Source organism: Streptomyces sp. E-08 (assembly GCF_049913095.1).
Lineage (GTDB): Bacteria > Actinomycetota > Actinomycetes > Streptomycetales > Streptomycetaceae > Streptomyces.
In genome coordinates this window covers 4,768,652-4,993,836 of the sequence record NZ_CP183971.1, presented here as the reverse complement: position 1 = coordinate 4,993,836, position 225,185 = coordinate 4,768,652, and the positions used below count along the sequence as shown (strand labels likewise).

At 72.9% G+C, this 225,185-nt stretch carries 205 protein-coding genes and 2 pseudogenes (2 of these 207 running past the window's edge); 87 read left to right on the top strand and 120 right to left on the bottom strand.

The genetic code is table 11. From position 1 onward, the window contains the following. A protein-coding gene (locus ACN9MM_RS23060; RefSeq protein ID WP_426365457.1) for a polyprenyl synthetase family protein crosses the window boundary here: on the bottom strand, positions 1-433 show its beginning. It extends 578 nt beyond the left edge of the window; only the first 433 of its 1,011 coding nucleotides appear in the window; it begins with the start codon at positions 431-433; its stop codon lies off the left edge, out of view. A 198-nt stretch (positions 434-631) separates the two neighbouring features. On the opposite strand from ACN9MM_RS23060, the gene ACN9MM_RS23055 reads away from it, so the two are divergent. After that, a complete protein-coding gene (locus ACN9MM_RS23055; RefSeq protein ID WP_426365455.1) occupies positions 632-2,137 on the top strand; it encodes a peptide MFS transporter in 1,506 nt (501 codons plus the stop codon). A gap of 9 nt (positions 2,138-2,146) precedes the next feature. Continuing rightward, the gene (locus tag ACN9MM_RS23050; RefSeq protein WP_426365454.1) at positions 2,147-4,147 is read left to right on the top strand and encodes a CocE/NonD family hydrolase; all 2,001 of its coding nucleotides are present in this window, start codon (positions 2,147-2,149) and stop codon (positions 4,145-4,147) included. Between the two features lie 30 nt (positions 4,148-4,177). On the opposite strand, the gene ACN9MM_RS23045 is transcribed toward ACN9MM_RS23050, so the two are convergent. Next, entirely contained in the window at positions 4,178-5,515 is a 1,338-nt protein-coding gene (locus ACN9MM_RS23045; protein WP_426365452.1) for a peptidase, read from the bottom strand. Positions 5,516-5,806: 291 nt separating this feature from the next. Here ACN9MM_RS23045 and fahA point away from each other — a divergent pair, with 291 nt between their 5' ends. Then, complete coding sequence (fahA, locus tag ACN9MM_RS23040; protein WP_426365451.1) at positions 5,807-7,033, top strand: fumarylacetoacetase; 1,227 nt, start codon at positions 5,807-5,809, stop codon at positions 7,031-7,033. A 3-nt stretch (positions 7,034-7,036) separates the two neighbouring features. Here the strand turns inward: fahA and ACN9MM_RS23035 are convergent. The 16 genes and pseudogenes from ACN9MM_RS23035 to ACN9MM_RS22960 all read right to left on the bottom strand — a co-directional run. Beyond that, a pseudogene (locus ACN9MM_RS23035) lies at positions 7,037-7,303 on the bottom strand (carbohydrate-binding protein); the annotation flags it as partial. A gap of 66 nt (positions 7,304-7,369) precedes the next feature. After that, entirely contained in the window at positions 7,370-8,377 is a 1,008-nt protein-coding gene (locus ACN9MM_RS23030; RefSeq protein WP_426365449.1) for an RNA-guided endonuclease InsQ/TnpB family protein, read from the bottom strand. 163 nt (positions 8,378-8,540) lie between these two features. Then, positions 8,541-10,190, bottom strand: a complete 1,650-nt coding sequence (gene nuoN, locus ACN9MM_RS23025) for an NADH-quinone oxidoreductase subunit NuoN (protein WP_426365447.1) — start codon at positions 10,188-10,190, stop codon at positions 8,541-8,543. Continuing rightward, positions 10,187-11,785, bottom strand: a complete 1,599-nt coding sequence (locus ACN9MM_RS23020; protein WP_426365446.1) for an NADH-quinone oxidoreductase subunit M — start codon at positions 11,783-11,785, stop codon at positions 10,187-10,189. The genes nuoN and ACN9MM_RS23020 overlap by 4 nt, the downstream gene beginning before the upstream one ends. 5 nt (positions 11,786-11,790) lie before the next feature. Continuing rightward, positions 11,791-13,683, bottom strand: coding sequence for an NADH-quinone oxidoreductase subunit L (gene nuoL / locus ACN9MM_RS23015; protein WP_426365445.1), 1,893 nt, complete (start codon positions 13,681-13,683; stop codon positions 11,791-11,793). A 10-nt stretch (positions 13,684-13,693) separates the two neighbouring features. Then, positions 13,694-13,993 carry an NADH-quinone oxidoreductase subunit NuoK gene (gene nuoK / locus ACN9MM_RS23010; RefSeq protein WP_017239464.1) on the bottom strand — a complete coding sequence of 100 codons (300 nt, stop codon included), beginning with the start codon at positions 13,991-13,993 and terminating at the stop codon, positions 13,694-13,696. Beyond that, positions 13,990-14,817 carry an NADH-quinone oxidoreductase subunit J gene (locus ACN9MM_RS23005; protein ID WP_426365444.1) on the bottom strand — a complete coding sequence of 276 codons (828 nt, stop codon included), beginning with the start codon at positions 14,815-14,817 and terminating at the stop codon, positions 13,990-13,992. The genes nuoK and ACN9MM_RS23005 overlap by 4 nt, the downstream gene beginning before the upstream one ends. Then, positions 14,814-15,410: an NADH-quinone oxidoreductase subunit NuoI gene (gene nuoI, locus ACN9MM_RS23000; protein ID WP_426365443.1), complete on the bottom strand. Its 597-nt coding sequence runs from the start codon at positions 15,408-15,410 to the stop codon at positions 14,814-14,816. Before nuoI ends, ACN9MM_RS23005 begins: the two co-directional genes overlap by 4 nt. Next, on the bottom strand, positions 15,385-16,746 hold the full coding sequence (gene nuoH, locus ACN9MM_RS22995) for an NADH-quinone oxidoreductase subunit NuoH (RefSeq protein ID WP_426365442.1): 1,362 nt from the start codon (positions 16,744-16,746) through the stop codon (positions 15,385-15,387). Before nuoH ends, nuoI begins: the two co-directional genes overlap by 26 nt. After that, positions 16,743-19,226: an NADH-quinone oxidoreductase subunit G gene (locus ACN9MM_RS22990; RefSeq protein ID WP_426365441.1), complete on the bottom strand. Its 2,484-nt coding sequence runs from the start codon at positions 19,224-19,226 to the stop codon at positions 16,743-16,745. The genes nuoH and ACN9MM_RS22990 overlap by 4 nt, the downstream gene beginning before the upstream one ends. Then, positions 19,223-20,575 carry an NADH-quinone oxidoreductase subunit NuoF gene (gene nuoF / locus ACN9MM_RS22985; RefSeq protein ID WP_426365439.1) on the bottom strand — a complete coding sequence of 451 codons (1,353 nt, stop codon included), beginning with the start codon at positions 20,573-20,575 and terminating at the stop codon, positions 19,223-19,225. The genes ACN9MM_RS22990 and nuoF overlap by 4 nt, the downstream gene beginning before the upstream one ends. After that, the gene (nuoE, locus tag ACN9MM_RS22980; protein WP_426365438.1) at positions 20,572-21,312 is read right to left on the bottom strand and encodes an NADH-quinone oxidoreductase subunit NuoE; all 741 of its coding nucleotides are present in this window, start codon (positions 21,310-21,312) and stop codon (positions 20,572-20,574) included. The genes nuoF and nuoE overlap by 4 nt, the downstream gene beginning before the upstream one ends. Then, a complete protein-coding gene (locus ACN9MM_RS22975) occupies positions 21,309-22,631 on the bottom strand; it encodes an NADH-quinone oxidoreductase subunit D (RefSeq protein ID WP_426365437.1) in 1,323 nt (440 codons plus the stop codon). The genes nuoE and ACN9MM_RS22975 overlap by 4 nt, the downstream gene beginning before the upstream one ends. Further along, positions 22,628-23,359: an NADH-quinone oxidoreductase subunit C gene (locus tag ACN9MM_RS22970; RefSeq protein WP_426365436.1), complete on the bottom strand. Its 732-nt coding sequence runs from the start codon at positions 23,357-23,359 to the stop codon at positions 22,628-22,630. The genes ACN9MM_RS22975 and ACN9MM_RS22970 overlap by 4 nt, the downstream gene beginning before the upstream one ends. Beyond that, a complete protein-coding gene (locus ACN9MM_RS22965) occupies positions 23,356-23,910 on the bottom strand; it encodes a NuoB/complex I 20 kDa subunit family protein (RefSeq protein ID WP_030318842.1) in 555 nt (184 codons plus the stop codon). Before ACN9MM_RS22965 ends, ACN9MM_RS22970 begins: the two co-directional genes overlap by 4 nt. Before the next feature lie 17 nt (positions 23,911-23,927). Next, the gene (locus tag ACN9MM_RS22960; protein ID WP_019888619.1) at positions 23,928-24,287 is read right to left on the bottom strand and encodes an NADH-quinone oxidoreductase subunit A; all 360 of its coding nucleotides are present in this window, start codon (positions 24,285-24,287) and stop codon (positions 23,928-23,930) included. 670 nt (positions 24,288-24,957) lie between these two features. Here ACN9MM_RS22960 and ACN9MM_RS22955 point away from each other — a divergent pair. Beyond that, complete coding sequence (locus ACN9MM_RS22955) at positions 24,958-25,836, top strand: C40 family peptidase (protein WP_426365435.1); 879 nt, start codon at positions 24,958-24,960, stop codon at positions 25,834-25,836. An 87-nt stretch (positions 25,837-25,923) separates the two neighbouring features. Here the strand turns inward: ACN9MM_RS22955 and ACN9MM_RS22950 are convergent, their stop codons facing one another. Together ACN9MM_RS22950 and ACN9MM_RS22945 are read right to left on the bottom strand one after the other, a co-directional pair. Beyond that, on the bottom strand, positions 25,924-27,210 hold the full coding sequence (locus ACN9MM_RS22950; RefSeq protein ID WP_382863628.1) for a geranylgeranyl reductase family protein: 1,287 nt from the start codon (positions 27,208-27,210) through the stop codon (positions 25,924-25,926). A gap of 115 nt (positions 27,211-27,325) precedes the next feature. Further along, complete coding sequence (locus ACN9MM_RS22945) at positions 27,326-28,021, bottom strand: demethylmenaquinone methyltransferase (RefSeq protein WP_426365433.1); 696 nt, start codon at positions 28,019-28,021, stop codon at positions 27,326-27,328. A 208-nt stretch (positions 28,022-28,229) separates the two neighbouring features. On the opposite strand from ACN9MM_RS22945, the gene ACN9MM_RS22940 reads away from it, so the two are divergent. Both ACN9MM_RS22940 and ACN9MM_RS22935 read left to right on the top strand, forming a co-directional pair. Further along, complete coding sequence (locus tag ACN9MM_RS22940) at positions 28,230-28,844, top strand: SigE family RNA polymerase sigma factor (protein ID WP_426365431.1); 615 nt, start codon at positions 28,230-28,232, stop codon at positions 28,842-28,844. A gap of 7 nt (positions 28,845-28,851) precedes the next feature. Beyond that, positions 28,852-29,601: a hypothetical protein gene (locus tag ACN9MM_RS22935; RefSeq protein ID WP_426365430.1), complete on the top strand. Its 750-nt coding sequence runs from the start codon at positions 28,852-28,854 to the stop codon at positions 29,599-29,601. Here the strand turns inward: ACN9MM_RS22935 and ACN9MM_RS22930 are convergent. The 3 genes from ACN9MM_RS22930 to ACN9MM_RS22920 form a co-directional block, all read right to left on the bottom strand. Then, positions 29,586-30,185: an imidazolonepropionase-like domain-containing protein gene (locus ACN9MM_RS22930; protein ID WP_426365429.1), complete on the bottom strand. Its 600-nt coding sequence runs from the start codon at positions 30,183-30,185 to the stop codon at positions 29,586-29,588. The genes ACN9MM_RS22935 and ACN9MM_RS22930 overlap by 16 nt on opposite strands. Before the next feature lie 5 nt (positions 30,186-30,190). After that, positions 30,191-31,390 (bottom strand): cyclic dehypoxanthinyl futalosine synthase, encoded by a 1,200-nt coding sequence (mqnC, locus tag ACN9MM_RS22925; RefSeq protein WP_426365427.1) that lies wholly within the window; start codon positions 31,388-31,390, stop codon positions 30,191-30,193. Between the two features lie 314 nt (positions 31,391-31,704). After that, positions 31,705-32,577, bottom strand: coding sequence for a menaquinone biosynthetic enzyme MqnA/MqnD family protein (locus ACN9MM_RS22920; RefSeq protein ID WP_426365425.1), 873 nt, complete (start codon positions 32,575-32,577; stop codon positions 31,705-31,707). 261 nt (positions 32,578-32,838) lie between these two features. On the opposite strand from ACN9MM_RS22920, the gene ACN9MM_RS22915 reads away from it, so the two are divergent. The 7 genes from ACN9MM_RS22915 to ACN9MM_RS22885 all read left to right on the top strand — a co-directional run bounded on the left by ACN9MM_RS22915 (position 32,839) and on the right by ACN9MM_RS22885 (position 43,513). Continuing rightward, positions 32,839-33,042 carry a cold-shock protein gene (locus tag ACN9MM_RS22915; RefSeq protein ID WP_015035453.1) on the top strand — a complete coding sequence of 68 codons (204 nt, stop codon included), beginning with the start codon at positions 32,839-32,841 and terminating at the stop codon, positions 33,040-33,042. Between the two features lie 105 nt (positions 33,043-33,147). Beyond that, positions 33,148-33,564, top strand: coding sequence for a DUF1992 domain-containing protein (locus tag ACN9MM_RS22910; protein ID WP_426365423.1), 417 nt, complete (start codon positions 33,148-33,150; stop codon positions 33,562-33,564). Further along, positions 33,561-34,076 carry a mycothiol transferase gene (locus ACN9MM_RS22905; protein WP_426365421.1) on the top strand — a complete coding sequence of 172 codons (516 nt, stop codon included), beginning with the start codon at positions 33,561-33,563 and terminating at the stop codon, positions 34,074-34,076. Before ACN9MM_RS22910 ends, ACN9MM_RS22905 begins: the two co-directional genes overlap by 4 nt. Positions 34,077-34,227: 151 nt before the next feature. Continuing rightward, complete coding sequence (locus tag ACN9MM_RS22900; RefSeq protein ID WP_426365420.1) at positions 34,228-36,456, top strand: FG-GAP repeat domain-containing protein; 2,229 nt, start codon at positions 34,228-34,230, stop codon at positions 36,454-36,456. Between the two features lie 91 nt (positions 36,457-36,547). Continuing rightward, positions 36,548-38,767, top strand: coding sequence for an FG-GAP repeat domain-containing protein (locus tag ACN9MM_RS22895; protein ID WP_426365419.1), 2,220 nt, complete (start codon positions 36,548-36,550; stop codon positions 38,765-38,767). A 103-nt stretch (positions 38,768-38,870) separates the two neighbouring features. After that, positions 38,871-41,141 (top strand): FG-GAP repeat domain-containing protein, encoded by a 2,271-nt coding sequence (locus ACN9MM_RS22890; protein ID WP_426365418.1) that lies wholly within the window; start codon positions 38,871-38,873, stop codon positions 41,139-41,141. Between the two features lie 158 nt (positions 41,142-41,299). Further along, positions 41,300-43,513 carry an FG-GAP repeat domain-containing protein gene (locus tag ACN9MM_RS22885; protein ID WP_426365416.1) on the top strand — a complete coding sequence of 738 codons (2,214 nt, stop codon included), beginning with the start codon at positions 41,300-41,302 and terminating at the stop codon, positions 43,511-43,513. Positions 43,514-43,517: 4 nt separating this feature from the next. Here ACN9MM_RS22885 and ACN9MM_RS22880 read toward each other — a convergent pair whose 3' ends face one another. Then, positions 43,518-43,928, bottom strand: coding sequence for an ATP-binding protein (locus ACN9MM_RS22880; RefSeq protein WP_426365415.1), 411 nt, complete (start codon positions 43,926-43,928; stop codon positions 43,518-43,520). A gap of 91 nt (positions 43,929-44,019) precedes the next feature. On the opposite strand from ACN9MM_RS22880, the gene ACN9MM_RS22875 reads away from it, so the two are divergent. Together ACN9MM_RS22875 and ACN9MM_RS22870 are read left to right on the top strand one after the other, a co-directional pair. Further along, on the top strand, positions 44,020-44,883 hold the full coding sequence (locus ACN9MM_RS22875; protein ID WP_426365414.1) for a helix-turn-helix domain-containing protein: 864 nt from the start codon (positions 44,020-44,022) through the stop codon (positions 44,881-44,883). Next, on the top strand, positions 44,880-45,122 hold the full coding sequence (locus tag ACN9MM_RS22870; RefSeq protein WP_426365412.1) for a DUF397 domain-containing protein: 243 nt from the start codon (positions 44,880-44,882) through the stop codon (positions 45,120-45,122). The genes ACN9MM_RS22875 and ACN9MM_RS22870 overlap by 4 nt, the downstream gene beginning before the upstream one ends. On the opposite strand, the gene ACN9MM_RS22865 is transcribed toward ACN9MM_RS22870, so the two are convergent. After that, on the bottom strand, positions 45,119-46,210 hold the full coding sequence (locus ACN9MM_RS22865; protein WP_426365411.1) for a pentapeptide repeat-containing protein: 1,092 nt from the start codon (positions 46,208-46,210) through the stop codon (positions 45,119-45,121). The genes ACN9MM_RS22870 and ACN9MM_RS22865 overlap by 4 nt on opposite strands. 126 nt (positions 46,211-46,336) lie before the next feature. On the opposite strand from ACN9MM_RS22865, the gene ACN9MM_RS22860 reads away from it, so the two are divergent. Continuing rightward, entirely contained in the window at positions 46,337-46,966 is a 630-nt protein-coding gene (locus ACN9MM_RS22860) for an HAD family hydrolase (protein WP_426368805.1), read from the top strand. A gap of 10 nt (positions 46,967-46,976) precedes the next feature. Here ACN9MM_RS22860 and ACN9MM_RS22855 read toward each other — a convergent pair whose 3' ends face one another. Beyond that, entirely contained in the window at positions 46,977-48,251 is a 1,275-nt protein-coding gene (locus tag ACN9MM_RS22855; RefSeq protein WP_426365409.1) for an alpha/beta hydrolase, read from the bottom strand. Positions 48,252-48,412: 161 nt separating this feature from the next. Between ACN9MM_RS22855 and ACN9MM_RS22850 the strand changes: the two genes are divergently transcribed. Both ACN9MM_RS22850 and ACN9MM_RS22845 read left to right on the top strand, forming a co-directional pair. Continuing rightward, positions 48,413-48,967, top strand: a complete 555-nt coding sequence (locus ACN9MM_RS22850; RefSeq protein WP_426365407.1) for a nitroreductase family protein — start codon at positions 48,413-48,415, stop codon at positions 48,965-48,967. Between the two features lie 187 nt (positions 48,968-49,154). Further along, positions 49,155-51,113: a protein kinase domain-containing protein gene (locus ACN9MM_RS22845; RefSeq protein WP_426365406.1), complete on the top strand. Its 1,959-nt coding sequence runs from the start codon at positions 49,155-49,157 to the stop codon at positions 51,111-51,113. Here the strand turns inward: ACN9MM_RS22845 and ACN9MM_RS22840 are convergent. Both ACN9MM_RS22840 and ACN9MM_RS22835 read right to left on the bottom strand, forming a co-directional pair. Then, on the bottom strand, positions 51,083-51,511 hold the full coding sequence (locus ACN9MM_RS22840) for a Zn-ribbon domain-containing OB-fold protein (RefSeq protein ID WP_426365405.1): 429 nt from the start codon (positions 51,509-51,511) through the stop codon (positions 51,083-51,085). The two genes, ACN9MM_RS22845 and ACN9MM_RS22840, sit on opposite strands and share 31 nt — an antisense overlap. Further along, the gene (locus ACN9MM_RS22835) at positions 51,508-51,960 is read right to left on the bottom strand and encodes a DoxX family membrane protein (RefSeq protein WP_426365404.1); all 453 of its coding nucleotides are present in this window, start codon (positions 51,958-51,960) and stop codon (positions 51,508-51,510) included. Before ACN9MM_RS22835 ends, ACN9MM_RS22840 begins: the two co-directional genes overlap by 4 nt. A gap of 425 nt (positions 51,961-52,385) precedes the next feature. Between ACN9MM_RS22835 and ACN9MM_RS22830 the strand changes: the two genes are divergently transcribed. Next, the gene (locus ACN9MM_RS22830) at positions 52,386-53,411 is read left to right on the top strand and encodes a hypothetical protein (protein WP_426365403.1); all 1,026 of its coding nucleotides are present in this window, start codon (positions 52,386-52,388) and stop codon (positions 53,409-53,411) included. On the opposite strand, the gene ACN9MM_RS22825 is transcribed toward ACN9MM_RS22830, so the two are convergent. From ACN9MM_RS22825 to ACN9MM_RS22745, 17 genes are all read right to left on the bottom strand, one after another. Beyond that, complete coding sequence (locus tag ACN9MM_RS22825; protein WP_426365402.1) at positions 53,395-54,744, bottom strand: hypothetical protein; 1,350 nt, start codon at positions 54,742-54,744, stop codon at positions 53,395-53,397. The genes ACN9MM_RS22830 and ACN9MM_RS22825 overlap by 17 nt on opposite strands. Then, positions 54,741-55,511, bottom strand: a complete 771-nt coding sequence (locus ACN9MM_RS22820; RefSeq protein ID WP_426365401.1) for an SDR family NAD(P)-dependent oxidoreductase — start codon at positions 55,509-55,511, stop codon at positions 54,741-54,743. The genes ACN9MM_RS22825 and ACN9MM_RS22820 overlap by 4 nt, the downstream gene beginning before the upstream one ends. 4 nt (positions 55,512-55,515) lie before the next feature. Then, positions 55,516-56,790 (bottom strand): MFS transporter, encoded by a 1,275-nt coding sequence (locus ACN9MM_RS22815; RefSeq protein ID WP_426365400.1) that lies wholly within the window; start codon positions 56,788-56,790, stop codon positions 55,516-55,518. Between the two features lie 32 nt (positions 56,791-56,822). Next, complete coding sequence (locus ACN9MM_RS22810; RefSeq protein ID WP_426365399.1) at positions 56,823-58,070, bottom strand: ATP-grasp domain-containing protein; 1,248 nt, start codon at positions 58,068-58,070, stop codon at positions 56,823-56,825. Between the two features lie 144 nt (positions 58,071-58,214). Then, entirely contained in the window at positions 58,215-59,174 is a 960-nt protein-coding gene (locus ACN9MM_RS22805; RefSeq protein WP_426365398.1) for a TauD/TfdA family dioxygenase, read from the bottom strand. 33 nt (positions 59,175-59,207) lie between these two features. Continuing rightward, the gene (locus ACN9MM_RS22800) at positions 59,208-60,467 is read right to left on the bottom strand and encodes an ATP-grasp domain-containing protein (protein ID WP_426365396.1); all 1,260 of its coding nucleotides are present in this window, start codon (positions 60,465-60,467) and stop codon (positions 59,208-59,210) included. Then, positions 60,464-61,318: an aldo/keto reductase gene (locus tag ACN9MM_RS22795; RefSeq protein WP_426365394.1), complete on the bottom strand. Its 855-nt coding sequence runs from the start codon at positions 61,316-61,318 to the stop codon at positions 60,464-60,466. The genes ACN9MM_RS22800 and ACN9MM_RS22795 overlap by 4 nt, the downstream gene beginning before the upstream one ends. Positions 61,319-61,398: 80 nt before the next feature. Then, positions 61,399-62,361: a quinone oxidoreductase family protein gene (locus tag ACN9MM_RS22790; RefSeq protein WP_426365392.1), complete on the bottom strand. Its 963-nt coding sequence runs from the start codon at positions 62,359-62,361 to the stop codon at positions 61,399-61,401. Between the two features lie 51 nt (positions 62,362-62,412). After that, positions 62,413-63,405, bottom strand: coding sequence for a branched-chain amino acid transaminase (locus ACN9MM_RS22785; RefSeq protein WP_426365391.1), 993 nt, complete (start codon positions 63,403-63,405; stop codon positions 62,413-62,415). Then, a complete protein-coding gene (locus tag ACN9MM_RS22780; RefSeq protein WP_426365390.1) occupies positions 63,402-64,064 on the bottom strand; it encodes an HAD family hydrolase in 663 nt (220 codons plus the stop codon). Before ACN9MM_RS22780 ends, ACN9MM_RS22785 begins: the two co-directional genes overlap by 4 nt. Before the next feature lies 1 nt (position 64,065). Continuing rightward, on the bottom strand, positions 64,066-65,412 hold the full coding sequence (locus ACN9MM_RS22775; protein ID WP_426365389.1) for a D-arabinono-1,4-lactone oxidase: 1,347 nt from the start codon (positions 65,410-65,412) through the stop codon (positions 64,066-64,068). Further along, positions 65,409-66,311 carry a dTDP-4-dehydrorhamnose reductase gene (gene rfbD, locus ACN9MM_RS22770; RefSeq protein ID WP_426365388.1) on the bottom strand — a complete coding sequence of 301 codons (903 nt, stop codon included), beginning with the start codon at positions 66,309-66,311 and terminating at the stop codon, positions 65,409-65,411. Before rfbD ends, ACN9MM_RS22775 begins: the two co-directional genes overlap by 4 nt. Further along, on the bottom strand, positions 66,311-66,985 hold the full coding sequence (locus ACN9MM_RS22765) for an RraA family protein (RefSeq protein WP_382863544.1): 675 nt from the start codon (positions 66,983-66,985) through the stop codon (positions 66,311-66,313). Before ACN9MM_RS22765 ends, rfbD begins: the two co-directional genes overlap by 1 nt. A gap of 55 nt (positions 66,986-67,040) precedes the next feature. Then, complete coding sequence (locus ACN9MM_RS22760; protein WP_426365387.1) at positions 67,041-68,999, bottom strand: transketolase C-terminal domain-containing protein; 1,959 nt, start codon at positions 68,997-68,999, stop codon at positions 67,041-67,043. A gap of 46 nt (positions 69,000-69,045) precedes the next feature. Then, a complete protein-coding gene (locus tag ACN9MM_RS22755) occupies positions 69,046-69,849 on the bottom strand; it encodes an SDR family oxidoreductase (RefSeq protein ID WP_426365386.1) in 804 nt (267 codons plus the stop codon). Further along, positions 69,839-70,996 (bottom strand): N-acetylneuraminate synthase family protein, encoded by a 1,158-nt coding sequence (locus ACN9MM_RS22750; RefSeq protein WP_426365385.1) that lies wholly within the window; start codon positions 70,994-70,996, stop codon positions 69,839-69,841. Before ACN9MM_RS22750 ends, ACN9MM_RS22755 begins: the two co-directional genes overlap by 11 nt. A 137-nt stretch (positions 70,997-71,133) precedes the next feature. Then, a complete protein-coding gene (locus tag ACN9MM_RS22745; protein ID WP_426365384.1) occupies positions 71,134-71,331 on the bottom strand; it encodes a hypothetical protein in 198 nt (65 codons plus the stop codon). Between the two features lie 433 nt (positions 71,332-71,764). On the opposite strand from ACN9MM_RS22745, the gene ACN9MM_RS22740 reads away from it, so the two are divergent. The 5 genes from ACN9MM_RS22740 to ACN9MM_RS22720 all read left to right on the top strand — a co-directional run bounded on the left by ACN9MM_RS22740 (position 71,765) and on the right by ACN9MM_RS22720 (position 80,388). Continuing rightward, positions 71,765-72,928 carry a flavin-containing monooxygenase gene (locus ACN9MM_RS22740; RefSeq protein WP_426365383.1) on the top strand — a complete coding sequence of 388 codons (1,164 nt, stop codon included), beginning with the start codon at positions 71,765-71,767 and terminating at the stop codon, positions 72,926-72,928. A gap of 133 nt (positions 72,929-73,061) precedes the next feature. After that, a complete protein-coding gene (locus tag ACN9MM_RS22735) occupies positions 73,062-75,284 on the top strand; it encodes an acetate--CoA ligase family protein (RefSeq protein ID WP_426365382.1) in 2,223 nt (740 codons plus the stop codon). Positions 75,285-75,358: 74 nt separating this feature from the next. Then, the gene (locus ACN9MM_RS22730) at positions 75,359-76,078 is read left to right on the top strand and encodes an enoyl-CoA hydratase/isomerase family protein (RefSeq protein WP_426368804.1); all 720 of its coding nucleotides are present in this window, start codon (positions 75,359-75,361) and stop codon (positions 76,076-76,078) included. Positions 76,079-76,149: 71 nt separating this feature from the next. Then, complete coding sequence (locus tag ACN9MM_RS22725; protein WP_426365381.1) at positions 76,150-79,722, top strand: hypothetical protein; 3,573 nt, start codon at positions 76,150-76,152, stop codon at positions 79,720-79,722. Between the two features lie 57 nt (positions 79,723-79,779). Next, positions 79,780-80,388 carry a flavin reductase family protein gene (locus ACN9MM_RS22720; RefSeq protein ID WP_426365380.1) on the top strand — a complete coding sequence of 203 codons (609 nt, stop codon included), beginning with the start codon at positions 79,780-79,782 and terminating at the stop codon, positions 80,386-80,388. Here the strand turns inward: ACN9MM_RS22720 and ACN9MM_RS22715 are convergent. Both ACN9MM_RS22715 and ACN9MM_RS22710 read right to left on the bottom strand, forming a co-directional pair. Next, positions 80,378-81,691, bottom strand: coding sequence for an MFS transporter (locus ACN9MM_RS22715; protein WP_426365379.1), 1,314 nt, complete (start codon positions 81,689-81,691; stop codon positions 80,378-80,380). The genes ACN9MM_RS22720 and ACN9MM_RS22715 overlap by 11 nt on opposite strands. Before the next feature lie 143 nt (positions 81,692-81,834). Beyond that, entirely contained in the window at positions 81,835-83,088 is a 1,254-nt protein-coding gene (locus ACN9MM_RS22710; protein ID WP_426365378.1) for an MFS transporter, read from the bottom strand. 53 nt (positions 83,089-83,141) lie between these two features. Between ACN9MM_RS22710 and ACN9MM_RS22705 the strand changes: the two genes are divergently transcribed. Then, positions 83,142-84,128, top strand: coding sequence for a GlxA family transcriptional regulator (locus ACN9MM_RS22705; protein ID WP_383671194.1), 987 nt, complete (start codon positions 83,142-83,144; stop codon positions 84,126-84,128). Between the two features lie 67 nt (positions 84,129-84,195). Here the strand turns inward: ACN9MM_RS22705 and ACN9MM_RS22700 are convergent, their stop codons facing one another. Next, on the bottom strand, positions 84,196-85,245 hold the full coding sequence (locus ACN9MM_RS22700) for a Zn-dependent alcohol dehydrogenase (protein ID WP_426365377.1): 1,050 nt from the start codon (positions 85,243-85,245) through the stop codon (positions 84,196-84,198). Further along, entirely contained in the window at positions 85,242-86,174 is a 933-nt protein-coding gene (locus ACN9MM_RS22695) for an SDR family NAD(P)-dependent oxidoreductase (protein ID WP_382863508.1), read from the bottom strand. The genes ACN9MM_RS22700 and ACN9MM_RS22695 overlap by 4 nt, the downstream gene beginning before the upstream one ends. Positions 86,175-86,275: 101 nt before the next feature. Between ACN9MM_RS22695 and ACN9MM_RS22690 the strand changes: the two genes are divergently transcribed. Further along, on the top strand, positions 86,276-87,202 hold the full coding sequence (locus ACN9MM_RS22690) for a cyclase family protein (protein WP_426365376.1): 927 nt from the start codon (positions 86,276-86,278) through the stop codon (positions 87,200-87,202). 240 nt (positions 87,203-87,442) lie between these two features. Here the strand turns inward: ACN9MM_RS22690 and ACN9MM_RS22685 are convergent, their stop codons facing one another. From ACN9MM_RS22685 to ACN9MM_RS22670, 4 genes are all read right to left on the bottom strand, one after another. After that, positions 87,443-87,886: an ATP-binding protein gene (locus tag ACN9MM_RS22685; RefSeq protein WP_426365375.1), complete on the bottom strand. Its 444-nt coding sequence runs from the start codon at positions 87,884-87,886 to the stop codon at positions 87,443-87,445. Between the two features lie 352 nt (positions 87,887-88,238). Continuing rightward, positions 88,239-89,102: an acyl-CoA dehydrogenase family protein gene (locus tag ACN9MM_RS22680; RefSeq protein WP_426365374.1), complete on the bottom strand. Its 864-nt coding sequence runs from the start codon at positions 89,100-89,102 to the stop codon at positions 88,239-88,241. 7 nt (positions 89,103-89,109) lie between these two features. Further along, on the bottom strand, positions 89,110-90,246 hold the full coding sequence (locus ACN9MM_RS22675) for an acyl-CoA dehydrogenase (protein ID WP_426365373.1): 1,137 nt from the start codon (positions 90,244-90,246) through the stop codon (positions 89,110-89,112). Beyond that, on the bottom strand, positions 90,246-91,448 hold the full coding sequence (locus ACN9MM_RS22670) for an amidohydrolase family protein (RefSeq protein WP_426365372.1): 1,203 nt from the start codon (positions 91,446-91,448) through the stop codon (positions 90,246-90,248). Before ACN9MM_RS22670 ends, ACN9MM_RS22675 begins: the two co-directional genes overlap by 1 nt. Before the next feature lie 134 nt (positions 91,449-91,582). Here ACN9MM_RS22670 and ACN9MM_RS22665 point away from each other — a divergent pair, with 134 nt between their 5' ends. After that, positions 91,583-93,094: a class I adenylate-forming enzyme family protein gene (locus tag ACN9MM_RS22665; protein ID WP_426365370.1), complete on the top strand. Its 1,512-nt coding sequence runs from the start codon at positions 91,583-91,585 to the stop codon at positions 93,092-93,094. Here the strand turns inward: ACN9MM_RS22665 and ACN9MM_RS22660 are convergent. Continuing rightward, positions 93,063-93,449: an STAS domain-containing protein gene (locus ACN9MM_RS22660; protein ID WP_426365369.1), complete on the bottom strand. Its 387-nt coding sequence runs from the start codon at positions 93,447-93,449 to the stop codon at positions 93,063-93,065. The genes ACN9MM_RS22665 and ACN9MM_RS22660 overlap by 32 nt on opposite strands. Before the next feature lie 159 nt (positions 93,450-93,608). Between ACN9MM_RS22660 and ACN9MM_RS22655 the strand changes: the two genes are divergently transcribed. Together ACN9MM_RS22655 and ACN9MM_RS22650 are read left to right on the top strand one after the other, a co-directional pair. After that, positions 93,609-94,190, top strand: a complete 582-nt coding sequence (locus ACN9MM_RS22655) for a sigma-70 family RNA polymerase sigma factor (RefSeq protein ID WP_426365367.1) — start codon at positions 93,609-93,611, stop codon at positions 94,188-94,190. Then, entirely contained in the window at positions 94,187-95,434 is a 1,248-nt protein-coding gene (locus tag ACN9MM_RS22650; RefSeq protein WP_426365366.1) for a zf-HC2 domain-containing protein, read from the top strand. The genes ACN9MM_RS22655 and ACN9MM_RS22650 overlap by 4 nt, the downstream gene beginning before the upstream one ends. 563 nt (positions 95,435-95,997) lie before the next feature. Here the strand turns inward: ACN9MM_RS22650 and purU are convergent. Both purU and ACN9MM_RS22640 read right to left on the bottom strand, forming a co-directional pair. Beyond that, a complete protein-coding gene (gene purU, locus ACN9MM_RS22645) occupies positions 95,998-96,849 on the bottom strand; it encodes a formyltetrahydrofolate deformylase (protein ID WP_382863480.1) in 852 nt (283 codons plus the stop codon). A 59-nt stretch (positions 96,850-96,908) separates the two neighbouring features. After that, positions 96,909-97,352 carry an SCO4402 family protein gene (locus ACN9MM_RS22640; RefSeq protein ID WP_426368803.1) on the bottom strand — a complete coding sequence of 148 codons (444 nt, stop codon included), beginning with the start codon at positions 97,350-97,352 and terminating at the stop codon, positions 96,909-96,911. A gap of 215 nt (positions 97,353-97,567) precedes the next feature. Here ACN9MM_RS22640 and ACN9MM_RS22635 point away from each other — a divergent pair, with 215 nt between their 5' ends. Beyond that, complete coding sequence (locus ACN9MM_RS22635) at positions 97,568-98,827, top strand: ABC transporter substrate-binding protein (RefSeq protein WP_426365365.1); 1,260 nt, start codon at positions 97,568-97,570, stop codon at positions 98,825-98,827. A gap of 28 nt (positions 98,828-98,855) precedes the next feature. Here the strand turns inward: ACN9MM_RS22635 and ACN9MM_RS22630 are convergent, their stop codons facing one another. Continuing rightward, positions 98,856-100,316, bottom strand: a complete 1,461-nt coding sequence (locus tag ACN9MM_RS22630; protein WP_426365364.1) for a hypothetical protein — start codon at positions 100,314-100,316, stop codon at positions 98,856-98,858. A gap of 122 nt (positions 100,317-100,438) precedes the next feature. After that, a complete protein-coding gene (locus ACN9MM_RS22625) occupies positions 100,439-101,821 on the bottom strand; it encodes a transcriptional regulator (protein ID WP_426365363.1) in 1,383 nt (460 codons plus the stop codon). Between the two features lie 268 nt (positions 101,822-102,089). Between ACN9MM_RS22625 and ACN9MM_RS22620 the strand changes: the two genes are divergently transcribed. The 3 genes from ACN9MM_RS22620 to ACN9MM_RS22610 all read left to right on the top strand — a co-directional run bounded on the left by ACN9MM_RS22620 (position 102,090) and on the right by ACN9MM_RS22610 (position 105,418). After that, the gene (locus ACN9MM_RS22620) at positions 102,090-102,776 is read left to right on the top strand and encodes a bifunctional DNA primase/polymerase (protein ID WP_426365362.1); all 687 of its coding nucleotides are present in this window, start codon (positions 102,090-102,092) and stop codon (positions 102,774-102,776) included. A gap of 72 nt (positions 102,777-102,848) precedes the next feature. Next, positions 102,849-103,787: an ABC transporter ATP-binding protein gene (locus ACN9MM_RS22615; RefSeq protein ID WP_426365361.1), complete on the top strand. Its 939-nt coding sequence runs from the start codon at positions 102,849-102,851 to the stop codon at positions 103,785-103,787. Next, positions 103,784-105,418 carry a transporter gene (locus ACN9MM_RS22610; RefSeq protein WP_426365360.1) on the top strand — a complete coding sequence of 545 codons (1,635 nt, stop codon included), beginning with the start codon at positions 103,784-103,786 and terminating at the stop codon, positions 105,416-105,418. Before ACN9MM_RS22615 ends, ACN9MM_RS22610 begins: the two co-directional genes overlap by 4 nt. Here the strand turns inward: ACN9MM_RS22610 and ACN9MM_RS22605 are convergent. Beyond that, on the bottom strand, positions 105,405-106,307 hold the full coding sequence (locus tag ACN9MM_RS22605; protein WP_426365359.1) for an aminoglycoside phosphotransferase family protein: 903 nt from the start codon (positions 106,305-106,307) through the stop codon (positions 105,405-105,407). The two genes, ACN9MM_RS22610 and ACN9MM_RS22605, sit on opposite strands and share 14 nt — an antisense overlap. Before the next feature lie 202 nt (positions 106,308-106,509). Here ACN9MM_RS22605 and ACN9MM_RS22600 point away from each other — a divergent pair, with 202 nt between their 5' ends. From ACN9MM_RS22600 to ACN9MM_RS22590, 3 genes are all read left to right on the top strand, one after another. Then, positions 106,510-107,073: a GNAT family N-acetyltransferase gene (locus ACN9MM_RS22600; RefSeq protein ID WP_426365358.1), complete on the top strand. Its 564-nt coding sequence runs from the start codon at positions 106,510-106,512 to the stop codon at positions 107,071-107,073. Positions 107,074-107,132: 59 nt separating this feature from the next. After that, positions 107,133-107,678 (top strand): hypothetical protein, encoded by a 546-nt coding sequence (locus ACN9MM_RS22595; protein ID WP_426365357.1) that lies wholly within the window; start codon positions 107,133-107,135, stop codon positions 107,676-107,678. Positions 107,679-107,746: 68 nt separating this feature from the next. Next, positions 107,747-107,881, top strand: coding sequence for a hypothetical protein (locus tag ACN9MM_RS22590; protein ID WP_426365356.1), 135 nt, complete (start codon positions 107,747-107,749; stop codon positions 107,879-107,881). A 273-nt stretch (positions 107,882-108,154) separates the two neighbouring features. Here the strand turns inward: ACN9MM_RS22590 and ACN9MM_RS22585 are convergent, their stop codons facing one another. The 3 genes from ACN9MM_RS22585 to ACN9MM_RS22575 all read right to left on the bottom strand — a co-directional run bounded on the left by ACN9MM_RS22585 (position 108,155) and on the right by ACN9MM_RS22575 (position 111,788). Continuing rightward, positions 108,155-109,090, bottom strand: a complete 936-nt coding sequence (locus ACN9MM_RS22585; protein WP_426365355.1) for a hypothetical protein — start codon at positions 109,088-109,090, stop codon at positions 108,155-108,157. A 287-nt stretch (positions 109,091-109,377) separates the two neighbouring features. Then, on the bottom strand, positions 109,378-110,610 hold the full coding sequence (locus ACN9MM_RS22580) for an FG-GAP-like repeat-containing protein (RefSeq protein WP_426365354.1): 1,233 nt from the start codon (positions 110,608-110,610) through the stop codon (positions 109,378-109,380). Between the two features lie 83 nt (positions 110,611-110,693). Further along, positions 110,694-111,788, bottom strand: coding sequence for an alpha/beta fold hydrolase (locus ACN9MM_RS22575; protein ID WP_426365353.1), 1,095 nt, complete (start codon positions 111,786-111,788; stop codon positions 110,694-110,696). Positions 111,789-112,239: 451 nt separating this feature from the next. On the opposite strand from ACN9MM_RS22575, the gene ACN9MM_RS22570 reads away from it, so the two are divergent. Then, complete coding sequence (locus ACN9MM_RS22570) at positions 112,240-113,007, top strand: hypothetical protein (protein ID WP_426365352.1); 768 nt, start codon at positions 112,240-112,242, stop codon at positions 113,005-113,007. 103 nt (positions 113,008-113,110) lie between these two features. On the opposite strand, the gene ACN9MM_RS22565 is transcribed toward ACN9MM_RS22570, so the two are convergent. After that, on the bottom strand, positions 113,111-113,800 hold the full coding sequence (locus ACN9MM_RS22565; protein WP_382863428.1) for a metal-dependent transcriptional regulator: 690 nt from the start codon (positions 113,798-113,800) through the stop codon (positions 113,111-113,113). Positions 113,801-113,974: 174 nt separating this feature from the next. Between ACN9MM_RS22565 and ACN9MM_RS22560 the strand changes: the two genes are divergently transcribed. Then, positions 113,975-114,730: an SIS domain-containing protein gene (locus tag ACN9MM_RS22560; protein WP_426365351.1), complete on the top strand. Its 756-nt coding sequence runs from the start codon at positions 113,975-113,977 to the stop codon at positions 114,728-114,730. Positions 114,731-114,996: 266 nt separating this feature from the next. Here the strand turns inward: ACN9MM_RS22560 and ACN9MM_RS22555 are convergent, their stop codons facing one another. After that, entirely contained in the window at positions 114,997-115,320 is a 324-nt protein-coding gene (locus ACN9MM_RS22555) for a hypothetical protein (RefSeq protein ID WP_426365350.1), read from the bottom strand. 99 nt (positions 115,321-115,419) lie between these two features. Then, entirely contained in the window at positions 115,420-116,307 is an 888-nt protein-coding gene (locus ACN9MM_RS22550) for an NAD(P)-dependent oxidoreductase (protein WP_426365349.1), read from the bottom strand. Between the two features lie 67 nt (positions 116,308-116,374). Between ACN9MM_RS22550 and ACN9MM_RS22545 the strand changes: the two genes are divergently transcribed. Continuing rightward, positions 116,375-116,725 carry a winged helix-turn-helix transcriptional regulator gene (locus ACN9MM_RS22545; RefSeq protein ID WP_426365348.1) on the top strand — a complete coding sequence of 117 codons (351 nt, stop codon included), beginning with the start codon at positions 116,375-116,377 and terminating at the stop codon, positions 116,723-116,725. A 96-nt stretch (positions 116,726-116,821) separates the two neighbouring features. Here ACN9MM_RS22545 and ACN9MM_RS22540 read toward each other — a convergent pair whose 3' ends face one another. Further along, positions 116,822-118,156, bottom strand: a complete 1,335-nt coding sequence (locus tag ACN9MM_RS22540; RefSeq protein ID WP_426365347.1) for a PAS domain-containing protein — start codon at positions 118,154-118,156, stop codon at positions 116,822-116,824. A gap of 267 nt (positions 118,157-118,423) precedes the next feature. On the opposite strand from ACN9MM_RS22540, the gene iscB reads away from it, so the two are divergent. Together iscB and ACN9MM_RS22530 are read left to right on the top strand one after the other, a co-directional pair. Next, positions 118,424-119,557, top strand: coding sequence for an RNA-guided endonuclease IscB (gene iscB, locus ACN9MM_RS22535; protein ID WP_426365346.1), 1,134 nt, complete (start codon positions 118,424-118,426; stop codon positions 119,555-119,557). A gap of 20 nt (positions 119,558-119,577) precedes the next feature. Next, positions 119,578-119,985, top strand: a complete 408-nt coding sequence (locus tag ACN9MM_RS22530; RefSeq protein ID WP_426365345.1) for a hypothetical protein — start codon at positions 119,578-119,580, stop codon at positions 119,983-119,985. Positions 119,986-120,245: 260 nt separating this feature from the next. Here ACN9MM_RS22530 and pdxH read toward each other — a convergent pair whose 3' ends face one another. Then, a complete protein-coding gene (gene pdxH, locus ACN9MM_RS22525) occupies positions 120,246-120,875 on the bottom strand; it encodes a pyridoxamine 5'-phosphate oxidase (RefSeq protein ID WP_426368802.1) in 630 nt (209 codons plus the stop codon). A 222-nt stretch (positions 120,876-121,097) separates the two neighbouring features. Here pdxH and ACN9MM_RS22520 point away from each other — a divergent pair, with 222 nt between their 5' ends. Then, positions 121,098-122,198 (top strand): citrate synthase 2, encoded by a 1,101-nt coding sequence (locus tag ACN9MM_RS22520; RefSeq protein ID WP_426365344.1) that lies wholly within the window; start codon positions 121,098-121,100, stop codon positions 122,196-122,198. 102 nt (positions 122,199-122,300) lie between these two features. Here the strand turns inward: ACN9MM_RS22520 and ACN9MM_RS22515 are convergent, their stop codons facing one another. Beyond that, positions 122,301-123,341 (bottom strand): isopenicillin N synthase family dioxygenase, encoded by a 1,041-nt coding sequence (locus ACN9MM_RS22515; protein ID WP_426365343.1) that lies wholly within the window; start codon positions 123,339-123,341, stop codon positions 122,301-122,303. A 124-nt stretch (positions 123,342-123,465) separates the two neighbouring features. Further along, on the bottom strand, positions 123,466-123,588 hold the full coding sequence (locus ACN9MM_RS22510; protein WP_426365342.1) for a hypothetical protein: 123 nt from the start codon (positions 123,586-123,588) through the stop codon (positions 123,466-123,468). Between the two features lie 120 nt (positions 123,589-123,708). Here ACN9MM_RS22510 and ACN9MM_RS22505 point away from each other — a divergent pair, with 120 nt between their 5' ends. Next, a complete protein-coding gene (locus ACN9MM_RS22505) occupies positions 123,709-124,746 on the top strand; it encodes a M4 family metallopeptidase (protein WP_426365341.1) in 1,038 nt (345 codons plus the stop codon). Positions 124,747-124,833: 87 nt separating this feature from the next. Here the strand turns inward: ACN9MM_RS22505 and ACN9MM_RS22500 are convergent, their stop codons facing one another. Genes ACN9MM_RS22500 through ACN9MM_RS22490 form a run of 3 tightly spaced genes read right to left on the bottom strand, consistent with a single transcriptional unit; the run spans position 124,834 to position 127,723 of the window. Further along, positions 124,834-125,433: a TetR/AcrR family transcriptional regulator gene (locus tag ACN9MM_RS22500; RefSeq protein ID WP_426365340.1), complete on the bottom strand. Its 600-nt coding sequence runs from the start codon at positions 125,431-125,433 to the stop codon at positions 124,834-124,836. After that, positions 125,421-126,149 (bottom strand): enoyl-CoA hydratase family protein, encoded by a 729-nt coding sequence (locus tag ACN9MM_RS22495; RefSeq protein ID WP_426365339.1) that lies wholly within the window; start codon positions 126,147-126,149, stop codon positions 125,421-125,423. Before ACN9MM_RS22495 ends, ACN9MM_RS22500 begins: the two co-directional genes overlap by 13 nt. Continuing rightward, positions 126,146-127,723 (bottom strand): AMP-binding protein, encoded by a 1,578-nt coding sequence (locus ACN9MM_RS22490; protein ID WP_426365338.1) that lies wholly within the window; start codon positions 127,721-127,723, stop codon positions 126,146-126,148. Before ACN9MM_RS22490 ends, ACN9MM_RS22495 begins: the two co-directional genes overlap by 4 nt. A 157-nt stretch (positions 127,724-127,880) precedes the next feature. Between ACN9MM_RS22490 and ACN9MM_RS22485 the strand changes: the two genes are divergently transcribed. Further along, positions 127,881-128,750, top strand: a complete 870-nt coding sequence (locus tag ACN9MM_RS22485) for a sporulation protein (protein ID WP_426365337.1) — start codon at positions 127,881-127,883, stop codon at positions 128,748-128,750. Here the strand turns inward: ACN9MM_RS22485 and ACN9MM_RS22480 are convergent. The 5 genes from ACN9MM_RS22480 to ACN9MM_RS22460 are packed head-to-tail and all read right to left on the bottom strand — an operon-like array spanning position 128,708 to position 135,947. Then, a complete protein-coding gene (locus ACN9MM_RS22480) occupies positions 128,708-129,841 on the bottom strand; it encodes an acyl-CoA dehydrogenase family protein (protein WP_426365336.1) in 1,134 nt (377 codons plus the stop codon). The two genes, ACN9MM_RS22485 and ACN9MM_RS22480, sit on opposite strands and share 43 nt — an antisense overlap. After that, positions 129,838-131,715 carry an acetyl/propionyl/methylcrotonyl-CoA carboxylase subunit alpha gene (locus ACN9MM_RS22475; protein ID WP_426365335.1) on the bottom strand — a complete coding sequence of 626 codons (1,878 nt, stop codon included), beginning with the start codon at positions 131,713-131,715 and terminating at the stop codon, positions 129,838-129,840. The genes ACN9MM_RS22480 and ACN9MM_RS22475 overlap by 4 nt, the downstream gene beginning before the upstream one ends. A 7-nt stretch (positions 131,716-131,722) precedes the next feature. Beyond that, positions 131,723-133,321, bottom strand: coding sequence for an acyl-CoA carboxylase subunit beta (locus tag ACN9MM_RS22470; protein WP_426365334.1), 1,599 nt, complete (start codon positions 133,319-133,321; stop codon positions 131,723-131,725). Continuing rightward, positions 133,318-135,159 (bottom strand): acyclic terpene utilization AtuA family protein, encoded by a 1,842-nt coding sequence (locus ACN9MM_RS22465; RefSeq protein ID WP_426365333.1) that lies wholly within the window; start codon positions 135,157-135,159, stop codon positions 133,318-133,320. Before ACN9MM_RS22465 ends, ACN9MM_RS22470 begins: the two co-directional genes overlap by 4 nt. Beyond that, a complete protein-coding gene (locus ACN9MM_RS22460; protein WP_426365332.1) occupies positions 135,156-135,947 on the bottom strand; it encodes a TIGR03084 family metal-binding protein in 792 nt (263 codons plus the stop codon). Before ACN9MM_RS22460 ends, ACN9MM_RS22465 begins: the two co-directional genes overlap by 4 nt. Positions 135,948-136,878: 931 nt before the next feature. Here ACN9MM_RS22460 and ACN9MM_RS22455 point away from each other — a divergent pair. After that, positions 136,879-139,371, top strand: coding sequence for an FtsX-like permease family protein (locus ACN9MM_RS22455; protein WP_426365331.1), 2,493 nt, complete (start codon positions 136,879-136,881; stop codon positions 139,369-139,371). Here the strand turns inward: ACN9MM_RS22455 and ACN9MM_RS22450 are convergent. Together ACN9MM_RS22450 and ACN9MM_RS22445 are read right to left on the bottom strand one after the other, a co-directional pair. After that, positions 139,368-139,787: a hypothetical protein gene (locus tag ACN9MM_RS22450; RefSeq protein WP_426365330.1), complete on the bottom strand. Its 420-nt coding sequence runs from the start codon at positions 139,785-139,787 to the stop codon at positions 139,368-139,370. The genes ACN9MM_RS22455 and ACN9MM_RS22450 overlap by 4 nt on opposite strands. A gap of 80 nt (positions 139,788-139,867) precedes the next feature. Further along, positions 139,868-141,334 (bottom strand): hypothetical protein, encoded by a 1,467-nt coding sequence (locus ACN9MM_RS22445; RefSeq protein ID WP_426365329.1) that lies wholly within the window; start codon positions 141,332-141,334, stop codon positions 139,868-139,870. A gap of 57 nt (positions 141,335-141,391) precedes the next feature. Here ACN9MM_RS22445 and ACN9MM_RS22440 point away from each other — a divergent pair, with 57 nt between their 5' ends. Next, a complete protein-coding gene (locus tag ACN9MM_RS22440) occupies positions 141,392-141,646 on the top strand; it encodes a hypothetical protein (RefSeq protein WP_426365328.1) in 255 nt (84 codons plus the stop codon). Here ACN9MM_RS22440 and ACN9MM_RS22435 read toward each other — a convergent pair. After that, positions 141,613-142,941 carry an acyl-CoA dehydrogenase family protein gene (locus ACN9MM_RS22435; protein ID WP_426365327.1) on the bottom strand — a complete coding sequence of 443 codons (1,329 nt, stop codon included), beginning with the start codon at positions 142,939-142,941 and terminating at the stop codon, positions 141,613-141,615. The genes ACN9MM_RS22440 and ACN9MM_RS22435 overlap by 34 nt on opposite strands. A gap of 159 nt (positions 142,942-143,100) precedes the next feature. Between ACN9MM_RS22435 and ACN9MM_RS22430 the strand changes: the two genes are divergently transcribed. Then, entirely contained in the window at positions 143,101-143,679 is a 579-nt protein-coding gene (locus tag ACN9MM_RS22430) for a TetR family transcriptional regulator (protein ID WP_426365326.1), read from the top strand. Between the two features lie 353 nt (positions 143,680-144,032). Here ACN9MM_RS22430 and ACN9MM_RS22425 read toward each other — a convergent pair whose 3' ends face one another. The 3 genes from ACN9MM_RS22425 to ACN9MM_RS22415 are packed head-to-tail and all read right to left on the bottom strand — an operon-like array spanning position 144,033 to position 146,169. Continuing rightward, positions 144,033-144,806, bottom strand: coding sequence for an HAD family hydrolase (locus ACN9MM_RS22425; protein ID WP_426365325.1), 774 nt, complete (start codon positions 144,804-144,806; stop codon positions 144,033-144,035). Continuing rightward, complete coding sequence (locus tag ACN9MM_RS22420; protein WP_426365324.1) at positions 144,803-145,120, bottom strand: LysR family transcriptional regulator; 318 nt, start codon at positions 145,118-145,120, stop codon at positions 144,803-144,805. Before ACN9MM_RS22420 ends, ACN9MM_RS22425 begins: the two co-directional genes overlap by 4 nt. 53 nt (positions 145,121-145,173) lie before the next feature. After that, positions 145,174-146,169, bottom strand: coding sequence for a ScbA/BarX family gamma-butyrolactone biosynthesis protein (locus tag ACN9MM_RS22415; RefSeq protein ID WP_426365323.1), 996 nt, complete (start codon positions 146,167-146,169; stop codon positions 145,174-145,176). A 121-nt stretch (positions 146,170-146,290) separates the two neighbouring features. Between ACN9MM_RS22415 and ACN9MM_RS22410 the strand changes: the two genes are divergently transcribed. After that, positions 146,291-146,911 carry a ScbR family autoregulator-binding transcription factor gene (locus tag ACN9MM_RS22410; protein WP_426365322.1) on the top strand — a complete coding sequence of 207 codons (621 nt, stop codon included), beginning with the start codon at positions 146,291-146,293 and terminating at the stop codon, positions 146,909-146,911. A 94-nt stretch (positions 146,912-147,005) separates the two neighbouring features. On the opposite strand, the gene ACN9MM_RS22405 is transcribed toward ACN9MM_RS22410, so the two are convergent. From ACN9MM_RS22405 to ACN9MM_RS22380, 6 genes are all read right to left on the bottom strand, one after another. Beyond that, positions 147,006-148,058, bottom strand: coding sequence for a DMT family transporter (locus ACN9MM_RS22405; RefSeq protein WP_426365321.1), 1,053 nt, complete (start codon positions 148,056-148,058; stop codon positions 147,006-147,008). Positions 148,059-148,173: 115 nt separating this feature from the next. Continuing rightward, on the bottom strand, positions 148,174-149,772 hold the full coding sequence (locus ACN9MM_RS22400; RefSeq protein WP_382868016.1) for a class I adenylate-forming enzyme family protein: 1,599 nt from the start codon (positions 149,770-149,772) through the stop codon (positions 148,174-148,176). 29 nt (positions 149,773-149,801) lie between these two features. Beyond that, complete coding sequence (locus tag ACN9MM_RS22395; protein ID WP_426365320.1) at positions 149,802-151,499, bottom strand: arginine decarboxylase; 1,698 nt, start codon at positions 151,497-151,499, stop codon at positions 149,802-149,804. Between the two features lie 114 nt (positions 151,500-151,613). Beyond that, a complete protein-coding gene (locus ACN9MM_RS22390) occupies positions 151,614-151,790 on the bottom strand; it encodes a DUF1272 domain-containing protein (RefSeq protein WP_426365319.1) in 177 nt (58 codons plus the stop codon). Between the two features lie 100 nt (positions 151,791-151,890). Next, complete coding sequence (locus ACN9MM_RS22385) at positions 151,891-152,268, bottom strand: VOC family protein (protein ID WP_426365318.1); 378 nt, start codon at positions 152,266-152,268, stop codon at positions 151,891-151,893. 37 nt (positions 152,269-152,305) lie between these two features. Further along, a complete protein-coding gene (locus tag ACN9MM_RS22380) occupies positions 152,306-153,271 on the bottom strand; it encodes an EamA family transporter (protein ID WP_426368801.1) in 966 nt (321 codons plus the stop codon). 177 nt (positions 153,272-153,448) lie between these two features. Here ACN9MM_RS22380 and ACN9MM_RS22375 point away from each other — a divergent pair, with 177 nt between their 5' ends. Continuing rightward, a complete protein-coding gene (locus tag ACN9MM_RS22375; protein WP_426365316.1) occupies positions 153,449-154,309 on the top strand; it encodes a LysR family transcriptional regulator in 861 nt (286 codons plus the stop codon). Between the two features lie 42 nt (positions 154,310-154,351). Here the strand turns inward: ACN9MM_RS22375 and ACN9MM_RS22370 are convergent, their stop codons facing one another. Next, entirely contained in the window at positions 154,352-155,086 is a 735-nt protein-coding gene (locus tag ACN9MM_RS22370) for an SDR family oxidoreductase (RefSeq protein WP_426365315.1), read from the bottom strand. A gap of 71 nt (positions 155,087-155,157) precedes the next feature. On the opposite strand from ACN9MM_RS22370, the gene ACN9MM_RS22365 reads away from it, so the two are divergent. Then, entirely contained in the window at positions 155,158-156,102 is a 945-nt protein-coding gene (locus ACN9MM_RS22365; protein WP_426365314.1) for a LysR family transcriptional regulator, read from the top strand. A 17-nt stretch (positions 156,103-156,119) separates the two neighbouring features. Here the strand turns inward: ACN9MM_RS22365 and ACN9MM_RS22360 are convergent, their stop codons facing one another. After that, entirely contained in the window at positions 156,120-158,915 is a 2,796-nt protein-coding gene (locus ACN9MM_RS22360; RefSeq protein ID WP_426365313.1) for an FAD-binding and (Fe-S)-binding domain-containing protein, read from the bottom strand. Between the two features lie 51 nt (positions 158,916-158,966). Between ACN9MM_RS22360 and serC the strand changes: the two genes are divergently transcribed. Further along, positions 158,967-160,085 (top strand): phosphoserine transaminase, encoded by a 1,119-nt coding sequence (gene serC / locus ACN9MM_RS22355; protein ID WP_426365312.1) that lies wholly within the window; start codon positions 158,967-158,969, stop codon positions 160,083-160,085. Between the two features lie 126 nt (positions 160,086-160,211). Here serC and ACN9MM_RS22350 read toward each other — a convergent pair whose 3' ends face one another. Beyond that, the gene (locus ACN9MM_RS22350) at positions 160,212-161,174 is read right to left on the bottom strand and encodes a helix-turn-helix domain-containing protein (protein ID WP_426365311.1); all 963 of its coding nucleotides are present in this window, start codon (positions 161,172-161,174) and stop codon (positions 160,212-160,214) included. A 212-nt stretch (positions 161,175-161,386) separates the two neighbouring features. Between ACN9MM_RS22350 and ACN9MM_RS22345 the strand changes: the two genes are divergently transcribed. Next, a complete protein-coding gene (locus tag ACN9MM_RS22345) occupies positions 161,387-161,959 on the top strand; it encodes a peptidase inhibitor family I36 protein (RefSeq protein ID WP_426365310.1) in 573 nt (190 codons plus the stop codon). Positions 161,960-161,974: 15 nt separating this feature from the next. On the opposite strand, the gene ACN9MM_RS22340 is transcribed toward ACN9MM_RS22345, so the two are convergent. Beyond that, positions 161,975-162,961 (bottom strand): WD40 repeat domain-containing protein, encoded by a 987-nt coding sequence (locus tag ACN9MM_RS22340; protein ID WP_426365309.1) that lies wholly within the window; start codon positions 162,959-162,961, stop codon positions 161,975-161,977. Between the two features lie 71 nt (positions 162,962-163,032). On the opposite strand from ACN9MM_RS22340, the gene ACN9MM_RS22335 reads away from it, so the two are divergent. Then, complete coding sequence (locus ACN9MM_RS22335) at positions 163,033-163,875, top strand: alpha/beta fold hydrolase (RefSeq protein ID WP_426365308.1); 843 nt, start codon at positions 163,033-163,035, stop codon at positions 163,873-163,875. Between the two features lie 60 nt (positions 163,876-163,935). Continuing rightward, positions 163,936-164,616 (top strand): GDSL-type esterase/lipase family protein, encoded by a 681-nt coding sequence (locus tag ACN9MM_RS22330; RefSeq protein ID WP_426365307.1) that lies wholly within the window; start codon positions 163,936-163,938, stop codon positions 164,614-164,616. A gap of 33 nt (positions 164,617-164,649) precedes the next feature. Here ACN9MM_RS22330 and ACN9MM_RS22325 read toward each other — a convergent pair whose 3' ends face one another. After that, the gene (locus ACN9MM_RS22325; RefSeq protein ID WP_426368800.1) at positions 164,650-165,051 is read right to left on the bottom strand and encodes a carboxymuconolactone decarboxylase family protein; all 402 of its coding nucleotides are present in this window, start codon (positions 165,049-165,051) and stop codon (positions 164,650-164,652) included. Positions 165,052-165,103: 52 nt separating this feature from the next. Between ACN9MM_RS22325 and ACN9MM_RS22320 the strand changes: the two genes are divergently transcribed. Next, positions 165,104-165,658, top strand: coding sequence for a MarR family winged helix-turn-helix transcriptional regulator (locus ACN9MM_RS22320; protein WP_426365306.1), 555 nt, complete (start codon positions 165,104-165,106; stop codon positions 165,656-165,658). A 17-nt stretch (positions 165,659-165,675) separates the two neighbouring features. Here ACN9MM_RS22320 and ACN9MM_RS22315 read toward each other — a convergent pair whose 3' ends face one another. Continuing rightward, positions 165,676-166,665: an aldo/keto reductase gene (locus ACN9MM_RS22315; RefSeq protein WP_426365305.1), complete on the bottom strand. Its 990-nt coding sequence runs from the start codon at positions 166,663-166,665 to the stop codon at positions 165,676-165,678. A gap of 193 nt (positions 166,666-166,858) precedes the next feature. After that, positions 166,859-167,443 (bottom strand): RNA 2',3'-cyclic phosphodiesterase, encoded by a 585-nt coding sequence (gene thpR, locus ACN9MM_RS22310; protein WP_426365304.1) that lies wholly within the window; start codon positions 167,441-167,443, stop codon positions 166,859-166,861. 33 nt (positions 167,444-167,476) lie between these two features. Here thpR and ACN9MM_RS22305 point away from each other — a divergent pair, with 33 nt between their 5' ends. Beyond that, positions 167,477-167,977, top strand: coding sequence for a GNAT family N-acetyltransferase (locus tag ACN9MM_RS22305; protein ID WP_426365303.1), 501 nt, complete (start codon positions 167,477-167,479; stop codon positions 167,975-167,977). Positions 167,978-168,093: 116 nt separating this feature from the next. Here ACN9MM_RS22305 and ACN9MM_RS22300 read toward each other — a convergent pair whose 3' ends face one another. Both ACN9MM_RS22300 and ACN9MM_RS22295 read right to left on the bottom strand, forming a co-directional pair. Continuing rightward, positions 168,094-169,431, bottom strand: coding sequence for an MFS transporter (locus ACN9MM_RS22300; RefSeq protein ID WP_426365302.1), 1,338 nt, complete (start codon positions 169,429-169,431; stop codon positions 168,094-168,096). A 26-nt stretch (positions 169,432-169,457) separates the two neighbouring features. Further along, on the bottom strand, positions 169,458-169,901 hold the full coding sequence (locus ACN9MM_RS22295) for a MarR family winged helix-turn-helix transcriptional regulator (protein WP_030693586.1): 444 nt from the start codon (positions 169,899-169,901) through the stop codon (positions 169,458-169,460). 201 nt (positions 169,902-170,102) lie between these two features. Between ACN9MM_RS22295 and ACN9MM_RS22290 the strand changes: the two genes are divergently transcribed. Continuing rightward, complete coding sequence (locus tag ACN9MM_RS22290) at positions 170,103-170,342, top strand: hypothetical protein (protein ID WP_329851297.1); 240 nt, start codon at positions 170,103-170,105, stop codon at positions 170,340-170,342. Here the strand turns inward: ACN9MM_RS22290 and ACN9MM_RS22285 are convergent. After that, entirely contained in the window at positions 170,312-171,757 is a 1,446-nt protein-coding gene (locus ACN9MM_RS22285) for an NCS2 family permease (RefSeq protein ID WP_426365301.1), read from the bottom strand. The two genes, ACN9MM_RS22290 and ACN9MM_RS22285, sit on opposite strands and share 31 nt — an antisense overlap. A 153-nt stretch (positions 171,758-171,910) precedes the next feature. Between ACN9MM_RS22285 and ACN9MM_RS22280 the strand changes: the two genes are divergently transcribed. Together ACN9MM_RS22280 and ACN9MM_RS22275 are read left to right on the top strand one after the other, a co-directional pair. Continuing rightward, positions 171,911-172,213: a DUF2530 domain-containing protein gene (locus tag ACN9MM_RS22280; protein ID WP_426365300.1), complete on the top strand. Its 303-nt coding sequence runs from the start codon at positions 171,911-171,913 to the stop codon at positions 172,211-172,213. Between the two features lie 112 nt (positions 172,214-172,325). After that, a complete protein-coding gene (locus ACN9MM_RS22275; RefSeq protein ID WP_426368799.1) occupies positions 172,326-174,710 on the top strand; it encodes an HAD-IC family P-type ATPase in 2,385 nt (794 codons plus the stop codon). A 70-nt stretch (positions 174,711-174,780) separates the two neighbouring features. Here the strand turns inward: ACN9MM_RS22275 and ACN9MM_RS22270 are convergent, their stop codons facing one another. Together ACN9MM_RS22270 and ACN9MM_RS22265 are read right to left on the bottom strand one after the other, a co-directional pair. After that, positions 174,781-175,140 carry a hypothetical protein gene (locus ACN9MM_RS22270; protein WP_426365298.1) on the bottom strand — a complete coding sequence of 120 codons (360 nt, stop codon included), beginning with the start codon at positions 175,138-175,140 and terminating at the stop codon, positions 174,781-174,783. A gap of 65 nt (positions 175,141-175,205) precedes the next feature. Next, entirely contained in the window at positions 175,206-175,712 is a 507-nt protein-coding gene (locus ACN9MM_RS22265) for a hypothetical protein (RefSeq protein ID WP_426365297.1), read from the bottom strand. Positions 175,713-175,970: 258 nt separating this feature from the next. Between ACN9MM_RS22265 and ACN9MM_RS22260 the strand changes: the two genes are divergently transcribed. Continuing rightward, on the top strand, positions 175,971-177,554 hold the full coding sequence (locus ACN9MM_RS22260; protein WP_426365295.1) for a helix-turn-helix domain-containing protein: 1,584 nt from the start codon (positions 175,971-175,973) through the stop codon (positions 177,552-177,554). A gap of 3 nt (positions 177,555-177,557) precedes the next feature. Here the strand turns inward: ACN9MM_RS22260 and ACN9MM_RS22255 are convergent, their stop codons facing one another. Both ACN9MM_RS22255 and ACN9MM_RS22250 read right to left on the bottom strand, forming a co-directional pair. After that, positions 177,558-180,704, bottom strand: a complete 3,147-nt coding sequence (locus ACN9MM_RS22255; protein WP_426365294.1) for a sacsin N-terminal ATP-binding-like domain-containing protein — start codon at positions 180,702-180,704, stop codon at positions 177,558-177,560. A 117-nt stretch (positions 180,705-180,821) separates the two neighbouring features. After that, complete coding sequence (locus tag ACN9MM_RS22250; protein ID WP_426365293.1) at positions 180,822-181,649, bottom strand: DUF2182 domain-containing protein; 828 nt, start codon at positions 181,647-181,649, stop codon at positions 180,822-180,824. A 267-nt stretch (positions 181,650-181,916) separates the two neighbouring features. On the opposite strand from ACN9MM_RS22250, the gene ACN9MM_RS22245 reads away from it, so the two are divergent. Beyond that, positions 181,917-182,570 carry a DUF1326 domain-containing protein gene (locus ACN9MM_RS22245; protein WP_426365292.1) on the top strand — a complete coding sequence of 218 codons (654 nt, stop codon included), beginning with the start codon at positions 181,917-181,919 and terminating at the stop codon, positions 182,568-182,570. Positions 182,571-182,631: 61 nt separating this feature from the next. On the opposite strand, the gene ACN9MM_RS22240 is transcribed toward ACN9MM_RS22245, so the two are convergent. Continuing rightward, positions 182,632-183,561 carry a DUF3027 domain-containing protein gene (locus tag ACN9MM_RS22240; RefSeq protein WP_426365290.1) on the bottom strand — a complete coding sequence of 310 codons (930 nt, stop codon included), beginning with the start codon at positions 183,559-183,561 and terminating at the stop codon, positions 182,632-182,634. 482 nt (positions 183,562-184,043) lie between these two features. On the opposite strand from ACN9MM_RS22240, the gene ACN9MM_RS22235 reads away from it, so the two are divergent. The 4 genes from ACN9MM_RS22235 to ACN9MM_RS22220 all read left to right on the top strand — a co-directional run bounded on the left by ACN9MM_RS22235 (position 184,044) and on the right by ACN9MM_RS22220 (position 187,733). Beyond that, positions 184,044-185,426, top strand: a complete 1,383-nt coding sequence (locus tag ACN9MM_RS22235) for an MFS transporter (RefSeq protein ID WP_426365289.1) — start codon at positions 184,044-184,046, stop codon at positions 185,424-185,426. A 237-nt stretch (positions 185,427-185,663) separates the two neighbouring features. Next, the gene (locus tag ACN9MM_RS22230) at positions 185,664-186,143 is read left to right on the top strand and encodes a DUF2771 domain-containing protein (RefSeq protein ID WP_426365288.1); all 480 of its coding nucleotides are present in this window, start codon (positions 185,664-185,666) and stop codon (positions 186,141-186,143) included. A 7-nt stretch (positions 186,144-186,150) separates the two neighbouring features. After that, positions 186,151-186,885 carry a futalosine hydrolase gene (locus ACN9MM_RS22225; RefSeq protein WP_426365287.1) on the top strand — a complete coding sequence of 245 codons (735 nt, stop codon included), beginning with the start codon at positions 186,151-186,153 and terminating at the stop codon, positions 186,883-186,885. Further along, positions 186,882-187,733, top strand: a complete 852-nt coding sequence (locus ACN9MM_RS22220) for a 1,4-dihydroxy-6-naphthoate synthase (RefSeq protein ID WP_426365286.1) — start codon at positions 186,882-186,884, stop codon at positions 187,731-187,733. Before ACN9MM_RS22225 ends, ACN9MM_RS22220 begins: the two co-directional genes overlap by 4 nt. 67 nt (positions 187,734-187,800) lie before the next feature. Here ACN9MM_RS22220 and ACN9MM_RS22215 read toward each other — a convergent pair whose 3' ends face one another. Further along, positions 187,801-188,184: a cold-shock protein gene (locus tag ACN9MM_RS22215; RefSeq protein WP_030694234.1), complete on the bottom strand. Its 384-nt coding sequence runs from the start codon at positions 188,182-188,184 to the stop codon at positions 187,801-187,803. A 139-nt stretch (positions 188,185-188,323) separates the two neighbouring features. On the opposite strand from ACN9MM_RS22215, the gene ACN9MM_RS22210 reads away from it, so the two are divergent. Then, positions 188,324-188,587 (top strand): hypothetical protein, encoded by a 264-nt coding sequence (locus ACN9MM_RS22210; RefSeq protein ID WP_426365285.1) that lies wholly within the window; start codon positions 188,324-188,326, stop codon positions 188,585-188,587. Positions 188,588-188,590: 3 nt separating this feature from the next. Here the strand turns inward: ACN9MM_RS22210 and ACN9MM_RS22205 are convergent, their stop codons facing one another. Further along, complete coding sequence (locus ACN9MM_RS22205) at positions 188,591-189,223, bottom strand: HAD family hydrolase (RefSeq protein ID WP_426365284.1); 633 nt, start codon at positions 189,221-189,223, stop codon at positions 188,591-188,593. Positions 189,224-189,324: 101 nt separating this feature from the next. Between ACN9MM_RS22205 and ACN9MM_RS22200 the strand changes: the two genes are divergently transcribed. The 3 genes from ACN9MM_RS22200 to ACN9MM_RS22190 are packed head-to-tail and all read left to right on the top strand — an operon-like array spanning position 189,325 to position 192,184. Next, on the top strand, positions 189,325-190,329 hold the full coding sequence (locus ACN9MM_RS22200) for a FecCD family ABC transporter permease (protein ID WP_426365283.1): 1,005 nt from the start codon (positions 189,325-189,327) through the stop codon (positions 190,327-190,329). Next, a complete protein-coding gene (locus tag ACN9MM_RS22195) occupies positions 190,326-191,381 on the top strand; it encodes a FecCD family ABC transporter permease (RefSeq protein WP_426365281.1) in 1,056 nt (351 codons plus the stop codon). The genes ACN9MM_RS22200 and ACN9MM_RS22195 overlap by 4 nt, the downstream gene beginning before the upstream one ends. After that, a complete protein-coding gene (locus ACN9MM_RS22190; protein WP_426365280.1) occupies positions 191,378-192,184 on the top strand; it encodes an ABC transporter ATP-binding protein in 807 nt (268 codons plus the stop codon). Before ACN9MM_RS22195 ends, ACN9MM_RS22190 begins: the two co-directional genes overlap by 4 nt. 3 nt (positions 192,185-192,187) lie before the next feature. Here ACN9MM_RS22190 and ACN9MM_RS22185 read toward each other — a convergent pair whose 3' ends face one another. After that, positions 192,188-193,141, bottom strand: a complete 954-nt coding sequence (locus tag ACN9MM_RS22185; protein WP_426365279.1) for a hypothetical protein — start codon at positions 193,139-193,141, stop codon at positions 192,188-192,190. 72 nt (positions 193,142-193,213) lie between these two features. Between ACN9MM_RS22185 and ACN9MM_RS22180 the strand changes: the two genes are divergently transcribed. Together ACN9MM_RS22180 and ACN9MM_RS22175 are read left to right on the top strand one after the other, a co-directional pair. Beyond that, complete coding sequence (locus ACN9MM_RS22180; protein WP_426365278.1) at positions 193,214-195,880, top strand: helicase-associated domain-containing protein; 2,667 nt, start codon at positions 193,214-193,216, stop codon at positions 195,878-195,880. A gap of 110 nt (positions 195,881-195,990) precedes the next feature. Next, positions 195,991-197,631, top strand: coding sequence for a DNA repair helicase XPB (locus ACN9MM_RS22175; protein ID WP_426365277.1), 1,641 nt, complete (start codon positions 195,991-195,993; stop codon positions 197,629-197,631). Positions 197,632-197,634: 3 nt separating this feature from the next. On the opposite strand, the gene ACN9MM_RS22170 is transcribed toward ACN9MM_RS22175, so the two are convergent. Further along, entirely contained in the window at positions 197,635-197,820 is a 186-nt protein-coding gene (locus tag ACN9MM_RS22170; RefSeq protein ID WP_426365275.1) for a hypothetical protein, read from the bottom strand. Between the two features lie 230 nt (positions 197,821-198,050). Between ACN9MM_RS22170 and ACN9MM_RS22165 the strand changes: the two genes are divergently transcribed. The 3 genes from ACN9MM_RS22165 (at position 198,051) to ACN9MM_RS22155 (ending at position 201,287) form a co-directional block, all read left to right on the top strand. Further along, positions 198,051-200,072, top strand: a complete 2,022-nt coding sequence (locus tag ACN9MM_RS22165) for a HelD family protein (protein WP_426365274.1) — start codon at positions 198,051-198,053, stop codon at positions 200,070-200,072. Further along, positions 200,069-200,464, top strand: a complete 396-nt coding sequence (locus ACN9MM_RS22160; RefSeq protein WP_426365273.1) for a VOC family protein — start codon at positions 200,069-200,071, stop codon at positions 200,462-200,464. The genes ACN9MM_RS22165 and ACN9MM_RS22160 overlap by 4 nt, the downstream gene beginning before the upstream one ends. A gap of 250 nt (positions 200,465-200,714) precedes the next feature. Further along, a complete protein-coding gene (locus tag ACN9MM_RS22155; protein ID WP_426365272.1) occupies positions 200,715-201,287 on the top strand; it encodes a TetR/AcrR family transcriptional regulator in 573 nt (190 codons plus the stop codon). Between the two features lie 26 nt (positions 201,288-201,313). Here the strand turns inward: ACN9MM_RS22155 and ACN9MM_RS22150 are convergent, their stop codons facing one another. Further along, positions 201,314-202,201: an aminoglycoside phosphotransferase family protein gene (locus ACN9MM_RS22150; RefSeq protein WP_426365271.1), complete on the bottom strand. Its 888-nt coding sequence runs from the start codon at positions 202,199-202,201 to the stop codon at positions 201,314-201,316. A gap of 17 nt (positions 202,202-202,218) precedes the next feature. Next, positions 202,219-202,809: a TetR/AcrR family transcriptional regulator gene (locus ACN9MM_RS22145; RefSeq protein ID WP_426365270.1), complete on the bottom strand. Its 591-nt coding sequence runs from the start codon at positions 202,807-202,809 to the stop codon at positions 202,219-202,221. A 116-nt stretch (positions 202,810-202,925) separates the two neighbouring features. Between ACN9MM_RS22145 and ACN9MM_RS22140 the strand changes: the two genes are divergently transcribed. After that, on the top strand, positions 202,926-203,519 hold the full coding sequence (locus ACN9MM_RS22140) for a DUF2867 domain-containing protein (protein ID WP_426365269.1): 594 nt from the start codon (positions 202,926-202,928) through the stop codon (positions 203,517-203,519). Positions 203,520-203,672: 153 nt separating this feature from the next. On the opposite strand, the gene ACN9MM_RS22135 is transcribed toward ACN9MM_RS22140, so the two are convergent. Together ACN9MM_RS22135 and ACN9MM_RS22130 are read right to left on the bottom strand one after the other, a co-directional pair. Continuing rightward, positions 203,673-204,365 carry a copper homeostasis protein CutC gene (locus ACN9MM_RS22135; protein ID WP_426365268.1) on the bottom strand — a complete coding sequence of 231 codons (693 nt, stop codon included), beginning with the start codon at positions 204,363-204,365 and terminating at the stop codon, positions 203,673-203,675. Positions 204,366-204,416: 51 nt separating this feature from the next. Beyond that, positions 204,417-205,394: a hypothetical protein gene (locus ACN9MM_RS22130; protein WP_426365266.1), complete on the bottom strand. Its 978-nt coding sequence runs from the start codon at positions 205,392-205,394 to the stop codon at positions 204,417-204,419. Positions 205,395-205,578: 184 nt separating this feature from the next. Here ACN9MM_RS22130 and ACN9MM_RS22125 point away from each other — a divergent pair, with 184 nt between their 5' ends. From ACN9MM_RS22125 to ACN9MM_RS22115, 3 genes are all read left to right on the top strand, one after another. Continuing rightward, positions 205,579-205,863, top strand: coding sequence for a heavy-metal-associated domain-containing protein (locus ACN9MM_RS22125; RefSeq protein WP_426368798.1), 285 nt, complete (start codon positions 205,579-205,581; stop codon positions 205,861-205,863). Positions 205,864-206,054: 191 nt separating this feature from the next. After that, positions 206,055-208,316, top strand: coding sequence for a heavy metal translocating P-type ATPase (locus ACN9MM_RS22120; protein ID WP_426365265.1), 2,262 nt, complete (start codon positions 206,055-206,057; stop codon positions 208,314-208,316). Between the two features lie 37 nt (positions 208,317-208,353). Further along, positions 208,354-208,635: a metal-sensitive transcriptional regulator gene (locus tag ACN9MM_RS22115; protein ID WP_015035316.1), complete on the top strand. Its 282-nt coding sequence runs from the start codon at positions 208,354-208,356 to the stop codon at positions 208,633-208,635. Between the two features lie 36 nt (positions 208,636-208,671). Here the strand turns inward: ACN9MM_RS22115 and ACN9MM_RS22110 are convergent, their stop codons facing one another. After that, complete coding sequence (locus tag ACN9MM_RS22110) at positions 208,672-208,827, bottom strand: hypothetical protein (protein ID WP_382867967.1); 156 nt, start codon at positions 208,825-208,827, stop codon at positions 208,672-208,674. 85 nt (positions 208,828-208,912) lie between these two features. Between ACN9MM_RS22110 and ACN9MM_RS22105 the strand changes: the two are divergent. From ACN9MM_RS22105 to ACN9MM_RS22075, 7 genes and pseudogenes are all read left to right on the top strand, one after another. Further along, positions 208,913-209,260: pseudogene (locus tag ACN9MM_RS22105) on the top strand (BlaI/MecI/CopY family transcriptional regulator); the annotation flags it as partial. A gap of 131 nt (positions 209,261-209,391) precedes the next feature. Beyond that, positions 209,392-210,303: a M56 family metallopeptidase gene (locus ACN9MM_RS22100; RefSeq protein WP_426365264.1), complete on the top strand. Its 912-nt coding sequence runs from the start codon at positions 209,392-209,394 to the stop codon at positions 210,301-210,303. 233 nt (positions 210,304-210,536) lie between these two features. After that, positions 210,537-210,908, top strand: a complete 372-nt coding sequence (locus ACN9MM_RS22095; RefSeq protein ID WP_426365263.1) for a GNAT family N-acetyltransferase — start codon at positions 210,537-210,539, stop codon at positions 210,906-210,908. Between the two features lie 208 nt (positions 210,909-211,116). Beyond that, complete coding sequence (locus ACN9MM_RS22090) at positions 211,117-211,977, top strand: SAM-dependent methyltransferase (protein ID WP_426365261.1); 861 nt, start codon at positions 211,117-211,119, stop codon at positions 211,975-211,977. Positions 211,978-212,079: 102 nt separating this feature from the next. Then, positions 212,080-212,520, top strand: coding sequence for a Fur family transcriptional regulator (locus ACN9MM_RS22085; RefSeq protein ID WP_383693242.1), 441 nt, complete (start codon positions 212,080-212,082; stop codon positions 212,518-212,520). A 98-nt stretch (positions 212,521-212,618) separates the two neighbouring features. Further along, a complete protein-coding gene (locus ACN9MM_RS22080; protein ID WP_426365260.1) occupies positions 212,619-213,653 on the top strand; it encodes a LuxR C-terminal-related transcriptional regulator in 1,035 nt (344 codons plus the stop codon). Positions 213,654-213,793: 140 nt separating this feature from the next. Next, a complete protein-coding gene (locus ACN9MM_RS22075; protein WP_382867961.1) occupies positions 213,794-214,846 on the top strand; it encodes a helix-turn-helix transcriptional regulator in 1,053 nt (350 codons plus the stop codon). A gap of 108 nt (positions 214,847-214,954) precedes the next feature. Here the strand turns inward: ACN9MM_RS22075 and ACN9MM_RS22070 are convergent, their stop codons facing one another. The 6 genes from ACN9MM_RS22070 to asnB all read right to left on the bottom strand — a co-directional run bounded on the left by ACN9MM_RS22070 (position 214,955) and on the right by asnB (position 222,009). Continuing rightward, on the bottom strand, positions 214,955-215,098 hold the full coding sequence (locus ACN9MM_RS22070) for a hypothetical protein (protein ID WP_426365258.1): 144 nt from the start codon (positions 215,096-215,098) through the stop codon (positions 214,955-214,957). A 273-nt stretch (positions 215,099-215,371) separates the two neighbouring features. Further along, on the bottom strand, positions 215,372-216,652 hold the full coding sequence (gene mshA / locus ACN9MM_RS22065) for a D-inositol-3-phosphate glycosyltransferase (RefSeq protein WP_426368797.1): 1,281 nt from the start codon (positions 216,650-216,652) through the stop codon (positions 215,372-215,374). Positions 216,653-216,812: 160 nt separating this feature from the next. Next, a complete protein-coding gene (locus ACN9MM_RS22060) occupies positions 216,813-218,378 on the bottom strand; it encodes a class I tRNA ligase family protein (protein WP_426365257.1) in 1,566 nt (521 codons plus the stop codon). A 44-nt stretch (positions 218,379-218,422) separates the two neighbouring features. After that, complete coding sequence (locus ACN9MM_RS22055) at positions 218,423-219,169, bottom strand: SDR family oxidoreductase (protein WP_229314727.1); 747 nt, start codon at positions 219,167-219,169, stop codon at positions 218,423-218,425. Positions 219,170-219,260: 91 nt separating this feature from the next. Further along, positions 219,261-220,154, bottom strand: a complete 894-nt coding sequence (locus tag ACN9MM_RS22050) for a hypothetical protein (protein WP_426365255.1) — start codon at positions 220,152-220,154, stop codon at positions 219,261-219,263. Positions 220,155-220,209: 55 nt separating this feature from the next. Then, positions 220,210-222,009, bottom strand: coding sequence for an asparagine synthase (glutamine-hydrolyzing) (gene asnB / locus ACN9MM_RS22045; protein WP_426365254.1), 1,800 nt, complete (start codon positions 222,007-222,009; stop codon positions 220,210-220,212). Positions 222,010-222,155: 146 nt separating this feature from the next. Between asnB and ACN9MM_RS22040 the strand changes: the two genes are divergently transcribed. After that, complete coding sequence (locus tag ACN9MM_RS22040; RefSeq protein WP_382867955.1) at positions 222,156-222,881, top strand: PIG-L deacetylase family protein; 726 nt, start codon at positions 222,156-222,158, stop codon at positions 222,879-222,881. Between the two features lie 71 nt (positions 222,882-222,952). Beyond that, positions 222,953-223,897: a hypothetical protein gene (locus ACN9MM_RS22035; RefSeq protein WP_426365253.1), complete on the top strand. Its 945-nt coding sequence runs from the start codon at positions 222,953-222,955 to the stop codon at positions 223,895-223,897. A 39-nt stretch (positions 223,898-223,936) separates the two neighbouring features. On the opposite strand, the gene ACN9MM_RS22030 is transcribed toward ACN9MM_RS22035, so the two are convergent. Then, positions 223,937-225,185 carry the 3' portion of a glycosyl hydrolase family 18 protein gene (locus tag ACN9MM_RS22030; protein ID WP_426365252.1) on the bottom strand. It continues 275 nt past the right edge of the window, so 1,249 of the gene's 1,524 nt are visible here — the last part of the coding sequence; its start codon lies beyond the right edge, outside the window; it ends in the stop codon at positions 223,937-223,939.

Below are 225,185 nucleotides of genomic sequence, written 5' to 3'. Positions count from 1 at the left end.
ACTGGATGCGTACGGCCTCGGGACCGAGGTCCGCGAGCGTGTGCGAGGCGCGGGCGAAGAGGAAGTCACCCGTGAGGACGGCGATCGAGTTGCCCCAGCGGGTGTTGGCGCTGTCGACGCCGCGCCGGACGTCGGCCTCGTCCATGACGTCGTCGTGGTAGAGCGTGGCCAGGTGGGTGAGCTCGACGACCACGGCGGAGGGCACGACACCCGGCGCGTAGGGGTCGCCGAACTGGGCGGCGAGCATCACGAGCAGGGGGCGGAACCGCTTGCCCCCGGCGAGCACGAGGTGCTGCGCGGCCTCCGTGATGAAGGGGACATCGCTCTTGGTGGCGTCCAGGAGGCCCGCCTCCACAGCCGCCAAACCGGTCTGGACATCGGCCTCAAGAGCCTGGTCCCGCACGCTAAGACCGAACGGCCCGACGACGGTCACGAGGGGGTCTCCTGTCTGCTGACGCCTGCTGACGATCACACGGATTGTTCACATGGACTGTTGACGATCACATGGATTGTCGATGTGTCGCTCGATTCACTCAAGCCAGCGTATCCGGTCACCTTTCGATCACCGTGGGCGCCTTCCCGTCACCCCCGGTATGTTCGGGATCAGCTCATACGACCAGGAGTAGCCGTTTTGTCCCGAACAGCGATCGACACCGATACGAACGGCGAGCAGCCTCCCCCCGAGGACGACCACGCCTTCCTCGGGCATCCGCGGGGTCTGCTGACCCTCTCCGGCCTGGAGGTCTGGGAGCGGTTCTCGTTCCTGGGCATGCAGGCGATCCTCGTCCTGTACTTCGCCGCCACCGTCGCCGACGGCGGACTCGGCATGGACCCGGGCACCGCGGCCTCCGTCTCCGCCGCCTACGGCACCCTCGTCTACCTCGTCTCGGTGGCCGGCGGCTGGCTCGCCGACCGCATCCTCGGCTCGTACCGCGCGGTCCTCTGGGGCGGCATCCTGATCGCCTGCGGGCACTACGCCATGGCGGTGCCGACCGCCGCCATGACCTGGGTCGGACTCGGCCTGATCAGCGCCGGCACGGGACTGCTCAAGCCGAACGTGGCGACCATGGTCGGCAAGCTCTACCGCACGGACGACGACCGCCGCGACGCCGGTTTCGCGCTCTACTACATGGCGATCAACATCGGCGCCTTCGCGGGACCCCTGATCACCGGCTGGCTCGCCGACCACAAGGGCTACCACTGGGGCTTCTCCGCCGCCGCCCTCGGCATGACCCTCGGCCTGGTCCAGTACGTCGCAGGCCGCCGTCACCTGGCCGGGCGCAAGCACTCCGCCGAGTTCGCGCTGGCCCCCGACGCCATGCGGCGCGCGGTCCGGCTGATGATCTCCGGCGCGGTCGTCACGGCCGTCCTCGCCACGGGCCTGGCCCTCGCGGGCCGGCTCACCATGGACCGGTTCGTGGACGTGCTGACGGTGATCTCGGTGATCGCCCCGGTCGTCTACTTCTGGGTGATGTTCACCAGCCCCCGGGTCACGGCCGAGGAGCGCGGCCGCCTCAAGCCGTACGTCGTGCTGTTCCTGGCCTCGGTGGTGTTCAACTTCATCCTCTTCCAGGCGTACTCGACGATGATCCTGCTGGCCTCCACGAACGCCCGGACGACCATCCTGGGCTTCGACTTCCCGGCGAGCTGGTACGCCTCGGCCCTGGGCGCCTTCGAGGTCCTCCTCGCCCCCGTGGTGGCCGCCGTCTGGGCCCGCATGGGACACCGCCAGCCGCACGTCTCCAACAAGATCGCGTTCGGTGTGATCCTCGGCGGTCTGTCGTTCCTGCTGATGGTCCTGCCGACCTCGGGACACGCCGACGACACGTATCAGATGGCCGCCTGGTGGATCGTCGGCTCGTACCTGCTGCTCGGCCTCGGCGACGTGCTCCTGGAGACCTCCGGCATGTCCGCGACCAGCAAGCTCGCCCCCCAGGCCTTCTCCAGCCAGACGATGTCGCTCTGGTTCCTCTCCCTCGCCCTCGCCAACGGCATCCAGGCCCAGACCGTGAAGTTCTACGACGACGTCTCCAAGCCCGTCTACTTCGGCGTGAACGGTGCCGTGGCCGTCGCCGTCGGCCTCGCCGTGATCGCCCTGGCGCCCTGGCTGCGCCGCACCATGCACCCCGTCCACTGAGGTGACCTGATGACGAAGATCCGTACCGACCTCCCGTACGAGACCCGCCACGAGGACATCCGCATCCCGCTGCCCGACGGGACGAAGCTGTACGCGCGCGTGTGGCGCCCGCTCACCGACGAGCCGGTACCGGCCCTCCTGGAGTACCTGCCGTACCGCCTCACCGACTGGACCGCCCCCCGCGACTGGCAGCGCCACCCCTGGTACGCGGGCCACGGCTACGCGTCCGTACGGGTCGACGTCCGCGGCCACGGCAACAGCGAGGGCCTGCCCGGCGACGAGTACGACCCCGTCGAGCTCGCCGACGGCGTCGCCGTCGTGAACTGGCTCGCCGAGCAGGAGTGGTGCACCGGCAGGGTCGGCATGTTCGGGATCTCCTGGGGCGGCTTCAACTCGCTCCAGATCGCCGCCCTCGCCCCCGAACCGCTCAAGGCGATCGTCACCGTCTGCTCCACCGACGACCGCTACGACAACGACGTGCACTACATGGGCGGCTCGGTCCTCGGCGTCGACATGCACGCCTGGGCCGCCACCATGCTCGCCTTCGTCTCCCGGCCCCCGGACCCGCTGTACGCGGGCGAGGAGTGGCGCGAGCTGTGGCTGAGGCGCCTGGAGGCCGTCGAGCCGCTCATCCACACCTGGCTCGCCCACCAGACCCGGGACGCGTACTGGAGACACGGCAGCGTCTGCGAGGACTACGGGGCGATCCGGGCCGCCGTCCTCGCCGTCGGCGGCTGGCACGACCCGTACCGCGACACCGTCCTGCGGCTCGCCCGGCACCTCCCCCAGGACCGGGTGCGCGGCATCATCGGCCCCTGGTCCCACCAGTACCCCGACCGGGGCCTGCCGCCGGGACCGGCGATCGGCTTCCTCCAGGAGACCCTGCGCTGGTGGGACCACCACCTCAAGGACGCCGAGAACGACGTGATGGCCGAGCCGCTGCTGCGCTCCTGGATCAGCGCATCGCACCCGCCTGCCACCGTGTACGAGGAGCTGCCCGGCCGCTGGGTCGCCGACCCCGCCTGGCCCTCCCCGCACGTCACCCCCGTCACGTACCGCTTCCAGGGCGCCCCCGTCCTCGTCGACTCGCCCCAGCAGACCGGCCTCGACGCGGGCCGCTTCTTCCCCTTCGGCAACGACGCCGACCTGCCGCCCGACCAGCGCGACGAGGACGCCCACTCGGCCTGCTTCGACTTCCCCGTCCCCGAGGACGGCGACCCCATCGAGATCCTGGGGCGGCCCTCCGTGAGCCTCGCCCTGCGCGCGGCAGCCCCCACCGGCCAGGTGATCGCCCGGCTCTGCGACGTCGCCCCGGACGGCTCCTCCACCCTCGTCACGCGGGGCGCCCTGAACTTCTCCGCCCGCTACGGCCGCGACCGGGCCGTGGAGGCCCAGATCGGCGAGACGGAGAGCTTCGTCTTCGAGCTGAACGGCATCGGGCACACCTTCCCGCCCGGCCACCGGGTGCGCCTCGCCGTCTCCTCCACGTACTGGCCGTGGATCTGGCCCCAGCCCGACGCCGCCGGCTTCACCCTCGACCCGGCCGGCTCCTCCCTCACCCTCCCGGTCCGCGCGCCCACCGAGGACGCCGTCGAGTGGGAGGAGCCCGAGCAGTCCGAACCCCTCGGCGTCGTGTACCCGCGCACCCTGGAGGAGCCGCGCCCGGAGCGCGTGGTGGTCCGGGACGTGGCCAAGGGCGAGTGGACCCTGGAGGTCGACCCGAAGTACGGCGGCACGCGCGTGTACCCGGACGGCCTGGAGTTCACCGAGGACGCCGTGGAGACCTACACGATCGAGGAGAGCGGCCCGCTGTCCGCCCGGACCCGCTCGGAGTGGTCGGTCCGGCTGCACCGGCCCGAACTCGCCTGGGACGTCACCGTCGACACCCGCTCGGAGATCTCCTGCGACGCGGACGCCTTCTTCACCGAGAACGAGGTGGTGTGCAAGGAGGGCGGCGAGGTCGTCTTCCACCGGACCTGGGAAAAGAGGATCCCCCGTACGGCGGGCTGAACTCACGCCGTACGGGGGACCGGTCAGGGGTTACGCCTGCGCGCCGGCCTTGCGGCGGCGGGCGACGACCAGCGCACCGGCGCCCAGGGCGACGGCCCCGGCGGCGGCGTAGCCGAGCGGCAGGGTGTCGTTCGCTCCGGTGGCGGCGAGGGTGCCGTTCGTGGAGGTGTTCGACGAGCCGCCCTGCTGGGTGGTGTTGGTGTTGCCACCGGTGGTGGCGGTCGGCGCCGGGGTCGGCGTCGCGGTCGTCTCCGACGGCTTCGGCTCCGGCTTGTGGCCCTTGTCGGCGGCGAGGATGTCGAAGGTCAGGTTCGCGAAGTCGTCGCCGATGCCGCAGCTGCCGTCGTTGTTCTCGTACTCGCCGTACGCGAAGACCGTGCCCTTGCCGGCGGCGGCCTTGGCGTCGACCGTGAGGCGGAGCTTCACGTCGTAGCTGGCGCCCTTGGCGAGCTTGCCGACCTCGATGGAGTCGAACTTCTCGGTGAACGACGTCCACTCCAGGACGTCGGGGGAGGACCACTCGACGGGGATGACGAGCTTGGTGAAGTCCGTCTCCTCGTCGATCTCCTCGCCGGCCGCGGGCTGCCGCATGGCGTTCGCGAAGACGTTGACGACGTCCAGGGCATGGTCGGAGGCGTTGGTGACGCGCAGCGAGAAGACGGTGGGCTTTCCGGCGGTGAGCGTCTTCGGGCCGGTCAGCGCGACCTTGACCGCGGAGTCCTCCGTGCACTCCTCCCCGATCTCCTCGAAGAAGGCGAGCTCTTCCTTGGCCTCGTCGAGCTTCTCGGCGGCGGCCTTCTTCACCTTCTGGGCGAGGCCGACGACCTTGGAGGCGGCGACGCTCGCGTCGGAGAGCGCGGCGCTCGCCTTCTTCAGCTTCTCGTCGGCGGCGGTCTTGGCGGCGACGGCCTCGTCCGCGGTCTTCTTCGCGGCGGTGACGGCGTCGGCGGCGGCCTTCTTCTCCTCGTCCGTGGCGGTCTCGGGAAGGTCCGTCACGGCCTTCTCGGCCTTGGCGAGCGCCTCGTCGGCGGCGGTCTTCGCGGCGGCGGCCGCGTCGGCGGCCTTCTGCGCGTCGAGGACAGCGGCCTTCAGCGGATGGTCGTCCTTGTCGAGGGCCTTCAGGTCGGCCATGGCCTTGTCGAGGTCGACGACGGCCTCGTCGTACTCCTTCTGCGCCAGGGCGACGGCGGCCTTCAGCTCCTCCAGGGACGGCATGTCGTCCTCGGGGTCGTCCTCGTGGGACGCGGGCTTCTGCGACGGCGAGGACGTCGGCTTGGTGTCGGCGAACGCCGGGGCGGCCGAGAGGAACACGACCGGGGTGGTCACGGCTGCGGCCACTGCGGTCGCCAGGATGCGGCGGATCTTCACGTTGTGGACCTTTTCCTGGTCAGAGAAAGACTGCGAAGAAAGTGGTGGGCGCGCGCCCGCGGCTACTTCACGCGGCGCGACACCACGGTGATCGTATGGCCGGAAAGGCACCTGCGGCAGCCCTGTTTCCGCAGCTCGCAGGGGTGTTCTGGACGCTCCCGCGACATAAACCCCGCATACCCGGGCAGTTGCCCACGGAGGCCGCACTTTCTGTGTGATCCATGTCATCCGCGCCCGGCGGCCGGACCCGTAACGTGTCCCCCACACACGTGGAAAGCGAGGCACGCACCGATGTCCGAGCACAGCCCGCTCGACCTGGCCGAAGGCGATCCCTTCGGCCCGCACAACCTCCCGTACGGCGTCTTCTCCACCGCCGACGAGCCCGGGCGGCGCCGGCTCGGCGTCCGCATCGGCGGGCACGTCCTGGACGCGGGTGCCGCGGCGCACGCGCTCGGCTCCCCGTACGCGGCACTGCTCGCGCAGCCGAGCCTGAACCCGCTGCTCGCGGCCGGGCGGACCGCCTGGCGCGACGTCCGCCGGGCCCTGACGGCCTGGGTGACGGTGCCCGCGCACCGCGCGGACATCGAGCCGCTGCTGCACCCCCTGGACGCGGTGACGCTGCACCTGCCGTACGAGGTCGCGGACTACGTCGACTTCTACGCGAGCGAGCACCACGCGACGAACGTGGGGAAGATCTTCCGCCCCGACGGCGACGCGCTGACCCCCAACTGGAAGCACCTGCCGATCGGTTACCACGGTCGCGCGGGCACGGTCGTGGTCTCCGGCACCGATGTCGTGCGCCCCTCGGGGCAGCGCAAGGCCCCGTCGGACCCGGCCCCGGTCTTCGGCCCCTCGGTCAAGCTGGACATCGAGGCGGAGGTCGGCTTCCTGGTCGGCACGCCGTCGGAGCTCGGGAAGCCGGTCCCGCTGGCGGACTTCCGGGAGCACGTCTTCGGTCTGACTCTGCTCAACGACTGGTCGGCGCGGGACGTGCAGGCCTGGGAGTACGTGCCGCTGGGCCCGTTCCTCGGCAAGTCCTTCCAGACCTCGGTGTCGGCGTGGGTGACGCCCCTGGAGGCCCTGGACGCGGCCCGCACGGCCCCGCCCGCCCGGGACTTCCCCCTCCTGCCGTACCTGGACGACGCGGCGGAGGAGGAGCCGGGCGGCTTCGACCTGCGGATCTCGGTGGAGATCAACGGTGAGGTGGTGGCCGAGCCGCCGTTCTCCTCGATGTACTGGACGGCGGCCCAGCAGCTCGCCCACATGACGGTGAACGGCGCCTCGCTCCGCACGGGCGACCTGTACGGCTCCGGCACGGTCTCCGGCCCCGAGGTGAACCAGCGCGGCTCGCTCCTGGAGCTCACCTGGAACGGCCGCGACGCCCTCGACCTGCCGGGCGGCAAGCGGACGTTCCTGGAGGACGGCGACGAGGTCGTCCTCACGGCCTGGGCCCCGGGCCCGGACGGCACCCGCGTCACCCTCGGCGAGGTCCGCGGCCGGATCGTCCCCTCGGCCTGAGCCTCAGACGGCCCGCCAGAGGGCGGGGACGTTCGGCGGCTCCCAGCCGGCCTGGGCCGTGTGCGCCTGGAGGCACACATAGCCCCGGCCGCCGTAGGTGACGGCGTCCCCCGCCCCGTACGTCCGTCCGGCGGTCCAGGTGCCGCCGGGCGGGGCGGTCGTCGCCGTGGCCGTGGGTGTCGGCGTCGGGCCGGGGTCCTGCGGTACGTCGAGCACGAAGTCGAAGGCGGCCTCCCGCCCGCCGCCGCCGTCGCGGACGGTCATCAGCAGCGTGCACCGGGCGCGCCTGTGCATGACGTGGAACGACGTGCACGATCTCTTGACATCCGCGCCGAGCTAGCCGACGGCGCTTCCCGTCCGCAGTGCCGATGTCGGGCGCGGCTTCGGGCGGGTTCCTGCTTCTTCGCGCTGCGCCGGTACAAGTACCGGTCTTACCTGCGCTCCACAGGCTGACACCGCCAGTCCAGCGGCCCTGGCGATGTTGACCGCCGCATTGATGTCCCGGTCCACGAGCGCTCCGCAGCCCTGGCACTGCCAAACGCGAATGTGCAGCGGCTTGGGGCCGTCCTTGGCGCCGCACACGCAGCAGACCTGGCTGGTGGGCTCGAACCGGCCGATCCTGATGAAGGTCCGGCCGTACAGGGCGGCCTTGTACTCCAGCATCGCCACGAACGCGGCCCAGCCCGCGTCGTGCACGGACTTGGCCAGGCGCGTCCGCGCGAGCCCCCTCACCGCCAGATCCTCCACCGCCACCGCTTGGTTCTCGCGGATGACCTTCGTGGAGAGCTGATGGTGGAACTCACGCCGCGCGTCGGCCACCCGCGCGTGAGCGCGGGCGACCTTGATCCGAGCCTTGTCCCGGTTGTTCGACCCCTTCGCCTTGCGGCTCAGGTTCCTCTGGGCCTTCTTGAGCTTCTTCTCCGCCCGGCGCAGAAGTCGGGGAGCGTCGATCTTCGTACCGTCCGAGAGGACCGCGAAATGGCCCAGACCCAGGTCGATGCCGACCACGGACGCAGCCTCGGGCAGCGGGGCTGGATCGGTCTCGACGACGAACGAGGCGAAGAACCTTCCCGCCGCATCCTTGATCACCGTCACCGTGGACGGGACCGAGGGCAGGGTGCGGGACCACCGCACCGCTACATCGCCGATCTTGGGAAGGCGCAGCTTCCCGTTGGTCGTGACCCTCCATCCGGCGTTGGCGGTGAACCGCACAGCCTGCCGCCGGTCCTTCCGTGACTTGTACCGGGGCGGTCCCATCTTGGGACGTTTACCCTTGAGTCCATCGAAGAAGTTCCGGTACGCGGCGTCCAAGTCCCTGAGCGACTGCCCGTACCGAAGCTGCATATCGAGCACCGTACGACCTTCGACCCGCGACCCGATACCGAAACATTCTTGCGAGCTGTCACCGTACGTTCGGTCGTCCACATGTCAGGCGCCGCAGGCCCTGTCAGGATCGCGAAGGGGCCCGGCTCGCCCCCGAGCCGGGCCCCTTCGCGCGCGATGTCCGCTAGCGGACGAACACGCTCGCCTGGTTCGCCAGGTCCAGGAAGTACTGGGGGGCGAGGCCGAGGACCACGGTGACCGCGACGCCCGCCGCGATCGTGATGCCCGTCAGGGCCGAGGGCACGGCGACCGTGGGGCCGTCCGCCTTCGGCTCGCTGAAGAACATGAGCACGATGACCCGGATGTAGAAGAACGCGGCGATCGCCGAGGAGATCACACCGACCACGACGAGGGCGCCCGCGCCGCCGTCCGCCGCCGCCTTGAAGACCGCGAACTTCCCGGAGAATCCGGAGGTCAGCGGGATGCCGGCGAAGGCGAGCAGGAAGACCGCGAAGACCGCCGCCACGAGCGGCGAACGGCGCCCGAGACCGGCCCACTTGGACAGGTGGGTGGCCTCGCCGCCCGCGTCCCGGACCAGGGTGACGACGGCGAAGGCGCCGATCGTGACGAAGGAGTACGCCCCCAGGTAGAAGAGGACGGACGAGATGCCGCTCGGCGTCGCGGCGATGACGCCCGCGAGCAGGAAGCCCGCGTGCGCGATCGACGAGTACGCCAGGAGGCGCTTGATGTCGGTCTGGGTGATGGCGACGATCGCACCGCCGAGCATGGTGACGATGGCGACGCCCCACATGACCGGCCGCCAGTCCCAGGTGAGCCCGGGGAGCACCACGTACAGCAGGCGGAGCAGCGCGCCGAAGGCGGCGACCTTGGTGGCGGCGGCCATGAAGCCGGTGACCGGGGTGGGGGCGCCCTGGTAGACGTCCGGGGTCCACATGTGGAACGGCACGGCGCCGATCTTGAAGAGGAGCCCCATGAGGACCATCGCGAAGCCGATGAGCAGCAGTGCGTCGTTGCCCATGGTGTCGGCGAGCGCGGGGTCGACGGAGCCGATCGAGCCGTCGACGACGCGGGCGATGGTGGCGTACGAGACGGAGCCCGCGTAGCCGTAGAGCAGGGCGATCCCGAAGAGCAGGAAGGCCGAGGAGAAGGCGCCGAGCAGGAAGTACTTGACGGCCGCCTCCTGCGACATCAGCCGCTTGCGGCGGGCGACGGCGCAGAGCAGGTACAGCGGGAGGGAGAAGACCTCCAGGGCGACGAAGAGCGTCAGGAGGTCGTTGGCGGCCGGGAAGACCAGCATGCCGGCGATCGCGAAGAGCGCGAGCGGGAACACCTCGGTGGTGGTGAACCCGGCCTTGACGGCGGCCTTCTCCTGGTCGCTGCCGGGGACGGCGGCGGCCTCGGCGGCGAAGGAGTCGACCTTGTGGCCGTGGTCGGCCGGGTCGAGCCTGCGCTCGGCGAAGGTGAAGATCGCCACCAGGGAGGCGAGGAGAATGGTGCCCTGGAGGAAGAGGGCGGGCCCGTCGACGGCGATGGCGCCCATGGCCGCGATGTGGGCCTTGGTGGAGCCGTAGCCGCCCGCCGCCAGGCCCACGATGGCGGCGAAGGCGGCGGCGAGCGCCGCGACGGTGAGGAAGACCTGGCTGTAGTAGCGGCCCTTGCGGGGCACGAAGGCCTCGACGAGGACGCTGACGATCGCGGCGCCGAGCACGATGAGCACGGGCGAGAGCTGCGTGTACTCGATGTGGGGCGCCGGGATCTTGTCCAGCGGCTCGGCAGCTGTCGTCCACAAGCTGTGGACAGCCATGGAACTCACTTGGCCGCCTCCACGTTCTGAATCTGGGGCTGGGGGTCCTTCTGCTGGACGTCGGACATGGTGTGCTCCACGGCCGGGTTGACCACGTCCGTCAGCGGCTTCGGGAAGACCCCGAGGAAGATCAGGACGGCGATCAGCGGCACGACCACGGCCAGTTCGCGCGCCTTCAGGTCGGGCAGCGCCCGCACCTCCTCCTTCACCGGCCCGGTCATCGTCCGCTGGTACAGGACGAGGGTGTAGAGCGCGGCGAGGACGATGCCGGTGGTGGCGATGATCCCGGCCACCGGGTACCGGGCGTACGTGCCGACCAGGACCAGGAACTCGCTGACGAACGGGGCGAGTCCGGGCAGCGAAAGGGTCGCGAGACCGCCGATCAGGAAGGTGCCTGCGAGCACCGGGGCGACCTTCTGCACACCGCCGTAGTCGGCGATGAGCCGCGAGCCGCGCCGGGAGATCAGGAAACCGGCGACGAGCATCAGCGCGGCCGTCGAGATGCCGTGGTTGACCATGTAGAGCGTGGCACCGGACTGGCCCTGGGTGGTCATCGCGAAGATGCCCAGGATGATGAAGCCGAAGTGCGAGATCGACGCGTAGGCGACCAGGCGCTTGATGTCCCGCTGGCCGACCGCGAGCAGCGCCCCGTACACGATGCTGATGAGGGCGAGGACGACGATCGCGGGGGTGGCCCACTTGCTCGCCTCGGGGAAGAGGCCGAGGCAGAAGCGGAGCATCGCGAAGGTGCCGACCTTGTCGACGACGGCGGTGATGAGGACGGCGACCGGGGCGGTGGCCTCCCCCATCGCGTTCGGCAGCCAGGTGTGCAGCGGCCAGAGCGGGGCCTTCACCGCGAAGGCGAAGAAGAAGCCGAGGAACAGCCAGCGCTCGGTGCTGGTCGCCATCTCCAGGGAGCCGTTGGCGCGGGCCTCGGCGATCTCGGTGAGCGAGAAGTTCCCCGCGACCACGTAGAGCCCGATGACGGCGGCCAGCATGATCAGGCCGCCGACGAGGTTGTAGAGCAGGAACTTGACCGCCGCGTACGAGCGCTGGGCCGCCGCGTTCTCGTCGGAGCCGCTGTGGGCGCGGTCGCCGAAGCCGCCGATGAGGAAGTACATCGGGATGAGCATGGCTTCGAACAGGATGTAGAAGAGGAAGACGTCGGTGGCCTCGAAGGAGAGGATCACCATCGCCTCGACCATGAGGATCAGGGCGAAGAAGCCCTGCGTCGGCCGCCATCTCTTCGAGGAGGTCTCCAGCGGGTCGGCGTCGTGCCAGCCGGCCAGGACGACGAACGGGATCAGCAGCGCGGTGAGCGCGATGAGCGCCACCCCGATGCCGTCGACCCCGAGCTCGTACCGGACGCCGAAGTCCTTGATCCAGGAGTGGGATTCGACCAGCTGGTAGCGGTCGCCGCCGGGCTCGAACCGGGCCCAGACCACCCCGGCCAGGACGAGCGTGGCGAGCGAGACGAGCAGCGCCAGCCATTTGGCGGCGGTGCGGCGGGCGGCGGGGACGGCGGCGGTGAGGATCGCACCGACCGCCGGAACCGCTGCCGTCGCAGTGAGGAGCGGGAAGCCCGCGTTGACCACTTGGGACATGGGAGTCACACCGCCCTCATCAGCAGGGTCGCGGCGATCAGCACCGCCGTACCTCCGAACATGGAGACCGCGTACGAGCGGACGTAGCCGTTCTGGAGCTTGCGCAGCCGGCCGGAGAGTCCGCCGACCGCGGCCGCGGTGCCGTTGACGACGCCGTCGACCAGGCTGTGGTCGACGTAGACCAGCGAGCGCGTCAGGTGCGTGCCGCCGGTGACGAAGACGGCGTGGTTGAAGTCGTCCTGGAGCAGGTCGCGGCGGGCGGCCCGGGTGAGGAGCGAGCCGCGCGGGGCGACCACCGGGACGGGCTTGCGGCCGTACTGGACGTACGCGAGGGCGACGCCGATCACCATGACGACGACGGTGGCGGCGGTGACGGCGGCGGCGCTGATCGGCGAGTGGCCGTGCTCGAAGCCGGTGACCGGCTCCAGCCACTCGACGAACCCGGCGAACTCGAAGAGCGCGCCCGCGGCGACCGAGCCGACGGCCAGCAGCACCATCGGGATCACCATGGACCTGGGCGACTCGTGCGGGTGCGGCGGCTCGCCGTTCTCGTCGGGCTGCCAGCGCTTCTCGCCGAAGAAGGTCATCAGCATCACGCGGGTCATGTAGTACGCGGTGATGGCCGCGCCGAGCAGGGTGACCGCGCCGAGGATCCAGCCCTCGGTGCCGCCCTTGGCGAAGGCCGCCTCGATGATCTTGTCCTTGGAGAAGAAGCCGGACAGGCCCGGGAAGCCGATGATCGCGAGGTAGCCGAGGCCGAAGGTGACGAAGGTGACCGGCATGTACTTCCGCAGGCCGCCGTACTTCCGCATGTCGACCTCGTCGTTCATGCCGTGCATGACGGATCCGGCGCCGAGGAAGAGCCCGGCCTTGAAGAAGCCGTGCGTCACCAGGTGCATGATCGCGAAGACGTAGCCGATGGGGCCGAGGCCGGCCGCCAGGATCATGTAGCCGATCTGCGACATCGTCGAACCGGCGAGCGCCTTCTTGATGTCGTCCTTCGCGCAACCGACGATCGCACCGAAGAGGAGCGTGACCGCGCCGACGACGGTGACGACGAGCTGCGCGTCCGGCGCCGCGTTGAAGATGTCGGCGGAGCGGACGATCAGATAGACACCGGCGGTCACCATCGTGGCCGCGTGGATGAGGGCCGAGACCGGGGTCGGGCCCTCCATCGCGTCCCCGAGCCAGGACTGCAGCGGCACCTGGGCCGACTTGCCGCAGGCGGCGAGGAGCAGCATCAGGCCGATCGCGGTCAGCTTGCCCTCGGAGGCCTGGTCGGTCGCCGCGAGCACCGGCCCGAAGGTGAAGGTGCCGAAGGTGGTGAACATGATCATGATGGCGATCGAGAGGCCCATGTCGCCGACCCGGTTGACCAGGAAGGCCTTCTTCGCGGCGGTGGCCGCGGTGGGCTTGTGCTGCCAGAAGCCGATCAGGAGGTACGAGGCGAGGCCGACGCCCTCCCAGCCGAAGTACAGCAGCAGGTAGTTGTCGGCGAGGACGAGCAGGAGCATCGCCGCGACGAACAGGTTGAGATAGCCGAAGAACCGGCGGCGGCGCTCGTCGTGCTCCATGTAACCGATGGAGTAGACGTGGATGAGCGTGCCGACCCCGGTGATCAGCAGGACGAAGGTCATCGACAGCTGGTCGAGCTGGAAGGCCATGTCCGCCTGGAAGCCCTCGACGGGGATCCAGGTGTAGAGCGTCTGGTACAGGGCCCGGTCGTCCGCGCTCTTGCCGAGCATGCCGGCGAAGAGCGCCAGACCGATCGCGAACGACACGCCCGCGAGGAGCGTGCCGATCCAGTGGCCGTACCGGTCGAGCCGTCGCCCGCCGAGGAGCAGCACCGCCGCGCCGAGCAGGGGCGCCCCGATGAGCAGCGCAATGAGATTTTCCACGGTCAGCCCCTCACAGCTTCATCAGGCTGGCGTCGTCGACCGAGGCCGAGTGGCGGGCACGGAAGACGGACACGATGATCGCGAGCCCGACGACGACCTCCGCGGCGGCGACGACCATCGTGAAGAACGCGATGATCTGGCCGTCGAGGTTGCCGTGCATGCGGGAGAACGTGACGAACGCGAGGTTGCAGGCGTTGAGCATGAGCTCGACGCACATGAAGACGACGATCGCGTTGCGCCGGATCAGCACCCCGGCCGCACCGATGGTGAACAGCAGGGCGGCGAGGTACAGGTAGTTGACGGGATTCACCGGGTGGCCTCCTCTTCGTCCCGGTCCCGGCCGAGCCGCTCCTCGGAGCGCTGCTCCAGGGCCTTGAGGTCGGCCATCGCCTCGGTGGACACGTCCCGGATCTGGCCCCGCTTGCGCAGGGTCTGCATGACGGTGAGCTCCGCGGGGGTGCCGTCGGGCAGGAGACCGGCGATGTCCACGGCGTTGTGCCGGGCGTAGACGCCGGGCGCGGGCAGAGGCGGCACGTGCGTGCCCTCGCGCACGCGCTGCTCCGAGAGCTCGCGCTGGGTGCGGGCCCGCTCGGTGCGCTCGCGGTGCGTGAGCACCATCGCGCCGACGGCCGCCGTGATCAGCAGCGCGCCGGTGATCTCGAACGCGAAGACGTACTTGGTGAAGATGAGGGCGGCGAGCCCCTCGACGTTCCCGCCGTGCGCGCTGTTGGCCGCGCCGAGTCCGGCGAACTCCGTCAGCGAGGCGTTGCCGATGCCGGCGGCCAGCAGGATGCCGAAGCCGAGGCCGCAGGCGACGGCCCACCAGCGCTGTCCCTTGATGGTCTCCTTCAGCGAGTCCGCGGCGGTGACACCGACCAGCATGACGACGAAGAGGAACAGCATCATGATCGCGCCGGTGTAGACGACGATCTGGACGATGCCGAGGAAGTACGCGCCGTTGGCGAGGTAGAAGACCGCCAGGACGATCATGGTCCCGGCGAGGCTGAGCGCCGAGTGCACGGCCTTCCTCATGAGGATGGTCGACAGCGCGCCGACGACGGCGACGGTGCCGAGGACCCAGAACTGGAAGGCCTCGCCGGACGAGGTCGCGTACGCCGCGAGGTTCGCGCTCATGCGTCCGCCCCCTCCGGCTCGCCCTTCTCCCCCTTGGACGCGGCGACCTGACGGACCGTGCCGGGCGCGGCCTCGGTGACCAGGCCCCGGTAGTAGTCCTGCTCGGTCATGCCCGGGAAGATCGCGTGCGGCGAGTCGACCATGGTCTCCTCCAGGCCCGCGAGAAGCTGCTCCTTGGTGTAGATCAGGTTCTCGCGGGAGGAGTCGGCCAGTTCGAACTCGTTGGTCATCGTCAGCGCGCGCGTGGGGCACGCCTCGATGCACAGTCCGCAGAGGATGCAGCGGGCGTAGTTGATCTGGTAGACGCGGCCGTACCGCTCGCCCGGCGAGTAGCGCTCCTCGTCCGTGTTGTCCGCGCCCTCGACGTAGATGGCGTCGGCGGGACAGGCCCAGGCGCACAGCTCGCAGCCGACGCACTTCTCCAGACCGTCGGGGTGACGGTTGAGCTGGTGCCGGCCGTGGAAGCGGGGCGCCGTCGTCTTCTGCTGCTCCGGGTACTGCTCGGTCAGCCGCTTCTTGAACATGGCCTTGAAGGTCACGCCGAAGCCGGCCACCGGATTCTGGAAATCAGACACCGTCCGTCTCCTTTCCATCACTCGCAGTAGCAGTATCGGGGGCGCCACTGACAACGAGGTCCCGGTCGTGCCGGGGCCTGCGCCGGGGCACGGCCGGCAGGGACTGTCCGGGCTTGGGCGGTACGGGGAAGCCGCCGGCCATCGGGTCGAAGGAGGTCTCCTCCACGGCTGCCGCCCCGGCCGCCTTCGTCTTCCGGTCGCGGAACAGGTCGACCAGGAAGGACAGCAGCAGCAGCGCGAGGACGGCACCGGCCACGTACAGCACGATGTTGGAGAAGGCGATGTTCTCGTTCCGCAGCGCGCGGACGGTCGCGACCAGCATCAGCCAGACCACGGCGACCGGGATGAGGACCTTCCAGCCGAGCTTCATCAGCTGGTCGTAGCGGACGCGGGGCAGGGTGCCGCGGAGCCAGATGAAGAAGAACAGCAGCAGCTGCACCTTGATGACGAACCAGAGCATCGGCCACCAGCCGTGGTTCGCGCCCTCCCAGAAGGTGGAGACCGGGTACGGGGCCCGCCAGCCGCCCAGGAAGAGCGTCACCGACACGGCCGAGACCGTCACCATGTTCACGTACTCGGCGAGCATGAACATCGCGAACTTGATGGACGAGTACTCGGTGTTGAAGCCGCCGACGAGGTCGCCCTCGGACTCCGGCATGTCGAAGGGGGCGCGGTTGGTCTCGCCGACCATCGTGACGATGTAGATGATGAACGAGACCGGCAGCAGGATCACGAACCAGCGGTCGGCCTGCGCCTCGACGATCTTCGAGGTCGACATCGACCCGGAGTAGAGGAAGACCGAGGCGAAGGCCGCGCCCATCGCGATCTCGTACGAGATCATCTGCGCGCAGGACCGGAGGCCGCCGAGCAGCGGGTACGTCGAGCCCGAGGACCAGCCGGCGAGGACGATGCCGTAGATGCCGACGGAGGCGACCGCGAGGACGTACAGCATCGCGATCGGCAGGTCGGTGAGCTGCATCGCGGTCCGGTGACCGAAGATCGAGACCTCGTTGCCGGCCGGGCCGAAGGGGATCACGGCGATCGCCATGAACGCGGGGATCGCGGCGATGATCGGGGCGAGGACGTAGACGACCTTGTCGGCCTTCTTGACGATCACGTCCTCCTTGAGCATCAGCTTGATGCCGTCCGCGAGGGACTGGAGCATGCCCCAGGGGCCGTGCCGGTTGGGGCCGATGCGCAGCTGCATCCAGGCGACGACCTTGCGCTCCCACACGATGGAGAACAGCACGGTGACCATCAGGAAGGCGAAGCAGAAGACGGCCTTGATCAGCACGAGCCACCAGGGGTCCGTACCGAACATGGACAGGTCTTCGGCGGCGAGCGGCGTGGTCATGCCTGCACCTCCTGCGGGGTCGCCGGGCCGATGCGGACCAGGTCGCCGGGGTGGGCGCCGGTGTCGGAGAGGACGCCTCGGCCGGCCGAGTTCAGCGGGAGCCAGACGACGCGGTCGGGCATCTCGGTGACCTGGAGCGGGAAGGTGACGGAGCCCGCGGGGCCGGTAACCTCCAGGACGTCGCCGTCCTTGACTCCCGTGTCGGCGGCGGTGGCGGCGGAGAGCCGGGCGACCGCCGCGTGCCGGGTGCCGGCCAGCGCGGTGTCGCCCTCCTGGAGCCTGCCGAGGTCGAGGAGGAGACGGTGTCCGGCGAGGACGGCCTCGCCGTCGCCGGGCCGGGGCGCGGGCACGGCGTGCCCGGTGGGCTCGGAGGCCCGCTCCTCGGTCCAGCCGCCGAGCCGGTCCAGCTCCCGTCGCACGGACCGCAGGTCGGGCAGCGCGAGGTGGACGTCGAGGGCGTCGGCCAGCATGTGGAGCACGCGGGCGTCGCTCGGCGCGAGGGGCCGGGTCATCTGCTCGGGCTTGAGCGCTGCCTCGAACAGCCGGGCCCTGCCCTCCCAGTTGAGGAAGGTGCCGGGCTTCTCGGCGACCGCCGCGACGGGCAGGACCACGTCGGCGCGCTCGGTGACCTCGCCGGGCCGCAGCTCCAGGGAGACCACGAAGGCCGCGTCGAGGGCCTCACGCGCGCGTGCCGGGTCGGGCAGGTCCGCGACCTCGACGCCGGCGACGAGCAGCGCGCCGAGTTCGCCGCCGGCGGCGGCCTCGACGATCTGGCCGGTGTCGCGGCCGTAGCGGTGCGGGAGTTCACGGACGCCCCAGGCGGCCGCGACCTCCTCACGCGCGCGCGGGTCGGTCGCGGGCCGGCCGCCGGGCAGGAGCGCCGGGAGCGCGCCGGCCTCGACGGCGCCGCGCTCGCCGGAGCGGCGCGGGATCCACACGAGGCGGGCGCCGGTGGCGGCGGAGGCGCGCAGGGCGGCGGTGAGCGCGCCGGGCACGCCCGCGAGCCGCTCGCCGACGGCGAGGACGGCGCCCTCCTGGCGGAGGGCCTCGGCCGCGGCGGCGCCGTCCTCGGAGAGGCCGACCCGGGAGGTGAGGGCGTCGAGCCACTCGGTCTCGGTGCCGGGGGCGGCGGGCAGCAGGGTGCCGCCCGTCTTCTCCAGGCCGCGGGTCGCGAACGGGGCGACGGCGTACGTCTTCTGGCCGTGCTTGCGCCAGGCCTTGCGGAGCCGCAGGAAGACGCCGGGGGCCTCCTCCTCGGACTCCAGGCCGACGAGGAGGACCGCCGGGGCGGCCTCCAGGGAGGTGTACGTGACACCCGACCCGTCCAGGTCGCGTCCCCGGCCGGCGACGGCGGAGGCCAGGAAGTCGGCCTCCTCGCCGGAGTGGATCCGGGCCCGGAAGTCGATGTCGTTGGTGTCGAGGGCGATCCGGGCGAACTTGGCGTACGCGTAGGAGTCCTCGACGGTCAGCCTGCCGCCGGTCAGGACGCCGGTGCGGCCGCGGACGAGTCCGCGGGCGGCGGCCTCCAGCGCCTCGGGCCAGGAGGCGGGCTCCAGCTCACCGGTGTCCTGGTTCCGGACGAGCGGGGTGGTGAGCCGGTCGCGCTGCTGGGCGTACCGGAAGCCGAAGCGGCCCTTGTCGCAGATCCACTCCTCGTTGACCTCGGGGTCGTCGGCGGCGAGCCGCCGCATGACCTTGCCGCGCCGGTGGTCGGTGCGGGTGGCGCAGCCGCCGGCGCACTGTTCGCAGACGGACGGCGAGGACACCAGGTCGAAGGGGCGGGAGCGGAAGCGGTAGGCGGCCGAGGTGAGGGCGCCGACGGGGCAGATCTGGATGGTGTTGCCGGAGAAGTACGACTCGAAGGGGTCGCCCTCGCCGGTGCCGACCTGCTGGAGCGCGCCGCGCTCGATGAGCTCGATCATGGGGTCGCCCGCGACCTGGTTGGAGAAGCGGGTGCAGCGGGCGCACAGGACGCACCGCTCGCGGTCGAGCAGCACCTGGGTGGAGATCGGGACGGGCTTCTCGTACGTCCGCTTGACGCCCTCGAAGCGGGACTCGGCCTGTCCGTGGGACATCGCCTGGTTCTGCAGGGGGCACTCGCCGCCCTTGTCGCAGACGGGGCAGTCCAGCGGGTGGTTGACGAGCAGCAGCTCCATCACACCGTGCTGGGCCTTCTCGGCGACGGGGCTGGTCAGCTGCGACTTCACCACCATGCCGTCGGTGCAGGTGATGGTGCAGGAGGCCATGGGCTTGCGCTGGCCCTCGACCTCGACGATGCACTGGCGGCAGGCGCCGGCGGGGTCGAGGAGCGGGTGGTCGCAGAAGCGCGGGATCTCGATGCCGAGCTGTTCGGCGGCGCGGATGACCAGCGTCCCCTTGGGGACGGAGATCTCGGCGCCGTCGATGGTCAGCGTGACGAGATCCTCGGGCGGTACCGGCGCGCTGCCGCCGCCGCTGGGGGTGGACGCGATGACGGTCATGCGGTCACCTCCTTGTGGTTGTCCGCCCAGGCGGTCGACTTGGCCGGGTCGAAGGGGCAGCCCTTGCCCGTGATGTGCTGCTCGTACTCCGCGCGGAAGTACTTCAGCGAGGAGAAGATCGGCGAGGCGGCCCCGTCGCCGAGGGCGCAGAACGACTTGCCGTTGATGTTGTCGGCGATGTCGTTGAGCTTGTCGAGGTCGGACAGCTTGCCCTTGCCGGCCTCGATGTCACGGAGCAGCTGGACGAGCCAGTACGTGCCCTCGCGGCAGGGTGTGCACTTGCCGCAGGACTCGTGGGCGTAGAACTCGGTCCAGCGGGTGACGGCCCGGACGACGCAGGTGGTCTCGTCGAAGCACTGGAGCGCCTTGGTGCCGAGCATCGATCCGGCGGCGCCGACGCCCTCGTAGTCGAGGGGCACGTCGAGGTGCTCGTCGGTGAACATGGGGGTGGAGGACCCGCCGGGCGTCCAGAACTTGAGCCGGTGCCCGGGGCGCATGCCGCCGCTCATGTCGAGGAGCTGGCGCAGGGTGATGCCGAGGGGGGCCTCGTACTGGCCGGGCGAGGCGACGTGCCCGCTGAGCGAGTACAGCGTGAAGCCGGGGGACTTCTCGCTTCCCATCGACGTGAACCAGTCCTTGCCCTTGTTCAGGATCGCGGGAACCGAGGCGATGGACTCGACGTTGTTCACCACGGTGGGGCAGGCGTACAGACCGGCGACCGCGGGGAAGGGGGGGCGCAGCCGGGGCTGGCCGCGTCGCCCTTCGAGCGAGTCGAGCAGTGCGGTCTCCTCGCCGCAGATGTACGCGCCGGCGCCGGCGTGCACGGTGAGTTCGAGGTTCAGACCGCTGCCCAGGATGTTCCGGCCGAGGTAGCCGGCCGCGTAGGCCTCTCGGACGGCCTCGTGGAGGCGGCGCAGGACGGGGACGACCTCGCCGCGCAGGTAGATGAACGCGTGCTCGGAGCGGATCGCGTAGCAGGCGATGATCATTCCCTCGATGAGGGAGTGCGGGTTGGCGAAGAGGAGGGGGATGTCCTTGCAGGTGCCGGGCTCGGACTCGTCGGCGTTGACGACGAGGTAGTGCGGCTTGCCGTCGCCCTGCGGGATGAACTGCCACTTCATGCCGGTGGGGAAGCCGGCGCCGCCGCGTCCGCGGAGGCCGGATTCCTTGACGTACGCGATGAGGTCGTCGGGGCTCATCGCGAGGGCCCGCTTGAGGCCCTGGTAGCCCTCGTGCCGTTCGTAGGTCTCCAGGGTCCAGGAGTCGGGCTGGTCCCAGAAGGCGGAGAGGACGGGTGCGAGCAGCTTCTCGGGGCTGCTGTTGTTGATCTCGGCGGCCAAGGTCATCACTCCCCCTCCTGACTGGCTGCCTCACCGCGCGGGTGGACGATTCGGTGGTTCGGGGTCTCGCCCTTGGCCAGTCGCAGGCCGACGAGGGAGGCGGGGCCCGCGCCGCCGGTGGCCTCGACGGCGCCGGGGCGCTCGTCGGGGAAGCCGGCGAGGATGCGGGCGGTCTCCTTGAAGGTGCACAGCGGGGCGCCGCGGGTGGGTTCGACGGTGCGTCCGGCCCGCAGGTCGTCGACCATCTTCTTGGCGGACTCGGGCGTCTGGTTGTCGAAGAACTCCCAGTTGACCATCACGACGGGCGCGAAGTCGCAGGCCGCGTTGCACTCGATGTGCTCAAGGGTGATCTTGCCGTCGTCGGTCGTCTCGTCGTTGCCGACGCCCAGGTGCTGCTTGAGCTCCTCGAAGATGGCGTCGCCGCCCATGACCGCGCAGAGCGTGTTGGTGCAGACGCCGACCTGGTAGTCGCCGGAGGGCTTGCGGCGGTACATCGTGTAGAAGGTGGCGACGGCGGTGACCTCGGCGGTGGTCAGGCCGAGGAGTTCGGCGCAGAACCGCATGCCCGTACGGGTCACGTGGCCCTCCTCCGACTGCACGAGGTGCAGCATCGGCAGGAGCGCGGAGCGGGAGTCCGGGTAGCGGGCGATGATCTCCCTCGCGTCCTCCTCCAGGCGGGCGCGGACGTCCGCCGGGTACGCGGGGGCGGGGAGCTGGGGCATGCCCAGGCTGACCTGGTCGGTCATCGGTCGACGCCTCCCATCACGGGGTCGATGGAGGCGACGGCGACGATGACGTCGGCGACCTGGCCGCCCTCGCACATCGCGGCCATGGCCTGGAGGTTGGTGAAGGACGGGTCGCGGAAGTGGACCCGGTAGGGGCGGGTGCCGCCGTCGGAGACGACGTGGACGCCGAGCTCGCCCTTGGGCGACTCGACGGCCGCGTAGGCCTGCCCGGCGGGGACCCGGAAGCCCTCGGTGACCAGCTTGAAGTGGTGGATCAGGGCCTCCATGGAGGTGCCCATGATCTTCGCGATGTGGTCGGTGGAGTTGCCCAGGCCGTCGGTGCCGAGGGCGAGCTGCGCCGGCCAGGCGATCTTCTTGTCGCCGACCATGACGTCGCCGGGCTCCAGGCGGTCGAGGCACTGCTCGACGATCCGGAGGGACTGGCGCATCTCCTCCAGGCGGACGAGGAAGCGTCCGTAGGAGTCGCAGGAGTCGGCGGTCGGGACCTCGAAGTCGTAGTTCTCGTAGCCGCAGTACGGGTCGGTCTTCCGCAGGTCGTGCGGGAGGCCCGCCGACCGGAGGATCGGTCCGGTGGCGCCGAGGGCCATGCAGCCGGTGAGGTCGAGGTAGCCGACGTCCTGCATGCGGGCCTTGAAGATGGGGTTGCCGGTGGCGAGCTTGTCGTACTCCGGCAGGTTCTTCTTCATGGTCTTCACGAACTCGCGCACGGCGTCGACGGCGCCGGGCGGGAGGTCCTGGGCGAGGCCGCCGGGGCGGATGAACGCGTGGTTCATGCGCAGGCCGGTGATCAGCTCGTACAGGTCCAGGATCATCTCGCGGTCCCGGAAGCCGTAGATCATGATCGTGGTGGCGCCGAGCTCCATGCCTCCGGTGGCGATGCACACCAGGTGCGAGGAGAGCCGGTTGAGCTCCATGAGCAGGACGCGGATGACGCTGGCGCGGTCCGGGATCTGCTCGGTGATGCCGAGGAGCTTCTCCACGCCGAGGCAGTACGCCGTCTCGTTGTAGAACGAGGTGAGGTAGTCCATGCGCGTGACGAAGGTGGTGCCCTGCGTCCAGGTCCGGAACTCGAGGTTCTTCTCGATGCCGGTGTGGAGGTAGCCGATGCCGCAGCGGGCCTCGGTGACGGTCTCGCCGTCGATCTCCAGGATGAGGCGGAGCACGCCGTGGGTGGACGGGTGCTGGGGCCCCATGTTGACGATGATGCGCTCGTCGTCGGCCTTCGCGGCGGACTGGACGACCTCTTCCCAGTCGCCGCCGGTCACCGTGTAGACGGCGCCTTCTGTCGTCTCGCGCGGAGACGCGTGGGAATTGCTCACGAGTACGACCTCCGCTGGTCCGGAGCCGGGATCTGGGCGCCCTTGTACTCGACGGCGATGCCGCCGAGGGGGTAGTCCTTGCGCTGCGGGTGGCCCTGCCAGTCGTCCGGCATCATGATCCGGGTGAGGGCGGGGTGGCCGTCGAAGACGATGCCGAAGAAGTCGTACGTCTCGCGCTCGTGCCAGTCGTTCGTCGGGTAGACGGCGACGAGCGACGGGATGCGCGGCTCGCTGTCCGGGGCCGAGACCTCCAGGCGGATCAGCCGGCCGTGGGTCAGCGAGCGCAGGTGGTAGACGGCGTGCAGCTCGCGGCCCTTGTCGCCGGGGTAGTGGACGCCGGAGACGCCGGTACAGAGCTCGAAGCGGAGCGCCGGGTCGTCGCGCAGGGTGCGGGCCACGCGGACGAGGTGCTCGCGCTCGATGTGGAAGGTGAGCTCGCCGCGGTCGACGACCGTCTTCTCGATGGCGTTCTCGGGGAGGAGCCCCTGCTCCTCCAGCGCGCCCTCGAGCTCGTCGGCGACCTCGTCGAACCAGCCGCCGTACGGGCGGGCGGCCGGGCCGGGGAGCCGGATCGAGCGGACCAGGCCGCCGTAGCCGGAGGTGTCGCCGCCCTTGTCGGCGCCGAACATGCCGCGCTGGACGCGGACCTCCTCGCCGTGGTCCCCGCGCTGGCCGGGCAGGTTCTGCCCGCTCAGCTCCTTCTCGGGGTTGGGTGTCTCGTCACTCACCGGAGCAGACCCTTCAACTCGATGGTCGGCAGCGCCTTGAGTGCCGCCTCCTCCGCCTCACGGGCCGCCTCCTCGGCGTTCACGCCGAGCTTGGAGGACTGGATCTTCTGGTGGAGCTTGAGGATCGCGTCCAGGAGCATCTCCGGACGCGGCGGGCAACCGGGCAGGTAGATGTCGACCGGCACGATGTGGTCGACGCCCTGCACGATCGCGTAGTTGTTGAACATGCCGCCCGAGGAGGCGCAGACACCCATGGAGATGACCCACTTGGGGTTGGGCATCTGGTCGTAGACCTGCCTCAGGACGGGCGCCATCTTCTGGCTGACCCGGCCGGCCACGATCATCAGGTCGGCCTGGCGCGGCGAGCCGCGGAAGACCTCCATGCCGAAGCGGGCCAGGTCGTACCGGCCGGCTCCGGTGGTCATCATCTCGATGGCGCAGCAGGCGAGGCCGAAGGTCGCGGGGAACACGGACGCCTTGCGCACCCAGCCCGCGGCCTGTTCGACCGTCGTCAGCAGAAAGCCGCTCGGGAGTTTCTCTTCGAGTCCCATAGGTGCCCCTCAGCCCCTCAGTCCCATTCCAGGCCGCCGCGTCGCCACACGTACGCGTAGGCGACGAAGACGGTGAGCACGAAGAGCAGCATCTCCACGAGCCCGAAAAGCCCCAGGGCGTCGAAGGTGACGGCCCAGGGGTAGAGGAAGACGATCTCGATGTCGAAGACGATGAAGAGCATCGCCGTCAGGTAGTACTTGATCGGGAAGCGGCCGCCTCCGGCGGGAGTGGGCGTCGGTTCGATACCGCACTCGTACGCCTCAAGCTTTGCCCTGTTGTACCGCTTTGGCCCGATAAGCGTGGCCATGACCACGGAGAAGATCGCAAACCCCGCACCCAGGGCACCGAGCACGAGGACGGGCGCGTACGCATTCACGCTCCTCGCTCCTTCCAGTCGTCCTTGACCGTTGGACCGCACCGCCGGGCCGTGAAAGATCGCCCCCATGTGAGGCAGTTCACAAGCCCGGCTGCCCCGCATCCTATGCCCGCCCCTCTGTGATCTGCGACACGGGGTACACCAAGGACTTTGTGATCTCCACCACCTGACGAAGGATCATGAAGTCGGATGAGCGGTGATCTTGTTGCGCGAAGCGCCCAGGTGATCACCAGATGTGACATCCGGACCGGAAATCGCTGCTCGGAGGGGGTGTCGCACTATCAAGTGTTGGCCACTACAGGCAAATTGGTGATGGACGCGTCCGGGTGATAAAGGAACCGTCCGTCGCCCGGTCGGGGGGTCCCGCGTACGGGAGTGGACGCGTGCGCGCTTTCACGAGCTCTCGCGAGACGCCGATGTGACCTGCGTCACCTCACAGGAACCTCAAAAGAAGAGGGCTTGGCCATCGGCGTCAAGAGGTGGTAAGCGTCGGGCAATTCGGGCGTTTCAATGAAAACCCGTGATCAAGGGCCGGATGAGCCATGCCCGATTTGCCCGTTACGGCGTCAATAAGGGTGCCACGGAAGCGGATTCACAGGTTCCGAACGTAACTGTGGCGCAACCCACGTTTCTTGAAGGGAACCGTGAAGCCCTGATAGCGGTTGTACCCATGTCCCACACCGCTCACATACCCAGCCACCGGAAGCCCCGCCGCAGCGCCTCGAAGCTCGCGCTCCGTGCCGGAGTTGCCGGTGGCGTCCTCGGCACCATCGCGGTGGCCGGTGCTGCCGGGCCGGCGAATGCCGAGCCGGTGACCGAGACCATCGAAATGCCCACCCTGGGCTCCCTCGACGCCGGTACCGGCCTCGCCAGTGCCGTCGCCGCCTCCGCCGAGGCCTCCCAGCAGGAGGCCCTCGACCAGAGCCTCCAGTCCCGGGAGGACGCGGCGCTGCACACCGCCGCCAAGGAGGCCAAGAAGGCCAAGGCCGAGGCCGAGCGCAAGGCAGCGGCCGAGCGCGCCGAGAAGGCCCGCCTCAAGGCCGAGCAGGAGCGCAAGGAGGCCGCGGAGCGCGCCTCCCGCGACTCCGCCCGCACCCAGCTCTCCACCACGAGCACGTCGAACGACAGCGGCTCCTCGTCCTCCGACAGCGGCTCCACCGCCTCGCAGAACGACAGCCAGACGCAGGCCCCCTCCGGCTCCGCCGCCGCGATCGTGGCCTTCGCCAGGGCGCAGATCGGCGACGCGTACGTCTCCGGCGGCACCGGCCCCAACTCCTGGGACTGCTCGGGCCTCGTGCAGGCCGCCTACAAGGCCGCCGGCATCGACCTGCCCCGCATCTCGTACCAGCAGTCGAGCATGGGCACCTCCGTCTCGCTGAGCGACCTCCAGCCGGGCGACGTCCTGTACTGGGGCAGCCGCAGCGGCTCGTACCACGTCGCGATCTACGTCGGCGGCGGCAAGTACGTCGGCGCGCAGAACCCGTCCAGCGGTGTCGTCGAGCACACGATGGACTGGGACACGCCCTCCGGCGCGGTCCGCATCCTCTGATTCCGCCTTCACGGTGAAAAGCCGTCACTCCTCGGGGGAGTGACGGCTTTTGCCGTGTCCACCCCCATGCGGGGCGGACGGGGATGTTCAGGCCTTCGGGGCCACCTTCGAGAGGCCGTTGATGATGCGGTCCATCGCGTCGCCGCCCGTGGGGTCGGTGAGGTTGGCCAGCATCTTCAGGGTGAACTTCATCAGCAGCGGGTGGGTCAGACCGCGCTGGGCCGCGATCTTCATGATCTTCGGATTGCCGATGAGCTTCACGAACGCGCGGCCCAGCGTGTAGTAGCCGCCGTAGGTGTCCTTGAGGATCTGCGGGTAGTTCCGCAGGGCCAGTTCGCGCTGGGCCGGGGTCGCGCGCGCGTGCGCCTGGACGATGACGTCGGCCGCGATCTGGCCCGACTCCATCGCGTAGGCGATGCCCTCGCCGTTGAACGGGTTGACGAGACCGCCCGCGTCACCGACGAGCAGCAGGCCCCTGGTGTAGTGCGGCTGGCGGTTGAAGGCCATCGGCAGGGCGGCGCCGCGGATCGGCGTCGTCATGTTCTCCGGGGTGTAGCCCCAGTCCTCCGGCATGGAGGCGCACCAGGCCTTGAGGACCTCACGCCAGTCCAGCTCCTTGAAGGCGGACGAGGAGTCGAGGATGCCGAGGCCGACGTTGGACGTGCCGTCGCCCATCGGGAAGATCCAGCCGTAGCCGGGCAGCAGCCGGTCCTGCGGGCCGCGCCGGTCCCACAGCTCCAGCCAGGACTCCAGGTAGTCGTCGTCGTGGCGGGGGCTGGTGAAGTACGTCCGCACGGCGACGCCCATCGGGCGGTCCTCGCGCCGGTGCAGGCCCATGGCCACGGAGAGCCGGGTGGAGTTGCCGTCGGCGGCGACGACGAGCGGGGCGTGGAAGGTGACCTCGCGCTTCTCCTCGCCCAGCTTCGCGTGGACACCGGTGATCCGGCCCGTACGGTCGTCGATGATCGGCGCGCCGACGTTGCAGCGCTCGTACAGCCGGGCGCCGGCCTTCTGCGCCTGGCGGGCCAGCTGCTCGTCGAAGTCGTCGCGCTTGCGGACGAGTCCGTAGTCCGGGTACGAGGCGAGCTCCGGCCAGTCCAGTTCGAGCCGGACGCCACCGCCGATGATCCGCAGGCCCTTGTTGCGCAGCCAGCCGGCCTCTTCGGAGATGTCGATGCCCATGGAGACGAGCTGCTTGGTGGCGCGCGGGGTGAGGCCGTCGCCGCAGACCTTCTCGCGGGGGAACGCGGTCTTCTCCAGGAGCAGGACGTCGAGTCCGGCCTTGGCGAGGTAGTACGCGGTGGTGGAGCCGGCCGGGCCCGCCCCGACGACGATCACATCAGCGCTGTGCTCGGAGAGGGGCTTCTCGGTCACGGCGGATCTCCCGAAAGGTCGGCGAAGAGGACGTAGGGAAGTCTAGGGCGGGCGGTGCGGACCGGACCGGAGGGGCACCCTGGCCGCCCCTGCGCGGCTCGTGCCGCCGCGGCGGCTACTCCGCCTTGAAGCCGCGGTGCAGGGCGACGATGCCGCCGGTCAGGTTCCGCCAGGCCACCTTCGACCAGCCGGCCTTCTGCAGGAGGCCCGCGAGCGTGGGCTGGTCCGGCCAGGACTGGATGGACTCGGCGAGGTACACGTACGCGTCGGGGTTGGACGAGACCGCGCGGGCCACCGGGGGCAGCGCGCGCATCAGGTACTCCTCGTACACCGTCCGGAAGGGCGCCCAGGTGGCGTGCGAGAACTCGCAGATCACGACCCGGCCGCCGGGCTTCGTCACCCGGTACAGCTCGCGGAGCGCCTGCTCGGTGTCCTGGATGTTGCGCAGCCCGAAGGAGATGGTGACGGCGTCGAAGACGTCGTCCTTGAAGGGCAGCCGCATGCCGTCGCCCGCGGTGAACGGCATCCAGGGGTGCCGCTTCTTGCCGACCTTCAGCATGCCGAGGGAGAAGTCGCACGGGACGACGTACGCGCCCGCCCGCGCGAAGGGCTGCGAGGAGGTGGCCGTACCGGCCGCGAGGTCGAGGATCTTCTGCGCGGGGCGCGCGTCGACCGCCTTGGCGACCTCCTTGCGCCAGCGCCGGTCCTGGCCGAGCGAGATCACGTCGTTGGTCAGGTCGTAGTTGGCCGCCACGTCGTCGAACATGGAGGCGACTTCGTGCGGCTGCTTGTCCAGGGATGCTCGGGTCACTGGCGTTCGGCCTCGCAAGATCGGGTGCGGACGGATCCACCCATTCTGGCAGGCGGGCCCCGGCCGCCCGGAGCGGGCCCGCCCGGCGGCGCACCGGCCGCCACGATTTCCCGGAATCCCTTTCAACCTTTCGGGACCGGGGGTGCTCAAGGACGGTCGAGCACACGCCACGACGGCGGGGGCACGACGGCGAGGGGAGAAGGGTGCGATGGCAGTGCCGATGGAAGTGAGGACCGCGGAGCGGGACGTCGGGCCGGACACCGGGGCGGCGGACGCGGCCGGCGGCGGGCCGGACGACCGGTCCGCGGGCGGGGTCGACGTCGGCTCCGTCGCCGGGTTCGAGGAGTTCGCCCGGGCCTCCCAGACGCGCCTGTACCGCACGGCGTACCTGCTCTGCGGCGACGCCGAGACCGCCCGGGACCTGACCCAGACCACGCTGGCCAAGGTGTACCAGCACTGGCGCCGGGCGGGGGCCGCCGACCATCCGCACGCGTACGCCAAGACCGTGCTGACCCGCACGTTCCTGAGCGAACGGCGGCGCCGGCTGCGCGACCTCCTCGCGCTGACCCGGACCGGGGGCACGGACCCCGAACCGCCCGCCGACGACACCGACCTGCGGGTGACGCTCCTCGACGCCCTCGCCGAACTCCCGCCCCGGGCCCGGGCGATGGTCGTGCTGCGCTACTGGGAGGACCAGAGCGTGGCCTCCGTGGCCACCCTGCTGCGGTGCAGCGAGGCCACCGTCAAGAGCCAGTGCTCCCGTTCACTCGCCCGGCTCCGCGTCCGCCTGGCGGACGCCGGGCTCTCGATCAAGGAAAGCTGAGGTCCACGTGAAGAGCGACCACGACATCACCCTGTTGCGCGACGCCATGGAGCGGACCACGGACGGTCTGCCCCCGCTGCCCGACCTCGCCCCGATCGCCGTGCGCGAGGGCCGCAGGCGGCGGGCCCGGTCCCGGCTCGCGGCCGGTACGGCGGCGTTCGCCGTGGTCACGGCGGGGGCCCTCGGGCTCACGCTGCTGCCGCGTCCGGGGTCGGACGTCCCCGGGGTGTCGGCGAACGTCGGCGGTGAGGCCGGGCGCCGCGCGGACTACCAGCGGAGGATGGCGGCATTGCTGGACGAGCTGCTGCCCCCGAAGGTCACCGCCGTCAGGCCGGTGAAGGACGAGGTGGGGCTGTACCGGATCACGGTGGGCGGCGGGACGATCCGGATGGTCGCTTCGGTGCGGCCGCTGAAGGAGGGGTCCGCGCCCTGCGAGATGCGGCATCCGAAGGACTCCGCCTGCGCGGGGAAGGAACTGCGGCTCGGGCCGGTCGGATGGTTGTGCGGACCCGGCGTGGAGTACTGGATCGGTAGGAGCCTGGTCACGCTCTCCGTGAACTCCGGGACGCCGTCGGTGCCGTTGACCGTGGACGATCTGCTCGCCGTGGGTCAGGACCCGCGCTTCGTGAAGCTGGCCAAGGAGGCGGACGCCCGCCCGGTGGAGGCGCTGTCGGACCGCATCGTCGGCGCCCACCTGGTCACCCCGGAGGAAAGGAAGAACTGGAAGTTCTGCCGAGGGGATCAGCGCGCCCGGTAGACCAGCCGCCCGTCGATCACCGTCGCCACGCACGTCGACGCTCCCCGGCGCACCAGCGCCGCCGTGTCGGGGACGTCGAAGACGGCGAAGCGGGCCGGGCCGCCGGGGGCCAGGCGCGGGAGAAGGATCAGGGGTACGGGCGACAGCGCCGGGGGCCCCGGGAGGACCTCGGGGCGGCGGCCGACCGCGAGGCCCGCGCGGCGCACCGCGTCGACGGCGCCCCGGGCGCGCAGCTCCCCGGCGACCGCGACCGTGCCGTGCGCCAGCATCCGCTGGACCCCGCGCCGCGCGCTCGCGCCGAGCCGGGCGGGGTCGGCGCGGAGGATCTCCGCGGCCCGCTCACCGGTGACCGGCGCGGTGCCGTACGTGTCGGCCTCGCGCGGGTCCGGGTGGTAGGTCCGCTCCAGGAGCTCGGGGCCGTACGGGTTGAGCAGGCCGGGCGTGAGGATGCCCGGCCAGCGGCGCAGCCGGGCGTCCTGGTGCGCCTCGGCCAGTTCCTCGTACGGGCCGACGGCGGCGATCCGGGCGCCGTCGACGAGGACGGCGGTCTCCGGGGACGCCTCGGCGGCGTGGAGGGTGAGCACCGGTCTCAGCGGGCGTCGAGGAGCTTCAGCTCGGGGTGCGCCGTGCCGCCCTCGATCGCCGTGGAGGAGATGTGGGAGGCGACGCGCTCGTCGACCGGGTCGTTCGCCGGGTCGTCGTGGACCACGATGTGCTCGTAGGTCGTGGTGCGCTGCGCCGGGACGCGGTCCGCCGTGCGGATCATGTCGATCATCTCGCGCAGGTTGGAGCGGTGCCTGGCGCCCGCCGAGGAGACGACGTTCTCCTCCAGCATGATCGAGCCGAGGTCGTCCGCGCCGTAGTGCAGGGTCAGCTGGCCGATCTCCTTGCCCGTGGTGAGCCACGAGCCCTGGATGTGGGCGACGTTGTCGAGGAAGAGGCGGGCGATCGAGATCATCCGCAGGTACTCGAAGAGCGTGGCCTGCGTGCGGCCCTTGAGGTGGTTGTTCTCGGGCTGGTACGTGTAGGGGATGAAGGCCCGGAAGCCGCCCGTCCGGTCCTGCACGTCACGGATCATGCGCAGGTGCTCGATCCGCTCGGCGTTGGTCTCGCCGGTGCCCATCAGCATGGTGGAGGTGGACTCGACGCCCAGCTTGTGGGCGATCTCCATGATCTCCAGCCAGCGCTCGCCGCTCTCCTTGAGCGGGGCGATGGCCTTGCGCGGCCGCTCCGGCAGCAGCTCGGCGCCGGCGCCCGCGAAGGAGTCGAGACCGGCGGCGTGGATGCGGGTGATCGCCTCCTCGACGGAGACGCCGGAGATGCGGGCCATGTGCTCGACCTCGGAGGCGCCGAGGGAGTGGATGACCAGCTGCGGGAAGTCCTTCTTGATGGCGGCGAAGTGCTTCTCGTAGTACTCGACGCCGAAGTCCGGGTGGTGGCCGCCCTGGAACATGATCTGGGTGCCGCCGAGCTCCACGGTCTCCGCGCAGCGGCGCAGGATGTCGTCGAGGTCCCGGGTCCAGCCCTTCTTGGTGTCCTTCGGGGCGGCGTAGAACGCGCAGAACTTGCACGCCGTCACACAGACGTTCGTGTAGTTGATGTTCCGCTCGATGATGTACGTCGCGATGTGCTCGGTCCCCGCGTACCGGCGGCGGCGCACGGCGTCGGCGGCGGCGCCCAGCGCGTGCAGGGGCGCCGAGCGGTAGAGGTCGAGCGCCTCCTCGGGGGTGATCCGGCCACCCGCGGCGGCGCGGTCGAGAACAGACTGGAGTTCGGCCTTCTCGGTCACCGGGTGCGTCCCTTTCGGAGGGGTTCTGATCGACCGAACCAGCCTACGCCAGGGCTCCTCGCCGCTTCCGCAGGGTGCCGTTCGGCGGCCGCCGGAGTCCGGCAGGGGCGGGCCGCGGGTCGGGGAAGGCCGGGAGACGGGCGTGGGTCCGGCGATATCCGGTGAATTCCGGATGCGCCCCCGCGCCGGTCCGCGACTTCCGGGACCGCCCTATTGCGGGGGCACCATTACGGGGTCGCCCGGAAAGGCCCGCCCGGCGCGTGGGAGGGCCTACCGGTATTTCTTTCCCGCACCATTCCCCGCGGCTGCGCCGCTTATCGCGCCGGGGGCGGCAGGAGTTCCACCCGGACGTCCGCGGGGAAGCCGGTCGTGGGGCCGGTGCGGCGGGCGAACTCGCGTACGCCCGCGAGCTGCTCGGGGCCGAATCGGAAGTCGAGCGTGCGGAAGTACCGCTCCAGGAGTTCGGCGTCGAAGGTCTCCCAGCGGGCGGCCTGCTCGGCGACCTTGGCGACCTCTTCGAGGGAGAGGTCGCGGGAGGCGAGGAACGCCTGGTGGACCTCGTGGACGGTCTCCGGTTCGCGCGCCAGGTACTCCTTGCGGACCGCCCACACGGCGAAGACGAACGGCAGACCCGTCCACTCCTTCCACATCAGCCCCAGGTCGTGGACCTGGAGGCCGAGCCGGGGAGCGTCGTGCAGGGAGGCCCGGAGGGCGGCGTCGCCGATGAGGACGGCGGCGTCCGCCTCCTGCATCATCAGGCCGAGGTCCGGCGGGCAGGTGTAGTAGTCGGGCTCGACCCCGTACTGCTCGGCGAGCAGCAGCTGGGCGAGGCGGACCGAGGTGCGGGAGGTGGAACCGAGGGCCACGCGCGCGCGGTCGAGCTCCTCCAGGGGCCGCTGGGAGACGATCACGCAGGACATGACGGGGCCGTCGCAGCCGACGGCGATGTCGGGGAGCGCGACCAGGTCGTCCGCGTTGCGGAGGTACTCGACGAGGGTGATGGGCCCGATGTCGAGGTCGCCCCGGACGAGCCGCTCGCTGAGCTTCTCCGGGGTGTCCTTGGTGAGCTCGAGATCGAGGAGCGTCCCGGTCCTGGCGAGGCCCCAGTAGAGGGGGAGGCAGTTCAGGAACTGGATGTGCCCGACGCGGGGCCGGCTGCGCTGCTGGTCGTCGGTTGCTTTGTCCACATCGCGAGGCTAGACCCGTCTCGCAGTGTGGGCATCGGCGGGGCACACGTGTCAGCACACGGAACGGAATCAGACATGCGGGTGACGTGATCTTTCCCTCTACCGCCCCGAGCGTCCTGCGTGCTACGCTCAACGCAAGTTGCAGTTTGGTTTCCCTTGCAGTACAGAGCCTGCGGAGCATGTGACCCGCAGGCTTTTGTAGTTTTCAGACTTGTTTGCAGGTTCTGGAGCAGGGCGACCCTTTGGCCCATAGGAGGGCTCATGGCTACCGGAACCGTGAAGTGGTTCAACGCTGAAAAGGGCTTCGGCTTCATCGCCCAGGACGGCGGCGGCCCGGATGTCTTCGTCCACTACTCCGCGATCAACGCGAACGGCTTCCGCTCGCTCGAGGAGAACCAGCTCGTGACCTTCGACGTCACGCAGGGCCCGAAGGGCCCGCAGGCGGAGAACGTCTCCCCGGCCTAAGTTGCCCGGGTCGGCGAACGCGCACGACTAGAGCAGTACCCAAGGAGCCCCGCTCCGTGCCTCAGGGCACGAGCGGGGCTCCTGCCCTTTCCGTACGCTGGACACATGACCGAACGCAAGCCGCCCGGAGTCAGCTTCGAGTCGTTCGTCGACAAACAGATCCGCGAGGCCGCGGAGCGCGGCGATTTCCGCTCCCTGCCCGGCTTCGGGAAACCCCTCCCCGACGACTCGGCCCCGTACGACGAGCTGTGGTGGATCAAGGGGAAGATGCACCGCGAGGGCGCGTCCGTGCTGCCGCCCTCCCTCGCCCTGCGCAAGGCGGCCGAGGACGCGGAGGCGGCGGTCGCCGAGGCCGTCTCGGAGAGCCAGGTCCGCCGCATCCTCGGGGAGATCAACACCAGGATCGCCGAAGCCCTGCTGCGCCCGCCGGCCGGTCCCCCGCTGAACCTGAGGCCGTTCGACGTGGAGGCCGCGGTGGAGCGGTGGAAGGCGGGGGGACGAGCGGAGAGGAGCCGGCCGTGAACAGTGCCGGTCTGCTGGTCGACGCGTTCGGCCGGATCCGCGAGATCGTCCACGAGGCCGCGGAAGGGCTGTCGGACGAGGAGCTCGCCGTACGCGTCGACCCCGACGCCAATTCGGTCGCCTGGCTCGTCTGGCACCTCACCCGCGTCCAGGACGATCATGTCGCGGACGCCTTCGGTACGGACCAGGTGTGGACCTCGGACGGCTGGGTGGACCGCTTCGGGCTGCCCTTCCCGAAGCACGCCACCGGCTACGGGCAGACGAGGGCGCAGGTCGACGCGGTCCGCGCCCCGGCGGAGCTGCTGCTCGGCTACCACGACGCCGTGCACGCCCGCACCGAGGAGCTGGTCCGCACGGTCACCAACGCCGATCTGGACCGCGTCGTCGACACCCGCTGGGACCCGCCGGTCACCCTCGGTGTCCGCCTGGTGTCGGTGATCGCGGACGACCTCCAGCACGCGGGGCAGGCGGCCTTCGTACGGGGTGTGGCGGAGCGGCGGGGCAGCGCCTGACCCGCCCGTCCCCCTGAAGGGCTCACCTGTTCGACAGGTGCGTACAACCCCCGCGGACGATCATGAGTCCAACCGGGCGTGGCGACCGCCACGCCCGGTTGTCCTTGGGGGGAATCACACCGTGCAGCATCCTTCGTCAGCCCGTCGTCTCGTGACCGCCGTGGCCGCCGTCCTCGCGGTCACCGCGACCGCCGCCCTGGCCGCCACTCCGGCGACCGCCGCCGTCGCCGGGGCGCCCGCGCGGCCCGCCGGGGTCACCGCCGCGTTCACCGTCGACAACGACCTCCAGCTCGTCAGCGCCGGCACCACCGGCTTCCTGAGCCGCAAGCCCGGGGGAACCCTCTTCGACGGCTGGCAGTACTTCTGGACGACCTACGCGGACGGCACCACGAAGGGCCTCGACCCCGCCTACCAGTGGTTCGGCGGCGGCTCGGACGTGGTCTTCAGCCGCAAGCCGACCGAGACCGCCTACTTCGTGCACGACATGGCCCACCCGAGCAACTTCCTCGTCGGGCTCAGCGGCAACGGCGCCTTCGCCGGGGCCATCGGCCGGAACGCGGTCTTCACGTCCCAGAGCGGCGGCGCCCTCGATGTCACCCTGAAGCGGCTCGTGACGGGCACGAGCCAGGTGACCACCCTGAACGTGCCGCTGCCGGCCGACGCGCGGGTCCTGCGCGTCCAGGCCGGCACCGTCGACGCGGGCCTGATCCAGTACGCACGGGGCTTCGGGGACGAGACCACGTACTACCTCGCCGCCGTCGACCTCGGCAACGGCCAGATCATCCAGACCGTCCCGACCGGCGGCACCGCACCCCGGAGCGGCGTCTTCCTCACGGACACCCACTTCGGCTGGGTCGGCAACCCGACCGGCACCTCCGCGGCGCTCCTCACCGTCCCACGCGGAGGCGAGGGCATCCCGGCGTCCTTCGCACTGGGCGCGACGCCCGTGAACGCGCCCCTCGACGCCGCCGTCGTCGGCGGCTGGGCCGTCACCACGCAGAAGGGCGGCGGCCTCGCCGAGCAGCCCTCCGCGCAGTACCCGCTGGTCGCCCGCTCCCTGGCGAACCCCGGCAGCCCGATCCGGCTCCTGGACCACGCCGGCTCGGTGACCACGGCACCCGACGGCTCGGTCCTGGTGCGCGGCGGCTCGCTCTCCCAGGGCGGCGAGGGCGTCTACCGGATCACCGCCGACGCGTCCGGCACCCCGGTCGCCACCCTCGTCGCCGCCACCGGCCGGACGACGGAGCTCGGCCTCGCGGCCACGGCCGTCCCGTCCGTCGTCGACTTCGACCGGAACGGCGGCAGGGCCGCCCTCAGCTGGACCCTGTCCCGGCACAACGGCGAGGGAACGGTCACTCTGCGGCACGTCGCCTCCGGCAGGAAGGCACAGCGGTCCTTCAGCGGCAGGGACTACGCCTTCCGCGAGGGCGGCGGCAGGATCGACTTCGCCTGGGACGGCCTGCTCGCCCCGAACACCGGAGGCACGGTCGGCTTCGCGCCCAGCGGCGACTACGTCTGGGAGCTGAAGGCCAAGCCGCTCAACGGCATCGGCCCGGACCTCTCCAGGTCCGGCACCTTCAAGGTCGCCCGCAAGGCCGGCCCGCACGACTACACGAGCAACGGCAGCCCGGACGTGCTGGCGCGCGACGCCTCCGGCAGGCTGTTCCGCGACGACACCGTGCACACCCCGTCCTCGACGGAGGTCTACTCGTCCGGGCGCGCGCAGGTCGGCACCGGCTGGCAGGTCTACAACCAGCTGGAGGCCGTCGGAAACGTCGCCGGAGGTGCCGCACCCGACCTCCTCGCCCGTGACGCCTCGGGCGTCCTCTGGCTCTACCAGGGCAACGGCAACGGCGGCTTCGGCACCCGCGCGAAGGTGGGCCCGGGCTGGAACACGTACAAGCAGCTCACCGGCGGCTCCGACCTCGACGGCGACGGCCGCCCGGACCTCCTCGCCACCGACGGCACCGGCGCGCTCTGGTTCTACAAGGGCACCGGCTCCACCACCACCCCCTTCGCCACGCGCGTGAAGGTCGGCGGCGGCTGGGGCGCCTACAACCAGATCACCGCCGTCGGCGACATCGCGGGCACGTCCGCGGGCGACCTCGTCGCCCGCGACACCGCCGGCGTCCTCTGGTTCTACCAGGGCGACGGACGCGGGAAGTTCGGCACGCGCGTGAGGGTCGGCGGGGGCTGGGGCGGCTTCGCCCACCTCGTGGGCGTCGGCGACGCCGACGGCGACGGGCGGGCGGACCTCTACGCCGCCGGCCCCTCGGGCTCCCGCCTCTACCCGGGCAGCGGCATCGCGGCGAGCCCGCTCCAGCCGGGCGTCTTCACGTCCGTGCACTCCGACGCCGCCCGGTTCAACTCGATCTTCTGACAAGGGAGTACAACCGTTCGACACCCTGGCGAGTCCGTGCGGGTGTGGTTGATCGACATCCGCCGCACCCGCATCGCCAGGGGGAGAAACCTTGCTGTACGCACCCACGACCCGGCTCCGTCGTCTCGCGGCCGCCGTCCTCACCGTCTCCACGGTGACGGCGGTCGCCGGCACCCTCGTCACGGTCCCTGCCGTAGCCGCCCCGGCGGCCCTCGCACCCGCCGCCGTCACGGCCGCCGCCTCGATCGCGCTCCCGGCGGACGCCGAGATCGTCAGCGCCGGCGCCACCGGCTACATGACGGCCCGCCCCGACGGCGCCGGAGGCAAGACCCTGGCCTGGACGAACCTCGCCGACGGGACCACCACGCCGCTGCCCGGCTCGATCGGTTACGACAGCGGCACGGACACCGCCGTCACCGGCGACGGCCGCACGTTCGTGATCCGGGACATGGCGGCGGCAGGCGAGTTCTCCACCCGCATCGACATCAAGACGGCCCTCGGCGAGGACGCCGTCTTCGTCGGCGCCGCCGGCAGCATGCTGTTCGCGGCCAAGCCGGACGGCAACGGCAAGCTCCACCTGTACCGCGTCACCAAGCCGTACGACGCCGTCGTCAAGCAGGAGATCTCGTACGGCTACCAGAACACCGGCTACAAGATCGTCGGCTCCGGCGGCGGCGAGATCCTCATCCTCGGCTCCTCCCACGACGGGATGTCGACGAACTACTTCTCCACCACGTACAAGCTGTCCGGCGGCGGCCAGTTCGGGCTCTACGACTACACGAAGCCCGCGGGCCCCTGGACGGACAAGGCGACCGGCGCCGTCTCCGGCCCCTACCTCGCGCGGACCGAGCGCGTCGACGGCACGACCGAAGCCGTCGTCTACCACCGCACCGACTACACGACGAAGCGCTTCCCCCTGGGGACCGACGAGAACATCACCGTCGCGGGGATCCTCGGCGACTGGCTCCTCTACGGGCTGCCCGGCGGCATGACGTCGAACACGCCCAACCCGCTGCACGCCCTGACCGCCCGCTCCCTCACGGGCACCGCGAAGGTCAAGCTCCTCGACCACATCACCTCCTCCGCCGTCGCGCCCGACGGCAGCGTCCTCGTGCGCGGCGGCTCCGCCACCCAGGGCGAAGGCCTGTACCGGATCACCGAGTTCGGCGGAGAGCCGCAGGTCACCCAGGTCGCGTCGACCGGGCGGCCGACCTCCGTCCAGGTGACCGTCGACGACGTCCCGACGGTCGTCGACCTCGACAGGAACGGCACCACGGTCCCGCTGCAGTGGGTCCTGTCCCGGACCAACGTCGTCCTGGACCTCACCCTCACCCACCTGCGGACCGGCAAGACGTTCACGCAGCACCTGACCCAGCCCTCCTCCCCCGTCCGCATCACCTGGAACGGGCTCCTGGACGGCATCAGCGCCCCGAACGGCGACTACACGTGGACCGTCACCGCGAAGCCGCTCAACGGCATCGGCTCCGCGGGCTACTCCTCCGGGAACCTCAGGGTCGTCCGGAAGGCCAACGCGCACGACTTCAACGACAACGGCTCCACCGACGTCCTGGCCCGGGACGCCTCCGGCACCCTGTGGCGGGACGACCTCTTCGACTGGCCGACGGGCGGCCAGGTCGTCACCGCCCGCCGCACCAAGGTCGGCACCGGCTGGAACACGTACAAGCAGATCGAGGCCGTGGGCAACGTCGTGGGACGCTCGCCCGGCGACCTCGTCGCCCTCGACGGCAGCGGCGTCCTCTGGCTCTACAAGGGCAACGGCGACGGCACCCTGTCCACGCGCATCAGGGTCGGCGGCGGCTGGGGCGGCTACACCAAGCTGACCGGCGGCTCGGACCTGACCGGCGGCGGCAGGCCCGACCTCCTCGCCACCGACGGCTCCGGCGTTCTGTGGCACTACCCGAGCACCGGCGACGAGTTCCACCCGTTCGGCAACCGCGTCCGCGTCGGCGGCGGCTGGGGCGCCTACAACCAGATCACCGCCGTCGGCGACATCGCGGGCACGCCCGCGGGTGACCTCGTCGCGCGCGACACCGCCGGCGTCCTCTGGCTCTACCAGGGCAACGGCGCGGGCGGCTTCGGCACCCGCGTGCGGGTCGGCGGCGGCTGGGGCGGTTTCAGCCAGCTCGTCGGCGCCGGCGACCTCGACAACGACGGGCGCCCGGACCTGATCGCGTACGGGACGTCCGGGACGTGGGTCTACCGGTCGACGGGCTCGACGACCGCGCCCTTCGTCCGCCTGACCACGAACCTGTACGCGGGCGAGGGCACCACGTTCACCTCGGTCTCCTGACGTCATTCCTCCGACACCGGCGTACAACTTTTCGAACCCATCGTGAGTCGTGTGGGTGTGGCGGAAAAACGCCGCACCCACACCTCTGGGGGAGGACTCCGTTTTGTCCCGAGCACGCACGTCCCGGCACCGCCTCACCACGGCGGTCACCGTCGCCCTCGCCGTGACCGTGGGCACGCTCACGGCCGCACCGACGGCCCTGGCGGCGACGGGGGCCGTGACGGCCGGCGCCGAGGAGGCCCCGCAGGCCGCGTCGGAGCTGCCGCCCGGCTCGCTTCTCATCGGCAACGGCCCGTCCGGTTTCCTGACCCGCTCGACCGAGGGGACGAAGAGGGTCTACCGCTGGACGCGCTCCGAGGACGGCGTCACGACCGTCCTGCCCGAGGGGACCTACTACGGGGGCCTCCGGAGCGACCTGGTCGTCAAGATGGACGGGACCGTCCACACGCTGTACGACATGGCCACGGGCGCCGACCCCGTGGTGATCGACATCGCTCCCCTCGGACCGTCCGCCAGGCTCTCCTGGCTGGCCGGCTCCTCCCTCGTCGTGTACGTCACCAACGCCACGGGCGGCACCGACATCCACATCGTCGGCAAGCCCGGCGGCACCTTCCAGGACCGCAAGGTGACCGGGCTGCCCGCGAACACCACGATCCTCCGGAGCGTCCTGGGCTCGCCCGACACCCTGGCGCTCCTGTACACCGGCACGGTGGGCGGGGTGTCCGGCAAGCGCCTGGCCCTCGTGGACACCGTCACCGGCGCGGTCGTCGACGACCGCGCCACCCCCGCGGCGTACGAGGGGGACACCGTCGAGCAGGGCCGGCTCAGCCACGTGGTGTCGTCCGTCAGCGCCTCCGCCACCCACGTGGCCTGGACCGAGAAGTCCGCCGCCGGCACCGTGGACCTGGTGGTGGCCCGGCGGGGCGGGTCCGCAGTCCAGCGCATCCCCCTCACGACCCTGGACCCGGTTGTGGTCCACCTGCTGGGTGACTGGGTGACGTACGGCGTGACCGGGGCCGCCACGGCCTTCACGCCCAACCCGTTCTACTCGCTGACGGCCCGCTCCCTCACCTCGGAGCGGACCGTCGAGGTCCTCGACAGCGTGGACCGCGTCCGCGGCGAGTCCGACGACCAGGCGCTGTTCCAGGGCGGCACGATCGCCGGGGGCCAGGGCCTCTACCGGGTCGCCACCGACGAGACCGGCACGCCGGCCGCGAAGCTCGTGGCGAGCACCGGCGAGCCCACCACGCTGGGCGTCGAGGACTCCCCGAACTCCCCCGTCCCCAGCACCGCCGACCTTGCGCGCGGCGACGAGCCGGACATGGTGTGGCAGTTCGACAAGCCCGCGAAGTTCCGTGTCGTCCTCACCCACACCGCCTCCGGCAAGACCTGGACCTCCGAGGACAGCCTGTACCGCCCCTACGTCGGCGGAACCCAGTGGACCGGCATGCTCGACGACCACTCCTCCGCCTCCAACGGCGACTACACGTGGAAGATGACCGCGCGCTCCCTCAACGGCATCGGACCCGAGGTCGTCAGGACCGGCACGCTCAAGGTCAGCAGCAAGCCCGCCCCGCACGACTTCTCCGACAGCGGCATCGCGGACCTGCTCGTCCGGGACGGCTCCGGACGGCTGCTCAACTACGACGCCCGCCAGGCCCTGTACGAGACCCGCTGGGGCTACAAGCGGACGCCCACCGTCCTCGGCACCGGCTGGAACACCTACGACCGGCTCGCCGCCCCCGGCAACCTGGACGCCTCTCCGTACGCCGACGTGCTCGGCCGCGACCGGACCGGCGTCCTCTGGCTCCACTCCGGAACCGGCCGCGCCCTCGCCCCCCGTACGAAGATCGGCGGCGGCTGGCAGATCTACGACAAGCTGGTCGGCGGCAGCAGCGACCTGACCGGCGACCGCCGGGCCGACCTGCTCGCCGCCGACAAGGCCGGCGACCTGTGGCTGTACAAGGGCACGGGCAAGGCGGCCGCCCCCTTCGCGCCCCGCAAGAGGATCGGCGGGGGCTGGGGCGCGTACAACCAGATCTCCGCCGTCGGCAACCTCGCCGGAGGCCCCGCCGGCGACCTCGTCGCCCGCGACCGGGCCGGTGTCCTCTGGCTCCACCTCGGCAAGGGCGACGGCACCTTCGCGCCCCGCACGAAGATCGGCACGGGCTGGAACCGGTACACCGACCTCGTCGGCGTCGGCGACGTCAACAGGGACGGCCGCCCCGACCTCGTCGCCCAGGGCGTCATGGGCGGCTCGTTCGACACCCTCTCGTACTACGTGGGCACGGGCGACTGGCGCGCGCCCTTCAGCTCCCGGCGCGAGGCGTACAGCCCGGAGCTGCTCGGGACGTATCCCACGACGCTGTTCTGACCCCGGCCCGCGGTCGTGTACCGCCGGACGCGCTGCTCGGACGTCGTCACGACGGTCCTGCCCACGGGCAGGACAACGTCATGGCCACGTACAACGGCGACCACACCTGACGGATGGCCCACCGCTCCGACCGGAGCGGCCCCAGAGAAGGCAGAGTCTTGAAGCACACGAGAAACACCCGGCGCCGGCTCGCCACCGCCGTCGCCGTCGCCCTGGCCGTCACGACGGGCGCGACGGCTCTGGCCGCACCGGCGGCCCTGGCGGCGCCCGCCGCCGTGGGGCAGGAGGCGGAGCAGGACGTCGCGCCGTTCCCCGTCCGTGCCACGCTGCTGAGCTCCGGCCCGACCGGCTTCCTGAGCGCCCAGAGCATCACTAACCAGCCCCTCATCTGGCGGTGGACGCGCTACGCGGACGGCGCCGCGACCGTCCTCACGGGCGGTTCGTACGCACCGGCCCCGGGCACGGACGTCATCACCACCGGGTCGAAGGACGGCGTCTTCACCCTGTTCGACATGGGCAAGGGCGGCGAACCGCTGGAGATCGACACCCGCCCGCTCGGCGAGGGCTACGCCGTCGCCCGGTACGCGGGCACGCGCCTCGTCATGAAGAAGACCAACGCGACGGGCGGCACCGACGTCCACATCGTCGGCAAGCCGCAGGGCGTCCTCGTCGACGACATCGTGACCGGCCTGCCGGACGACGCGGTGATCACCGCCGTCGACGTGGAGGAGCCCGGCACCGCCGTGGTCCGGTACTCGGGCACCGTGGACGGCGTGAAGCGGAAGCGCGCGGCCGTCGTGGACGTCGCGACCCACGCGGTCGTCGAGGAGTACGAGCTGCCCGAGGGCGAGGTGGGGAGCCTCGCCCTGTCCGCCACCCACATCGCCTGGGTGGAGAAGCCCGCGGACTCCACCCCGGTCAAGGTGGCCGTGACCCGGCGGGGAACCGCCGGGACCGTGCGCCACGACCTTGGTGCCACGGCCTCCGTCGCCATCGAGCTGGTCGGCGACTGGGTGACGTACCGGCAGTTCGGGAACTACTCGTCGATCGAGCCGGCGAACTCGCTGTTCGCGCTGTACGCCCGCTCGCTGACGACCGGGGAGACGGTCAAGCTCCTGGAGCACACCAAGAGCTCCGCCAACGGCGCCGGCGGAACGCAGGTGGCGCGGGGCGGGACGCTCGAACACGGCGAGGGCCTCTACCGGATCGCCCCGGGCGCCGACGGCGCCCGGCCGGTGGTCACCCTCGTCGCGAGCACCGGCGAGCCCACGGCCCTGCAGCTGGTGAAGCAGGACGTCCCCGAGGCGATCGACTTCGACACCACGCCCACCCCGGTGCCCCTGTCCTGGACCCTGAGCCGGGTCGGGGTCACGGCGAAGGTCGAACTGGTGCACACCGCGACCGGAAAGCGGACCACGGTCCCGGCCTACCTCACCGACGGGGCGTACACCGCGCAGTGGAACGGCCTCCTCGGCGACACGCTGACCGCCTACAACGGCGGCTACACCTGGAAGATGACGGCGACCCCCCACGACGGGATCGGCCCCGCCCTCGTCACCTCCGGCACCTTCAAGGTCACCCGCAAGCCCACCCCGCACGACTTCGACGACAACGGCACCGCGGACCTGCTCATACGGAACGCCAACGGCGAGCTGTTCGTCCACGACGGGTACACCAACCGCTACGGCCCGACCTGGCAGGAGAAGGACCCGGTCCGCATCGGCACGGGCTGGAACACCTACGACCAGCTCGTCGCCCCCGGAAACGTCGCCGGCTCCTCGTACGCCGACATCGTCGCCCGCGACAAGACCGGCGTCCTCTGGCTCCACCAGGGCGCCGGCCGCACGCTCGCGCCCCGCGTGCGCGTCGGCGGTGGCTGGCAGATCTACGACCAGCTCACCGGCGGCAGCGACCTCAACGGCGACGGCCGCCCGGACCTCCTCGCCCGCGACAAGACCGGCGTCCTCTGGCTGTACAAGGGCACGGGCAGCACGACGACCCCGTTCTCGACGCGGGTGAAGGTCGGCGGCGGCTGGGGCGTCTACAACGCGATCACCGCCACCGGGAACATCGGCGGCGCCGCCGCCGGAGACCTCGTCGCCCGCGACAGGGCCGGAGCCCTCTGGCTCTACCTCGCCAAGGGCGACGGCACCTTCGCCGGCCGCACCCTCATCAACAGCAACTGGGGCCCCTTCACGCCCGTCGCCGTGGGTGACGTCGACCGCGACGGACGTCCGGACCTCGTGGGGCAGGGCTCCGGCGGAGGGGTGTACCTCGCCAAGGGGACGGGCGACTGGAAGAAGCCCTTCGGGGCCCTCGACGGGGTGGCCTTCCTGGGAGCGGACTCCACCTGGCCCAACATCCTGTTCTGACGGGTCAGGGACCTCCCAGCGGCACGGTCGCCCAGACCGTCTTGCCGACGGACCGGTCCCGCACGCCCCACGCCGTGGCGAGGGCGGCGACGAGCAGCAGCCCGTAGCCGCCCTCGTCCGGCTCCCGGGCCGGGACGGGCCGGGCCTCCCCGCGCGCGTCGGACAGCTCGACCCGTACGTGGTCGCCGCCCCGCCCCATCCGCACCTCGAAGTCCCGCCCCGGCACCCACCCGTGCTGGACCGCGTTGTTGGCGAGCTCGGCGACGACCAGCTCGACGGCGTCGGCGGCGGGGCCGCTCAGCCCCCACTGACGAAGCTCCTGCACAGCGAGTAACCGCGCCAGGCGTGCGCCCCGGCGCGTCGCCGAGAGCCGGAGCGTGAACTCACCGGTTGGAGTGGCGGTTTCTGATTTCATGCCCCCGAGCCTGGGCCCCCGGCCGTACGCTGACCAGCAGCGACGCCACGACGCTGGGTAACTGTACGGGTACGCCAAGAGGGCGGTACGGATGTCGGGGAACGAGGAGGAGCGGCCGGAACGGCCCTCCGAGGTGGACGGCACGGCGCACCTGTTCCGTGCGCTCGGGAAGATCATCAAGGTACTGCGGAGGAACGCGGGCCTGAGCCAGGCGGAGCTGGCGGCCCTCGCGCACTGCAGCGAGGACCTCGTCTCCTCCATCGAGCGGGGCGTACGGGTCCCCCAGCCGGACCTGCTGATCCAGCTGGACCCTCTGCTGGGGGCGGGCGGGGTACTGGTCGCGGCGACGGACGACGCGAGGGAGGCGTTGTCGCGGGCGCGGGTGCGGCATCCGGACTGGTTCCAGGACTTCGCGGACGCGGAGGCGAAGGCGGTGGCGCTGCACTATTACGAGGTGCAGGCGGTGCCGGGCATTCTGCAGACCGAGGCGTATGCGCGGTACCTCTTCGAGAACCGTCGGCCCATGCTGGACGAGGCGACGGTCGAGAAGCGCGTGGCCGACCGGATCTCCCGACAGGCGATCCTCGACAAGTGGCCGTCGCCGACGATCAGCTTCGTCCTGGAGGCCGCCGTCCTGCTGCGCCCGTTCGGCGGACCGCAAGTCCACCGGGAGCAGCTGTGTCGCGTGCTGGAGGTGGCCCGACGACGCACGGTCGAGCTGCAGATCATGCCGCAGGACCGCTCCGAACACCCTTACCTGGGCGGCGCTTTCACCCTGCTCACACCGCCGGGGCGACGAGAGGTCGCGTACACAGAGATCTACGGGCACGCCCGGCTGATCACCGCGCCGGAACAGGCCCGCACTTACGCCGAGCGCTATGGGATCATCCGGGCGCGGGCTCTCTCGCCTCAGGAGTCCCTGGACTGGATCGAAAAACTGCTGGGAGAACGATGAACACCACGGAACTCGCCTGGTTCAAGAGCACCTACAGCGACTCCGAAGGCGGCAACTGCATCGAAGTCGCCTACCACTGGCGCAAGTCCAGCTACAGCAGCGGTGAAGGCGGCGAGTGCGTCGAGGTCGCCGCCCACCCCACCACCATCCACATCCGCGACTCCAAGAACCCCCACGGCCCCCAGCTCGCCGTCGCCCCTGCGGCCTGGGCCGCGTTCGTGGACGGCGCGTCCCTCTAAGGGAGCCCCTTGGTTCCCGTGGTGACGGCCTTGTCGAGGCTCGCGCCCGTGAGGTTCACCCCGGTCAGGTCCGCGCCCGTGAGGTTCGCGCCGTCGAGGCTCGCGTCCGCGAGGTCGACACCGCGCAGGTCAACCCCGGCGAGGTCGGCCGACGTGAGGTCGGCCTCGCTCATGCGGGCGCAGCCGATCGGCTTGGCTTCCTCGTCTCCCCGTTGGATGTAGTGCTCGCGATCGCAGAACAGAGTCCTTCGCAGGTCGGCGTGGAAGAGAGACGCGCCGGTGAGGTCGGCGCCCGAGAAGTTCGTTCCGGCCATGCCGGCGCAGGGCCCGTCCGGCATGCACAGCATGGCGGCCGTCAGGTTGGCCATTCTGAAGTCCGTGTCCTTCAGGTGGGCGCGATACAGGTAGGCCGAGTCGAGGTTCGCGCGGAACATGACCGCGCCGTCCAGGTTCGCCGCCTCCAGGTCGGCTTCGCCGAGGTCGGCGTCCGAAAGGTCCGCGCCGCTGAGGTCGGCCCCGGCCAGTTCGACACCGTGCAGGTGGGGCTCGGTCGTGAGTCCGGCTCCCGTCCGCCAGCCCTGGAGGTCCGCTCCGGTCAGGTCCAGGACCAGGCCGCCGTCGCGCTCCGGCCGGCGCCGGGCCAGGACGTCCATGGCGACCCCCACGTCGGACGTCGGCGCCGTCTTCCGTGGCAGGGGCGCGTGCTGGCGTACGTACGCCGACAGCACGGACACGATGGTGGGCTGGTCGGCGGCCGAGTCCTTCATGATGCGCTCCAGCGCGTAGATCCCGCCCAGGCGGACGTCGAGGGAGCCGGAGGCCAGGTTACCGACGGCGGTGTTGAAGCGGGTGGTGATCTGCTGGTCCTCGGCGATCCGCAGCTCCTTGCCCGACTGGCTGACCTGCAGCCACGTGAAGAGCAGCGCGGCGACGGCGGCGAGGCCCGGCAGGCTGAGCATGAGCAGGGAGAGCCGCGAGGCGGGGACGCCGTTACCGGCCCTGGCCGCCTGGCGGCGGTGCGCCAGACGCCGGGCGGCCCACCGGCGCCGGATCCGCAGGGGCCTGCCGGGGGGCGTGGTCCGGTTCACCCGGCCATTCCCTCACGCCGGGGTGCGGAGGTTCGCCGTGCCACACCGCCTGTCCCTCTTTGGGGCCATGCCCCGGCCCCGGGCCGTGGCAGATGCCGACGGCATACGATCCCGGGCGTGACCTCCATGAAGTTCGTTCTCTTCGACGTCGACGGCACCCTCATGAACGCCGTCGAGAACCAGCGGCGCGTCTGGCACGCGTGGGCCGCGCACCACGGGCTCGACGGGGACGAGGTGTACGCCGTGGCGCTGCGGACGCGGCCCGTGGAGACCTTCGCGGCCGTCGTGCCCGGCGCCGACCCGGACGAGTGCCTCGCCCTCCTGCACGCGCTGGAGGACGAGGACGTCCGTACGGGCTCGTACGCGGCCTTCGACGGGGCCGCCGAGCTGCTCGCCGGTCTGCCGGCGGACCGGTGGGCGCTGGTGACGTCGAACTACGAGCACCGGGTGCGGGGGCGGTTCGACCGGACCGGGCTGACGTTCCCGGGGCTGATCGTCGACGCGGCCTCGGTCGCCGAGGGGAAGCCGTCGCCCGTCCCGTACCTGACCGCCGCCGGGAAGCTGGGCGCGGACCCGGCGGAGTGCCTGGTGATCGAGGACGCGCCGTCCGGGGTGCGGTCGGGGCTGGACGCCGGGATGACGGTCTGGACCGTGAACACCCCGGTGCCGCACCCGGACGCGCACCGGCACTTCGCTACGCTCGCGGAGGCGGCGCCGGAGATCCTGGCGGCCGTGGGGCTGGGGGTCGCGCTCTAGACGTCCGGGGTCAGCGGCGCGCCAGCGCGTCGAACCAGCGCACGATCTGGGGCCCGGCCTGCTTGAAGGAGCCGTTGTGGTCGGCCTTCCCGTGGTCGATCACCGGGGCCTTCACACCGTGGCGGGCCAGATCGGCCGCGCAGTCGACGGAGTTGGCGATCGCGACGTCCGTGTCGCCGGACGCGCTGTGCAGCCGGACCGGCACGGCCGGCTTCCAGTCGCAGGTCCCGTCCTGCGCCTCGATCGCGGCCAGCAGACCGCCGTCCGGGTGCCGCAGCCGCTCGTAGAAGCCGTCGGTCAGCAGCTCCTTCACCGAGCCGGGCAGCTGGGTGACGATGTCCTCCTCGGTGTGCCGGGTGTCGAAGAGTTCCTCCACGTACCCCGCGTAGGGCTGCCGGAACACCTCGGCCGGGTCGTCGTAGAAGGGGTGCAGGCGGTTCTGCGCGGTCAGGAAGTACGACATGTAGAAGACACCGCTGATGTCGTTGACCCGGCCGTCGAGAAGGGCGGGTATCTCGGCGCCCCGCAGGTCGTACGGTCCCGCGACCGGTGCGAGCGCCCGCAGCCGGAAGTGCCGGTCCGCGCCCCGTGCCAGTTCGCGGCCCAGCGCCATGGCGACCTGGCCGCCCTGCGAGAACCCGGTGCCGTACACGTCTCCGGTGAGCGGCCGGCCGAGCTCGCGCGCGGCGGTGCGGGACGCCCGCAGCATGTCGAGCGAGGCGGACACGGAGGAGGCGGTGTCCATGTACGGGTGGAGGCCGGGGCCCTTGCCGAGCCCGAGATAGTCCGGGGCGGCGACGGCGCGGCCCGCGGCGGCGTGCAGGTAGGGCGCGTACAGGCCGAAGTCCTCCGCGACGGAGGGCGCGTAGTCGCGGTGCACCATCGTCCCGTGCGTGTCGGCCACCAGGTCGAGCCGGCGCTCGCCGCCCTCGGGGAGCACCAGGAGGCCGGTGGCGGTGGTCGGTGCGCCCTGTGGGGTCACGGTCCGGTAGGTGATCCGGTAGCCGCGCACACCGTGCCGCACGGTCGCCGGGTCGATCCCGGCGCCCTTGAGGAACGCGGCGACCTCGGCCCTGCTCAGGTCGGCGACGGGGGTGACACCGAGAAGCTCCCCGCGCGCCGTGCCCTGCTGTGCGGGACGGACCGGACGGGACTCGGACGCCGCGACCGCCGGGGCGGCGGCGAGGGCCGTGAGGACGACTGCGGTCGCGGCGGCCAGGGAGCGGCGTACGCGCCGGCGCTGCGCCGCCTGCCGGAAGCGGGTGCGGGTCGTGGTGTGGGTCATGGCGACGACGCTACGGAGCGGTCGACCACCGGGACATCCGACGGCCCCCCGGCCGCCGGTGTGGCCAGCCCCACCCCGGAACCGCGGAATCCCCCCTGGGCCGGTGCGGGTCGGGCAGGACGCCCGGAATACGCCTGCGGAGTGGAGGGTTGGACCGGGACATGCAACGTGATCCGGAGCTGTCCGGCCCCCTCCATCCTCTGCTGGCCGGACGGTTCAGCCCCTACCAGTTCGACCCGTCGGCCGCCGTCGACGACCGGGCCCTGGGCCTGCTGCTCGAAGCGGCGCGGTGGGCGCCGTCGGCCGGGAACTCCCAGCCGTGGGGGTTCTTCGTGAGCCGGCCGGGCGAGGAGAGCCACGAGCGGGTGGTCCGCCACCTCGCGCCCAGCTCGGCGCGGTGGGCGACGAACGCGGGGCTGCTGGTCGTGACGCTGACGCGACGGCACGTGGGTGACTCGGAGCTGCTCTACTCCGAGTTCTCGGACTACGACCTGGGCCAGGCCATCGCCCACATGACCCTCCAGGCGGAGGCGCTGGGTCTCGCGTCGCACCAGTTCCGGGCCTTCGACATGGAGGGGCTGACCAAGGAGCTGGCACCGAACCCTGGCTGGGCGATCGTCTCCATGGTCGCGCTGGGAAAGGCGGCCGGAGGGCCTCGGGAAGGCCGCGACCGGCGCACCGTCGCCGATCTGCTGTCCGCGCCCTGGTCGCCGTAGGGGGGATCAGGGGCCGGAGCGGTACCGGAAACCCAGGACCCTCACCTTCCGGTCCTCCCCCAACAACAGCCTCGCAACGACCACTTGACCTCCATTCAGGTCGCAAACCCCCTCGGCTACTGTGTGGCCCATGCAGGGGGAACCGGAAGACCAATCGAGTTCGGACAGTTTGCGCGGCAGCGGGGCAATGCCGCTGGAGTCGGGCGACCCGCGTCAGATCGGGGCGTTCAGGCTGCTCGGTGTGCTGGGGTCCGGCGGGATGGGGCGGGTCTACCTCGGCGCCGTGCCCGGGAAGTTCGCGGCGGTGAAGCGGGTCCTTCCCGTGCTCGCCGAGGACCCCGACTTCCTCAGCCACTTCGGGCACGAGCTCGACAACCTGGCCCGGCTTCCCACCGGTGCCAACACCAGGCTCCTCGCGAGCGACCGCACGGCGAAGCCGCCGTGGTTCGCGACCGAGTTCATCCCCGGCATCACCCTCAACGAGGCCATCCGCCTCAACGCCGGTCCGCTCTCCGGTGGCGCCCTGTGGCGCCTCCTCCGGGAGGCCGCCGCCGGGCTGCGGGTGGTGCACGGCGCCGACATGGTGCACCGCGACCTCAAGCCCTCCAACGTGATGCTGACCGACGGCGGCCTCTCGCTCATCGACTTCGGGGTGGCCCGGGCCGCCGACCAGAGCCGGCTGACCAAGACCGGCATGGTCATCGGGACCCCCGCCTACATGGCGCCCGAGCAGGCCGTCGCCGACCGGCAGCTGACCGGTGCCGCCGATGTGTTCGCCCTGGGCAGCCTGCTGCTGTACGCGGCGAACGGGCGGCCTCCGTTCGGTGACGGTTCCGGGCCCGACCTCCTCTACCGGGTCGTCCACGGCGAGCCCGACTTCGGGCGCCTCACCGAGGGCGACCCCGAGCTCGCGGAGCTCGTACAGAAGTGTCTCGCCAAGGATCCGGCGGACCGGCCGACCGCCGACGAGCTCGTCGCGCTCACCGAGGAGGGGGCGGCGGGCGCCGTCTGGCCCGAGGCCGTCGCCGCGCGGATCGCGGCGCGGGCGGCCTTCGCCGCCGGGGCGCCGACCGCCGAGCAGCTCGAAGAGCTGGAGCGGGCCGACCCGGCCCGGGACGTCGCAACGGCCTCGCTGACCCCGCAGGCCCCGAGGGAGCCCGCGACCGCCTCCCCGGACCCGCTGGCGGTCACCGGTCAGGCGGCTCCGGACGCGCCCCGGTGGCGGCGGAACAAGCTGGTGATGTTCGCCGTGCCCGTCGTCGTGGCGACCGGCACCACCCTGACCGTCGCGCTCGGCCCGTACGAGATCGGCCGTCTGGGCGCGGCCCCGGAGGCGTCGCCGTCCTCGGTGGCCTCGCAGCCCGCTTCCGTGCCGCCGTCGACGGGGACGGGGACGCCGTCGGCCAAGCCTTCGGCCAAGCCGTCCGCGAAGCCGTCGACGAAACCGCCGGCCGGGTCGACGGCCCCGCCGCCGGACGCCTCCGGCGGCGGCGTCGCGGGTGGTGGCGGCACGCTGTCCGGCGGTTCCGACTCCGGCGGGGGCGCGGGCGGGTCCGTCACGGGTGACGGTTCGGGCTCGGCGTCCGGCGGCGGGACCACCACGTCCGGCGGTTCCAGCTCCTCCGGCGGCGGCTCGGGCTCCGGCTCCGGTTCCGGCTCCTCCGGCGGCACCACGACCCGTCCGGCCCCGAAGCCGACGACCCAGGCACCCGCTCCTCCGCCGCCCACCAGCTCGACGCCCTCGGGGACGTACTCCCTGAAGAACGCGTCGGACGGCACGTGTCTGGGCGAGTACAACGCGGGATACGGCGTCTTCGCCAACACCTATGAGTGCGGTTCGGCGCAGGGCACCAGGCCCATCTGGTACAGCTGGACGTACAAGGCCGGCGCGAACGGCACCTTCCGGCTGGTCAACCGGCAGAGCGGCCACTGCCTCGACCCGAACGGGACGGTCGGCGCCACCGCGGCCCCCTGCGACGGCTCCAGCGATCAGTCGTGGCGCATCCAGGCCACGACTGCCAACGGGCGGACGCTCATGAACGTGGGCAAGGGCCAGTGCATCCTGGCCGGGCCCCCGTTCACGATGATGGCCGCCTGCGACGCGGGCGACCTGCGTCAGCTCTGGCGGAACGTCTCACCCATCTGAGCGGCGCCGAAGACGGGGACGGTGACGTCCCCGTCCGGACCCTCCCGCCGGAAGGCGACCTCCAGCTCCATCCCGATCCTGAGGTCGCCGTCCGCCACCCCCACGACCTCCGTCATCATGCGCGGCCCCTCGGCGAGGTCGACCACGGCCGCGACGTACGGGACGCGGTCGCCGAAGGGCGGGAGGTCGTTCCGGTGGACGACGGACCAGGTGTAGAGGGTCGCGCGGCCGCTCGCCCGTTCCCAGCCGACGTCCTCGCTCCAGCAGTGCGGGCAGAACTCGCGCGGGTAGTGGTGGGCGCGGTCGCACGCGGCGCAGTGGCGCAGGAGCAGGTGTCCTTCTGCGGCGGCATCCCAGTAGGGGCGGGTGAAGGCATCGATGTCGGGCGTCGCGGTCACAAGAAGAGTCCGATCGCGGAGTCGAGGGACCACGTCTGCCAGGACAGGGTGACGAGGGCGACGAGGGAGATGAGCGCCATCATCGCGTTCTGCCCCTGCTCGGCCCAGTCGTGGATCATCAGGACGAGGTAGAGGAGGTTGAGCAGGAGGCCGCCGACGAGGGCGACGGGGGTGAGGAAGCCGCTGATCAGGCCGAGGCCGAGGGCGAGTTCGGCGTAGACGACGACGTACGCCATGAGCTGGGGCCGCGGGGCGACGACGGTGTCGAAGCCGTTCTTCACGGCCGGCCACCTGTGCTTGCCGGCGACGTCCGCCGCCCAGGCGATGCCGGTGCCGCGTTCGAACCAGCCCTTCTTGTCCTTGTGGCGCCAGCTCTCCAGCCACCACAGGCCGAGGCCTATGCGGAGGACGGCGAGCCATTCGGCGCCGGTGAGCCAGACGGTCTGCATGCGGACCCTCCCGGTGAAGCGAATCTGACGGTACGTCAGTTCAGCGCAGACCGGCCCGGGTCGCAAGGGGCGGGAACCCCGGACGAGCGGCGAAGGCGGCGGGCCGGCGGGGGCGGAGACGGCCGAGCCGTCCGCCTTCCCTCACGGCAAGATGGCCGGAATAGCCAGCCGCCGGCGCGCACGCAAGCCCCTCAGCGCCCTCTTCTTCCTCGGCGGCGTCGCGGGGCGCGGACCTCTCGGACCCTCGGGGGCATTCCGACCATCGTGCGAATGTGGTCATGCACCCCAGGTCAGGGGTGCTCGCCCATTTCAAGATCCCTTTACCGAGACCTCCATCACCCCTTACCCCACCCCCAAGGTCAAACCCCTAGCCTAGGCTCTCGACAAGTAAGCAATGAGCCAACATCAAGCACGGGGGAGCTTTGTTGACCACTCGCTCCGAAATCGCCGTCTTCTCACTGCGCGCGTACTCCGCCGCACTCAAACACGGGGAATTCCACACCACCGAGATAGCCCGGGACATCGGCTGCGACGAAGCCACGGCCGACCGGATAAGAGTTCACCTCAGCAAGCTTCGACTTCTCGCCGAAGGGCATCCCGGCGGGGGCTGGCGTCCGGTCGACCCGGAAGTCGCAGAAGTGGAACTACGACTACCGCTTGAGCAGCGAATTCACGTCGGCCAGCAGGAACTCGCCCGGCTCCACCACACCCTGGACCAGTTCACCGGCCTCTACCGCGAGCACACCCGGGCCTTGCGCACCCAGGAGACGATACGGGTACTGACCGACCCCGCCGACGTCCAGCAGGAGGTCGGGCTCATGATGCGCCGCTGCACCAAGGAGATGGTGACCATGCAGCCCGGCGGCGGCCGCAGCGCGGAGACCATCCGCGCGGTGCTGCCCCCCACGCTGGAACTGCTGAACCGCGGTGTGGAGATGCGCACCCTCTACCAGCACACCGCCCGCGCCAGCCTCACCACCCGCAACTACGTGCGCCAAGTCGCCGAGGAGGGCGCGCAGATCCGCACCACCGGCGAAGCCTTCGAGCGCCTGATCATCTTCGACGCCGAGACCGTGTTCGTGCCGGCGGCGCGGTGCGGCCGCCAGGTCCCCGGTGCGGCGGTCGTCACCGATCCGACGGTCGTGAACTTCATGTACCGCACCTTCGAGAGCATGTGGCAGTCGGCCCAGGAATTCGAGGCGCACCGCCACGACTACCAGCAGGCGGCGGCGGAGCTGCGCGGCCGGATCCTGCAGCTGATGGCCGCCGGCCTGAAGGACGACGTCATCGCCCGACGCCTCGGCATGGCCACCCGGACCTGCCGGCGGTACATCACCGGGATCACGGAGGAGATCGGCGCGGTCAGCCGGTTCCAGGCGGGCGTGAAGGCCGCCCGCCTGGGACTGCTGCCGGACGAGGAGGAGATGGGGGCCCTCACTCCGGGAAGCTGAACACCCCCGTCGTCCGGCAGGCCGGGTTCGCGCCCATGCCGACGACGCCGACCTGCTCGCGGGGCAGCGCCCTGATGTGCGAGCCGGCGTACCCGTGCGGAGTGATGAAGGCGTCCCAGGTCGCCGCCCAGTCCGTGCGGGCGCCGGTCGCCGGGTCGTACATCGGCTCCGCGCGCGGCAGGACGCGCCGCTGCACGACATAGCTCGCGTCCAGGCACTCGCCCAGCCGCTCCTTCCAGGCCTGCTCGGAGAGCTCCCAGCCCGGGACGATCCCCGCCCCGCCGAAGTCCCCGCGCGGCTTGAGGATCAGCTCGTCCTTGCGGGTGCGGCAGTAGTCGAGCAGGTCCACGCTCGCCCCCTCGGCCTCGACGAGGCCGGGGGTGAGCGTGCGGGTCCACGGCAGGACCCGGTCGATCAGCGCCGCCTCGTCCGCGGTGAACGCCTCGCGCCAGCGCGGGTCGGAGAGCATCGCCATCGTGCCCTTGTTGCCGTAGAGGAAGCTCTCCAGCGGCGTGTAGAGGATCGTGCCGCCCGCCTCGTGCGCCCGGAACACCGCCTCGGCGGCCTCCTCCCCTCCGCTGCCCTGGCAGAGCTGGTCGACGGAGAAGTAGCGCAGCACGACGTCGATCGGAGCGCCGTCCAGATACAGCTTCCCGCCGCGCTCACGGGTCTGGCCGACCTCACCGAGCCGAAGGTCGATGCCCAGGCCCCTCATCATCTCCGCGAAGGAGTCGACGAGATGGCGGTACGGGGCGAGCCCGCCGTCCGCCTCCAGGAAGGCGACGACCGGCTCCTCACCACGGGCGACCGGCTCCGCGACCTCGCGCAGCAGCCCCGCGAGCACCCGGCCGGTGTGCACGTAGTCCAGCCGGTGCTCCTCCGCGAAGGCCCGGAACGCGGGAACCTCCAGGAGCGCCCGGCTGATCTCGGCGCGGTCGGTGCCGCCGAGCTGGGTGCCCAGGTTGAACTCCAGGACCTTGAAGGACTCGCCGTCGTGATAGAGGTCGGCGCGCCCGTGCATCGGCGGGGTGTGGCCGCCCAGACGCGTCATCAGCGCGGTCTTGCGCTCGTCGATGCCCAGGGCCGCGCAGTACCGGCGCAGGTCGCCGTCGAAGAGCCTTCCGGGCAGGGAGACCAGCAGGTCGAAGAGACGGGCGAGCTCGTCGGCGAAGCCCCGTATCTCCCGGTCCGGGATGAAGCAGGGCCGCGGGAGCAGGCGGTGGGCGCAGGAGGCGGCGAACGCGGGCGGGAACGCCGTCTGCTCCATGGCGTGCGCCAGTTCCCCGGAGGAGGCGACTGCCGCCAGGTACGCCTCGGTGACGCGGTCGGTCACGGCTGCTTCTCCTCGGTGGTGGTGGCGAAGATCGGTCCCCGGTGCACCTTGTGCTGCGCCGCCTGGGCGAGCGGGCGTACGACGAGCCGGTCGATGTTGACGTGCGCGGGCAGCGTCACCGCCCACCGCACGCATTCGGCGACGTCCTCGGCACGCAGGGGGCCGTCGACGCCGGCGTAGACCGCGTCCGCCTTGGCGCGGTCACCGTGGAAGCGGTTGAGGGCGAACTCCGCCGTGTGCACCATGCCGGGTGCGATCTCGACGACGCGCACCGGCTGTCCCGCCAGCTCCAGCCGGAGGGTCTCGGACAGGGCGTGCGCGGCGTGCTTGGCGGCGCTGTAGCTGCCGCCGCTCTCGTAGTTGACGGACGCCGCCGTGGAGGTGAGGTTCACGATCGTGCCGCCCCCGCCGGCCCCCAGCAGGGGCAGCAGCGCCTGCGTCATGTGGAGCGTGCCCAGGACGTTGACCTCGAACGTCGAGAGCCAGGACGCCGGGTCTCCCGTCGCCACGGGAGACGCGTCGAAGGCGCCGCCGGCGATGTTCACCAGCACGTCGCAGCTGTCGAGGGTGGCGGCGAACCCGGCGACGGCCGAGGCGTCGGTGACGTCGAGCTGGTGGGCCCGGCCGCCCGTGCGGGCGGCGAGGTCCGTCAGCCGGTCGGCGCGGCGGGCGACGACGACCACGTCGTAGCCGGCCTTGACCAGCGACTCTGCGGTGGCGGCGCCGATGCCTCCGCTCGCTCCGGTGATGACCGCGGTAGGGGACATCGGTTCAGTTCTCCAGCTCGTCGGGCCAGGTGCGCAGGGTGCGCAACGGGGAAAGGAAGATCGGGATCCATACCAGGGCCATGCCGATGGCACCGGCCCACAGCGCGGCGCGCGGTCCCGCGGCGGCACCGAGGGCGCCGGCCAGCGCCGCTCCGACGGCCAGGGCACCGGTCAGCAGGAAGCGCATCGTGGCGTTCATCCGGCCGAGCAGCTCCCCCGGGGTGCAGCGCTGGCGGAAGCTGACCTGGATCACGTTGTTCACGCCGACCCGGAAGGTCGTCAGCAGCCAGGACAGGCCGGCCAGCCACAGCCCCGCACCGCGGTCGACCAGCGGCACCAGGAGGGCGAAGGGGGCCACCGCGAGCCCGAGGATCCACAGGGTGCGGCCTTGGCCGAGCCGCTCGCCGATCCGGCGGGAGGACCGCGCGCCCAGGAACACTCCGATGCCGCCGACGGCGAGGTAGAGGCCGACGACGCCCTCGGAGAGTCCGAGTTCGCTGACGAAGACCACCGGCAGCATGGTGACGCTGACCTGGATGGAGAGGTTGTTCATCGCGCCGGCCATCGCGACGGCGCGCAGCACCGGCTGCTTGAGGACGAACCGCAGCCCCTCGTTGACCTCCTTGACGAGGCTGCGCTGCGCGGCCCGCTCGGGGCGTACGTCAGGATGGCGGATCGTCGCGATCCACGCCGCCGACCACAGGTCGGTGAGCGCGTTCACCGCGATCGCGGCGGGCGCGGCCACCAGCTGTACGAGGAAGCCGCCGACGCTGCGCCCCGCCAGCTGGTTCAGGGCGTCCACGCTGACCAGGGCGGAGTTGGCGGCGGGCAGCTGGTCCCGGTCGACGAGCTGCGGCAGGTAGCTCTGCTGGCCGACCTCGGCGAAGACGGTCGCCACTCCGGAGAGCAGCACGACGGCGTACAGCTGGTTCATGGTGAGGGAGTCCATGAGCCAGGCCACCGGGATGGAGCCGAGCAGCAGGCCCCGTGACAGGTCGGCGGTGACCATGACGCGGCGGCGGCGCATCCGGTCCACCCAGGCCCCGGCGGGCAGGCCGATCAGCAGGAACGACAGGGTGCTGAGGGTGGCGAGCAGCCCGACCTGGCCGGCGCCGGCGTGCAGGGTCGTGACGGCCAGGAGCGGGATCGCCACGTAGCCGATCTGGGTACCGAGTTTCCCCGCGGCGGCGGCGGTGAACAACCGTCGGAAGCCGGGGTGGCGCATCACCGACGGTGGTGCGGGGGGCGCCGCCTGCGTGGCGGGCTGAAGGGTGGTCATTCCCTGGTTCTCCTCTGCTCGGGCCCGTCGGCCTATTCGACGTGGAAGCAGATCTGGCTGACGACGCGCTCGCAGATGGCGGTGGCCTCGTCGGCGTCCTTGCCGGTGGCGATCACGTAGCCGGAGCTGCAGTCCTTCACCGACCGCAGCTCGGGCAGGGTGTCGCCGGGGTGGCGGGTGATGACGACCACGACCTCGGCCTCCCGGGTCCGGGAGAGCAGCGGCACGATGTTGCCCTTGGCCTCGCCCGGGGGAACGGTGAGGACGAGGGCGTCGACGGTGTCGAGGCCGGTGATCTCCTTGAGGGTGCCGGGCTGCGGGGTGAAGAAGCGGATCGCGGCCCCGTGGTCGTTGACGGGCGAGGTCTGCGGCAGCTCCTCGAAGCCCAGCTGGACGGCGAGGAACATCCGGTACAGGTCGACGCCGCAGGCGCGGCGGACGAGCTCGGGGGCGCCGCTGCCGGCGAAGCGGTCGTGGGACTCCAGCACCTTCGGGCCGTCGGGGGTGAGGACGAACTCGCTGTGCGCGGGGCCGTCGGTGAGACCGACGACGTCCAGGAGCCGGCCGACGAGCTCGGTCAGCTCGGCACGGTGGGGGGCGGCGACCCGGCTGGGCGTGCTGACCTCCCATTCCACGAAGCGGTCGTTCATCTGGTACTCGGACATGCCGAAGACGACGTGCCGGCCCTGGTAGGAGAAGGTGTCGACGCTCACCACCGGCCCTTCGAGGTACTCCTCGGCGATGGCGCGCGTGTACCCGGCCTCCCGCAGGTGCTTGAAGGCGGTCGCCGCGTCCTCACGGGACTCCACGACGTGGACGTGCAGGCTGGCGACGCCGTCCGCGGGCTTGACGACGATCCGGCCGCCGACGGACTCGGCGAAGTCCGCCGTCTCCTCCTCGCTGGCGACCATGGCGTGGCGGATCGGGGACAGGTCGTGCTCGTCGAGCAGCCGCCGGGTCTCCGCCTTGTCCTTGAGGGCGCGCGCGGTACGGGCGGTGGTGCCGGGCACGCCGAGGGCGTCGGCGACCTCGCCGGCCGCGATGGCCGCGTACTCGGTGGCCGACAGGACGGCGTCGAAGGGCTCCTCGGCGTGCAGGGGCCGGAGCACCTTGAGGATGGCGGCGCTGTCGCCGATCGGGGCGTGGAGGATCCGCGAGCAGTAGTCGGCGAAGTCCGGCTCGTACCGTCCCTCCTCGTGCACGAGCACGACGTCCACCCCCAGCTCGTGGGCGGTGGTGATCGGCCGGGCGTTACCGCCTATCAGGGCGATTCTGGGCATGGCTGTGCTGCCTTTCGGGTTGGGGGTTCGGTGAGGTGGGGGGAGTCGCTGAAACGGTGGCATGCCGGGCGGGTCCGCGCCGCAGGCCGGGCGGTGACCGCTAGCGGACTGGCGACTTGCGGACACCGGGGTGTGGGGGGCCGCTCAGCTCGCGTAGCAGCGGCGGAGCCACCGCGCGTCGTCGCCGCTGCGGGCCGTGAACGCCTTGCGCCGGTGCAGGACCCGGTAGTTGTCGAAGGCCAGGAACTGTCCCGCCCGCAGCACCGGCTCCCAGGCGGGGCGCTCGGCGAGGGCGTCGGCCCAGGAGGCGAGGGCGGTCGTCGCCTCACGGCGGCGGGAGCTGGTGGTGCCGAGGTCGAAGCGCACGCGCAGGCCGGCCTCCGACTGGTCGAGGACGGGAGCGCCGCGCAGGGCGAGACGCTCGCCGCCGTCGGACACGTCGTTGGAGTCCGGGGCGCTGATCTCGTACGAGGCGGAGGCCAGCATCCGCCCGAGTTCCCGGTCCAGCGTGCGGGTCGCCGATTCGACGGACATCAGTTCGGTCGGGACCTCCTCCAGATTGCGCAGCGTGCAGAACGTCAGATAGCGCGGCACGTACGGCCTGGGGTCGAACCCCGCCTCCCCGAAGGGCAGATGGGGGTTGTCCGTGTGCCAGAAGAACTCGGCGTCGGAGCCCCAGGAACTGGTCTGCCCGGCGGCTGCGGGGTTGGGCACGACGTTGCGGATCAGCCGGCCCTCGTTCTCGTACGGGACGGCGAACGGGGTCAGGCCGAGCAGCTGGATCATGCCGAACTGGATGGCGTTCACCACCGCCAGCGGCGCCTCGTCGCAGAAGCCGCTCACCGGGGTCGGCGGGACCTTCGGCACCACGAGGTTGTCGATCAGCAGGGCGTGGCAGCCGGATCCGGTGAAGGAGGTGACGGCGTCCAGGACGTCCGCCGGCAGCCTGCCGCGCAGGGCGTGCGCGCCGACCCTGGCGAGGATCGCCGTCTCCCGGTCCGGGTCGAACGCGGCGTCCGCGAGGCGTTCGCCGATCTCCTTCGCCAGCACGTCCCGCGTGTGGTCGTCCACGGAGTGCTCGGACAGCTGCAGGGGTATGGTCACGTACTCCTCCATGATTGCGGGGACGGAGACACTTCAGGGACGCGTCCGCAGCCGCACGGTGCGGACCAGTTCCTCGAAGGTGCCGTCCAGGTCTTCGGCCTCGTCGACCTTGAAGATCAGGTGTCCGTGGCTCTGGAAGGTGCGCGGCGGGACGTCGAGGAACTCGCCGGGCTCGCGGTAGATCTGGATCTCGTCCACCCGGGGGTCCTCGACGGCCCGGTCCCGGCCCTCGACCTCGGTGAGGAAGCCGGGCTCGGCGGGGAAGATGTTCCAGAAGCCCACGTGTGTCGTGCGCTCGGCCGGCTCGATCCGCGGCGACCGGCCGCAGGCCAGGTCGAGGACCGCGCCGACCATGTCGACTCCCGTGCTGAGCTGCACGGAGCGGCAGATCGGGCCGCCGCCGAGCCGGGCCGCGGCCTCCAGGAGCACGGGCTCCTCGCCGCGCAGCCGGAACTCCACGTGGCTGCCACCGGTGTGGATGCCCAGCGCCTCGTGCACCCGGGCGGTGGCCTCCTCCAGCCGCTCCACCACGTGCGCGGGCAGGCGGGTGGGGGTGCAGGCGTAGACCTCCTCGAAGGTGGGGCCGGTGGGCAGCGGCTTGTCGTGGACCGCGATCACCCGGGTCGCACCGTCGACGATCAGCGACTCGACGCTGACCTCGGCGCCGGGCACGAACTCCTCCAGGAGCAGGGCTCCCTCGTAGAGCCGGACGGCCTCCTCGTACAGCGGGTCGTAGTCGAAGCCCTCCCATGCGCCGGTCCTGAGCGCCTCGAAGTGCTCCTCGAGGTCCCGCTCGTCGTCGATCCTGCGGACGTACATGCTTCCGTAGCCGATGAAGGGCTTGAGGATCAGCGGGTAGCCGATCCGGGCGGCCTTCTCCTTGGCCTCGTCCACGGTCCGCGCGAGGTCGAAGGCCGGCTGGGCGACGCCGCCCTCGGCGGCCGCCTGCCGCATGGCGAACTTGTCGCGGGCCAGATAGGCGGTGCGCTCGCTCACCGCGGGCAGGCCGAGCACGGCCGCCACCCGGGCCGCCATGGGCACCCCACTGTCGGTGAAGGTCACGACGGCGCGGATCGGCTCGTCCTCGTCGTGCACCAGCCGCTTGACGGCGGTCTCGGTCTCCGTCAGGTCGGAGGTGTCCGCGACGACCACCCGGTCGACGTATGCGGACTCCCAGGTGGGGTCCTTCATCATCAGCAGCAGCCGCTCGCCGTGCTGGGTGGCATAGCTCCTCGCCCGCTCCAGATGGCGGCGGCGGCTGAGGTTCTTCCTCTGCAGGATCAGGATGCTCACGCCGCCTCACTCCCCGTGCCCGCGAGGCGCGCGAACTGCTCGGCGGTGAGCTCCAGCCGGGCGGCGGCGGTGTTCTCCTCCAGGTGGACGGGGGAGGACGTGCCCGGGATCGGCAGGACGGCCGGCGAGCGGTGCAGCAGCCACGCCAGGGAGACCTGGGCGGGGGTGGCGCCGAGCTCGGCGGCGACCTCGGCCAGCGGGCCTTCGGCGGCGGCGTGCGCACCGCGGTCGATGGGCAGCCAGGGGATGAACGCCAGGCCCTCACGCTCGCAGTAGTCCAGCACGTCGTCGTCCTCGCGCCGGCTGAGGTTGTAGAGGTTCTGCACGCTGACGACCTCGACGTGGCGCCGGGCCTCCTCCAGCTGGGCGACCGAGACCTGGGACAGGCCGATGTGGCGGATCTTGCCCTCGTCCTGCAGCCGCTTGAGCGCGCCCAGCTGGTCGGCCAGGGGGACCAGCGGGTCGATGCGGTGCAGCTGGAACAGGTCGATGCGGTCGAGGCGCAGCCTGCGCAGGCTCAGCTCCGCCTGCTGACGCAGGTATTCGGGGCGGCCCAGGGGCTGCCACTCGGCCGCCGAGGGGCGGCTCTGGCCGGCCTTGGTCGCGATGACCACACCCTCGGGGTACGGGTGGATGGCCTCGGCCAGCAGTTCCTCGCTGACCCCGGGGCCGTAGGAGTCGGCGGTGTCGATGAAGGTGATGCCCAGCTCGACGGCCCGCCGGACCAGCTTGAGGGCGCCCGGCACGTCGGCGGGCGGGCCCCAGACCTGCGGGCCGGTGATCCGCATGGCGCCGAATCCGAGGCGGCCGACCGTGAGGTCGCCTCCGATGGTGAGGGTGGGGTGGGTCAACGTCTTCCCTTTCGTGTGCGCGCGCACGCCTGTGCCCGCGTTCGTCGACGCGTCCGTCGACACGTCCGTGTGGTCCGCGTTCACGTCGTGAGCAGGAGCTTGCCCGTGGAGCGACGGCTCTCCAGCCGGGCGTGCGCGTCCGCCGCCCGCTCCAGGGGGTGGACCGTGCCGCAGGAGACGGTCAGTTCTCCGGTGGCCACCCGGTCCAGTACTTCCGCGGCCCTGGTGCGCAGTTCGGCGGAGCCGACGATGAAGTGGTCGAGGTTGGGGCGGGTCACGCTCAGCGAGCCGCCCGCGTTGAGCCGCTCCAGGTCCAGCGGCGGCACCGCCCCGCCCGCCCTGCCGTGCATCACCAGCGTCCCCCGGGGCCGCAGTGCGCCCAGAGAGCCTTCGAAGGTGGGCCCGCCGACCCCGTCGTACACGGCCGCCACGCCCTCGCCGCCGGTCAGCCGGCGGACCTGGGCGGGCACGTCCTCGTAGCCGATGACCTCGTCCGCGCCCGCGTCCCGCGCCGCCCGCGCCTTCTCGACCGAGGAGGCGGTGCCGATCACGCGCCCGCCGAGCAGTTTCACCCACCGCACGAGCAGCTGCCCGAGTCCGCCGGCCGCCGCCTGCACCAGCACCGTCTCTCCGGGGCGTACCCGGTGGCTGTCGTGCACCAGGTAGTGCGCCGTCATGCCCTGCAGCAGCACCGTCGCCGCCGTCGTGGCGTCCACGTCGTCGGGCAGCGGTACCGCCCGCACGGCGGGGATCACGGCCAGTTCGGCGTACGCGCCGGGCAGGTTGACCCAGCCGACGCGGTCGCCGGGGCTCAGACCGTCCACGCCGGGCCCCGTCTCCACCACCCGGCCCGCGGCCTCCTGGCCGGGGATCAGCGGGTAGCGGGCCGGATAGCGGCCGGAGCGCAGCTGCACGTCGATGAAGTTGACGCCGGCCGCCTCCACCGCGACCAGTACCTCGCCCGGTCCTGGGCGGGGGTCGGCGACCGACACGTACCGCAGCACCTCCGGGCCTCCCGGCTCGGTCACCACGATGGCTCTCATCACACGTCCTTCCTGGAATCGCTCCTCGGCCCGGCACCGCGGGGCCGCGTCTCAGATGTGCAGTTCGGTGAACCAGTCGCGGTGCTCGCCGCTCTCCCCGCGCACCAGCCGGGTGTACGCGGCCTCGAGGCGTCCGGTGACCGGCCCCGGCGCGCCCGTACCGACCGGCAGGCCGTCGATCGAGGTGACCGGGAGGATCTCCCAGGCGGTGCCCATGAAGAACAGTTCGTCGGCCAGGTACAGCTCGCTGCGGTCCACCTCGCGCTCCTCGACGGGCACGCCCAGCTCACGCAGCAGGGTGAGGGCGGTGGAGCGGGTGATGCTGTCCAGTACGCCGCTGGTCAGCGAGGGGGTGATCACCACGCCGTCGCGGACCAGCGCGAGGCAGGCGGCCGCGCCTTCGGTGACCTTGTGGCGTTCGTTGAGCAGGATCGGCCAGTCGTGGCCGTTCTCCCGCGCCTCCATCAGCGCCAGCCGGCCGTTGTGGTAGTTGGAGAACGCCTTGACCCGGGGCGGGGTGGAGGCGTCGCTGATGCGCAGCCAGGAGCTGACCGCCGCGCGGCAGCCTTGGGTCCGCTTGAGTCCGCTGTCGAACGGCCAGGTGTCGACGACCAGTTCGCAGCGGGCACCGGCGGGCACCATCTGCTCCCGGATGATGCCTTCGGGGAAGGCCCAGGGGCGGATGTAGGCGTCGTCGCGGTAGCCGTTGGCCTGGATGGTGCGCACCACCGCGTCGACCATCTCGTCGGTGCTGTACGGGAGGTCGAGACGGCAGATGCGGGCGGAGGTCCTCAGTCGCTCCAGGTGCTCGCGCAGCCGGAAGAGCAGCAGGCGCTCGCCGTCCGCGGCCCGGTACGCCTTGATGCCTTCGAAGACGGCGGCGGCCGAGGCGTGGCCGACGGCGTTGACGTGGATCCGGGCCTCCTCCCAGGGCAGCAGTTCACCGCTGCGCCAGATCCATTCCGGGTGCCCGGCACCGGGGCTGGCGAGGGCGCCCGCCCCGCCGACGGGCGCCGCGGGGTGCTGGGCGAGGGTGTCGCTCATCGGGAGTGGCTTCCTTCCGTGTGCTGGTCGAAGTGGAACTCGTCGAGCGAGTCGAGTACGGCGGACGCCCCGTCCAGGGCGGCGCCTTCGGCGGCGGCCGACGGCACCACGACGCAGCGCAGACCGGCGGCGCGCGCGGCGCGCAGACCGACCGCGGAGTCCTCGAAGGCGTACGCCTCCCGTGGGGACAGGCCGGCCCGGCGCAGGGCGAGCAGGTACAGGTCCGGTGCGGGTTTGCGCCGCTCCACGAGGTCGCCGGTCACCAGCGAGGCGAAGCGCTCGCGGACGCCGAGCCTCAGCAGGTGCGGCTCCACCCAGTCGGCGGACGAGCTGGAGACGACGTGCGCGGCGACACCGCGCCGCTCGGCCTCGTCCAGCAGGGCCGTGACGCCCGGCCGCAGTCCCTTCGCCCGGCAGAGCTCGGCCTTCAGCCCGCGTCTGCGCTCCCGCTCCTCCGGGGGCACGGGGGTGCCCCGTTCGGCCGCCAGCCGGGCCAGCGCCAGCTCCTCCCCGTCGTGCCGGCCCGCCATCCGCCGCCACAGGCTGTCGGGGAAGTCGAGCCCGTGGGAGGTGAACAGCGCCGTCCAGGAGTCACGGGCGGCCTGTTCGGTGTCGCAGATCAGCCCGTCGAAGTCGAGGAGGATCGCTCGCAGGTCCATGTCACCGGGCCCTTTCCCCCGCGGCTGCCGGGGCGGCGGCCGGGGCCGGGTCCCGCACCGGACCCAGTACGCGTCGGATGTAGTCGCTGGTGAAGCGGCCCTTCGGGTCCAGCTGCGCCCGTACGCGCTGGAAGTCGTCCCAGCGCGGGTAGCGTCCGGCGAGGACCGCCGCGTCCGCGGTGTGCGCCTTGCCCCAGTGCGGCCGGCCGCCGTGCTCGCGCATGACGGCCTCGACCGTGCGCAGCAGCACCCGGTAGCGGGCGCTCCGGGGAACGGTGAGGTTCACATAGCCGGTGGGTCCGCCGTACGCGGGGCTGAGCGGGGCGTCGTCGCCGGCGCCGACGCGCACCAGCACCGAGTACGGGGAGTGGATGCCGCGGCCGCGCAGCGCGGGCCGCAGGGCGCGCAGGGCCTCGGGCACCCGTGCCAGCGGCAGCGCGTGCTCCAGGGCGTGGAACCGCACCGGCTGCGGGAAGGTGTGGACCCGGTGCCCGGTCCCGGTGTACGGACCAGTGTCGCCGCCCGGGAACCAGCCCGTCAGCCTCGGTACCGCCGCGGGAACGCCCGCTCCGGCGAGTCCCAGCGCCCCGGCCCACAGCTCGCCGGCCGTGGTCCGGTAGCGCCGCCGGTCCCCGCCGGAGGTGACGGGCTCGGTGGTGCGGTGGCAGGCCAGTGTGCCCGCCGTGTCGCCCCAGGGCTGCCAGGACAGGGTCACGTGGTCGGCGCTGCCGGCCCACTGCCCGAACCGCTCCAGGACGGCGTCCAGCGGTTCGCTCCCGGAGACCGCGCGCAGGTTGTACGCCGGGACGCAGCGCAGGGTGATCGTGGACAGCACGCCCAGGGCGCCGAGGGAGACGCGGGCGCAGTCCAGGAGCTCGGGATCCTCCCGGGTCAGCCGGCGCACCTCGCCCTCGGCGTCCACCAGGCGTACGGCCAGGACCTCGGCCGCCAGCGGCGGGTGGGCGAGCCCGGTGCCGTGGTTGCCGGTGGAGATCGCGCCGGCCACCGTCTGCTCGGCGAGGGTGCCGATGTTGGGCAGGGCCAGTCCCTCGCGGTGCAGGGCGGCGGCCAGCTCGCCGAGCCGGGTGCCGGCCCGGACGGTGACCGACGGGGTGTCGTGGTCGACGGCCACGACACCCCGGTAGCGGGTGAGGTCCACCAGCGCGTCGTCGGTGGTCACCAGTCCGTTGAAGGAGTGGCCGGTGCCGGCCGCCCGGAGGACCAGGTCCTCGCGGGCGGCCCGCGCCACGGCCTCGGCTATGCCGTCCTCCGTCTCCGGCCGGGTCAGCTGCAGCGGGCTGCACTCGGCCGCGTGGGACCAGGTGCGCCAGCGGTGTCGGGTGTTCATCTCACGGCGTCCTCGGGGGCGTCGGCGGGGAGGTCGGCAAGGAAGCGGTGCAGGGCGTCCCGCCAGTGCGGCAGGACCAGACCGAGCCCGGCCAGCCGCGCGGTGCTGAGGGTGGAGTCGACGGGCCGGCCGCCGATGAACCCGCACTCCGCCATGGGCAGCGGCAGCGGCTGCGGTCCGGTGCCGAGCACGGCGCGGATCTCCCTGCCCACCTCGTACCAGCTCGCGGTGCCGCTGTTGGCGATGTGCACGGTGCCGGTGACCGGCGTCTCGCGGGTCAGGAGGAAGACCAGCGCGTCGGCCAGGTCGGCGGTGTACGTCGGCAGGCTGAACTGGTCGTGGATCAGCCGGGGGGCCTCGCCACGGCGCAGCTGCCGCACCGCCGCGAGGACCACGTCCACCCCTTCGTCCGTACCTCCGAAGAGCCAGGAGGTCCGGATGCTGAGGTGTCCGGGGACGAGGGAGCAGATCCGCTCGCCCGCGACCTTGGTCAGTCCGTAGACGCTGAGCGGGTTGGGCAGATCCTCCTCCCGGTAGCCGCCTGCCGGGGCGCCGAGGCCGTCGAAGACGTAGTCGCTGGAGAGCGACAGCAGTCGGGCCCCGTGGCGCCGGCAGGCGGCGGCGATGTTCCGCAGGCCCTCGGTGTTGACCCGCATCGCCGTCTTCGGGGAGGTCTCGCAGGTGTCGACGACGGCCAGCGCGGCCGTGTGGATGACCACGTCCGGGCCGAACGCGTCGACGCAGGTGTCCAGCGCCTCCCGGTCCGCGATGTCGAAGTCGGCGAGGGACACACCGAGGAGCGGCCAGTCCCGGGTGGCCGGGCTCGCGGCGAGAGCTGCCGTCAGAGCCCGGCCGAGCATCCCGTCGGCACCGGTCAGGAGGATCCGCGTCGGCCGCATCACAGGTGTCCGAACTCGGCGAGCAGCTCCGCCAGCGTGGCACCCGAGTTGATCTTCTCGCGGATCGTCTTCTCCTTCCCGATCTGGAAGCGGGTGCCCTCCAGGACCTCTTCGGCGCTGTCCTTCGGCACGACGGCGATGCCGTTCTCGTCCGCGACGACGATGTCGCCCGGCTCGATCACCTGGCCGTCGATCACCACGGGGACGTTGAACTGCACGGGTTCGGTGCGGTCGTGCACCGCGCTGGGCGAGGGGCGCGGGACGGTGCTGCGGTACCAGACCGGGAAGTCCAGGTCGCGGATCTCGTCCACGTCCCGGATCGCGCCGTCGACGATGCCGCCGGCGATGCCCGCCTTCATCGACAGGGTCGACATCAGGCCGCCCCACATGGCGGTGCGCTTGGTCTCGTGGCAGGCGACGACGATGACGTCACCGGGCTTGGCGCGGCTGAGCAGCGGCATGCAGTCGACGAGGTCGTCGATGGACAGCGAGACGGTGAGCGCGGGGCCGGCGATCTTGTGGTGGGGCTTGACGGGCAGCAGGCCGCCGATGCCGCCCACCCGGGCGCGGGCGTCGGTGACGAGGCAGCTGGGGCTGTACTCCTCGGTCACCTCGCGGAAGGACTGGACGATGTCCTCCGCGGGGCGGGTGACGTCGTTGTAGACGGTCTTCACGGGATGTACTCCTCGGGATTCGGGTGTTCGGAGGGGTGTTGCCGGAGTGGGCCGCTCAGACGCGGCGGACGGTCCCACGGGAGGCGAGGTCCAGCGGGCCCGGGGTTCCGGTGCCCTCGGCCTCCGCGCGGATGGTCCGCGCGAGCTGCTCCGCGTGCAGGCCGTGGGCCTTGAGGGCCTCCTCGTCGGTGCCGCAGCGCGGAACCTCGGTGAGGCCGACGCCCCGGAAGGACGGCAGTGCGGCGGGCGCGATCTCCAGCAGGGTCCGGGCGATCCGGTCCGCCTGGCCGCCCTTGACGTAGTGGTCCTCCACCACGATCAGCTGGTCCGCGTCGGCCGCGAGGCCGGCCAGCCAGTCGGCGTCGACCCGGTTCAGCCACGGCAGTTCCACGACCGTGAGGTCGATGCCTTCGGTTTCGAGCAGCTGGGCGGCCCGCAGCAGCTGGCCCAGCACCACCGGCCCCGCGCCGACGGCGACCGTGCGTCCGCCGGCCCGGACGATCCGGCCGAAGCCGGTGCGCAGTTCCTCCGCACCGAGCGCGTCGACCTCCGCCGGTACGGCCACGCTGGCGATCCGCAGGTAGACGCTGTGCGGTGTGTCCAGGCAGTACCGCACGGCAGCCCGGGCGCCGGCGGCGTTCGCCGGCTGCAGCACGACCGTCCCCGGCATGGCGCCGATCGCGCTGACGTCGCGCACCGCCTGGTGCGAGTGGCCCGGCTGGGCCGGGAGCAGTCCGGCCAGCGCGCCGGCGTACACGACCTTCCGGCCCTCGGTCGCGTTGTTGTAGATCTGCTCGTTGGGCCGCGAGTGCAGGAAGCAGGAGAAGGAGTGCACGAACGGCAGCAGTCCGCCCGCGGCCATCCCGCCGGCCGCCGAGACCATGTCCTGCTCGGCGATCCCGAACTCGAAGAACCGGTCGGGGTGGCGCTCCGAGAACGGGATCAGGCCGGTGTCGAGCACCAGGTCCGCGTCCAGGGCCACGACGTCCGTCCGCTGCTCGGCCTGCGCCGCGAGCTCCTCGCCGTACGCCTGGAAGAGCCGCAGTGACGGCGGCGCCGGCGGGACGCGCGGCGCCTCACTCACGAGGCGCAGCGGGTCCAGGCCCGCGCGGCGCAGGATCTCGTCGGCGGCGGTGACCAGTTCGGCGTGGGCCGACCCGTGGTCCTCGTCGCTCGGGGCGCCGCTGTGGAACTGGTACATCCACTCGTCCGCCGGCATGGAGGTCGCGGCGAAGGTCTCGCAGCCGCCGCCCTTGACCGTGTCGGCGACGATCACGACCGGACGGTCCGGGAACGCCTCGGCCCGCTTGCGGAAGGCCGCCTCCAGGGCCTGCTGGTCGTGCCCGTCGACACGCAACGCGCCCCAGCCGAACGCCTCGAACTTCGCGATCAGGTCGCCCAGGTCGTTGACGTCGGAGACCCAGGTGTCCGACTGGATCTTGTTGTGGTCGACGATGACGGTCAGCTCGCCCATCGCGTGATGGGCGGTGCTGCCCAGGGCCTCCCAGTTCTGGCCCTCCTGCAGCTCCCCGTCGCCGGTCATGACGTACATCCGGCGCCGGCGGCCGAGCTGCCGGTCGGCCAGGATGAGGCCCTTGGCCTTGGAGATGCCCATCCCGAGCGAGCCGGTGTTGAACGGCATGAACGGGGTGTGCACGTCCGGGTGTCCGGGCAGTCCGTCCATCTTGCGCAGCCGGTGCACCAGGTCCTCGGGCAGCGCGCCGAAGCCGATCAGGGCCGAGTACAGGCCGGGGGCGTCGTGACCCTTGGAGGAGAAGTAGACGTCGCCGTCGTCCGTGCAGGGGTCGGTCATCTCGTTCAGCAGGAGGTGGCTGACCACGTCGGCGGCGCTGAAGCTCGAGCCGAGGTGGCCCGAGCCGGCGCGCATCACCATGTAGAGGGTGTTGATCCGGCACAGCGCGGAGAACGCGCGCGTGCGCTCGTAGGGGTCTTCGATGCCGGTGCGCACGCGGTCGAACTCCGCGAGCGGAACCCGGCTCAGGGGCAGGTTCATGTATGACTCCGTAGGAGGAGGGCCACCGGGACTTCGCGGCCGCGGATCACCAGCAGGTGTAGCCGCCGTCGACGAGCAGTTCCTGGCCAGTGACGTAGCTGCTCTGGGCCGAGACGAGGAAGAGCAGGGGACCGGAGAGGTCCTCGGGGTGCGCCATCCGGCCCATCGGTACGCGGTCGGTGAACTTCGCCCGGAACTGCGGGTCCTGGTCGCCCAGCACACCGCCGGGGGAAAGGGTGTTCACCCGTACCCCGCGCGGACCCCACAGGGCTGCGAGGTACCGGCTCAGCGCGCCGATTCCGGCCTTGGACATGCCGTACGCGGGCGGCTTGAGGAACGGCGGGTCGCCGGCCAGGTGGTCGTAGAGCGGCGGAAACGGTGCGACGTTTCCGTACAGCGAACCGATGTTGACGATGGCGCCGTGGCCCTGGGCCGCCATCACCGAGCCGAAGACCTGGCAGACGCGCAGCGCACCGAGGGCGTTGACGTCGAGGGTCATGGCCGACAGCTCTTCGGGGACGTCCTCGAAGAGGAAGTTGCCCACCCGGGAGGAGGGCGGCTGGTCGATGCCGGCGTTGTTGATCAGGATGGTGGGCGTGCCGAACCGCTCCTGGCACCACCGCAGGGACTGTTCCAGCGACGGCCGGTGGGTCACGTCCGCCCAGACGGCGGCGTAGTCCCCGCTGCCCTCCCGGTCCGCGACCTCCTGCACGTCCTTCGGCGGCGTCTCGTCGAGGTCCAGGCCGACCACGTGCGCCCCGGCGGCCAGCAGGGTCTGGCTCCACAGCCGGCCCAGCTTGCCCGCGGCGCCGGTGACGACGGCCACCTCACCGCGCAGGTCAGTGGACAACGACTCCCTCCGTCGCCATGGCCGGCGCCTCCTGTCCGGCCGTACCGGCCGCCGCGGGGACACCGGTGGGGATCTCGTCCAGCGGGCGGAAGTCGGCCGCGTCCGCCAGGTCCTGGATGCGGACGGTGTCGTCGGCGCGCAGCGGCATCAGCAGCGCGCGGCCCACGACGAGACCGGAGAGGTACGGCTTCATGCCGTCGCCCGGCGAGCGGTACGCGAGGTCGTCCTCCGTCAGCACGTGGCCGACGGGCAGGTCGCGGGCCGCGACGATCTTCTTGCCCATCTTGCGGACGGCCGGCGCCTCCGTGGAGCTGCACTGCTTGACCGGGGAGCCCAGCGCCTGACGCGTGCGCTCCAGGCCGGTGACGAGTTCGGCGAGCTGGACCGGGTCCAGGGAGAACTGGTGGTCGGTGCCGGGGAGGGTGCGGTCCATCGTGAAGTGCTTCTCGACGACCCGCGCGCCGACGGCGTGCGCCAGGTAGGCGGCCTCCGGGCCGAGGTCGTGGCCGGAGAAGCCGATCACGACGTCCGGGAACTCGCGGCGGAAGGTCTCGATGACGGCGAGGTTGAGGTCGCTCGGCGCGGCCGGGTAGACGGCCGTGCACTGCAGCAGGGCGAGCTGCGGGTTCAGCGGCAGGATGGTCTCCACCGCGCGGCGCACCTCGTCCATGGTGGCGCCGCCGGTGCTGACGATCAGCGGCTTGCCGGTCTTGGCGGCGTACTCGAGGAGCGGGGTGTTCGTCACGTCCGCGGACGCGATCTTGATGGCGGGGAGGTCCAGCTCGGCGACGAAGTCGACGCTCGGGCGGTCGAAGGCCGTGGAGAAGAAGTCGATGCCGACCTCGGCGGCCACCCCGGCGAGGTGGACGTACTCGGCGCGTCCGAACTCCAGGGCCTCGCGGTGCGTGCCGTAGGTGGGGCCGTAGCTGTTGCGGCCGGTGTACGGCTGGTCGTACATGGCCTTGGTGAACAGGGACTTGTTGTCCCGCTTCTGCAGCTTGGCCGCGTGGGCGCCGGCCGCGGCGGCCGCGCGGAACAGCTCTTCGGCCTTCTCCAGGCTGCCACCGTGGTTGTGGCCGATCTCGGCGATGACGTAGGAGCCGGTGTCGTCGGCGACACGGCGGCCGGCTATCTGGAATTCACGCATGGTTGAGCACCATCCCTTGACGGTCTACTGAGGGTGGATATTCCCTTACAAAAAGGGCACGGGTGAGTGACCCCGGCCCTCCGCCGCCGCAGGGCGTCGCGGAGGGCCGGGGCCGGGCGCGCGGGACGCCGAGGACGTCAGACCTTGCGGGCGCCGTCCCAGCCCGGATCGGTGGGCATGCTGTCCCAGCCCGGATCCCGGGGGATGACGGAGGCCTCCAGCGACACCGCCCCGGCGGGCGGGCCGCTCATGTCGACGACGAGCGCCGAACCGGCCGCCAGGATTGCACCGGCGAGCACGGAACCCGCCAGGGTGGTCATTGCTCTGGAACGCATTGCCTTCACGTCTCCCCCTTCGGCGACCCCGGGCTTTCGCCGGGGCGTTGACTCGACCTTGACAGCTGAGGCGGCGGCTGCGGGGCGCGCGGCGGTGTCCTCATTTGGCCTGGCAACAAGGAGATAGCCTCAAGGTGAGGCATAACGGGATCTTCCGACAGCCGACCGTGCCCCGCGCAGCGCGGACGCGGTCGCAACCGGCCTGGTGGGGGGCACCGTCGGCGGTGCGGACGGTGCTGCCGGGGCCGGCCGTCCGGCGGCGCACGAGCGTGAAGCCGACGGCCGCGAAGGGTGCTGCCGGGGCCGGCCGTCCGGCGGCGCACGAGCGTGAAGCCGACGGCCACGAACACCCCTACCCGCGTGACCGATTCGCAACCGAAATCCCCTCTCGGCCGAGACCCACTGCGTGTACACGTCATTACGCTCAGGATTCATGTCCCTCACACCCCCCGCACCTCCCGTCCACCCCGTGTACGTCATCGGCGGCGGACCCGGCGGGCTCGCCGTCGCCGCCGCCCTGCGCGCGCGGGGCGTCCGGGCCGTCGTCCTGGAGAAGTCCGACGCCGTCGGCGCCTCCTGGCGCGCGCACTACGACCGGCTGCGGCTGCACACCACCCGGCGCCTCTCCGCCCTCCCGGGCCTGAGGATGCCCCGCTCCTTCGGCCGCTGGGTCGCCCGCGCCGACGTCGTCCGGTACCTGGAGACGTACGCGGAGAAGCACGAGCTGGAGATCGTGACCGGCGTCGAGGTCCACCGCGTCGAGCGGGACGGCGCGGACTGGGTCCTGCACGCCACCGGCGGGCGCCGGCTCACCGGGCGCGCGGTGGTCGTGGCCACCGGCTACAACCACACCCCGCACCTGCCCGAGTGGCCGGGGCGGAGCGCGTACGAGGGTGCGTTCGTCCACGCGCGCGCGTACCGGAACCCCGGGCCGTACGAGGGCCAGGACGTGCTCGTCGTGGGCATCGGCAACACCGGCGCCGAGATAGCCGCCGACCTCGCCGGCGGCGGCGCGGCCCGGGTGCGGCTCGCGGTGCGGACCGTCCCGCACATCATGCGCCGCACGACCCTCGGCTGGCCCGCCCAGCGCTCCGGCATCCTGGTGCGGCGCCTGCCGGTGGCGCTCGTGGACCGGATGGGCGCGCTGCTCGCCCGGTTCGCCGCGCCGGACCTCGCCGCGCACGGGCTGCCCCGGCCGGACCAGGGCCTCGCCACCCGGCAGCGGGAGGGCGCGATCCCCGTGCAGGACGTCGGCCTCGTCGACGCGGTGCGCGCGGGGAGGGTCGAGATCGTCGCGGCCGTGGAGGGCTTCGAGGGCGGGGAGGTGATTCTCGCGGACGGCAGCCGGATCGCCCCGGACGCGGTGATCGCGGCGACCGGCTACCGGCGCGCCCTGGAGCCGCTGCTCGGGCACCTGGACGTGCTCGACGGGCGCGGACTGCCGGTGACGCACGGGGCGCGGAGCCCGCGCGAGGCGCCGGGGCTGTACTTCACGGGCTTCACGAACCCGATCAGCGGGATGTTCCGCGAGCTGGCGCTCGACGCGGAGCGGATCGCCCGCCGGATCGCGCGGAGCGCGCCGAAGCCCTCCCGTTGAAGCGGCCCGGGCCGACCGCCGGGGGGCCGTCGCACGACTCCTCGGCGCACACCCATTCCTGACTGAGCGTCAGTTCTGTAATCTGACTGATCGTCAGGTGTATACGGATGGGTGAAGGGCGGGCGACACACACATGCTTGGATCGACTCACGGCACCTTCACCACCGATCTCCGCGCCCGCGTGGTCGCCTGCGGGGAGACCCCGAGGGACGCCGTGCACGGCGTCACCGCCGTCGCCGGCGACCTGGACGTCAGCGGGCGGCCGCTGCACGCGCCCGTCCCCGACCTCGACCGGTTCTTCCGGCCCGAGTCCGTCGCGGTCGTCGGCGCCTCCGACACCGAGGGCCGGCCCAACACCGGCATCACCCGGCAGCTCCTCGCCTGGGCCGAGCGGGTCGGCGCCCGGCTCGTGCCCGTGCACCCGACCCGCACGAGCGTCTTCGGGATCGACTGCGTCCCGTCCGTCGGCGCACTCACCGAACCCGTCGACCTCGCCGTCCTCCTCGTCGCAGACCCGCTGCCCGTCATCGAGGAACTCGCCGAGACGAAGGTGAAGTTCGCCGTCGCCTTCGCCTCCGGCTTCGCCGAGACCGGAGAAGCCGGCGCCGCCGCACAGGAACGCCTCGCCGCCGCCGTCCGCCGCTCCGGGCTCCGCCTCCTCGGCCCCAACACCAACCTCAACGCCTTCGAGCGCTTCCGCGACGACCTCGAAGGCCCCGCCGTCGCCCTCATCACCCAGTCCGGCCACCAGGGACGGCCCGTCTTCACCCTCCAGGAGCTCGGCGTCCGCCTCTCCCACTGGGCGCCCACCGGCAACGAGGCCGACCTGGAGACCGCCGACTTCCTCTCGTACTTCGCCGGGCGGCCCGAGGTCGGGGCCATCGCCTGCTACGTCGAGGGGCTCAAGGACGGCCGGTCCTTCCTCCTCGCCGCCGACCGGGCCGCGCGCGAGGGCGTCCCGGTCGTGGCCGTGAAGGTCGGCCGCACCGAGACCGGCGCCCGGACCGCCGCCTCCCACACCGGCAAGCTCACCGGCGCCGACCGGGTCGTCGACGCGGCCATGCGGCAGTACGGGGTGATCCGGGTCGACGGCCTCGACCAGCTCCAGGACACCTCGGCCCTCCTCGCCCGCGCGCGCCGGCCGCAGGCCGACGGGGTCGTCGTCTACTCCATCTCGGGCGGTACGGGGGCCCACTTCGCCGACCTGGCCACGGCGGCGGGCCTCGAACTCCCCACGCTCCACCAGGCCAAACAGGACGAACTCCACCAGTGGATCCCGGAGTACCTGAACGTCGCCAACCCCGTCGACAACGGCGGACACCCGGTCGGCGACTGGCGCGGCCGGAAGATCATCGACGCGATCCTCGCCGACCCGTCGGTCGGGGTGCTGATCTGTCCCATCACCGGCCCCTTCCCGCCCATGAGCGACAAACTCGCCCAGGACCTGGTCGACGCGGCCGAGGCGACGGACAAGCTGGTGTGCGTCGTGTGGGGTTCACCGGTCGGAACGGAGGAGGCGTACCGCACGACCCTCCTCGGCTCCTCGCGCGTCGCCACCTTCCGTACCTTCGCCAACTGCATCGGGGCCGTGAAGGCCTACCTCGACCACCACCGCTTCACCGCCTCCTACCGCTCCCCCTTCGACGAGGCCCCCCGCACCCCCTCCCCGTCCCTCCGCAAGGCCCAGGCCCTCCTGCGGCCCGGCCGGCGGCTCAGCGAGCACGCGGCGAAGCAGCTGCTGCGGGCGTACGGGATACGGGTGCCGCGCGAGCAGCTCGTCACCAGCGCCGCGGCGGCCGTCCGGGCCGCCGGGCTCGTCGGCTACCCGGTCGTGATGAAGGCCTCGGGCGCCCAGCTCGCCCACAAGACGGAACTGGGCCTCGTGAAGGTCGGGCTGACCTCGGCCAGCCAGGTCCGCGACGCGTACCGCGAGCTCACCGACATCGCCCGCTTCGAGGAGATCGACCTCGACGGCATCCTCGTCTGCCAGATGGTCGGGCGCGGGGTCGAGATGGTGGTGGGCGTGACCCACGACGAACTCTTCGGGCCGACGGTCACGGTCGGCCTCGGCGGGGTCCTGGTGGAGGTCCTCGACGACACGGCCGTACGCGTCCCGCCCTTCGGGGAGCCCGAGGCCCGGTCGATGCTCGGCGAACTGCGCGGCCGGGCCCTGCTCGACGGCGTACGGGGCGCGCCGCCGGCCGACGTCGACGCGCTCGTCGAGGTCGTCCTCCGGGTCCAGCGGATGGCCCTCGAACTCGACGGCGACCTCGCCGAACTGGACATCAACCCGCTGATGGTGCTGCCGCGCGGGCAGGGGGCGGTGGCCCTGGACGCGCTGGCGGTCTGCCGATAGGAGAACCCGTGCCGGATGTGCTGCACACCGTCGAGAACGGTGTCTCGTGGATCACGCTCAACCGCCCCGAGGCGATGAACGCGGTCACCTGGGACCAGCGGGAGCGGATCATCGCGCTGCTCGCGGAGGCGACCGCCGACCCGGAGGTGCGCTGCGTGGTGGTGACGGCCACCGGGCGCGGCTTCTGCGCGGGCGCGGACCTGCGGGGCGCGCCGACGGCCGGTGAGCGGGTGGCGGGGGACGTGGCCCGGATGATCCGCGCGGGCGCGCAGCGCTTCATCTCCGCCGTACTGGACTGCGAGAAGCCGGTGATCGCGGCGGTGAACGGGACCGCGGCCGGGATCGGGGCGCACCTCGCGTTCGCCTGCGACCTGGTGCTCGCGGCGGACTCGGCGCGCTTCATCGAGGTGTTCGTACGGCGGGGCCTGGTCCCCGACGGCGGCGGCGCGTACCTGCTGCCCCGGCTGATCGGGCCGCGCCGGGCGAAGGAGCTGATGTTCTTCGGCGACGCGGTGGGGGCGGCGGAGGCGAGGGAGATGGGCCTGGTGAACCGGGTCGTGCCGGCGGACGAGCTGGCGAAGACGGCCCGCGACTGGGCCGAGCGCCTCGCGCAGGGCCCGACGCGGGCCCTGGCCCTCACGAAGCAGCTGGTGAACGCGTCGCTGGACGTGGACCGTTCGACCGCGTTCGCTGCGGAGGCGACGGCCCAGGAGATCAACATGACGACGAGGGACGCGCAGGAGGGGGTGGCGAGCTTCGTGGAGCGGCGGGAGGCGCGGTACGAGGGGCGGTAGCGGAGTGTGTCGTACCGGAGCCATAAGGTGTGTCGCGCATATGCCCGACACACCGCTCCGGGGGGAACGGAATGCCCAACTCCGCGCGCTCGCGCGTGAAATCCCGAAGATCCGGAAGATCCCTGCTTCTGGCTCTCACCCTGCTGACGGCCCTCCTGGGCCCCCTGCTCCCGACGGGCACGGCTCTCGCGGCATCGGCGGCGCCCCCGTCGAGGTCCTCCGCGGCTCCCCCGTCGGGGTCCGAGCCCGCGACGGCTCCGGCGCCGGAACGCACGGCGGACCCGACACCCCCACCGACCCCGACACCGGACCCGACCGGCGATCCCTGCCCCGCCCTGCCCCTCGCCCCGCTGAACGGCCCCGGCGACGCGGCCCGCCCGATCGTGGTGGACCAGAGCGGACACGCCTGCTTCACGGTCATCGTGGAGAAGCCGGGCCTGCACCAGGTGCTCGTGGAAGGCGGGATCTCGTCCCTCACGTTCCTCTCCGGCGGGACGCGGGTCGCCTGCCCCGAGCTGACCAGCAGCCCCTGTCAGCTGGCCGCCGGCACGTACACGCTCGACCTCACCCGCGGCGGCTCGACGAGCGCCCAGGTCGCGGTCGTCCCGCTGACGGCGGGCCCCGGCTGCTCCCACCCCGCCGACACCGCTTTCGGTACGGCCTCGGTGACCGGCACCTCCTCCGGTGACCTCGGCATGGTCTGCCACCCCTTCACCGCCGCTCAGGGCGAGCTGGTCCACGCGACCCTCGGGCCGCGCGCGTCGGCCAACGTCAAGGCGTGGATCACCGACGACACGGGCAAGCCGCTCTGCAGCGTCAACTACGACTGCGTCCTGCCCGCCGGGGTCGGCGGCTACCGCGTCCTCGCACACCTCGACCCCAACGCCGGCGCCTACCCCGTCCCGTACACCCTGACGGTCCGGCAGCTCTCCCACCCGACGGGATGCGCGGTCGTGGGCGTGACGGCCTACGGCTCCGCGCCGGCCGAGGTCTCACCTCCGGCCGAGTGCAAGACCTTCACGCCGGCCGTGACGGGCGCGTACGTCCTGGAGAGCCTCCCGGCGTCCGGCGGCATCGGCGAGATCGGCGTCTACGCGCCGACCGAACGGATCTGCCAGTACACGGTCTCCTGCGCGCTCACCGCGGGCGTCACGTACACCCTGGTCACCGGCGACACCGTGCGGATCCTCGACCGGACCTCCGCCGCGGAGGGCTGTGAGGACGTGTCGCCCGGCCAGGTCCATCGAGGCGCTTTCACCGCGCCCACGGAGATCGACTGCGTGACCCTGCCCGTGCCGCAGGGCGCCCACGTGGCGATCCTGGCGAGCACCTCCGCCGACGGCGTGAAGCCCGACTTCGAGGTCATCGACGCCACCGGCGCCCCCCTCTGCTGGGCCGAGCCGGTAGTGGCCTCGGGCACCTGCGCCCTCAGCGGCACGGCCCCCTACCGCGCCCTCGTGGACAGGGCGTACACGAGCGTGCGCACCGGTTCCTACGCACTCGTCGTCCGCCGCACGGACACGCCGAGCGACTGCCGGTCCTTCCCCGCGGGCGCCTTCGGCACGGACTCGCCCCGGGCGGCCTTGAGCACCGGCGCCGACGCCTTCGCCGACTGCCTGACGATCCCCGCGGACGACCACTCCGCGCACGAGTTGATGACCCTCGCCCGCGTGTCGGGCAGCGGGGCCCTCGACGTCAGCGTCCTCGACGAGCACGGCGAGCAGGCCTGCGCCCACCAGGCGTACGGGGACGACCAGCTCGACTGCGTCCTGGCTCCCGGCCTCTCGTACACGGTCCTCGTTCGGGGCGACGGCAGGCCCGCCGAGCACACCCTCACCCGCCGGGACGTCACCGGCACCGCGCGCGGCTGTGTCGAGACCCCCGCCACGGCGGTGGGCGCCCCCGCCGCGGCCGGTGTCCCCGCCGAGCCCGGAACGCTCCTGTGCCACCAGGTGACCACGGCCGACGCGCGGGACACCCTGCATCTGAACGCCCGGTACACGGCGGCGGGGCGCGCGACCGGATTCGGTGTGTACGACGCAGACGGCGACGTCGCGTGCGAGGACTTCGCCTCGGGCTGCTCCGTCACCGGGTCCACCGGCTACCAGGCGATCGTCGAGGTCGGCGCGGGCGACACCACCGCCCCCGCCTACAGCCTCGACGCGCTGCGCATCGGCACCGCCGCGGGGCCCGCGCCCGAGTGCGTCAGGGTTCTGGACGTCACCTACGGCTTCGGCCCGCTCGCCGGCACGCTGAGCGAGCAGAAGCCGGCGCTCTGCGCGGTGCTCCCGACGGCGTCGGACGACTGGCTCAAGCTGTCCTTCGCGCCCGCGCTCGACCTCTCGAAGTCGCCGACGCCGTGGCTGTACGACCGGACGGCCGGCCAGAGCGTCTGCGACCGGGCCACTAGCTACTACAGCTGCAGCGTGCCGTCCGAGGACGGCTACGGCGGCGCGGCCCGGCCGACCACGCTCGTGATCGGGCTGCCGTCGGTTCCCGCACAGGTCCCGGCCGACGTACGGGCGACGGCGTACTGCCCGTACGGCTGCGGCACCGTGACCCGCGCGGTCACCGCCGTCACCCCCGGCACCGTCGGCGCCGGGAAGATCACGATGCGGGTGACCGGGGCCGCGCTGCACGAGAAGGACGTGGTCGAGGTCTCCGGCGGCGGCTACCTCGCCCGGTCCACGACGGTCTCCGTCGCGCTCGACCGGCGGAGCATGGACGTCTCCCTGGACCTGACGAGCGCCCCGCGCACCGCGCTGAGCCTGAGCGTGCTCACGCACGACGGCGTGCGGTACTCCCGCGGCACCGTCACCGTCGTCGCGCCCCTCCGCGCCACCGCCGCCCCCGCCGTGAGCGGCACCGCCGTCATCGGCGGGAAGGTGACGGCGCAGGCCGGGACATGGTCGCCGGCGCCGGAGTCGTACGCGTACCAGTGGCGGGCCGACGGCGTCGCCATCGCTGGGGCCACCGCCTCCACGTACACGATCCCCTCCACGCTCCAGGGCAAGCAGCTGTCCGTGGCCGTGACCGCCCGTAAGGCCGGGCATCCCGTCGTCACAGCGGTGAGTCCCGCCGTGGTCGTGAAGGGCATCGCACCCAAGCCGACCAAGGTTCCGTACATCTCCGGGACCGCGCGCGTCGGGAGCAAGGTGACGGTGGTCGCCGGCACCTGGTCGCCGGCGCCGACGTCGTACACGTACCAGTGGCGGGCGAACGGCGTCGCGATCTCCGGCGCGACCTCCTCGTCGTACGTGCCCGCCGCCTCCGTCCTCGGCAAGAAGCTCACGGTGACCGTGACGGCGCTGCGGACCGGGCACCTCAGCGGGGCGTACACGACCGCGGCATACACCGTCGCGGCCGGGCTCGCCCCGAAGGCGACGGCCGCTCCGTACGTCACGGGCACGGTCCGCGTCGGGCGGACGCTCACCCTGAACCGGGGCACGTGGACGCCGGCGCCGACCTCGTACGCGTACCAGTGGTACGCGAACGGGCGGGCGATCGGCGGGGCCACCCGCGCCACGTTCACGCTCACCAAGGCCCAGCGCGGGACGAAGATCACCGTCCGGGTGACGGCGCTGCGGACCGGGCACCTGAACGGTGTGGCCTGGACCCGGGCGACGGGAGCCGTCGCCGGCTGACCGGAGGCCGTGGCCGTCGTCCCCGAGGGGTTCCCATCTGACGCACCGTCAGTTTCAATGGACGGTGTGATGGGACACGCGGGGATGGCGGCCACCGCCGTCCGACACCTGAGAGCGGCCGGAGCACCGACGGCCGTCGAACCACTGCCCCGGCCCGCCCTGCGCGCGGTCCGGGAGGACGAGCGGGCGCCCGTCGACCCCGGCGAGTTCCGCCGGGTCCTCGGGCACTTCGCCAGCGGCGTCACGATCGTGACGGCCCTCGACGCGGACGGACCGGCCGGCTTCGCCTGCCAGTCCTTCGCCTCCCTCTCCCTCGACCCGCCCCTGGTCGCCTTCATGGTCGCCCGGACGTCGACGACCTGGCCCCGGATCGCGGCGGCCGGGACCTTCTGCGTCAACGTCCTCGGAGCCGACCAGGGCCCGCTGTGCCGGTCGTTCGCGGTCAGCGGCGCCGACAAGTTCGCGGGCGTCGACTGGACCCCGGCGCCGGTCACCGGCTCCCCGCGCCTGGCGGGCGCGCCCGCCTGGATCGACTGCGCGATCACCGCGGTCCACACGGGCGGGGACCATCTGGTCGTGGTGGGGCGGGTGGAGAGCCTGGACGCGGAGGAGGAGAGCGCGCCGCTGCTCTTCCACCGGGGCCGTTTCGGAAGCTTCACCCCGTAGCCGTCGTCGGCAGGAGGCCCTGCGTCGGACGGGGCGCGCGGATCACCAGGGCCATCAGGGCCGCCGCCGCGCACAGCGCGCCGGAGGCGTACCAGACGACGTCGTACGTGCCGAAGACGTCCCGCGCCACCCCGCCGGCGAAGGCGACGGCCGCCGCGCCGACCTGGTGGGAGGCGAGGACCCAGCCGAAGACGATCGCCGAGTCCTCGCCGTAGTGCTCGCGGCACAGGGCGATCGTCGGCGGCACGGTGGCGACCCAGTCCAGCCCGTAGAAGACGATGAAGAACAGCATCGGGGGGTGGACCGAGGGGGCCAGGAGCACGGGGAGGAACAGCAGGGAGACGCCGCGCAGGGCGTAGTAGACGGCCAGCAGGCGGCGCGGCGAGAAGCGGTCGGTGAACCAGCCGGAGGCGATCGTGCCGACGACGTCGAAGACGCCGATCACCGCGAGGAGTCCGGCCGCCGCGGTGACCGGCATCCCGTGGTCGTGGGCGGCCGGCACGAAGTGCGTCTTCACCAGGCCGTTCGTCGACGCGCCGCAGATCGCGAAGGAGCCGGCGAGGAGCCAGAACGGGCCGGTGCGGGCCGCCTTGAGGAGGACCGTCAGGGCGCGGCGGGCGGCGCCCGTGACGGGGGCGGGCTTGTCGGCGTACTCCCCGCCGTACGGGGCGAGCCGGACGTCCGCCGGGTGGTCGCGGAGCAGCAGCCACACGAAGGGGACGACGGCGAGGGCCGCGAGGGACACCGTCACCGCCGCGGGGCGCCAGCCGTGGTGTTCCACCAGCCAGGACAGCAGCGGCAGGAAGATCAGCTGGCCGGAGGCGCCCGCGGCGGTCAGGATGCCCGTCACCAGGCCCCTGCGGGCGACGAACCAGCGGTTCGTGACCGTCGCGGCGAAGGCGAGGGCCATGGAGCCGCTGCCGAGGCCGACGAGGACGCCCCAGTAGAGGACGAGCTGCCAGGCCGCCGTCATCCACACCGTCAGGACCGACCCGGCGGAGATGATCGTGAGGGCGACGGCCACGACCTTCCGGATGCCGAAGCGGTCCATGAGGGCGGCGGCGAAGGGGGCGGTGAGGCCGTAGAGGGCGAGGTTCACCGAGACGGCGAAGCCGATGGTCCCCCGCGACCACGCGAACTCCTCGTGCAGCGGCTCGATCAGCAGGCCCGGGAGGGAGGCGAAGGCCGCGGCGCCGATGATCGTGACGAAGGTGACCGCCGCGACGAACCAGGCGCGGTGGACGCGGGGGGTGCGGGGCTGTCCTGCGGGTGTACGGGTAACCGTCTCGGTTGTCTGGGCCATGCCATCGAGCATCCCGGTCCGCCCCGCCCCCGGCCATTGGCCCGAATGACAGGTTTCCAAAGGATCGGGACACAAAGGATCGGGACACCGCCCCGCCGATGAACCGGCCCGCGCCACCGCCCCGCCGTTCGCCGCCCCGCCGTTCAGGCCCTCGGCAGCGTCCTGATCGGTCTCACCGCCAGCAGCGCCGCCACCACGAGCACCGCGATCCCCGCCCCCGCGAGCAGCACCTCCTCCGTGCCGACCGCCGCCGCGACCGGCCCCGACAGGGTGCGGCCGACGCCCATCATCAGGAGCGAGCCGGCCACGTCGTACGCGTGCATCCGGTTCAGGGCCTCCTGCGGCACGTGCGTCTGGACCGAGGTGGACCACATCACCAGCCAGAAGGCGAAGGCCGCCCCGCCGATGAACTGGCCCGCGCCGAGGACCGCGACCGGGGCGCCCAGGCCGAGCAGGAGCAGGTTCACGGGGAGGCCGGTGAGCGCCACCGCGCCCGCCGCGAGGGGCCGGCGCGGGCGCAGCCGTATCGCGAGGAGGCCGCCGACGGCGCTGCCGGCGCCGTTGACGGCCATGAGCACGCCGTATGCGGCCGAGCCGTGGTCCTCGGTGACCAGGCTCGCCGTGAGCGGCACCATGGGTCCGGCGACGGTCAGTCCGTACACCGTCCAGATGGAGATGACGCCCCAGAGCCAGCTCCGGGACCGGAACTCCCGCCATCCTCCGGCGAGTTCGGCGCCGAGGGAGTCGCGCGGGGCGGTGTCGGAGGGGATCGGGGCGAGGCGTATCAGCAGGAAGCAGACGGCGCTGACGGCGAAGGTGACCCCGTTGACGGCGAAGGCCGCGCCCGCGTTCCAGACGGCGACGAGCAGGCCGGCGGCGGCCGGTCCCGCCATGGTCATGAGGGCTTCGACGACCCGCAGGACGGCGTTGGCGCGCTGCACGTCGGGGGCGATGCGGGGGATGGTGGAGGCCACGCCCGGCTGGAAGAGGGCGGCGCCGACGCCGCTGAGCACGGAGAGGGCGTACACGGCCCAGAGCGGTGGGCCGCCGAGCGTGAAGGAGACGGCGAGGACCGCGGCTCCGGGCAGCCGCAGCAGGTCGGCGAGGATCATCATCCGGCGGGCGGTGAACCGGTCGGCGAGGACGCCGCCGAAGAGCACGAAGACCGCGAAGGCGGCCGTCCAGCCGCCGAGCGCGTAGCCGACGGTGGAGCCGGAGTGGCCGGCTCCGAGGAGTCCGGCGGCGAAGGCGACCGGGACCATGCCCTCGCCGAACACGGCGACCCCCCGGGCGACGAAGAAGAGCCGGAAGTTACGGTTCCACAGCGCGGGCGGCTCGACCGGGGCGGGAATCCGCCCGGTGGCCTCAGACTTGTAGGTGTTGTCCGTCACGGACAAGTAGAGCTACCAGCGTGTGGTCTGGACCACCACTGAATTTACGAAGGGGGCCGCTGCCCGTGCCGTCGCCGCACCGCGTCGCCGTTCTCGCCCTGCCCGGCATCCTCCCCTTCGAGCTGGGCATCCCGCACCGCATCTTCGGCCGCGCGAAGGACCCCGAGGGGCGCCCGCTGTACGAGATCGTGACCTGCGCCCCGGCGGCCGGTCCGGTGCGGACGGACGCCGACTTCTCGATCGTCGTCGAGCACGGCCCGGAGGCCCTCGCCGCCGCCGACACGGTCGTCGTGCCCGCCTCGTACGAGCTCGGGCCGGTCTACGACGAGGGCAGGCTCCCCGAGGACCTCGCCGCGGCGCTCGCGCGCATCCGGCCCGGCACGCGGCTGGTCTCCATCTGCACGGGCGGGTACGTCCTGGCCGCCGCGGGGTTCCTCGACGGGCGCCCGGCCACCACCCACTGGGCGTCCGCCGAGCACTTCCAGCGCCTCTTCCCGAGCGTGCGGGTGGACGCGGACGTCCTCTTCATCGACGACGGCGACGTCCTGACCTCGGCCGGGGTGGCCGCGGGGATCGACCTGTGCCTGCACATGGTGCGCCGTGACCACGGCACGGCCGTCGCCAACGACGTGGCCCGCAGGACGGTCGTGCCGCCCCACCGGGACGGCGGCCAGGCCCAGTACATCGAGCGGCCCCTGCCGGAGGCCGGGACCCACACCACGACGACCGCGCGGGCCTGGGCGCTGGCCCACCTCCACGAGCCGATCCAGCTGCGGGACCTGGCGGAGAAGGAGGCGATGAGCGTACGGACGTTCACGCGCCGCTTCCGCGACGAGGTCGGCATCAGCCCCGGCCAGTGGCTCACCCAGCAGCGCGTCGAACGGGCCCGGCACCTCCTGGAGTCCACGGACCTGCCCGTGGACCGGGTCGCCCAGGACGCCGGCTTCGGTACGGCCCAGTCGCTGCGGGTGCACCTGATGACCGCGATCGGGGTGACCCCGACGTCCTACCGCCGCACCTTCCGCACGGGGGCGGCCTCCGCCTGAGAAGCGGCCTCCGCCTGAGGAGCAGCCTCCGCCTGAGGAGCGGGCCCGCGCGGAACGCCCGTACCCCTCAGAAGGTCAGCACCCCCCGCGCCACCTTCCCCCGTTCCGCGTCCTCGGCCGCCCGGGCGAACTCCTCCACGGGGTACGTCCGGGTCACGAGTTCGTCGAGGAGCAGGGCCCCGGAGCGGTACAGCTCCGCGTACAGGGCGATGTCCTTCTGGGGGCGCGAGGAGCCGTACCGGCAGCCCAGGATCGACTTGTCCAGGAACATCGCGGCCGGCAGGAAGCTCGCCTCCGCCTTCGGCGCGGTCATCCCGAGCAGGACCGCCTGACCGTGCCGGTCGAGGAGGTCGATCGCGGTCCGGACGAGACCGGTGTGGCCGACGCACTCGAAGACGTGGTCGGCGCCGGTGGGCAGGATCTCCCGTACGCCGTCGGTGGAGGCGAGGAAGTGCGTCGCCCCGAACCGGCGGGCCACCTCCTCCTTGTCGGGGTTCGTGTCCACGGCGACGATCGTCAGCGCGCCCGCGATCCGGGCGCCCTGGAGCACGTTGAGGCCGATGCCGCCGGTCCCGATGACGACGACGGTGTCGCCGCGGCCGACCTTCGCCCGGTTCAGTACGGCTCCGACGCCGGTGAGGACGCCGCAGCCCATGAGGGCGGCGGAGGTCAGCGGGATGTCCCGGGGGATCTTCACGGCCTGCACGGCCTTGACGACGGTCCGCTCCGCGAACGACGAGTTCGACGCGAACTGGAACAGCGGCTGCCCGTCGCGCGAGAACGGCTGCCCCGGCATCCCGATGGCCTTCCGGCACATCGTCGGCCGGCCCCGGTCGCAGTCGGCGCAGGCGCCGCAGTTCGCGAGCGTGGACAGGGCGACGTGGTCACCGGGCACGACGTGGGTGACCCCCGGGCCCACGGCCTCGACGACCCCGGCGCCCTCGTGACCGAGGACGACGGGCGGGGGGAAGGGGATCGTCCCGTCGATGACGGACAGATCGCTGTGGCAGAGCCCGGCGGCGGCGATCGCCACGAGCACCTCACCCGGGCCGGGGTCCCGGACCTCCAGGTCGTCGACGACCTGGACCTGTTTCCCGTCGAAGACGACGCCCCTCATGAGCCGTTCTCCTTCCCGGCGTTGGGGCGCTCGCCCGCGGCGGCGGCCCGGGCCATCTCCTCGAGACGGGCCAGCATCGGCATCGGGTCCGTCCCCACCGTCCCCGGCAGGAAGTCCGCGATGCGCTCGGGGGTCCACGCGCCGCCCTCCGCGTACCCGGCGCGCAGCTCCCTCGGCTGGGCCCAGACCGCGATCTTGGGCCCGGCGATCGTGTACACCTGGCCGGTGATCCGCTCCTCGCGCGCCCGCTCGCTCAGCAGGTAGACGACGAGCGCCGCCACGTCCTCCGGCTCGCCGATCTCCTTGAGCTCCATGGGGACGTTCGCGGACATCCGGGTGCGCGCGACCGGTGCGACGGCGTTCGCGGTGACGCCGTACTTGTGGAGGCCGAGGGCCGCGCTCCGTACGAGCGAGATGATCCCGCCCTTCGCCGCGGAGTAGTTGGCCTGGGCCACGGACCCCTGGTGGTTGCCGCTGGTGAAGCCGATGAGCGTGCCGGTGCCCTGTCTGCGCATGACCGCGGACGCCGCCCGGAAGACGGTGAAGGTGCCCTTCAGGTGCGTGGCGACGACCGGGTCCCACTCCTCCTCGGACATGTTGAAGAGCATCCGCTCGCGCAGGATGCCGGCGACGCACACGACCCCGTCGATCCGCCCGTACTCGGCGAGGGCCACGTCGACGATCCGCTGTCCGCCCGCCATGGTGGAGATGTCGTCGGCGACGGCCACCGCCGATCCGCCCGCCGCCTCGATCTCCTTCACCACGGACGCGGCGACCTCCGAGGTCGGCTCGCCGCCCTCGATGGACACGCCGTAGTCGTTGACGACGACCTTCGCCCCCTCCGCCGCGCACGCGAGGGCGACGGCGCGGCCGATGCCGCGCCCCGCCCCCGTCACGGCGACGACCTTGCCAGCCAAGAAGTTCCCCATGCCCGGCCCCTTCCCGCAGTTTCTGACGGTCCGTTAGATTCGTTCGTCGTCAGGATTCTACGGTCCGTCAGATACCGGAAAACAAGACCCCGGAGGCCCCGATGTCTCTTCCCGCCGCCTTCCACGAGATCGCCAAGCGCGTCAACAACTGGGGCCGTTGGGGCCAGGACGACGAGAGGGGCACGCTCAACCTCGTCACCGACGAGGTCGTGCGGGAGGCCGCCGCCACCGTCCACTCCGGCCGCCGCATCCCGCTCGCCGTCGACCTCAAGCAGGACGGCGTGCAGACCGGCATGATCCCCGGCCGGGTCAACCCGCTCCACGTCATGGTCCAGGTCAACCAGGAGATCTTCGGCCCCGGCACGGTCGCCACCAGCGACGACGCCGTGACCCTGGGGCTCCAGGCCGGCACCCACTGGGACGCCCTGACGCACGTCTCCCACTCGGGCCGCATCTACAACGGCCGCCCCGCCGCCTCGATCACCCCGCACGGCCGCTCCGAGTTCAGCGGCATCCACACGGCCCGTCACATCGTCAGCCGGGGGGTCCTCCTGGACGTCGCCGCCGCGAAGGGCGTCAACCGGCTGCCGGGCGACCACGCCGTGACGCCCGAGGACCTCGACGAGGCGGCCGAGTTCGGCGGCGTGACGGTACGGGCCGGGGACATCGCGCTCGTACGGACCGGGCAGATCCAGCTGTACCTGGCCGGGGACCGGCACGGGTACGCCTTCCCGTCACCCGGCCTCTCGGTGCGCACGCCGGAGTGGTTCCACGCGCACGACGTCGCGGCCGTCGCCAACGACACGCTCACCTTCGAGATCTTCCCGCCCGAGATCGAGGACCTCTGGCTGCCCGTGCACGGCCTCCACCTGGTCGAGATGGGCATGCTCCAGGGGCAGAACTGGAATCTGGAGACTCTGTCCACAGCCTGTGCAGAAGAAGGGCGCTACACCTTCCTGCTCTCCGCGATGCCCGAGCCCTTCGTCGGCGGCACGGGCACGCCGGTGGCCCCGGTCGCGATCCTCTAGCCCCCTGGACACCGGGAACTCCGGGGACACCAGGGACTCCAGGGACTCCGGGCGCTCTCCCGATCCTCCAGGCCCCCTGAACTCCGGGGGCTCGCGCGGGCGGCGGCGCGCTCGCGCGCGCCCCGAGCACGGCACGGCCCGCCGCCACCCGGCCGCGACCCGCACACGCCGAGGGCCACGGCCCTCGGCTCCCCTCGCCACGAATCGCTCACCCCAGGGTGGGCAAAACGGAACGAATCGTCAACAGCGCACCCGTCCGGGCGACAGGGCCGCCGACACCGGCGACACCGGCGCGACCCGGTCCACCTCGCACCAGATGCTCTTGCCGACGCCCTCCGGCTGCCAGCCCCACCGGTCCGCGAGGCCGTCCACCAGCTCCAGACCGCGCCCGTTGGTGTCGTCGCCCTCCGCGTGCCGGGGCTTCGGCGGGCGGTCGCTCGCGTCGGCGACCTCGACCCGCACACCGCTGCCCTCCACGGGGAACAGCATCCGCAGCACGGCCGGGCATCCCGTGTGCACCACGGCGTTGGTCACGAGCTCGGAGATGAGCAGCACCAGCGTGTCGGCGAGCGGCTCGTCGTCCCCTATGCCCGAACCGGCGAGCCGTGACCGGGCCCACCTCCGGGCTCGTCCCACCTCTGCCGGGTCCGGCCCGACCTCCAACTGAACCTGAAGCACCTGCACCGCTCACACCATCCGAACCGGCGGACACACCTTTACGGAACGTGATTCCCTTGTGGGACAGCATGGTTGACGTACAGTCACCGCAACAAGCGCTTCGGGCATATTCCAGCGCGAAGGAGTACGCATGGTCCATACTGTGCGACGCACGCTGCGGGTAGTCGAACGCCGGGTGCGAGCGGCGGGCATTCCGGGCCGCGGGGCCGCCCCAGGGGCGACACCGGGACGATCCGGGCCGTCGAGCACTCGCATCCCACGGAGCGTACCGGAGGCGGAGGCCGACTCCGGGCCGTGACGGCCCCGCCGAAGGACACAACCCGATATCAACATTCCGTGACGCGCCGCGCGCTCAGCGCTACAGTCCGGCGGCCACCGTCTCCTCGGCCCGGGCGGCCGGCATCCGCAGCTCCGCCCGCACCCAGGCCCGCTTCAGATGCAGGTGCACGTCGGCCTCCCAGGTGAAGCCCATCCCGCCGTGCACCTGGAGACAGTCCCGCGCGTTGCCGACCGCCGCCTCGTCGGCGAGCAGTTTGGCCCCGGCGATCTCGACGGGATCGCCGGTGACGGCGGCGGCCCACACGGCGGCACGCGCGAGCTCGGTCCGCACGAGCATCCCGGCACAGAGGTGCTTCACGGCCTGGAACCCCCCGATGACCTGACCGAACTGCGACCGCGTCCGGGCGTGGGAGACGGCCGCGTCGGTGGTGGCGGCGGAACTGCCGACCTGCTCGGCGGCGGTGAGGAGCACCGCCTCCCCCGCCGGTTCCACGCGCCGCGGCACCCGGTGCAGCGGCGTCAGCGGATCGACCGACCGCACCGGCACCGCACCCGTGACGTCGCCCAGCACCACGTCGGCCTCGTCCAGCCACGGCACGAGCCCCTCCTCCACGGAGGTCACGACGACGGACCCGTCCGCCGCCCCCGGCACGGACCCGGCGGCCCCGTGCGTGGCGACCAGCGGCCCCGGCAGCAGCGCCCGCCCCGCCTCCTCGAAGACGAGGACGGCCTCGGGCAGCCCGAGCCCGACGCCCCCCTCCGTCTCCGGGAGCCGCAGCGCGAAGAACCCGGCCGCGCCCAGCTCCCGCCACAGGCCACGGTCCACGGAGGGGGACGACGCGGAGACGGCCGCCCGCAGCGCCTCCCGGTCGAAGCGGCGCGCGAGCAGCTCCCGCACGCCTCGCCGCAGCGCCCGCTGGTCCTCCGTGAGGCGAAAGTCCATGACGGGATCACCGGCCCTTCGGCAGGCCGAGGATGCGCTCGGCGACGATGTTGCGCTGGATCTGGGAGGTGCCGGCCGCGATGGTGTACGAGAGCGAGGACAGTCGGTCGAGGGTCCAGTCGCGGCCGAGGTCGAGCGCGTCGGGGCCCAGGACGGCGGCGGCCGCGTCGTACAGCTCCTGGCGGGCGTGCGAGTAGTGCAGCTTGAAGACGGAGCCGCCGGCGCCGGGGACGCCGCCGGTGGCCTGGGCCTCGCTGACGTTGGCCTGGGTGAGGCGCCACAGCGCCTGGAACTCGGCGGAGAGCCTGCCGAGCCGGCGCCGCAGGACGGGGTCGTCCCAGGCGCCGTTCTTCCGGGCCGTGCGGGCGAGTTCGCCGAGGAGCCGGCGGCAGGCGACGACCTCGCCGACGAAGGCGGTGCCGCGTTCGAAGGAGAGGGTGACCATGGTGACGCGCCAGCCGTCGTTCTCCTCGCCGACGCGGTTCTCGACGGGCACGCGCACCTCGTCGAGGAACACCTCGGCGAACTCGGTGGACCCGGCGAGGGTGCGCAGCGGACGTACGGTGACGCCGGGCGCGTCCATGGGCAGGGCGAGCCAGGTGATGCCCCTGTGCTTGGACGGCGCCTCGGGATCGGTCCGTACGAGCAGTTCGCACCAGTCGGCGACCTCGGCGTGCGAGGTCCAGATCTTCTGTCCGGTGACGACGTAGGCGTCCCCGTCCCGTACGGCCCGGGTGCGCAGGGAGGCGAGGTCCGAGCCGGCGTCGGGCTCGCTGAAGCCCTGGCACCAGACCTCGTCGCCGCGCAGGATCGGCGGGAGCCAGCGGGCGCGCTGGACTGCCGTGCCCTCGGCGGCGACGGTGGGTCCGGCGTGGAGGAGGCCGACGAAGTTGGCGCCGACGTAGGGCGCGCCGGCGCGTTCGGTCTCCTCCAGGAAGATGAGGCGCTGGGTCGGGGAGGCGTCCCAGTGGGTGTCGGCGTATCCGGCGTCGTGGAGGCGGCGCTGCCAGCCGCAGTCGTAGGCGCGGCGGGCGGGCCAGTCGAGCGGGTCGGGCCGCTCGGGGAGTCCTGGCAGGGTGGCGGCGAGCCATTCCCGCAGGCGGGCGCGGTAGGCCTCCTCCTCGTCGGTGCAGGAGAGGTCCATCAGGCGGTCCCGCGGTCGAGGTCGAGGTCGAGCATGCGGATGGCGTTGCCGCGCATGAGCTTGTAGACCGTCTCGTCGTCGAGCCCCTGGACGTGGTCGAGGGCGACCTCCTTGGTGTGCGGGAAGGTCGAGTCGACGTGCGGGTAGTCGGTCTCGAAGGTGGCGTTGTCGCGGCCGACGACGTCGAGCGAGGCGATGCCGTGCTTGTCGCGGAAGAAGCAGCAGAAGATCTGCCGGTAGTAGTACGTGGAGGGCGGCTCGGGGACGATGTCGCGGACGCCGCCCCAGGCGCGGTGCTCCTCCCAGACGTCGTCGGCGCGTTCGAGGGCGTACGGGATCCAGCCCATCTGGCCCTCGCTGTAGGCGAGCTTGAGCCGGGGGAACTTCACGAGGACGCCGCTGAAGAGGAAGTCCATCATCGAGGCCATGGCGTTGTTGAAGCTCAGGGAGGCCTGGACGGCGGGCGGGGCGTCGGGGGAGGCGGCGGGCATCTGGGAGCTGGACCCGATGTGCATGTTGACGACGGTGCCGGTCTCCTGGCAGACGGCGAAGAACGGGTCCCAGTAGCCGGAGTGGATGGACGGCAGGCCGAGGTGGGTGGGGATCTCGGAGAAGGTGACGGCCTTGACGCCGCGGGCGGCGTTGCGCCGGATCTCGGCGACGGCGAGGTCGATGTCCCAGAGCGGGATGATGCAGAGCGGGATGAGCCGGCCGCGGCTGTCGCCGCACCATTCCTCGACCATCCAGTCGTTGTAGGCGCGGACGCAGGCGAGGGCGACCTCCTTGTCGTGGGCCTCGGCGAAGGTCTGGCCGCAGAAGCGGGGGAAGGTGGGGAAGCAGAGGGAGGCCTCGACGTGGTTGAGGTCCATGTCGGCGAGCCGGGCCTTCGGGTCCCAGCAGCCGCGCCGCATCTCCTCGCGGGTGATGCCTTCCAGGGTCATGTCGTCGCGGTCGAAGCCGACGGCGGCGATGTTGCGCTTGTACGGGAACTTGAGGTCCTCGTAGATCCACCAGTCGGTGGGCGGGCCTTCGGGGTCCATCGTGATCTGGTACTTGCCGGCGACGTAGGCGAGCTCGCCGATGCCGGCGGTGAGGGGCCGGGGCCCGCGGTCGCGGTACTTCTTCGGGAGCCAGGTCTCGAAGAGGTGGGCGGGCTCGATCACGTGGTCGTCGACGCTGATGATGCGGGGCAGTTCCGTCATGGAGCCTTCTCCCGTTTCTGATGACCCGTCAGATCTGACGGGATCAGGCTAGCCCCCACCCCCTGGACCGACAAGCGCCGGACCTCTACGCTCACCGCACCATCTGACGGAACGTCAGCCATGAGGAGTACGGGATGAACGAGACCGCACACGCCCTGGGCGAGTCCCGCACGCTCTGGGAGCTCGTCGAACGCCGCGCCGCCCTCACCCCCGACCGGCCCGTCCTCCTCCAGGGCGACCGCGTCCTCACCTTCGAGGGCCTGCGCGAGCGCGCCGAGCGCTGCGCCGCCGGCCTGTACGGGAGGGGCGTGCGCCCCGGCACCGTCGTCGCCTGGCAGCTGCCCACCCGCATCGAGACCGCCGTGCTCTCCTTCGCGCTCGCCCGCATCGGCGCCGTGCAGACCCCGGTGATCCCCTTCTACCGGGACAAGGAGGTCGGATTCGCGCTCCGCGAGTCCCGGGCCGAGCACTTCGCGGTCCCCGGAATCTGGCGTGGATTCGACCATGCGGAGATGGCGCGGCGGCTCGGCGCGCGCGGCGTCTTCGAGGCCTACGGGGACCTTCCGGACGGCGACCCCGCCGTCCTCCCTCCCCCGCCCGCCTCGGGCACCGACGTCCGCTGGATCTACTGGACCTCGGGGACCACCTCCGACCCCAAGGGCGTCCTGCACACCGACCGCTCACTCCTCGCCGGCGGCTCCTGCCTCGCCCACGCCCTGCACCTGACGGACCGGGACGTCGGCTCGATGGCCTTCCCGTACGCGCACATCGCCGGGCCCGACTACACGGTGATGCTCCTGCTGTACGGGTTCCCGGCCGTGATGTTCGAGCAGTTCGCGCTGCCCGAGGCCCTCGACGAGTACAACCGGCACGGCGTCACCGTCGCCGGCGGCTCCACCGCCTTCTACTCGATGTTCCTCGCCGAGCAGCGGAAACAGCCCGGGAAGCCCGTCATCCCCACCCTCCGCCTGCTCGCGGGCGGAGGGGCGCCCAAACCGCCCGAGATCTACCACGCCGTACGCGAGGAGCTGGGCTGCCAGCTCACCCACGGGTACGGCATGACCGAGGTCCCCATGATCACCATGGGTGCCCCCGACGACACCGCCGACAACCTCGCCTCCACCGAGGGCCGGCCCCCCGCGGGCATGGAGATCCGGATCACCGGCGACGGCGAGGTCCGGCTGCGCGGCGAGGCCGTCTGCCGCGGCTACCTGGACCCGGCGCAGACCGCCGCCGCGTTCGACGAGGACGGCTTCCTCGTCACCGGCGACGTCGGGCACCTCACGCCGAGCGGCCACCTCGTCCTCACGGGCCGGATCAAGGACATCATCATCCGCAAGGGAGAGAACATCTCGGCCAAGGAGATCGAGGACCTCCTCCACCGGCATCCGGGCGTGGGCGACGCCGCCGTCATAGGCCTCCCCGACGCCGAGCGCGGCGAACGCGTCTGCGCCGTCGTCGAACAGCCCCCGGGCGCCGCCCCCCTCACCCTCGCGCAGGTCACGGCCTTCCTGCGGGAGGCCGGCCTCTCCGTCCACAAGCTGCCGGAACAGCTGGAGGTGGTCGACGCGCTCCCCCGCAACGAGACCCTGCGCAAGGTGCTGAAGTACCAGCTCAGGGAGCGCTTCGGCCCCGCGCCCCGGTGACCTCGGCGAGGGCCTCCGGCACGTCCTCGTACACGTCGAAGAGACGGCGCACACCGAGCGCGGAGAGCACCCGGCCGACGTGCCCGCCCCGGTCGTCCCGCTCCTCCGGAAGGATCAGACGCAGCCGCCCGCCGCAGGAGCGGAGCAGCCGGCGCGAGGCGATCAGCACACCGACGCCGCTGGAGTCGCAGAACCGCACGGCGGACAGGTCGATCACCAGCTCGTGGCGGCCGCCCGCCACGGCGTCGTGGACCCGGCGGCGTATCCGGGGCGAGGTGACCAGATCCAGCTCCCCCTGGACGCGGAGAACCGTCCAGGGGCCGTACTCGTCCTCGTCGACCTCGATCGTCGTCACGGTCGCCGCCTGCCCCACCGCGAGGCGCCGAAACCCCCGGCGCGAGGGATGACGCTTTCCTTACCATCCGTATCCGCGTCAAGGGCGCACTTGCCGCAAACAGGAGTGCGTTGTCGCAGCGGCGCATTACTTTGGAGGAGAACCGGGACGGAGGGCCTCATGGCGATGGACACACCACCGCGCTGGGACCGCAGGATGCAGCAGCGGCTGGCGCGCGGGGAGGCCGCTGCCCTCGGCGAGTTCTACGACCGGTTCGCCGCCCTCGTCCACAGCCTCGCCCACCGGGTCCTCGACGACGACGACGCGGCCGACCAGGTCACCCGCGAGGTCTTCGGCTACATCTGGGAGAACCCCGACTCCTACGACCCGAAGCAGGGCAGCATGCGCTCGTGGGTCGCCAAGCTGACCCAGCGGCAGGCCGTGCACCGGCTGCGGCAGGCCGAGGCCCTGGCGTACGCGGAGACGGGGCTCGGCTCCGCCGAGGAGCTGGAGCAGAAGGTGCACCGGGCCACGGTCGCCGCCCGCGCCGACTACATCGTCACCTCCATGCCCGCCCCGCTGCGGGAGGCGCTCGAACTGGCGTACTTCCAGCGGCGCGACTACCGCCAGACCGCCGCCGACCTCGGCGTCACCGAGGACGAGGCCCGCCGGCGCCTCCGGCTCGGACTCCAACTGCTCTCCTCCGCCCACACCCGGCCGCTCGAAGGGTCCTCGCCGCCGGGCTACGGACGGGCGCTGTGACCGGGGCGGACGGCGAGGCCGACGACGTCGCCCACGCCCGCCGGATACCGGGCCCGCGCCGGGCGGCCGACGACCACGCGGACCTGACGGCACGACCGCCGGAGGAGGCGGAGGAACCGGACGTGGCGGAGCCCGAGGTACCGGTCCTCACCCACAACGTGCTCAGGTCCCTGCTCGGGGCCTGGGCGCTTTCGGCGTGCTCGGCCGGCGAGACCAGGGCCGTCGAGAACCACCTCACCACCTGCGCGCCCTGCGCCGACGAGGCCCTCCGGCTCCGCGACGCCGTCGCGCTCCTCCACGAGGACCGCGACCTGGACCTCGACCCGCTGCTCCGCTCCCGGGTCCTGGAGAACTGCCTCGGCCGCCGCCCCGCCCGCATCCCCGTCCCCGACTGGGTCACGCCCTACGACGCGGAGACCGCCCGGCTCGACGCGCTCCTGAGGGACATCGGCGAGTCCGAGTGGCACGCCCCGGTGCGGCTCAAGTGGTACGAGGAGAACCGCGTACAGCGCCGCAAGGCCACCGTCGCCGCGGTCATCGGCCACCTCTTCGCGGTGGACGGCCTGGTGTCGGCCGCCCTCGGCCTGGACGACCCGCTGGGCGCCGGGGTCCCGGAGCTGTCCCCGACGGAGCGGACGGAAGCGTTCTGGTCGGCCCTGGACCGGCCGCCGAACCGCTCCCTCCGGGGACCGTGGCGGGACCAGTCGCACACGCTGATCCGGACGGTCGCGTTCGCGGGGCGCGGGGTGGCGGACCTGACGGTCCCGTACAAGGACTTCGCCCTCCCGCTTCAGGACTCCCTCCTGGAGCGGGCCTTCGAGTGCTGGCTGCACGCGGACGACATCGCGAACGCGGTGGCGTACCCGTACGCGCCGCCCAGCGGGGCGCACCTGCACGACATGATCGACCTCGCGGCCCGGCTGCTCCCCGCGGCCCTCGCCAACCGCCGCCGCACGGGCCTGGCCGGCCCCGCCAAGGAACTCGTCGCGGCGGGCGCGCCGGGCCGCTCGCTCCACCTGGAGGTGGAGGGCTCGGGCGGCGGCCACTGGTACATAGCCCTGGACTCCCCGGCGGCGGTGGGCTCACCGGACCGGGCGGTCGCGCAGGTGGCGATGGACGGGGTCGAGTTCTGCCAGCTGGTGGCGGGGCACATCACGCCGGAGGAAGCGGCGGCGGGCCAGGACGGGGACCGCGAGGCGATCCGCGACGTGCTGTCGGCAGCGGCGTCACTGAGCCGCCTGTAGCCCCGCCCACCACCGCCCGCGTGGGCCCGCGCCTGGGCGAGGCCTTCGCCCCCGCCCGCGTGGGCCCGCGCCCGGGCGAGCCCGTCGCCCGCCCGTGTGGCCCCCCGCGCGGCCCGTCACCCGCTGCCGTGTGGGCCCGCACCTTGGGCGGGGCCCTCGCCCACGCCCGTGTGGGCCGCCGCGTGGCCCGTCACCCGCTGCCGTGTAGGCCCGCACCTTGGGCCGGGCCCTCACCCACGCCCGTGCGGGCCCGCACGTTGGGCGGGGCCTTCGCCCACGTCCGTGTGGGCAATCGTCCCGCTGGGGCGGGACGGGTGGGCACACGGGACGGCGCCCTCAGCGGCGCCTCCGCTCCCTGTGCCTTGACCCGCACCACCGGCTCCGTACACGGGGTGCGGGTCAAGGCGCGGAAGCCTAGGCTCGGCACGGGGCGCCGTCCGTTGTGCCCACCCGTTCCGCCCCTTGCGGAACGCTTGCCCACAACGGGGGTGGGCGCCGCCCGCGACGGGTGCGGGGCCGCGAACGGGGGTGGGTGCCGGCCCCGGCGGGGGTGGGCGCGGGGGCTACGCGAAGACGACCGTGCGGCGGCCGTTCAGGAGGATGCGGCGTTCCGCGTGCCACTTCACGGCCCGCGCCAGCGCCTGGCACTCCACGTCCCGCCCCGTCGCCACCAGCTGGTCCGGCGTCACCTCGTGGCCGACCCGCTCGACCTCCTGCTCGATGATCGGGCCCTCGTCGAGGTCGGCCGTCACGTAGTGCGCGGTCGCGCCGATGAGCTTCACGCCGCGCGCGTGCGCCTGGTGGTAGGGCTTGGCGCCCTTGAAGCTGGGGAGGAAGGAGTGGTGGATGTTGATGATCCGCCCGGACAGCTGCTTGCACAGGTCGTCGGAGAGGACCTGCATGTAGCGGGCGAGGACGACCAGCTCGACGTTCTCGGAGCGGACGAGGTCGAGGAGCTCCGCCTCGGCGTCCGCCTTGGTGTCCTTGGTGACGGGGATGTGCCGGAAGGGGATCCCGTAGGAGCCGACGAGCGCCTGGAAGTCCGTGTGGTTGGAGACGACGGCGACGATCTCCACCGGCAGCGCCCCGATCCGTGACCGGAAGAGCAGGTCGTTCAGGCAGTGGCCGAACTTGGAGACCATGAGCACGACCCGCATGGGCTGGTCGGCGCGGTTGATCTGCCAGTCCATCGCGTAGGCGTCGCCGACGGCGGCGAAGCTCGCGCGGAGCTTGTCGACCGTCACCGGGGATTCGGCCGAGAAGTGGACCCGCATGAAGAAGAGGCCGGTGTCGCGGTCTCCGAACTGCTGGCTGTCCTCGATGTTGCACCCGGTGATGAAGAGGTAGCTCGACACGGCGTGCACGATGCCCTGCTTGTCCGGGCACGAGAGGGTGAGGACGTACTGGTCGGTCATCCCGTCAGCCTGCCACAGACGCCCCGCCGGACGGGCGACCGTCCGCCAGGCGGAACGGCTCAGGACCGGGTCATGATATGGAGCACGTCGAGGGAGCGCGGGGGTGTGTCGGGGTCCTCGCCGTCGGCGTGGGCCAGGCGTACGTGTGCCTCGCGGGCGGCGCGTACGGCCTCGGGCCAGCCGGGGTGCTGGAGGTAGGCGGAGACCTGGGCGTCCGGGCCCACCTGGTGCATGATCCGCAGCACCCGGAGGACGGCGACGTCGACGAGGGCGGCCTCGCCGGAGTCCCGGAAGATCGAGCCGACGTACTTCTCGGCGGACCAGTTGTCGAGCCAGGTGTCCTCGACGAGGCGGTAGACGGCGTCGGTGACGTCGCCGTACCCCTCCTGGCCGGCCAGCCAGGTCGTCTCGTGGAATCCGGGGTCGGAGAGCATGTGCAGCGCCGAGCGCACGTTGCTGCGCCAGCGCCACCACGGCATGTCATTGAGCGGCATGCCGCCCATGGTGGAGGAGCGACGGCCGCGACGGGAAGAGTTCACCGAACCGGAGACGGGACTGGGGGCTGGACTGGACACGATTCGATCGTACGTTCCGTGTCCGACAAGCGGACCCACCCCCTCCCCATCCGGTCACCGACCCCCGTAATTCACCTTCACGTCACCCATCGTTGAACCGTGCTCACTCCCGCGTTACCCGTGGGGCGGAAATGTGCATGCCCATGACCGGTAAGCGACTGATCTCACTGCTCGCGTACGTCACGACCGCGACGACGGGGGCGTCACTGCTCACCGGTTGTGGTGTGCTCCCTGGGGCCACGGGGGGCTCCAGGGAGCCCGTCACGGTGATGACGTGGGCTCCCGACCAGACCCGCGCGACCAACATGCCCGGTATGCCCGCCATGGCGCAGACCTACGCCCGCTGGGTCAACTCCCAGGGCGGCATCGACGGGCACGAGCTGCGGGTCCTCACCTGCAACGAACAGAACAGCCCCGCCGGCGCCGCCGCCTGCGCCCGCCGGGCCGTGCGCGAGAAGGCGGTGGCCGTCGTCGGCTCGTACAGCCAGAACGGCCGCGCCTTCATGGCCCCCCTGGAGGCCGCCGGCATCCCGTACATCGGCGGCTACGGCATCGCCGAGGACGAGTTCACCAGCTCCCTCTCGTACCCCGTCAACGGCGGCGTGGCCTCCCTCGTCGCCGGGCACGGCATGCAGCTCGCCGACTCCTGCGAGAAGGTCTCCCTCGTCCGCCCCGACACCACCGCCGGCGACAGGCTCCCCGAGCTCCTCAACTCGGGCCTGCGCAGGGCGAGTCACCGCAGTGCCGTCGACATCCCGGCCCTGGAGGACGCCGCCGAGTACACCCAGCAGGCCGGCCGCGCCCGCACCCGGGCCGGCGACGAGAAGGGCTGCGTGACCGCCGTCCTCGGCGAGCGCACCCAGACCTTCTTCGACTCCTTCCGCCGGCTCCCCGGGCAGGAGGAGAAGCGCGACGCCGTACGGATCTCCTCGGTCCTCGGCAGCGTCGACCAGCCCGTCATCGACCGCACCGGCGGCCCGCACAGCCCCTTCGAGGGCGCGTTCGTCACCGGCTGGTACCCGGAGGCGAGCGACAAGAGCTGGGCGCCGATGCGCAAGGTCATCCAGGAGCACGCCTTCGCCGACAACCGGGTCGACCCGGCCGACGCCGGCGTGCAGACCACCTGGATCGCGTACACGGTCCTCAAGGAGGTCGTCGAGGGGCTGGACGAGGACACGATCACGGCCGGACAGATCAGCCACGCCCTCGACCGGGGCGAGCGGATCGACACCGGCGGCCTCACCCCCAGCCTGCGCTGGAAGTACGAGGACATGCTCGGCGCCCCCGGCTTCACCCGGATCGTCAACCGCGAGGTGACGTTCCAGGTGGTGCGCCAGGGGCGGCTCGTGGCGCAGAAGCCCGGCTTCGTCGACGTCGGCGAGACCGTCCTCAGCGCTCCGTAGCCCCGCTCAGAGCTGCGTCCAGCCCGGCTCAGAGCTGCGTCCAGCTCCGCTTCTCCAGGCCGTACTTCGCGGCGGTCGGGTTCCACAGCCCGGCCGCCGTCTTCTTGGCTTCGGTGGCCTCGCCGCTCTTCGCGTCGCCCGCGTTCCGCTGGCTGGTCGAGCGGGCCTTGCCGCCCTTGCAGGCCTTCTTGCCCTTCATCTGGTCGGCCCAGGCCGCGTAGTGGTCGTCGGCGGCGGCCGAGGCCTGCCAGGCCTTGGTGAGGGCCGCGGTCAGCGCCGCGTTGTCCGGGACCTTGTCGACCGACAGCGCCTGGAGCTTGGCGATCAGGCCCCGGCGCTGCTCCGCGGCGCCCCGCAGGTCGCTCGCGGCCTTGTCGAGGTTCTTGCACTGGTTGATGGACGCGACCGAGCTGATCACCGTCTCGCGGCTGCTGCTGCTGGTCGCGAGGAGCTTGCTGAGCTCCTCGGCCTGCGGCTCGGCCGGGTCTGCCGGCTTCTCCGCGGGCTGCTCGGCCGAGGCGGACGGCGCGGCGGAGCTCGCCGCCACGTTCTCGCCGCTCGTCTTGGGGTCCTTCTTCTCGTCGCCGCCGCTGAGCAGCGCCCCGGCGCCGAGGCCGACGACCGCGCAGCCGACGACGACGGCGGCGATCAGCGCGACCGGCGACTTGCGGCGCGGCGCGGGCTCCTCCTCGTCGTCGTAGTAGGCGTCCCGGAAGCCGAACTGCTGCTGCGGGGGCTGCGGAGGCTGGTGGTGCTGCGGCTGCTGGTGCTGCTGCTGGTACGGGGCCGGGCCCGGCTGCTGGTAGCCCTGCGGCGCGTGCGGCTGCTGCGGCGGCCGGGGGGCCTCCGTACGGAAGAGGTTGTCGAACTCGGCGGGCGGCTGCCGCTCACCGGGCGTCTGCGCCGGTACGGGGGCGACGTACTGGGTCGCGTCCGAGGCGCCGGCCGGTCCGGTCCCCTGGGGGGCGAGCGGGCCCGTGCCGAGGAACTGGGTGTCGGAACCCGCGCCCTGCTGCGGCGGCACGGGCGCCATGTGCTGCGTGGCCTGCATGTCGGCGGCCGCCGGGGCACCGGGACCGGGGTAGCCGTAGCCGGGCTGGGGGGCGGCCTGGGCGCCCGGGCCCGGGTAGCCGTACCCCGGCTGCGGGGCGGCCTGGGCCGGCGGCATCCCGCCCTGCTGCGGAGGCATCCCCTGCACCGGCGGCATTCCGCCCGGGACCGGCGCGATGTGCTGGGTCGCCTGCATGTCGGCGGCGGCCGGGGCACCCGGCCCGGGGTACCCGTAGCCGGGCTGCGGCGGGGCCTGCTGCGGCGGTATCGGCGGCAGGTACTGGGTGGACTGCATGTCGGCGGCGCCCTGCGGGGCCTCCGGCGGCAGCGGCTGCGCGGGCGGCAGGGGCTGCCCGCCGGGCGGTCCACCGGCGGGACCCCAGGCGCCGCCCCACGGCTGACCGCCGCCATGCTCCGGACCCTGTCCGTTCTGCGTCACCGGGACTCCCACTGATGGACCAACCTACGGAATCGTCGGCTCACGCTACCGGGTGCCGACACGGCTCCGCACACACGTGTGAGACCGGTTACACAACCTGTTTACGAAACGGACGCGGGCGTCTACGCGGCGTACAGCTCCATCCGCGCACCGAACTCCCGCACCACCGCCTCCCCCGCGTAAGGCTCCAGGCGCTCCCTCAGATCGTCCAGGTACTCCGCGCCCCGCGACGACCGCAGCGTGCCCAGCAGTTCGAGCGCCCTCGTGCCCGTCCGGCAGGCCTGCTCCACCTCCCGCTGCTGGACCTGCGCCGAGGCGAGCAGCGCGAGCCCGATCGCGCGCCGCCGCGCCCGCGACTCCGGATGACCGGCGATCGACTCCTGCGCCGCCCGCGCCGCCGCCTCCGCCTGCCCCAGGTCCCGGTGGCAGTGCGCGAGTTCGTCCGCGAGGTAGGCCGCGTCGAAGTGGGCGATCCACGCCGGGTCGTCGCCCGCCGCCGGATCGGCCTGGCCGAGCGCCCGCACGGCACGGCCCGCCGCCGTCTCGAAGGCGCGCACGTCTCCCATCAGGGCGTGCCCGCGCGCCTCCGCCGCGAGGAACATCGCCTCAGCACGCGGCGGCACCTTCCCCCGCGCGCCCTCCTGCGCCGCCCGCGCCAACTGGGCGATCTCCCGGGGGTTGCCGAGCTGCGCGGCGAGGTGGCTCATCGAGGCGGCGAGCACATAGCCGCCGTACCCGCGGTCCCCCGCCGCCTGGGCGAGCCGCAGCGCCTGGATGTAGTACCGCTGCGCGAGCCCCGGTTCGCCGGTGTCCACCGCCATGTACCCGGCGAGCTCGGTCAGTCGGGCGACCGCCGCGAAGAGCTGCCGTCCGACGGCCTCCCGGTACGAGCCGGAGAGCATCCCCGACACCACGCTGTTGAGGTAGTGCACGACCACCGGCCGCACGTGCCCACTGCCGAAGCGCCGGTCGAGGTCGACGAGCGCGGCCGTCATCTCCCGTACCGCCGCCACGTCCGCGACCCCGACGCGGGCCCCCGCCATCCTGGCCACGTGCGCGTCGGGTCCCGTGATCAGCCAGTCCCTGCTGGGCTCGACGAGCGCGGAGGCCGCGACCGTCGAGCCGTTGAGGAAGTCCCGGCGTCCCACGTCGCTGCGCCACAGCTCGCAGACCTGCTCGATCGCCCCGGGCACGGTCGGCGCGAACTGGAGGCCGACCCCGGCGGCGAGGTTCCGGCCGTTGGCCATGCCGACCTCGTCGATCGTGACCGTGCGGCCCAGTTTGCGGCCGAGCGCCTCGGCGATGATCCCGGGCGCCCGGCCGCGCGGCTGCTGTCCGCGCAGCCAGCGCGCCACCGACGTCTTGTCGTAGCGCAGGTCGAGGCCGCGCTCCGCGCCGACCATGTTGACCCTGCGGGCGAGGCCGGCGTTGGAGCAGCCGGCCTCCTGGATGAGCGCCTGGAGCCGTTCGTTGAGCTGACGCGGAACGAGTGGCCTGGCTGCCATGAGTACCCCCTGAGGCCGTGCGGTGATCACCGGAGGAGGGATCACTGCCCGGTGGATATCCGGTCAATGCCGATGTGAACACGCGAAACCGGACACGTCGGCCGCGAGGTCGAAGCCCCCCGCCGCCGGCGCCCCCACCTGTCCGTACCCACCCCCGCTCCCCGGCCCTCCGCGCGCCCCCGCCCGTGCACCCATGCGCCCCGCGTGCAGGATCGATGCGTCAACACGCCCGCCGCCGCGCCCGTAACCCCAGGTGGCGGGGGGAGTTGTGCTCACCGTGGAAGAGACCATGGGAGTCACGGAAGCCGCACAGATCCCCAAGCAGCGGGGCGAGCAGCTGCTGGACAGCGCCGTGCGGTACGCGGAAGAGCGGCACTGGGACGTGTTTCCCGGGACCTGGCTGGAAGCCGTCGAGGGCAGGGAGCGGTGCTCCTGCGGCGCGGACGCGTGCGCCGTGCCCGGCGCCCACGCGGTCCGGCCCGACTGGTCGACACAGGCGACCGGAAGCGGGGTCGGGGCGCGGCGGATGTGGTCGAAGACGCCGAAGGCGTCGATCCTGCTGCCGACCGGCCGCACCTTCGACGCGATCGAGGTGTCCGAGTCGGCCGGCTTCCTGGCGCTCGCCCGCATGGAGCGCATGGAGCTGACGCTCGGGCCGGTGACCTGCACCCCCGACCGCCGGATGTACTTCTTCGTGCTGCCCGGCGCCGCCACCAAGGTGCCGGACCTGGTCCGCAAGCTCGGCTGGGCCCCGGCCGCCATCGACCTCACCACGCGCGGCGAGGGCCACTACGTGGCGGCGCCGCCCACCCGGATCGGCGGCTCCGGCGCGGTGCAGTGGGCGCGGCGGCCCACCCCGGCGAACCGCTGGCTGCCGGACGCGGAGGAGCTGATCAGCGCTCTCGCGTACGCGTGTGGCCGGGAAGCGGCGGAGACGAGGAGCCGTACGCAGTGACCTGGGGGTCGGGTCGGTAGCGCCCTTAGGGTGTCCCCGTAAGCACGGGGACGACCGAGAGGTTGACGGACCATGCCTGACCAGGCATTTGACGGAGCGTTCGACAAGGCGGGCACCGCACCGGGGGAAGGTGCGGTGCCCGCCGTGCGTGTCGAGGGGCTGTGGAAGCGTTTCGGCCAGCAGATCGCGGTGAACGGGATCGATCTGGTCCTGCCCGCGGGCCGGTTCATCGGGCTCGTGGGGCCCAACGGCGCAGGCAAGACCACCACTCTCTCCATGATCACCGGTCTGCTGCGGCCCGACCACGGCCGGATCCTCGTCGCCGGGCACGACGTGTGGGCCGACCCGGAGTCGGTCGCGCAGGTCAAGGCCCGGATCGGCATCCTGCCGGAGGGCCTGCGGCTCTTCGAGCGCCTCTCGGGCCGCGAGCTGCTCGCCTACAGCGGCCGGCTGCGGGGCCTGCCCGGCGCCGAGGTCGACAAGCGGGCGGCGCAGCTCCTCGACGTGCTCGACCTGGCCGGCTCGCAGAACAAGCTGGTCGTCGACTACTCGACGGGCATGCGGAAGAAGATCGGCCTCGCCGCCGCGCTCCTGCACAACCCCGAGGTCCTCTTCCTCGACGAGCCCTTCGAGGGCGTCGACCCGGTCTCCGCTCAGACCATCCGCGGCGTCCTGGAGCGGTACACCTCCTCCGGCGCGACCGTCGTCTTCTCCAGCCACGTCATGGAGCTCGTCGAGTCGCTCTGCGACTGGGTCGCCGTCATGGCGGGCGGGCAGATCCGGGCGCAGGGCCCGCTCGCCGAGGTGCGGGGCTCGGCGCCCTCGCTCCAGGCGGCGTTCCTGGAGCTCGTCGGCGCGAACGGCCGCGCGGCGGCCGGGGACTCCCTGGACTGGCTGGGCGGCGGCACGGGCGCCACGGGTCCGGCCGCGGGCGGTACGGGTGCGGGCACGGGCGGTACGGGTCCGGCCGCGGGCGGTACGGGTGCGGGCACGGGCGGTACGCAGCGATGAGCGCCACCGCCTCCCCCGTGACGGCCGCCCCCGCGCCGTCGCTGACGTCCGTCTTCGTACGGCTCAAGCTGTCGCTGCTGAAGAACGGGCTGCGACAGTCCGGCGGGCGGACCGCCGCGTACATCGTGACGATCGTCTTCGGCGCGTTCTTCGCCGCCGGCATAGTGCTGGGCTTCGTCCTGCTGCGGGGCGACGAGGACGCCGACACCGTCGCGATCCTCCTCACCGGGGCCCTCGCGCTGGCCTGGACGTTCATGCCCCTGTTCATCCCGAGCGGCGACGAGACCCTCGACCCCTCGCGGCTCGTGATGCTGCCGCTGCAGCCCCGGCCGCTGGTCCGGGCGCTGCTCGTGGCCTCCCTCGTGGGCGTCGGCCCGGTCCTCACCTCCGTCCTGGTCGTGGGCGCGGTCCTGGCCGTGGCGCACGGCGCGGCCGCCACCGTCCTCGCCGTCCTCGCCGTCCCGCTCACCGTGGTGACGTGCGTGGCGCTGTCCCGGGCCGTGGCCGCCGCCAACATCCGGCTCCTGACCTCCCGCAAGGGCCGGGACCTGGCCCTGCTGAGCGGCCTGGTCATCGCGGTCGGCATGCAGTTCGTGAACTTCGCCGCGCAGCGGCTCGGACAGTCGGGCGGCCTGGCGTCGCTCGAACCGGCCACGGCCGTCGTCGGCTGGCTGCCGCCGGCCGCCGCGATCGGCGCGGTCGACTCCGCGAGCCGGGGCGACTACGGGGTCGCGGCCGCCCGGCTGCTGCTCACGGCCGCGGTCCTCGTGGCGCTCGTGTACTGGTGGCAGCGGAGCCTGGTGCGGCTGATGGTCGAGCCGGACGGCTCCACCATCGGCGCGGCCTCGGACGCCGGCGCCAAGGAGAAGTCCGCCGGTTCGGGGCTGATCGCCCGGATCCTGCCGGGCGGACGCACCGGCGCGGTCATGGAGCGCAGCCTGCGGTACATCTGGCGTGACCCGAAGACGAAGGCCGCGTGGGTGACCTCGCTCGCCATCGGTCTGATCGTCCCCCTCTTCAACGCCTTCCAGGGCGCGGGCTCGATCTACTTCGCGTGCTTCGCCTCCGGCATGCTCGGCATGCTGATGTACAACCAGTTCGGTCAGGACAGCTCGGCGTTCTGGATGGTCGCGCAGACCATCTCGACGCCGGCCGACGCGTACGCCGAACTCCGGGCCCGGGCGCAGGCCCTGCTCCTGATCACGCTGCCCTTCACGGTCCTCGTGACGGGCGTGACGGCCGGTGTCCTCGGCGAGTGGGGGCAGTTCCCCGAGGCCCTCGGACTGGCGCTCGGCCTGCTCGGCGCGATGGTCGGGACGGGCGCGGTGACCTCCGCGAGCTTCCCGTACTCGATCCCGCAGGACAGCGGCTACAAGAACGTGGCGCCGGGGCAGGGCGGCCTGGCCTGGATGTCGATCATGGGCGGCATGATCATCGCCGGTGTGCTGTGCTCCCCGCTCATCGCCGCGACGGTCTACCTCCATGTCTCCGACCAGCAGTCCCTGCTGTGGCTGCTCCTTCCGGCGGGCCTGCTCTACGGCGCGCTGCTCACCTTCGCGGGCCTCAAGCTGGGTGCCCCGCGTACGGCGAAGCGCCTGCCGGAGATCCTGGCGGCGGTCAGCAAGGGGTAGGCGCCGCCAGGACCCGGGCGAGGGCGGCGCGGCCCGCCGGGCCCCAGGTCGGCTTCCCGCCCGGGAGTCCGCGATCGCCCGCGCGGCCGATGGCGATGAGCCCGGCCGCGCGGAGCAGGGCCCAGCCGCGGGCGCGGCGGACGGTGGCCCGGTCGGCCTTCCCGTACGCGTCGAGGAACGGCTCGGCCGCGCCGTCCGGCAGCAGCAGCCAGGCCGCCGAGAGGTCCGTCGCCGGGTCGCCCGCGCACAGTTCGCCGAAGTCGAGGATTCCGGCGAGGGTGCCGTCCGCGACGACGACGTTCGCCGGGTGCAGGTCGCCGTGCAGCCACACCGGGGTGCCCTGCGGGCCGGCGGCCGCGAGGGCGTCCTCCCACACCCGCCGTACGGCCGCCGGGTCTGCGTGCGCGGCCAGGAGCGGGAAGCCCTCCTCGAACCCGGCCTCGAAGCGCTCCAGGGGCACGCCCCGGTCCGCGTTGGCGGGGGCGTCCGCGGGCGCCTCACGGTGGAGGGCCCGCAGGAAGCCCGCCAGTACGGCGGCCGCGTGGGGTCCGCGCGTGACGGGGGTGGCGTCGCCCGGCTCGCCCGGGACCCACCGGGCCACCGTCCACGTGCCGGGGAAGCGCGCGGACGGTTCCCCGGCGCGTACGGGGACGGGCACGGGCAGCGGGAGCAGCGGCGCGAGGTCCGGCAGCCAGCGGAGCTCCTTGCGCAGCAGGCCCGGGGCCCGTTCGGTACGGGGCATCCGCACGGCCAACTCGTCGCCGAGCCGGAACAGTTGGTTGTCCCACCCGCCCGGCACCGGCCGGAGCGGAAGCTCCGCGAGGTCCGGGTGCTGGTCGCGGAGCAGCGTCCGCACCACACCCTCGTCGTGATCCATCGCGTCCCCCATGGTGTCCCTCCTCCGATCGACCGACCGGCTCGGAGCCTACGCGGGGAGGACACCGGGACGACGACCGCGACCCGGCGGGGGCGGCATGGCGGTCGCCTTCATCCTTCGGCCTCGCCCGCCTGGGCGGGCCCGAGCCCGTGCCCGAGCCGGAGCCCGTCGAAATCCCGTTGCCGCGGTGACCGGCGCGGACCATCCTCACCGCATGGACCCGTCACCGCCCGCGCCCGGCCCCGACACCCGCATCGACCTGGCCGACGGGCTCACGCTCCGCGCCTACGAGGGCGAGGCCGACCGCACGGAGTACCTCCGGGTCGTCGGCGAGTCGGTGGAGCACCTGCGCCCGTGGATGCCGTGGGCCGCCGAGCACGACCCCGAGCGGCTGGCCGCCTTCCTGACCGACCGGGCGGAGCTGTGGGCGCGCGGCGAGGCGTACAGCTACGCGATCGTGCTCGACGGGGCCATGGTGGGCTCCTGCGGGCTGCACCGGCACGACGACACCCCGGACGGCGCGATCGAGATCGGCTACTGGCTGCACCCGTCGGTCACCGGCCGGGGCCTCGCCACGCGCGCCGCCCGCGCGCTGGTCGAGCAGGCGTTCCGCCTGCCCGGGGTGACGACGGTCGAGATCGTCCACGACGTCGCCCACCACGCCAGCGCCGCCGTCCCCGCCCGCCTCGGCTTCAACGGCGACCTCCGCCGCCCCCACGAACCCACCGCCCCGGCGGAGACGGGCGAGGACCGGATCTGGCGGCTGGAGCGGGGCTGACGGGCGTCTCGCGGCCGGTATGTTCTGCACGGCCGCAGACGCCTGACACGGAGACCGCCTTGCCGATCCTCACGAGAACGACCCTGCTGCTCGCGGTCGCCCTGACGGCCGGGGGCCTCACCGGCTGCTCGGACCTCGCGGGCCTCGCGGGCTACAAGGACTGCGGGGGCAGCGCGGAGCGGGTCCGGTCGCTGGGCGCGCTCGCGATCCTCGACGCCCCGCCCGAGAAGGCCACCCCGCCCCGGGGGTACGAGAAGGTCGACGCGGGCTGCTGGAACGACAGCGGCGAGGCCTGGGTGTACGCCAGCCGCACGTACGCCTTCCCCGGCACGCCGGAGGAGGTGCTCCGGCACTACGGGACGGAGGCGTCCCGCGACGGCTGGCACCCCGGCCCGGCCCGCCCCTCGGCCCCGGGGACGGGGCTCGGCCTGTGCTTCACCCGCGACGTGGACGGCACCCCGACGGTCCTGAGGGTCTACTCCCTCACCCGCGAGGGCTTCGCCGCGGAGGGCGGCGCGTTCCCGCCCGAGCTCGCCACCGGCTCGGGCTTCCGCGTCGAGGCGACGGCGGACGCGTCGGGTCAGCCGACGGACTGCGCGAGCTGACGGCTCAACCTTCGGTGCCACTGGCGAGTCTGAAGTGGTGACAGGCAATCGGGGGAAGGCAGGACGCCATGGACGAGGTTCTGGTGAGAGCGATCGGGTGGGTCGCCCGCGGCATGGGGTACGCCCTGGAGTTCGTCGACCTGCGCATGGCCTACGACGACGTCCGCCGCGAGGCGCGGCGGGGCCGCAAGGGCCGGCGCTAGGCCCTGTCGGTCGGTGCCCGGTCCGGGGTCACCCCTCGCCGAACCGGTGTGGACGGCCGGTGTCGGGCCGGTCGCGGACCTGGGGTGCGGCCCCGGGCGGGTGGCGGCGCACCCGGCCGGTCCTGGGGTGCCCGTCTGACCGCGCGGCCGCCCTGCCGGAGCGGGCCGGCCTCACCGTCACCGCGCGACTGGAGCAGGAGCCCGGCGGGTGGGTGAGGCGACCGCACGGCTGCCTCCTGGCCGGCAGGTCCCAAGCGCCCTGACGGGGCCCGCTCACCCGGCGGGGGCGGCACCCTCGGCCAGCACCTCTTCGACGCGGGTCCGCCAGGAAGGGCGTTCGGTGGTCTCCTCGGCCCGGATTCCGGCGGCCTGACGGGCCAGTTCCATGCGGCAGTGGCCGCAGTGCGTCTCGTCGCCGACCGGCCGGAAGACGTGCTCCGCGCCGGAACCCTCGCAGGTGACCAGGGCGGGCCGTGCGGTCTCGGCCGCCGGGCGTTCCTCCGGCTCCGGCGGCAGCGGCGGGGCCGGGAGCTTCTCCTTGAGCCGGTGCCGCAGGAACCCGACCGCCGAACGGACGCCGTCACGGGGCAGGTAGGCCGTCAGGGCGTGCCGGAGGTCCGCTGCGGACACCCCGCGCCGGAGCCACTCCGCCGCCACCTCGGCCAGCCCACGGGCCTCCGGTTCGCCGAGCCGCAGCTCCCGGTTCTGGTAGCCGAGCGACAGCAACAGGCGCTCGGCCCGGGCGACTTCGGGAGCGACTTCCGGACCGCCTTCCGGAGGCGGCTCATCCGCTTCCGGTTCCGGCGCCGGCTCTTCGGTGGGTGGGTGGGGAAAGGTCTTCTTTCCCCAGTCTTCTTCTACCGGTAGTTGGGATCCGGTGCGCCGGGGTTCCCGATTTCCGGCGGTCGGTCCGCCGACATCCCGCGACTCGGGCGGAATCCCGTCCCGGGCCGCCACAGCCTCTTCACTCGTCAGGGTGACGTTGGAGAGGAGCTGCGTGGTCATCCAGTACCCGCGCCCGCTCTGGAACTTCCACTCGTGCAGGAACCCGCACGCCACCAGGCACTCCTTCGCCCGGTGGTACGCACGGGGCCGCATGCCCAGGTCGGTGGCGTGCTCCCCGAGCGGCTTGCCGCTCGCGGTCGCGGGGAGGCCCTGGACGTAGATGAGGAGGAGCTTCGCGTCGCTGTTCAGACGCGGATGGCGCACGACACCGTTCGAAACCTTGGTGAAGGAGTGAACGGGAGCGATAACATGTCGAAGCATTTCTGGTGGACCCTCTAGCTTCCACTGGAGTGAAGGTCCCCGGGTCATGGTGTTGGCGCACCACCGGGGACCGCTCCGTTTTCACGGAGCGTGATGATGTGCTTACCGTAGCGCACACTTCACCGTGCGATGCCACAACTCCAGCCCCACGAACGGATCTTCGATTGCCGCCCGTCTGACGCGCGAAGGGCCTCCACCCGTCGGGGTGGAGGCCCTTCGCACTCACTCGGTCAGAACGCGCCGCGCAGGTCCGACCAGTCGTTCTCCCAGCTCTCCGGGAGGCCCGCGTTGAGCGCGCCGTTGCCCTTGCCGCTGTAGAGGACCAGGCAGCCCACGCCCCGGCAGCCCTCGCCGACGTACGCGGAGGCGCTGATGGTGGCCAGGTCGTTGCGGCCGTCCCCGCCGAAGTCGCCGACCGCGAGGAACGACGCCATCACGTTCCAGCCGCCGGAGCCGATCAGGACGCGCGTACCGAAGCCGCCGGAACCGGTGCCCGGGTAGAACCAGAGCTTGCCGGTGGACCCCTCACGGGCGATCAGGTCGGCCTTGCCGTCGCCGTTCATGTCGCCGGGCGCGACCAGCGCGTTCATCGCGTTCCAGCCGCCCGCGCCGATGAGCTTGCGCGCGCCCAGGGCGCCGGTGGAGGTGCCCGGGTAGGCCCAGAGCTTTCCGGTGGACGGCTCGACGGCGAGCAGGTCGGAGCGGCCGTCGCCGGTGAGGTCGCCGTACGCGGTGAGCTTGCTCATCGCGTTCCAGCCGCCGGAGCCGATCAGCTTGCGGCTGCCGAGGGCTCCCGTGCCGGTGCCCGGGTAGAGCCACAGCTTGCCCGTGGCCGACTCGCGCGCGATGACGTCCTCGCGGCCGTCACCGGTGAAGTCGCCGTGGCGGGTGAGGGCGTTCATGGCGCCCCAGCCGCCGGCGCCGACCAGGCGTCCGGTGCTGTCGCCGGGCAGGAACCACAGGCGGCCCGCCTCGTCGCGGACGAGGACGTCGGACCGCTTGTCGGCGTTCAGGTCGCCGAACCCGGCCGCCGTGGGGGCGGTGGCGGCGTACCACTTCGGGTACGCGGCCCCGCGGCACTCGCGCTCGGTGGGGACGAGCTTCACCGAGCTGACGGAGTTGCTGCCCGGACCGCCCCACTCGGTGCCCGCCGGGTCGGGCGGTCGCACGCTGGCGCCCGCGGGGTCGCTGTAGTTCTGGCCGTCGTACAGGCAGAGCCACTTGTCGGTGTGGTTGACGACCGAGCGGAACGCGTTGTCCCAGGTCCCGAGCGTCGCCCGGTTCACGTTCGTCTTGTACATCGTGCCGGTGGCGTTGTCCGTCTTCCAGGCACAGAAGTAGCCGGACGGGCAGTCGCCCGCGGCGGCCTGCGCCGGCGCCGCGCCCGCGCCGAAGAGGCCGAGCGTGGTGAGCCCCAGCGTCGTGGCCATCGTGGCCACGCGCCGCAGCATGGAATTGCGCATTGAGTTCCTCCCAACGGCGCGGAGACGTGCTGCTCGACGCGCCGTGAGAGGGACCGTACCGTGCCGCGTTCGAATCCGTGCCGTCAGGGGGTGAGTACGCCGTTCAGGAAGGGCTCCACGGCCTCGCCCCAGGCCTCCGGGTGGGTGTAGTGGAGGAGGTGGCCGGCGTCGGGGATCTCCGCGTACGCCCCGTGGGGCAGGACCCGGACCATCTCCTGGGCCTCCGCGCGGCCCAGCTCGCCGTCGAGGCCGCGCACGACGAGGGTGGGGCAGCGGACCTGGGCGAGGGAGTCCCAGTGGGCGTCGTGGACCCAGGTCTCGCGCGAGGTCAGCATCTGCTCCGGGGCGAAGACCGGGCGCCAGCCGTCGGGGTGCTCGGCCATCACCTCGGCGAAGAAGGCGCCCCGCGCCGGGTTCGGGGTCTCCACCCAGGGGTCCTCGTCGCCGAACCAGCGGTGGACGGCCTCCAGGGACGGGAAGGGCGCGGGCCAGCGGCGGAACCAGTCCTGCCAGGCACGCTGCGAGGCCGCGCCGAGGGCCGAGGCGCGCATGTCGCAGATGACGAGGGCGCGGACGAGGTCGGGGCGCTCGGCGGCCAGCTGCCAGGCGGTGAGGGCGCCCATGGAGTGGCCGACGAGGGTGACCGGGCCGAGTCCGAGCTGCTCGACGACGGCGGCGGCGTCCGCCACGTACGCCTCGCGGGTGAAGGGCCCGGCGGCGGGCTTCTCGCTCGCGCCGTGGCCGCGCTGGTCGAGGGCGACGATCCGGTGGCCGCCGGTGAGGCGGCGCACGGCGGGGGCCCAGTGGCCGGCGTGGCCCATCAGGCCGTGGAGGAGTAACACCCCGGGGACGGGAGCCCCCGACCCGGATCCGGCCGTCTGCGGGGCCGGGGGGACCTGCGGGGCGCGCGCGGGGCGGGGGACGGCGTCCAGGCCGGTCCGGGCCCCGGGATGCGCGGCGACATCCGGTCCGAGCCGGGCGCCGGGGCGGGCTGTGGCGTCCGGGCCGGGCCGTGCACCGGGGCGCGGGCCGCCGTCCGGGCCGGGCTGGGGAACGATCCCGCGGCTGTCGGGCCCGGGCGGACGCTCCCGGGTCCCTCGGCTGCCGGGCCCGGCCGTGTGGTCCCAGGCCGTCAGCCGGACGCCGTCGGCCCCGGTGACGTCGAGTCGTCGCGCCATGGATCCGGCACCCCCTCTCTTCCGTCGAACCTCGCCAGACTATCGAACTCGCATTCGAAAATGCGCTCCTGCCACACAACACCCCTCGTTCGAGTGACAGGGCTCAAGGATTGACGCGCGCTGCCGAGGGGAGATCTTGAGCGGGAGGCGGACCACTCGGGGAAAAGGGGTCCGAGGGGAATGACCTTGAGAGCTCGGGGCTCCAGGTCAGCACAGGGGAGGACAGGCCCCGGCGCCGGAAGGCGCCGGGGCCCTCTGTCGTCCGTAGCCCTCATGGCCCCACCCCCTCCACGCCCGGCCCCCACCAGCGTGGCACGACGAGGGCGCGGGCGTGGCGATTCCGGCGTAAAACGGGGCGCACGCCAGGATGTTGGGCCACCGAGGCCGATCCGATGCGCCTTCGTGATCCGGAGCCGTACAACCGCATCACGCTCGTACGGGTCCACGCAGCGTGCTGTCACCTCAGATCCTCACCAAGGGCTCCGACTCCACCGCCCTCGAAGCCGAACGGCTCGTCATCACGACGACCGACACGCGCACGACGATCCCGCTCGCCGCCATCCAGGATGTCCGGCGGGACACCGAGACATCCCTCAAGGTCGTCCTGACCGACGGCGCCCCGCACTGGATCACGGGCGGCAACCCGACCGCCACCACCATGTTCCTGACCGCCCTGACCGCCGCCCTCCCCGAGGAACGGGACCCGGCCGGCAGCTCCCTGGTCACCGTCGAGGACGATCCGGGAGCGGTTCCCTGGGGGGCGGTGCTCGGATGGGGCATCGGCTTCCTCGCCGCCTACACCGGCTACGTCTGGTGGACCACCACCGCCCACGGCGGTGCGATGGGCCTGGTCGCCTTCTTCGCCGGGTTCGGGACGCTCTTCGGCCTGGGCGGCGTCCTCGCCACCGCGGGCAATCTCCAGGACCGATGGGTGCTCTCCCGCCGCGGCGTCACCGTCCGGGCCACCGCGGACATCTACCCGAACGGGAAACGGTCGGAGTACTACAAGTTCACCGACACCCACGGCAACGAGCGCTTCCAGCGCTGCTCGAACACCTCGACGCCGCACATCCACGTCGTCTACGACCCGCAGAAGCCCGGCCGCCACGTCCGGAGGAAATGGCTCCCCATCGTGGTCGCGCAGTACTTCTTCGGCACGCTCGCCGCACTCGGCCTGCTCGGGCTCGGCCTGTGGGGAGTCCTCGCCCCCTACCTCTGACCCCGAGACGCGTGACGACCCCGAGACGCCGGACCACCCCGAAACGCCGGACCACCCCGAGACGCCGGAAGGGGCGCCCTCCCGGGCGCCCCTTCCGCAATCCTCAGCGCTTCGCGACGAACACGTGCGCCGCGACCTCCGCGCCCAGCTCGGCCGCCTCACCGCTGCTGCCCACCAGGACACCGCCCGGCGACTCCGACACCGACACCACCGAGCCGGGCTGCACGCCCGCCCTCCGCAGCGTGTACATCAGCTGGGCGTCCGTCTGGATCGGCTCGCCGATCCGCCGCACGATCACCGTCTTGCCGCCACTGGCGTCCAGGTCGGCGAGCGACACCATCGAGTCGTCGAGGAAGGCCTCGGCCTCCGCCTTCTCGCCCAGCTCCTCCAGGCCCGGGATCGGGTTCCCGTACGGCGACTCCGTCGGATGACGCAGCAGCTCCAGAACCCGCCGCTCCACGGCCTCGCTCATCACGTGCTCCCAGCGACAGGCCTCGGCGTGGACCTGCTCCCACTCCAGGCCGATCACGTCGACGAGCAGGCACTCCGCGAGGCGGTGCTTGCGCATGACCCGGGTGGCGAGCCGGCGGCCCTCCTCCGTGAGCTCCAGGTGGCGGTCGCTCGCCACGGCCACCAGGCCGTCGCGCTCCATCCGAGCCACCGTCTGGCTCACCGTGGGGCCGCTCTGGTCGAGCCGCTCGGCGATCCGGGCACGCATGGGGACCACACCTTCTTCCTCAAGCTCGAGGATGGTGCGGAGATACATCTCCGTTGTGTCGATCAGTCCGGACATACGTGCCCCTCGATGAGTCGTGCGCTGGCCCTGTCCCCAATTCTGACGCATCGGACCGACAACCGGGCCGCGCCGGGGTGAGGCGGTATTGACAGAGCAATGGTCCAGACCGCACCGTGATCGGCGACCGCGACGAGAGCCACGACCGCAGCACGACGAGAAGGAGCCGCCGCGATGGGCGAGAGCAAGCTGGCCGGACAGTTCTTCGACGCCGCGATCGGCCTGCTCCAGCAGGTGCGCGACGGGGACTCCGCCGAGATCGCCGCCGCCGGTGCGGCGATCGCCGAAGCCGTCGCGAGCGGCAACCGGCTCTTCGCCTTCGGCGCGGGACACTCCTCGCTCGCCGCGCAGGACGTCGTCTACCGGGCGGGCGGCCTCGCCCTGATGAACCTGCTCGCCGTCCCCGGCGTCGTCGGCGTCGACGTCATGCCGGCCACCCTCGGCTCCGCCCTGGAGCGGGTCGACGGCCTCGCCGGGGCCGTCCTCGACTCGTCCCCCGCCAAGGCCGGGGACGTCCTGATCATCATCTCGCTGTCCGGGCGCAACGCCCTGCCCGTCGAGATGGCCATGAACGCCCGCGCGCTCGGCCTCACCGTCATCGGCGTCACCTCGCTGGCGTACGCCACCGAGACGAAGTCACGCCACGTCTCGGGTACGTACCTCAAGGACCACTGCGACATCGTCCTCGACTCGAAGATCGCCATCGGCGACGCGGAACTCACCCACGAGGGCATCGAGGCGCCCTTCGCGCCCGCCTCCACCGTCGTCACCAGCGCCCTCATGCAGGCCACGATGGCCGCCGCCGCCGAGGAGCTCGTACGCCTCGGCATCGAGCCGCCGCTCCTGCGCTCGGGCAACGTCGACGGCGGGCACGAGTGGAACGGGCGCGTGATGAGCCAGTACGCCGACCGGATCTTCTTCCGGCACTAGGGAAGACACCCCCCCCTGCGGAGGCGCAGCGGCCGGGCCGGGCTCACGGCGCCCGGCACCGCGAGCCCGGCCTGATCGGCAAGACACCCCCCTAGGCCCTGTCGTCAAACTCCCGCCTGCCCCGCGACGCCATGCACGCGCTCTCGCCGCACCGGGCACAAGCCCGAGTACGTCCAGTACGAGGGCTCGCGCCCGGCACGCCGAGAGCACGCACCTGACGCCGCGGGGCCGCCCTTCGGGCGACGACGGGAGTTTGACGACAGGGCCTAGGCCACGGGGTGGGCGGACCGCCCGCGCCTCGGGCGCAGGTGGCTCGCCCCGATCAGGGCGATGCCGACGAGCTCCACGCCGTTCCCGATGAGGGCGAGCCACGGCCGGCTCGCCCGGGTGTCGGCGGACAGGACGAGGTACGTGAGACCCATGGTCACGAGACCCACGCCCGCCAGCGCGACGCCGACACCGTACAGACGGGGCTGCCGCACGCCCCGGCGCGACGGGGGAAGCATCCACCCCGTCCGGAACGCGATCACGCCCAGCGTGATCGCCGCCACGCCCAACGGCATGACCACCACGAAGATCCACGTCAGCACGACGCCCCCCACTGCTCTCGAACGTGGGTCCATCGTCGCCCCGCCGCCGGGGGCCGTCCATGCCGGAACCCGGCAGGGATCGACCCCCTTCCCTGCCGGTCAGGCACGGTCCAGGACCTGGGTGACACGGGTGAAGCCGTCCGCGCCGTGACCCCGGTCCACCGCCCGCACCGCCAGCGCCTCCGCCGCGCGCATCACGCTCGCGTCGATGCCGTGCGCCTCCGACGCGTGCACCACGTGGCCCATGGTCGACACCGCCGAGGTGAGCGGATTGCCCTCGCCCGAGTACGAGCCGCCGTCCACGTCCTGCGCCCACTCCTGGAACAGCGGCGGCAGGATCGCCCCGATGCCCTGGGCGAACGGCGCGAGCTCCCGCGCCGAGATCCCCTCCGCCCGGGCCACCGCGAGCGCGTGCACGTACCCCGTCATCGACGTCCAGAAGATGTCGAGCAGCGCGACGTCGTACGCCGCCGCCCTGCCGGTGTCCTCGCCGAGGTGGGTGTGGGCGCCGCCCAGAGCGTCGAGCACCCGCCGGTGCACGCCGTACAGCTCCTCGGGTCCGCTGTGCAGGAACACCCCGGCGGGCGTCCCGATCGTCGGCGTCGGCGTCATGATCGCGCCGTCCAGGTAGCCGACGCCGTGCTCCGCCGCCCAGCGGCCGGTGTCACGGGCCCGCTCCGGGGTGTCGGCGCTCAGGTTCACCAGGGTCCGGCCCTTGAGCGCGGCCTCGACGGCCGACTGCCGCAGCACGGAGTCGGTGGCGTCGTAGTTGACCAGGCAGATCACCGTGAGCGGGCTCGCGGCGACCGCGTCCTCGGCACTCGCGGCCAGGACGGCGCCCCGCGCGGCGAGGTCGCCCTCCCTGCCCGGCGTGCGGTTCCACACGGTGGTCCGCACCCCGGCGTCCAGGAACGCGCCCGCCAGCGCCCGGCCCATCGGCCCGAGCCCGAGAACAGTGACCGAAAGACGCTCGTCGGAAGAAGACATGACTGAACTCCCTTGCACATACGTGAGATACAGAGACGACCGAAGACGGAGAAGGAGAGGGACGCATATGACACGCCTGAGGGCCCAGGACACGAACGTCTGCGGCGTCACGGCCGCGATCGCCGTGATCGACGGCAAGTGGAAGACGTCGCTGCTGTGGCTGCTGGAATCAGGCCCGCACCGGCCCGGCGAACTGCGCCGCAGGATCCCCGAGATCAGTGAGAAGGTGCTGACCCAGGCCCTGCGGGAGATGGAGACCGACGGGCTCGTGCACCGCGAGGTGCACGACGTGCTGCCGCCGAAGACCGTCTACTCGCTGACGGAGTTCGGCCGTGAACTCTCCGGACTGCTCGGCCCCTTGTCGGACTGGGGCCATCGCCGGCTGGACCGGCTGACGGAGGCGCGGGCCGCCTCCTGAGGCCCTGCCGCTCCCCTCTCCGTCCCGGGCCACCACCAGGTTCTCCCGGGCATCCGACCCCGACAAGTACCCACAAAAAAGTGGGTGCAAGGGGAGCTAGACGGGCTCTCCGGGGGCCAGGGCCAGCTCCGCCGCCACCCGGGACGCCACCGACTCCGCGTACACGACGTCCTCGCGCTCGAAGGGCTTGCGGCAGGCCGCGCGCAGGAACGTCAGGACGCCCAGGGTCCGGCCCCGGGACCGCAGGACCACGCACAGGGCGTGCGCCGCGTCCCCCGGCCACTGGTGGGCCTCCGCCCACACCTCGGCGGTCCGGCCCGCGCTCGCCCGCACCGTGCCCACCCGGTCCCATGCCTGGAGCGCCGGATGCCTCGGCCCGTACCGAAGCGGGATGCCGCCGCCCACGACGGGCGAGGACGGCCCGGGAGCGGCGCCCGCGGGGGTGGCCAGGGCCCTGGTCAGGCGCCGCTCCCCCGCCGGACGGTCCACCAGGGCGTGGTCGGCGAACCCGGCCAGGGCGAAGTCGAGCAGGACCGTCGCCGCCTCCGCCGCGTCCTCGCACTCCGCGGCCGCCGCGCCCGCCCGGTGCAGCTGGCTCCACCGGAACCGCAGCCGGTCCGCCGCGCGCGCCGCGAGCCGCTCCTCGGTGACGTCCTGGAACAGCCAGGCCACGCCCAGCGGCACGGGCTCCTCCGCCATCGGCGACGACAGCAGCAGGAAGCCGCTGCGCCAGCACCGGCGCCGCTCCTCCCCGGCCGTCCCGAGCGTCACCCACACCTCGGCGGGCGCGGGCGGCGTGCCCTCCGCGAGAACGTGCTGGAGGGCGGCCTCCAGCTCCTCGGCACCGTGCGTGACGACGTCGCCGAGAGGGCGCCCGAGCAGGGCCGTGCGCCCGGTCCCGAAGGCGCGGGCCGCGTGGGCGTTGACCATGGCGGGGCGCAGATCGGCGTCGACGAGGACGACACCCCAGGAGGCGTCGTCGAACAGGGCCTCGCTGAGGGCCACCGAACGCTCCAGGTCCAACTGGACGTGGACCTCGCTGAACGCGCAGTACACCCCCGCCGGGGCGCCGTCCGCGCCGCGCACACCGGCGGCCTGGCTCCGTACGAGGACCCGCCCGCCGTCCTTGCGGAGCAGGACGAACTCGTGGACCTGCCGGCCGGGGCCCTTCATGGCACCCATGAGCCGGCCCAGGGTCTCCTCGGCGTCGGCGCTGCGCGCCGCCCAGCCCTCGAACCCGCGCCGCCCGACCGCCTCGCCGGCGGACCAGCCGAGGATCCGCTCGGCCTCCCGGTTCCAGTGCGTGACCGTCCCGTCGGCGTCGAACGCGCAGAGCGCGGCGTCCATCCCGTCGAGCAGCGCGGCCAACAGATCGGCCCCCGCCCCCGGGACGGACACGGCCTCGCTCGCGGCCCCCGTGAATGCACCCATGCAGGCACCCCCCATGCTGGAACCATTCAACTGGAACGTGACGCAGGGCACATCACCTTCACCGAAATCACTGCATCACGAGTACGGATGACGGGCATCCGCGCACGCGGCACCACCGGGCGGTGACGTGACGTGCGTCACACACGATCCCTTGTGGTGAAGCCCGCCCCGGCGCCCTCCCTACGCTGCTCGCACGGACTCGTGAGGTCACTCGCTCCCCGGCGCCTGCCGGACTCCCTGGTGGAATCGGAGTGACCAGCCCCAGTCATGAAGACCCACCAGGCTGTGCTTCCTCAGCAGCCTGCTCTGGAATCCACGCGTGCAGACACCCCTGGGAGCAGGGACGAAACGGCGCGCGGACACGTCGCGGAGACGCGAGGCACCGGCCGGGGACATGGGCGAGGGGAGACCGGCGGGCGCAGCACCCGAGCTCGTCGGCGTCACGCCGAACAGGCAGAGAACAGGGGCGGTGACGCCCCACGGATGCGGACCGGACGCGGCAGCCATCGTGTGTTCGTCGTCTCCCGGGACGGGCTTCCGCTCATGCCGTGCCATCCTCCACGCGCACGCACCCTGCTGGCCCGTGGGCGGGCCGCGGTGGCGCGACGCACGCCCTTCACCATTCGGCTGAGGGACCGCAGACGCTCCGACGCCGAGGTATCGGGCGTCGAGCTGCGGATCGACCCCGGTTCCCGCGGCACCGGGCTCGCTCTCACCGAGACGGTGGGACAGACGTCCCTGGACGGCCGTACGGCGACCGTCCGGCGGGGGCTGGTCGCGATCGAGCTCCGACACCGCGGCCCTCAGATCCGCCAGGCGATGGTGCGCCGCGCCGGGTACCGACGCAGACGCCGTACGGCGCGGCTCAGGTACCGACCTCCCCGCTTCGCCAACCGGGTACGTCGACCGGGCTGGCTCGCCCCTTCGCTGCGGCACCGGGTCGACTCGGTCTGCTCCGTCGTCGCCCGTCTTCGCCGGTTCGCCCCCGTCGTCGCGATCCACGTCGAGGAGAATTCTTTCGACATCCCCGCCCTCAGCACGGCCGAGGGAAGGGAGGCTTCCGACGATCCCGCACGCTCACGTGCCCGGTCGGGCTCGAGCTGTGCCTACTGCGGGGCCTTCGGCGTCCCGCTCGACGTCGACCACATCCGGGCCCGCGCCCGTGGAGGCACCGATCGCCCCGCCAACCGCCTCCTCGCGTGTGTGCCGTGTAATCGGGCCAAGGCGGCCCGTCCCGTGGAGGAGTTCCTGGCTCACCGCCCCGGACGCCTGGCCACCGTCCTCAGCCGGTTGCGGCCCCCCCCCTCGGCGACGCGGCCGCCATCAACGCGACGAAGGCCCAGCTCCTCCTCCGGATGGAAGGGACGGGCGTGCCGGTGCGTTGCTGGCCCGCGTCCCTGACCTCGGCGAATCGCCGTGCCATGGGCCTGGCGAAGTCCCACACGCTCGACGCGCTGTGCGTGGGACCGCTGGGTTCCGGCGCGGGAGACGCCGTCGTCCGCCTGGTCACGCGCGTACACGTCTTCTCGGCCACGGGCCGTGGTTCCTACGCCCGCACCACTCCGGACCGTTACGGCTTTCCCCGGCTGGTGCGCCCGCGCCGGAAGCGGCACCAGGGTTTCGCGAGCGGCGATCTCGTGCGGGCCACCGTCCGGACCGGCCGGTGGGCCGGTGTGTGGACCGGTCGGGTGTCGGTCCGCAGTACGGGTCGGCACAGTGTCGCCACGCCCCTCGGGAGGTTCAACGCACCCCACGAGAACCTGCTCCTGCTCCAGCGAGCCGACGGATTCTCGTATGCCTGGCGCAGTGAATCGGGACCCGTCGAATAAATCGGTTGAGCGTCCTGCGCGGAGTTCGTAACGTGTGAGTCACGCATGAAAGGAGGTGATCCGGAAGTGATTTCTTACCGGACCAGCGAGGTGACTGCGGGCTGAGGCCTGCCAGTCGCACTCTGTGCACCCCGGCAGGCCTACTGCCGAAGAACGACGCAGTCACCCGACCCGTGGGTCGCCGGTAAGTCCGGCCGGCTCCTGTCCGAACCTAGGCGGACGGGACCAGACCCACGGGTCGCCTGCGTTTCCGGGGACCGTCAGGGGGCCAGTCGTTCCACGCGCCAGGTGCCGTTCTCCTCGTGGACGTAGCGCAGGCGGTCGTGGAGGCGGTTCTCGTGGCCCTGCCAGAACTCGACCGTCTCCGGGACGACGCGGATGCCGCCCCATTCCGGCGGCACCGGGACCTGTTCGGGTTCCGGGTAGCGGGCGGCCAGTTCCTCGTAGCGGGCCAGGAGGTCCATGCGGGACGGGATCACCTCGGACTGGGGGCTGGCCCAGGCGCCGAGCTGGGAGCCGTGCGGGCGGGTGCGGAAGTACGCGACCGTCTCGTCGCGGCCGACGCGGACCGCGCGGCCGGTCACGATGACCTGCCGGGCCAGCGGGTGCCAGGGGAAGAGCAGCGAGGCGTACGGGTTGGCCGCCAGCTCCTTGCCCTTGCGGGACTCGTAGTTGGTGAAGAAGACGAAGCCGGCCTCGTCGTAGTGCTTCAGGAGGACCGTCCGCGAGGACGGGCGGCCGTCGGGGGCCGCGGTGGACACGATCATCGCGTTCGGTTCATGGATCGCCGGGTTCGCGGCGGTCTCCTTGAACCAGCGGGCGAACTGGCCGATCGGTTCGGGCGCGAGGTCGGCCGCGGACAGCTCCGTGGTGCGGTACTGCTCGCGCATGTCGGCGGGATCCAGGGCGTCGGTCACAGGGCCATCCTGCCGCAGTGCCCCAGTCTGCCCGGCACTATGGGGCGCTAACCCTCTCTCGCCGAATCAGCGCAGTGTGCCGGATGTCACGCTTCCCCGCATCATCGGAACCGTACAGACTCTTCGGCTGGATGACTGTTGATTCCCCACCATCGACCAACACGGTTGATCGATCATCGATAGAGGAGCCGCCTCATGTCCGACTTCGTACCCGGGCTCGAGGGAGTCGTCGCGTTCGAGACGGAGATCGCCGAACCCGACAAGGAGGGCGGCGCCCTCCGCTACCGCGGGGTCGACATCGAGGACCTCGTCGGCCACGTCTCCTTCGGGAACGTCTGGGGCCTGCTCGTCGACGGCGCGTTCAACCCGGGCCTGCCGGCCGCCGAGCCCTTCCCGATCCCCGTGCACTCCGGTGACATCCGGGTCGACGTGCAGTCCGCGCTCGCGATGCTCGCGCCCGTGTGGGGCCTCAAACCGCTCCTCGACATCTCCGCCGAGCAGGCCCGCGACGACCTCGCCCGCGCGGCCGTCATGGCCCTCTCGTACGTCGCGCAGTCCGCGCGCGGCCAGGGCCTCCCGATGGTCCCGCAGAGCGAGATCGACAAGGCCGAGTCCGTCGTCGAGCGCTTCATGATCCGCTGGCGCGGCGAGCCGGACCCGAAGCACGTCAAGGCCGTCGACGCCTACTGGACCTCCGCCGCCGAGCACGGCATGAACGCGTCCACGTTCACCGCGCGCGTCATCGCCTCCACCGGCGCCGACGTGGCCGCCTCGCTCTCCGGCGCCGTCGGCGCCATGTCCGGCCCGCTGCACGGCGGCGCGCCCTCCCGCGTCCTCGGCATGATCGAGGAGATCGAGCGCACCGGCGACGCCACCGCGTGGGTGAAGCAGGCCCTCGACAAGGGCGAGCGCCTCATGGGCTTCGGCCACCGCGTCTACCGCGCCGAGGACCCCCGCGCGCGCGTGCTGCGCCGTACCGCCAAGGAGCTGGACGCCCCGCGTTACGAGGTGGCCGCCGCCCTGGAGAGGGCCGCCCTGGACGAGCTGCACAACCGGCGCCCCGACCGCGTCCTGGCGACCAACGTCGAGTTCTGGGCGGCCATCGTCCTGGACTTCGCCGAGGTCCCGGCGCACATGTTCACGTCGATGTTCACGTGCGCGCGTACGGCCGGCTGGTCCGCGCACATCCTGGAGCAGAAGCGCACCGGCCGCCTCGTCCGCCCCTCGGCCCGCTACACGGGCCCCGGTCAGCGGAACCCGCGCGAGATCGAGGGGTACGGGGACATCGCCGGCTAGATCCGGCACCCGGGGGCCGACGGCTCGAACGGATGGGGCCTGGCGGGCCCGCACAGCTCCGCCAGGCCCCTCCGGACCGCCTCGCCCCGCCCGTGAGAAGCGCTAGACCAGCTGGGCCTGCTGCTCCTGGGCGAGCAGCAGGTCCGCGTGGTGGCGGGCCGTCGTCAGCGGGTGGGCACGGAGCTTGCCCTTCAGTTCGTTGCGGCCGTACTCGGCGAACAGCGGGTTGGCCGGGTCGGACGTGACGCCGGGCGCGCGGTCCGCGAACGGGAACTCCAGCGGCGCGATCCGGGCGTCGAGGCGCGGGTTGTAGAAGAACGGCACGGAGAATCGTTCCGTCGCTCCGGGCGGCGAGACCACGCGGTGGTTCGTCGCGACCAGGTAGCCGTTCGTGGCGACCTCCAGGAGCTCGCCCAGGTTCACGACGAAGGCTCCCGGCAGCGGCGGCACGTCGTGGAAGTCGCCGTCCTCGCGCTGCACCTGGAGCCCGCCGACCTGGTCCTGGAGCAGCAGGGTGAGGAAGCCGTAGTCCTTGTGCGCGCCGACACCCTGGTCGTCGCCCTCGCCGCTGCTGCCCGGGTAGCGCACCAGCTTGAGGTGCGGGTGGGCGCGCGGGCCGAAGATGTCGTCGTAGAAGTCCGCGGGCGCGCCGATGGAGGCGAGCAGCTCGTGCAGGAGGCGCTCGGCGACGCCGCTGAGGCGGTCGATCCAGTGCAGGGCGGCGGTGCGGAGCGCGGGCAGGGCGGCGGGCCACTGGTTGGGGCCTTCGAGCCACCAGTACGGGGCTTCCCAGGGCGCGGGCTCGCGCGCGGGGCGCTCGGCGCCGATGTCGAGCTGGTCGCGCCAGTCGCGGGCGCCCGCGGTGCGCTCGTCGCCGATGCGCGTGTAGCCGCGGAAGTGCGGCGAGTTGATGTTGTCGAGGGCGAGCCGGTCGGCCTCGGGCAGGGCGAAGAAGGCGTGCATGGCCGAGGTGAGGGCCTGGGTCTCGGCCTCGGTGATGCCGTGCCCTATGAGCTGGAAGAAGCCCACGTCGTGGGCGGCCGAGTGGAGCTGCGCGTGGAGCAGCTTCCGGGCCTGGGGATCCCGGTCGGCCGCCGAGAGATCGACGATCGGGAGCTGCGAGGGGTAGGAGCTGTTCGTCATGTGTGCATCCGCGGGGTGTACGGGTGCCCGGGGCGGCCGCCAAGGGTGGGGCGGGGGCCACGGGTGCCGGTCGGCTGGGGCTCGGACGAGGGACCGCAGGGGTGTGGAGTGGTACCCCGGAAGGTCAGGCGGAGCGGCGACAGCTCATGCTCGTGACGCGGACGAAGTCCACGTGGCGGCGGCGTACGAGCAGGAGCATGGAGTCAGCGTACTGCGGCGGGGAGCGGTCGACTGTGGTGCGCGTCACCTCCTGGCGGGGATGGCTCAAAGTCTGTTCAAAGTGGCGCGTGTGCGCGAAGATCGCCGCCATGCGTGTTGAGTACACGCCAACTTTCTCGTCGCAGCATCCCATCGCAGGAGGATGTCCATGACCCGCCGCACCTCTCGTGGCCCGGTCGCCGCGGCCGCCGTCACCGTGGCCGCCGCCACCGCGGCGCTGCTCCCGTCCGTGGGAGCCTCCGCCGCAGCGCCGCCGCAGGCCCGCGTCTTCATGGTGAACCCGGTCCAGTCCTCGGGCGACCAGTCCCTCGCCGACCACAAGGACGCGGCGAGCGACGTCCCCGCCTCCGCGTACGCCTCCGCCGCCCTGCGCAACCTCGACGCGAGCGGCGCCCTGTCCGGGAGGTGGGTCGCCGTCCGCTCCGAGACCGGCAAGCCCGCGAAGGCCGCCGACGCCGGCACGTTCGACCGCTCCGACGACGGGTTCGAGCAGGTCATGGCGTACTTCTGGGTCAACGAGGCGCAGGAGTACCTCCAGGGCCTCGGTTTCGGCAGCGAGCTGCGCGGGGCGAACGACCGGGTGCAGCCGGTCCGTCTCAACCAGTGGGGCGCCGACAACTCCTTCTTCACCGACAAGAAGGACGAGATCCGCTTCGGCAAGGGCGGGGTGGACGACGCCGAGGACGCCGAGGTGATCGTCCACGAGTACGGTCACGCGGTGCACGAGGCGCAGGTGCCCGGCTTCGGCGGCTCCCCGGAGGCCGGCGCGATCGGCGAGGCGTTCGGCGACTACCTTGCCGTGGAGGTCGGCACGAACGCGGTCGCCCGGTACGGCTGGCCGATGAGGGCCGACCTGGCGTGCGTCGGCGACTGGGACTCCACCGGCTACAGCGCGGCCCCGCACTGCCTGCGCCGGATCGACGGCACCAAGACCTACGCGGACCGGGAGGGCGAGGTCCACGCGGACGGCGAGATCTGGTCCCGGGCCCTGTTCGACATCCGGAACAAGCTGGGTGCCCGCACCGCCGACCGGATCATCGTGAACGCGCAGTTCGGCTTCGCCGCCGACACGAGCTTCCGGGACGCGGCCCTGACGACGGTCGCGACCGCGCAGAAGATGTACGGGACGCAGGCCGCGGCGGCCGTACGGGACGCCTTCCGGGCCCGCGCGATCCCGGGCGTCTAGCCACTCCCCGGGCGTCTGGCCACTCCCCGCGGGTCTGGCCACTCCCGGCGCCTGGCCGCTCCCGGGCGCCTGGGCGCCTCCGGGCGTCTAGTCGCTCAGCGCCTCGTTCACCAGCCGCGCCCACTGGGACACGACCCGTTCCCGGCGGGCGCGGTCGTCCGTCAGGAGGGTGGCGAGGCCCAGGCCGCGGGCCATGTCCAGGAGGCCCTGGACGGTCTCGCGGACGCCCGGGCGGGACTCGTCGGCGCCCAGGACCTCGACGGCGATGCGATGGGACTCGCGGCCGACGCGGGCCTCCAGCTCGGTGACCCGCTCGCGGAGCTGCTCCTCGCCGGAGGCCGCGACCCACAGGTGGAGCGCGGCCCGGAAGAGGGGCCCGGTGTAGAGGCCGACGAGGGCGGCGACGGCCTGCTCGCGGTCGTCCGTACGGACCGCCCGCAGGGCCTGTGAGCGCTCCTCCGCGACGTACTCGACGGCAGCGGTGAACAGGTCCTCGCGGGTGGGGAAGTGGTGCTGGGCGGCGCCCCGGGAGACACCGGCCCGCTCGGCGACGGCCGAGACCGTGGAGCCCGCCCAGCCGTGCTCGGCCAGGCAGGACACGGCGGCCTCCAGGAGCCGCTGCCGGGTGGCGCGGCTCCGGTCCTGCTTGGGGTTCCGGTCGGGCTTGGGTGCGGTCAGAGCCGCCATGCGGGGTCCCGTCGTTCGAGGAAGGCCGTCATCCCCTCGCGCGCCTCGGCGGAGGCGAACAGCGTGGCCGACCTCTGCACCAGGTCCTCCGCGTCGCGTTCGAAGGTCTCCAGGACTCTAGCGGTGACCAGTCGTTTCGCCTCGCGCAGGCCCTGCGGGGAGGCGGCGCGGAGGGAGTCGAGGATGCCGGGGAGCTCCTCGTCGCCGGCCGTCACCAGGCCCATGGCGACCGCCTCGGGGACGCCGAAGCGCTCGCCCGTCAGGTAGTGCCGGGCAGTGGCGCGCGGTTCCAGCCGGGGGAGCAGGGTGAGGGAGACGACGGCGGGCGCGACCCCGATCCGTACCTCGGTGAGGGCGAAGTCGGCCCCCTCCCCCGCCACCACGATGTCGGCGGCGCCGAGCAGGCCGAGGCCGCCGGCGCGGGTGTGGCTGCCGGCGGTGACGTGGGCGACGACCGGCTTGGGCAGCTCGACGATCTGCCGGAGCAGGTCGACGAAGGCGTACGGGCTGGGCGGGGCCTTCAGGTCGGCGCCCGCGCTGAACGTGGAGCCGGTGTGGCCGAGGACGACCGCGCGGACCGCGGGGTCCTTGCCGCAGGCGGTGAGCGCGTCGGCGAGCTCGGTGACGAGCGGCGCGGAGAGCGCGTTGCGGGTGGCCGGGGAGTTCAGGGCGAGCGTGGTGATGCCCCGCTCCTCGGTGACGTCGACGAGGCTCATGCGCGCTCCCTCAGTTCCCTTCGGAGGATCTTCCCGGACGCTGCCCGGGGGACGGTGTCGATGAACTCCACGCTGCGGACCTTCTTGTACGGGGAGACGCGCGCGGCGACGTGCGCGACGACCTCCTCGGCGGTGAGGCCGGGCGCGGTGGGCTGGCGGACGACGAAGGCCTTGGGGATCTCGGTGCCGTCCGTGTCGGTGACGCCGATGACGGCGGCGTCGGCGATGCCCTCGTGGGTGAGGAGCAGCGCTTCGAGTTCGGCGGGGGCGACCTGGAAGCCCTTGTACTTGATGAGTTCCTTGACGCGGTCGACGACGAAGAGCCAGCCGTCCTCGTCGACGCGGCCGACGTCGCCGGTGTGCACCCAGCCGTCGGCGTCGATCATGGCGGCGGTGGCGTCGGGCCGCCCGAGATAGCCCTTCATGACCTGCGGGCCGCGGATGGCGATCTCGCCCTCCTCGCCCGGAGCGGCGTCCTTCGCGGGGTCGTCGAGGGAGAGGATCCGCATCTCGGTGGAGGGCAGCAGCCTGCCGACGGTGCCGGGCGGGGGCGCGGGGGCGTCGAGCGGGACGACGTGGGTGCCCGGGGACAGTTCCGTCATGCCGTACGCCTGGCTGACCGGCGGGAGGCCGAGCCGCGCCGAGCAGGCCGCGGCGAGGGCGGCGTCGAGGGGGGCGGCGGCGCTGACGATGTACTCCAGGGAGGACAGGTCGTAGTCGGCGACGGCCGGGTGCTTGGCGAGGGCGAGGACGATCGGCGGGGCCACGTAGAGGCCGTTGATGCGGTGCTTCTGGATGGCGCCGAGGAAGGTGTCGAGGTCGAAGCGGGGCAGGACGACGACGGTGGCGCCGGAGCGGAGGGGGGCGTTCATGAGGGCGGTGAGCCCGTAGATGTGGAAGAACGGCAGCACGGCCAGGATGCGGTCGCCCGGCCCCATGGGGATGACCGGCGTCAGCTGGGCGAGGTTGGTGGCGATGGAGGCGTGGGTGAGCATGACGCCCTTGGGGACGCCGGTGGTGCCGGAGGAGTACGGGAGGGCGGCGACGTCCCGGCCGGGGTCGATGTCGATCTCGGGCACGGGGTCGGTGGAGCCGAGGAAGTCCTGGAGCGACCGGACGCCCTCGCTCTCCTCGGCCCGGTCGCAGACGAAGATCTCCGCGATCCCGCCGGCGAGTTCGGCGGCCGCGCGGGCGGAGGCGAGCAGCGGGGAGACGGTCACGATCCACCGCGCGGACGAGTCCCTCAGCTGCTTCGCGAACTCCTCGGGCGTGGCGAGCGGGTGCACGGTGGTGACGGAGGCGCCGGCGCGGGTGGCGGCGTAGAAGGCGACCGGGAAGAGCACGGTGTTGGGACTGTGCAGGGCGAGCACGTCCCCCTTCCGCACCCCGGCCCCGGCGAGCCCGGCGGCGACGCGCCGGTGGAACGCGTCGACCTGCCCGTAGCTGAGGCTGAGCTCCCCGGCGCCGTCGATCAGGGCGGGCGTGTCACCCCACTCGGCGGCCCGCCCGAGGACGGCGTCGTGGATGGGGAGGGAGACGGCGGAAACGGGCTCGTACGCGCTGTGGAACACCATGCGTTGCCCCCTGGGGAGGTGGAAGGTGGTCGCCAGGATCGCTGCTGAGGGCGGTACTTGGGGAGACCCTGTCAGTACCCCGGAAAACAATCAAGCATGCTTGCATGCTTCTCGGAAAGGGCGGACCGCCCGGGGCCGGCCTCGCTAACCTGCGCCCATGGTGTTCAAGAGGCTGTGGGGCAAGGGCGGGGACAGCGGCGGCATTCCGCTGATGGTCGACACCGTCATACCGGACGAGCCGGCGCTGCCGGGCGGGCTGCTGCGCGGGGAGGTCGTGCTGCGCGCGCCCGAACGCGACGTGCAGGTGCGGGTCGTGCGGGTGAAGCTCGTCGCCAACACGTCGCCCGCGCTCGGCAAGAACGCCGACGTGGACACGGAATCAGGCTACGTGTTCTCGCTGTTCCTGGGGACCGGCACGCACACCGTCGAGAAGGGCGGGGAGCGGCGGGCGTCGTTCGAGTACCGGCTGAAGTGGGAGACCCCCGTCTCCGAGGTGCACGGGAAGCGCCTCGACGGGGTGCGCCTGGCCGCGTACACCGAGGTCGAGGCCGACGGCATCGAGGAACGGACGGACAGCGACCCCCTGCGCGTCGGCGCGACGCCGCTCCACGAAGCCGTCCTCGACGCCTTCGCCGCCGCGGGCTACGCCTGCGGCAGCGCACAGATCGACGAACTGGGAGACATCCCGCGCGCCGAGCGCCACTTCACCCTGCGGCAGAGCTTCCGCCTCGTCGACACGCTGGCCGTGTCCCGCTCGGACCGCCCGCAGCACCTGGAGGTCACCTTCCACGCCAACGCGGTGGGCTGCGAGATCTTCGTCCGCAAGGCGGCCCTCTTCCAGAAGAGGTGGAACGAGAAGCCGCCCTGCGCGTACGCCACGGCCGCCCACCACGAGGTCGGCCACGTCGACTTCGAGGCGAAGGTCCGGCAGTGGATCGACGAGGTCGCCGCCCTGCCCGAGAAGCGCGAGGACCCCAGGCTCGCTCAGTACGACTTGGGCAGGCCCAGCGTCTGGTGGGAGACGTAGTTCAGGATCATCTCCCGGCTGACCGGGGCGATCCGGGCCACCCGGGCCGCCGTGATCAGCCGGGCCAGGCCGAACTCGCGGGTGAGGCCGTTGCCGCCGAGCGTGTGGACCGAGGTGTCGACGGCCCTCACACAGGCCTCCGCCGCCGCGTACTTCGCCATGTTCGCGGCCTCGCCCGCGCCCATGTCGTCGCCCGCGTCGTAGAGGTGCGCGGCCTTCGCCATCATCAGCCTGGCCAGTTCGAGTTCGATGTGCGCCTGGGCGAGCGGGTGCGCGATGGCCTGGTGGGCGCCGATCGGCGCCTTCCACACCTGGCGTTCCCTCGCGTACTTCACCGCCTGCGCGAGCGCGTACCGGCCCATGCCGATCGCGAAGGCCGCCGTCATGATCCGCTCGGGGTTGAGGCCCGCGAACAGCTGCAGGAGGCCCGCGTCCTCGTCGCCCACCAGGGCCTCGAAGGGCAGGTGGACGTCGTCGAGGGTCAGCTCGAACTGCTTCTCGTTCGCGTCGAGTTCCATCTCGATGTGCCGTCGCCCGAAACCGGGCGCGTCGCGCGGGACGATGAAGAGACAGGGCTTGAGGCTGCCCGTGCGGGCGTCCGACGTGCGGCCGACGATCAGGGTCGCGTCCGCGATGTCCACGCCCGAGACGAACACCTTCCGGCCGTTGAGGACCCAGCCCTCCTCGGTGCGGGTCGCGGTCGTGGTGATGCGGTGCGAGTTGGAGCCCGCGTCGGGCTCCGTGATCCCGAACGCCATCGTCCTCGACCCGTCCGCCAGCCCCGGCAGCCAGGTCCGCTTCTGCTCCTCCGTGCCGAAGCGGGCGATGACCGTGCCGCAGATCGCGGGCGAGACGACCATCATGAGCAGCGGCGCGCCGGCCGCGCCCGCCTCCTCCAGGACGATCGACAGCTCGGCCATGCCGCCGCCCCCGCCCCCGTACTCCTCGGGAAGGTTCACGCCCAGGTAGCCGAGCTTTCCGGCCTCCGCCCACAGCTCGGCCCGGTCGAAGCCGGGGCCGTGCCGGTGGCCCAGCGCGGAGACGGCTGCGCGGAGCGCGGTGAGCTCTTCGGTCTCGATGAGGGTGCTCATGCGGGGACTTCCTCCTGTGCTTCGGTCTGTACGACGGCGAGCAGGGCTCCGACCTCGACCTGGCGGCCGGGGGCGGCGTGGAGCGCGGTGAGCGTGCCGGAGGCGGGGGCGATGACGCGGTGCTCCATCTTCATGGCCTCCAGCCAGAGCAGCGGCTGTCCGGCGGCGACCCGGTCGCCGACGGCGAGGCCGTCCGCGACCCGGACGACGGTGCCGGGCATCGGGGCGAGCAGGGAGCCGGGTTCCTGGAGATCGGCGGGGTCGGTGAAGCGCGGACGGACGGCGAGGCGGTGCCCTCCGGCGTGGACCGTGTCCTCGTACGCCGCGACCTCGAAGTGCCGCACCACGCCGGCCACTTCCAGGCTCACGCGCCCCGGCGCCGCCGCCACCACCCGTACGCCCTCCGGGGACGTCACCTCGTAGCCGCCGCCCCTGGCCGGCCGGTAGCGGATCTCGTGGTCGCCGTACGTCCTCGTCTCGTCCTGCGAGCGGACGTTGCGCCAGCCGCCGAACCGGGCCTTCCCCACGGCCGCCCCGGCCAGGGCGGCGGCCACCGCCGCGTACTCCCCGCCCTGCGCGGGCGCGGTCAGCGCGGGCAGGTTCCGGTCGTAGAAGCCCGTGTCGAGGGCTTCCCCCCGCGCGTACTCCGGGTGCCGGAGCGACGCGACGAGCAGGTCCCGGTTGGTGACGGGGCCGTGCACGACGGCCCGCTCCAGGGCGTGGGCGAGCCTGCGCAACGCCTCCTCCCTGGTCCCGGCGTGGACGATCACCTTCGCGAGCATCGGGTCGTAGTGGACGCCGATCGTGTCCCCGGAGACGAACCCGGTGTCGACGCGCACGCCCGCCGGGGTCTCGAAGCGGTGCAGGACGCCCGTCTGCGGGGCCCAGTCCCGCGCCGGGTCCTCGGCGTAGAGCCGGGCCTCGACCGCGTGGCCGCGCGGGGCCGGGGGCTCGGGCGGCAGGGCCCGGCCCTCGGCGACGGCCAGCTGGAGGGCGACGAGGTCGACGCCGTACACCTCCTCGGTGACCGGGTGCTCGACCTGGAGGCGGGTGTTCATCTCCAGGAAGTGCGCCCGCCCGTGGGCGACGAGGAACTCGACCGTGCCCGCGCCGACGTAGCCGACGGACTTCGCGGCCCGGACGGCCGTGTCGAGGAGGATCGCCTCGAGCGCGGCGGGCAGGCCGGGCGCCGGGGCCTCCTCGATCACCTTCTGGTGCCGGCGCTGGAGGGAGCAGTCGCGGGTGCCGAGCGCCCAGACCGTGCCGTGGGCGTCGCACAGGAGCTGCACCTCGACGTGCCGGCCGTTCTCCACGTACGGCTCGACGAACACCTCGCCGTCACCGAACGCGCTCGCCGCCTCCGCCGAGGCAGCCCGCAACTCCCCTTCCAGAGCGTCCAGTTCGCGGACGATCCGCATGCCGCGGCCGCCGCCGCCCGCCGCCGCCTTCACCAGGACGGGCAGGTCGGCCCCCGTGACGTCCTCCGCGCGCAGCGGCGCGATGCCGAGGAGCTCCTTCGCGCGGGTCTTCGACGCCATCGCCTCGATCGCCGCCGGCGGCGGGCCGATCCAGATCAGGCCCGCGTCGGTCACGGCGCGCGCGAAGTCGGCGTTCTCGGAGAGGAAGCCGTAGCCGGGGTGCACGGCGTCGGCGCCCGCCGCGAGCGCCGCCCGCACCACCAGGTCGCCGCGCAGGTACGTCTCCGAGGGCGCGGCCCCCGGCAGCCGCACCGCCGCGTCGGCCTCGCGGACGTGCAGTGCGCCCGCGTCCGCGTCGGAGTACACGGCGACGGTGGAGATGCCCAGCTCACGGCAGGTGCGGAAGACCCGGCAGGCGATCTCGCCCCGGTTCGCGACCAGTACGGTCAGAATCATCAGTGCCTCACATTCGGAAGACGCCGAAGCCGCCGCGCGCGCCCTCGACCGGTGCCGTGTGGATCGCGGAGAGGCACAGCCCGAGGACCGTGCGGGTGTCGCGGGGGTCGATGACGCCGTCGTCGTAGAGCCGGCCGGACAGGAACATCGGCAGCGACTCGGACTCGATCTGCGCCTCCACCAGGGCGCGCAGACCGGCGTCGGCCTCGTCGTCGTACGGCTGCCCCTTCGCGGCGGCGCTCGCGCGGGCCACGATCGACAGGACGCCGGCGAGCTGCTGCGGCCCCATGACGGCGGACTTGGCGCTCGGCCAGGCGAAGAGGAAACGCGGGTCGTACGCCCGGCCGCACATGCCGTAGTGCCCGGCGCCGTACGAGGCGCCCATCAGGACCGAGAGGTGGGGGACCTTCGAGTTCGACACCGCGTTGATCATCATGGCGCCGTGCTTGATGATGCCGCCCTGCTCGTACTCCTTGCCGACCATGTAGCCGGTGGTGTTGTGGAGGAAGACCAGCGGGATGTCGCGCTGGTTGGCGAGCTGGATGAACTGGGCCGCCTTCTGCGACTCGGCGGAGAAGAGGACACCCTGCGCGTTGGCGAGGATCCCGACCGGGTAGCCGTGCAGCCGCGCCCAGCCCGTGGTCAGCGAGGTCCCGTACAGCGGCTTGAACTCGTCGAAGTCCGAGCCGTCGACGATCCGGGCGATCACCTCGCGCGGGTCGAAGGGGGTCTTGAGGTCGCCGGGGACGATCCCGAGCAGCTCCTCCGGGTCGTACTTCGGGGGTTCGGCCGGTCCGGGGTCCGCGTGGTGCTTGCGGTGGTTGAGGCGGGCGACGATCCGGCGGGCCTGGCGGATCGCGTCGGCCTCGTCGACGGCGTAGTGGTCGGCCAGCCCGGAGGTCCGCGCGTGCATCTCGGCGCCGCCGAGGGACTCGTCGTCGCTCTCCTCCCCCGTCGCCATCTTCACGAGCGGCGGGCCGCCGAGGAAGACCTTCGACCGCTCCCTGATCATCACGGCGTGGTCGGACATGCCGGGGACGTACGCGCCGCCCGCCGTCGAGTTCCCGAAGACCACGGCGACGGTGGGGATGCCGGCGGCGGAGAGACGGGTGAGGTCCCGGAAGAGCGCCCCGCCAGGGATGAAGATCTCCTTCTGGGACGGCAGGTCGGCGCCGCCGGACTCGACGAGCGAGATGACGGGCAGCCGGTTGGCGTACGCGATCTCGTTGGCGCGCAGGGCCTTCTTCAGCGTCCAGGGGTTGGAGGCGCCGCCGCGCACGGTCGGGTCGTTGGCCGTGATCAGGCACTCCACGCCCTCGACGACCCCGATGCCGGTGACGAGCGAGGCGCCCACGGTGTAGTCGCTGCCCCAGGCCGCGAGCGGCGACAGCTCCAGGAACGGGCTGTCGGGGTCGACGAGCAGCTCGATGCGCTCGCGGGCGAGGAGCTTGCCGCGCGCCCGGTGCCGGGCCGTGTACTTCTCGCCGCCGCCCGCGAGGGCCTTGGCGTGCTCGGCGTCGAGCGCGGCGAGCTTGTCCAGCATGGCCGCGCGGTGGGAGGCGTGGTCGGATCCGCCGGTGTCGAGGGCGGAGGCGAGGACGGTCACTGGAGTTCCTCCGGGACGTCGGACGGAAGGGTGGCGGCCGGGGGGTGGGGCAGCGGGGCCTCCGGTACGTCGGGCAGCAGGGCCTCCGGTACGTCGGGCAGACGAGTGGTCGGGGCGTCGGACGGCTCGGCGGTCGGCGCGTCGGACGGCTCGGCCGGCGGGGCGTCGGGCAGCAGGGCCTCCGGTACGTCCACGTGGCGGGAGCGGAGCCATTCGCCGAGGGCCTTGGCCTGGGGGTCGAAGCGGGCCTGCGATGCGACGCCCTGGCCGAGAATCCCGGCGATCGTGAAGTTCAGCGCGCGGAGGTTGGGGAGGAGGTGCCGGGTGACCTCCAACGCGGCGGTCTCCGGCAGGAGTTCTCTGAACCTCTCCACCGTGAGGGTGTGGGCCAGCCAGCGCCACTCCTCCTCCGTGCGGACCCACACGCCGACGTTCGCGTCGCCGCCCTTGTCGCCGCTGCGGGCCCCGGCGATCCGGCCGAGGGGCGCCCTCCGGGTCGGCCCCTCGGGGAGCGGCGGCGGAAGGTCCGGGTCGGGTACGGGCTCCAGGCCGAGGGTCCCCGGGGGTACGGGGAGTTCCCGGCGGGTCCCGTCGGGGAGGACCGCCGTGTGCGGGACCTCGCCCGCCGGTGCGTACGCCGTCTCGCACACCCCGTAGGGGGCGCCCTTGCCGGGCGGGGCGGTGACGTGGAATCCGGGGTAGCTCGCGAGCGCCAGCTCGATCGCGGCCCCGGTGACGGCACGGCCGACCTTCTCCGGGTCGCGGTCGCGGACGACGAGCCGGAGCAGGGCGCTCGCGGTCTCCTCGGTGGGGGCGTCGGGACGGTCGGTGCGGGCGAGGTCCCAGCGGATCTCCGCGGGCGGGTGCTTCGCGAGGGCGTCGTGGACCTGCTCCCGGAGGAGCGCCGCCTTGGCCTCGACGTCGAGGCCGGTGAGGACGAAGACGACCTCGTTGCGGAAGCCGCCGAGCCTGCTGAGGCCGACCTTGAGGGTCGGGGGCGGGGCCTCTCCCCGGACGCCGTCGATCCGGACCCGGTCCGGGCCCTCCTGGGTCAGGCGGACGGTGTCGAGCCGGGCGGTCACGTCGGGGCCGGGGTAGCGGGCGCCGGCGGTCTCGTAGAGGAGCTGGGCGGTGACCGTACCGGTGTCGACGAGGCCGCCGGTGCCGGGGTGCTTGGTGATGACCGCGCTGCCGTCGGCGTGGAGTTCGGCGACGGGGAAGCCGGGGCGGCGCACGTCATGGCCCCGGAAGAAGGCGTAGTTGCCGCCGGTGGCCTGGGTGCCGCACTCCAGGACGTGCCCGGCGACGACCGCGCCCGCCAGCTCGTCGTACGCCTCCGGGCCCCAGCCGAAGTGCCACTGCGCGGGCCCGGTGACGAGGGCGGCGTCGGTGACCCGGCCGGTGACGACGACGTCGGCGCCTGCGGCGAGGCAGGCGGCGATGCCGGCGCCGCCGAGGTACGCGTTGGCGGCGAGAACGCCGTCCCCGGCGGGCAGCCGGTCGCCCTCGACGTGGGCGATCCGGGTCGGCACGCCGAGCTTCGCGGCGAGGGCGCGCAGGGCGTCGGCGAGCCCGGCGGGGTTGAGCCCGCCCGCGTTGGTGACGATCCGGACCCCGCGCTCGTGGGCGAGGCCGAGGCCCTCCTCCATCTGCCGCAGGAAGGTCTTGGCGTACCCGGCCGTCGGGTCCTTGAGCTGGTCGCGGCCGAGGATGAGCATCGTCAGCTCGGCGAGGTAGTCGCCGGTGAGGACGTCGAGTTCGCCGCCGGTGAGCATCTCGCGGACGGCGTCGAAACGGTCGCCGTAGAAGCCGGAGGCGTTGCCGATACGGAGGGTCACCGGGCCTCCTCGGGGGCGCGGCCCGCACCCGCCGGGCCCGCGAAGGCCTGGGCGATGCCGAGCCAGCGCTCCGCGTCCTCGCCCTCCGCGACCAGGGCCGTGTCGTCACGGTGGAGACGCTGGGTGACGAGGAGGCAGAAGTCGAGGGCCGGACCGGTGACCCGCTGGGCGGCGCCCTCGGGGCCGTACGTCCACAACGTGCCGTCGGGGGCGGCGAGTTCGACCCGGAAGGGTTCGGCGGGCGCCGGGACGCCCCGTACCAGGTAGGCGTAGTCGCGGGCCCGGTGGCCGATCCAGGCGACGTGCCGGAGCCGGGCGGTGGGCGTCCGGACGACCCCCAGGGCGTCGGCGACGTCCTGGCCGTGCGCCCACGTCTCCATCAGCCGTGCGGTGGCCATCGCCTGGGCGCTCATCGGCGGCCCGTACCAGGGGAACCTGACCCCGGGCGGGACCGCGCGCAGGGCCTCCTGGAGCTGCTCGCGGCCGGTGCGCCAGCGGGCGAGGAGCTCGGCGGCCGGCAGCTTCGCGCCCTCCTCGGCACCCTCGTCGACGAAACGGTCGGGGGCGGCGAGGGCCTTCTCGGTCTCGGCCGCGAAGGCCTCGGCGTCGGTGGCGGCGAGGAGGGCGGCCCGGTCGGTCCAGGCGAGGTGGGCGATCTGGTGGGCGATGGTCCAGCCGGGCGCGGGGGTCGGGGCGCCCCACTGCTCCTCGCTCAACTCTGCGACGAGACGGTCGAGTTCTGCACTCTCGTCGCGCAGGTCGCCGAGGACGACGACGGGGTCGGACACGGTGCGCTCCCCTCGGGGGACGGGCGGTCACGGGCCTTCGACGAGGAGCATGCCAGCGAGACCAGAAACAATCAAGCGTGCTTGCTTTAGTTTTGCCTCCGGGGCGGCGCCCGCGGCCGCGGGCCGCGCCGGGCCCGTTGCGGGCCCGTGCCCACCCCCGTTGTGGGCATGCGTTCCGCCGGGGCGATGGGGGTCCCCCCTGCTCGAGCGAAGCCGAGAGCTTGGGGGAGGGTGGGCACAACGGAACGGCGCCCCTGCCGGCGCCAGAGGCTTACGCGCCCTGGCCCGCACCCGTTGCGCACCGAGCAAGGGGTGCGGGTCCAGGCACAGGGAGCGGAGGCGCCCGCGAAGGGCGCCGTCCCGTGTGCCCACCCGTCCCGCCCCAGCGGGACGATTGCCCACACGGGCAGCGGGCGACGGCCCGCCCGGGCACGGGCGCACACGGCAGCGGGGCACCGCCCGACCACGGCGCGGGGGCCCACGGCGGTGGGCGCCGCCCCCAGGGCGCGGGCGCACAGGGCAGCGGGGCACCGCCCGGCCACGGCGCGGGCCCACACGGCGGTGGGCGACAGGCACCGCCCCCAGGGCGCGGGGGCACACGGCGGTGGGCGCCGCCCCCAGGGCGCGGGCGCACAGGGCAGCGGGGCACCGCCCGGCCACGGCGCGGGCCCACACGGCGGTGGGCGACAGGCACCGCCCCCAGGGCACGGGCGCGCACGGCGGCGGGCGCCGCCACGGGCAGCGCCGTCCCGGCTGGATCCGCCAGCGGGCGCGTCGGGCGTCGGGCCGCGGTGGTTGGCGCGGCGTTCAGCGGGGCACGGGGTCATCCCCCAGGCGTACGGGGGGCCCGGCAGGTGGCGTCTTTGGGATGACGGGGAATCCTGCTCCGTGGGGCCGTGTCCGCCCCGTCCCCCCTCCTAGCGTGGAGGCCATGTCCTCCCTGCTCACCTTCACCCTCAAGGACTTCCGCGCCCAGCTGCGCCGTCTCGTGCTGACCGGTTCGGCCGTCGCCGTCGGCGTGGCCTTCCTCGTCCTCTCCGTCGGCGGCGCGGGCGCCCTCGTCCAGTCGTACGAGCAGTCCGCCGCCGCCGACGTCGGTGACGCCGCCGTCCAGGTCGTCCCGGACGGCGCCGAGGGCGCGCTGCCCGCGGGTGCGGCGGCGGCCGCCGCACGCGTGCCGAGGGTGACGTCCGTGGCGGAACGGCTGGCCGGCCACGCCAACGTGATCGCCCCCTCCGGCCGCCCCCTCGACGACCGCGCCCTCGTCACCTCGATCGCCGCCGACCCCGCCCTGCGTTGGCAGCGCCTGGACGCCGGGCGCTGGCCCGAGGGCCCCGGCGAGGTCGTCCTCGACCGGGAGAGCGCGGACCGCGCCGGCGCCCGCCCCGGCGGCACGGTGCGGGTGACGAGGGCGGACGGCGGCACGGCGGACGTCCGGCTCACCGGGCTCCTCGACACCTCCGCCTCGCAGGCGCTCGGCTCGCAGCCCGCGATCGGCGTGCCGTACGCGCAGGTGAGGGCGTACGCGACGGGGGTGAGGGCCACCCACCTCGACCTCTCCGTCGCACCGGGCGCGGACCCGCTCGCGGTGGCGAAGGCGGCCGGGAGGTCCCTGGGCGGCGGGGTGTCCGCGTACACCCATGCCGGAGCCGTGGACCACGCCCTCCAGAGCGGCCGCACCCTGTACGCGATCGTCCTGACCGCCGCCCTGTCCTTCGTCCTCATCGCGATGGCCGTGGCCCGCATGGTCGTCACCCACACCTTCTCCGTCGTCCTCGCCCAACGGGCCCGCCAGCTCGCCCTGTTGCGCTGTGTCGGTACCGACCGCGGCCAGCTCCTCCGGATCATCCGCCGGCAGGGCCTCCTGCTCGGCGTGCTCGCCTCCGCCGCCGGACTCGCGGCGGGTGCGGCGGCCTGCGCGCTCGGTACGGCGGTCGTCAACGGGTTCGCCGGCCTCGGACCGATCGAGGTCTCCCTGCTGCCGGGTCCCTGGACCTTCGGCCTCGCCGGGGCGTTCGGGGTGCTGCTCACCCTGTGGGCCGTCCGCAGGCCGGCGCGGGCCGCGGCGGCGGTGCCGCCGGTCGCCGCGCTCGCCGCGAGCGGGTCCGCGACGCTGCCGGAGCCGGGCCGCCGGGCCGTCCGCGAGGCGGTGTCGGTGCTGATGCTCGTCGCCGGTGCCGGGCTCCTCGCGCTCGGGGCGTTCGGCGGCTCGCCGCTCGCGCTCCTGGCCGTGACGCTCGGCGCGATCCTCACGTTCTTCGCCGTACTCCGGTACGCCCAGCATCTGTTGCCGCCGCTCGTCGGACTGTTCGGGCTCGCGCTCCGCCGCCCGTTCGGGACGGTCGGCAGGCTGTCCGTGCAGCAGCTGCGGGCCAACGCCCGCCGGACCGCGGCCGCTTCCTCCGCGATGCTCGTCGGCGTGACCGTCGCCGTGTCCGCCGTGACGGCGATCGGGGCGGTCGAGGGCGGCCTCGACCGCATGCTCGCCGACCGCATGCCGGCCGTCTTCGCCCTCGACACGGACGCCGCCCGGGTGCCCGCCGACGCGGTCGCCGCGCTGCGCGCCGAGCACGGCCTGACCGTCACCCCGGTCCGGACCGCGACCCTCACCGTCGACGGCCGCAAGACGGTCGTCGCCGCCGCCGACCCCGCCGGACTCAACCCGGACGCCGAGGGCGTCGGCGCGGCCCGCGCCCTGAGGGACGGCGAGGCGATCGCCCTCACCGGGCGACCGGTGCTGACCGTCTCCGGCACCCGGCTCACGACGGTGGCCGGTGCGGCCGCCCTCCCCCTCTCCCTCCACCCGGAGGCCACGGTGTACGTCACCGAGGCCACCTTCGACCGGCTCGCACCGGGCGCCGCCGTCTCCACCGTGCTGCTCGGCCCGGCGGGCGACACCGGCCACGACGCGGCCCGCGCGGCGGTGGACCGGGCGCTGGCCGCGCACCCGGAGATCCGGATCGCGGACACCGGGTCCGACGCCGACCTCATCCGCTCCCTGCTCGGCCGGATGATGCTGGTCGTCACGGTCCTGCTCGGCTTCTCGATCGCGATCGCCGCGCTCGGCGTCGCCGCCACCCTGATGCTGACGGTGGAGGAGCGCACCCGCGAGTTCGGAATGCTCCGCGCGATCGGCCTCGCGGGCGGGCAGCTGCGCCGGATGCTGACCCTGGAGTCGGTGCTGCTCGCCCTCACCGGGGCGGTCGCCGGAACCGTCCTCGGCCTGGTCTACGGGACGCTGGCCGCCCGCTCCGTCCTGACGGGCCACGTCTCGCCGCTGGAGGTACTGGCCTCCTCGGGCGGCACGGCCCTGACGATCCTCGGCATCCTCGCGGCCACGGTGCTCACGGGCGTCGCGGCCTCGGTCCTGCCGGCCCGCCGGGTCCGCCGCATGGTGGTCGTGGACGCGCTCCACGCCGCTTAGGTCCTCCTCCTCCGTACGAGGGAGGCCAGGGCCGTGACGGCGACGACGAGGACGAGGGAGCGGAACGGGAGGATGGTGCCGGGGGCGTCGTCGATCAGGTCGATGCCGTTGCCGACGGCCGTGATCCAGGCGACCGTCCCCACGAGCACCATCGGCCCGACCCGCCGTTCCCCGGTGACGAGCATCCCGATCCACAGGACCAGCGGCATGACCAGGAAGGTGTTGATGAGCGCGGTGGTGAACGCCTGGTCGGCGGAGTAGCCGGGTCCGGCCCCGAGCGTCGAGGCGGCCTGGCCGGCGAACGACAGATAGAGCGTGTCGGACAGGATCAGGTGCGCGGCGGCGACTCCGAGGGTGGAGACGATCAAGGCCTTGAGGAGGCGGGGGCCGGGGGGAGTGGGTGCGGACGGTGCCATGAGCCCTGACTATACGCACGGTGTATACGCCGCGTGTATAGACCCCCGGCAGCTCACCGCCCGCACGGCCCGAACCCGGCTCAGAGGGCGTCGGCGACGAATTCCTCCAGGGCGGCCACGGGGAGGACGAAGCCCTTCTCTCCCTGGCGGTAGGTCAGGACCAGGCCCACCAGCGCCCCCGCGCCGGAGAACGCCGGCGCGCCGGACAGGCCTTCCACGAATTCGCCGGTCACCCGCAGGAGGTTGCCCGAGCGGCCCTTCACCTCAAGCAGGCACGAGTACGGCTCCTGGTTCGCGTGCGCGCTCACCAGGAGGCGGGCGCCCGGTGTGGGGCGCGGGTCGAACACCAGGGGGGCCGGAGGGACGGGAACCGGTTCGAGCAGACGCAGCATCGCGAGGACGGGTGTCGCGCCGACACCGGGTTCCGCCGTGAGGACGGGTCTGATCGCCCGCATCCGGGCCGACACCGCGCGCCCGCCATGGATGACGGTCAGGACACGCTTCGACCAGTCCGGCGACAGCTCCGCGCTCCGCGTCCATCCCGCGAAGACGACCGTATCGGCGTCGAGAAGAAGCCCGTTGACCGTACGCCTCTCATAGCGGGACACCTGGACACTCACCGCCGCGACGAAGTCCTCGTCGACCTGCCAGCCGTCCGTGACGACGTTCACGTCGCCGCTGACGTGGTCGAACCGGTACGCCGGATTCACCTCGGCGACGGTGACGTCACCACTGACATGCCCGAACCGGTACGCCGGATTCGCCTCCGCCGCGAGCCGCACGGGCCGCTCGACGGGGACGACCGCCCGGAGCTCCACCTCACCTTCGGCCTCCATCTCGACCTCTGCCTCTGCCTCTGCCTCCGCCAGCCGTCGCTCCAGCCGCTCGCAGCGTTCCTCCGCCTGGCGGTGGAGGTCCCGGACACGGCCCAGTTCGGCCGTCAGGTCCTGGATCTCCTCGTGCAGCCGGGCGTACTCGCCGGAGGGCGGCTCCCCGTCCAGGGCGCCGAACGACGACGCGGCCGCCCGAAGCTCGCGCTCGCGCAGCCGAAGGTCGCGGATGCGGTGCTCGCGGTCCTGGAGGGCCTCCTCCAGGGCCCGTTCACGGGTGGCCGCCCCCCGTGCCACCCGATCGGCCTCGGCCAGGCGGCGCTCCAGCACCTGCACCTTGTGCGCCGTACCACCGCCGGAGTCCACCGCCGCCGTGTGCAGCGCCCTGAGCATGGCGACGGTCTCCTCGGTCGGCAGGGCGCCACCCCGTTCCTCGGCCACGTCGTGGAGCAGGTCGAGGACGAACTTCCACGGCGGCATTCGGCGCCCGGCGAGGTAGCGGGAGACGGTGCCGGAGTCGTACGAACGCCGGATCCCGTATCTGCGGGCCGAGACCCCCAGCCCCTTGAACAGATCCCGCAACGCCTGGGCGAGCGCGCGCACTTCGGGCGAGCTCCCGTCCTCGATCGGCTTCAGCCCGGTCATCCCGCCGCCCCGTTCCCGCCTGCGCGCGTGCTGCCAGTCGTACGGCAGCACCCGCTGCACCTGCCGCAGCACCCCGGCCCTCCGCGAGCCTGGTCCCCCCATCATCCACCGAGAGCCGGGAGGCCTCCAATGCCCCAGGGAAACAGGCGCGTTCAGGACCTCGTCGCCTTCCTCGCCGTCCTCGTCACCGGCGCCGTCCTCGTCCTGCGCGGCGTCGCGCCGGAGTCGCTCGCGACCATCGCCGTCGCCGTGTCCGGCATCTACGCCGCCTGGCGAGGGAACGGCGGACCCCCGCAGCCGCCGACCTCGACGACGCCCACCCCGCCCACGCCGCCCATCGGAAGCGGATCTCAGGCGCCCGACGGGAAGACCGTCGCCGCGTAGGCGGCGGCGGCCGGACCGGGCTGGAGGGCGGCGTGGGCCGCGATCGCGTGGATGTCGCGCCAGGCACGCTCCAGACCGCCTCCCGCCTGGATGCCGCGCGCGCCGCCGGTGCGCATGAGGCGCTCCACGGCGCCGGTGAGCAGGTCGACTGCGGCGGCCGCGTCCCTCTGGTTGAGGGCCGCGGCGTCGGCCGGCGACAACGGGGCGAGTCCGACGACCGGCGACAATGGGGCGAGTCCTTCGGCCGGGGGCAACGGGGCCGGCCCGTCGGCGCGGGTGACGACCTGCCGGTCGGCGCCACTCCGGGCCGGCCCCTCCGCACGGGCGGCGTCGACCGGTCTGCCGGCACCGCCCGGCGCCGGTCTGCCCGCGCGGCCGGTGGCGGCGAGGCCCGGCGCCGCGCCGTCCGCGCGCGCCGCCGCCGCCTCCAGGAGCAGGCGGGCCGCCTCCATCTCGGCTGAACAGCGGGCCAGGGTCTGCTGGACCGTCGGGTCCTCGGCGAGCGGCCGCCCGTCGGGGAGGCGGCGCGGGCCGACGAGCCGGGTCCAGGAGTCGAGCGCCCCGCGGGCCGCGCCGAGCGCGGGTGCGGCGAAGAGGAGCGCCGCGACCAGCTGGTACGGCACCCGGTGGCAGGGCGCCGCGTCCGCGTCGGCGACACCGGCCACCAGGACCTCGCGGACGAACGTGCGGCGCTCGGGCACGAACACCCCGTCGGCCGTGACGGTGTGGCTTCCGGTGGCGCGGAGCCCGACCGCGTCCCAGGTCTCCCGGACCCCGACCCGCTCGCGCGGCACGGCGAGGACCCGGTACGCGGGAGCCCCGCCCCCCGAGTGGTCCAGGGAGGCGAGGAGGACCCAGTCGGCGTGTTCGACCCCGCTGGCGAAGGCCCACTCCCCCGACACGCGCCAGCCGCCGGGCACCCGGACGAGCCGCCCGGCCGGGGGCACGATCGCCGCCGCGACGCGCACGTCGGGCGAGTCGCCCCACAGGTCGCGCTGTCCCTCGACGGGCAGGTGCGCGGCGAGGCGGCCGTGGGAGGCGAGCAGCACCGCGCACCAGGCGGTGGAGGCGCAGGCCGTGCCGATGCCGGCGACCGTGCCGAGCAGTTCGGCGAAGCCTCCGGCCGTGCCGCCCCAGCGGCGGGGCACGAAGTGCCGGGCGAGGCCCGCGGCGGTCATCGCCGCGACGACCTCGGGGTGGAGGCGGCCGGTCCGCTCCGCCTCCTCGGCGTGCCGCGCGGCGGCGGCCCGGAGGTGGCCGGCGGTGAGGACGGCGGGGGCGTCGACGACTGTCATGACTCGTACTCCTTGCGTGGAGGTTCAGTGGTGGTACTGATGCGAGTAGAAAAAGATTCGGTCTGGAAGGTATTTTCTGAGAGGCCGTCATGACAGGCATGGAGGACCGCAACAGCGAAGGGAGGCGGACGCTCGGTGAGGCAACAGGACAGGGCCCGCATGACCTATGACCTGGTGCTCGGGGCGGCAGCCGCCGAGTTCACCCTGCACGGATTCGCGGGGACGAACCTGGCCGACATCACGGCCCGCACCGGACTGACCAAGGGCGCCCTCTACGGGCACTTCTCCTCGAAGGCCGACCTCGCCGGGGAGCTGACCCGCTCCTTCGAGGCGGCCTGGGCCGGCGCCCTCGCCACCGCCGCCGGCGAGGCGGAGGAGAACGGCGCGGCCCTGCCCGCCCTGCGCGGACTGCTCCTCGGCCTCGCCCGCCGGGCGCACGAGGACGTGCCCTTCACCGCCGGACTGCGCCTGGTCATGGACGCCGCCCGCGCCGAGGGAAAGGTGCCCGCCCCCCTCGGTGAGCTCTGCGCCGTCGTGGCACTCCTGGTCCGCAAGGGCCAGGAGGAGGGCTCCGTCCGCACCACCCACCCGGCCGACCCGCTGGCCCGGCTCGTCGTGGCCCTCCTGGTCGGCGCCCCCGCCGTGGTGACGGCGACGGACACGGCGGGTCCCGCGGAGCTGGTGAGCGACGTGTGGGACATCCTGGAGCCCGCGCTGTCGGGCTTCCGCGACGACTGACGGGGAGAAGCGGGGCGGGACCGGAGCGATCCGCGCACGCGGGGGCTCGCCCAGGTGCGGGAGTCACGCACGTGCGGGGCTCACGCACGTGGGGGGGGCTCGCGCACGCGGGGGAGCTCGCGCACATGGGGGGGCTCGCGCACGTGGGGGTTCGCGCGAGTGGGGGGCGGTGCGCTTGCGCGGGTCGAGCCGGCGCTACGGGAGTCGCGGAGGCGTCCCCGGACCCTCGGAGTCACCGTGGCGGCGGCGCTCTCGTACGGGATGGGGCGGGGGTTCCGTGGCGATCGGGGCCAGGAGCGGGACTTCCGTGACGGGCCGCGGCGGCGGAAGGGTCCGCGCCCCGGTCCGGAGCCTCAAGCCGCCTGTGGCGCCGGGGTGCGCGCGGGCCGCTCGGCCACCGGGGGCGCGGGTGGAGCCACCGGGGAGGCGGCCCGGGAAGCGGGTGGGGCCACCGGCACCGGACCCGGCAGCCACGACCAGGACGCCGTCTCCGACGGCGGGGCGGAGACCGGTCCGTCGCCCACCAGGACCGGATGCCCGACGGAGCGCAGGAGCGGCAGATCGCTCTCGTCGTCGGCGTACGCGTAACACTCCCCGGCGGCGAGGCCGAAGGCCTTCATGATCCGGCCGGCGGCGTCGGCCTTGGGCCGGCCGATCATGGGCGGGCCGGTGAGCTCCCCGGTGAGCACGCCCTCCGAGGTCACCTCGGGCACGGTGCACACCACGAGATCGGCGCCGACCTCCCGGGCCAGCGGGTCGAGGCAGGCGGAGAAGGCGCCGGAGACGAGGACGACCAGGTCGCCGGCGTCCCGGTGGCGGCACAGCGCCTCGTACACGGGGGTGTGGAGCAGGCCGCCGGCCCGGGCCTTCTCGTACCAGTCCCGGCCGCAGCTCTCCAGCTCTTCGAGGTGGCTGCCGGCGAGGAGACGGAAGAAGGAACGGTTCACCTGCTCGCGGGGCACGCCCTCGCGGATCTGTCGCTGGAGCGAGGCCCGCGCCGCGGCGAGCCGCCGGGCGGCCACTTCCCCGCGCCCCCAGTGACGGGCGAGGACACAGGCCATGCTCTTGCAGGTGATCAGGGTCTCGTCCACGTCGAAGAACGCGGCCCGGGCGGGAGCGATGCTCATGATCTGCCCCCTCTACGGCTACCAGCGAAACGGACGTCACCGAAGCGGGCGGGCGCGGGGTCCGCGATCTCGTACTGCGCCGTCTCGACCAGTTCGAGGATCCGTTCCGCCAGCGGGCGCAGCCGCGCGCCCGCCGGGGTGAGCTCCACGGAGCGGTTGCCGCGCCGCTGGAACAGCGAGGCCCCCATGTCCTCCTCCAGGCCCTTGATCTGCGCGGTCACCGCGGGCTGGGAGTAGTGCAGGTTGTGGGCCGCGCGGGTGAAGCTGAGTTCCCGGGCCACTTCGCGGAAGGCCCGTAAGTGCTGGAGTTCCATCCTTCTGCCTTTCTACGCTCGTCCGTTCTTCCCTTGACCGTGCCGTCGTACCGTCACGCGCACCGGGCCACGGCCGTGGCGAGGACGCGCGCGCCCTGCGTCGCGGAGAGGCGCACCCGGCCGTCCTCCGTCCGTACGGCCTCCACGGTCACGGCCTCGGCCAGCTCTCCGAAGACGGCGAACTCGGCGTCCAGCGAGGTCAGCGCCGCGCCTCCCGCCGTCTGCCGGGCGGCCTGCCGGAAGGCCTCCAGGAGCAGCATCCCGGGCACGTGGTCCGAGGGGTGCTCGAAGTAGCCGGGGTGCGTGGGGTCGACGTGCAGCAGCCACTCCCGGGTGCCGGCCGGCCGGTTCCGCGCCTCCGCGGCGGGTACGGGACGCAGGACGCCGCGGTCGTCGGAGGCGCCCGCCCCCGTCCCGTGCGCGGGGGTCCCGTGCTCCTGGTCCACCGGCCGGACGGTCTCCGTGAGCCGGCCGCGCTGCCGGAGCCGCCCGTACCGGACGGCGTCGATCACGACGACCCCGGCGGAGGCGCGGGCGCACTCCCGGCCGCCGACCTCGATCACCATGTCGAACCGGGCGTCGAAGCGGCGCGGGTTCCGCGCTCCGGCGGGCGTCACGACCTTCACGTCGAAGACGGCCGCGAGCGGCCCGCAGCCGACCTGGAGGGCGGCCGGGTCGCTGATGCGCAGCGACAGCGCCTTGAAGATGAAGTGGTGGCCGAGCGGCACCTCGTGGTGGCGGTGGCTCAGGAAGATGCCCGCCTGCCGGACGGTCTCGACGAGCAGCATGAAGTCGCACTGCCCGGTCTCCTCCGGGCGGTACAGCGCGTGGTTCCGGGGCAGTTGGGCGCCGACCAGGAAGCGGTCGGTCCCGGCGGCGACCGCGTCGGTCAGGAAGACCTCGGTCACCGAGGCGCGGTGCACGAACCGGCGGGAGATCGTGCGGTCGAAGCTCAGGCCTTCCTTGGCCTCCTGGATCAGGGACTCCAGGGACTCGACGGGAGCGAGCGGCTCGACGGGTAACACGGTCTGCAGCACACCGATGGACATCCTTATCCCCCTCAAGGTGGAACATCGTGGCGACGAGGAACCTCGGCGGCCCCTCGGCAGCAAGAAATATACCTTCGGGAATGTATATTGCAAGGCGTAGGCACGAGAGAGGCGGACAGGCATGGCGACACCCCGAAGCGAACCCAAGCAACGCAGCGAACCCAAGCAGGAGCGCGCCCGGCGCACGAAGGTGCACATCCTCCAGTCGGCGGCCGAGCTCTTCGCCGAGCGCGGCTACGCGACCGTGACCCTGCAGGACGTGGCCGAACGCGCGGAGATGACCAAGGGGGCGGTGTACTTCCACTACACGAACAAGGAGGCCCTGGCCGTCGCCGTCGTGCAGGAGCACTACGCGCGCTGGCCCGAGATCCTCAAGGGCGCCGAGGGCACGCACGAGGAGCCGTTCGACACGCTCACCGCCGTCCTCCAGACGGTCACCCGGGCGTTCGCGCGGGACATCGTCGTCCAGGCCGGCGCACGGCTCCAGATCGAGCGCGCGCTCATCGACGCCGAGCTCCCCGAGCCGTACGTCGGCTGGGAGGACTACCTCACCCGGCTGATCGCGGAGGCCCGCGACGCGGGACAACTGCGGGCCGGAGTGGAACCGCGCGCGGCGGCCCGCGTCCTCGTCTCCGCCTTCTTCGGCATGCAGCACATCTCGGACGTGCTCAGCCGGCGCAAGGACCTCGACGAGCGGTACGAGGAGCTGCGGACCGTACTCCTCGAAGGGCTCCGCGGCTGATCGGCCGCGTGCCCGCCGTGAGGGACCGGGAAACGGCGTGGCCTCCCACGGGTGTGGGAGGCCACGCCGTTCGCGTGCGTCGGCTCGGGACCGGTCAGGACCGGCTGCCCGACGCGGCGGGCGCGGGAGCGGAAGCGGAGCTCGTACCGGAGGCCGTACCGGAGGACGAAGCGGAGGCCGGACCGGACGCCACGACCGGGGTCGGGGCCGCGGCGGCCCTGGCGGCCACACGGCGCAGGTACAGGTTGTTGAGGACCAGCGCCGCCGCCGTGAGCGAGGCGCCGACGATCTGCATGCCGGCCGGCACGACACCGGTCAGGGCGGAGATCACGAAGGCGGTGATCGGCACGACGTCCATGAAGAGGACGCCGTTGAGCGGGCCGAGGTAGCGGTTGCCGAAGTTCCAGCCGAGGACGCCGACGAAGCCGGCGATGACGCTCATGTAGGCCAGCTGCGGCAGGATCGAGCCCACGGCGCCCGCCGTCGGGACCGGGACGCCGCCGGCGGCCAGGATGACCGCCGTGATCACGGTGGCGGAGGCGAGGCCGAGGACCGTGGTGATCGCCGTGTACTTGATCGGGGACCAGGTCGGGAAGTAGCTCGCGCCCGAGGTGTAGACGACCCAGCACAGGGCGGCGAAGAGCAGCAGCGCGTCGGCGCCGGCCGTCTTAGGGGAGGCGATCAGCGAGCCGATGTCACCGTCGGAGACGACGAGGATGGTGCCGACGAAGGACATCGCGATGAAGACGAGCGAGAACTTCGGCGGAACGACCTTCTTCAGCACCCAGTTCACCAGGAAGCCCATCATGGGCATGGTCGCCATCATGATCGAGGCGTTGAGGGCGCCCCGCTCGCCGATGAGGTCCTGGCCGAAGAAGACCAGGAACTGGAAGCCCGCGAAGCCGGCCGTGCCGAACAGCCAGGCCAGACCGATGCGTTCGCCCTTGAGGCGCAGCCCCGCCCGGCCCTCGCGGAGCCGGAGGAAGACCAGGAACATCGCACCGGCGATGGTGTAGCGCATCACGGTGAAGGTGAAGGGGTCGATGTGCTGCAGGGTGGAGTCCATGAGGGGGAACATCGCGCCCCAGGACACCGTGGCCAGGAGGCAGAGGAGAACGCCTCGCGTGTACGTGTTCTGACTGTTCATGAGTCTTCCTGTCGGGCCGGAGAGCCGGATGGGACGGGGGATCGGGAGTGGGGGGTGGTGGCCGGGTCCCGCGGAGGGGGTGCGGGACCCGGCACGAGGGGCGGCGGCCGGCGGGTCAGACGCCGGCCGGCTCCGGCTCTCGGGACTCCGCGGGCCGGATGTCGAGCAGCGGCAGGACCGACTCCAGGAGCTGGGCGGCCCGGACCTTGCCGGTCGGGCTGTACGGGATGGCGTCGACGGGCACCACGTACGCCGGGAGGCAGGGCACCCGGCGGGCGCAGGCCGCGCTGACCGCCCGGTAGCCGCTCTCCTGCCGCTCGGGGGCGACCGGGGTGAAGGGCACGACGAGCACCTCGCCCGCACCGGGAAGGTTCGTCCGCAGCACGGCGGTCTCCCGGACGCAGGGCAGGTCCATCAGGTCGGCTTCGAGGCCGAAGATGTTGACGTCGAGCGGCTTGCCCGCCTCGGCCTTCGCCACGCCGTCGTTGCGGCCGGTGAGTTCGAGCCGGCCCGCCTCGTCGACGAGCCCGCTGTCACCGGTGAGCAGGAAGCGCTGCGTACGGCCGCCGTAGTCGAGCGTCATGAAGTCGGGCTCGCTCGTCGCGTAACTGTCCATCAGCTGGTAGCTGGCGATGGCGACCCGGCCCCGGCTGCCCTTCGGGAGCGGCTTGTTGTCGGCGTCGAGGACGACGACGGTGTTGCCCGGCATGGGGCGGCCGGAGCGGCAGGGCGCCACGTGCAGCTCCTCGGGGCCGATCATGACGTTCACGCCGGTCTCGGTCGTCCCGTAGTAGAGGTGGAGCACCGGACCGAGCCGGTCCCAGGCGTTGTTGATGACCCACCGGTTGAGGTGCCGGCCGCCGGAGAGGACGAAGTGCAGGCGGGAGGTCTTGTGCAGGTGCTCCGAGTTCGGGTGGGCGACGACCCGGGCCAGGACGGGCGGCACCATCAGGGTGGTGGAGACGCCCTCGTCCTGGATGATGCGGATGAGCTCCTCGGCGTCGTCGTGCGGGCCGAGGACGACGGTGCCGCCCAGAGTGAGGAAGATCCGCGCCCAGCCCGGCCCGGAGGCGTGGTAGAGCGGCACCGTGACGAGGTGGACGTCCTCCTCGTCGAAGGCGTACTGGTCGACGAGGTCGGCGAAGCGGCGGGCCTCGAAGGAGGTGCGGCGGACCACCATCTTGGGGACGCCGCTGGTGCCGGAGGTGAAGGAGAAGGCCTCGAACGGCTGCTCCACCGGCTGCGGTTCGCCCGGCGCCGACACGAGGAGGTCGGTGAAGCTCACCGAGACGGTCTGGCCGTCGGGCAGGCCCACGGGCTCGCTGTCGATGAATATGTCGAGTATGTCCCGGCCGTTCGGCCAGCCGCACTCCTCGACGAGGCCCCGGTGGGCCTTCGAGGTGATGACGACGGTCGGCTCCAGCTGGTCGAGCGCGGCGGCGGTGGCGACGGGCCCGGCGGTGTAGTCGAGTCCGACGCAGGGGATGCCGAGGGAACTGACGGCGGCCATCGAGACCACCAGCTCCCAGCTGTTCTCGGCGAGGAAGACCGCGCGGGCGGGCCGGGTCTCGGGCAGCAGGTCCTGGATGGCGCAGGCCACCCGGCTGACCTTGTCGGCGAGGCTCGCCCAGGTCATGCGGGTCTCGCCGTCGACGACGGCGACGCGCTGGGGCCAGCGGGCGGCGTGCTTGCGGATGTCCGCGATCTTGATCATGGAGCTCTCCTCGGGGTCGGGCGGGCGGATCAGCTGGTGGCGACGGCGGTGGCCGAGGCGGTGGCGGTGGCGGCGACGGCCGTGACGGTGGCGGCGGTGGTCCCGGCGGCCGAGACGGCGGCGGCGACACCGGCGAGCTGCTCGGTCGTACGGGCCGGGCTCGTACGGGTCTCGACGGTCAGGTGGTCGGCGGTGGCCGGGACGGAGCCGGTGGCGGCGGCCTGGACGGCGAGCTCGCGCGGGGAGACGGTCGGGTTCCGCAGCGTGTAGATCTCGCAGCCGCTGGAGCGCAGGGTGTCGATCTGACTGAGCGTCCGCTCGCAGAGCTTCTCGCCGGGCACGGTGATGGGGATGCCGGGCGGGTAGGCGATGATGAAGTGCTCGGAGGTGCCCGTGGCGAGGGCCGCGGAGGCGCTCCGGTAGGTGCGCTGGATGGTGCGCAGGGCGTCGAGCAGCCGCAGCAGGGTCGCCTCGTCCACACCGATGTGGACGTGGAAGAGGACGGCGTCGCCGCTCTCGCGGGCGACGTACAGCGCGTACTCGTCGAAGAGCATCCGCCGGAAGTCCGCCGCCGTGATGCCGAGGGCGCTGATGTCGACGAGGACCCGGGTGGGGTCGTCGCTGACGAGCTGGGCGCCGTCGGTGAGGTGGCCGTCGGGCCCGAGCGGGCGGTACGAGGACAGGCGCGGGTCGGTGGCGAGCTCGACGCGCAGGGTGCGGGCGAGCCCGAGGGAGCGGCCGAGGAGCGCCTCGCCCTCGGTCTCGGCCTGGAGCCGGGCCAGGTCCAGGCTGGCGAGCACCGGCCAGCTGGGCGAGGTGGTGTGGTGCTGGAAGAGGGCCTGGGCGGTGCGCTCCTGGGCCTCCCCGTCGCCGATGAGATGGAGGTACGAGCCCTGGCGTAGCGCGGACATCGACTTGTGCGCGGAGTGGGTGACGGCGACGTTCATGGCGAGGCGGGGGTCGGCGGCGCGCAGCGTCTCGACGGCGTGCAGCGCGGTGAGCGGGCGCAGCCGGGGGTGGAAGCGGTGCGCGGCGCCCCAGGCCTCGTCGACCAGGACGGAGACGCCGGGGTGGACGGCGGCGAGTTCGGCGAGGACGGTCGGCAGGTCGTACCGGACGCCGTCGTAGGAGACGGCGGAGAGGACGACCGTGTCGAAGGGCCGGCCCTCGACGGCGGCGGCGCGGAACATCTCCAGGAGCCGGGGCAGGTCCGCGTACGTCCGGGGGCAGCCGTCGCAGCAGCGCTGCATGGGGGCGTACGCGACCTGGACGCCGAGCGAGTTGAGGGCGAAGTGCACCGACTGGTGGCAGGAGCGGTCCGCGAGGACGCGGGAGCCGGGCTGGGTCAGCGCGGTCAGGGCGACCCGGTTGGCGGTGCTGGTGCCGGCGGAGAGGAAGAAGGTGGCGTCGGCGCCGAAGCTGCGGGCCGCGAGGCGCTGGGCGTCGCGGAGCGGGCCCCGGGGACGGAAGAAGGAGTCGAGCATCGTGCCGCTGTAGGACACGTCGGCCGCGAGCTGCGCGACGCCGAAGAGCGCCTCGTAGGTCTCCCGCATGTGGGAGTCGCGGATAGACCGGCCGTGCGAGAGCGGCAGCGCGTGGAACGTGGCGATGTCACGTCGGGCGACTGCGAGCACGGCGTCAGCGAGGGGGGTCCTGCCGTCCGGGTAGGCCCCGGGACGAGCCGGCAGTGTCGCCGGCTCCGGAGTGGAGCTGGTGGATGCGGTCATGCACCCATGAAATAAAAACCTTCGCGAAGGTATCAACTATCATCAGCGACGCTGATGGACGACCGGGAGAACCCCCCGGCCGACCAGCGGCGATGACAGCTCGTGGCCGGGCCGCTAGGCCCTGCGGGGGCGGGGGACGAGTTCGCCGCCGCAGTTGGGGCAGACGTCATCCATGGCGTCGGCACAGGGCACGCAGAAGGTGCACTCGTACGTGCAGATCCGCGCGGGCCCGTCCGCCGTCAGGGCCGCCGTGCCGCAGCGCTCGCACCGGTCTCGCATCTCCAGGGCCATGGTCGGCTCCCCCTCTTCGTACGACTGAGAACCCCTCCATGATCCGCACCGCCCCGCGACCCCCTCAACAGCCCGGCGGCCAACGATCGAACGAATCGGGTCAGTGCCTGACCAGGCAGAACGGGTGCCCCGCGGGATCCGCGTACACCCGCCAGCTCCGCGTGCCCGCCCCGTCGTCGAGCAGCCTCGCGCCGTGCGCGAGCACCTGCTCCTGGGCCGCGTCCAGGTCCGCGACCCCGAAGTCGAGGTGGAACTGCTGGGGGCGCTCCGGTCCCGGCCAGGTCGGCGGGCGGTGGTCGGCGACACCCTGGAAGCAGAGGACGAGCCCGCCGGGGGCGTGCAGGGTGGACCAGCCGTCGCCGAGGGACCAGCGGGGATCCGGCCGGTCGACGTCCCCGCCGAGCACCGCCCGGTAGAACACGGCCAGCTCACGGGGTGCGGAACAGTCGAGGACGACGCACTGCAGTTCGGCGATCATGCGCGGAGCATAGGCACCCCCGAGCCGGGCGGGTCCTTCAGAGGGCCTCCGCCCGGGCCCTCCGGGACTGGGTGCGGACCGCTCCCATGCTCGCCCCGATGACCAGGGCGATCGCGAGGGCGTCCGTGCCGGACAGCGCCTGGCTGAGGACGAGGAAGCCGGCCGCCGCCGCGATGGCAGGCTCCAGGCTCATCAGGATCGCGAAGGTCGGCGCGGGCAGACGGCGCAGGGCCAGGAGCTCCAGGGTGTACGGGAGGACCGAGGACATCAGCGCGACCGCGAGGCCCAGGCCGATCGTCGACGGCACGAGCAGCTTGTCGCCCGCCTCGGCGATGCCGAGCGGCAGGCTGAGGACGGCACCGAAGGCCATCGCGAGCGCGAGCCCGTCGGCCTGCGGGAAGCGGCGGCCGGTACGGGCGCTGAAGACGATGTACGCCGCCCACATCGCACCCGCCGCCAGCGCGAAGGCCGCACCGAGCGGATCCAGGCGGTCGAAGCCGCCGCCCCCGAGGAGTACGACGCCACCGAGCGCGAGCCCGGCCCAGAGGAGGTTCATCAGCCGGCGCGAGGCGACCACCGAGAGGATCAGCGGACCGAGGACCTCCAGGGTCACGGCCGCACCCAGCGGAATCCGGTCGGCCGCCTGGTAGAAGAGGATGTTCATGCCGGCCATGGCCGCGCCGAACGCGACGATCGTCCCCCAGTCCGCCCGGCCGTACCCCCGGACCTTCGGCCGGCAGACGATCAGCAGGACCGCGGCGGCGAGCACGAGCCGCAGGGTGACGACCCCGAGCGCGCCCGCGCGGGGCATCAGGAGCACGGCGACGGCGGAGCCGAACTGCACGGACAGCCCGCCGGTGACGACGAGCGCGACGGGCCCGAGCCGATGAGCGGCCACGGCCCGGGCCGCCCCCGGCCCCACCGCGGAGGCCGCGGGCGCGGAGGCGGTGAGCGCGGAGGCCGTGGGCGACGCGGCCGCCGTGGGCGCGGCGGCCGGGGCCATCTCCTTGACCGGACTGTCCACCGAAGGCTCCTTCACGCACACAAGTTCATTGAATTGGACCCCCAGTCCAGAATAATGCACCCCCCGTCCGGACCGCAGCCCGGTTTCCCCTCCCACGCTACGAGCCCCCGCGCGGCACCGGAAATGCCGATTGCGCTGCGGTTATGCTCCAGACGCATGAGCATCGAGCTGCGCCACCTCCGCTGCTTCCTCGCCATCGCCGAAGAAGCCAGCCTCACCAGGGCGGCCGCCCGGCTCCACCTCACCCAGCCCGCCGTCTCCCGCACGCTCGCCGCCCTGGAACACCACCTCGGCGCCCGGCTCGTCGACCGCTCCACCCACCACCTCGCGCTCACCGGCGAAGGCCGCGCCTTCCAGGACCGGGCCGCCGCCGCCCTCGCCGCCTTCGACGCCGCCGTCGACCCGGCCAGGCTGCGCCACCGCCCCCTGCGCCTCGGACACGCCTGGTCGGCCTTCGGCCCGTACACCACCCCCCTGCTCCGGCGCTGGCAGCGCGCCCACCCCGAGACCCCGCTCGAACTCCTCCGCATCGACGACCGCACCGCCGGCCTCGCCCGCGGCGAGGTCGACGCCGCGCTGCTCAGGGGCCCGGTCGACGCGCCCGGCCTGGTCACGGAGGAACTCGCCACCGAACACCGGGTGGCCGCCCTGCCCGCCGACCACCCGCTCGCGGACCACCCGCAGCTGACGCTCGGCGACCTCGCCGCGGAGACGGTCGTCCTGAACACCGTCTCCGGCACGACCACCCTCGCGCTCTGGCCGGCCGGTGCCCGCCCGGCGGCCACCCTCACGGTCGCCAACACCGACGACTGGCTGACGGCGATCGCCGCAGGCCGAGGCATCGGCGTCTCGTCCGCCTCCACGGCCGCGCTCCACCCGCACCCGGGCGTGACCTACCGCCCCCTCCCCGACGCACCGGCACTCCCCCTGGTCATGGCCTGGCGCGACGCCTTCCCGCACCCGGCGACGGAGGAACTGGTCGCGATGGCACGGGAGATCGCGAGGGAGGCGGAGTAGGGGGACGGGTCCACGCGGGGGCGCCGGGCGGTGTCCGGGGTCTCACCACGGAATCGGCCCGTCCTCGGTCAGGAAGGCGCCCGTCGGGCCGTCCTCGCCCGCCGTCGCCAGGTCGACCGCCACGGCCGCGCCCTGCTCCGCCGTGCGCATTCCGCTGTGGCGGTTGAGGTCGGTCGCGCAGTAGCCGGGGCTCACCGCGTTGACCAGGATCCCTTCGGCGCGCAGTTCATTGGCGTAGAGCACGGTGATCGCGTTCAGCGCGCTCTTCGAGGAGCAGTAGGGGAGGAGGATCGAGTAGGAGGCGGACCAGGGGCTGCCCGGGTCGGCCAGGTGGGTCAGGGAGCCGAGTTCGCTGGACATGTTGACGATGCGCGCGGCGGCGGAGCGGCGGAGCAGGGGCAGCATGGCGTGGGTCACCGCGACGACGCCGAACACGTTGGTCTCGTAGACCTGCCGGACGGTCTCGGCCGGGGCTTCGCTCGGCTTCTGCGGTGCGGCGGCGATCGCGGCGTTGTTGACGAGGATGTCGAGGCGGCCGAACGTGGCGTCGACGTGCCGGGCGGCGGCCCGGACCGAGGTCTCGTCGGTGACGTCCAGCGGTACGAACCGCACGTCGGCGCCGTCGGCGCGGAGCTCCTCGGCCGCCGCCCCGCCCCGCTCGGCGTTGCGGGCGCCGATCAGCACGGTGATGCCGAGGGCCGCGAGCCTGCGCGCCGTTTCCTTGCCGATGCCCTTGTTCGCGCCGGTGATCAGAGCGGTCTTCTGCGAAGTCGTCATGGCACCCAGCCTCCCCTCGCCGACGGGCGGCAGGGAAAGACCGGATGACTCTGGATCTATAGTCCACAGGTATGAATGAGCTGGAGGTGCGGGAGCTGCGGTACTTCATCGCGGTCGCCGAGGAGCTGAACTTCAGCCGGGCCGCGCAACGCCTGGGGATGGCGCAGCCCCCGCTGTCGAAGGCGATCGCCCAGATGGAGTCCCGGCTCGGAGTACGCCTGCTGGAGCGCACCACCCGGCAGGTGAGGCTGACCGACGCCGGTCAGGTGCTGCTCGACCAGGCCCGGATCGCGGTCGACGCGGTGCACGCGGCGGCCCGGCGCGCACGGCGGGCCGGTCAGCCGGCACCCCGGCTCGTCGTGGCGGTCAAACCGGGAGGCGATGCCGGGCTGCTGCGGGAGATCCTCGCCGCCTACCGGGAAACGGGAGCGCATCTGCCGCCGCCCGAAGTCGTCGTCGGCGGCAGCGGAGAGCCGATCGCCATGCTGCGGGACGGCCGTGCCGATGTGGCGCTGCTGCGCAGCCCGTTCGACGGGCGGGGGCTGGATTCCCAGACGCTCGTGGTCGAGCCGCGACTGGCCGTCCTCCCCGCCGCACACCGCCTGGCCACACGCCGGCGACTGCGCCTGAGCGACCTCAAGGGCGAACCGATCCCGCGCTGGAAGGGGGCCGCGCCCTCCGCCACCGCCTACTACACGGGATGCGACGGAGCGGAAGCGGGCGACGGCCACACGGGCTCCGCGCCGGCCGACGCTCCTGAGGGGCCGCTCGTGGCCGGCGTCGAGCAACTCCTGGAGGTGGTCGCGCTGGGGCAGGCGGTGGCGTTCCTGTCACGCTCCACCACCGAGCTGCACCGGCGCCCGGACATCGCCTACCGGCCGGTCACCGGCCTCAGCCCCAGCGAGGTCGTGGTCGCGTGGCCGGAGACCTCGCGCTCCGCGGCCGTCGCCGCCTTCGTCCAGGCCGCCCACGACGTCGCCGCCCACCACCCCGACCCCGTGACCGCACTGGCCTGACGGGCGTGGCCGCCGCCCTACCGCCCCTCGTCCAGCCCCTCCGCGAGCAGTTCCGCCAGGTGGCGGCCCCGGTGTTCCGTCAGGTCCGCGATCTGGGTCCGGCACGAGAAGCCGTCCGCCAGGACCGTCGGGTGCTTCGCCCCCCGGAGCGCCGGAAGCAGCTGGTCCTCCGCGCACGCGACCGACACCTCGTAATGCCCCGGTTCGAAGCCGAAGTTGCCCGCCAGGCCGCAGCAGCCGCCCGCCAGCTCGCCCGTCAGGCCGGCCCGCTCCCTCAGGCGGCGGTCCGCCGCGTCGCCCAGGACGGCGTGCTGGTGGCAGTGGGTCTGGCCGGTGACCGGCCGGTCCAGGCGCGGCGGGGTCCAGTCGGGGGCCAGCGTCTCCAGGGCCTCCGCGAAGGTGAGCACCGATGACGCCAGGCGCGCGGCCCGGGGGTCGTCCGGCAGCAGTTCCGGCAGGTCGGTCCTGAGGGTCGCCGCGCACGAGGGTTCCAGCACCACCAGAGGCAGTCGTGCCCCCTCGCCCTCCCCCGCCCCCCACACGTCGAGCGTCCGCAGCATCACCTTCCGCGCCGCCCCCAGTTGCCCCGTCGACACGTACGTCAGCCCGCAGCAGACCCGTCCCGGCGGCAGCTCCACGCCCAGCTTCGCGTCCTCCAGGACGCGGACGGCCGCCTCGCCCACCTCCGGTGCCAGGTGGTTCGTGAAGGTGTCGGGCCACAGGGTGAGCGCCGGCGGGCGGTTCGAGGCGCGTTCGGCGAACCAGGACACGAAGGACCGTTCCGCCACCCTCGGCATCGTCCGTTCCGGCGTCACCCCCGCGAGCCGCGCCGCGAACGGCAGCGCCATCGCCGCGTTCAGTCCCCGCCCGAACCGCGCCAGCCACCCCGGGAGCCGGCCCATGGTCCAGTGCGAGCGGGGTCGGGCGAAGGGCCGTCGCGCGTAGTGCCGGTCCAGGAACTCCGCCTTGTGCGCCGCCATGTCGACGCCCACCGGGCAGTCGCTGCGGCAGCCCTTGCAGGACAGGCAGAGGTCGAGCGCGTCCCGGACCTCCTCCGAGCGCCAGCCGTCGGTGATCACCTCGCCGAGCGCCATCTCGTGGAGGAGCCGTGCCCGGCCCCGGGTGGAGTGCTTCTCCTCCCCCGTCGCCCGGTACGAGGGGCACATCACGCCCGGACCCACGCTCGGGCCGTCCACCCGGCACTTCGCCACGCCGACGCACCGCGCGGCGGCCCTTCCCACCCCGCCCACCCCGGCACCGCCCCCGACCTCCACCACCGGCAGCAGCCCCTCGAAGCGCAGACCCGAGTCCAGCGGCTTCGGCCGTACCAGCATCCCCGGGTTCAGTCCCCCGTCCGGGTCCCACACGTCCTTGACCGCGCCGAAGAGCCCGACCAGCTCGTCCCCGTACATCCGGGGCAGCAGCTCGGCCCTCGCCTGTCCGTCGCCGTGCTCCCCGGAGAGCGAGCCGCCGTGGGCGACCACGAGGTCGGCGACCGCCTCCGAGAAGCGGCGGAAGTCCCGTACGCCCTTGCCCGTCCACAGGTCGAAGTCGATCCGCACGTGCACGCAGCCGTCCCCGAAGTGCCCGTACGGGACTCCCCGGAGGCCGAAGTCCGCGAGGAGCGAGCGGAATTCACGGAGGTACGCGCCGAGGCGAGCCGGCGGCACCGCGCAGTCCTCCCACCCCGGCCACGCCTCCCCGCCCCCGGGCATCCGCGTCGCCGTCCCCGCCGCGTCCTCCCGGATCCGCCACAGCGCCCGCTGCCCGGCCGCGTCCCGCACCACGGCCGCGTCGAGTGCGTCCGCCGCCCGGACCAGACGAGAGGCCGCCCCCGCTCCGTCGACCTCGCAGAACAGCCACGCCCCACCGCGAGGAAGCCCCGTGGCGCCCCGTACGAGATCGGCCGCCATCCCCTCCACGGTCAGCGGCCCGTACGGAAGGAGCCCCGCCGCCGCCTCCGCCGCCGCGCTCTCGTCCGCGTACCCGAGGACCACGAGGACCGGCTCGGCGGGCAGCGGGACGAGGGCCACGGTCGCCTCGGTCACCACCCCGAGCGTGCCCTCGCTGCCGCAGAAGGAGCGGACCACGTCCGCGCCCCGCTCGGGGAGCAGCGCGTCGAGGGCGTAGCCGGAGATGCGGCGCGGCAGGCCGGCCGGGTAGCCGGTGCGCAGGAGGGCGAGGTTCCGGTCGACGAGGTCGAGGAGTCCGGCGGGGGCGCCCCGCCCTCCCCGCCCCAGCGTCAACGCCGCGCCCCCGTACGTCACCACTTCCAGCGAGCGCACGTTGTCCGCCGTGGTCCCCCAGGCGACGGAGTGCGCCCCGCACGCGTTGTTGCCGATCATGCCGCCGAGGGTGCAGCGGCTGTGCGTGGACGGGTCGGGTCCGAAGGTCAGTCCGTGCGGGCGGGCCGCCTCCCGCAGCCGGTCGAGGACGAGCCCGGGCCGGACGACGGCCGTGCGTGCCCCGGGGTCCAGGGAGACGATCCCGCCCATGTGCCGTGTGAGGTCGAGCACGACGCCGGTGCCGGTCGCCTGGCCTCCGATCGAGGTCCCGGCGCCGCGCGCGACGACCGGGGTGGTGCCGTGCGTCCGGCACACCTCCAGGACGGCCGCGACGTCGGCGGCGTCGCGCGGCGCGACCGTACCGGCAGGAACGCGGCGGTAGTTGGAGGCGTCCATCGTCGCCAGAGCCCTCGCGGTGACGGAGAAGTCGACGTCTCCGGCGACGGCGGCGCGCAGGTCGGAGGCCAGTCCGGACGGGTCTTCCTCGTGTCTTCCCACAAGCCCAGGATGTCTCAGTCCTCGTCTCATCGGGCGGACATCCGGCGACCGGCGCCGCCCCGACCCGATACTCTCCGCCTCGTGGCTGAGATCCAGATTCCCGCTGACATCAAGCCCGCCGACGGCCGTTTCGGCGCGGGCCCCTCCAAGGTGCGTACGGAGGCGCTGGACGCCCTGGCCGCCACCGGCACCTCCCTCCTCGGCACGTCCCACCGCCAGGCTCCGGTCAAGAACCTGGTCGGCGAGGTACGTACCGGCATCTCCGACCTCTTCTCGCTGCCCGAGGGCTACGAGGTGATCCTGGGCAACGGCGGCTCGACCGCCTTCTGGGACGTCGCGACCCACGGTCTCATCGAGAACAAGTCGCAGCACCTCACCTTCGGCGAGTTCTCCTCCAAGTTCGCGAAGGCCGCCAAGCTGGCTCCCTGGCTTGCCGAGCCGACCGTGATCTCCTCCGACCCGGGCACCCACCCGGAGCCGGTGGCCGAGGCGGGCGTCGACGTCTACGCGTACACCCACAACGAGACCTCCACCGGTGTCGCCGCCCCGCTGAAGCGGGTCGCGGGCGTCGACGAGGGCGCGCTCGTCCTGGTGGACGCGACCTCCGGCGCGGGCGGCCTCCCGGTCGACATCGCCGAGACGGACGTCTACTACTTCGCCCCGCAGAAGTCCTTCGCCGCCGAGGGCGGCCTGTGGCTCGCGGCCTTCTCCCCGGCCGCCCTGGAGCGGGCGCAGCGGATCCACGCGTCCGGCCGTCACATCCCGGAGTTCTTCTCGCTGCCGACGGCGATCGACAACTCGCTGAAGAACCAGACGTACAACACCCCGGCGCTCTCGACCCTCTTCCTGCTCAACGAGCAGCTGAAGTGGATCAACGGCCAGGGTGGCCTCGACTGGGCCGTGGCCCGGACGAAGGAGTCCTCGGACGCGCTGTACGGCTGGGCCGAGGAGTCCAAGTACGCCTCGCCGTTCGTGACGGACGCGGCGAAGCGCTCGCAGGTCATCGGCACGATCGACTTCGCGGACGAGGTCGACGCGGCGGCGGTCGCGAAGGTGCTGCGCGCCAACGGGATCGTGGACACCGAGCCGTACCGCAAGCTGGGCCGCAACCAGCTGCGGATCGCGATGTTCCCGGCGATCGACCCGGCGGACGTGCGGGCCCTGACGGCCTGCATCGACTACGTCATCGAGAAGCTCTGACCCCTGCGGTCGTACGGAGGGCCCGGCACCGGACGCATCCGGAGCCGGGCCTTCGGCATGCGCCCCGCCACCGCCCCCTCGAATCCCTCCCGGCGCCGCCCCCTTCCGCCCGCCCGTGCCCCGGCGTCAGCGGGCCGCGCGCCGGAAGTCGCTCGGCGCCATCCCGTAGGCCCGGCGGAAGGCCCTGCTGAAGTCCGCCTGGTGCCGGAAGCCCCACCGGGCGGCGATCTCGCCGATCGAGCGGTGGCCGAGGCGCGGGTCGGCGAGGTCCGCGCGGCTGCGTTCGAGCCGGAGCCTGCGGATCGAGGCGCCGAGGGTCTCCGGCTCCTCACGGAAGAGCAGGTGGAGCAGGCGTACGGAGATGTGGTGCCGGGCCGCGACGGCGCCCGGACTCAGCGCGGGGTCGGCGAGGTTGTGGTCGACGAAGGCGCGGATGCGGGCGCGCAGGACCTGCTGCCGCGTCTCCGCGGGCAGGGGCACGGGGCTGTCGCTCGCGGCGGCCAGGAAGGCCGCGGAGAGGTCGAGGGCGATGCCGCCCAGGCGGCGGAGCTCGGCGGGATCGCACCGGTCGGCCTGGGTGCGCAGACCGTTCAGGTACGAGGCGAGCAGCGCACCCGAGCCGGTGCGGGCGGGGAGCGCGGTGCCGAGCAGCCGGTCCGCGCGGTCCTGGGGCAGCGGCAGGCCGGCCCGGGGCAGGCGCAGCAGGCTGACCCGCGACAGCCGCCCCTCGTCGTGGAACTCGCAGTCCAGGGGGTGCGAGGAGTCGAAGAGGGCCATGTCTCCCGCCGTGAGGAAGGAGTTGTTGCGGCGCTGTTCGATGCCGATGGGGCTGCCGTGGACGAGGAAGAGGAAGTACTGCTCCGGGTCCCCGTGGCGGATGTGGGCGGCGTCCCGTCGGGCGGACATCGGGGAGAAGGTGAAGGCGGCGAGGTCCGTGTCGCCCAGGGGGATCCCGGTGGCGGTGCCCTGGAAGCGGTCGGCGTACGGGCTGGTGATCGACACCGGCATGACCATGTCGCCGATCATCCCGGACCACCATGCGAAGCCGTCGCGGGCGCTGACGCTCGTGGTGGAGATCGATGTTTCCACCCTCACCCCCCAGTGACGTGTACACGCCCATCGTGAGGTGCGGTTGAGGCGGAAGGACAGTGCGATGTCGGTCAACTCGCTTGAAAACAGCGGCCTTTTGCGCCCACTGCGACGCGAGTGTGCGCCCGGCGCCAAAGACGAGACCGACGCCCGCGCCGCACAGTGGTGACCCGACCCGGCACCGCGCCGGGACGAGAAGCAGAGGTGACCCAGTGGAGACCTTACGGACGCGCGGGTGGGCGAAGGCCCTCATCGCCCTCATGATGACGCTCCTGGCCCTCGTGGCCGCACCGAGCGCGGCCGGAGCGGCCACGGCCGGCGGCGAGTTCGCGGCGCAGGCCCGGAGCGCCGGACTGAACGACGCACAGGCGAAGAGCCTGCAGAACCGGGTCGACGGCTACCTGGCCAAGAACCACGGCACCCAGATCGGCGCCAACAAGATCGCCCTGACCGGCGGCGAGCTGCTGCTCACGCTTCCCGGCGAGCAGAAGGCCCGCGACCTCGGCGCGGCGGACGCGGGCGTCGCGGCGGGCGGCTGCCCCTACACCTACGTGTGCGCGTACAAGTACGAGAACTTCACGGGCGACCAGATGAACCTCTTCGACTGCAACACCCTGAACCCCATCGGCTGGGGCGGGACCGGGTCGTGGATCAACAACCAGCGCTCGACCCTGTACGCCAGGTTCTACGACATCAACGCCAACCTCGGCTGGACCTCACCGGGTGGGTACAGCGAGGACCGGCACGCTCCCTGGGGCTGGGTGTACTACCTGAGCCCCTGCTGACCCACCGCCCCGGGTTCAGCCCTTCCGCAGCAGGCGCTTGACGCCGACCACCAGGACGGTCGCGCCGGCGAGGACGAGGAAGCCGACGGTGACGTTGCCCTTGTCGCCCTCGGCGGCGGGCGCCGAAGGGGACTTCGGCGCCCCGCCCGGCGTGTCCGTCGGCTTCCCCGAGGGCGTCCCGGTGGTGCGGTCCACCCGCACCACCCGGCTGTTCCTCCCCTCCGAGCCGAACATGAAGGCCGAGCCGTCCCGCGTGTACGTCACCGACTCCGCCTGGCCCTGGAACGGGGCGCCGACGGCCGTGCCCCCGTCGCCGAGGCGGCCGTCCTTCCAGGCGTACTCCTTGGCGCTGAAGTAGCCGCGCAGGACGAGCCGGTCGCCGTCCGGCGAGAAGGCGCCGTCGGTCACCCACGGCACCTCGTCGACGCGCCGGAAGACGTTCGTGCCGGACGAGGAGAGCCGCTCGGGGCCCGCGTACAGGCCGCCGCCGTCCTCGTTCTTGCTCGCGATGTACACCCGGCCGGTCTTCGGATGGACCATCAGGGCCTCGGCGTTGCGGGCCCCGTCGGCGTACTTCACGACGTACTGCTTCGCCCGCACGGTCTGGTCCTTCAGGATCTCCGGCTCGGGGAAGCGGTAGATCCAGACGTGGTCCCAGGAGCCGTCGAGGTTGTCGCCGATGTCGCCGACGTAGAGGTCGCCGTCCGGGCCGACGGCGATCGCCTCCATGTCGCGGGGGGTGCCGACGCCGGCCATGGTCAGGGTCGCGACGGTCTTTCCCGTACGGGAGTCGATGCCGTAGATCAGGGGCGCGTCCTGGTCGTTGTGCGTCCAGTAGATCCCCGGGTGGGCCCGGCTCGCGGCGAGGCCGCTGGACTCGGTGATCCGGGAGTCCTCGATCGTGAAGTCCCGGTCGGGTTCCTGCCCTTCGGCACGGGCGTGGGCGGCCGGGAGCAACACCAGGGCGGCGGCCGCGCCGAGGGCGCACAGAGCAGATCGCATGGGATCAAGCGTGCCACGGCCCCGGGGAAACCGGCTTGACCTGCGCGGAAGGCGCTGTCATGGTCGCGCCCATGCCTACCTTCTCCGCTCCCGACGGCACCCTGCTCGCGTACCACGCGTCCGGTTCCGGCGATCCGCTGATCTGTCTGCCCGGCGGCCCCATGCAGGACTCCGTCTACCTCGGTGACCTCGGCGGGCTCGACGCGCACCGCACCCTGATCCGGCTGGACCTGCGGGGCACGGGCGCCTCGGCGGAGCCGGAGGACCCGGCCTCGTACCGCTGCGACCGGCTCGTGGAGGACGTGGACGCGCTCCGCGCGCACCTCGGCCTGGACACGATCGACCTCCTCGGGCACTCGGCGGGCGCGAACCTGGCCGCGCTGTACACGGCCCGCCATCCGGAGCGGGTGACCCGGCTGGTGCTGCTCACGCCGGGCACGGCGGCCGTGGGCCTGGAGACGGCCGGGGAGGAGCGGCTCGCGGCGGCGCGGCTGCGGACCGGGGAGCCGTGGTTCGCGGAGGCGTACGTGGCTCTGGAGGACCTGACGGCGGGCCGGGGGACGGCGGAGACGTTCAAGGCGGTCGCGCCGTTCTTCCACGGGACCTGGGACGAGGCCGCGCGGGAGCGGAACGCGGCGATGGTGCTCCAGCGGAACGGGGAGGCCGCCGGGGTCTACGCGAGCGAGGGCGCCTTCGAACCGGAGGCCACGCGCGCGGTGTTCGCGGAGTTCGGCCGTCCGGTGCTCGTCGTGGCCGGGGAGGGTGACGCGAACACGCCGGTGCCGACGGCCACCGCGTACGCGGGTCTCTTCCCGAAGGCCGAGTTCGCGGTCCTGGCGGGGGCGGGGCACTTCCCGTGGCACGACGACGCGGAGTGGGTCGCGGCGACGGTGGGCGCGTTCCTGGACCGCTGACGCGGCCCCGTGTCCCGGATCACGTCGCCGGTCCGGGACGCCGTCCGCGATGATGTGACCATGCGTTTTCTGTTCGTCGGCGACAGCATGACCATCGGACGCGCCGGCGACTGGACCTGGCGTTACCGCATGTGGGAGCACCTGGAGGCGACGCTCCCCGGCGGGTACGAGATCGTCGGCCCGCGCTCCGGCCTGTATGACCCCGCCGCCGACGCGCCGGCCTCCGAGGCGTACCCCGACCCCGCGTTCCCCGCCGCCGCCCGGCGTCATCTGGCCGGGTGGGGCGAGGGCTGGCTGCACATGGCGCCGGTGATCGGCGAGACGGTGGCGGCCACGGGCGCGGACGTCCTGCTGGTCTCGCTCGGCCTGATCGACCTGGGCTTCTACACGAACAGCGACCAGACGGAGGAGAACGTCCGGGCGTTCGTGGCGGCGGCCCGGGCCGCGAACCCCCGCGTCCGGGCCGTCCTCCTGCCGGTCATCCCGAACGTCCGGGCCGGGTACGACGCCGCGTTCGCCGCCGAGTGCGCCCGCTTCAACGAGCTCCTGGCGAAGGCGGTCGCGGACCTGGACACGGCCGCCTCGCCGCTGCTGCTCGCGTCGGTCCCGGAGTCGTACGACCTCCGGGTCGACACCTACGACGGCACGCACCCCGGTCCGGCCGGGGAGCGGAAACTGGCCGCCGCGTTCGCCGGTGCGATGCACCAGGCGTGGGGCCTGGGCGGCCCGTACGGGATCTGACCGGCAGGCGTTCGTACGTGGTGCTCGGCGCGCTCAGGCGGCGCGGGTGAGGCGGTTCGCGAAGGTCGACAGCGTGTACGTGCCGATGCCGAGGACGACCTCCAGGGCGTTGCGCCGGGTGTAGCCGGCCTTCTCGAAGGCGGCGAGGTCCTCGTCGCTCACGGCGCCGGAGGAGGCGAGGACCCGGAGGGTGAACGTCCGGACGGCGGCGAGGCGTTCGGTGTCGGGGGCCGGGCCGAGGGCGGCCATCTTCGCCTCGTGCATGTCGACGCAGAGGTGGCACTGGTTGCGCTCGGCGACGGTCAGGATCACCGTCTCGCGGGAGTGCGGGTCGAGGGTGGTGGACTCGAAGACGGCGCTGAGCTTCAGGAACCCGTCGAGGGTCTCCGGGGACTCCTTGAGGAGGGCGACGGCGGCGGCGGTACGGGCGGACATGTCTGCGGGCAAGGCTGGTTCCCCCTTGGAACATCGCTCTAGAATGGACAACATGGTTGACCATGTCGCTGGAGAAAACGTAAACCAGGTTGTCGATACTGGCAAGGGGGTCAGCACGGAGGCAGGCGGAGAGGCCCCGCGCGACACCCCCGGATACGAGCTGCCCCTGCTGCTCTTCGGCGGCTTCCGCACCCTCATCGACCGGCTCCACGCCCGCCTCGCCGACGAGGGCCACCCCGACCTTCGCCCCGCCTTCGGCTTCGCCATGCAGGCCATCGGCGGCCGGGGCGCCACCGCCAGCGACATCGGCCGCCGCCTCGGCGTCTCCAAGCAGGCCGCCGGCAAGACCGTCGACCGGCTCCTCGCCGTCGGCTACGCCGAACGCACCGACGACCCCGAGGACGCCCGCCGCAAACTCGTCCGCCTCACCCCGCACGGATACGACGCCCTCGCCCGCTCCGCCGCGATCTTCGACGACCTGCGGGCCGAGTGGGTCACGGCCCTCGGCGCCGACCGCGTCCGGGACATGGAGGCGGCCCTGCGGAACGTCGTCCCCGCGGAGACGGCGTTCCGCCTGGACGCCACCAGCTGGCTGGGCGGACCGTGACCGGCCCTATCCGCCCGTCACCAGGCGAAGGCCTCCGGGGACGGCCCCGGCCCGGGGAAGATCTCGTCCAGACCGGCCAGCACCTCCTCGCTCAGTTCCAGCTCCAGCGCGCGCAGCGCCCCCGCCAGCTGCTCCGGGGTGCGCGGCCCGACGATCGGACCGGTGACACCGGGCCGCGTCAGCAGCCACGCCAGCGCCGCCTCACCGGGCAGCAGACCATGCTTGTCGAGCAGATCCTCGTACGCCTGGAGCTTCGCCCGCGCCGCCGGGTCGGCGAGCGTGGCCGCCGCGCGCCCCTCGGTCCGCCGCTTGCCCTCGGCCTCCTTCTTCAGGACGCCGCCGAGGAGACCGCCGTGCAGCGGCGACCAGGGGATGACCCCCAGGCCGTACTCCTGCGCGGCCGGGATCACCTCCATCTCGGCGCGCCGCTCGAAGAGGTTGTAGAGGCACTGCTCGCTGACGAGCCCGACCGAGCCGCGCCGGGCGGCGGCCTCGTTCGCCTGGGCGATCTTGTAGCCGGGGAAGTTGGACGAGCCGGCGTACAGGATCTTGCCCTGCTGGATCAGTACGTCGACGGCCTGCCAGATCTCCTCGAAGGGAGTGGCACGGTCGACGTGGTGGAACTGGTACACGTCGATGTAGTCGGTGCCGAGGCGCTTCAGGCTGGCCTCGACGGCCCGGCGGATGTTGAGCGCCGAGAGCTTGTCGTGGTTGGGCCAGGCCTCACCGTCGGGGCCCATGTTCCCGTACACCTTGGTGGCGAGGACCGTGCGGTCACGACGGCCGTCGCCCCGGGCGAACCAGGAGCCGATGATCGACTCCGTCCGCCCCTTGTTCTCACCCCACCCATACACGTTGGCGGTGTCGAAGAAGTTGAGCCCCGCGTCGAGGGCGGTGTCCATGATGGCGTGGCTGGTGGCCTCGTCCGTCTGCGGTCCGAAGTTCATCGTCCCGAGGACGAGTCGGCTGACCTTGAGTCCGGTGCGTCCGAGCTGCGTGTACTCCATGGACGTCAAGCCAACTGCTTCGAGCGCACTCGAAGCAAGGGACTTCCCACGGCATGGGCAACGGGCGATACGGGGTACGAGGGGTACGAGGGGGCTACTGGCCGGCCAGCGAGGCCACCGCGATGATCGCGAACATCAGTACGAGCACGCCGGCCATGATCCGGTTTCGGGTCTTCGGGTCCACCAGACGAGGTTAACCCGAGCGCCCCTCCCGCCCCTCAAGGGGCCAGGCGTCGACCGTCTCGTACCGGGGCTGCTCACCCCGCACCCCGCTCACCGGCAGGTTCGACCGGACGAGCGCCAGCTCGGTCACGTGCCAGCGCCTGCCCTCGAATCCGCCGAGCTCATCCAGGAACGGCTGGAGCGGCACCCCCTCCCCCCGCCCCCGGCCGACGGTCAGGTGCGCCTGGTAGCGGCGGTGCTCCTCCATCGGGACCCCGGCCCGGCGCGCGGCGGCGTCCGACCGCTCCGCGAGGAGCCGCAGCGTCTCCAGGTCCCCCGCGACCCCGGCCCACAGCGCCCGCCGGCCGAAGTGCCCGCCCCCGTGCAGCCGCAGCGAGAACGCCGGCGTCCGGTGCGCGGCCCGTTCCAGACGCGCCCGCAGCTCGGGCAGCAGCTCGTCCCCGACCTCCCCCATGAAGGCGAGGGTGAGGTGCCAGCCGGGCCGCGAGGTCCAGCGGATCCCGTCCGCGCCGGGCAGCCGGTGCAGCCGGTCGACGACCTGCCCCAGCTCGTCCAGACACTCCCGGGACGGCACGACGGCGGCGAAGAGCCTCATGGCAGAAGTCTGGCACCCAGTAGCCTCGACGGCATGAAGATCCGGAAGGGCGCGGCGGAGGACCTCCCCGCGATACTCGCGATACTCGACAGCGCCGTGGTGTGGCTCAACGGCAAGGGGATCACCGCCCAGTGGGGCACGGAGTCGTTCTCCGGGCGGGCGAAGGCGGTGGAGCAGGTCGAGCGGACGATGTCCGAGGGCGACCCCTGGATCGTCGAGATCGACGGCGTCCCGGCGGGCACGATGACGCTGACGCCGCACCCCGGCCAGTACGTCGCACCGGCCGCGGAGCCGGAGGTGTACGTCCGCCTCCTGGCGACGGACGCCCGCTTCCACGGCCACGGGGTGGGCGCGGCCCTCCTGGCCCACGCGGAGGCGGAGACCCGGCGCCAGGGGGTCTCGCTCCTCCGGGTGGACTGCTTCGCGGGCAGCGAGGGCCGCCTGATCGCGTACTACGAGGGCCAGGGCTTCACCCGCACCGAACCCTTCCAGGTCGGCGACTGGCCGGGACAGGTGCTGGAACGGCGGTTCTGACGGGGTACGGAGTACGGGGCACTACGGGGTACGGGGCCGGGGGTACGGGGCGGTCTCCTCGCCCCGTACCCGTGCGGGGTGCGGAGACCGCCCCGCACGCCGTACCGCCCCCGCGGTCAGGCCGCCGTCGCGAGCCGCTCGCGAGCCACGAAGCGCACCTTCGGGTGTCCGTGGTGCCAGCCCATCGCGACCTTGAGGCCACCGACCCGGGCCAGGACCAGGCCCACCACGACCGCCGCCGCGAGCGAGATCACGCCGCCCGTGGCGAAGCCGACGCGCGCGCCGTAGGTGTCGGTGACCCAGCCGAGGAGCGGGGCTCCGATGGGCGTGCCGCCCGCGAAGACCATCATGTAGAGGCTCATGACGCGCCCCCGCATGGCCGGGTCGGTGGCCATCTGGACGGCCGAGTTCGCGGTGATGTTCACCGTGAGGCCGATCATGCCGATCGGCACGAGCAGCAGCGCGAACACCCAGAACGCGGGCGACAGGGCCGCCGCGATCTCCAGGACGCCGAAGACGGCCGCGGCGATCACCAGCATCCGCAGCCGGGTGGAGCCGCGGCGCGCCGCGGCGAGGGCGCCCACGAGGGAGCCGGCCGCCATGAGGGTGTTGAGGAAGCCGTACGCGCCGGCGCCGACGTGGAAGACGTCGCCGGAGAAGGCGGTGAGCCAGATCGGGAAGTTGAACCCGAAGGTCCCGATGAAGCCCACGAGGACGATCGGCCAGATCAGATCGGGCCGCCCGGCCACGTACCGCAGCCCCTCCCGCAGCTGGCCCTTGCCGCGCGGGGCGCGCTCGACCCGGTGGAACTCGGCGGGACGCATGAGGAGCAGGCCGACGATGGGTCCGAGGAAGAAGAGCCCGTTGAGCAGGAAGGCCCACCCGCTGCCGATCCCGGCGATGAGGACACCGGCGACGGCGGGCCCGATGAGCCGCGCGGACTGGAAGTTCGCGGAGTTCAGGGAGACGGCGTTGCGGAGCTGGTCGGGGCCGACCATCTCGGACACGAAGGACTGGCGCGCGGGGTTGTCGACGACGGTGACCATGCCGAGCAGGAAGGCGATCAGGTACACGTGCCAGACCTGGATCGACCCGGAGAGCGTGAGGACGGCGAGCGCGAGCCCGCACAGTCCGAGGGCGGCCTGGCTGACGAGCAGCAGGCGCCGCTTCGGGTAGCGGTCGGCGATGACACCGCCGTACAGCCCGAAGAGCAGCATCGGCAGGAACTGCAGGGCCGTCGTGATGCCGACGGCGGCGGCCGAGCCGGTGAGGCTCAGGACCAGCCAGTCCTGGGTGATCCGGGCCATCCACGTACCGGTGTTGGAGACGATGGCTCCGGTGAAGAACAGCCGGTAGTTCCGGATCCTGAGCGAGGAGAAGGTTTCCCCCCGCCCACGGGTCTTGAGGGTGGGTTTATGGACGGGTGCGGAGTCTGCTCCGGGTCCCGTACTCAAAGTGCGTCGCCTCCTTGGCGCATGGGTTACAGGTGGGCGAGCTTCTCCAGGACCGGGGCGGCCGCGCGCAGCTTCGCCCATTCGTCCTCGTCCAGTCCTTCGGCGAGGGAGGCCAGCCAGGCGTTCCGCTTGCGGCGGGATTCCTCGAGCATGGCCTCGGCCTGCTCGGTCTGGCTGACGACCTTCTGCCGGCGGTCGTCGGGGTGCGGCTCCAGCCGGACCAGTCCCTTGGCTTCGAGCAGCGCGACGATGCGGGTCATCGACGGCGGCTGGACGTGCTCCTTGCGCGCCAGCTCGCCGGGGGTGGCGGAGCCGCAGAGCGACAGGGTGCCGAGCACCGACATCTCGGTCGGGCTCAGCGACTCGTCGACGCGCTGGTGCTTGAGGCGTCGGCCCAGTCGCATGACGGAGGAGCGGAGCGCGTTCACGGCCGCGGCGTCGTCGGCGGTGCCGTGGGACAGATCTGGCATGTTTGTTAGCCTAACTCATTACTCTGTCTAAATACCAACAGGAACGGGCGGACGTCACACGCATCACACCCGCAACCCCCGCACGAGGCGGCAGCACGGCGCGCGTCAGATCACGCTTCGGCATCCATGTATCACCCAAACGAGTGAGGCGGATCCGGAAAGTGACGCAAAGGGGCCCCGGCTGCCCCGACCCTGAACGGCATGGGATCGACAGTGCTCAGCCTGCGCATCGACGGTGAGCTGCTCGACCGGCTCAGGAGTCACGCCGCGAAAAGGGGAATGAGCGTCCAGGACTACGTGGCCCGGACGCTCATTCGCGAGGATTTCGACGAGCGGTTCAAGACCGCGGTCGACGAGACGGAGAAGTTCTACGGTCCGGCCTGCGGTTCCCCCGCGGCCGAACCCGGCGATCACGTGAGGCCGAGCGCCGGCATCGCGTAGTAGAAGACGAAGACCGCCGACACGACGTACATGGCCACCGGGACCTCACGGCCCCGGCCGGCCGCGGCGCGCAGCACGGTGAAGGCGATGAAGCCGATGCCGATGCCGTTCGTGATCGAGTACGTGAACGGCATCATCACCATGGCCAGGAACGCCGGCACCGCGATGGTGTAGTCGCTCCAGTCGATCTCCTTGACCGACCCGGCCAGGATCAGGAAGCCCACCGCGAGCAGCGCGGGGGTCGCCGCCTGCGACGGCACCATGGTCGCGAGCGGCGTGAGGAACAGCGCCACCGAGAACAGACCGCCGGTCACGACCGAGGCGAGACCGGTGCGGGCGCCCTCGCCGACTCCGGCCGTGGACTCCACGAAACAGGTGGTGGCGGACGAGGAGGTCGCACCGCCGGAGGCGACGGCGAGGCCGTCGACGAGGAGGACCCGGTTGATGCCGGGGAAGTTGCCGTCCTTGTCCATCAGCTTGGCCTCGTCGCCGACGCCGAGGATCGTGCCCATCGCGTCGAAGAAGCAGGACAGCAGCACGGTGAAGACGAAGAGGACGCCGGTCAGCATGCCGACCTTGTCGAAGCCGCCGAAGAGGCTGACCTTGCCGACGAGACCGAAGTCGGGCGAGGCGACGGGGTTGCCGGGCCACTCCGGGGTCGTGAGGCCCCAGGACGGGACGGTCGCGACCGCGTTGATCACCATGGCGACGATCGTCATGACGACGATCGAGATCAGGATCGCGCCCGGCACCTTGCGGATGATCAGGGCGAGGGTGAGGAGCGTGCCCAGGATGAAGACGAGGACCGGCCAGCCGGTGAGGTGACCGTCGCCGCCGAGCTGGAGCGGGACGGTGGTGTGCGCGGCGTCGGGGATGCGGGAGACGAAGCCCGAGTCGACGAGGCCGATCAGCATGATGAAGAGGCCGATGCCGATCGCGATGCCCTTGCGCAGGCCGACCGGGACGGCGTTCATGACGCGCTCGCGCAGTCCGGTGGCGACGAGCAGCATGACGACCAGGCCGGCGAGGACGACCATGCCCATCGCGTCAGGCCAGGACATCTTCGGCGCGAGCTGGAGCGCGACGACCGTGTTGACGCCGAGGCCGGCGGCGAGGGCGATCGGGACGTTGCCGATGACGCCCATGAGGAGCGTCGAGAACGCCGCCGTGAGGACGGTCGCGGTGACGAGCTGGCCGCCGTCGAGCTGGTGCCCGTACATGTCCTTGGCGCTGCCGAGGATGATCGGGTTCAGCACGATGATGTAGGCCATCGCGAAGAAGGTGGCGAAGCCGCCGCGGACCTCGCGGGCGACGGTCGAGCCGCGCTCGGAGATCCTGAAGAAGCGGTCGATGCCGGAGACCCGGTTTCCGGGGGTCTCGGGGGGCGTGGCCGTGGCGGTGGCCGTCGTGCTCATGGGGGTTCCTCTTCGGAGGTTCTGAGAAGTCCTTTTTGGCGGTTCATACGAGTGGAACCCGCCAGAGGCAAACCGTTTCAGTATGAACACATGAACGAGCGGGAGTCCATCTCCGCGCGTAGACCCGAAAACACGCCACCTAGACTGGGCCCCATGGCGAAGTGGACAGCGAAGCACGAGGCACCCGAGCCCCTCGAAGGGCCGGTCGTCGCCACCATCACCGGCGGAACGATCCTCTGGTTCGTCCTCTTCCTCGTCCAGGTCCCCTTCTACGGCTGGTTCGACGACCGGGACCTCACCTGGTGGGTGTGGACCTGCCTGGCCGGGGCGGGGCTCGGCCTGATCGGCATCTGGTACGTACGGAAGCGGGACGCGGCGATCAAGCGGCACGCGGCGGCACAGGCCGCGGAGGCCGCACAGGGCCCACAGGCCCCCGAGGCGCGTCCGGGCACGTAGCACCAGGGGACGATTCCCCTCCTCCCCCGGTCTGATCTTCGCCCTTCTCGGCAGGTGAACGACCGAATCCGGTCGTACCGTCGGAAACATGACTCAGCGGGCGAAGATCGACATGGACGGCGGCCGGACGGGGACGACCGGACCTCCCGTCGTGCACCGCCCCGCCGGACTGACCTCCGCCGAGGTCGCCGAACGCGTTGCGCGCGGCGAGGTCAACGACGTCCCCGTACGGAGCTCCCGCTCGACCACGGAGATCGTCCGCGCGAACGTCTTCACCCGCTTCAACGCGATCATCGGCGTGCTGTGGGTGATCATGCTCTTCGTCGCGCCGATCCAGGACAGCCTCTTCGGCTTCGTGATCGTCGCGAACACCGGCATCGGCATCGTCCAGGAACTCCGCGCCAAGAAGACCCTCGACGGGCTCGCGGTCATCGGCGAGGCGAAACCCACCGTGCGGCGCGACGGCACGGCCGCCGAGATCTCCACCGCCGACATCGTCCTCGGCGACCTCATCGAGCTGGGCCCGGGCGACAAGGTCGTCGTGGACGGCGAGGTCGCGGAGGCCGACAGCCTGGAGATCGACGAGTCACTCCTCACCGGCGAGGCCGACCCGGTGGTGAAGAAACCGGGCGACCGCATGATGTCCGGCTCGTTCGTGGTCGCCGGCGGCGGCGCCTTCACCGCCACCAAGGTCGGCCGCGAGGCCTACGCCGCCCAGCTCGCCGAAGAGGCGTCCCGCTTCACCCTGGTCCACTCCGAGCTGCGCACGGGCATCTCCACGATCCTCAAGTACGTGACGTGGATGATGATCCCGACCGCGCTCGGGCTCGTCATCAGCCAGCTCGTCGTGAAGAACAACGACTTCAAGGAGGCGATCGCCCGCACGGTCGGCGGAATCGTCCCGATGATCCCCGAGGGCCTCGTCCTCCTCACCTCCGTCGCCTTCGCGATCGGTGTGATCCGCCTCGGCCGCAAGCAGTGCCTCGTCCAGGAGCTCCCCGCGATCGAGGGCCTGGCCCGGGTCGACGTGGTCTGCCTGGACAAGACGGGCACGCTCACGGAAGGAGGCATGGACGTCACGGGCCTGCGCACGCTGAACGGCGCGGACGAGACCTACGTACGGAAGGTCCTCGGCGCCCTGGGCGAGTCCGACCCGCGCCCGAACGCCTCTCTCCAGGCGATCATCGAGGCCTACCCGGAGACGGTGGAGTGGCGCTGCACGGAGAGCCTGCCGTTCTCCTCGGCGCGCAAGTACAGCGGGGCGTCGTTCAGCGAGGGCGACGGCGAGAACTCGACCTGGCTCCTGGGCGCCCCGGACGTCCTCCTGAAGGCCGGCGACCCCGTCCTCCCCGAGATCGACCACCTCAACGAGGAGGGCCTGCGGGTCCTCCTCCTCGCCCGCACGGCCCACGAGCTCGACTCCCCCGACCTCACCGCCGACGCGCACCCCACCGCACTCGTCGTCCTCGAACAGCGCCTGCGCCCCGACGCCGCCGGCACCCTCGCGTACTTCGCCGACCAGAACGTCGCCACCAAGGTCATCTCGGGCGACAACGCGGTCTCGGTGGGAGCGGTGGCCGGAAAGCTGAACATGGCGGGCGCGCAGAACACGGTCGACGCCCGCCGGCTCCCCGCCGACCAGGAGGAGATGGCGAAGGTCCTCGACGAGAACGCGGTCTTCGGCCGGGTCACCCCGCAGCAGAAGCGGGACATGGTGGCGGCGCTCCAGTCCCGCGGCCACACCGTCGCCATGACCGGCGACGGCGTCAACGACGTCCTGGCCCTGAAGGACGCGGACATCGGCGTCTCGATGGGCTCCGGCTCGGAGGCGACGAGGGCCGTCGCCCAGATCGTCCTCCTGAACAACAGCTTCGCCACCCTCCCGTCGGTGGTCGCCGAGGGCCGGCGGGTGATCGGCAACATCACGCGCGTGGCCACCCTCTTCCTCACGAAGACGGTCTACTCGGTCCTCCTGGCGGTCCTGGTGGTCTGCTCCCAGGTCGAGTACCCGTTCCTCCCCCGCCACCTGACGCTGCTGTCCACCCTCACGATCGGCATCCCGGCCTTCTTCCTCGCACTGGCCCCCAACAAGGAACGCGCGAAGCCGAACTTCGTACGGCGGGTCATGCGGTACGCCATCCCGGGCGGCGTCGTCGCGGGCGCGGCCACCTTCACCACGTACCTCCTGGCCCGCCACCACTACACGGGCGAGGACGCCCTGGCCGCCGAGACCAGCGCGGCCACCCTCACGCTCTTCCTGGTCTCCCTGTGGGTCCTCGCGATCATCGCCCGCCCCTACACCTGGTGGCGCCTGACCCTCGTCGCCGCCATGGGTGCCGCCTTCCTCCTGGTCCTCGCCGTCCCCTGGCTCCAGGACTTCTTCGCCCTGAAGCTGGTGGGCGTGACGATGCCCTGGACGGCGGTCGCCGTCGCGGCGGCGGGCGCGGCGGTCCTGGAGTTCGCCTGGCGGTGGGTGGACCGGCGGTTCCCGGCGTAGACGGCCGGTGGCCGTCCGCTGCGCGAGGGCGCGCGGCGGACGGCCACCGGACCCCGGGAGCGGCGCGGTCCTAGCTGTGGAGGAACCACCAGTCGTCGGCCTGGTTCGGCTCGACGTAGTCCTCCCGTTCGGGCACGGTGACCTCGCCGGTGCAGTTCCCGTTGCGGTAGCCGACCCAGTGCAGGTCGCCCTTCCACCACCAGCCGCCCAGGTAGTTGTCCCGGACAGGGGTGCCGAAGCAGTGGGTGGTGTACTCGCCGGCCTGGTTCCATCCGGCGACCTGGATCGAGTAGGTCCGTTGCGCCGTGTCGTAGAAGCGCAGCTGCTGGCCGTTGCCCCCGGCGAACGCGGAACCGGAGCCGACGGCGGCGAGGGCCGCGCCGGCGGCGGCTACGGCGCCGACCTTGGCGATCGTGGTCTTGATGCTCATGGATTGTCCTCCTGGGACGGACGTACGGCGTGACGCGTCCGTGCCGGACGCGCGGGACGGTGCGGTCAGTGCCACACCTGGTTCAGGCCTCCGTTGCCAGGCTCCGTGTACGTGCGCGAGCCGTCGCTGTCGAGAAAGAAGCCGGCCACCCAGTCGGCGCCCCGGTGCTGGAGCTTCCAGCCGTTCGGCGTCCAGATCTCCTCCCACTGCTGCCACCAGTTGCCGTCCTGGCAGGTCTCCAGGTAGACGAGGGTGTTGTAGGACGTGAGGCACAGGTTGGCCTGGTGGCCGTTCACCATGTCGTCGGGTCGGAACGTCCAGTACTTGCCGTCCACCGACACCTCCTTCCACTGCGACCAGCCGTGGTAGGACGTGTCGCAGCCTCCCGGCGGGTCCAGCCGGTAGTTGCCGAAGACGTCGTTGCCCCAGTTGAGGCATCTGCCGGTCGCCGCGTTCTGCCAGTGGACGGTGTCGCTCTGGGTCGCCGCCGACGCCGACGTCGACATCGTCAGCGCCAGAGCCGGCGCGGCCACGGCGACCGCGAGGGCCCGGGCCAGTGCAGTCTTCTGCATGGACGTCTCATCTCCTTGCTCGGAAAGGGGAGTTGCCGTGTCGAACCTAGGAGGGGCCGCCGCGGCGGCCGGTGCCCCGCCGCACAGTGAGGGCCCGGTTCCGGTGCCCCGGCGCACAGCGGGCCGCGCGGGGCCCGGGACGACGGCCCGGAAAACCCCGGCGATCTCCGGAAGGGCCGCTCGGTACGCTGCCCCGGTACGCGCAAGAGTCACGGGGGACACGGGCCGGACCCGGCCTCCTTGTGGAGGGGAACCAGCGTGAACGACGGGACCTGCGCCCTCGGCGTCGCCGCCGGGCCGACGGCGCACACGGCGGGCACCGCACCGGGACGGACGCGCCGGGCCGACGACGTGCTGGCCCTGCAGCGCGCCGCCCGCAGAGGCGGCTCCCGCGCCGTGCTCGACTGGCTGGCCGCCCGCAGCGGTACGGACGTGCTGCTGGTCGACGCCTCCGGAGCGGTCCTGTCCTCGGGCCGGCACCCGGGCGGCGGCGGCACCGACGGCGCCGCCCTGGAGGCCGTACGGAGCGGGGTGGGCGAGCTCCTCCGGCGACGGGCCGGGTCCATGGCCGTCGACGCGCACGGCCGCACCGTCCTCCTGTACCCCCTGGCCCTCCCGTCCGGACCGGCCCCCGTGCTCGCGGCCGTCACGCCGCGCCCGGGCCCGGCCGGCCTCGCGTCGCTGCTCGCGGACGCCGCGTCCACGCTGAGCCTGTGCTGGCAGGCCGAGCACGCCGAGCGGCTCCGCCACCGGCTGGAGACCGCGGAGGGCCTCACCCGCGAAGCGGTGATCGGGCTGCTGGTGAACGGCCAGACATCGGCCGCGCACGAGGTCTCGGGAACATTGCGGCCCCCGCTGGCCGAGACGATCAACATCTGGGCCGTCGAATGCGCCCCCGGCCTGCGCGACGCGGTCATCGGCCGCCTGCGGGCCCTCGCTCCCCACGCCTGGGTCGTGCCCTGCGCGAAGTACGAAGGACTGCTCGTCGTCCTGGCGCCGGCCTCCGGCGGGCCGCTCTTCCCGGACGGCGCCGGGGCGGCCCTGGGCGAGTCCTGGGTGGGCGTGAGCGACGCCGTACCCCTGGCCGAGGCCGCCACGGGATACACCCAGGCCTTCTACGCCCTGGTCGCCGCCCACCACCGCACCGACCGCCGGGCCGCCTTCGCCGCCCACCCGGACCTGGCCCTGGCGATCGGCCCCGACGTCACCGACTGGGCCGAGTACTTCCTGGCTCCGCTGCGCGCCCACACGGCCCGACGCCCCCAGGACCCGGGCGGCACCGAACTGCTGGCCACCGCGGCGTCCTGGCTCTCCTACTCCTCCGGGGCCGCGGAGCACCTGGGGATCCACCGCAACACCCTGGCCGCACGGCTCAGGGACATCGCCCGCAGGCTCGAACTCGACCTCGACCGGCTCGCCGACCAGTCGGCCCTCGCCCTCGCCCTGCGGGCCGCCGAGGCGCCCCACGCCGGCGGCCGGGCAGGGGACTCGGCCGCATGGCACGATCCCTCGGCGCGGCACGGCACGGTCGCGCCGCGCCGTCTCGACGACCTCCTGGCCCGGCCCGCCGCCACCAGGTGGGCCCGGAACCAGCTCCAGCCGCTCACCACGGCCGACCCGGCGTCACAGCTCGCGCGGACCCTCACCGTGTGGCTGCGCCACGACGCCCGCCTCGACGCCACCGCGGCCGCCCTGGCACTGTCGGCCACCGCCGTCCGCAAACGGCTGACCCGCGCCGAAGCGCTCCTGCAGCGCTCCCTGCTCCGCGCGCCGACGGCCCGTCACGACCTCTGGCTCGCCCACCGGGCGATCAGCCTGGCGCCGGCCGCGCCGGAGGCGTAGCGCTCAGTCGAACCAGCGGTCCCGGGCCAGTTCCGTCGTGCGGGACGGGTCCTCCAGGAGGGCCGCCACCTCGAAGCGGCGGGGCCACTGGCCGGACGCCCAGGCCAGGCCGGCCGCCACGCCTTCCAGGGTGGCGGCGTGGACGGCGCCGTCCGGGGTGCGGCGCCAGTCGAGTTCGGTGCCGCCGGCGTGGAGTTCCTCGTGCTCGATGTACGAGGAGGGGGTCGCGGGGCCCAGGAGGGCGTGGACCGCGGGCGGGACCTCGTGCTCCTCGCCGACCGTCGTCACCTCGGCCTCGACGGCCTCGCTCAGACGGCGGACCTGGAGGAGGTCCGCCAGGTCGGCCGCGCGGGACGGGGAGACCGGCAGGAGGGGCAGGTCGCCCGCCAGCGGCAGGAGGTCGGGGGCGTCCGCCACCAGGGCCTCCGACGCGTCGACCACGACCAGGGTGCCGTCCACGACCGCGCGCAGTTCGTCGGGGAGCGTCACCTGCTCCGGGTCCAGGTCCGCGAGCGCCGTGTACAGGGCGTGGAGCTGGACCGCCGTCACCTCCCGCGACGGGTCCGCCAGGCGGGTCAGGAGCTCCGCCGCGCCGCCCGGCTCGTCGAGGAGGGCCGCGACCGAGGTCCGGACGCCCAGGGCCCGGAGGACCTGCTCGTCCTCGAAGCCGGTCGCGTCGGCGGAGTCGTACAGGCCGGAGAGGAGCGGGTCCGACCCCTCCGCGCGGAGGCCCGCCGGGCGGCGGCCGTCCAGGACCGGGTGGTCGCGCAGCCACCAGGCCGTGTAGGAACGGACGGTCTCCGTCGTGCCGTCCGGGAGGAGGATCCGTACGGGCTGGGTCAGGGCGTCCCTGAGCGGCGGCTGCGCGAGGAGCGCGAGGGCCTGCGGCCAGGCGTCGTCGTCGACCAGGTCCAGGTCCCGTACGGCCACGATCTCCGTCGCCACCGGAGGCACGGGCGTCTGCGGGAGGCGGTCCAGGACGTCCTCGCACCACACGTCGACCGCGTCGAGCAGCCCCGCGTCGTCCGGCTCCGGGTAGTCGCCCTCGCGGGGCTCGACCTCGTCCGGGTCGAGGACCAGGTCGGTCGCCCGGACCAGGGCGAAGTTCGCCAGGACGCCGCACGCGGCCAGCGGCCGCTCGCCCCAGCGGGCGGCCAGCTCCGCGTCGACGAAGGCCAGTTCGTCGTCCCGCATCACGGCCGCGAAGGCCGAGCCCGGGAGGACCAGTTCGCCCGCCGGGGACAGCTCGCCGTCCTCGTCGGGGAGGGCGAGCCCGCCGAGCCACGGCTCCTCGCCCGGGTCGAGCTCCGCGTCACGGACCAGCGCGAGGACCGTCTCGACGAGCTCGTCCGCGTCCAGCGCGTCCGCGTCCTCGTCCCAGATCTCCCCCGCGTCCAGCGACGCCGCGACCGCCGCCCGCACCTGCGGGGTCGTCAGGACCGCGCGCGGCGTGGCCGGGAGGGCGCCCAGCTTCTCCAGGAGCGGATGGGCCGCCTCCGGGTGCGCCACCTTCAGGCCGAGCCGGGTCAGCTCGGCGGGCGTCCGGTCCTGCGGGAGGAGGACCTGACGGGGGCCGATCGTCGTACGGATCCGGGTGCCGTCGGCGGGGTCCGCGAGCGGCACCGGCAGGCCCGTCAGACGGTCCGGGTCGACGCCGGCCAGGGAGTCGTACAGCCGCCACCACCACGTCGGGGCCCTGTCCACACCGGCCAGGCGGTCGACCGCCTCCGTCAGGGGGACCCGGCCGACGCCGAGGGTACGGAGCTCGGGACGGCGCTCGAGACCGGCGGGAAGGAGCGTCGGGAAGACCTCGGCGAGGACCTCGACGGTCTCCGCGCCCGCGCCCTCCGCGACCTCCGCCTCGATCGGGCGGAGCGCGGGCAGCTCCTCGGACGGCGCGGCCGGCGCCAGGAACGCCACCCTCGGCAGCCGGTCCAGGATCGCCTCGCGCAGCGCCCCGTCGAGCGGGCCCTTGCCGAGCGGCCCCGGCACGAGGTCGAGCGTCGCCGTCGTCACCGGATTCCAGTCGGCGAGGAGCTCGGCGTACGCGTCGGCCGCCCGCTGCACCAGGAAGTCGGTGAGCGGCCCCGGCGCCGGGTGCCGCCGGGCCGTGTCGAGGGGGAGGGAGGCGATGAGCAGGGCGGGGATGCCGAGCGGCTCGTCGGTGGGTGTCGGGGCGTGCACGACGGGGGTCGTACGGGGGTACTTCGGGGCCCCTTCGGCGTCGACCGGCACGGCCCAGGTCACCGACCAGTGCGGGCGGAGCCGCTCCTCGACCGGACGGTCCTTCAGCAGTCCGGCGTCGAGCGCGCCGCCGTGGGTGACGGTCCGCCAGCGGTGCCCGCCGGTGGCCGTGTCGTCGATGCGGACGTAGCCGTCGTCCTCGGTCCGGCGCAGGGTCCGCACGCCGCCCTCGGCCGTCTCCACGACGATCTCCGCGAGACCCGGAAGGGTGAGGAGCAGGGCGTCGTCGACGGACGTGAGCAGCCGCTCCGCCAGGTCCTCGGCGGCGGTGTCCCGCAGCGGGAGGACGACGACGGTGTCGTACCCGTCGGGGGCCGTGCCCTCGGCGGGCAGCGGGAGACGGAGCAACGGTACGTGCCCGTCGCGGCGGCGCAGTTCGTCGCCGAGGCCCGGGCTGTACCGGGCTGCCTCGGCGGCCAGCTCGCGCGCCTCCGCAAGGGACCAGCGGACGCCGCCGTGCCGGCCCAGGACGGCGGGCTCGTCGGTGACGGCGAGGACCGCGGCGAAACCGACGCCGAAGCGGCCGACGGCGCCGTGGGTCTGCTCGCGCTTGGCGGACGCGCGGAGCGTGGACAGCGACTCGGCGCCCGCGGCGTCCAGCGGGGCGCCGGTGTTCGCGGCGGCGAGGACCGCGGGGCCCTCGTGGTCCGCCGGGTGCAGGGTCAGACGGAGACGGCCGGTGACGCCGGCGCGGTGGGCGGCGTCGGCGGCGTTCTGGGCCAGCTCCACGACGAGGCGGTCGCGGTAGCCGCCGAGGGCCAGGTCCTCCTCGGCGTTCGCGTCCTCACGGAACCGGGCGGGACTCGCACCCCAGGCGTCGAGCACACCCCGCCGCAGCCGTGCGGTGCCGAAGGGGTCGGTTCCGTCGGTCGTCGTCCGGACGCTGACGCTCACGTCTGACTCCACTCTGCGGGGCGGTCGTTCCCGGACGTGGATGCCCGGGGCCCGAAGGTACCGCGCGGGGCGGGGTGCGGAACGACGGGGCACGTCAGGGGACGGGGGCGCGCGGGGGCGTTGCGCCCCCTACGGGTGGAGCATCTCCGTCATGGGCGACGGCGACGGGATCAGCCCCGGCAGCAGCCAGGGCTGGAAGAGGCTCAGTACCGCGAGGACGAGGAAGGCGACCCCGACGACCTGCGAGAAGACGGGACCGAGCCGCCAGAGCTTCTCCACGAAGATCACCACGGCCACCGCGGCCATCGCCACGACGTTCATGACGCCCAGCGGGACGAGGACGACCATCAGCCCCCAGCAGCAGCCCACGCAGTACGCCCCGTGGTGCGCCCCGACCCGCAGGTCGCGGGCCCGTGGCCGGAAGCCCGCGTAGCGCGCGAGCTGGCCCATCGGGCTCCGGCAGTGCCGCAGGCAGAGGTCCTTCCACGCGCCGAACTGGTACAGCCCGGCGATCAGGAAGGCCCCGGCGCCGATCCAGCGCCCGGCGCCAGGGTGCTCGTCCACCAGGGCCCCGGTCCCGGCGAGGAGCCCGTAGGCGATCAGGCCGAAGGCCGTCCAGACCAGCAGGTACCCGCCGGCGAACTGGGCGGTACGCGCCACCCGCACGGCTCCCGTGGGCGACCGGCGTCCGATGGCCCGCGCCCAGGTGAGGGCCACCGGGGCCACCGACGGGAACATCATGGCGATCATCATGACCAGCCAGAGCAGCAGGAACAGCGGGACGTCCATCCCCATGGTTCCCGGCTCGACCCCCATGTCACGGGCCTGGTCGACCACCAGCACCCAGGCGAGGACGGCGATCGCCGCCATCACGGACCAGGCGAACGCGAGCTGCCGGGCCGACAGCAGATTCGCCGGACGCAGAGGGGGTGACAGGGCCTTCCGGTCGAGGCGCACACCTCCAGCACATCACGGCGGTCCCGCGCGTGCGCGCGGGAAAAGCGTGTGCGCGCGGGAAAAGCGCGGGAACGCGGGAAAAGCGCGGGAACGCGTGGAGGCGCGGGAACGCGTGTAGGCGGAAGACACCTCCCCCGGCTGACCCCCGTGGTGGGACAATCGGGGTGGATACCCCGTACGACCCGGGCGTGGGCCGGCGATGGTTCCCGGGGGCCCTGCCGTCCTCCCGAGACCGACGTCCCGGCACGGTCACGAGGAGGCAGGGAGATGTCCGAGACGACGGCGGCCGTTCCCCGGTGGCACGCGGCGGGCGACTGGTTCGACACCTGCAAGTGCAACGTGCCCTGCCCCTGCTCGTTCGCCCAGCTGCCCACCCACGGCGACTGCGACGGCATCCTGGCCTGGCACATCCGCGAGGGCCTCTACGGTGACGTCCGGCTGGACGGCCTGAACGTGCTGATGCTGGCCTCGTTCGTCGGCAACATCTGGGCCGAGCACACGGACACGTACGCCGCGGTCTTCGTCGACGAGCGCGCCGACGAAGCCCAGCGCGGGGCCCTTCAGATGATCTTCGGTGGGCAGGCGGGCAGTTGGCCCGCCGAGATGGTGAGCATGATGGGCGGCGAGATGCGCGGCATGGAGTTCGCCCCCATCGAGATCGAGGTCGACGACGACCTCGCGAGCTGGCGGGCCGTGGTCCCGGGCCGCGTCGAGGCGGCCGCCGTCGCGCTCACCGGACCCACGACCCCGGAGGGTGCGCGCGTCCAGTCGACCAACCTGCCGGGTGCGGAGACCGGGCCGGGCCAGGTCGCGACCTGGGGCGTCTCGACGGCGGACCGCGCCGATGCCCACGGCTTCCTCTGGAGCCGCGAAGGCCGGTCCAGCAAGCACATCACCTTCGACTGGACCGGGCCCGACTAGCCGGGCCCGGTGGGCGGGTCACACCGCCCACCACACCGGCGCCGGGCCTCACAGCCGGGCCTCACGAGTGGCCCAGGTCCTCCGACGCCGCGTCCGGCTCCGTCGTCGAGCCCGAGTCCTTCGCCGGGCGGAGGGGGAACTCGTCCGTCGCCATCGAGTCCAGGACCGGCGGCGCCGGCCGCGGGGGCTTCGGCATGACCGCGGCCTCCGAGTGGCCCCCGCACCCGTACGCGAGGGACACGACCCGGCCGTCCGCCGGGGAGAACTCGTTCGCGCAGATGCCGAAGGCCTGCTTCAGGGACCCGGCCAGCGGCACCAGGAACGCGCAGGACTCGCAGGACGCGGGCGCCGCGAGGGCCATCGGCGTCTTCGCGCCGAACGCCTCGTCCCAGCGGTCCGTCGCCACGTGCAGGCCGTAGCGGGAGAGGACCCTCGCCCGGCGCAGGCCGAGCTCCTCCGCGACCGCGGCGATCGCGCCGCGCGACGGGGTGCGCGAGGTGAGCTCGGCGTCCTCCTCGTCGAGGTGCTCCTCCATCTCCTCCGAGACGGCGGAGTTCGGCGGCGGCGCGTCCTCGCCCGAGTAGCCGGGCTCCAGGCGCAGGTCGTCCTGCTCGGTGGGCAGGAGGTCGCCGGGACCCATGTCGCCGGGCCGCAGCCGCTCGCTCCACGGCACCCACTCGGGGGCGAGGAGCGCGTCGGTGCCGGGCAGCAGGACGGTTTCGTCAAGCGTGATGTTCTTGGCGCGGGAGGCGCGGGTGACGGTCACCGCCCAGCGCCAGCCCCGGTAGCCGGGCTCCTTGGACTCGAAGTAGTGGGTGACGACCCGGTCGCCCTCCGCGACGACCTCGACGTGCGCGCCGACGATCCCTGGCGCGGCCGCCTCCTCGGCGGCCTCCCGCGCGAGGTCTACGGCCTCCGCGCACAGGCGGTCGGGGGTACGCGTGGCTCGCGGGGTACGCGGGGTACCGCTTCGCGTCGTCGCAGCACTCACAGGTCTCGCTTCTCTCCTACGCCGTCTCACGGGTGCGCCGGCCGAGGGGCGGGAGCGAAGGCACGGGCCGCGGGCGGAGCGGACCAGAGGGCCGCATCGACGTCCGCACCCGACTTGTCTCGCGCGTCTCGGGCACACCTAACGCCATCCATTCTGCGGGATGCCGAAGAGGCGCGCGGCCGAGAGATTCCGCCGGTGACGCGCTACGCACGCTACCCCGTTCGCGGGCCTCCGCCCACCTGCCCGTCCCAAGTGGCCCGGATCGCGGACGTCCCGCACCCCCGAACCGGCCGGAGCCGGACCCTCCGCCCGGCCCGTACGCACCCCGCCGGACGCCCCCGGGGGACACGGGAACGACTGCCGGAACGGCCCCCTGAACGGCCCCTGACGCAGCCCCGGCGACGCTCTCTTCCGGACCGCTCGTCGGGCCTCCACCGTCGTGGCACGGTTCGTCGGGCGCGCCCGTGGGGCACTATGACGGAGTGGCAGCCGCACGGTCCCCCGTACGATCGCATGATCCCGCCGGGCCGCTCCGCCGAGCGGGCCGGAGGGTCGGGCGCGTCCTGCACCTGCCGTTCACCGGGACCGCGAAGGGCATCCGCAAGGCCACCCACGCGCACGGCGCGGGCGAGTCCGGTCTCGGAAAACTGATCGAGCTCCACGCCGTGAACGGCGCCGGCGACGTCATGATCACCGTCGCCCTCGCCTCCACCGTCTTCTTCTCCGTGCCGACCGACGAGGCCCGCGGGCGCGTGGCGCTCTACCTGGCCGTCACGATGGCCCCCTTCACCCTCCTCGCCCCCGTGATCGGTCCGCTCCTGGACCGGATCCCGCACGGGCGGCGGGCGGCGATGGCCGGCGCGATGCTGACCCGTGCCGTCCTCGCGGTGATGATGTCGGGGGCCGTGGCGACGGGCGGTCTGGAGCTGTATCCGGCGGCGCTCGGCGTCCTCGTGGCCTCGAAGGCGTACGGGGTGGTCCGCAGCGCCGTCGTGCCCCGGCTCCTGCCACCGAACTTCTCGCTCGTGAAGGCGAACTCACGGGTCACCCTGGCCGGACTGCTCGCCACCGGCATCGCCGCGCCCATCGGGGCCGGGCTCCAGCTGATCGGGCCGGGCTGGCCGCTCTACGGGGCGTGCGCGCTGTTCCTGCTCGGCACGTTCTGGGCGCTGCGGATGCCGCCCAAGGTGGACTCGGCGAAGGGCGAGCGGCGGGCGCACCTGCTGACCCACGGTGAGAGGAAGCCGAGCCTGCGGACGGTCGGCCCGTCGGTGCTGCACGGTCTGGAGGCGAACGCGGCGCAGCGCATGCTGTCCGGTTTCCTGATCTTCTTCCTGGCGTTCCTGCTGCGCGAGCACCCGCTGTCGGGGCAGAGCGCCGCCGTGTCGCTGGGGATCGTGGGCGTGGCGGCGGGCGTGGGCAACGCGTGCGGCACGGCGGCCGGCTCGCTGCTGCGGGACCGGGGCCACGGGCCCGAGGTGATCATCGCCACGATGATCAGCGTGGTGCTCGGTACGGCGATCTGCGCGGCGGTCTTCTTCGGCGGCCTGATGGTGGCCGTCCTCACCGCGGTCGCGGGGCTCACCCAGGCCCTGTCGAAGCTGTCCCTGGACGCGCTCATCCAGCGGGACGTGCCGGAGCTGGTGCGGACCTCGGCGTTCGCCCGCTCCGAGACTGCGCTGCAGATGGCGTGGGTGGTGGGCGGCGGGATCGGCATCGCACTGCCGCTGAACGGCACCCTCGGCATGGCCGTCGCCGCCGGGATCCTGGCCCTGGGCTGGGGCCTCGCCGTCCGGGGCCTCCTGACGGCGGCCCGCGGCCGCCCGGGCCCGAAGGGCGGCCGCCCGAGGACGAAGGTGGCCTAGGCCGGGGCCGTACGCGAAAGAAGACGGCCTAGGCCGGGGCCGTACGCGGACGCATGCCGGGGCCGTACGCGGAAGAAGGCGGCCCGGGCCGGGGCCGTACGCGGACGCATGCCTGGGCCCTGCGAGGGCGGAAGCGGCCCGGCGGCGCCCCGTGACACTCCGTACGGAGCGGTACGCCGGGGCGGCACGCCGTACCCCCGCGTGGCGCGGACGCGGCGGCCCGATAGCCTTCGGCTCATGACCGTTGCGTTCTTCTCCGGCTCGCGCCGCCGGGCCGCCGTCGCCCTCGGGGCCGTCTCCGCCGGCCTCCTCGTACTCTCCGCCTGCGACAAGCCGACTCCGCTCGCGACCCTGACGGTCGGGACCGAATCGGTGCACTCCGAGGCCGCCTGCTACAACGACGGCGACGCCATCAAGGAGTCGCAGATCCAGCAGTGCCTCAACAAGAAGGCCGAGAAGTCCATCACGGTCTCCGCTGACGACAAGATCCGCTTCGGGGTGGACCCGGAGATCGCGGACAACGGCTGGACGATCTTCCTCGGCGGCCAGCAGGCCGAGCCCGAGCCGTACAAGAAGACGTACCGGACCATCCCGGCCAGCGCCTTCTTCTCCAGCCAGACCGGCGAGGCCACCGACAAGACCCAGGTGACCATCGTCGAGAACACCGGCAAGAAGCTGACCGGCATCTGGCACTTCCAGCTGAAGAAGGACTCCTGATCCGCCGGTGGTCCACCGGATCCTGATCGTGACGGCCGTGGCGGCGGAGGCGGACTCCGTCTCCGCCGGCCTCGGCCTCGGCGGCCCCGTGGTCCTCCCGCTGCCGGGGGGCCTCGCGCTGCGCCGCCACGCGGACCGCGTCGACGTCCTCGTCGGCGGGGTCGGGCCCGCCGCCGTCGCCGCCGCGACGGGAACGGCGCTCGCGCACGGGACCCTGACCGGGGCCCCCTACGGCCTCGTCGTCTCCGCCGGGATCGCGGGCGGGTTCCAGCCGGCCGCGCCGGTCGGTTCGGTCGTGGTGTCCTCGGCGATCGTCGCCGCCGACCTCGGGGCCGAGACCCCGGACGGATACCTCGCGGTCGAGGACCTCGGCTTCGGCCGGTCCGTCCACGCCGTGCCCGATGCGCTGACCGGCCGCATCACCGCCGCCCTCGGCGCCACCCCCTCGTACGCCCTCGCGCCCGTTCTCACCGTCTCCACCGTCACCGGCACCGCCCGGCGCGCCGCCGAGCTCGCCGAGCGGCATCCGACGGCCGCCGCCGAGGCGATGGAGGGCTTCGGAGTCGCCGAGGCCGCCGCCGCGTACGGCGTGCCCGTCGTCGAGATCCGGGCCGTGTCGAACGCCGTCGGCCCCCGCGACCGCGCCGCCTGGCGCATCGGCGAGGCCCTGGCCGCCCTCCGGCACACCTTCGAGCTGCTCGGCAGCACCGTCCTCGTGGAGCCGTGGGAGCCGCACGCGTGAAACTCAAGATCGCCTACTCGCCCTGCCCGAACGACACCTTCGTCTTCGACGCCTGGGCGCACGGCCGGGTCCCGGGCGCGCCCCGGCTCGACGTGACCTTCGCGGACATCGACGTCACCAACGGCTGGGCCGAGAGCGGCAGCGACGCCCACGACGTCCTGAAGGTGTCGTACGCGGTGCTGCCGTGGATCCTCGACGAGTACGCCCTGCTGCCCTGCGGCGGCGCCCTGGGCCGGGGCTGCGGCCCGCTCGTCCTGACCCGCGACGCCGCGACCGGCGCGGACCTGGCGGGGAAGACGGTCGCCGTGCCGAGCGAGCGCTCGACCGCGTACCTGCTTTTCCGGCTGTGGGCGGCCGAGACCGTGCCCGGCGGTGTCGGGGACGTCGTCGTGATGCCGTTCCACGAGATCATGCCCGCCGTGCGGGACGGGAAGGTCGACGCGGGGCTCGTCATCCACGAGGCCCGCTTCACCTACCAGAACTACGGGCTGCACTGCCTCGCCGACATGGGCGAGCACTGGGAGTCCACGACCGGCCTCCCGATCCCGCTGGGCGCGATCGTCGCCCGCCGCTCACTGGGCGAGGAGACGCTGGAGCTGCTCGCCGCGTCCGCCCGCGCCTCGGTGCGGATGGCCTGGGACGACCCGGCGGCCTCCCGGCCGTACGTCCTGGAGCACGCCCAGGAGATGGACCCGAAGGTCGCCGACCAGCACATCGGTCTCTACGTCAACGAGTTCACGGCCGACCTCGGCGAGCACGGCTACGCGGCGGTCCGCGGGCTGCTCACGCGCGCCGCGGCCGAGGGACTCGTACCGCCCCTCGGCCCGGACGCGCTCGCGTTCCCCTGAGAGGCGCCCGCACGACCCGCCGGCCGGATGCGCGACCCGCCGGCCGGCCACACGTCCAGCCTGTCGGCTACACGTCCAGCTGGTCGGCGACCGCGCGCAGCAGGCCGGCGATCTTCTTGCCGGCCGCCTTCTCCGGGTAGCGGCCGCGCTCCAGCATCGGCGTGATGTTCTCCAGGAGCGTCGTCAGGTCCTGCACGATGGACGCCAGTTCGTCGGGCTTACGGCGCTGCGCCGCGGCGACGGACGGGGTCGGGTCGAGGATCGTGACGGACAGCGCCTGGTCGCCGCGCTGACCGGCGACGACGCCGAACTCCACCCGCTGACCGGGCTTCAGCGCGTCGACTCCGGCAGGGAGCACCGACGAGTGCACGAAGACGTCGCCGCCGTCGTCGCGGGAGAGAAAGCCGAAGCCCTTCTCGCTGTTGAACCATTTGACCTTGCCGGTAGGCACGTCTGTCCTCGTCCTCGTCCTCGTCGCGGGGATGGCAAACGGCGGGTCGACCGACCCGCCGGCACCAGGCTAATGGGCAGGAGGCCGGTGACAAGACGTCGCCGATGTGTTCCTCCGGCCTGGGAACTACCCTGGCCGGATGCGTAGTGAAACCCCCGCCGTGCCGGTGGACGACAGTGCCCCGGGTGACGGACTCGTCAAGGTCGGCGTGATCGTGTTCGCGATCGGCGCGGTCGCGACGCTGGTCACCGTGGCCCCGCTGCTCCTCGGGACGGACCCGTTCCCCACCGTGGCGTACCTCGTGTCGATGCTGATGGGGGTCGGATTCCTCCTCGCCGCCGCCGGGGTGCTGCGGTCGGTCGCCGCCCAGCGGCGGCAGGCCCGTTCCGGCCAAACCGCCTGACGGTCAGGCCAGGTACCCCTCCCACCAGGCACGGAAGTCCGTCAGGTCCGCCAGGACCACGTCCGCGCCGGCCGCACGCAGCTCCTCGGCGGGGCAGGGGCCGGTCGCCACGGCCACCGAGAGGGCGCCCGCCGCGGTGGCGCCCCGGACGTCGCCGACGTGGTCCCCGACGTACACCCCGGCGCCGTGCGCGCGCAGGGCCTCCGCCTTGCCCTCGGCCCACAGGCCGCCCGCGACCGCGTCCGGCTCGATGGCCAGGTGCGCGAGGTGCAGCTCGGCGTGCGGGCCGTTCTTCGCGGTGACGACGATCGTGCGGCCGCCCGCCTCGCGCACGGCGTCGACGGCGTCCCGGGCGCCCGGCATCGGGACCGTCGGCTCTATCGCGTACGCCGGGTAGAGCGCCCGGTAGCGGGCGGTCATCTCCGTGACGTGCTCCGCAGGGAACCAGTGCGCGATCTCCTGCTCCAGCGGGGGCCCGAGGCGGCTCACGACGAGGTCGGCGTCGATCGGGACGCCCGTCTCGGCGGAGAAGGCGACGAAGGCCGCCCTGATGCCGGGGCGGGTGTCGAGCAGGGTCAGGTCGAGGTCGAAGCCGACGGTGGGCGCCTTCGCGGGGGTGGTCGTCATGGGGCCCATTGTCGCGGGACCTCCGGCCCGGGTGACGGCAGATCCGTGCTGACTACACTGAGGCAAGCCTTACCAAACCCGCACGCCCTGTTCTCCCCCGATGGGTCCCGATGCCAGCCGCTTTCCGTACCAGACGGGTCCTCGCGACCTCGGCGGCTCTCGTCGCCCTCCTCCTCGCCGTCCTGCTCAGCCTCGCCGTGGGCGCCCGCCCCGTCGCGCCGTCCACCGTCCTCGACGCCCTCCTGCACGGCGCGACCGGCACCGACGCCGACGTCGTCCGCGAGCTCCGCGTCCCCCGGACCCTCATCGGGCTGATGGTCGGCGCCGCCCTCGCGCTCGCCGGCACCACCCTCCAGGGCATCACCCGCAACCCCATCGCCGACCCCGGCATCCTCGGCATCAGCCAGGGCTCGTCGGTCGCGGTCGTCCTCGCCATCGCCTTCCTCGGCGTGCACGAGCTGAGCGGGTACGTGTGGTTCGCCTTCGCCGGCGCCGCCCTCGCCTCGGTCGCCGTCTACGCGATCGCCGCCGCCGGACGCGGCGGCGCCACGCCCGTGAAACTGGCGCTCGGCGGCGCCGCGATCAACGCGCTGCTGCTGTCCGTCACCACCGGCGTCCTCACGACCAGGGCCTCGGCGCTCGACGAGTTCCGGTTCTGGCAGATCGGCTCCCTCGACGGGCGCGACACCGAGATCGTCGGCCAGATCTGGCCCTTCCTGCTGCTCGGCGCGGTCCTCGTCCTCTCCGTGGCCCGCGGACTCGACGCGCTCGCGCTCGGCGAGGACGTCGCCAAGGGGCTCGGGCAGCGCGTCGCGACCGTACGGATCGTGGGCGGGCTCGGCGCGACCGTCCTCACCGGCGCGGCCGTCGCCGCCGCCGGGCCCGTCGCCTTCGTCGGCCTCGCCGTCCCCCACATCGCCCGCGCCGTCGTCGGCTCCGACCACCGCTGGGTACTGCCGATGGCCGCGCTCATCGGGCCGGTGATGCTGCTCGTCGCCGACGTCGCCGGACGGATCCTGTTCCCGCCGGGCGAGATCCCGGCCGGGGTGATGACCGCCCTCATCGGCGTGCCGTTCCTGGTGACCCTGGTGCGGCGGAAGGCGGTGCCCGCGTGACCACCGTGAACGTCCGGCCCGCCGGACACGGGCTCGTGCGCGCCGGACGCGGATCGTTCCTCGTCCACCGCCGCTCGGCCCTCGTCGCCGCCGGCCTCCTGCTGCTCCTGGCCGCGGCCTCGGTCGCCTACCTGTGCGTCGGAGAGAAGTCCGTCGCACCCGGCGAGGTCCTCCGGATCCTCCTCGGCGAGCCGTCGCCGTCCGCGTTCGTCGTCGAGGAGCTGCGCGAACCGCGGCTCGTCGTCGCCCTCGCCGTCGGCGCCGCCTTCGGCATCGCGGGCGGCCTCATCCAGACCGTGGCCCGCAACCCGCTCGCCAGCCCCGACATCATCGGCATCAGCCAGGGCGCCGGGGCCGTCACCGTCGCCGCGATGACCTTCGGCCTCACCTCGTACACCGTCCTGCCGTACGTCTCCATCGCCGGCGGCATCCTCGCCGCCGCCCTCGTCTACGCCTTCGCCTGGCGCGGCGGGCTCCACGCCACCCGCTTCGTCCTCATCGGCATCGGCATCGCGATCGCACTGCGGTCCCTCATCACGCTCTTCATGACGAAGGGCGACTACCTCGTCGCCCAGCAGGCCCAGATCTGGATGACGGGCTCCCTCAACGGGCGCGGCTGGGACGAGTCCGCGCCGATCCGCTGGACGCTGCTCCTGCTGCTGCCCGCCGTGCTGTGGGCGGCCCGCGCCCAGCGGACCGTCTCCCTCGACGACGACACGGCCACCGCGCTCGGCGTCCGGCTCGGCGGGGTCCGCCTCGGGCTCGTCGCCGTCGGCGTCGTCCTCGCCTCGGTGGCGACCGGCGTCGCCGGACCGGTCGACTTCGTGGCGCTGCTCGCCCCGCAGATCGCCCGCCGCATGACCCGCACCGCGCAGATCCCGCTGCTGTGCTCCGCGCTCACCGGCGCGGTGATCGTGGTCGTCGCCGACCTGCTCGGCCGGCGGCTCCTCTCCCCCGTCGAACTGCCGGTGGGCGTCCTCACCGCAGCCGTCGGCGCCCCGTACCTGATCTGGCTCATCGTCCGGAGCCGAGCCGTTGGAGGAACGTCGTGAGCAGACTGCAGGCCAGCGGGCTGACCCTCGCCTACGAGGACCGCACCGTCGTCGAGGAGCTCGACCTCGCGGTCCCCGACGGCAAGGTGACCGTGATCGTCGGCCCCAACGCCTGCGGCAAGTCCACCACCCTCCGGGCGCTCGGCCGGCTCCTCAAGCCGGCGGGCGGCGCCGTCCTCCTCGACGGGGAATCGCTGGCGAAGCTGCCGACCAAGCGCATCGCCCGCTCCATCGGCCTGCTGCCGCAGACGCCCGTCGCACCCGAGGCCATCACCGTCGCCGACCTCGTCTCCCGGGGCCGGCAGCCGCACCAGGCCTGGTGGAAGCAGTGGTCGGAGGAGGACGAGCGGGCCGTCGCCGACGCCATGGAGCGCACGGACGTCGCCGCGCTGGCCGACCGGTCCGTCGACGCGCTCTCCGGCGGGCAGCGGCAGCGGGTGTGGATCGCGATGGCCCTCGCCCAGGAGACCGACCTGCTCCTCCTCGACGAGCCCACCACCTACCTGGACATCTCCCACCAGGTGGAGGTCCTCGACCTGGTCCGCCGCCTCAACCGGCTGCGCGGCCGGACCGTCGTCCTCGTCCTGCACGACCTGAACCAGGCCGCCCGGTACGCCGACCACCTCGTCGCCATGAAGGCGGGCCGGGTGGTCGCGGAGGGCCCGCCGTCGGAGATCGTCACGACGGAGCTCGTACGGGACGTCTTCGGCCTGACGTCCGTCGTGGTCCCGGACCCGGTGACGGGCTCCCCTCTGGTGGTGCCGGGGGCGCCCTGGGGGGCCGAGGAGCCCGTGCCGTCGTAGGGCTCAGTGCCTGCGCGAGCGCCAGAGGAGGAACAGGGCCGAGGCGACCGCCGCGCCGCGCAGGACCCAGGGCCAGGTCTCGGAGACCGCCGCGCCCATCGCCTCGCCGCCCGGTGCCACCGCCTCGCCCCAGCGGCCCTCGACGCGGCCCCACAGCCAGAGGATCCCGGTCGCGGCGCTGAGGCCGGGGATCACGAGGACGGCGCCCTTGACCTCGCCCGGGGTCAGCCGTCGGGACGCGTACGCGAGGAGCCAGCCCGCCGCGAGGGCGACCAGCGAGCCGAAGACCGCCCCGCCGAGCAGGAGCAGCGCGGCGAGCAGCACGAAGGGGTTCGCGAGGCGGACACGGGGCGCCGCCGCCGGTTCGGGATCCGCCTCGGGAGCCGGGGCCGGGGCCTTGCGGAGGCGGAGGAGACGGGCGAGGCGGCGGGCCTTGCCCGGAGCCGGGGCCTCGTCCTCCTCGTCCTCCTCCTCGTCCTCCTCCGGGACGGGCGGCGCGAAGAGGTCCGGCCGCTCGATGCCGCCGACGAACCCGAAGAACCCGTCCTCGTCGGTGGGGTCGTCGGTGTCCGTCCGCCACCAGTCCGCCGCGGGGGCCGCGGGCGCGTCGGGCGCCCGGTCGTCCTGGGCCGGAATCGCGACCGACGCGCCGGAAGCCGCCCGCGGTTTTCCGGCGACGTCACGGGCCCCGCCCTCCCCCGCCCGCGGCTTCGGCACCGGCCGCCCCTCCGAGGGCCCCGCCCGGTCCACGACCTCGTCCGGGGTCCCCAGGGCCCCGAGGATGCCGCGTACCGCCGCCGGGCTCTCCTCGCCGTGCGTGGCGCGCCGCCGGTCGATCTCGTTCCGCAGCCCGGACACCAGCTTCATCCGGTCGCTCGCCGGCAGGTGCCGCTCCTGCGCCAGATCGCCGACGCGGCTCAGATAGTCGTAGACCAGACGGTCGCTCTCGATCCCCACGATGCCCCTCCACGGCCGGTTCGCCCGGTACGGCCCGACGTTAGCGCCTGGACAGCGGCTAACGTGGTCCGGATGGGGATCGGTGAGCTCGACCGGGAGGCGCACGTGCCCGAGGTAACTGGCGCCGCCGCGGCGCCCCGCACGCTCGCGGAGGCGCTCCGCGCGCGGGGCGACGAGGGGCTCTCCGCGCTGCTGCGCGCCCGCCCCGACCTGCTCAACCCCGTACCCAACGACCTGACGCAGCTGGCGACCCGCGCCGGCACGCGGGGTTCGGTGGTGCGGGCCCTGGAGCGGCTCGACCGGTTCGCGCTCCAGACGGCCGAGGCTCTCGCCGTCGCCCCCGACCCCGCCCCGTACCCCGTGCTCCTGGGGCTGCTCACCGGCGACGAGGGTGATCCGGAGATCGAGGCGGCGCTGCCGGGCGCGGTGGCACTGCTGCGCGAGCAGGCCCTGCTGTGGGGCGAGGACGACCGACTGCGGCTCGTACGGACCGCACGCGAGCTGCTCGCGCCCTCGGCGCAGCACCCTTCGCCGACCGGTCTGGGGCCGACGGTCGCGGAGGCGACGGCGGGCATGTCGCCGGGCCGGGTGCAGGAGATCATCGCGACCGCGGGGCTGACGCCGACGCACGACCCGGTGTCGGCGGTGGTGGTGCTCACGGAGCTGTTCACGGACCGGGCGCGGATGGGCCGACTCCTCGACGAGGCGTCCCCGGACGCGCTGTCCGTCCTGGACCGGCTGGTGTGGGGTCCGCCGTACGGCGAGGTGACGGCGAACCCCGCGCCCCCGGTGCGCTGGCTGCGCGACCGGGGCCTGCTGCTCCCGGTGTCGGCGCGGACGATGGTGCTGCCGCGCGAGGTGGCGCTGCACCTGCGGGGCGGCCGGGCGCACCGCCGCCCGGAGCCGGTGGCGCCGGTCCTGAGGGTGGCGCGCGACTACCGTCCCCAGGTTGTGGACAGCGCCGCCGCCGGGCAGGCGCACGCGGCGCTCGCGACCGTCGAGGAGCTCCTGAAGTCCTGGGACCAGGGCGGTCCGCAGGTGCTGCGGGCGGGCGGGATGTCCGTACGGGACCTCAAGAAGACCGCGGCGGCCCTGGACGTGACGGAGCAGCTCGCCGCGTTCTGGCTGGAGCTGTGCTTCGGGGCGGGGCTGCTCGCCTCGGACGGCGAGGCGGACGAGCGGTACGCACCGACGCCCGCCTACGACGACTGGCTCGACCTGCCCCCCGCCGAACGCTGGGCACGGATCGTCGCGCCCTGGCTCACGGCGACCCGGACGGCCGGCCTGGTGGGCGGCGCGGACGCGAAGGGCCGCACGCTCGCCGTGCTCGGCCCGGACCTGGACCGCGCGCCCGCGCCCGAGGTCCGGCACCGGGTACTGGAGCTCCTCGCGACGCTCCCGCCGGGCGCGGCGGCGGACCCGGAGTCGCTGTTCGCGCGGCTGCGCTGGGAGCGGCCGCCGCGGGGCGCCGCACAGACGGCCCCGCAGCGGCCGGCGGCGCCGGGGCAGACGTCCGCGTCCGCACCCGGTGCGGGTTCGGCCCCCGGCGCGGGCTCCGGCCCGGCGGCCGGCGGCTTCGGCGCGACGGCCGACGGCTTCGCGGCACCCGGGTACGGCCCCGACCTCCCCGGTGACCTGCGGTCGCGGCTCGCCCGCTGGACGCTCGCCGAGGCCGAACTGCTCGGGCTGACGGGCCGGGGCGCACTCGCCGGCCCCGCCCGGGCGCTGCTCAACCTCCCCCTGGCGGAGGCCGCCGCCCCCGCCGACCACGGGGGCCGCGTCGAACTGTCGGTGGCCGCCGGACGGGCCGCGACCCTGCTCGCGCCGCTGCTCCCCGAGGCCGTCGACCACGTGCTGCTCCAGGCCGACCTGACGGCCGTCGCGCCCGGGCCGCTTCGGCGGCCGCTGGCCGACGCGCTGGCGGTCCTGGCGGACGTGGAATCGAAGGGTGGCGCGACGGTCTACCGGTTCACGCCCGGTTCCGTACGGCGCGCGCTGGACTCCGGGCGGTCGGCGTCCGACCTGCACGACTTCCTCACGGCGCACTCCCGCACGCCCGTGCCGCAGCCGCTCGCGTACCTGATCGACGACGTGGCCAGGAGACACGGCCACCTGCGGATCGGGGCGGCCTCCGCGTACGTGCGCTGCGACGACGACACCGTCCTCGGCGAGATCCTGGCCGACCGGCGCTCCGCCCCCCTGGGCCTGCGCCGGCTCGCGCCGACGGTGCTCGCCGCGCAGGCGGACCCGGCGTCGCTCCTCGAGGGGCTTCGGTCGATGGGGTACGCCCCGGCCGCCGAGTCCGCCGAGGGCGACGTCCTGGTCACCCGCGCCGACGCGTACCGCACCCCGGCCCGCACGGCCCCGGTGCCCGTCCCCGACGGCCCGCCGGCCCCCGACACCACCCTGCTCGGCGCGGCGGTGAAGGCGATCCGGGCGGGCGACCGGGCGGCGACGGCGGTACGGAAGGAACCCGCGGCCCCCGTGGCGGCGACGGGCGGCCTGCCGCGCACCTCGGCCGCCGAGACCCTGGCCACCGTCCAGGCCGCCGCGATGACCGGCTCGGCCGTCTGGATCGGCTACGTGAACGCGGAGGGCGCGGCGAGCCAGCGCGTCATCGCCCCGGTGCGCGTCGAGGGCGGCTTCGTGACGGGCTACGACCACACGGCCGACGAGGTCCGCACGTACCCCCTGCACCGCATCACCGGCGTCGCGGAACTGGCGGACGACCAGGTGTAGCGGGTACCCCGCCGACCAGACCGGCCCCCGACCCTGCCCACCGGCGCCCCGGATCGGGCAGACTGGAGGATTGGCCGTCGTCGGAGCGGCCCGGGAAGGACCGATCGCACGTGAATGGGCCACTCATCGTCCAGAGCGACAAAACGCTGCTCCTGGAGGTCGACCACGAGCTCGCCGAGGCCTGCCGGCGGGCCATCGCGCCGTTCGCGGAGCTGGAGCGGGCGCCGGAGCACATCCACACGTACCGGGTGACGCCGCTGGGTCTGTGGAACGCGCGGGCCGCCGGGCACGACGCCGAGCAGGTCGTCGACGCGCTCGTCGAGTACTCGCGCTACCCCGTGCCGCACGCGCTGCTCGTCGACATCGCCGAGACCATGGCCCGGTACGGGCGGCTGACGCTCTCCAAGCACCCCACGCACGGGCTCGTGCTGACGTCGACCGACCGGCCCGTCCTGGAGGAGATCCTCCGGTCGAGGAAGGTGCAGCCGCTGGTCGGGGAGCGGATCGACGCGGACACCGTCGTCGTGCACCCCTCCGAGCGCGGGCAGATCAAGCAGACGCTGCTGAAGCTGGGCTGGCCGGCCGAGGACCTCGCCGGGTACGTCGACGGGGAGGCGCACCGGATCGACCTGGCCGAGGACGGCTGGGCGCTGCGCCCGTACCAGAAGCAGGCCGTCGACGGCTTCTGGCACGGCGGCTCCGGGGTCGTCGTGCTGCCCTGCGGCGCGGGCAAGACGCTGGTCGGGGCCGGGGCGATGGCCCAGGCCAAGGCGACGACGCTCATTCTCGTCACGAACACCGTGTCCGCCCGGCAGTGGAAGCACGAGCTGGTGAAGCGGACCTCGCTGACCGAGGACGAGATCGGCGAGTACAGCGGGACGCGGAAGGAGATCCGGCCGGTCACCATCGCCACGTACCAGGTGCTGACGACGAAGCGGAAGGGGATCTATCCCCATCTGGAGCTCTTCGACTCCCGCGACTGGGGCCTCATCGTGTACGACGAGGTGCACCTGCTGCCGGCGCCGGTCTTCAAGTTCACCGCCGACCTCCAGGCCCGCCGGCGCCTCGGGCTCACCGCGACGCTCGTGCGCGAGGACGGGCGGGAGTCCGACGTGTTCTCGCTGATCGGGCCGAAGCGCTTCGACGCGCCGTGGAAGGAGATCGAGGCGCAGGGGTACATCGCGCCCGCCGACTGCGTCGAGGTCCGCGTGAACCTGACCGACGCGGAGCGGCTCGCGTACGCGACGGCCGAGGCGGAGGAGAAGTACCGCTTCTGCGCGACGACGGCGACGAAGCGGAAGGTGACGGAGGCGCTGGTCAAGAAGTTCGAGGGCCAGCAGATCCTCGTCATCGGGCAGTACATCGACCAGCTGGACGAGCTCGGCGAGCACCTGGACGCCCCGGTGATCAAGGGCGAGACGTCGAACGCGCAGCGCGAGAAGCTGTTCGACGCGTTCCGCAACGGCGAGATCCACGTGCTCGTCGTGTCGAAGGTCGCGAACTTCTCGATCGACCTGCCGGAGGCGACGGTCGCGATCCAGGTCTCGGGCACCTTCGGCTCCCGGCAGGAGGAGGCACAGCGCCTGGGCCGGGTGCTGCGCCCGAAGGCGGACGGTCACCAGGCGCACTTCTACTCGGTGGTCGCGCGGGACACGATCGACCAGGACTTCGCGGCCCACCGCCAGCGCTTCCTGGCGGAACAGGGCTACGCGTACCGGATCGTCGACGCGGACGAGCTGCTGGGGTCCTGAGGGTCAGTCCCGCACACGGCCGATGTGCCCGGGGCGGGGGTCGCGGACTCCCGCCCCCGGCGGGCCGTAGTCGCCCAGAAGGGCTACCGCGGCCGCCGCGCCGCCGAAGGCGCGTATCGCGCGGACGGCCGTCGCGAGGCGGTGGGGGCGGGGGACGGTGGTCACGAGGGTGAAGGTCGTCGCTGCCATGCCTCCATCATGGAATCCGGACATTGCGGATACATCGGCCTGGGGGTGGAACCGGGGTCCGTCTCGCGTCGGATCCCGTCCCCTAGGGGCAGTGACCGTTCGCCCCGCCGCGCGACCGGAGTTACACTTGCCGGCTTCCCCCGCTTCCCGTTCGTGGAGCGCCGCCGTCCGGTCGGAAACCGGCGGCCACCTTGTCGTGTCCGCGTATCCACCTGCCCGGAGGCTTCACCGTGTCCGTTTCCGACCCCCTCGCGCGCGAGCGCGCCCATCTGACCTCCTCCCGGGCCGCGCTCCGCGCGATGCGCGAGGACGTCGAGGCGCTCGACATCAAGGACGTCACCGCGAACTGGGTCAACTCCCTGGTGCTCGGCCGCCAGATCGAGGACCGGATCAAGGCGCTCGCCGACCTCGCGGACACCCCGCTCTTCTTCGGGCGGCTCGACTACCTGCACACCACGCAGGAGGGCCAGCGCTTCTACATCGGCCGGCGGCACGTCCACGACGCCGACGGCGACCCGATGGTGATCGACTGGCGTGCGCCGGTCTCGCAGCCGTACTACCAGGCGTCGAAGAAGGACCCGCAGGACGTCGGCCTGCGGCGCCGTTTCGGGTACACGGGCGGCGACCTCACCGCCTACGAGGACGAGCACCTCTCCGACCCGGAGGAGCTGGAGCACACCAGCCGGCTGCTCCAGGCCGAGATCGAGCGGCCGCGCGTCGGCCCCATGCGGGACATCGTCGCCACGATCCAGCCCGAGCAGGACGGCATCGTCCGCTCCGACCTGTCGGGGACCGTGTGCGTGCAGGGAGGCCCGGGGACCGGCAAGACCGCCGTGGGTCTGCACCGTGTCGCCTATCTGCTGTACGCGCACCGGGAGCGCCTCGCCCGCACCGGCACCCTCGTCATCGGGCCGAACCGCTCCTTCCTGCACTACATCGAGCAGGTCCTGCCCGCGCTCGGTGAGCTGGAGGTGCAGCAGGCGACGGTCGACGACCTCGTCGCGCACGTCGAGGTGCGGGGCACGGACGAGGCGCCGACGGCCGTCGTGAAGGGCGACGCGCGGATGGCGGAGGTGCTGCGGCGCGCTGTCCGTTCGCACGTGACGCTGCCGACGGAGCCCCTGATGGTGGTCCGCGGTTCGCGGCGGTGGCGGGTCCCCGCGTACGAACTGGAGCAGATGGTACGGGAGTTGCTCGACCGCGACATCCGGTACGGCGCCGCCCACGAGGCCCTCCCCCAGCGCATCGCGCACGCCGTCCTGGTCCGGATGGAGGAGGCCGGCGAGGCCCCCGACGACCGCGTGCAGAACGCGGTCGCGCGGAACACGGCGGTGAAGGCCGTCGTGAAGCAGTGCTGGCCGCCCGTCGAGCCCGCGAAGCTGGTCCTGCGGCTCCTGAGCGACGCCGACTTCCTCGCCGCGCACGCCGAGGGGCTGCTCACCGAGGACGAGCAGAAGCTGCTGCTCTGGGCGAAGCCGGCGCGGAGCGTGAAGGCGGCGAAGTGGTCGGCGGCCGACGCCGTCCTCATCGACGAGACGAAGGACCTGGTCGAGCGGACGCACTCGCTCGGGCACGTGGTCCTCGACGAGGCGCAGGACCTGTCCCCCATGCAGTACCGGGCGGTGGGCCGCCGCTGCACGACCGGTTCGGCGACCGTCCTGGGCGACCTGGCGCAGGGCACCACGCCGTGGGCGACGGAGAGCTGGGCGCAGGCGCTCGGGCACCTGGGGAAGCCGGAGGCGGTGGTGGAGGAGCTGACCGCCGGATTCCGTGTGCCGCGCGAGGTCATCGCGTACGCCTCGCGGCTCCTTCCGCACATGTCGCCGGGGCTCGCGGCGGTGGAGTCGGTCCGGGAGAACCCGGGCTCGCTGGCCGTCCGCCGCACGGAGGACCTGGACGCGGACACCGTCGCCGCCTGCGTCGAGGCGCTGGTGCACGAGGGCTCCATCGGCCTGATCGCCGCCGACGCGCGGATCGCGCCGCTCGCGGAGGCGCTGACGGCGGCCGGCCTGGCGTACCTCTCCCCCGGCGAGGAGACGACGGCCGAGTCCCGGCTGACGCTGGTCCCGGCCTCGCTCGCGAAGGGTCTGGAGTACGACTACGTGGTCCTGGACGAGCCGGCGGCGGTCGTCGACGGCGAACCGGACGAGCGAACGGGCCTGCGGCGGCTGTATGTGGCTCTGACGCGTGCCGTGTCCGGTCTGACGGTCGTTCACTCGGCCCCGATCCCCGAGCAGTTGGGCGCGCTGTGAGCCGCGTCGGGTCCCTCCACCACGTCGAACTGTGGGTGGGCGACCTGGCGCGGGCCGAGCGGAGCCTCGGCTGGCTGCTCGGGGCCCTGGGGTACGCCCCCTTCCAGTCCTGGGAGGGCGGCCGCAGCTGGGCGCTCGGCTCCTGCTACCTGGTCGTGGAGCAGTCCCCGGCCCGCACGTCGGACCGCCACGACCGGCTCCGGCCGGGCCTCAACCACCTGGCCTTCCACGCGGGCGACCGGGCGGCCGTCGACGCCCTCGCCGCCGAGGCGCCGGCGCACGGCTGGCGGCTGATGTTCGCCGACCGGCATCCGTACGCGGGCGGCGAGGGCGTCTACGCGGCGTACCTGGAGAACGAGGACGGGTTCGAGGTGGAATTGGTGGCGGCCTGACGCCGGGGGGCCTCGGGCCGCCGGACCGCCGGGGGGCCTCGGACCGATGCGGGTCCGACGCCCGGTGCGGGTCACACGCCCGGTGGTCTCAGGCCCGTACCGCCTCCGCCCGCTCCCGGTCCTCGGCCGTGCTCATCTCCGGGGTCGGGCGGGTGAAGCCCCGGGTGAGCCACAGGAGGTACGCGAACCCGGCGGCGAGCCAGCATCCGCGTTCCGGCTGGCCGGGGAGGAGGGCGCCGCAGGCCTCACCATGCGACGGCTCGCCCAGGCCCTCGACCTCGACGTGACCGCGCTCTACCGGCTCTTCCGCGACAAGGACGAACTGCTGCTCGCCCTCTGCGAGCGCACCATCGAGCTCGCCCTCGACGAGATCGGCGAGGTGCCCGGGGCGGAGCCCTGGCAGGACACGGTGCGCCGGATCGCCGAGGCGACCTGGCGGGTCCAGACCCTCTACCCGGGGATCACCGCCCTGACCTTCGCCCGCACGACCGGCGGCCCGGCCGAGCGGCGCATGGTGGAGCTGCTGCTCGGGGCGTTCACGCGCTCGGGGCTCGACCCGGGGCGGGCCGCGCTGTTCTACCGGACCTTCGTCGACACCGCGCTCGGCCTCTGCGCGCACGCCGCCGCGCTCAGCGCGCTGAACCCCGAGATCCGCGCCAAGGACGACACCACCTGGACCCGCATCTACGCCCGGCTCCCGGAGGCGGACTACCCGGAGACCCGCGCCCACGCCGAGGCGCTGACCGCCGTGCACCAGAAGGCGGTGTACGACACGGCGGTGGAGGCGGTCCTGGCGGCGACCGCGCAGGCGGCGCGGGGCTAGACCGTCGCCGCGTACTCGGCGCGGGGCTAGACCGTCGCCGCGTACTCGGCGAGGGCCTCCGTGCGGCTGCGGCGGGCGATCCCGGCGAGGACCGGGTTCGTCTCCCGGTAGTAGTGCTCGGTCACCAGGCCCCAGACCAGCGCCCAGCCCCGGCCGCGCGCCCAGGTGGCGTCGTCGACCCGGGCGGCCTCGCGGAAGAGGGGGCGGGTGTCGGCGGTGAGCAGCGTCCAGGCGGGCATGGTGTCGCAGGCGGGGTCGCCCGTGCCGAGGGCGCCGAAGTCGATGACGGCGGCGAGGCGGCCGTCGCGGCCGAGGAGGTTGCCCGGCAGGAGGTCTCCGTGGACCCAGACGGGCGGACCGTCCCACTGCGGGAGCCGGAGCACGGACTCCCAGGCGGCGGTGGCGAGTTCCGCGTCGACGGTGCCCTCGGCGCCGAGGTCCCGGAGGGCGGGCCCCATGGCGCCGTCCTCCCAGCGCGTGACCGGACCGCCCCGCGAGGAGGCGGGCCCGCCGGTGGTGTCGACCGCGCGCAGGGAGCGGCCGAACCGCCCCAACTCCACTGCGGTGTGGGCGAGATCGCCGAGCGGCGCGTCGTACGCGTCGTCGCCGTCGAGCCACGCGAACACCGACCAGGCGTGGCCGTACCCCTCCCCGGGCACGCCCCGCCCGACGGGCACGGGCACGGGCAGGGTCAGATGCGGCGCGAGGTGCGGCAGCCAGCGCTGTTCCTTCTCGGCCTGACCGGCGGCCCAGTCGGCCTTCGGCAGCCGTACGGCGAACTCGTCGCCGAGCCGGAACATGGCGTTGTCGGTGCCGGCGGAGTCGACCTCCCGTACGGGAAGCCCTGCCCAGTCGGGGAACTGGGCGGCGATCAGCCGCTCGACGAGGGTGGCGTCGATGTCCGTGGAGGTCATGCGCGCGAGGCTAGCGATCAAGCATCCTGCGGGCCACGGGATTTCGGCTCCTTCGGCCTGTCCAGGACGAGATCGCCCGCTCGGGCGAGGACCTCGGCGCGGGTGCGGCCCCGGTGGTCGGCGGCGAGGAAGTGGTGGCCGATGGCCACGCAGAAGGCGAGGAGGGAGCGGGCCTCGACCTCGTCGGGGTCGGTGCAGAAGGTGCCGATCATCTCGCGGAGCAGGCCCATGCGCCGGTTGTCGACCCGGCGCAGGCGGGCGGCGACGGCCTCGTCGCGGCGGGCCCAGTCGCGGACGGCGAGGTCGATGGGGCGGAGCCGGTCGCCGGAGAAGGTGAGCATGCCGGCGAGCGTGATGAGGGCCTTGGGGTCGCCGTCCGGATCCTGTCTGACCCGCTCGACGACCTGGTCGGCGGCCTCCCGCTCCCAGGTGTCGAGCATGGCGGCGAGGAGGGCGTCGCGGTCGGCGAAGTACCCGTAGAAGCCGCCCTTGGTGACGCCGAGCCGCTTCGCGAGGGCCTCGACGCGAACGGCGTCGGGCCCGCCGTCGGCGAGAACGGTCAGCCCCTCCTCGACCCATCGTTCGCGCGGTGTGCGTGCGGTGCCCACGGTGTGTCCCTCCTCACTCGGCGCCCGAATATACGCCTCCGTATATCCGATCTGGCATCGTTGACCTCGTAGGTGTACGCAAGCGTATAGAGCGCAGGGGAAAGGCGGCAGCGGTCATGAGACTTCCCGTCGGCGAGCACACCGGTCGGCCGTGGCGGATCCACGAGTACGCCCCCGACTTCACGACCCTGGACGTCTGGTCCTTCCGCACCCCGGGCGCCGGGCCCGACGACTTCCCCGTGATGCTCGCCGCGATGCAGGCGGACGGCGGCTTCGCCCGGCAGTCCCCGGCCACCCGGTTCCTGTTCGCGGTGCGCTGGAGGCTCGGCGCCCTCCTCGGCTGGGACAAGCCCCAGGCCGGCCTCGGCACCCGGGTCCGGCCGGTGCGCGAGCGCATGCCGGAGGAACTGACGTCGACGGCGCCTCCCGCGCCCGACGGCGGCCCGTTCACGCCCCTCTACCAGCTCCACGACGAGAGCGCCGGCGAGCTGGCGAACTCGACCGTCCACGGGATCATGCACCTGGGCTGGGTGCGGACGCCCGGAGGCGACCACGAACTGCGCATGGCGGTCCTGGTGAAGCCCAACGGCCGCTCGGGCCGCCTCTACATGGCCCTGATCGCCCCGTTCCGCCACCTCATCGTCTACCCGTCACTGACCCGCCGCTGGGAATCCGCCTGGCGAAACCGCGCCCGACTGCCCGGACAGTGACCGACCGGACAGCGGCAGCGGCGCTTCCCCGGCGGCGGCGACCCCGGCCGTGACGCGGCCGAGGCGTTCGCGCGCGGGCGTCCCGTACCGCGGGCCTGACGCCGTGGCGGGAGGGGGCCGCGCGGGAAGCGGGCGGCGGCCCCCGTCGCCGGGCTACGCGTCGATCGCCGCGCGCCAGGTGCGGACCGCCTCCGCCGAGACCGGGGCCGTCCAGCCCTGGGGGCGGGCCGCTCCGCCGATGTGGAAGGCGGTGAGGCCGGCCGCGCGGAGGGTCGGGAGGTGGTCGAGGCGGAGGCCGCCGCCCACCAGGATCCGGGGCTCGTAGCCGGGCTCGCCCGTGCGGGCGGCCTCGGCCGCGAGGGTGGCGAGGCCGTCGTCGACGCCGGTGGCGGCGCCGGCCGTCAGGTAGGTGTCGAGCCCGGGCAGGTCGGCGAGGCGCTTGCGGAGCCCGCCGCGGTCGGCGGCGCGGTCGATCGCCCGGTGGAAGGTCCAGCGGCAGCCGTCCAGGACGGCGACGAGCCGCTCGACGGCGACCAGGTCGGGCTCGCCGTCGGCCGTGAGGAAGCCGAGGACGAACTCGTCCGCGCCCGCCGCGCGCAGCTCCTGGGCCCGCCCGACCAGGGCGTCGACGTCGCCGGCCGCGAAGCCGTCGGCGAGGCGGAGCATCACGCGCAGCGGGATGTCGACGGCGGCGCGGATGGCGGCGAAGGAGGCCGTGGACGGGGTGAGGCCGTCGGCCGCCATGTCCGTGACGAGTTCGAGCCGGTCGGCGCCACCGGTCTGGGCAGCGACCGCGTCTTCCTCGTCGAGGGCGATCACCTCAAGGACTGCACGGTTGCTGCTCATCGAGCCCATTCCTCCATGAATGACGGCTACAGGTCTAGTCCAATGTCCAGACTAGCCGTGCGCGTGGCCTCCCGCATCGTGCCCCGCCTCACCCGTCCCGCTCGCCACCGGCGCCGGCGCCTTGCCCGGGGTACCCGCCGTCACCGTGAAGGACGCCGTCCGGACCTTGCCCTCGTGCTGGAAGTCGAGGAACAGGCGGTACGTGCCCGCGCTGGGCGCCGTCGCCGTGAAGGAGACGTCCGGGCCGGGGCCGCCCTCGTTCGGGTGGACGTGGAGGTAGGCCAGGTCGCCGTCGCGCAGGGCGACGAGGTGGCCGTACGCGCCGAGGTACGGCTCCAGGTCCGTGACGGGCTTTCCGGCCTTGGTGACGGTGAGGCGCAGCTCGCCCGCCTTGCCCGGGTCCAGGACTCCGCCGAGGCGGACCTGGTAGCCGTCGACCGTCGCCGTCGGGGCGGCCGCGGGCAGCGGCTTCGGGGCGTAGGCGCCGGGGACGGAGAGGTCCGCGCCCAGCGTGATGCCCTGCGCGCCCTTCACGGCGGGCTTGAAGTCGGCGAAGGCCTTGTAGCCACCGGCCGCCGGCAGGTCCGCGTCCACCGACCAGGTGCCGTCGGCGGCCTTCACGGGGTGCAGGTGACGGAAGGTGTTGAGGTCGCGCGAGGCGACGATGAAGTGCAGTTCCTTGCCGTGCTCGGTGGTGAAGGCGGTGACCTTCCTGCCGGCCGCGTCCTTGATGGCGAACTTCAGGGTGGTCCGGCCGACGGCGGGCTTCGGGGTCTCCAGGGCCAGGGTGTAGCCGTCCTGGGAGATCTGGAGGCCCCCCGGGAGGGACGAGGCTGCCGTGGTCGCGCCCTCCTCGTGGCCCGCGTGGCCGTCGGCCCCCTTCTTCTGCGGCTCCTGCGCCGCATGGTCGCCGTGCTCCGCCTTCGTCGGCTCCTCGACGGGGCCGACCCCCTTGCCGACCCCGTACGCGGTCCCGAAGGTCGCGGCGAGCGCGGCGGCAAAGGCAGTGATCTTCACTCCGGTGTTCATGACTGCTCTCCCGTACGTGGGTGGCGTGGCATTCCTGCGTCCGATGCACTTCACCATACCCCTGGGGGGTATCAAGTCAAGCCGGGTCCGACACTTGCGCCGGATACCACCGGGGGGTATACATGGACTCACAACCGGATACCCCCCGAGGGTATCGCCAGTGGAACCGACCGAGGAGGAAGCCATGGGCTCCTGCTGCACCCCCGACAACAGCTGCTCGACCACCACGGAGACCGCCGCCGTCGCGGTCGCCGAGAGCACCGTCACCGTCTACGCCGTCTCCGGCATGACGTGCGGCCACTGCCGGACCGCGATCACCAAGTCCGTCAGCGCCCTGGACGGCGTCATCTCCGTCGCCGTCGACGTCGACGGCGGCCTGGTGACCGTGACCACCGGCGGCGAGCCCGACGACGCCGCGATCACCGCGGCCGTCGACGACGCGGGCTACGAGCTGACCGGCCGCGCCTGATCCGCCGCCGGGCAGACCACCCCACCGGCGTCCCCCGTCCCGGTACCCGACGGTCCGCCCGGCCGGCGGACAGCGCCCGCACCACCCCGGCCGCCGGGGCCCGACCTCCCCCAAGCCCTCGGCTTCGCTCGACAGGGGGACCACCACGCCCGGGCCCCGGCCCCCGAACCCGCAGAACCGAGGAGCAGGAAATGACCACGACCACTCCGGGCACCGCCCAGGTCGAGCTCGCCATCGGCGGCATGACCTGCGCCTCGTGCGCGGCCCGCATCGAGAAGAAGCTCAACCGCATGGACGGGGTCGAGGCCACCGTCAACTACGCCACCGAGAAGGCGAAGGTCACCTTCGACGCCGACATCGACGTCGCCGACCTGATCGCCACCGTCGAGGCCACCGGCTACACCGCCCAGGAGCCCGCGCCCCCGAAGACCGACGAGAACGACGGCGGCCCCACCGACGAGGAGAAGGCCGACGAGGAGCTGCGGCCCCTCAGGCAGCGGCTGATCACCGCCGTCTCGCTCGCCGTGCCCGTCATCGCGATGGCGATGATCCCGGCCCTGCAGATCGAGTACTGGCAGTGGCTGAGCCTCACGCTCGCCGCGCCGGTCGTCGTCTACGCCGCCTGGCCCTTCCACAAGGCCGCCTGGACGAACGCCAGGCACGGCGCGGCCACCATGGACACCCTGATCTCGGTCGGCACGATCGCCGCGTTCCTCTGGTCGCTGTGGGCGCTGTTCTTCGGCACGGCCGGCACGCCCGGCATGACGCACCCCTTCGAGTTCACGATCGCCCGCACCGACGGCGCCGGGAACATCTACCTGGAGGCCGCGGCCGGCGTCACCGCCTTCATCCTGGCCGGCCGGTACTTCGAGGCCCGCTCGAAGCGCAAGGCGGGCGCCGCGCTCAAGGCGCTGATGCAGCTGGGCGCGAAGGAGGTGACCGTCCTCAAGAACGGCCGCGAGGTCACCGTACCGACCGCCGAACTCCAGGTGGGGGACCGCTTCCTGGTCCGTCCGGGCGAGAAGATCGCCACCGACGGCACCGTCGTCGAGGGCTCCTCGGCCGTCGACGCCTCGATGCTGACCGGTGAGTCCGTGCCCGTCGAGGTCTCCGCCGGCGACTCCGTCACCGGCGCCACCCTGAACGCCGGCGGACGCCTGGTCGTCGAGGCCACCCGCGTCGGCTCCGACACCCAGCTCGCCCGGATGGCGAAGCTCGTCGAGGACGCCCAGAACGGCAAGGCAGCCGCCCAGCGCCTCGCCGACCGGATCTCGGCCGTCTTCGTGCCGATCGTCATCGCCCTCGCGCTCGGCACCCTCGGCTTCTGGCTGGGTACGGGACAGGGCCTGACCGCCGCCTTCACCGCCGCCGTCGCCGTCCTGATCATCGCCTGCCCCTGCGCCCTCGGCCTGGCCACCCCGACCGCCCTCATGGTCGGCACCGGCCGCGGCGCCCAGCTCGGCATCCTCATCAAGGGCCCCGAGGTCCTGGAGACCACCCGCAAGGTCGACACGATCGTCCTCGACAAGACCGGCACCGTCACCACCGGCCGGATGACCCTCATCAAGGTCCACACCGCCGCCGGTACGGACGAGACCGACGTCCTGCGCCTGGCCGGCGCCCTGGAGCACTCCTCCGAGCACCCCATCGCCCAGGCCGTCGCCACCGGCGCCGCCGCGAAGGTGGGCACCCTGCCCACCCCCGAGGACTTCGCCAACATCCCCGGGCTCGGCGTCCAGGGCGTCGTCGACGGCCACGCCGTCCTCGTCGGCCGGGAGAAGCTGCTCCAGGAGTGGGCCATGGAGCTCACCCCGTCCCTCAAGGCCGCCAAGGACGCCGCCGAGAAGGCCGGCAAGACCGCCATCGCGGTCGCCTGGGACGGCGAGGCCCGCGCGGTCCTGGAGGTCGCCGACGCCGTCAAGGAGACCAGCGCCGAGGCCATCAGGCGGCTGCGCGCCCTCGGGCTCACCCCGATCCTGCTCACCGGTGACAACAAGGCGGTCGCCGAGGCCGTCGCCGCCGAGGTCGGCATCGGCGAGGTCATCGCCGAGGTCATGCCGCAGGACAAGGTCGACGTCGTCAAGAGGCTCCAGGTCGAGGGGCGTTCGGTCGCCATGGTCGGCGACGGCGTGAACGACGCCGCCGCGCTCGCCCAGGCCGACCTGGGCCTGGCGATGGGCACGGGCACGGACGCCGCCATCGAGGCCGGCGACCTGACCCTCGTACGGGGAGACCTGCGGGCCGCGGCCGACGCGATCCGGCTCTCCCGCAAGACGCTCGGCACCATCCGCTCGAACCTCTTCTGGGCCTTCGCCTACAACGTGGCCGCCCTGCCGCTCGCCGCGGCCGGACTGCTCAACCCGATGATCGCGGGCGCGGCCATGGCCTTCTCCTCGGTCTTCGTGGTCGGCAACAGCCTCCGCCTGCGGGGCTTCCAGGCCGCCGACCGCTGACGAACCCCCTTCCGCGCCCATCTCCGAGGAGCCCGCAATGGCCGGTTACGGACAGCACAAGGAAGACATCATCAGACGCCTGAGGCGCATCGAGGGCCAGGTCAGGGGTGTGCAGCGGATGGTCGACGAGGACGTCTACTGCATCGACGTCCTCACCCAGGTCTCCGCCATCAACGCGGCCCTCCAGTCCTGCGCGGTGGCCCTCCTGGACGAGCACCTGAGCTGCTGCGTCACGGAGGCCATCGCGCAGGGCGGGGACCAGGCGAAGGTGAAGGTGGGCGAGGCGTCCAAGGCCATCGCCCGGCTGATCCGGACGTGACGACGTGACGTGACGTGACGAGGTACCGAAGCAGTGTCAACCGCTCTTGCGTGAAGGGCAGTCGGCGGACAGCGTGAGGCTCAGCCTGAGACAGAGGCCGAGCAGTGACCGGAGGAGCACCAGCTCCACCGATCCGGGCACGCCGGAGTCGCAGACCTTCGCGCAGGAGCGGTTCTTCATGAGGGTCGACATCCTGCCACCGTACCCCTAGGGGGTATACCTGGGAGGGTGGAACGGCCCGTACGATGAGCGCCGCCCGCAAGGGGAGGGGATGCACGTGCGCCGGCTGGGAGAGCTGGAGGCCGAGATCATGGACCGACTGTGGGCCTGGGAGCGGCCCGCCACGGTCCGCGAGATCGTCGACGACATCAATCGGGGACGCCGGGTCGCCTACACGACGGTGATGACGGTGGCGGACATCCTGCACCGCAAGGGCTGGCTCCGCCGCGAGAAGTCCGGACGGGCCTGGCTGTACGAGCCGGTGCGCGGCCGCGAGGAGTACACCGCGGGCCTGATGCGGGACGCCCTCGGCGACAGCCAGGACCGCCCGGCCGCCCTCCTCCGCTTCGTCGAGGTCATCTCGGACGAGGACATGGCCGCCCTCGACGCGGCCCTCCGCGCCGCCCGCGGCGACCAGGGCACGCACCCCGGCGAGGGCACGCGCCCGGGCCGGGGCGCCCACCACGGCGAGGCGCCCCACCCCGGCGAGGCGACCCGCCCCGGGGGCGGGGCGCGTCCCGCGAACGGGGCCGGCGCGTGAACCACCACGTCCTCGTCCCGCTCGGACTCGTGCTCCTCACCGGCTTCGCCGTGCCCCTACTGGTGTCCCGGGCCCGCTGGGCGCAGCAGGTGCCCCGGCTCGCGCTCGCCGTCTGGGCCGCCTGCGGCGCCGGTTTCACGGCCGCGGCCGCGCTGCTGCCCGCCCAGCTGGTCCTGTCGGCCGACAGCAGTCACCGCCTGGCGGACATGATGTTCACGCTCCGGCCGCCCACGCCCGACCAGCTCCTGCACCTGGACGGGCGGGAACGGTTCGCGTTCTCCCTCTCGCTCCTCGTCCTGTCGGTGCCCGCCGTCGCGTTCGTCCGCCGCCTCGCCAGGGCCCGGCGGATGCGGACGCGCCACGCGGGGGTGCTGCGGCTCGTCGGACGGTACGACCCCGCGCTGCGGGCCACCGTCCTCGACGACGACCGGCCGGCCGTCTACTGCCTGCCGGGCCGCTCCCGCCGGGTCGTCGTCTCCTCGGGCGCGGTGCACACCCTGACCCCCGCCCAGCTCGCGGCGGCCCTCGCGCACGAGCGGGCGCACATCGCGGGGCGTCACCACCTCCTGGTCGCGGCGGCGGAGGCCTTCGCGGCCGTCTTCCCGCGCCTCCCGCTCGCGCGCCACGGCGGGTCCGCCGTACCGCTGCTGCTCGAAATGGCCGCGGACGACCGGGCGTTGCGCCGGTGCACCCGGGACGCGCTCGCAACCGCTCTGTACGCGCTGGCCTCGGGCCGGGCGCCGCGGTCGGCGTTCGCCGCGGGCGGGCCGTCGGCGGCGCTGCGGATGCGGCGCATCCTCACCCCGTACAGCGCCGGACACCCCGTGCTGCGCGGGCTGCTCACGATCGCGGCGGCGGCCCTCGCCATGGCCCCCTTGATCGTCGCCTGCTGCTCGTTCCCGCTGTAATCGTGAACACCGTTATTTACTAAGCGAATTCGTAGATTTCGCATCGGTCACGGACTGCGGAATGCGCCGCTATTGTGGGTACGTTGGGGCTCGGACTCGGCACGTCGAAGGGTGCAAAACCAATGCAGCTCGCTGGCGTTCGTACGGCAGCGGCCGGCGACGCGACGACGATATCCAGACTGCTTGCCGACATCATCCGGAGCAGCTACGCCGGAATACTGGACGAAATCCCGATGCGCCGGCTGATCTCGGCCCAATGCGCACTCCCCCGCATACGCGCGGAAATTGAAATTCCGGGGGGCGCGCCCGGATGGCTCGGCTGGCTGGTCGCCACGGACGCGGAGGGCACGGTCGTGGGCGTGGCCGCCGGCGGCGTCCCGGTCCCGGGCGAGGGCGAGGTGTACGCGCTCGCGGTGGAGCCCGGTGCGCGCCGCACCGGGGTCGGTACGGCCCTGCTCGCCGCCGCGACCGAGCGGATGCGCGGCTACGGCGCCCGGGAGCAGCGGGTGGAACTCCCCGCGGAGGCCGACCCGGCGCTCCCCTTCTACTCCCACCTGGGCTTCGCGGCCCTCTCCCCGAGACGGTGGAGCAGACCGCTCTCCTGACGCCGACCGCTCTCCTCCGGCACACCGTGGCAGATCCACGCCATCGCGTGTTCACGCAGCCCGATCCGGTGGATCGGGGTTCGCTCCCCAGGTCAGGATGGCTTCAGCGGCGCGGGCCCGGCGGCACGGGTACCTCGTCCGGACGGCATGGACCGAGCGAGCCCCTGGAGGAGCGATGCACACACCGAGCGGCACTTCCCTGCCCGTCGTGCCCGCAGCGCTCGCTCCGGTCCTGCCGTCCCGATACGGCCCCGCGCGGGAGCCCGCCCCGGGCGCCGGGATCCGGGTCACCGCCGACACCCTCCCCGGGCTCGAATCGCTCGCCCCCGCCGACGAGAACTCCGTCTGGCTGCACGACGCCCTGCTCGGCCCGCACAGCGCGGACATCGTCCGCTACCTCAGCCTCGCCCGCTCCACCGGCGGACCCGTCCTCGACCTCGGCTCCGGCGCCGGGCGGCTCGCCGTCCCGTTCGCCCGGCACGGCTTCGCCGTGGAAGCCGTGGACCGGGACGCCTCGGCCCTGGAGCGCCTCGACCGCTGGGCCCGCAGGATCGGGCCGCAGGTGGCCGGGCTCGTCGTCACGCACCGCGCGGAGCTCACCGGGCTCCGACTCGAAGGCCGCTACCGGCTCGCGCTCCTCGCGGGCGCCATGGTCGCCGCCGTCCCGCCGGCCGGGCGGCCGGAGCTGCTGCGCGAGGTCGCCGCCCATCTGGAGGCGGGCGGGGCGCTCGCCCTCGACTACACCGCGCACCAGCTGCCGGGCCTGATCGCGGAGCCGCAGCGGACCTGGGCCTTCCAGGTGCCCCGCTTCGACGGCATCGACGAGTGGGTGGTGGCACGGCAGGTCTTCGACCTGACGTCGATGAGCGAGCGGATCACGTACTACGCGGCCAGGACCGGCAAGCTCTCCTCGGAGCGGGTGGTGCTGACCACCGACAAGTGGATCGTCGACCCCGAGCGGCTCGCGGCCGAGCTGCACTCGGCGGGGCTGCACATCGAGGGCCGGCGACGGCACCGGATCGACGACCGGACCGAGTCCGTCCTCCTCGTGTGCAGGACGGATGACTGACGCGTACGGGCGACGGACGGCCGAAGAGAGTCTGCCGAGGTTGACGAGCAAGAGGTACGATGCCCACAAAAGTTTGAGCCGACCAGGTGGCGGGCGGAGAAGATGGCAGTCGTGGAAGAGCTGACGGGCCGCGAGGCGGTGATCCAGCGCCTGCGCGATGTCGGGCTGCGGGTCACGGGTCCGCGCCTGGAGGTGCTCACGGTGCTCGCCGCCGGCGGCCATCTGGACGTCGAGGCGATCACCACGACGGCCCGCGAGCGGCTCGGCACGCTGACCAGCCAGGCCGTGTACGAGATGCTGCGGCACTTCCAGGAGACCGGTCTGGTCAGCAAGTTCGACCGGCCCGGCCTGCCCGCTGTCTTCGAGATCTCCGGACCGGCCCACCAGCACGCCCTGTGCACCTCGTGCGGCCGGGTGGAGAACGTGTCCGCGACCGCGCCCGAGCCGCCCCGGGGCGCCCTGCCGAAGTGGCGGGTGGACGACGCGGAGGTCGTCTTCAAGGGTCTGTGCCCCGACTGCCGGGCGGACGCCCCCGCCGTCTGAGGCGTGGTCAACTCCGTGCGTGTCGTTCGAATGTGTGGCAGGGTCTAGCGGGGCGATTCAACAGGGTCCGCGTGGATCCGAGGGGAGTCTGCTGCGCCGTGTCCAGAAACGCCGCCGTGACCCGCGCGGGGAGCGAACAGGCCCTCGCCGTCTACCAGGAACTGCGCGCCCGCCCCGAGGCCGGCTTCGACGAGGTCGCGGACCGGTTCGAGCTCACCGCCGACGAGCGGGAGCGATGTCGGCGCGAACTCGCCTCCTTAGGACTCACCGCCGCCCACGGGGACTCCGGCCCCGCCCCCCTCCGCCCCCTCGTCGTCGACCCCGATGTCGCCCTGCTGCGGCTGCTGCGCCGGGAGCGCGACCGGCTGCAGGACCGGCTCGCCGCGACCAGCCGCGCGCACACCGCCCTCGAAGCCCTCGCCGGGCCGTTCCTGCGGGCCGGGGCCCCGCCCCGCTCCGAGGTCGAGGTGGAGATCGTCACCGACCCGCAGCGGGTGCTGCGCGAGCTGTCGGACCTGACCGGGACCGTCCGCACCGCAGTCCACGTCATGCACACCGGCTCCGTACGGCGCGAGGACATGACCGCCGAGCTGGAGCGGGACCGCTCCCGGGCCGCCCGCGGGGTGCGGGTCCGCGCCATGTACAGCCGCCGGGTCGGCACCGTGCCCGAGATGACCCAGCACCTGGAGGACCGGGCGGCGCTCGGCGTGGAGCTGCGCCTCTCCCCCGTGGTCCCGATGAACATGGTCCTCGCCGACGAGAACTTCGCCCTGCTGCCGACGGACCCGCACGACCCGGGATCGCCCGCCATCCTGGCCCGCGGCCCCGGTCTCGTCCGCTCGTACCTCGCGCTGTACGAGTACTGCTGGCAGGCGGCCGCCCGGTACGGCGAGGAGCCCGGGGAGCCCGGCGGCGACGGCCTCTCCGACCAGCAGCGGGCCGCGCTGCACATGCTCGCCTCCGGCATCAAGGACGAGCAGATCGCGCGCAGCCTCGGGGTCTCGCTGCGGACCGTCAGCCGGCTCCTGTCCGAGGTCATGCAGGAGCTGGGGGCGGCGAGCCGCTTCGAGGCGGGCGTCAAGGCGGCCCGGCTCGGGCTGCTCGACGGCGAGGGGCCGGAACCCGTGGCCTAGTACGAGGAGTTCGGATGTCATGGAGGACGCGCACGGACCGCAGGGGTCGTGCGGGCAGCAGAAAGCGCACGACGGACTCCCGCCGAGCCGTATGACAGGTGAGGGCGGGGCGACTCGGAGGATGAGGGGGTCACTTCGCCATGGTCACCGCGGGCGACGGCATCGGGGGCGGCACGGCCGACGTCCTGCTTGCCGTGTACCAGGAGCTGCGCCTCCGCGGCGTCTCGGACTTCGAGGAGGTCCGCAGGGAACTCGGTCTCGCGCCGGAGGAGTACGAGCGATGTCGCCGCGAACTCCTCTCCCTGGGGCTCATCGTGCCCACGGGGCAGGCACACGCCACGATCACCGCCCTCCAGGACGGCAGCTGGCGCTCCGAGACGGACACGGTCGCGGCGATCGACCCGGAGATCGCGCTCCTGCGGCTCCTGGAGCGGGAGCGGGAGCGGCTGCGGGAGCATCTGGCCGAGGCGGACGAGGCGTACAGCACGCTGGAGGTCCTCGCGGGCTCCTATCTGCGGGCGGAGGCGCTGACCCGGGCGGAGACGCACGTCGAGGCACTGACCGACTACCGCAGGATCCAGCAGGCCATCGAGGACATCACCGATGTGATGCAGGAGAGTTCGGCCTCGCTGCACCCGGGGACGCCGGGGCGGGAGAACCCGGAGCGCATGCTCGACCGGGACCGGCGGCAGCTCGCCAACGGGGTGCGGGTGCGCGCCATCTACGGCCGGCAGGAGGCCACGGACCCGCAGATGGAGAAGTTCCTCGGGCAGCGGGCGGAGCTCGGGGTGGAGATCCGGCTCGCGCCGGTGGTGCCGATGAACCTGATCATCGCCGACCAGCAGTTCGCGCTGGTGCCCATCCGGCCCGAGGAACCGGGCGAGGGCGCGATCCTGGCGCGGGGCAGCGCGCTGGTGCGGCCGTATCTGAGCCTGTACGAGCACTGCTGGCACACGGCGACCCCGTACGGGAACGAGGCGGCGGCGGAGGCGGGCGGCGACGGGCTCTCGGAGCAGCAGCGGGCCGCGCTGCACATGCTCGCCTCGGGGATGAAGGACGAGCGGATCGCGCGCACGCTGGGGGTGTCGCTGCGGACGGTCAGCCGGATGATCTCGGAGCTGATGCAGGAGCTGGGGGCGACGAGCCGGTTCGAGGCGGGCGCGCGGGCGGTGCGCCTCGGCTGGCTGGACTGACCTTTCCGGGGGCGGTGCGGAGAAACACCGGGGCCCCACAATCGTGGCAGCGATTGCAGGGCCCGGCCGAGCGCGTGAATTCTCGGGGCAATTCCCGGAGGAACAGTCTCAGTTGGTCGGGGTCGGCTTCGGGGGGACGACCGGCCAGCCGTTGTCCTCGGTGACGCCGGCGACGGTCTGCGGGGTGACCGGGGCGTCGCCGGAGCCGACGGCGAAGGCGGCGCCGCCCGCGACGGCGGTACAGGCGACCATCGCGACCAGCAGCTGTCGGACGGCCTTGCGTATACCGGTGTTCTGCGCAACGGACATGATTCCTCCAGGACTTGGAATGTGAATTCCGTCTTCCGGGGCCCGTGCCGCCGGGCGTTCCCTGAAGACATCTCCATTCTGTCGCCGCTCCCGAGGCGAATCCAGGGATTGCCTCTGCGTGGACCCGCCATGGCGTGGATGCGTCAATGCGCCTTCTCCACAACGGAATTGAGCGATCCGGAGCCCGCCATACCTTTGGTCGAACCAAAAGAGATGCTAGACTTGTACGACGGCCTTCTCGTTCCTCCAGGAGAGAGGGGCCGCCGGGGCAGGGGCGTGCCGCCGCCCCTGCCCCACCCCCCGCTCCAGAGCCCCCCGGTACACCTCGACGGTCCGCCCGGCCGACGCCCGCCAGCTCATCCCGCGCGCATGACGCACCGCCGCCGCCCCCATCGTCACCACCGACTCCGGATGCGCCGCGAACCAGCGCAGCCGCCGCGCGTACTCCACCGGGTCGTGGCCCCGCACGAGCAGCCCCGTCACCCCGTCCCACACCGCCGTCGGCAGCCCGCCCACCGCGGCCGCGAGCACCGGCGTCCCGCACGCCTGCGCCTCCACCGCCACCAGGCCGAAGGACTCGCTGCGCGAGGGCACGACCAGCACGTCCGCCGCCCGGTACCAGTCCGCGAGCCGCTCCTGCGGCACGGGCGGGAAGGACCGCAGGACGTCCGTGACCCCCAGCTCCTCCGCCAGCCGCCACGCCGTCCCCTCCCGGCTCGCCCCCGAGTGCCCGCCCACCACCGGCACGAGCAGCCGGGGGCGCAGCTCCGGCGCCTCCCGCAGCAGCTCCGCCACCGCCCGCACCAGCACGTCCGGCCCCTTCAGGGGCTGGATGCGGCCGGCGTAGAGCGGCACGAACGCCCCGGCCGGCAGACCGAGCCGGGCCCGCGCCGCCGCCCGCCCGTCCCCCGGGTGGAAGGTGCGCAGATCGACCCCGGGCCGTACGACCTCGGTCCTGGCGCCGTCCGCCCCGTACAGCGAACGCAGCGCCTCCGCCTCGTCGGCCGTGTTGGCGATCAGCCGGTCCGCGCTGCCCACCACCTGGTGCTCGCCGCGGACCCGGAGGTCGGGCTCGGGGGTGTCGCCCTCGGCGAGCGAGGCGTTCTTCACCCGGGCCAGGGTGTGCGCGGTGTGCACCAGCGGTATCCGCCAGCCCACCGAGGCGATCCGGCCCGCCTGCCCGGAGAGCCAGTAGTGCGAGTGGACGAGGTCGTAGCGCTGCTCCTCCTTGAGGAGGGCCAGCGAGAACGGCACCACCAGGCCGGGCATCGCCTCCTTGGGCAGCGCCCGGCGCGGCCCGGCGTGCAGGTGCCGGACCCGCACGCCCGGGGCGAGCTCGACGAGCGGGGGCGCGCCCTCGCCCCGGCAGCGGGTGAACAGGTCGACCTCCGCGCCCTGTTCGGCGAGGGCGCGGGAGAGCTCGACCATGTAGACGTTCATGCCGCCGGCGTCCCCCGTCCCGGGCTGGTGGAGCGGGGAGGTGTGGACGCTGAGCATGGCGACGCGCAGGGACACGTGGGGCTCCTGAGGAGTGGGGGGCCACGTGTCCCTGCGCGTCGCTCGCGCGCGCACGGTCACGCGACGGGGAGGGGGCGGAAGGTCATGCCGGTACTGAAGTACTTAGTTGCTTAGTAGTACGGATCAGGGGGCGAGGTGTTCAGAACCCGAAGACCGGGCCCGACGGCGGCGCGAGCCGCGTCCCCGGCAGGGGACCCGTCAGCGCCTGCCAGTCGACCGGGCGCCCCGGCTCCACCTGGAGCGCCGCCGCGAGCCGGCCGGCGCCCTCCGGCATCACCGGCCGGGCCCACGCCGAGAGCGCCGAGGCCACCGCCAACTGGGCCGCGAGGGCCGGGAGATGGCGGCACGAGGTGCTGGGACGGCACCGCTCGTGCGCGTTGACGTGGCCGAAGTCGGCCGTCGAGCGGACCATCTCGTCCAGGACGGCGACCGCCCGGCGCGGGTCGAAGGCGTCGGGGCCGTACGCCTCGCGCAGGTCGTCCACGCCCCGGTGCAGCCGCCGCTCCAGGATCTCCCAGCCGGTGCCGCCGGGCAGCGCCTGCGGGGCGAGTCCGCCGCACTCCTCCCGTACGGCGGAGAAGAGCCGGGACAGCCAGCTGTTCCAGTTCTCGTCCAGCTCCTGCCGGGCGGTCGCGAGCCGCTCCCGCCGGAAGACCGTGCGGCGGCCCAGCGGGCGGGCCTGCAGGACGTGCCGGCGCAGGGTGTCGGAGCCGTACTCGGTGAGCAGGTCGAGCGCCCAGACGTTGCCCTCCTGGACGCCCTCCTCGATGACGTACGACTCGTTGACGTTGAAGTCCTGCGGCAGTTTCACGTCCTGCGCGAGGAGCAGCACCGGCAGCAGCACCGCGTGGCAGAACGCGTGCCCGAACCCGCAGAAGTGGATCGCCCTGCGGGGCAGCGGGCCCTTCACGTCGTAGCCGAACAGGTGCATCGCGGCGGCCTCGAAGCAGCCGTCGATCCGGTGCTCGGGGAAGCCCTCCACGGGCACCTCCAGGCCCCACTCGGCGGGATGGCCGACCGCGATGTCCGGCAGCCCGTCCTCCACGAGCGACTCGCACAGCGCCGCGAGCCGCGGCGGCAGGCCCGCCGTCGCCCAGTAGTCGGCGAGCGTCTCCCGGAACGGCTCCAGGGGCACGTACAGCCGGCGGCAGCGGCGGGCCACCGCCGGGGTGTCGCACAGCGCGCAGCGCGCCGAGATCAGGTCGCCGCCGTCGTTCGGACGGGCGCACTCGTGGCACATGCCGCCGTCGCTGGCCGCGCCGCAGTGCGGGCAGGTGCCGGTGGCGTGCGCCCCGTGCAGCCAGCGGTCGCACGGCTCGCAGTACGGGAGCAGCCGCGTCCGGGGAGCGATGACGCCCTGCGCGTACAGCTTCGCGAAGAGGTCCTGCACCCAGCGTCCGTACCCCTTGTCGCGGCGCGGGCGCACGATGTGGTCGAACTCCACGCCGGAGCGCAGCCAGTCGGCGGTGATCGCGGCGCGGTACCCCTCCGCGACCTCCTCCGGCTTGCGGTGGTGGCGCAGCGCCCGGACCTCCACCGAACTGGCGTGGTCGGCGGTGCCGGTGGTGAAACGGACCGCCTCTCCCTCGGCGCGCAGGAAGCGGGTGAGGACGTCGGCGGCCACGTACGGCCCGGCGAGGTGTCCGATGTGGAGTTCGCCGTGGGTGGCGGGAGGGGTCGCGGTGATCCAGACGGGGGTGCTCATGGGACCTCCTTGACGCGGTGGTGCTCGGGTGATCGGCGGGGCTGTCAGCGGGGCTCGAAGTGGAAGGAGCGGATGAAGCAGTCACGGGGCTGCTCGACGGCGTAGACGATGCATTCGAAAAGGGCCTGGGTGGTCAGCTTCTCGTCGGGCGCTATTCCGTCCGGATTCGAGCCGTCCCATTCCGCGAAACGCGGGTCCGAGGTCGAGAAATCGGGCGGGAAGAGGGAGAACACGCGGACCCCGGAGGGCCGCAGCCGGCGCGACAGGATGTCGGCGAAACCGGCCTGCGCGCTCTTCGCCGCCCAGAAGGCCTCGTGGGCGGCGCCGGCGGCCGCCGCGGAGGCGCCCTCGGCGTCGCGGACGGCGACCATGTTCACGATGTCGGGCCGCAGCGAGCCGCGGAGCAGCGGCAGGAAGTGCTTCACCATGAGGACCGTGCCGCCGGCCGTCGACTCGATCGTCTCCACGATCTCGGCGTCGCTGGCCGCCTCCAGGTCCATCCCGTCCAGCCAGCGGGCCCCGTTGTTGACCAGCAGGTCCACCCGGTCGGTCCGTTCGCCGACCCGGGCCGCGAACTCCCGGATCTCGGCCGGCCTGCTCAGGTCGCAGCCGAACGCGTGGATGCGGTCACGGGCCGAGCCCATGACCTCCGTACGGGTCCGCTCGGCGGCCTCGACGGTCCGCGCCGACACATAGACCTCCGCGCCGAGATGCGCGAAGCCGACGGCGAGCGCGCGACCGAAATAGCGGGACGCTCCGGTCACGACGACACGCAGATTCTCGAATTTCATGTGCGTCTGCTCTCCCCACGGATACCGATGGCCGGTTCATTTCAGCGTGACAGAGGGGAAGGGGTACGGACCTGGTGAAAGAGGTGCGCATTCACGCCGTTGCGTGGACACGCCACGGCAGCTCCAGGCGTTCCAGCACCTCGGCGCGCTTGTGATGCACCCGGACCCGGTCCGGCGCGGCGGACACGGTCACCGTGCCGGAGGGCGTGCGGACGGGCCCCCGCAGGGCGGGCACGACGGTCCCGTCGATCGCCGCGGCGGCGGCGAGGGCGGCGGCGCCGGTGAGGGCGAGCCGGGGGTGCCAGCCGCCGACGGTGAGGGCCCGGACGGAGAGCCCGCCGGGGCCGTCCGCGAAGGCGGCGATCTTGGGGAGGGCGGAGGCGGGCGGATGCCCGAGCCGACGGGCGGCCTCGGCGCGCAGCGCGAGGAGCTGACCCTCCATCATGCTCCGGTCCAGGTGCCGGGCGTCGACGAAGACGTACGGATTGCCGTACCGCACGAGGGAGACGGGCACGCCGAGGAGGACGTCGACGGGACGGCCTGTCGGGAGCGTGCCCGGGGCGGTGGGGGCGCGGAGGAAGCTGAGCGTGTACGCGTCCTGGTGCGGCTCACGCTCGCACAGGACCGTGTCGCCGGTCGTCACGACCCGGACGGTGACGGGCCCGGGACGCCCGTCGGCGACGACACAGGCGAGGAGGGAGTGCCCGCACCCGGCCCGGAAGTCGAACGCCCCGCCGGGGAGGGCCTGGACGAAGCGGTAGCGGAGGGTACGGGGATCGAAGAGAGCGATCTTGTCGGGGCGGGGGTGGGGGGTGGCGGCGAGGACGGCCGTCAGCTCGGCGCCGAGGGCGAGCGCGCCGGGGGGCAGCCGGTCGGCCCGCACGACGAGGGTGGGCCCGGGAGCGTCCACGGCCCGCACGACGGCGACGGCGACCCTCGCTGCGCTCCGGCCCGCCGGGCCTTCGCCCGCCCCCGCTGCGGGCACGACGGACGGCACCCTCGCGGGCGCCGCACCGCCCGGCGCAGGGCACGGCGCGGGCTCAGGCCGCACAGCCCACCGGGATCCGCATGCCCTGGACGACCTCCGTCCACAGTTCGTGGACGGCGAGGGACCAGAGGGTCAGGGCCGCCTGGGGCGTGGGCCGCTCCAGGTGCCGGGCCAGCAGCTTCGCCGCCCGGTCCGCGCGGATCTTCCCGCCGAGGACCAGCCGCGCCGGGGACAGCAGTTCGCGGACCAGGTCCAGGAGCGGGCCGCCGGGGGCGAGCATCGCCGCGACGGGCAGGGTGAAGGGCTGCTTGGGCCGGTTCAGGACGGACGCCGGGAGGAGTTCACGGCCCGCCTCGTACAGCGCCCGCTTGCCCGTCCTCGCTGCCACCGGCAGGGACCGGGCGTGCGCGACGACCGACGGCTGGCAGAACGGCAGGCGCGCCTCGACCGCCCACGCCATGGACAGGTGGTCCAGGCGCCGCAGATGGTACGCGGGGAGCCGCCACCGCGTCTCGAAGGCGGTCATCGCGGTGAGCCGGTCCGCGCCGACGGCCTCGGCCGAGCGCAGCTCCTGCTCGATGCGGTCGGCCGCGGAGCCCGTATCGGCGATGTAGGCGCGGTAGTCGGCGGTGTAGAGGTGGTCGCGGAGGAGGCGGGGGGCGGCGGACAGGGCGTCCGTGTAGGCGGCGGCCCATTCGGGGCCCGCCGCGAGGGCGGCCCGCATCCGGTCGTACCCGCCGAAGAGTTCGTCGGCGCCGTCGCCGGCGAGGGCGACGGTGAAGCCGTTCTGGCGGACGGCGCGGAAGAGGGCGTAGGTGGAGAGGGTGATGGGGTCGGCGTTGGGCTGGCCGAGGTGGCGGACGGTGCGGGTGAGGAGGGAGCCGAGTTCGTCGGGGTCGACGGCGACCTCGTGGTGGACGGTCCGGGCACGCCGGGCGACGGACCGGGCGTACGCGGCCTCGGAGTCGGGCCACCGGCCCCGGTAGGTGAGGTGGAAGGTGTGCAGGGGCGGTGCGTCCGTCTCGCGGGCCTGTTCGGCGGCGAGGGCGGTGACGAGTCCGGAGTCGAGGCCGCCGCTGGTGACGGCGCAGACGGGCACCTCGGCCCGGGCGAGCCGGCGCACCTCGTGCCGCAGGACGTCCTGCGTGTCGCCGAGGGGGGTGGCGCGGTGCGGGCCGCGGCGGCGGACGACGGGGGCGGTGCCGGGGCGCACGACGGCGGTGGCGCCGGGCGGCAGGACGTCGACGCCGTCGAGCGCGGTGTGCGTGGAGAAGGAGGTGCGGGTGGCGAGGACGGTGTCGAGGGCGTCCTCGCGGGGGGAGATCCGTACGCCTTCGAAGGCGAGGAGGGCGGGGATCTCGGAGGCGAAGCGGGTGGAGCCGTCGTACGGGTCGTGGTGCAGGTGGAGCGGTTTCATGCCCATGTCGTCGACGGCGAGGACGAGCCGGGTGCCGCCGGGCCGCAGGTCGAGGAGCGCGACGGCGAACATGCCGTCGAGGTGTTCGGCGAAGGCGGTTCCGTACTCGGCGTAGAGCGCGGGGAGCACGGTGCCGTCGCAGCGGTCGGGGAAGCGGTGACCGCGGGCGGCGAGGGTGCGGCGGAGCTCGGCGTGGTTGTAGATCTCGCCGTTGAGGACGGCGAGGATGCCGGGCAGGTGGGGCAGCCGGTAGGGCTGCTGTCCGCCGCAGGGGTCGGTGACGGCGAGGCGGTCGCAGCCGAGCGACCAGCCGGGTCCGCTGAGCACCCGGTGCTCGTCGGGGCCGCCGTGGCGCTGGCGGGCGGAGACCGCCGCGAGCTGGGCCGGCTCGGGGCGGTCCGCCCCGGCGGCGAAGGAGCCGAGGATCCTGCACATACCGGTCACCCTCCAAGCACATCACCCAACATGTCACAGCCAATGATTTGAATCTACCAAGTTTTTGAATGGCGCGTAAGTGCCATGTCCTGTTCACGCCACGACGTGGCCTTGCGACGCCCCCGCCACCCCAACAGGCTGGCCCCATGGAGGACTTCAACCGGACCACCCCCGAGTCCCTGCTGGTCGTGGCCGCACACCCGGACGACATCGAGTTCTGCGTGAGCGGGACCGTCATGCAGTGGATCGAGCGCGGCACCCGCGTCACGTACTGCATCGTCACGGACGGCGGCGCGGGCGGTTACGACGAAGCGCTCCCCCGGCAGGCCATGGCGGACCTGCGCCGCGCCGAACAGGTCCACTCCGCCAAGCTCAGCGGCGTCGCCGACGTGCGCTTCCTCGGCTACCCCGACAGCTTCGTGGAGCCCTCCGTGGAGCTCCGCCGCGACCTGTGCCGGGTCATCCGCGAAGTGCGGCCACAGCGCGCGATCATCCCGTCCCCCGAGATCAACTGGGCCCGCGTCGCCGACCTCCACCCCGACCACCGCGCGGTCGGGGACGCGGCCCTGCGCGCCGTCTACCCCGAGGCCCGCAACCCCTTCGCCCACGCGGCGCTCCTCAGGGAGGAGGGCCTGGAACCGTGGACCGTCCACGAGTTGTGGCTGATGACCGGGCCCACCCCGAACCAGTACGTCGACGTCACCTCCGTCTTCGACCGCAAGGTCGAGGCCCTGCGCATCCACACCTCGCAGACGGCCCACTTCGACGACCTGGCCGGCCTGCTGCGCGACTGGCTCGGCGAACACGCGACGGCCGGCGGCCTGCCCCCGGGCCGGATGGCGGAGGCCTTCCAGATCGTGCACATCGACTGAGGCTTGTCGCCCCTCGGAGCACGTGAGACCTTCATGAGTCGACGTACGTGATTCTGGGGGGAGTTCACGCGATGGCGATCGAGAGATCGGCTGCGGACAAGGGCCTGATGGACGAGTACGCCCTGCCCTGGGTGGAGGCGAACGAGGACGACGCCCAGGCGAGCGCCGAGCGCCTGCGCCCCTTCGGGCCGAAGTTCGCGAACGACCGGGCGGACGCGGCCAAGGCGGTCGGGCGGCTCGTGTCCAGCGGGGAGGGCGAGGCGGTCAAGGCGCTCGAAGAGCACTGGAACGGCGTGGCACGCCAGTTCACCCAGGTGTCCACGGCGGCCGGGCTGATCGCCGACGGCCTGGAGTCCTGCGGCGACATCGTCCGGTCCTCCAAGAACGCCGTCCTCGACCTCGTCGCCAACCTCCGGACGGTGATCTCCCCCATCGGCGAGGACGAGATGCCGTCGATCAGCGACGCCTCCCGGCAGGCCATGGCGGCGGAGGCGGAGAAGGCCAGGCCCCGGTTCGTGTCGGAGGTGGCCTCCGCGACCACCCGCGGCGACGAGCACGTCAAGCGGGTCCGGGGCTACGGCGACGTCGCGGCCCTCAAGTCGATCGCCGGACTGCCCGCGGGCGGCGGCTCCGGGACCGGGACGGGCAGGCGGGCCGCCGACAGCATGCACCTGGCCTCCGCCGGAAGCTCCTGGTGGAACGGCGACCTGTTCCACGACGAGGACGAGCACACCCGGGCGCGCAAGCGGCTCGGCGAGATCGCCGACCACATCCGCGACACCAGTTCACTGCCCCTCGCCCAGGCCGGCCTCCACCTGACGGAACTCGGCGCGAGCGGCCCCCTCGGCGCCTCCCTGGCCGGCGGCCTCCGCCCGCTCCTCGACGACCTCGTCCTCGCCTCCCGCGCCCTCGCCGACCACCTGACCGGCCCGCTCTCGGACGCGATCAAGGCGGCCGCCGAGGACCAGAAGCGCAGGGAGGACGAACTCAGGAGGCGCTTCGGCTGGATGCCCTAGGGCCCACCGGTCTCGGCGGGCCCTAGGGGCGGTGACGGTTCAGCAGGCGCCGAGGTCCTGCCAGACTCCCCACTCGCCCGTGGTGCCGGGCTCCTCGCCCGTCGTCCACCACTTGGCCTTCCAGGTGTGGCCCTTGTGCGAGACCTGCTGGCCGCCGGTGTAGACGCTGGAGGACACCCACGGCGCCGCCGTGCACTGGGTGGCGCCGCCGGTGACGGTCAGGGAGAGGACCGCCGCGTGCCCGGCCGAGGGGCTCGCCCCGTTGACCACGATCTGGTACGTCCCGGAGACCGTGGCCGCCGTGGTGTTCACGGTGAGGGTCGAGGAGCCCCCGGCCGTCACCGAGGCGGGGCTGAGCGTGGCGGTGACGCCGGCGGGCAGGCCGCTGACCGTGAGGTTCACCGTCTGCGCCGTACCGGCGGTGACGGCCGTCTTCACCGTGGCGGAGGTGGACCCGCCGGCGGTGACGGTGGCGGCGGCCGGGGTGGTGGTCACCGAGAAGTCGTCCGTCGGGGCGGTCGTCCCGCTGGTGAAGGGCGCGAAGATGTGCGAGAAGTCCCAGGTGTTCTGCTGGATGCCGGAGCAGCCGTCGGCGGCCGCACCGCCGGCACAGCTGCCGTTGTCCCGCTGGAGCGCCCAGAACGACAGGGTGTTGATGCCCTTGGAGACCGCCCAGTCGTAGACCGTGCGGGCGTTGGCGAGGGTGAAGGTCTCGGCGGGGCCGAAGTCGTCGACGCCGATCATCTCGATGATGCCGACCATGCCCCACAGCTGGGCGGCCGTCTTCGTGGGGTAGAGCTTGGCGAGCTGGTCGTAGAGGCCCTGGGCGGCCGTCTTGGTGTCCGCGGCCATGTCGTGGGCGGCGTTGTCGTAGTAGTCGAAGGTCATGAGGTTGACGACGTCGACCTTGGCGCCGTTGGTCACGGCGTTCTTGAGTACGGCGAGGCCACTGGCGGCGAGGCCGCGGGTGGTCGTCGGCAGGGTGTACGAGATCTGGAGCTGGCGGCCGTTGGCGGCGGCCCAGTCCTGGACGATCTTGATCGCCTTGTTGCGGCGGTCGATGCCGGCGGTGTTGTCGAGGGAGTCGACCTCGATGTCCATGTCGAGCCGGCTGACGTCGTAGGTCGTGATGACCTTCTCGTACGCGGCGGCGATCTGGTTGACGTCGGTGCAGCTGTCGGCGATCTCGGTGCTGGTGGTGTCGGCCGTGTAGCCGCCGAAGGAGGGGATGACGTCCCCGCCGCGGGACCGCATGGTCGCGATGTCGGCACCGAAGGAGGACTGGGCG

Coding starts and splice junctions, on each gene's coding strand:
- ACN9MM_RS22625 (WP_426365363.1), bottom strand. CDS start 101,821: ATGGCAGCCAGGCCACTCGTTCCGCGTCAGCTCAACGAACGGCTCCAG.
- ACN9MM_RS22745 (WP_426365384.1), bottom strand. CDS start 71,331: ATGCGTTCCAGAGCAATGACCACCCTGGCGGGTTCCGTGCTCGCCGGT.
- ACN9MM_RS22870 (WP_426365412.1), top strand. CDS start 44,880: ATGAACACCACGGAACTCGCCTGGTTCAAGAGCACCTACAGCGACTCC.
- ACN9MM_RS22785 (WP_426365391.1), bottom strand. CDS start 63,405: ATGAGCGACACCCTCGCCCAGCACCCCGCGGCGCCCGTCGGCGGGGCG.
- ACN9MM_RS23020 (WP_426365446.1), bottom strand. CDS start 11,785: ATGTCCCAAGTGGTCAACGCGGGCTTCCCGCTCCTCACTGCGACGGCA.
- ACN9MM_RS22505 (WP_426365341.1), top strand. CDS start 123,709: ATGACCCGCCGCACCTCTCGTGGCCCGGTCGCCGCGGCCGCCGTCACC.
- ACN9MM_RS22775 (WP_426365389.1), bottom strand. CDS start 65,412: ATGAACACCCGACACCGCTGGCGCACCTGGTCCCACGCGGCCGAGTGC.
- ACN9MM_RS22835 (WP_426365404.1), bottom strand. CDS start 51,960: ATGCAGACCGTCTGGCTCACCGGCGCCGAATGGCTCGCCGTCCTCCGC.
- ACN9MM_RS22390 (WP_426365319.1), bottom strand. CDS start 151,790: ATGGCCCTGGAGATGCGAGACCGGTGCGAGCGCTGCGGCACGGCGGCC.
- ACN9MM_RS22060 (WP_426365257.1), bottom strand. CDS start 218,378: ATGAGCACCCCCGTCTGGATCACCGCGACCCCTCCCGCCACCCACGGC.
- ACN9MM_RS22150 (WP_426365271.1), bottom strand. CDS start 202,201: ATGACCTCCACGGACATCGACGCCACCCTCGTCGAGCGGCTGATCGCC.
- ACN9MM_RS22590 (WP_426365356.1), top strand. CDS start 107,747: ATGGACGAGGTTCTGGTGAGAGCGATCGGGTGGGTCGCCCGCGGCATG.
- ACN9MM_RS22335 (WP_426365308.1), top strand. CDS start 163,033: ATGCCTACCTTCTCCGCTCCCGACGGCACCCTGCTCGCGTACCACGCG.
- ACN9MM_RS22730 (WP_426368804.1), top strand. CDS start 75,359: ATGAACGCGGTCACCTGGGACCAGCGGGAGCGGATCATCGCGCTGCTC.
- ACN9MM_RS22940 (WP_426365431.1), top strand. CDS start 28,230: ATGGCAGTGCCGATGGAAGTGAGGACCGCGGAGCGGGACGTCGGGCCG.
- ACN9MM_RS22855 (WP_426365409.1), bottom strand. CDS start 48,251: ATGACCCACACCACGACCCGCACCCGCTTCCGGCAGGCGGCGCAGCGC.
- ACN9MM_RS22875 (WP_426365414.1), top strand. CDS start 44,020: ATGTCGGGGAACGAGGAGGAGCGGCCGGAACGGCCCTCCGAGGTGGAC.
- ACN9MM_RS22340 (WP_426365309.1), bottom strand. CDS start 162,961: ATGCGATCTGCTCTGTGCGCCCTCGGCGCGGCCGCCGCCCTGGTGTTG.
- thpR (WP_426365304.1), bottom strand. CDS start 167,443: ATGAGGCTCTTCGCCGCCGTCGTGCCGTCCCGGGAGTGTCTGGACGAG.
- iscB (WP_426365346.1), top strand. CDS start 118,424: ATGAAGACCCACCAGGCTGTGCTTCCTCAGCAGCCTGCTCTGGAATCC.
- ACN9MM_RS22285 (WP_426365301.1), bottom strand. CDS start 171,757: ATGAGCACGACGGCCACCGCCACGGCCACGCCCCCCGAGACCCCCGGA.
- ACN9MM_RS22305 (WP_426365303.1), top strand. CDS start 167,477: ATGAAGATCCGGAAGGGCGCGGCGGAGGACCTCCCCGCGATACTCGCG.
- asnB (WP_426365254.1), bottom strand. CDS start 222,009: ATGTGCAGGATCCTCGGCTCCTTCGCCGCCGGGGCGGACCGCCCCGAG.
- ACN9MM_RS22780 (WP_426365390.1), bottom strand. CDS start 64,064: ATGGACCTGCGAGCGATCCTCCTCGACTTCGACGGGCTGATCTGCGAC.
- ACN9MM_RS23050 (WP_426365454.1), top strand. CDS start 2,147: ATGACGAAGATCCGTACCGACCTCCCGTACGAGACCCGCCACGAGGAC.
- ACN9MM_RS22575 (WP_426365353.1), bottom strand. CDS start 111,788: ATGGCGCGACGACTCGACGTCACCGGGGCCGACGGCGTCCGGCTGACG.
- ACN9MM_RS22910 (WP_426365423.1), top strand. CDS start 33,148: ATGACCGAACGCAAGCCGCCCGGAGTCAGCTTCGAGTCGTTCGTCGAC.
- ACN9MM_RS22415 (WP_426365323.1), bottom strand. CDS start 146,169: ATGTCCATCGGTGTGCTGCAGACCGTGTTACCCGTCGAGCCGCTCGCT.
- ACN9MM_RS22140 (WP_426365269.1), top strand. CDS start 202,926: ATGAGACTTCCCGTCGGCGAGCACACCGGTCGGCCGTGGCGGATCCAC.
- ACN9MM_RS22485 (WP_426365337.1), top strand. CDS start 127,881: ATGGTGTTCAAGAGGCTGTGGGGCAAGGGCGGGGACAGCGGCGGCATT.
- ACN9MM_RS22915 (WP_015035453.1), top strand. CDS start 32,839: ATGGCTACCGGAACCGTGAAGTGGTTCAACGCTGAAAAGGGCTTCGGC.
- ACN9MM_RS22315 (WP_426365305.1), bottom strand. CDS start 166,665: ATGGAGTACACGCAGCTCGGACGCACCGGACTCAAGGTCAGCCGACTC.
- ACN9MM_RS22290 (WP_329851297.1), top strand. CDS start 170,103: ATGGGATCGACAGTGCTCAGCCTGCGCATCGACGGTGAGCTGCTCGAC.
- ACN9MM_RS22425 (WP_426365325.1), bottom strand. CDS start 144,806: ATGAGCATCGCTCCCGCCCGGGCCGCGTTCTTCGACGTGGACGAGACC.
- ACN9MM_RS22455 (WP_426365331.1), top strand. CDS start 136,879: ATGTCCTCCCTGCTCACCTTCACCCTCAAGGACTTCCGCGCCCAGCTG.
- ACN9MM_RS22295 (WP_030693586.1), bottom strand. CDS start 169,901: ATGCCAGATCTGTCCCACGGCACCGCCGACGACGCCGCGGCCGTGAAC.
- ACN9MM_RS22580 (WP_426365354.1), bottom strand. CDS start 110,610: ATGCGCAATTCCATGCTGCGGCGCGTGGCCACGATGGCCACGACGCTG.
- ACN9MM_RS22200 (WP_426365283.1), top strand. CDS start 189,325: ATGCCAGCCGCTTTCCGTACCAGACGGGTCCTCGCGACCTCGGCGGCT.
- ACN9MM_RS22035 (WP_426365253.1), top strand. CDS start 222,953: ATGGCGATCGAGAGATCGGCTGCGGACAAGGGCCTGATGGACGAGTAC.
- ACN9MM_RS22385 (WP_426365318.1), bottom strand. CDS start 152,268: ATGATCGCCGAACTGCAGTGCGTCGTCCTCGACTGTTCCGCACCCCGT.
- ACN9MM_RS22540 (WP_426365347.1), bottom strand. CDS start 118,156: ATGGGTGCATTCACGGGGGCCGCGAGCGAGGCCGTGTCCGTCCCGGGG.
- ACN9MM_RS22760 (WP_426365387.1), bottom strand. CDS start 68,999: ATGAACCTGCCCCTGAGCCGGGTTCCGCTCGCGGAGTTCGACCGCGTG.
- ACN9MM_RS22130 (WP_426365266.1), bottom strand. CDS start 205,394: ATGAACACCGGAGTGAAGATCACTGCCTTTGCCGCCGCGCTCGCCGCG.
- ACN9MM_RS22675 (WP_426365373.1), bottom strand. CDS start 90,246: ATGGACCTCTCCTGCACCGACGAGGAGGAGGCCTACCGCGCCCGCCTG.
- ACN9MM_RS22820 (WP_426365401.1), bottom strand. CDS start 55,511: ATGTCCCCTACCGCGGTCATCACCGGAGCGAGCGGAGGCATCGGCGCC.
- ACN9MM_RS22850 (WP_426365407.1), top strand. CDS start 48,413: ATGCAACGTGATCCGGAGCTGTCCGGCCCCCTCCATCCTCTGCTGGCC.
- ACN9MM_RS22530 (WP_426365345.1), top strand. CDS start 119,578: ATGGGCCTGGCGAAGTCCCACACGCTCGACGCGCTGTGCGTGGGACCG.
- ACN9MM_RS22680 (WP_426365374.1), bottom strand. CDS start 89,102: ATGGACTTTCGCCTCACGGAGGACCAGCGGGCGCTGCGGCGAGGCGTG.
- nuoH (WP_426365442.1), bottom strand. CDS start 16,746: ATGACCACGCCGCTCGCCGCCGAAGACCTGTCCATGTTCGGTACGGAC.
- ACN9MM_RS22695 (WP_382863508.1), bottom strand. CDS start 86,174: ATGGGGAACTTCTTGGCTGGCAAGGTCGTCGCCGTGACGGGGGCGGGG.
- ACN9MM_RS22245 (WP_426365292.1), top strand. CDS start 181,917: ATGTCCGAGACGACGGCGGCCGTTCCCCGGTGGCACGCGGCGGGCGAC.
- ACN9MM_RS22480 (WP_426365336.1), bottom strand. CDS start 129,841: ATGAGCACCCTCATCGAGACCGAAGAGCTCACCGCGCTCCGCGCAGCC.
- ACN9MM_RS22450 (WP_426365330.1), bottom strand. CDS start 139,787: ATGGCACCGTCCGCACCCACTCCCCCCGGCCCCCGCCTCCTCAAGGCC.
- ACN9MM_RS22095 (WP_426365263.1), top strand. CDS start 210,537: ATGCGCCGGCTGATCTCGGCCCAATGCGCACTCCCCCGCATACGCGCG.
- ACN9MM_RS22380 (WP_426368801.1), bottom strand. CDS start 153,271: ATGGCCCCGGCCGCCGCGCCCACGGCGGCCGCGTCGCCCACGGCCTCC.
- ACN9MM_RS22430 (WP_426365326.1), top strand. CDS start 143,101: ATGACCTATGACCTGGTGCTCGGGGCGGCAGCCGCCGAGTTCACCCTG.
- ACN9MM_RS23030 (WP_426365449.1), bottom strand. CDS start 8,377: ATGCAGCTTCGGTACGGGCAGTCGCTCAGGGACTTGGACGCCGCGTAC.
- pdxH (WP_426368802.1), bottom strand. CDS start 120,875: ATGCGCGAGCAGTACCGCACCACGGAGCTGTCCGCGGCCGACCTCGCG.
- nuoI (WP_426365443.1), bottom strand. CDS start 15,410: ATGGAAAGGAGACGGACGGTGTCTGATTTCCAGAATCCGGTGGCCGGC.
- ACN9MM_RS22125 (WP_426368798.1), top strand. CDS start 205,579: ATGGGCTCCTGCTGCACCCCCGACAACAGCTGCTCGACCACCACGGAG.
- ACN9MM_RS22990 (WP_426365441.1), bottom strand. CDS start 19,226: ATGACCGTCATCGCGTCCACCCCCAGCGGCGGCGGCAGCGCGCCGGTA.
- ACN9MM_RS22210 (WP_426365285.1), top strand. CDS start 188,324: ATGCGTAGTGAAACCCCCGCCGTGCCGGTGGACGACAGTGCCCCGGGT.
- ACN9MM_RS22410 (WP_426365322.1), top strand. CDS start 146,291: ATGGCGACACCCCGAAGCGAACCCAAGCAACGCAGCGAACCCAAGCAG.
- ACN9MM_RS22880 (WP_426365415.1), bottom strand. CDS start 43,928: ATGAAATCAGAAACCGCCACTCCAACCGGTGAGTTCACGCTCCGGCTC.
- purU (WP_382863480.1), bottom strand. CDS start 96,849: ATGACCGACCAGTACGTCCTCACCCTCTCGTGCCCGGACAAGCAGGGC.
- ACN9MM_RS22640 (WP_426368803.1), bottom strand. CDS start 97,352: ATGGGCGGCATGCCGCTCAATGACATGCCGTGGTGGCGCTGGCGCAGC.
- ACN9MM_RS22515 (WP_426365343.1), bottom strand. CDS start 123,341: ATGACGAACAGCTCCTACCCCTCGCAGCTCCCGATCGTCGATCTCTCG.
- ACN9MM_RS22115 (WP_015035316.1), top strand. CDS start 208,354: ATGGCCGGTTACGGACAGCACAAGGAAGACATCATCAGACGCCTGAGG.
- ACN9MM_RS22860 (WP_426368805.1), top strand. CDS start 46,337: ATGAAGTTCGTTCTCTTCGACGTCGACGGCACCCTCATGAACGCCGTC.
- ACN9MM_RS22725 (WP_426365381.1), top strand. CDS start 76,150: ATGCCCAACTCCGCGCGCTCGCGCGTGAAATCCCGAAGATCCGGAAGA.
- ACN9MM_RS22500 (WP_426365340.1), bottom strand. CDS start 125,433: ATGGCGGCTCTGACCGCACCCAAGCCCGACCGGAACCCCAAGCAGGAC.
- ACN9MM_RS22475 (WP_426365335.1), bottom strand. CDS start 131,715: ATGATTCTGACCGTACTGGTCGCGAACCGGGGCGAGATCGCCTGCCGG.
- ACN9MM_RS22325 (WP_426368800.1), bottom strand. CDS start 165,051: ATGTCCGCCCGTACCGCCGCCGCCGTCGCCCTCCTCAAGGAGTCCCCG.
- ACN9MM_RS22965 (WP_030318842.1), bottom strand. CDS start 23,910: ATGGGACTCGAAGAGAAACTCCCGAGCGGCTTTCTGCTGACGACGGTC.
- ACN9MM_RS22365 (WP_426365314.1), top strand. CDS start 155,158: ATGAATGAGCTGGAGGTGCGGGAGCTGCGGTACTTCATCGCGGTCGCC.
- ACN9MM_RS22170 (WP_426365275.1), bottom strand. CDS start 197,820: ATGGCAGCGACGACCTTCACCCTCGTGACCACCGTCCCCCGCCCCCAC.
- ACN9MM_RS22810 (WP_426365399.1), bottom strand. CDS start 58,070: ATGCCCAGAATCGCCCTGATAGGCGGTAACGCCCGGCCGATCACCACC.
- ACN9MM_RS22180 (WP_426365278.1), top strand. CDS start 193,214: ATGGGGATCGGTGAGCTCGACCGGGAGGCGCACGTGCCCGAGGTAACT.
- ACN9MM_RS22120 (WP_426365265.1), top strand. CDS start 206,055: ATGACCACGACCACTCCGGGCACCGCCCAGGTCGAGCTCGCCATCGGC.
- ACN9MM_RS22845 (WP_426365406.1), top strand. CDS start 49,155: ATGCCGCTGGAGTCGGGCGACCCGCGTCAGATCGGGGCGTTCAGGCTG.
- ACN9MM_RS22040 (WP_382867955.1), top strand. CDS start 222,156: ATGGAGGACTTCAACCGGACCACCCCCGAGTCCCTGCTGGTCGTGGCC.
- ACN9MM_RS22700 (WP_426365377.1), bottom strand. CDS start 85,245: ATGAGGGGCGTCGTCTTCGACGGGAAACAGGTCCAGGTCGTCGACGAC.
- ACN9MM_RS22265 (WP_426365297.1), bottom strand. CDS start 175,712: ATGCAGAAGACTGCACTGGCCCGGGCCCTCGCGGTCGCCGTGGCCGCG.
- ACN9MM_RS22790 (WP_426365392.1), bottom strand. CDS start 62,361: ATGAGAGCCATCGTGGTGACCGAGCCGGGAGGCCCGGAGGTGCTGCGG.
- ACN9MM_RS22320 (WP_426365306.1), top strand. CDS start 165,104: ATGGTTGACCATGTCGCTGGAGAAAACGTAAACCAGGTTGTCGATACT.
- ACN9MM_RS22740 (WP_426365383.1), top strand. CDS start 71,765: ATGTCCCTCACACCCCCCGCACCTCCCGTCCACCCCGTGTACGTCATC.
- ACN9MM_RS22055 (WP_229314727.1), bottom strand. CDS start 219,169: ATGAAATTCGAGAATCTGCGTGTCGTCGTGACCGGAGCGTCCCGCTAT.
- nuoE (WP_426365438.1), bottom strand. CDS start 21,312: ATGACCGACCAGGTCAGCCTGGGCATGCCCCAGCTCCCCGCCCCCGCG.
- ACN9MM_RS22405 (WP_426365321.1), bottom strand. CDS start 148,058: ATGAACAGTCAGAACACGTACACGCGAGGCGTTCTCCTCTGCCTCCTG.
- ACN9MM_RS22715 (WP_426365379.1), bottom strand. CDS start 81,691: ATGGCCCAGACAACCGAGACGGTTACCCGTACACCCGCAGGACAGCCC.
- ACN9MM_RS22395 (WP_426365320.1), bottom strand. CDS start 151,499: ATGACCGCATCCACCAGCTCCACTCCGGAGCCGGCGACACTGCCGGCT.
- ACN9MM_RS22110 (WP_382867967.1), bottom strand. CDS start 208,827: ATGTCGACCCTCATGAAGAACCGCTCCTGCGCGAAGGTCTGCGACTCC.
- ACN9MM_RS22720 (WP_426365380.1), top strand. CDS start 79,780: ATGGACGGTGTGATGGGACACGCGGGGATGGCGGCCACCGCCGTCCGA.
- ACN9MM_RS22560 (WP_426365351.1), top strand. CDS start 113,975: ATGGGCGAGAGCAAGCTGGCCGGACAGTTCTTCGACGCCGCGATCGGC.
- ACN9MM_RS23005 (WP_426365444.1), bottom strand. CDS start 14,817: ATGAGCGCGAACCTCGCGGCGTACGCGACCTCGTCCGGCGAGGCCTTC.
- ACN9MM_RS22070 (WP_426365258.1), bottom strand. CDS start 215,098: ATGGTCGCCTGTACCGCCGTCGCGGGCGGCGCCGCCTTCGCCGTCGGC.
- ACN9MM_RS22370 (WP_426365315.1), bottom strand. CDS start 155,086: ATGACGACTTCGCAGAAGACCGCTCTGATCACCGGCGCGAACAAGGGC.
- ACN9MM_RS22610 (WP_426365360.1), top strand. CDS start 103,784: ATGAGCGCCACCGCCTCCCCCGTGACGGCCGCCCCCGCGCCGTCGCTG.
- ACN9MM_RS22750 (WP_426365385.1), bottom strand. CDS start 70,996: ATGCGTGAATTCCAGATAGCCGGCCGCCGTGTCGCCGACGACACCGGC.
- ACN9MM_RS22635 (WP_426365365.1), top strand. CDS start 97,568: ATGACCGGTAAGCGACTGATCTCACTGCTCGCGTACGTCACGACCGCG.
- ACN9MM_RS22655 (WP_426365367.1), top strand. CDS start 93,609: ATGGCGATGGACACACCACCGCGCTGGGACCGCAGGATGCAGCAGCGG.
- ACN9MM_RS22230 (WP_426365288.1), top strand. CDS start 185,664: ATGACCGTTGCGTTCTTCTCCGGCTCGCGCCGCCGGGCCGCCGTCGCC.
- rfbD (WP_426365388.1), bottom strand. CDS start 66,311: ATGCGGCCGACGCGGATCCTCCTGACCGGTGCCGACGGGATGCTCGGC.
- ACN9MM_RS22670 (WP_426365372.1), bottom strand. CDS start 91,448: ATGACGGAACTGCCCCGCATCATCAGCGTCGACGACCACGTGATCGAG.
- ACN9MM_RS22690 (WP_426365376.1), top strand. CDS start 86,276: ATGTCTCTTCCCGCCGCCTTCCACGAGATCGCCAAGCGCGTCAACAAC.
- ACN9MM_RS22815 (WP_426365400.1), bottom strand. CDS start 56,790: ATGACCACCCTTCAGCCCGCCACGCAGGCGGCGCCCCCCGCACCACCG.
- ACN9MM_RS22495 (WP_426365339.1), bottom strand. CDS start 126,149: ATGAGCCTCGTCGACGTCACCGAGGAGCGGGGCATCACCACGCTCGCC.
- ACN9MM_RS22085 (WP_383693242.1), top strand. CDS start 212,080: ATGGCAGTCGTGGAAGAGCTGACGGGCCGCGAGGCGGTGATCCAGCGC.
- ACN9MM_RS22600 (WP_426365358.1), top strand. CDS start 106,510: ATGGACCCGTCACCGCCCGCGCCCGGCCCCGACACCCGCATCGACCTG.
- ACN9MM_RS22490 (WP_426365338.1), bottom strand. CDS start 127,723: ATGGTGTTCCACAGCGCGTACGAGCCCGTTTCCGCCGTCTCCCTCCCC.
- ACN9MM_RS22420 (WP_426365324.1), bottom strand. CDS start 145,120: ATGGAACTCCAGCACTTACGGGCCTTCCGCGAAGTGGCCCGGGAACTC.
- ACN9MM_RS22545 (WP_426365348.1), top strand. CDS start 116,375: ATGACACGCCTGAGGGCCCAGGACACGAACGTCTGCGGCGTCACGGCC.
- ACN9MM_RS22075 (WP_382867961.1), top strand. CDS start 213,794: ATGGTCACCGCGGGCGACGGCATCGGGGGCGGCACGGCCGACGTCCTG.
- ACN9MM_RS22155 (WP_426365272.1), top strand. CDS start 200,715: ATGCGACGGCTCGCCCAGGCCCTCGACCTCGACGTGACCGCGCTCTAC.
- ACN9MM_RS22735 (WP_426365382.1), top strand. CDS start 73,062: ATGCTTGGATCGACTCACGGCACCTTCACCACCGATCTCCGCGCCCGC.
- ACN9MM_RS22375 (WP_426365316.1), top strand. CDS start 153,449: ATGAGCATCGAGCTGCGCCACCTCCGCTGCTTCCTCGCCATCGCCGAA.
- ACN9MM_RS22665 (WP_426365370.1), top strand. CDS start 91,583: ATGAACGAGACCGCACACGCCCTGGGCGAGTCCCGCACGCTCTGGGAG.
- ACN9MM_RS22440 (WP_426365328.1), top strand. CDS start 141,392: ATGCCCCAGGGAAACAGGCGCGTTCAGGACCTCGTCGCCTTCCTCGCC.
- ACN9MM_RS22400 (WP_382868016.1), bottom strand. CDS start 149,772: ATGATCAAGATCGCGGACATCCGCAAGCACGCCGCCCGCTGGCCCCAG.
- ACN9MM_RS22280 (WP_426365300.1), top strand. CDS start 171,911: ATGGCGAAGTGGACAGCGAAGCACGAGGCACCCGAGCCCCTCGAAGGG.
- ACN9MM_RS22615 (WP_426365361.1), top strand. CDS start 102,849: ATGCCTGACCAGGCATTTGACGGAGCGTTCGACAAGGCGGGCACCGCA.
- fahA (WP_426365451.1), top strand. CDS start 5,807: ATGTCCGAGCACAGCCCGCTCGACCTGGCCGAAGGCGATCCCTTCGGC.
- ACN9MM_RS22275 (WP_426368799.1), top strand. CDS start 172,326: ATGGACGGCGGCCGGACGGGGACGACCGGACCTCCCGTCGTGCACCGC.
- ACN9MM_RS22135 (WP_426365268.1), bottom strand. CDS start 204,365: ATGAGCAGCAACCGTGCAGTCCTTGAGGTGATCGCCCTCGACGAGGAA.
- ACN9MM_RS22565 (WP_382863428.1), bottom strand. CDS start 113,800: ATGTCCGGACTGATCGACACAACGGAGATGTATCTCCGCACCATCCTC.
- mshA (WP_426368797.1), bottom strand. CDS start 216,652: ATGCTCAGCGTCCACACCTCCCCGCTCCACCAGCCCGGGACGGGGGAC.
- ACN9MM_RS22605 (WP_426365359.1), bottom strand. CDS start 106,307: ATGGGGGACGCGATGGATCACGACGAGGGTGTGGTGCGGACGCTGCTC.
- ACN9MM_RS22520 (WP_426365344.1), top strand. CDS start 121,098: ATGTCCGACTTCGTACCCGGGCTCGAGGGAGTCGTCGCGTTCGAGACG.
- ACN9MM_RS22330 (WP_426365307.1), top strand. CDS start 163,936: ATGCGTTTTCTGTTCGTCGGCGACAGCATGACCATCGGACGCGCCGGC.
- ACN9MM_RS22205 (WP_426365284.1), bottom strand. CDS start 189,223: ATGGGCCCCATGACGACCACCCCCGCGAAGGCGCCCACCGTCGGCTTC.
- ACN9MM_RS22435 (WP_426365327.1), bottom strand. CDS start 142,941: ATGACAGTCGTCGACGCCCCCGCCGTCCTCACCGCCGGCCACCTCCGG.
- ACN9MM_RS22955 (WP_426365435.1), top strand. CDS start 24,958: ATGTCCCACACCGCTCACATACCCAGCCACCGGAAGCCCCGCCGCAGC.
- ACN9MM_RS22550 (WP_426365349.1), bottom strand. CDS start 116,307: ATGTCTTCTTCCGACGAGCGTCTTTCGGTCACTGTTCTCGGGCTCGGG.
- ACN9MM_RS22360 (WP_426365313.1), bottom strand. CDS start 158,915: ATGAGACGAGGACTGAGACATCCTGGGCTTGTGGGAAGACACGAGGAA.
- ACN9MM_RS22270 (WP_426365298.1), bottom strand. CDS start 175,140: ATGAGCATCAAGACCACGATCGCCAAGGTCGGCGCCGTAGCCGCCGCC.